The sequence below is a fragment of the Streptomyces sp. NPDC000878 genome, from assembly GCF_053599695.1.
Genome location: NZ_JBSFMT010000016.1, coordinates 1 through 164,152 on the forward strand (window position 1 = coordinate 1; position 164,152 = coordinate 164,152).

Sequence of the window (164,152 nt, forward strand, 5' to 3'; positions counted from 1 at the left end):
GGCCCGGGCCCTGGTCACGACCCCGAAGGTGATCTTCGCCGACGAGCCGACGGGCGCCCTGGACTCCCTCGCGGGCGCGCGACCCCCAGGCGCGACGTCAGGACAGTGGCAGTTGTCCGGCGACGCTTCCGTGGCCGAGGCCGCGAGGGCGGTGGCCGGGGATGCTGGGTACGCCCGAGGTGTGCAGGTGGTGGGCGAACTGCCAGTTCCGGCAGCTGGCGTAGTCCCGCTCGTGGGCGTGTGCGGCGTTGGTCGGTACGGAGTTGGTTCCCCATCCGGTGATCGGCCGTGCTCCGGTGAGGGTGACCGTGAGGTGCTGTACCTCGAGGTCTTGGACGTGTCCGGGGGCGACCTCGAAGGCGAGGTGGGGGTTTTCGCCCCACCGGGAGGGGTCGGTGGTGACGCCGCAGAGGTACCAGCAGATGGGGGCGGGGAACTCGTCGAGGGTGATGGTGGCTTCGGTGAGGTCCTGGTTGACCTGCCGGCTGTAGCGGCCGTGGAGGGAGCGGGCGCAGTGCTGGGTGAGGTCGATGCCGGTGACGTATTTGAGCCAGAGGTAGCGGTAGGTCCGGTTGCCTCTCGTGATGGTGATCTGTGGTGCGGGCATGGTTCCCCCGGGGTGTTGGGTGGTGCGGGGCGGCAACCCCTTACACTTATTATATATGCACTAAGTTAGGTTTGTCACTTTTTGATCACGCTCCGTGCAGGCTCGGATCAGGGCCTCGACCAGCGGTTTGTGCCTGTTGTGCCGGTACTCGCCGGGGTACTCCATGTTGAACTCCGCCTCCAGCGCCGCTCGCCTGCGCTCAGGCGAGACGGGGAGCGGTCGGCGGCACTCCACGGTCAGCGACCCCCCGGTGTCGACGCCGATCCGCACCTCGCCGAAATAGCGGCGGAGCAGGTCCGTCAAGGACTCGCGGGTGTGGAACCGCTGCATGGTCCATACGCCGGCCCGGAAGGTAGCGGAGAAGCCGTTCTCGTCGACGAACTCCAGAGCGCGCCGGTAGCGGTTGTTGCGGTACTTGCGGCCACTGTTGCGCTTGGAGATGGACTTCATGTGGCGGGTGCCGGTGAAGAACACCCCGTCGTCTGCGCACAGGGTGTTGCACGTGATCAGGACGTGCTCCTCGAACTCCAGGCTGGTGATGGAGTTGATGACGGAGTCGAGGACGACGATGTCGTACTGCCCGTTGGCGCGGACGTCGCGTTGGAGGTCGCGGATGTGGGCGACGGTGGCCGCGACATCGAGGGCGTTCTGCGTGCCCTTGGCCTTGACGTGCGGCTCGTACCAGTGGGCGTCGTACCCCTGCTCCTTGAGCATGGTGATGTAGGCGGCCTCGCCCGCGCCGAAGTCGACGATCCGCTGGGACTTCTTCAGCGTGGGCAGGACGTGCTTGACGTAGACGGCGGACTTGGCGGAGTCGCCGTCGTCGCCCCCGAGCCGGTGCATCTGGCACCAGTGTTGGTTGTACGGCTTGATGCCGAGCTGGGTGTAGTCGTAGACCCCGTACTCGCCTTCGAGCCAGACCAGTAGCTCGTCGGCCTCCTGGACGGAGACCCGGTAGCAGAGGACGTCCTTGCGGAGGTCGACGGCAGAGACGGCGTAGTCGTTGTTGAGGATGACGCGGCCGGCGTGGTCGGCGACGATCGAACCCCATGGTCCGTAGCGGGTGATGAGGCGGCTGATCTCGGAGCGTACGGCGGCCGAGTCGCGGGCTTCCACGGTGATCTCGTCGGGGGTAAGCCACTCCCAGCCATGCGTGCTCTCGTCGGCGACGGTGACGGTGACGCGGGAGCCGTCGGTTTCCACGCTGTTGTGGAGGAGGTTGAACTGGACCTCGTCCTGGGTGGTGACGTGGGCGCCGAGGAGGATCGCCGGCACCGTGGTCACATCGAGCGCCTTCAGTGACTTGGTGCGCTGGTGGCCCGCGACGAGGATGCCGTTGCCGTTGACGATGACGGGCTTGACGCAGCCGAACAGGTCGAGGGACTGCTTCAGGCGGCCGAACGCGTCGTCGGACAGGCGCCGGGGGTTGTAGGGGGCGGGCTTGAGGCGGGCGAGCGGGTACTCCGCAACGAACTCAGGCAACGTTCTGCTCCTGGTCGTGCGGATCGATCAGGTAGTGCGCGAACCCTGCGTCGGTACCGCGGCTGTCGTAGAAGGCCTGGTGGACGTTGTTGAGGCGCTCGACCTCTTCCTTGGTGATCTGGACGCGAGTGGTTCCCCACTGGACGTAGCCCCAGGTGAGGTGTTCGTCGGCGACCTTCTCGCCCTCGGCGTCGGCGGTCTCGGCGGGCAGGACGTTGGGGACGTCGAGGGTGTCGAGGAGGGAGTCCAGGGCGTCTTGGTCGTAGCCGGTGCCTTCGAGGTCGGGCAGTTCGGCGAGGATGTCGGCCAGGAGGGCTTCGTCGTATCCGGCGAGGTCCGAGGTCCGGTTGTCGACGATGACGATGCGCGCGGCGGCGTCGTCGTCGACGTCGACGTAGGTGACGGCGATCTCGTCCCAGCCGAGTTCGGAGGCGGCGGCCCAAGTGTGGTTGCCAGCGAGAATCTCGTTGGGCCGGCCGGTGAGGTTTCCGCGGTTGACGACAAGGGCCCGGTACTGGCCGTTGAACGTCAGGGATTCCTTGATCGAGTCGAGGTTCCCGGTGCGCGGGTTGCGGTGGTAGGCGGTTAGGTTGCCGATCGGGACGGCGAGATCGGCGAGGGAGTCAGGGATACGAATGACGTCGTCGGACAAGTCCAGTCGTTCCTTCGGCGATTCCCCGCGCCGTGTCCGACAGCCTAGATGATCTGGTGTGCCGGTTGTCGGACAGGAGGCGGGGGTGCTGTCGGACACGGTGGCACGGTTGTGGCCACTGTGTCCGACAGTGTGGATCACTGCTGGTCAGGGGCCTGTCGAGGTGCGGCGGGGCGGGTGCTGACCCAGACGGTCAGTGGTCGGGTGCCTTCAGGGAAGGTGCCGGTGCGCCGCGCGTGGCGGTGGGCGTGTGCCAGGAGGGACAGGCCGTGTCCGACAGCGTCCGACACACCGCCCCCGCCCTTGAGGATGATCTCCAGATCCCGGGTGGCTCTGGGGCAACGCAGCAGCGCGGACAGAGCGAGGGCCTCGCGGATTACGTCGGCCTGGGCGGTGCCGTCCCGCGTGAGCACGGCCAGGTGCTCGTGAATGTCGGGGTCGCGCAGCAGCGCGGCGAGCGCCAGGGCGTCGCGTACGACGGCGGTCTGGCTGGCTCCGTCCCGCATGAGGACGAGGAGGTGTTCGTGGGTGGTCTGGTCGACTCGGGCGCCGACCCTCTGCCCGACTTCGGGGACCGCTCCTCGCGTATCGTTCTGATCAGCCATCGGAGTGCATGCTCCTTCGGTCAGGGCCCCGGGCAGGAGTTGCAGTCTCCGCGCCTGGGGCCTGTTCGGTTGTGGTGGTGTCTGCCGCCCGGCTATGTCAGCTGGCGGGCGGAAGTTCGGGGTCTGGCAGCCGTGCGATCGCCGAGCTCCAGTCGGATTCGCTGACCGGCCACACGTCTCCGGTGGGCTCGTGGCAGTGCCAGCCGTTGGAGAGCACGTGGGCGGTCTTCCTGGAGCAGCGGATGACCCGCCAGCCGGACACCTTCCACGCCCGGCAGCGGATGCGGGAGGGGATGCTCGCTCGCTGGCTGCCCCGGGATTCAGTTGTCCGAAGTCGCTCGTACAGGGCATCGAGGGCATCGCTGGTGATCGTGTTCACTGTGTGTCGCTTGGCCAACGGGTCTCCCTGCTCGGCGAGTTGCCCCGGCCCGGCTGGACCCTGGTGGACCGTGCGGGCGTAAGCCTCTGCGTCCTGGCGTGCTGTCGCCGGCATGTGGGTGCGGCCCGCATACACGCTGTCGGGGGCCTCGTCTCGCGCAGGATAGCGATCACGAAGAGGGAGGCCGCACCGCAGAAACCCAGGGTGTACCAGGGGGCGTTGTTGATGGAGCTGATCGTGGCGCAGATGATCAGCGCGGCTGAGGCGAGGCCGTAGAGGACGGCCAGGGTGCGGCTTCGGCGCGGCAGCGGGCGGTACGTGGTCACTGCTGGGTCTCCAAGAGGTGGCGCGGGTCAGCGGTTGTTGCAGCGGCACAGCCAGGCGGGCGGAAATGCCCAGCGGTCGCAGGAGTTGCACCATTCGGCTCCGGGCGCGGGCGGCGTGCGCTCGCGCGGGGCTGCGTCAGGCTGCTGCGCGGGTGCACTGGGGTGATTCATCGGCTCGGGGTCCTCTCGGTTTCTCGATCGCGCGGGCGAGTTCGGCGTAGTTGTGTGCCGCCTCCTCTGGGGTGACCGGCGTGTACCGGTAGGTGCCCGGGGGTGGCGGCAGGGTGCCCTTGCGTCGTTTCTCGGTGAGTAGGTCGACCAACGGCCCGTACCGCTCTTCCATGAGTCGCTCGTAGAGCTCGGGATCGGCTGCTTCGTGAGCGGAGTAGTCGCGGGACATCGGCTGGCCCCTTTCAGGCGTAAGGAGGCCCCGTCTGCGCGGACGGAAACGCGCAGACGGGGCCAGTCGTGGATGAGTCACCCCGTGGTGCTCCGCATCGGGCGGGGCTGCCTCCTGACGGGCAGGGCGCGGGGGGTCGACCGCCCGCCAGGAGACGTGGGGGTGCCGTATGCCACGGCTGTCGGGCCTCGTTCGGGGGAAGGCCCGACAACCGAAACCGTATCACTCTGTTTTGTAAACACCTATCTTTTGATCGAGAGATGCCCCGTCTTCATGCTCATCGAGGAGAGCGGTACCGCAGGGGTCGGGCTCTGGGAAGAGCGCCTCCTGCACGTCAGGGACGCGATCACTGGTGAAGCTCTGGGGACTCATGCCGGTCCAGAGGTGAGCCGGTTCCGTCATGGCGAGATCCTTTCAACGGGCGGTCGAGCCGGAGGCGAGCAGGCGTCAGGCCGCACTGACGGCCTCGGCGTTGACGATGATTTCCCGGGCTTCGGAGTGCGCCTTGGCCTGGCGGAGTGCGAAGCGGGCCTTCTGTACGGCGTCGGCAACGCGGTCCATCTGCTCCAGCCGGGCGCCGACTTCACCTTCGAGAGCGAGGGCCAGGTCCGCGGGGTCCATCTTGACGAGGCCGTCGAGGAGGCCGCGGATGCGCTCGATCCCGTCGAGGGTGTTGCGGGTCTTGGTCTGGGTGCGAGCGCGCTCTTCGCGCTCCTCGACCGTCATGTCCTCGACGATCATGCACACTTCCTGATCCTGCTGCTGACGCAGGGCGAAGGCGAAGTGCACGAGCTGGTTGTCGCCAGCGAAATCGCCACGCGCCCACTTGGCGAGGACGGCGCGCTGATTGCCGTCGGTGAGCTCCGCGAGCTTTACGGCGGCCTGGGTGCCGATGTTGCCCGCGTCGACCTGTTCGGCGACTTCGGGGGTGAGCTTGAGGAGGGCGAGGCGCTGCTTGATGTACGGGACGGTCTTGCCGAAGTCGGCAGCGACGGTGGCCTCGGTGGCGCCCTCCTCCTCGGTGAGGATGCGGTCGTATCCGCGGGCTTCTTCGAGGGGGAGCATGTCGGCTCGGGTGACGTTCTCGGTCATGGACATCTTGAACGCCCGGAGGTCGTCCGACTCACCCTGAATCTTGGCCTCGATGGTGATGGCGTCGAGGAGCTGGTGCGCACGCCAACGGCGCTCGCCGGCGATGATCTGGTACCGGTTCGGGCCGAGGCGTCGCACGAGGATCGGCGCGAGGAGTCCGTACTCCTTGATGCTGTCGGCGAGTTCCTGGAGCTTGGCGGGATCGAAGTACTCGCGCGGCTGGCCTTCGTTCCGCTCGATGTGGGCCATCTTCAGGGTCTTGTTCGACACCGCTCACTCCAAGAGGCGTTGTGGTGAAGGGCCGTTCCCCCTCACTTCTTACCCTTATTTTATAGGCATTCGTGACGGGGGAGAACTTCCCCGACAGAAATCTCATCCCCTGGACACAGCGAGCGCACGGAATCAAAACCGCAGAGGGCCGCCGCCGACACCTCGGCAACGACCCTCCACAGTCCGGCCCTTCAGCCGACAGTGTCCGATTCCTCCAACTCGGGAACCGGCACGTGATCAACGGGCGGGTGCCCGATCGGCTGAAGTGCCGCTCGGACCGCCCCCTCGACAAAAGGGGCGCCGGACTCCTCCAGCTCCCGGGCAGCCGCCAAGACGGCCTCGATGTCGATCACTTGGACCCCCCTCCCCAGCCCGCCAACGAGCAAATCGGCGGGATTGCACGGTCAGGCCCCCCTAGCCGCGCAACACGGGTAGATCCACTACCAGTCACACTTCTTTCACACACAGTCCACCAGTGTCAAACATTCATTCCACTTGTATCGCACGCGATACAAGTGGAGGGGACCCAATGCGCATCTAGTCCCCCGACCGGTACGTTGACGACCGAGTAGACAGCCACTTCGCCTCGACCTGAAGGCCCCTGGAGGACCGCTTTGCAGCCCGCCTCGCTCCATCAGAAGCTCACCATGCTTCGGCGGCTCCTGCTGACTCCAACCGGGAAACTCCCGAGCCTACGCGACCTGGAGCGCAACAGCGCGGACTCGGCAGGACGGCCGACCATCTCCCACTCTGCGATCGGGAAGATCCTCGACGGATCCGCTCCCGGGCTGGACAACGTCCCTGCTGTGGCTCGCGCATTCGATTGCCCTGCCGCGTATCTACTGCCTGGCTGGGACGACTTGACGGCTCTGACCGTGTTCGAGCAGCATCCTGCGGCCCGGCAGGCCCTGCGCCTCCTCGACGGCCTCGACGACGGCGCAGCCGATGAGCTGCTCGCGGCGGCACGAGCCATCCGCCGCAGCCGGGGCTTAGACGATGAGGATGTCCCGGAGGCTCCGCCTCTTCCTCCCCTGCCGACAGTCCCGGCAGACGGCAGATTGCGCCGGCGGCGTCTGCCGATGGCCCAGGCCGCGGAACGAGCAGCCGAGGACCTCCAAGGCTGATGTGCCGAGTGGGCGGCCGTGCGGCCAGGGGTCTAGTCCTCGTACCGCTCGATGTTCGCCTGGTACCACATGGCGAGTTGGAAGTTGGTCTCCACCCCGGCTTCCTCCCTCATCTTCTTGAGGGTCTTGGTGATGTGGCTCACCGAGACGCTCGTGCGACGTGCGACCTCCTTGTACGTACGTCCCTGCGCCAGCTCGCGAAGGATCACCTGCTGAAGCTGACCGCTCAACTCGTCGGGTCTCGGTTCGGTGCGCACACTCCACTCGTGGGCCGCTTCCCATGACGCGTCGAAGACGGCGGCGCAGAATGCGACCATGGCCGGGTCAGTGATGCACCACGCGGCGCGCTCACCTCCGTGGACGTAGTCCTCAATGAACGCGGCATCGTTGTCGATGATGACCATCTTGAGGAGAGGCTGCCGGGTTACCCGGAACTCGTCGCCGAGCGGCGCCATATTGCGCACGTAGGTCCGGGCGAGTTCATCGGCCATGGCGCTGGCGGGGTACAGGGTCAGCCCGTGGACTCCGCGCGTGGCGGCCTGGACATCCCCGTCCATCTTGGCCATCGCGTCCGCCCGGCGAGGACCTGGCTGCGCCGCCCGGATCGTGGTGTGCGCGGCGTCCGCGGCCTGCTTCATACGGGCCTGTACCAGCTCCGGCGTGCCCAGGTACTCGCTGCCGTGGCTATGAACCGGCTGGTACAGGTCGCCCCAGTCGAGAACGCGCTGTGCGACTCTCGACATCTGCCGCACGACCAGGCGGTGGTCTGCCGCCAGCCGCGCCAGCGCCCGACTTCCGGATTCGTACGGATTGAGAGGGAAGACGCTCCCGTCAGTCGGATCTACGGCGGCCAGGCCGGCCTTCAGTAACTCCTCCGCGCCCGGCTGCTCAGACTTTACTGACGCGCCGTTCAATAGCTGCACATAGAGATCTTGCTCTACCTGCGACAACTTCAGGATGTCCGGTATCCCCACCAATTTCCCCTGTCGAAATGAGCACTGATCATTCCGTCACCACAACGCCGCTTGCGTTACACAAACGCTTTCAGGAAGCGTGAATGGGCCCCCCTTGCCGCGCGCACACGTTCGATTCACGCCCTCGGACATCATCGCTCATCAACCTGAGGACTATTCGTGAGAGACCGCGTTCGCGCCCGTCGCCTGATCGGTTTGGCGGCCATCACCGCTCTGCTGGCCTTGGCCCCCATCGGGGTGGCCGCCGCTGACAGCGAGGACACCTCGACCGTCACCACGATCAGCCGTGACACAAGCGAGCAGCCAACGGACAGTGCAGACACATCGGTTGAGCGGTTGCTCGCCGACATCTCCTGGTAGGTACATCGTGGACACGGTCGTCTTCGGCCTGGCATGCCTCGTCACGCTTACCGCGACCGCGGTGAGCGTGCGCGACGCGTGGGCCAAACGAGCCCAGAACACCTACCGGCTGGCCCGCTGGGGCCGCTCCGTATCGGCCGCCGTCTGCTTCATCGGTAGCGCCCTATCCGTCCCCGCAGTCGCAGACTGGTGTGCCGACGCTACGCGCGTGGACAACATCGCAAAGCTCGTCTCGCACCTGTGCGCGGTGGGGTTCATCGGCGGCCTTCAGGTCATGGTGGCGGACTGGACGTACGGCAGAGAGTTCGTCGGAGCCGCGATGCGCGTACGGCTCCTCATCGCGGCGTTGGTGGAGATCCTGCTCACCGTGCTGTTCCTGCGCGGCAACCGTCCCGGAATCGAGTTCACCACGGACTTCGCAGACCACCACATCGTCACCGGGTACCTGCTGGTCTACCTGGCGTTCGGAACGTACGGGGCCCTTGAGACCTGCGCGTTGTGCTTCGCGATGGCCCGCGCGCTTCCCAACCACCCCTCCCACGCCAAGACCTTGCGCATCGGCCTGCTGCTCGTCAGCATTGGTGCCGCCGCAACCGTGGGCTACGTGATCAGCAAGGGCGGCTACCTACTCGCGAACCTAGCTGGGAACCCTTGGCCGCTCGCCGTCGAGAAGGCACTCAGCTCGCCACTGGCGGGCCTCTCCATCCTGTTCATCCTGACCGGGCTGACGTTCGTGGCCGTGGACTCCCAGCGCAGGCGTAGCACGGCCCACACTCCGCTCGAAGCCCCCTCCACGTAGGTCAGTCGGCCGCGGTGCGCCAATCCAGGTGCACGCGGCCGTCTTCGATGTGGCGGACTCCTTGAGCCGAGGCCTTGAATACCGTGACGCGCTTGAGGAGGAGCCCCGCGACCGCCCCCTTGGATGCGGCCGGCGCGTAGTTCCACCACTGCACCAGATCCTCGATCGACTCGACCGGCGCGGTGGCCACCTGCTCGGCGAAGCGCAGTCGCGCCCTCGCCTGCTTGACCTCCTTCTTCGCCTCAGTCGCCTGGAGCTCGTGTTCGGCTTCGTCGATCAGGCCATTGTCGCGTTGCACACCCAGGTCCCTGACGGCGAACTTTGCGCGGCTCAACTCCACCCGCAGTTGGGGCAGTGTCTTCTTCACGCGCTCCAGCTCATCGAGGAGCACCGCTCGGGCCTCGGGCCGGGACAACTGCGCCACCACGTACGTGCCGACGTAGTCCTCAAGCAGGCCGGCGGCCACCCGCACTTGGCCGCAGTCGCTACACCGGTATCCGGGGGTGCTGCTGTTCGCCCGAGCACCGGTCAGTTGAGCGGTGCACTCTCCGCAGTGACACAGCCCGTACGAGAAGGCGTAGTCGTGGCTCGCTTCGCGGTCGCGGACCTCGGGGCGCTCTGCGTGGAGCCGTCGCCCTTCTTCGGGCGTGATGATGTGGGGTAGCCCTGTCTCGACCAGTTCCCCGGTTTCAGGGTCTTCGGCCAGGCCCGCGATGGCGGGGTGGTAGATCACCCTGTCGAAGCTCGCCGTCCGCCACTGCGAACCGCGGGTCGTCAGGTGCCCGGCAGCATTCATCCACCTGATCACATCAGGCTTCGGCTGCTTGGCGAAGAGGCGCGAGACTGCCTCCCGAAGGGGAGACACCTCGTCGTCTTTCAGCCGCGTCCGAGCCTGATCTTCGAACCCGTACAGTCGCGCCATCAGTCCTCTTCCGTCATGCCAGCCGTGGCCCTGCTTCCCCAAGCAGGGATGGCTTCCCCAAGTCACAGACCGGCAAGGTCGTAACACAACAGCGTTCTACCTATGTTGCGGGCAGGACACACCACTTCGCGCCCGCTGCCAAGAGGGAGTGTCGGAAGGCCCTGAACTCCCACCTGAGGCGCCGGGCAACCTTTCGGCCCCCGATCCGTTGGGGAGCAGCCGCCGGCCGGGAGTGCTCCGCCGATACGGCGGCCCGGCCTGTCGCGTCTACCGCCCCCCGAAGGAGAGGTGTTGCTGTTTCTCTTATTGCGACCCCGCGACCCCGCGACGCCGCGCCTAGGATACGTGCCGCCCTGCGCGCGAGGGCAAGCACGAGAAAGTATGGCTTTGGGTAAGCGGCTGCACTGACCATCTACAGCAGCTGAGGTGCAACTGCGCCGCTCAAAGTCGACTCCCTAGGCCACCTCGGGCAGCAGTCCAAGCACCCGCCAGAGGGCCATGGTGGGGACTTTCGTCGAGCTGCCGAGCTGGAGCACTTCCACCGGGAAGGTGCCCTCGTTGAGGAGTTCGTAGGCCTTGTTCCGCCCGATGCCGAGCGCCTTGGCCGCGATGGACACACTGACGACGGTCGGGAGGGCTTTCAGCTCTTCGATCGTCATCGGTCCGGATTCCTGCGTACCGACTGTTGCTGCCATCACCTGGAGCCGCGTTCTCCCCCGCGCCATCCAAGATCAGCATACGCAAAAAGGCGCCTTGCAGTGCAAGACGAGGACAAGGAAAGATCGATGTGACTCAGTAGAACTGGTGTGCCCATCCGTGGGGGAGCAATGTTCAAGGACAAGACGTACAAGCGGTGCACATGCCGCGGTCCGGTCTACTACAAGAGAGGGCCTCGGAAGGGGCAGCAGATCTTCAACAGCGACGGCACGCCCAGGATCGGCCTCCTGGAGGGGGCTTGCCCTGAGCTGTCGAAGCGCGCCCATGGCTCCTGGTACTACTACATCGAGCTGCCCGCGGGCATTGGCGGACATCGACAGCGCGACAGAAGGGGCGGCTTCGCCACCCAGAAAGCTGCGGAGAAGGCGGCCGAAGCCTCGTGGAAGGCAGCGCAGAGCGGCATCAACGTCCTCACGAAGGAGACGGTCGAGGAGTACCTGCGCCGCTGGCACAAGAAGAAGGCCGCCGACCTGGCCCGTACGACACACCACGAGTACGGGCGAGATATCGACCTGTACTTCGTCCCGCACCTGGGCCATCTCAAGATCCGTGACCTTCGCGCCAAGCACATCCAGAACATGTACGACTGGATCTTGGAGGAGAACCTCCGGCGCCGAGAGCAGCGGCAGAAAGCCGATCAGCTCAAGCTGGCAATGGAGGCCGCCCAGGCGGCGTGGCGGCAAGCGCCGGCCCGCACACGTGAAGAGAAGATCGCGCGATCGGCCAAGCGAGGTGTCTGGAATGACGCCAAGGCCGTGTACGCCGACGCACGGGCGAAGGTCCAGAAGGAGACCGGCCCGGCGACGATGGAAAGCATCAACGCGACGCTGAAGAGCGCCCTGTCCGATGCCGTCATCGAAGAACTGATCGCGAAGAACTACGCCAAGTTCGTGACCTTGCCGAAGGTGAACAAGCCCGACGCCCTTGTATGGACTCCCGAGCGCATCGCCTACTGGAAACGGACCGGCAAGAAGCCGAGCCCGGTCATGGTGTGGGATGTCGAACAGACAGTGCAGTTCCTCGACTTCGTGGCCGAGGACCGACACTTCACCGCCTGGCACATCATCATCTTCCACGGACTTCGCCGTGGCGAGATCGCTGGTGTCACCTGGGATGACATCGACCTCAAGAACGGCGTCATCCACGTCGCGCGGCAGCGAGTCTCCGTCAACTACGAGATCCACGAGGACGATCCGAAGGCGGACAGTAAGGGCTCCGTCCTCATCAACTCCGACTCAGTGGTTCTGCTGAAGGCCTGGCGCGAGCAACAGCAGCGAGAGCGTGAGGAGTGGGAGACCAAGGCCGGGGTGGGCACGTGGGCTAACCACGACAACCGCGTCTTCACTCAGGAGGACGGCTCGGAGTACCACCCGCAGCACTTCACGGATCGCTGGGACCTGCTCGTGGAGAAGTCGGAGCTCCCGCCGATCCGGCTCCACGACGGCCGCCACGAGGCTGGCACGCTGGCTCTCGCCGGAGGAGCCAAGACCAAGGCCGTGCAGAAAATGCTCCGTCACAAGACGAAGCGCATGACCGAGGACACCTACCAGGCCGTTCTCCCGGAGTTGCTGCGGGAAACGGTCGACGCATCACAGAACCTGGTGGCGCTGGCCCGGAAGAAAAAGGCCAAGACTGAGAAGAAGAAGGCCAAGAAGAAGACCAAGAAGCAGCCGCTCCAGCCTGCCGTCACGTAGCCCTCACCACACCGTGGGGACAGTGCTGCCCCACTGTGTCCCCACAGCGTCCCCATTTTGCCCTCACACCCACCTACCGGGGCGGTGGTTTAGACCATTCGCGAGTCAAGGAAAAGCAAAAGCCCCAGGTCACGGCGAGTGAGTCCTGAGGCTTCTACAGAGCCGCCTTCGGGATTCGAACCCGAGACCTACGCATTACGAGTGCGTTGCTCTGGCCATCTGAGCTAAGGCGGCGCGCTGTCCGCAACTATGGTGCGATCAGCAACGTCGGTAAGTCTACACAGTTTCCGGGGGTGCTCCGCACACCCCCCTGAGGCCTCCGAGGAGGCCTCAGCACCGACATCCGCCCGCCCCGTCACTCCACTACGCGCACCGCTTCCCCTCCACCGGAGGCGTCCCCCGCAGCAAATACGCGTTGACCGTGTCGTCGATGCAGTCGCTGCCCCGACCGTACGCCGTGTGGCCGTCGCCCTCGTAGGTCAGGAGGCGGGCCGAGGAGAGCTGGCGGGCGAGGGACTGGGCCCAGGGGTACGGGGTCGCCGGGTCGCGGGTCGTGCCGACCACCACGATCGGGGCCGCGCCCTTCGCCTCGATGCGATGCGGCTCGCCCGTCGGCCGGACCGGCCAGTACGCGCAGTTCAGGGAGGCCCAGGCCATGGCCTCGCCGAAGACCGGGGACGCCTTCTCGAAGGACGGCAGCGCATCACGTACCTGGTCAGGGGTGGCGTAAGCCGCCGGGAGGTCGAGGCAGTTCACGGCCGCGTTGGCGAACATCAGGTTCGAGTAGCGACCGTCGGCGTCACGCTCGTAGTAGCTGTCGGCGAGGAGCAGCAGGCCCGCGCCGTCCTTGTCGCGCATCGCCGAGGTCAGCGACTCGCGCAGTCGCGGCCAGTTGCTCTCGTCGTACATCGCGGCGATCACGCCGGTCGTGGCGAGGGCCTCGCCCAGCCAGCGGCCGTCCGCGTCGCCCGTCAGGATCGGCGACGCGTCGAGGCGGCGGAACAACGCCTTCAGGTTCGTACCGACCTCGCCCTCCTCCGTACCGAGCGGACAGTCCGGCTGCCGTACGCAGTCCTTCGCGAACGCGTCGAACGCCGTCTCGAACCCCGCCGTCTGGCCGAGGCTCAGCCGGCTCGCGGACAGGGAGGGGTCCATCGCGCCGTCCAGGACGAGCCGGCCCACGCGCTTCGGGAAGAGACCGGCGTACGTCGCCCCGAGGAACGTCCCGTACGACGCCCCCACGTACGTCAGCCGCTCGTCGCCGAGCACCGCCCGCAGGATGTCCATGTCCCGGGCCGCCTCCACCGTGGACACATGGCGCAGCAGGTCGGGCGAACTGCTGCCGCAGCCCTCGGCGAACTCCTTGTACGCGCCGACCAGTTCGTCCGTCTCCCGGACGTTGTCGGGCGTCGCGTCCGTCTGCGTGTACGCGTCCATCTCACGGCCGTCCAGGCACTCGACCGGCTCGCTGCGCGCCACCCCGCGCGGGTCGACCGCGACCATGTCGTAGCGCGCGCGGACCTCGGCCGGGTAACCGATACCCGCGTACGACTGCAGGTACCCGACCGCCGAACCGCCCGGCCCGCCCGGGTTGACCAGCAGCGAGCCCAGCGGCTTGCCCGCGCCCGTGGCCTTCTTGCGGGAGACGGCGAGCCTGACGTCGCCCTCGGACGGAGCCGCGTAGTCGAGGGGCGCCTTCATCGTGGCGCACTGGAAACCGGGTACACCGCACGACCGCCAGCTCAGCTTCTGCCCGTAGTACGGCGCGAGACCGGCCGCCCCGGTGTCCGCCGACGAACTCGCCGCACTTGTCGAACTCCCCGTGGAACAGGCGGAGACGAGCAGCGCGGCGACCGCGAGCAGGGTCCAGGTCTGACGAGGGATGCGCCTCATTTGCATTCACCGAGCGTAACCCTGAGGAGCCGGACAGATACTCTCCGTCCACGATATGACTCATACGAGTTACGGCTACCAGCTAGCCAGTGCCGCATCAACCAACGTTCGCCCTGTAGTGCCGCGCTAGTTGAAGGATGTGGCCGCAAAGGGAGAGAAAGCCAGGCCAACTCCGAAGGCTGGACGCTCCATTGCTACCGAAACGGTCATGAGGTCAGCGGTTGCCGCCCGTGGAGCCGGCGAAGCCGGGTTCAAGGACTGTGGGACTGGCGGTGGTGTGCGTGGTGAGGTTTTCGCCGTCCTGGTTGCCTAGCGGGCTCCTGAAGGGGCGCGGAGCTGTTCGGCCAGCCGCTCGAGTTCGGCCGCCGCGGCAGGCGAGGGGTCGTTGAGTCCGCTGTGCACGGACGTCGGGCTTTTCAGGAAGCGCCGGAGCACGGCCACGAGGAGCCCTTGAGGCAGAGCCCGCAACGCGGCGAACGCGCGAGGTACCGGCGGCGTCTCCATCGCGGCGAGGTTCTGCCGCATGAGGTGGAGCATGCCGCGGACCGCGACCGGGTCGTCGGCCAGCACTACCGGGCCGCCCGCCGCGTGTACCGCCTGCCCGAGCGGGACCTCGAACGCGGCGTGCGTCCTGAGCCAGGCATCCATCTGCGGCTCGGCCTTGGCGTTGATCCCGGCGGTACGGAACGTCTCCACGATCCGTACCAGTCGCGGGGTGGTACGGCCGTCGGGCTCGCCTATCGGCATCGCGACCCGGCGGGTGATGAAATTGCTCTTGCGGTAGCGGACCACGTCGTCGTCCATCGTGCCGGCGGCCGCGGGGAAGCCGAGCAACACCCGCTCGTGGCCGATCACCGCGCCCAGCGGCTGCGCGCCGGCCGCCCAGTTATGGAGGAACAGCACGTCACCTTCGAGGCCGGCGAGTGACTCCAGCACCGCGTCCACCTGGTGGGTGCGGACGAAGACGGTGATCAGGTCGTACCCGCCGTCCGGGTGCTCGACCACCGGTACCGGTACCCGCCTGACAGCTGGGCCGTCTCCCTCGGCGAGCTGCACGCCGTGCCGGCGCAGAGCGGTCAGGCGCCCACCCCGGGCGAGGAGCGAGACATCGTGACCGGCCTCATACATGCGGGCGGCGAACAGGCTGCCGAGCACTCCGGCGCCGTACACGAGCAGCTTCACGACAGTCCTCTTTCATACGTTCGCTTGATTCATACGTTCGTTTCATTCAAACATATGTAGAGTCCCCCGTGTGGCGACCCCAGACACCCGCACCCAGCTCCTCGATGCGGCCGAGCACCTCTTCGCCGAGCACGGATACCGCGGCACCTCGGTCCGCGCGATCACCAAACTCGCCGGAGCGAACCTGGCCGCCGTCGGCTACCACTTCGGCTCGAAGGCGGAGCTGATGGCGGCAGTCGTCCGCCGCGTGGTCGAGCCCATCACCGCTGCCCAGTGCGCCGGGCTCGACAAATTGCTCGCCCGGACCCCCGACCCACCGGTCAGCGAACTGGTGGAGGCATTCGCGGGGCCGCTGCTCGACGAGATGCCGGCCGGCGACGAGGGCGGCGCCCGGACGTCCCGGCTGATCGTGACGATCCTCAGCGACCCGGCCGAGGAGGCACGCAGCTGGACCGGCCCGGCCGAGGACTCGGTCCGTGAACGCTACTTCGCAGCCTTCGCGCGCGTACTGCCCGGCCTTTCCCCGGAGGAGCTGTGGTTCCGGATGCGGGGGATCTTTGCCGTGACGGCCGTCGACCGCCTCCAGGTCCACCAGCAGCCCTCCCCTGGATGCGTGTCCCCCGTAGCGGGCGAGGCGGCCCGGCGATGGGCGATCACGTTCCTGACGGCAGCGATGAGTGCGCCGCCGATCCGGCCCTGACGACCCACAGACAGACGTTGGCAGCGGGTCAGGCGGCGTTCGCCCTGTGGACGAGGGCAGTGAGGCGCTGGTCGGCGGCGTTCTTGTTCCGCCAGATGCTGTATCGGCGGACCATACTGCCCTGGGCCTTGTGGGTCGGGTGGTCGGTGCCGTCGAGGGCGAAGTGGCGGAGGGCGGTGAACTGGGCCTCGATCCTGTTCAGCCAGGAGCTGTTGGTCGGGGTGTAGACGATCTCGGCGTTTTTGGCAGCCGCCCACGCGCCGACCCGCTGGCAGCGCTTGGTCGTCAAGTGCGGTGAGTAGTTGTCACAGACGATCGCGATGCGTACGTCCGCCAGGTGCAGCGAGCGCAGGTAGCGGCAGAATTCCAGGAACTTGCTGCGGTTCTTGGTCTTCTTGATGTGGCCGTAGAGCTGGTCTTTGCCCAGGTCGTAGGCTGCGAAGAGGTGGCGCACGCCGTGCGGGCGGGTGTAGGTGGCCCGGCGGCGCGGTCGAGGTTCGCGGCCGGGGTCCTTGCCCTTGCCACCGCGTTCGGTCCGCTGGCGTCCGGGACGGAGCTGGAGGTTGAGTGGGCCGAACTCGTCCATGCAGAGGATGACTTCGGGCTCGCCTGGTTCAGGTATCACTTCGCCGTCGGCGCTGGCATAGAGGTGTTCGACCCGGGCCTTTTTGGCCTCGTAGTCCGGGTCTTTCGAGGTCTTCCAGGTCTTCACCCGTTGAAAGGTGACGCCTTCCTCGCGGAACAGGATGCGCAGTCCCTCGGGGCTGATGTCGTCGACCACCCCCTCGTCGACCAGGAAGTCGGCCGGCTTGACCAGGCTCCAGGTCGAGAATGGCAGGCTGTGCTCGGCGGGCTTGGACTTGGCGATCTTCTTGATCTCCCGCCGTCCAGGAGGGTGAACGTCTTCGGGCGCCCGCCCCGGTACTTGGGGTAGAGCGCATCGAAGCCGTCGGCGTTGAGGTTGTGCACGTCACGGACCCGGTCCGGGCTCGTGAACGTCACCGTCGCGATGTTGTCGACCAGCATGCCCTGCGCGGACAACAACACCATCTGGGCCCGCCGCCAGGTCACCACCGACCCCGTGCCCCGGCGCACGATCCGCTGCAGTCGCTGCCCGTCGTCATCGATCTCACGCACCCGCACACGCTCAGCCGCGAGGACAGCGTGACGGATGACCAATGTCTCGGCCACGTCCTTCAAATAGCGCGGCACTACAGGGCGAACGTTGGTTGATGCGGCACTAGATACCAGCCATGAGCCGGTGAGCCTCAGCCCGCTCTCAGCGCCAGCGTCATCGCCTCCACCGCCAGCAGCGGTGCCACGTTGCGGTCCAGGGCCTCGCGGCACGCGGCGATCGCGTCGATGCGGCGGAGCGTCGACTCGGGTGAGCCGGCGCGGGCCAGCCGCTCCAGAGTGTCCTCGGCCTCCATGTTGGCGATCGCCAGGCGGGAGCCGAGCTGGAGGGCGAGGACGTCGCGGTAGAAGCCGGTGAGGTCGATCAGGGCGAGGTCGAGGGTGTCTCGCTGCGTACGCGTTCTCCGGCGCTTCTGCCGGTCCTCCAGTTCCTTCATCACACCCGCCGTGCCACGCGGCATCCGGCCGCCCTGGCTCGCGCCCATCGCCTGCTTCAGATCCTCCGTCTCCTTCACGTCGACGCCCTCGGCGAGCTGCTTGGCGTCCTCGGACGCCGAGTCGATCAGCTCCTGGGCGGCCTTGAGGCAGCCGCCGACGTCCTCGACGCGGAGCGGCAGCTTGAGTACGGCGGCCCGGCGCTCGCGGGCCCGCGCGTCCGTCGCCAGCCGCCGGGCGCGCCCGATGTGGCCCTGGGTCGCCCTGGCGACGGTGTGCGCGACGTTCGGCTCGATACCGTCCCGGCGGATGAGGATGTCGGCGACCGCCTCCACCGGCGGGGTGCGCAGCGTGAGGAGACGGCAGCGGGAGCGGATCGTGGGCAGTACGTCCTCGATGGACGGGGCGCACAGCAGCCACACCGTGCGCGGCGCGGGCTCCTCGACGGCCTTGAGCAGGACGTTTCCCGCGCCCTCCGTGAGGCGGTCCGCGTCCTCCAGGACGATGACCTGCCAGCGTCCGACGGCCGGTGACAGCTGGGCCCGCCGGACCAGGTCGCGGGTCTCCTTGACGCCGATGGAGAGCAGATCGGTACGGACGATCTGCACGTCGGAGTGCGTACCCACCATGCTCGTGTGGCAGCCGTCGCAGAACCCGCAGCCGGGGACCCCGCCGAGGGCCCGGTCGGGGCTCACGCACTGGAGTGCGGCGGCGAAAGCCCGGGCCGCCGTGGACCGGCCCGAGCCGGGCGGGCCGGTGAAGAGCCAGGCGTGTGTCATCTTCGACGCCTCGGGCAGCGGCTCCCTCGCGGCGACGGCGGTGACCAGGGCGTCGGCATCCCGCGCGGCGGCTTCCAGCTGCGCGCTCACCTTCTCCTGACCCACCAGGTCGTCCCACACCGGCATGGGAACACCACCCTTCCGTCACGCCATTTCGTCAAGCCGCCTCGGCAGGCCGTTTCCGCACGGCTTGCCCTGCGCAGTCCATTGTGCGGGCCACCACTGACAACGGGCGCCACCAGCAACAGCCACGGGCCCTCAGCGGCGCCGCCCGCCCCGTCCCCGCCCCTCGTCCCGGTCATCGTCCTCGCGCGGTCCGAGCAGTTCATCGGCCAGCGTCGGCAGGTCGTCCAGCGGAGTCTCCTCCGCCCAGTCGGAACGCGGACGCCTGCGCGGGGCGCCGTCGGCACCGACCTGGGGCAACTCCCGCGTACGGTCCTCACCGGCCCCGGACCCGGACTGCCCGTCCGCCCGCTCGTCCCGGAAGAAGCCGGGCGGCACCCGGTCCGCGGGCCCACTGTCCCGCCGACCCGCACTGCCCTCCCGTGCCTCCCGTACGGGAGGCAGCACCGCGGTCTCATCGGCCGCACCCGGCACCACAGGCGGCAGCACAGCCGTCTCATCGGCGGCACCCGAGGGAACCGGCGGCAACACCGCGGTCTCGTCCGCCGCACCCGGCACCACAGGAGGCAGCACAGCCGTCTCATCGGCGGCACCCGGAGGAACCTTTCGCAGCACAGCCGTCTCGTCCGCCGCCCCCGAAGGCACCGGCGGCTTCTGCAGCTTGGCCGTCACCTCCGAATCGGAACCCCGTGACCGCCCGCCACCCGCCTCACCGGAACCCGAATCCGAGCCCGAGCCCGAACCTGAATCCGAACCCGAAGCCCCAGCCGCGCCCTTGCCCGCACCGGCACCCGTGCCCGAATCCGCACCAGAACCTCCACCGGCAGCCGCACCCGCAGAACCCACCGCAGCCTCAGCCTCAGCAGCTGCCGCAGCCTCAGCCGCCGAAGCCGAAGCAGCAGCCGCGGCAGCAGCCGAAGCCGCCGCCTCCGCGACCCGCCTCCGCTCCGCCTCCGCCCGGACCAGCGCCTCCTCGGCCTTGCGCTGCTTCTCCAGCCGCCGTTCCTCCGCCTCCGCGCGGATCCTCGCCTCGTCCTCGGCCTGCTTGCGCCGGCGGTCCTCGTCGGCCTTGCGGCGGGCCTCGGCCTCGGCGCGGGCCTTCTCCTCCGCCAGCAGCCGTACCCGCTCCTCCTCGGCACGGCGGCGCGCGTCCTCGGCCCGCTGCCGGGCCTCCTCGGCCTGGCGTTCGGCCTCGCGGCGCTGCGCCTCCTCCAGCTCGCGGCGCTTGCGCTCCTCCTCCTCGGCGCGCAGCCGGGCCAGCGTCTCCTGACGCTCACGCTCGACGCGCTCCTCCTCGGCCTTGCGCGCGGCCTCTTCCTCCGCCTTGCGCCTGGCCTCCTCCTCGGCCGCCTTGCGGGCCTCCTCCTGGGCCTTCACCTCGGCCTCGGAGAGGGGCAGCATCTGGTCGAGCCGGTGGCGGACGACCGTCGTGACGGCCTCGGGCTCCTGGGCCGCGTCCACGACCAGATAGCGGCCCGGGTCGGCGGCGGCCAGCGTGAGGAAACCGGACCGTACGCGCTCGTGGAACTCGGCCGGCTCCGACTCCAGCCGGTCCGGCGCCTCCGTGAACCGCTCCCGCGCGGCCTCCGGGGAGACGTCCAGCAGGACGGTCAGATGCGGCACCAGTCCGTCGGTCGCCCAGCGCGAGATCCGCGCGATCTCCGTCGGGGAGAGGTCCCGGCCCGCGCCCTGGTAGGCCACCGAGGAGTCGATGTACCGGTCGGAGATGACGACCGCGCCCCGCTCCAGAGCGGGCCGTACGACCGTGTCGACGTGCTCCGCGCGGTCCGCCGCGTACAGCAGCGCCTCCGCGCGGTGCGACAGCCCGGCGCTCGACACATCCAGCAATATCGAACGCAGCCGCTTGCCCACCGGGGTCGCCCCCGGCTCGCGCGTGACCACGACCTCGTGGCCCTTGGCCCTTATCCACTCGGCGAGCGCCCTCGACTGCGTGGACTTGCCGGCCCCGTCCCCGCCCTCCAGGGCGATGAAGAAACCGTTCGAAGCGGGCGCCTGTACGGGGTCGTCCCCGCCGCGCACCGCGTCACGCAGATCGTGCCGCAGCGGTACGCCGGACCGGTCGTCGACCTTGGCCAGGACCAGCGCGGCCACGGGCAGCAGCAGCGCGCCCACCAGCATCAGCGTGAACGCCGCGCCACCGTGCGCGAACACGAACTTGCCGCTCTCCAGGCGGTGCGGCCCGATGAGGGCCGCCACCAGGGGTGCGATCAGCGCGGCCAGCGCCACGGACACCCGTACGACCGCGTGCAGATGCTCGGTCAGCCGCGCCCGCCGCTGGTCCTCGGTCTCCTGGTCGAGCAGTGTGTGCCCGGTGTTGGCGGCGACGCCCGCGCCGATGCCCGCGAGGGCGACGATCAGCAGCACCGTCGTCACGTCCGGGACCAGCCCGGCGGCGAGCAGCGCGACCCCGGTGAAGGCGAGGGCCAGCGCGAGCAACCGGCGCCGCGACAGCGACACCAGCACCTTCGGTGCCGTACGGATGCCGACGACCGTGCCGCCGGTCAGCGCGAGGACCAGCAGCCCGTACGTCACCGGGCCGCCGCCCAGGTCCTTGGCGTGCAGCACGGCCACGGAGACGGCCGCCGCGACCGCGCCGGAGACGGCCGCGCAGGCCAGGACGAGCAGCGGGATCGCGCCCGTACGGCCCGTCTCGGGAGCCGTGCCGGACTTCGGGCGGCGCAGGCCTTCGAGCGGTGACCGCGCGCGCGGGGTGCGTGCGTCGGGCAGTTCGAGGGCGGTGAGCACGGACAGCGAGGCGGCGAACAGCCCGGCCGCGACGTACGACCCGAAGGCCCCCTGGTGCCGGCCGAACCACTCGATGCCGGTGCCCAGCAGGTTGTTGACCAGCCCGGCGGCGACGAGCGCGGCGCCCGCGAGCGGCAGCGCGACGAAGGTCGTACGCAGGGACAGGCGCCGCAGGGCGTCCATGTGGTCCGGCAGCGGGCGGACCGTCGCCCCCTCCGGGGGAGGCGTGGGCAGCAGCGAGGGCGCCGCGCTCTCCCGGCACACCGTCCAGAAGCGCTCGGCGACGCCGCTCACGAAGGCGGTGACCAGGAGGACGGCCAGGGCGTTCTCCGGCGTCCAGTCGATCCACAGGGGCGCGATGATCATGAGTACGGCGCGCAGCCCGTCGGCGCCGGCCATGGTCCAGCGGCGGTCGAGCAGGCCATCCTGGGAGGTGAGCGACGTGAGCGGGCCGAGCAGGACGGCGCCGAAGAGCAGCGTGGCCAGAACTCGTGCCCCGAAGACGGCGGTCACGGCGAGCGCCACGCCCCGGTAGCCGCCGCCGAACGAGCCCTCGGCGATGGCCGCCTGGAGGACGAGCACCACCAGGACCAGCAGTGCGAGCGCGTCACCGACGCCGCCCACCAGCTGCGCGCTCCACAGCCGCTTCAGCTGGGGCTGGCGCAGCAGTGCGCGGACGGCGCGTTCGCGGGAGTCCGCGACCAACGCGTCGTCGGGGGCCTGGGGAATGGCCGTTGGCTGCTCGGCTGGCGTCATGCTTTCAGCCTATCGGCAGCCACCGACAGCCCGAAGTTGCCGTCCGCACGTGCGACCGCCCCGACACCTGATGGTGTCGAGGCGGTTATTTTACGAAGCTCACGCGAAGGCGAAGTGAAGATCAACCAGCGGGACAGGCCGCCAATGGCGACCTCACCGTCGGCAGGCTCACTCCTCGCCCGTGACCCTCGCCGCGGTCGCCTTCTTGGCCGGAGCCTTCTTGGCGGCCGTCTTCTTCGCGGTGGTCGTCTTGGCGGCCGTCGTCTTCTTGGCGGCGGCGGTCTTCGTCGTGGCCGCCTTCTTGGCGGGGGCCTTCTTCGCCGGCGCCTTCTTCGCGGTCTTCTTGGCGGGCGACTTGGCGCGCTTCTCGGCGAGCAGCTCGTAGCCGCGCTCCGGGGTGATCTCCTCGACGCTGTCGCCGGAGCGCAGGGTCGCGTTGCTCTCCCCGTCGGTGACGTACGGCCCGAAGCGACCGTCCTTGACGACGACCGGCTGTCCGCTGACCGGGTCCGTGCCCAGCTCCTTCAGCGGCGGCTTGGCGGCGGCCCGGCCGCGCTGCTTGGGCTGGGAGTAGATCTCCAGCGCCTCTTCGAGGGTGATCGTGAAGAGCTGGTCCTCAGCGGTGAGGGACCGCGAGTCCGTGCCCTTCTTCAGGTACGGGCCGTAGCGGCCGTTCTGCGCGGTGATCTCCATGCCTTCGGCGTCCTTGCCGACGACCCGGGGCAGGGACATCAGCTTGAGCGCGTCGGCCAAGGTCACCGTGTCCAGGGACATCGACTTGAACAGCGAGGCCGTACGCGGCTTGACGGCGTTCTTGCCGGTCTTCGGGGTGCCCTCGGGGAGCACCTCGGTGACGTACGGGCCGTAGCGGCCGTCCCTGGCGATGATCTGGTGGCCGGACTCGGGGTCGGCACCCAGCTCGAAGTCGCCGCTCGGCTTGGCGAGCAGCTCCTCGGACAGCTCGACGGACAGCTCGTCGGGAGGGAGGTCCTCGGGGACGTCCGCGCGCTGGTGGTTCTCGGAGTCCTTCTCGCCGCGCTCGATGTAGGGGCCGTAGCGCCCGACGCGCAGCACGATGTCGTTGCCCACCGGGAACGACGACACCTCGCGCGCGTCGATCGCGCCCAGGTCGGTCACCAGCTCCTTGAGGCCGCCGAGGTGGTCCCCGTCGCCGTTGCCCGCCTCGGCCGCGCCGCCGACAGCGGGAACGCCCTTGGCGCCCTCACCGAAGTAGAAGCGCTTCAGCCACGGCACGGACTGGGCCTCGCCGCGGGCGATGCGGTCGAGGTCGTCCTCCATACGGGCGGTGAAGTCGTAGTCGACGAGCCGCCCGAAGTGCTTCTCCAGGAGGTTGACCACGGCGAAGGACAGGAAGGACGGCACGAGGGCCGTGCCCTTCTTGAAGACATAGCCGCGGTCGAGGATCGTGCCGATGATCGACGCGTACGTCGACGGGCGGCCGATCTCGCGCTCTTCCAGCTCCTTGACCAGCGACGCCTCGGTGTAGCGGGCCGGGGGCTTGGTGGCGTGCCCGTCGACCGTGAGCTCCTCGGCGGACAGGGCGTCGCCCTCGTTCACCTGGGGCAGGCGGCTCTCGCGGTCGTCCAGCTCGGCGTTCGGGTCGTCGGCGCCTTCGACGTACGCCTTCAGGAAGCCGTGGAAGGTGATCGTCTTGCCGGAGGCGCTGAACTCGGCGTCCCGGCCGTCGGCGGCCGTGCCCGCGATCTTCACGGTGACCGAGTTGCCGACCGCGTCCTTCATCTGGGAGGCGACCGTGCGCTTCCAGATCAGCTCGTAGAGCCGGAACTGGTCACCGGTCAGGCCGGTCTCGGCAGGCGTGCGGAAACGATCACCCGACGGGCGGATCGCCTCGTGCGCCTCCTGCGCGTTCTTGACCTTCCCGGCGTACGTCCGCGGGGACGAGGGCAGGTAGTCGGCGCCGTACAGCTGCGTGACCTGGGCACGGGCGGCGGTGATCGCCGTCTCCGACAGGGTCGTGGAGTCCGTACGCATATAGGTGATGAAGCCGTTCTCGTACAGCTTCTGCGCCACCTGCATGGTCGCCTTCGCACCGAAGCCGAGCTTGCGGCTGGCCTCCTGCTGGAGCGTCGTCGTACGGAACGGGGCGTACGGCGAGCGGCGGTACGGCTTCGACTCGACCGAGCGGACGGCGAAGCTGGTGTTCTCCAGGGCGGCGGCGAGGGCGCGGGCGTTCGCCTCGTCGAGGTGGAGGGTGTTCGCGCTCTTGATCTGTCCCAGGGAGTCGAAGTCGCGGCCCTGCGCGACCCGCCTGCCGTCGACGGTCGTGAGGCGGGCGACCAGCGACGACGGGTCCGACGAGTCCCCCGCGCGGCCGGTCGCGAAGGTCCCCGTCAGGTCCCAGTACTCAGCAGAACGGAAAGCGATGCGCTCGCGTTCCCGCTCCACCACAAGCCGTGTCGCGACCGACTGGACACGGCCGGCCGACAGTTTCGGCATGACCTTCTTCCAGAGGACCGGCGAGACCTCGTAGCCGTAGAGACGGTCGAGGATGCGGCGGGTCTCCTGGGCGTCGACCAGCTTCTGGTTCAGCTCGCGCGGATTGGCGACGGCGGCCTGGATCGCGGCCTTGGTGATCTCGTGGAAGACCATCCGCTTGACCGGGACCTTGGGCTTCAGAACTTCCTGGAGGTGCCACGCGATGGCCTCGCCCTCGCGGTCCTCATCGGTGGCGAGGAAGAGTTCGTCGGAGTCCTTCAGCAGGTCCTTGAGCTTCTTGACCTGGGCCCGCTTGTCCGCGTTGACCACGTAGATCGGCTGGAAGTCGTGTTCGACGTCCACCCCGAGGCGGCGTACCTCGCCGGTGTACTGCTCGGGCACCTCGGCGGCGCCGTTGGGGAGGTCGCGGATGTGCCCGACGCTCGCTTCGACGACGTATCCGGGGCCGAGATAGCCCTTGATCGTCTTCGCCTTGGCAGGCGACTCGACGATGACGAGTCGGCGGCCGCCGTGTGCGGTCTCGCTGGTCGGGGACAACTTCGCTCTTCTCTCCGGTCGACACTGGGGGTCTCCCCCGGCTGCCGTGCTCCCGGGGTCGGGTCATGCTGACGCTGCGGAGTGTGACGGTACATCCCGCCCCCGTGTCAAACGGGAAAAGCCCGCAACGGCCACTCGAACGGTAACCCGACTACCGCCATTCCTGCCGCCCGGAGTGTCGACCTGCCCCTTCGCGCCTATCCGGAGGGTGACCTCCCAGTTACCGGCGGACCCTCCGCCGTACGCACCGCCCGGCCGTCTCTCCCGCACCTCACACCCGGGTGAGGCACCATGCGCCGACCCCGAGGGCGACCAGCGCGACGACGCTCGCGAGGGCCGCCGATGCGACGGGGCTCACACCGAGGGCGACGGGCGCCCGGTTCCGTACCCGGGCCGCGGTCCACACCAGCAGCCCGCCCCCGAACAGGGCGAACACCACTCCCGCGAAGATCGCCGGTCCGCTCTCCATATCCCTGCCCGCCCCTTTTCCGCCCGCCCGGGAATCCCCGGACCCGGGAGGCTGGCACGCCCGGGAAGCGTCCGCGCGAACCCGAGGTGAACGCCGGACGGACGGCGGCCCCGCGTCCCTGTGAGTACCCGCCGGGCGCCCCCGGAGCACCCGCGCGAACGGCCCGGCCGACCACGGTCCGTCGCGACACGACCCCCGCGAATCTCACAGCCGGTACGCGCGTCCCGCCCCGGCCCGGCCGCCCAACTCGGCGCGAATATGCCGCCCGGGCCCTGCCGCCGCACACTCGGCACGAGGGCCGCGACGACCCGAGGGCTACGTCGGCCCAGGCGCCGCAAGCGGCCCGCCCGCACCGTCCGCGCGCTTCCCCGCGCCTCACGCGCCGCCCCTGTACCTCCCACCGCCGTACGGCGGACGAGTACGCGACCTGCCGTACCGAACTCGGCCGCGGCACCCCCCTCCACCATGGTCGGCACGGCGTAGCCGACAGCCCCACCGCAGCGGGACCGGACACGCTCACCCGCGCGTCGGCTCCAGGAACCCCAGCTCCACCAGCAGCCGGATCTGCGCGGGCGTCCGGTCCCGCAGCGACACCGGGTCCTCGCCGACCAGTTGGGCGATGGCGTCCAGGATCCGCCCCGCGCTCAGCGTGCCGTCGCACACGCCCGCGAAGCCCGCGCCGACCGTGTCCACCTTGGTGGCCCGGCGCATCCCGCGGTGCTGGCGCAGCACCACGTGCTCCGGGTCCTCGGCACCGGGCAGCCCGACCTGCTCCTGCACGACCTCGTCGCCCAGCCTGAAGTGCGCGGCGAGCAGCGCCGCGTCGTCGTGCGCGCGCAGGTAGTCCACGCGGTCGAAGTGCGCCCGGACCGTGTCCCCGAGCGGTTGTTCGACGGAGTGCGGCCACTCCTCCACAGTGATCGAAGGCTCGGCGGCCCCGGTCTTCCGCAGCGTGATCCAGCCGAACCCGACCGACTTCACCTTGCGCGTCTCGAACTCGTCCAGCCACGCGTCGTACCGCGCCCGGTACTCCGCCGGGTCCGAGCGGTGGTCGCCGGCGTCGCGCAGCCACAGCTCGGCGTACTGCGTGACGTCCTGCACCTCGCGCTGCACGATCCAGGCATCGCACCCGCGCGGCACCCAGGACCGCAGTCTGTCCTGCCAGTCCTCCCCTTCCACGTGCTGCCAGTTGGCGAGGAACTGTGCGAACCCGCCCTCGCGCAGCCGCTCCCCCGCCTCCTGAACGAGCGTGCGGCACAGATCGTCCCCGCCCATCCCGCCGTCCCGGTAGGTGAGCCGCGCGCCCGGCGAGATCACGAACGGCGGGTTGGAGACGATCAGGTCGTACGTCTCGTCCTCCCGGACCGGCTCGAAGAGCGAGCCCTCGCGCAGATCGGCCGCCGGGGCGCCGGACAGCGCGAGCGTCAGCGCGGTGATGTGCAGGGCACGGGGGTTGAGGTCGGTCGCCGTCACGCGCGTGGCGTGCTGGGCGGCGTGCAGCGCCTGGATCCCGGAGCCGGTCCCGAGATCGAGCGCGGCGGCGACCGGCGTACGCACGGTGATGCCGGCGAGGGTCGTGGAGGCACCGCCCACGCCGAGTACGACACCCTCGTCGTGACTGCCGATGCCACCGGCGCCGCCGACCGCGCACCCCAGGTCGGACACGATGAACCAGTCCTCGCCGTCCGGCCCGCTGTACGGCCGCACATCGACGGCGGCGGCCACTTCATCGCCCTCTCCAGGGACCAGCCACCCGCTCGCCACACAGTCGTCGACGGGCAATACGCCCGCCACGCGCGCGTGGGGCACGGATTGCTGCAACAGGAAGAGCCGTACGAGCAGTTCCAGCGGCGTGTCGCCACGGGTGGCCCGGAGCGCGGGCACGGTCTCGCTGCGTGCCAGGGCGGCGTACGCGGGCGCGCCGAGCCGGTCGAGCAGCCCGTCGGCGGTGAAGTCGGCGGCCAGAAGGGCGGCCCGGAGGCGCTTGGTGACGTCGAGGCGGTCGGCGGAGGGCAGGGCGTGCAGGCTGACGTTACTCACGCCCCCATTGTGTCCGCCCCGCCGCTCCGCCGCGCACGCCTGTGGACAGACGCGCGCGGACACCTCGTACGCCTGTGGAAAACTCCCGCGGAGGTCAGCTGGCCGCCGAGGAGGCGGACGGGGACGCGGTCGTCGTCCTGCAGCTCTCCTGCTCGGACATCGCCTTGCCGACGTCGCCCTCCTCCAGGGCCTTCAGGGCGTCGTTGCCGCTCTGGCTGAGCTTGTCCAGCTGGGTGGCGACACCCTTGAGGCCGTCGGCGAACTTCGCCTGGTCCTTGGTGTCGAGTTCGTCCACCTGCTTCTTGAGGCCCGCGTAGGACGTCGAGATGTCGTTGAGCTCCTTGACGGCGTTCGTCTTCTTCGTCTCGCCGTCGTCGACGTTGGGCGCGCCCGCCGTGTTCACGGCCGTTCCGATCGCCTTGTAGGCGTCCGCCATGTCCTGGAAGGCCTGTGCGTCGGTCTTCTGGACGGCCTCGGGCGTGCTGTTGTCCGAGGTCTCCTTCTGGATCGCGGCGTTGGCGGCCTCGATCTTCTGCGCCTGCGGTTTCACCGCGTCGCACACCTGCTTGGCCCAGGCATCCAGCTTCTCGTTGCCGTCGTCGCTGCTGCATCCCGACAGCGCCAGTACCAGTACCGCACCGCCGGACAGTGCGACCGCGAGCTTCTTGTTCACCGGATTGGTCCCTTCCATGGCTCTCGGCCCCGGAACATACACGCCAACTGGGCGACATCAGCGTGACGGACATCCACTTGATGTGTTATTGCAGCCATTTGCACCAAGAGAGAGAAGGCTCACGGAAATGCCGTGCAACCCACGCCAAGCGGGCGGACGACGCGTCAAAACGCGCCGTCCGCCCGCTTGTTGGCCGGTTCCTGACCGTCCTCGCTACGAAACCACGGCGGGATCAGCCGACTTGGCCACCCCCTGTGCCTCCTCCTCGTCGTCCCCGGCGACCCCGCGCCGCTTCGACACGTACACCGCGCCCACGATCACCGCGATCGACAGGACCGCGATGACGATGCGCAGGGCGAGGTTCTCGTCGTCGCCGTAGCTGAACTTGACGATCGCGGGCGCGATGAGCAGCGCGACCAGGTTCATCACCTTCAGCAGCGGGTTGATGGCCGGGCCCGCGGTGTCCTTGAACGGGTCGCCGACGGTGTCGCCGATGACGGTCGCCGCATGGGCCTCGCTGCCCTTGCCGCCGTAGTGACCGTCCTCCACCAGCTTCTTCGCGTTGTCCCACGCACCACCGGAGTTGGCGAGGAACACCGCCATCAGCGTGCCGGTGCCGATGGCGCCCGCGAGAAACGCGCCGAGCGCGCCGACGCCGAGCGTGAACCCGATGGCGATGGGCGCCAGGACGGCCAGCAGCCCGGGCGTGGCGAGTTCCCTGAGCGCGTCCCTCGTACAGATGTCGACGACGCGCCCGTACTCCGGTTTCTCGGTGTAGTTCATGATCCCGGGGTGCTCGCGGAACTGCCGCCGCACCTCGTAGACGACCGAACCCGCCGACCGCGAAACGGCGTTGATCGCCAGCCCGGAGAACAGGAAGACGACGGCCGCGCCGGCGATCAGGCCGACCAGGTTGTTGGGCTGCGAGATGTCCATCACGAGGTTCATCGGCCCGCCCTCGCCGACCTTCTCGCCGACCTCGCGCGCCGCGGTCGTGATCGCGTCGCGGTACGACCCGAAGAGCGCCGACGCGGCCAGGACGGCCGTGGCGATGGCGATGCCCTTGGTGATGGCCTTGGTGGTGTTGCCGACGGCGTCCAGGTCGGTGAGGACCTGCGCGCCCGCGCCCTCGACGTCGCCGGACATCTCGGCGATGCCCTGCGCGTTGTCGGAGACCGGCCCGAAGGTGTCCATCGCCACGATCACACCGACCGTGGTGAGCAGGCCGGTGCCGGCCAGTGCCACCGCGAACAGCGCCAGCATGATGGACGTACCGCCGAGCAGGAACGCCCCGTACACGCCGAGGCCGATCAACAGGGCGGTGTAGACGGCCGATTCGAGCCCGATGGAGATACCGGCGAGGACGACGGTGGCCGCGCCGGTGAGGGAGCTCTTGCCGATGTCCCGGACGGGACGGCGGGTCGTCTCGGTGAAGTAGCCGGTCAGTTGCTGGATCAGGGCCGCCAGCACGATGCCGATGGCCACCGCGAGGAGCGCGAGGATGCGTGGATCGCCGTCCTTGGCGGCGATGGCGGCGTCGGTGATCCCGTCGAGTTCGGCGTACGTGGACGGCAGGTAGACGTAGACGGCGATCGCGACGAGTGCGAGCGAGATCACCGCGGAGATGAAGAAGCCGCGGTTGATCGCGCTCATGCCGCTGCGGTCGGACCGCTTCGGCGCCACCGCGAAGATGCCGACCATCGCCGTGAGGACGCCGATCGCGGGCACCAGGAGCGGGAAGGCGAGCCCGGCGTCGCCGAAGGCGGCCTTGCCGAGGATCAGCGCGGCGACGAGCGTCACGGCGTACGACTCGAAGAGGTCGGCCGCCATGCCCGCGCAGTCGCCGACGTTGTCGCCCACGTTGTCGGCGATGGTCGCGGCGTTGCGCGGGTCGTCCTCCGGGATGCCCTGCTCGACCTTGCCGACCAGGTCGGCGCCGACGTCGGCGGCCTTGGTGAAGATGCCGCCGCCGACCCGCATGAACATGGCGATGAGGGCGGCGCCGAGGCCGAAGCCTTCGAGCACCTTCGGCGCGTCGGCCGCGTAGACCAGCACCACGCAGGAGGCGCCCAGCAGGCCGAGGCCCACCGTGAACATGCCGACGACACCGCCCGTACGGAAAGCGATCTTCATCGCCTTGTGGGAGACGTCGGTGAGATCCTTTTCCGGCTCGCCTTCCGCCGGAGTCGCTTCCCGCGCCGCGGCTGCCACGCGCACATTGCTGCGCACGGCGAGCCACATGCCGATATAGCCGGTGGCCGCGGAGAACGCGGCGCCGATCAAGAAGAACACCGACCGTCCGGCGCGCTGATTCCAGTCGTCGGCGGGCAGCAGCATCAGCAGGAAGAACACGATCACGGCGAATACGCCGAGCGTGCGCAACTGCCGTGCCAGATAGGCGTTCGCGCCTTCCTGGATCGCCTTCGCGATCTCCTTCATGCTGTCGGTGCCCTCGCCCGCCGCGAGCACCTGGCGCACCAGCACCCCGGCGACCACGAGCGCCGCCAGGGCGACGACCCCGATGACCATCACGAGCAGACGGTTGTCGTCGGTCAGTACTGCGGCTGCGAAGGTTGTGGGTTGATCGAACCGATGAGGGGTAGAAAGCCCCGCCATTCGTCCTCCTTGACGCTTGGGCTGAGCTCAAGATGTGGACGGATTGTAGGTACCTGAACCTGATCAAAACAGTACGCGGAAACGGAATAGATCGCCCCATGCTATTCAGCAAATGATCGACAGAAGATCCATTGACCCGCATGGCGTAATGCCGCAGACGCATTCACGCGTGATCGAATTCGTGATCGAATTGCCGTGTGACTGATCGTGAATAGCTTCACGAAGGGATCGTGAATAGCTTCACTAATTCCGGAACCCGTCGGCAAAAACGCCAAGGGCCCTGCTCAGCAGGGCCCTTGAGGCTGTACGGGGTTGAGGTCGGCGTCGAATATCAGGGGAGGAGCGTGACCGGCGGCGTGATTGGCCAGCTCATGCGGATAGATCCGCCGTTCTCCCCTGCGGTGACCTCGACGTCGTCGACGAGGCCGCTGATGACCGCGAGGCCCATCTCGTCCTCCTCGGCATCCACGTCCGCGTCGCCGCCGGCCCCCGGAGCGTTGTCGCCGGGAGCCGATCGGGGCGCTTCGTCACCGACCTCGATGGAGAACTGCTTCTCCTCCTCGATCAGCGTCACCCGCACCGGGTCCGAGATGCCACTGCTCTGGTGCAGTCCGACGGCACGCGAACAGGCCTCGCCGACGGCGAGTCGCACCTCGTCGAGTACGGCCTCGTCCACTCCGGCCCTGCGCGCCACCGCTGCCGCCACCAGTCGGGCGGTCCTGACGTGCTCGGGCAGCGCGCTGAAGCGGAGTTCAACGGTGGCCATGCATCCCCCTCGGAATACGGGCGTGCGGTCAGGGGGCCAGGTCGCCGAGACCCGGACCCCCCTCGTTAACTTCTTCCGTCACGGACGTGTGTACGGGTGGCCGCACACGCGTCCGGTAAACGGCCGTCAGTCGGTGGCCGCCACCGCTTCGTCGACCGAGGTGTGGATCGGGAACACCTTGGTGAGACCGGTGATGCGGAAGATCTTCAGAATGCGCTCCTGGTTGCAGACCAGGCGCAGCGAGCCCTCATGGGCACGCACACGCTTCAGGCCACCGACCAGCACGCCGAGCCCGGTGGAGTCGAGGAAGTCGACACCCTCCATGTCGACGACGAGGTGGAAACTCCCGTCGTTGACCAGCTCGACCAGCTGCTCACGCAGCTTGGGCGCGGTATAAACGTCGATTTCGCCACCGACCTCGACGACCGTACGATCGCCGACGGTACGGGTCGACAGGGACAGGTCCACGGATCCTCCAGCACCTTGCTATCGAGCGGTCATCCCAAGGGACACCTCGGCAGAGCCCCCGGGACGGTTCGCCAGCCGCGATGGCATTCAATCACTTACCGCAGGGCGTGCACGACGCCTTGGGCCCATTGTCCGTCACGCCAGTGACACACTCGATCCCGATGGCCAAGAATCACCGATCCGAACGACCCTCGACTTTCGCCGCCTCGCGGCCGGATCCGGGCACGATCCTGGACCGGCTCGCCTCGGGGCCGAGCCGGGCTTCGCGCATCACTCATACGGAGCACTTGCCCCCACGTGCGGGCCGCCATGCCGTCTGGCCCGACCGGATTCGCGCCGAGGTCATCGCCGCGATCCAGGCCGCCGGTATCGAACACCCGTGGGCCCACCAGGCACTGGCCGCCGAGCACGCCCTGGACGGCGACAACGTGATCGTCGCCACAGGCACCGCCTCGGGCAAGTCGCTCGCGTATCTCGTACCGGTCCTCTCGTGTCTCCTGGACGGCTCCGAGGCCCCCAACGGCCGCGGGGCGACCGCCCTGTACCTCGCCCCGACCAAGGCCCTCGCCGCCGACCAGCGACGTTCCGTGAAGGAACTTTCACAACCTTTGGGAAACGCGGTGCGACCGGCCGTGTACGACGGCGACACCCCCGTCGAGGAGCGCGAGTGGGTCCGCCAGTACGCGAACTACGTCCTGACCAACCCGGACATGCTGCACCGGGGGATACTCCCGTCCCACCCCCGCTGGTCCTCCTTCCTGAAGTCGCTGAAGTACGTCGTCATCGACGAATGTCACACCTACCGCGGTGTCTTCGGCTCCCACGTCGCCCAGGTCCTGCGCCGACTGCGCCGCCTGTGCGCCCGCTACGGCGCCTCCCCCGTCTTCCTGCTCGCCTCCGCCACGGCCGCCGAGCCGTCGGTCGCCGCCCGCCGGCTGACCGGCCTCCCGGTGGTCGAGGTCGCCGACGACGCGTCACCGCGCGGTGAACTGGTGTTCGCCCTCTGGGAACCCCCGCTCACCGAGCTGCACGGCGAGAAGGGCGCGCCCGTCCGCCGTACAGCCACCGCCGAGACCGCCGACCTGCTGACCGACCTCACCGTCCAGGGCGTGCGCTCGGTGGCCTTCGTACGCTCCCGGCGCGGCGCCGAGCTGATCGCGGTGATCGCCCAGGAACGGCTCGCCGAGGTCGACCGGTCCCTCGCCCGGCGCGTGGCCGCCTACCGCGGCGGCTACCTCCCCGAGGAGCGCAGAGCCCTCGAACAGGCGCTCCACTCCGGCGAACTCCTCGGCCTCGCCGCCACCACCGCCCTCGAACTCGGCATCGACGTCTCGGGGTTGGACGCCGTCGTCATCGCCGGCTACCCGGGCACCCGCGCCTCCCTGTGGCAGCAGGCGGGCCGCGCGGGACGTGCCGGACAGGGCGCGCTGGCGATCCTGGTCGCCCGCGACGACCCGCTGGACACCTTCCTCGTCCACCACCCGGAGGCCCTGTTCGACCAGCCGGTCGAGTCGACCGTCCTCGACCCGGACAACCCGTACGTCCTGGCCCCCCACCTGTGCGCGGCAGCGGCGGAACTCCCCCTGACCGACGACGACCTGGAGCTGTTCGGCCCCGAAACAGCGGCCCTGCTCCCGCAGTTGGAGGCCGCGAAACTGCTGCGCCGCCGCACCAGGGCCTGGCACTGGACCCGCCGCGAACGGGCCGCCGACCTGACCGACATCCGGGGCGGTGGCGGCAACCCGGTCCAGATCGTCGAGGAGGGCACAGGACGGCTGCTCGGCACGGTCGACGCGGGCGCCGCGCACACGGCCGTGCACGAGGGCGCGGTCCACCTCCACCAGGGCCGCACCTACCTCGTCCGCTCCCTCGACCTGAAGGACTCGGTCGCCCTGGTCGAGGAGGCGAGTCCGCCGTATTCGACGGTCGCCCGCGACACGACGTCCATCGCCGTCCTGGAGACGGACACCGAGATCCCCTGGGGCGACGGCCGCCTCTGCTACGGCTCCGTCGAGGTCACCAACCAGGTCGTCTCCTTCCTGCGCCGACGTGTCATGACCGGTGAGGTCCTGGGCGAGACAAAGCTCGACCTCCCGCCGCGTACGCTGCGCACCCGCGCCGTGTGGTGGACCGTCACCGAGGACCAGCTCGACGCCGCGCGCATCAACCCGGAGATCCTCGGCGGCGCCCTGCACGCCGCCGAACACGCGTCGATCGGCATGCTGCCCCTCTTCGCGACCTGCGACCGCTGGGACATCGGCGGCGTCTCCGTCCCGCTCCACCCGGACACCCTCCTCCCCACGGTCTTCGTGTACGACGGCCACCCGGGCGGCGCGGGCTTCGCGGAGCGCGCCTTCCACACGGCCCGCTCCTGGCTGACAGCCACCCGCCAGGCCATCGCCTCCTGCGAATGCGACGCCGGCTGCCCGTCCTGCGTCCAGTCCCCCAAGTGCGGCAACGGCAACGAGCCTTTGCACAAGCGGGGGGCGGTGCGGCTGCTGACGGTGCTGTTGCAGGGGGCGCCGGAGGAGAAGGCTCCGGAGGAGGCGGGGTAGGGCTGGTCCAGGGCTTGCCCGTACGGGGTCGGCTCAGGTCGGTCCCAGAGGCCCAGGGGCCGGTCCCAGAGGCTCAGGAGGCCCTGGTGGCCCCGCCCTCGACCTGACCTCCGCCGCGAACAGTCCCCGTCCCGATATCACCGTCAGGTCCGACGTCTCGCCCACGATCGCGCACCGGACGAGCCGAGTGCCCTGTGCCGCAGCAACCCGCTCCGCCCGATCACAGGCCCCCGAGGCGCCCTCCGCCCAGTGGTCCGCCGCCGCGAGCGCCGCCATGTCCGCACCGGTGGCGGCCCGATGCCGGGCCACAGCGGCCTGCCCCATGGCGAGGACCACGCCGAACACCACACAGAGGGCAGCAATGGCACCGACGCTCCAGACGGTCGCGGAGCCACGGTCGGAGTGGATCGGGTGCCCGGAAACAGCCCTGGAGAGCCTGGCGAGCCACCCGTGTCCCGGACGCCTCATGCGCCCACCCCCACCGTCTCCTCGGCCAACGCCACGGCTTCGTGCGCCACATCGACGGTCAGGCGACCAATCCCCGGCGGCTGCGCCACGACCTTCACCCGCACCAGGTCACCCTCTCTGCTGAAGGTCACCTCCGCCCCGCTCGGGGCGGCGCTACGGGCCACCGCGGCGACCGCGCCAGGCGGTTCCTGCCGGGCGGCGGCCCGGGCACCGGCCCGGGCCGCGTCCACGCACTGGATCTGCGCGGCGGCGACGAACAGCGCCCAGACCAGGCCCATCGAGAACAGCACCAGCACGGGCAGCACCACAGCGGCCTCGGCGGTCACGAACCCCCGGTCCCGCCACCGCCCCACATCCCGCTCCCGGGCCCGGCGTTCACATCTTGGCATCGAGGGCCCGCTTCACGATGGCCTGCAACTCCGAGCTGACCTGCCCGCTCGTCACCACCTTGTAGAGCACCGCGGCGAACGCCACCGACGCGATGATGCCTACGGCATATTCCGACGTGACCATTCCGGCATCCCTGCGCGTCCCGAGCGCCGCACGCGCCCTGAACGCCAGCGCCCACACCCGTTCCCGTACCACTGCGAACATCTCAACTCCCGTAAGTTTCAGCTCTGTTGATGACTTGATGCCGTTGACCTGCTGTTGACGACCCGCTCCTGATCTCGCACCCCTCCCGTCACCCACCACCCCCGCCCAGCAACCCGTCCGCCAGCCCGATCACCACGGGCAGTACGCCGACCGCGATGAACGCGGGCAGGAAGCACAGCCCCACCGGCGCGGTGACCATGACGGCCGCCCGTCGGGCCCGTTCCGTCGCCGCGCGCCCCCAGCCGGCGCGGGTGTCGGCGGCGATGCGCGCGACGGGTGCCGCCGCGGCAACGCCCGACTCGTCGGCCCGCTCCAGCAGCCTCGCCAGGGGGCCGGCGCCCGGTATCGACGCCAACCTCCGCCAGGCCTCGGCCGGTTCGCCGCCGAGCCGTACCTCCGCCGCGCCCCGCGCCAGCCGCTCCCCGACCGGCCCCGCCAGCGCCTCGCCCACCGCCTGGGCCGCGATCACCGGACCGGCGCCGGCCGCGATACAGGCCGCCAGCAGATCGGCGGCTAGCGGGAGTTGCCGGGCCGCCTCGGCCGTGTCGACCTCCTCCGCCGCCGCGCCACCGGCCGCTTGTCGCAGTCGCCACCGCCACAGCCCGAACCCGGCGACCAGTCCCACCACGACCCCGGCCCCGCCGCCGACCAGCACCCACCCGGCGCACCCCGCGCCCACCACGGGCAGCCACCGCCGTACGGCGTCCCTCGCCTCGAACCGCCGCCTCACCAAGGCCCGTTCCCGTGCCAGCAGCCGGGCCAGCCTCCGTCGCACCCTCCGTTCACGCCGTACCGTCTCGATCCACCGCAGCAGCCACCCCAGGGTCAGCGCGACCCCCAACACCGCCCCCAGCCTGTGGAAAACCTCCGCGCTCACGCCAGCTCCCTTCGCCGGCCCCGATAAACGGCCTTCCGGTCAACGGCCGTCCCGCGACCGCCCCCGTCACGCACTCCCCCGGCCCTCATGCCGCCTCCGCTCCCCGCACGATCCGCAGCACCCACCACAGCCCCACGCCCTCCAGCACCCCGCCGACCAGCAGGCAGCCCAGTCCGGCGCCGGAATGCAGCAGCACGTGCAGGGGATCGGCGCCCAGTGCCGTGCCCAGGAACAGCCCCAGCACCGGCAGGCCCGCGAGCATCACCGCCGTCGAGCGGGCGCCCGCCAACTGGGCACGCAGGTCGGCACGTTGGTCCCGGTCGGCGCGCAGGGCCCCTTCCAGGCGGTCCAGGCCGGCCGCCAGTCCCGCGCCCTGGTCCACGGCCACCCGCCAGCACGCCGCGAGGCCCAACAGCCCCTCCGCGCCCGGTTGTCGGGCCGCCCCGGCAAGCGCCCCGGGGACGTCCCCGCCGAACCGCGCCGCCGCCAGCACCGACGCCTGTGCCTCGCCGATCCCGCCGGAGTCACGTGCCGCCCGCAGCAGCGCCTCCCCCGGCTGCCGCCCGGCCCGCACCTCACCGGCGAGCGCCCCGCACAGCGCGATCACCTCGTCGCCCCGCCGCTCCCGGGCCCGGCGCACCTCACCGGCCAGCCTTACCCGGCGCAGCAGCGGCACCCCAGCCGCGCCCACCAGCGCCGGCACCACGGAGGCGCCCAGCAGTGCCACCACCAGCCCGACGGCCACCGCCCACCACTCGGCCCGCAACCGCCCGCGCAGCCGCCGCAGTTCACCGGCGGCCCGCTCCCACGAGGGCGGCCCGGTCCCCACCGCCCCGCCCCCGGCGAGCAGCAACTCCGCCCGCCGCGCCCCCGGATACCGCCCGCCCAGCAGCCAACAGACCGCCCCGACACACACCCCGGCCACCGCCATCGACAGCTCACCGATCCCGGTCACGCGCCCTCACCCCCCTGCCCCTTGTCGCCACCGGCGCGAAGCAGCCCCCGCAGCCGCTCCCACCCCCGCTCGTACGCGAACGCCTCCTCGCCCCACCGCAGCGCCGGCACGGTCACCACCAGCCCCGACGGGTCCCGCTCCAGCACGTGAACCTCGGCGATCCGGCGCCGCCCGGCCCGGTCGCGGGCGAGATGCAGGACCACCGACAGGGCGGCTGCCAACTGGCTGTGCAGCGCGGCCCGGTCGAGCCCGGCGGCCGTACCCAGCGCCTCCAGCCGCGCCGGTACGTCCGCCGCCGCGTTCGCGTGGACCGTCCCGCAACCGCTGTGGCCCGTGTTCAGGGCGGCGAGCAAATGCACGACCTCGGCGCCCCTGACCTCCCCGACCGCCACCCGGTCCGGCCGCATCCGCAGCGCCTGCCGGACCAGGTCCTGGAGCGTGACCAGGCCCGCGCCCTCCTGGTTGGCGGGTCTGGTCTCCAGGCGTACGACGTGCGGATGGTCGGGCCGCAGCTCCGCCGAGTCCTCGGCCAGCACGATCCGCTCGCCCGGGCCGACCAGCCCCAGCAGGGCGCTCAGGAGGGTGGTCTTGCCGCTTCCCGTGCCGCCGCTGATCAGGAAGGACAGCCGGGCGTCGAGCAGCGCCCGCAGTACCCGGTCGCCGCCCGGCGGTACCGTCCCCGCGGCCGTCAGCTCGTCCAGGGTGAACGCGCGCGGCCGTACCACCCGCAGCGACAGGCAGGTGCAGCCGACGGCCACCGGGGGCAGTACCGCGTGCAGGCGGGTCCCGTCGGGCAGCCGGGCGTCGACCCACGGGCGGGCGTCGTCGAGCCGCCGTCCGGCCACTGCGGCCAGGCGTTGCGCGAGCCGTCGTACGGCGCCCGCGTCCGGGAAGGAGACGGCGGTCAGTTCCAGTCCGCCGCCCCGGTCCACCCACACCCGGTCCGGGGCCGCCACCAGGACGTCGGTGACCGACGGATCGGCGAGCAGCGGCTCCAGTGGGCCGGTGCCGACCAGTTCGGACCTCAACCGCTCGGCGGCGCCCAGTACTTCGGCGTCCCCGAGCACCCGTCCCTGCTCCCGCAGGGCCTGTGCCACGCGCGCGGGTGTCGCCTCGGCGCCGCTCTCGGCCAGCCACTGCCGTACGCCGTCCAGCAGCCCGGCGGGCGCCCCCGGCCCCTCGTCCCAGCGCACGCGGCTCATACGCCACCCGCCTCGGCCAGTGCCCGCTCCCAGAACACCGTGCAGAACCTGGCCAGTGGTCCGCGTGGGGCCGCTCCCGGTGGCGCCTTGCCCTCGTGCGGGCGTGCCAGGGCCGATTCGACGGGGACCTCGCCCGCCAGGGGCAGATCGAGCAGCCGGGCCACCTCGTGGTCGTCCAGTCCCGGTGTGTACGGCCCCCGTACCGCCACGCGCAGGTCACGCAGGACCATGCGCACGGCGGACGCCACCCGGCCGGCCGCCGCGACGGCGCGCAGTTCGCCGGGGACCACCAGGATCCCGACGTCCAGTTGGGCAAGGACCTCGGCGACGCCGTCGTCGATGCGCCGCGGAAGGTCGACGACGACTGCCCCACCGCGCCGTCTGGCCGCGGCGAGCACCGCCCGTACGGCCTGGGGCGGGACGGCCACGCAGTCTCCGCGGTCCCAGCTGAGCACCCTCAGGGAGTGCAGTTTCGGCAGCGACTCCTCCAGGGCGCCGCCGCCGACCCGGCCGCGCGAGGCGGCGAAGGCGGGCCAGCGCAGTCCGTCGGCAGTCTCGCCGCCGAGGAGTACGTCGAGTCCGCCGCCCAGGGGATCCGCGTCCACGAGGAGGGTGCGCAGTCCCTCGCGCGCGGAGGTGACGGCGAGCGCGCAGGCCAGCGTGGACGCTCCGGCCCCGCCCCGGCCGCCGATGACGCCGACGGTGAGCGCGGGCCTGCCGACGCCCTCGGCGACGTCGGCGATCCGGTCGACGAGCCACTGTTCGCCGTCGGGCAGCATCAGGACGTGGTCGGCGCCGATCTCGACGGCCCGCCGCCAGACCCCGGAGTCGTCCTGGTCCCGCCCGACCAGCACCACTCCCCGCCTGCGCACGGCCCCGCGCACCCGTCGTACGGCGTCGTCGCCGACCAGGACGAGCGGTGCCGCCTCCCAGCCACCGCCCCGCTCGGGCACCCCGTGGTGCACTTCGGGTGTGGCACCTGCCGCCGCGCACAGGCGCAGCAGGTCGTCCAGCAGATCGGCGTCCTCGGTGACGATCAGCGGTCCGCTCTGCCGTCCCTCGGCCGCGGGCTGATCGTTGTCGTGCGTGATGGCTCCCGCCATGGTTTCCGGCCCCCTTCGCTAGTTCCCAGACATGCGGAGAACCGGCGAGCGGCCTCCAGATGAACGGCCGACAGAAACCGGCCAAGCGCGTTCGACAAACCGAACCGGCCATGAACTCGCCGCGAGCGGGACGCGCTGGAATCACGATGAGGCGAACCCGGAAATCGTGTGGATCTTGGTCGAAATCTGTGGACAACACAGCGGTTGTGGATATCTCCCTCACCCAAACAGGTGACTGCTGTACGACTTTCCCCAGAGCAGCGTGATGACTACGCACAGTGACGGATCGTGGGCATGCGAAAGAGGCGGCCGAAGCCGCCTCGTACGGCGCCACGGCCGCGAAGGAAGTGCGAAGGGAGAGAGAAAACCCACCCGGACATGCGACGACCCCCGCCGGGGGGGAGAGCGGGGGTCGTCCCCACGGTTCGACTCGGGGGGGGAGGAGCCGGACCGGGTTAGCACGGTCGCGAACGATCCGTGACTTCCATGGTGTACCCGACAGCCCTCTCAGGCAAACCCACGCGCCACACCTTACGCCGAATGGTGGGCGCCTATGCTCGGGCTCGTGGAAAACCACTCCTTGCCCCGCACAGCCGCCTTCTTCGACCTGGACAAGACGGTCATTGCGAAGTCGAGCACGCTCACGTTCAGCAAGTCGTTCTACCAGGGCGGTCTGATCAACCGCCGGGCCGTCTTGCGTACCGCCTATGCCCAGTTCGTCTTCCTGGCGGGCGGCGCGGATCACGACCAGATGGAGCGCATGCGCGAGTACCTGTCCGCGCTGTGCCGAGGCTGGAACGTCCAGCAGGTCAAGGAGATCGTCGCCGAGACGCTGCACGACCTGATCGACCCGATCATCTACGACGAGGCCGCCTCCCTCATCGAGGAGCACCACACCGCCGGCCGTGACGTGGTGATCGTGTCCACGTCGGGCGCTGAGGTCGTCGAGCCGATCGGCGAACTGCTCGGCGCGGACCGGGTGGTGGCCACGCGCATGGTCGTCGGCGACGACGGCTGCTTCACGGGCGAGGTGGAGTACTACGCCTACGGGCCCACGAAGGCCGAGGCGATCAAGGAGCTGGCCGCGTCCGAGGGATACGACCTCGCGCGCTGCTACGCGTACAGCGACAGCGCGACCGACGTCCCCATGCTGGCGTCCGTCGGCCATCCGCACGCCGTGAACCCGGACCGCACCCTGCGCCGGGAAGCGGTCGCCCGCGGATGGCCGATCCTGGACTTCCACCGCCCGGTCCGGCTGAAGCAGCGCCTGCCCGCGCTCTCCGTACCGCCGCGTCCGGCTCTGGTCGCCGCCGCCGCGATAGGTGCGGCGGCGGCCACCGCGGGCCTCGTCTGGTACGCGAGCAAGCGGCGCCCGACGGTCGCCTGACCCGCCCCTCCGGCCCCGTCCGGGGTCATCCGGCACATCGGCGCCCGAATCATGCCCATTTGATCATAAAAGTAAAGAAGTACAGCCAGGGCTTCCGCTTACTCCGGTCCAGGAGTAGAAAGGACTTAACGGCCCGCGAGACCAAGGACATCCGAAAGGATCACCTTAATAACGCAATTGGCCCCACGGACCGAGCATGAACACTGGGCACCCACGCGACGTCGACCCGTCGATTACGGGCCAGCCGCACCAGGTGACGGGCCAAGTTCCCGACCTGATGGGCAATATATCGAGGACGCTTGGTAACCGGGTGGACATGCCAGCGGCGGTACGAATCCTCGTACCGCCGCATCCCTTTGAAGGCCCTCCGCGGAGGGCCTTTTCGCCGAACTGCCCCCGCGTATCCGCTTTTACGCCGCTCCGCGCTGCAACGCCTCGCACACGGCCGTCGATTCACGCGCCCCGAGTTCGACCGCCCGGCCACAGTGCGCGATCCACGTCGCCATGCCCTCCGGGGTACCGGAGACGTAGCCTTCGAGCGCCGCCAGGTATGCCGCGCGGCCCGGTTCGGCGTGGCCGACCTCGGCCGGGCACACGGACTTCGGGTCGAGGCCGCTGCCGACCAGGACGATCCGCTCGGCCGCGCGCGCGACAAGGCCGTTGTGGGAGCCGAAGGGGCGCAGCGCGAGAAGTTCGCCGTGCACGACGGCCGCGGTGACCAGGGCGGGGGCGGAGCCGCCCGCGATGATCAGCTCCGCGAGTCCCTCAAGGCGTCCCGACACCTCGGCCGCGCTCGGCAGCGGCAGTTCGACCAGCGGCTCGTCGACCGGCTCGCCGTCCTGGCGCGGGCGCCCCACCTCGTCGCCCGTGCCCGCGGCGGCGACCAGATGCAGCCGGGCCAGCACGCGCAGCGGCGACTGACGCCAGATGGACAGGAGTTGGCCGGCCTCCGCGGTCAGCCGGAGGGCCGCGCCGACGACCCGGGCCTCGTCGTCACCGCTGAAGTCGGTGCGTCGGCGCACCTCTTCGAGGGCCCAGTCGGCACCGGAGAGGGCCGCGGAACCTCGTGCGCCGCGCAGTGCCGCCTCGCCGGTGATCTCATTGCTGCGCCGCCGCATGATGCGATGTCCGTAGACCCGGTCCACGGACTTGCGCACGGCCTCCACGGAGTCGGCCACCCCGGGCAGCGATCCCAGGGCCGCTAGCGGATCGGCGGTCGCGCCTGTCGTACTCATGAGTACGACCCTACGCAATCCAGGGAGCCGACCCACGAAGGAGTGGACTTCCTCACGCTCCCTGGACACCCTCCGCGGTCGCCCCACTACCGTTACTGAACATGAAAATTGCTTTCGTCGGGAAGGGCGGCAGCGGCAAGACCACGCTGTCCTCCCTGTTCGTCCGCCACCTCGCGGCCTCCGGGGCGCCGGTCCTCGCCATCGACGCCGACATCAACCAGCACCTGGGCGCCGCACTCGGCCTCCATGACGCCGAAGCCGCCGCGATGCCCCCGATGGGCGAGCGGATGGACCTGATCAAGGAGTACCTCCGCGGCAGGAACCCGCGCATCGCCTGCGCCGACGCGATGATCAAGACGACCCCGCCCGGCGAGGGTTCTCGGCTGCTGCGGGTCCAGGAGACCAATCCGGTGTACGACGCCTGTGCCCGGCCGGTGGAACTGGACGGCGGCGCCGTCCGTTTGATGGTCACCGGCCCGTTCACCGAAGCCGATCTCGGAGTGGCCTGCTACCACTCCAAGACGGGCGCGGTGGAGCTGTGCCTGAACCATCTCGTCGACGGCCCGAGCGAGTATGTCGTCGTCGACATGACCGCGGGCTCGGACTCCTTCGCGTCCGGCCTGTTCACCCGCTTCGACATCACGTTCCTCGTCGCCGAACCGACCCGGAAGGGAGTCTCCGTCTATCGCCAGTACAAGGAGTACGCCCAGGACTTCGGGGTCGTCCTGAAGGTCGTCGGCAACAAGGTGCAGGGCCAGGACGACCTCGACTTCCTCCGCGCCGAAGTCGGGGACGACCTCCTGGAGACGGTCGGGCACTCGGACTGGGTACGCGCCATGGAGAAGGGCCGCCCCACCCGGTTCGAACTCCTGGAGGACACCAACCGCCGTTCCCTGCGCCGCCTGCGGACGGCCGTCGACGCCACGTACGACCTCCGCGACTGGGAGCGCTACACCCACCAGATGGTCCACTTCCACCTGAAAAACGCCCACTCCTGGGCCAACGCCCGAACGGGAGTCGACCTGGCGGCCCAGGTCGACCCGGGCTTCGTCCTGGCCGAGCAGATGACGACGACCACTGTCTGAGGGCGGCGAACAGGGGTCCTGGTTCGGGCGCGCGCAGCGCCCCGAAAGGGGCGCGGGGAACTGCGCGACCAGCCCCCACCGCCCCGCACCCGAAGAACCACCCCCAACAACCCCCTACCGCTTGCCCGCAGGCGCCCCCGGCACCCCCTTCGGCGCCGGGGCCGACGCCGACCGCCCCGCCGCCGCAAGGAAGTTCACCCATCCCCGCTTCGGCGCCTCGCCAACCTGAAGCGTCCGCAACCGAGCCAACACCTCCGGATCCTGCGCATCCAGCCAGTCCGCAAGCTGCCGGAACGAAACACACCTCACGTCGGCCTTCGTACAGACCCGCTCGATGACCTCCTCGACGGCGCGCATATACACCCCACCGTTCCAGGACTCGAAGTGGTTACCGATGATCAGCGGCGCCCGGTTGCCGTCGTGCGCACGCTCGAACCCCTTGAGGAGACCGTCACGGAACTGGTCACCCCAGTACTCGTGGCGGTTCGCGTCGCCCGTACGCGCCCCGGACTGGTTCATGTAGAAGTTGTAGTCCATGGTCAGCGTCTCGAAGCCGCGGCCGGGGACCGGGACGAGCTGCATGGACAGGTCCCACAGGCCCTTCTTCTTCTCGGGCCAGACCTGGTCGTTGACGCCGCTCGTGTCGTAGCGGAAGCCCAGTTCGCGGGCGGCGCTCATGAAGTTCTTCTGCCCTTCCAGGCAGGGTGTGCGGGCGCCGACGAGTTCCCGCTCGTAGTCGAAGGGCAGCGGGGACGCCTTCTTCATGCCCGTGGTGGTCTTCCAGGACTTCACGAAACGTTTCGCCTGGGCGATCTCGTCCTTCCAGTCCTCCACCGACCACTCACCGACACCACCTCCGGCGCCGCAGAAGTGGCCGTTGAAGTGGGTGCCGACCTCACTGCCCTCCAGCCAGGCGAGCCGCAGCTGCTTCACGGTGTCGGCGATGCCCTGCTCGTCGTTGAAGCCGATGTCGGAGCGGCCCGGTGAGTGCTGGGGCGGCCGGTACAGGTCGCGCTTGTCCTCCGGGAGCAGGTACACGCCGCTCAGGAAGTACGTCATGGTCGCCTTGTTGGCCTTGGCCACCTTGCGGAAGTGGGAGAAGAGCCGCTGGCTGTCCTCACCCGCGCCGTCCCAGGACAGGACGACGAACTGCGGCGGCTTCTGGCCGGGCTTGAGACGCTCGGGTCTGGGCTGGTAGGGCTGGGCTCCGGTGTACGCCGTGGAGCCGTCGCCGATCAGCCGGACCGCACTCCTGGGCGCCGGGGCCGGCGCCGCCTTCTTCGCACCGGGTGCGCCTCCCTTCGTACCGGAGCCGGTGGTTCCCGTCCCGCAGCCGCCGAGTGACGCGGCACAGGCCGCGACGGCCACGACGCCCGCGGCGATCCTCTTGGTGACGGCCATGTCCGCCCACCTCTTCCTTCGTTCGGGCCGGCGCTTTCGGGCGCGGCGCCGCCAAGGTGGCACGGGACAAGAAATGAATTAGTACGACAAGCCGATCAAAAGTTCAGTTCACCCTTCGGGGTGATCCATTACCCCATTTGCCTGGAAAATCCATACTCGGCCTTTACTGTGCATTACGATCCATTTACCGAGCGTTGAAAAATCCCGCCGCTGCACGCCGTGACCACACGGCCGCGACCCGCCCCCCGCCACAGACGGGGGACCACCTGTTCCGCGACCGCGCTGCCCCGGAGGAGACGGGAAACATGTCTGCCTGCGTCCCCACTCGCGCCCCCGACCCGACTCGGACGAAGCGCATGCACCAGCCCCACAGCCCACCCACACCGCCGACCCCGCCCCGCCGCTTCCGGATCGCGGGCGCCGATGTGTCGGCCGCCATCGCGGTCTTCCTGATCGCCCTGCCCCTGTCCCTGGGCATCGCCCTCGCCACCGGCGCCCCGCTCCAGGCCGGCCTGGTCGCCGCCGCCGTCGGCGGACTCGTCGCCGGACGGCTCGGCGGCTCTCCGCTGCAGGTGAGCGGCCCCGCCGCCGGCCTCACCGTCGTCACCGCCGAACTCATCCAGCGGTACGGATGGCGGACGACCTGCGCCATCACCGTCCTCGCCGGGCTCGCCCAGCTCGGCCTCGGCTGTCTGCGGGTGGCCCGCACGGCGCTCGCCGTCAGCCCCGCCGTCGTCCACGGCATGCTCGCCGGCATCGGCGTGACCATCGCCGTCGCCCAGCTGCACATCGTCCTCGGGGGTACGCCGGAGAGCGCCGTCCTCGACAACCTCCGCGCGCTGCCCGCCCAGCTGGCCGGGCTGGACCCCGACGCCGTGTCGATGAGCGTGCTGACGCTGACCCTGCTGCTGCTCTGGCCCCGGCTGCCCGGCCGGGCGGGGAGCATGCTGCGCAAGGTGCCGGCCGCGCTCGTCGCCGTCACCGGCGCCACGCTCACCGCCGCGCTCGCCGGGCTGAGCCTGCCCAAGGTCGACCTGCCGTCCTGGCGCAGCCACGCGCTGGCCGGGCTGCCCGAAGGCCCCGTGCTCGGCCTCGTCGCCGCCGTGCTCACCGTCACGCTGGTGTGCAGTGTGCAGTCGCTGCTCGGCGCGGTCGCCGTGGACAAGCTGGTGGCCTCCCGGCCCGATCTGCTGGCCGGACGGATCGAGCGGTCAGGGGGTGCGACCCGCGTCGGCCGCTCCGACCTGAACCGTGAGCTGCTCGGCCAGGGTGCCGCCAACGTCGTGTCCGGGGTGCTCGGCGGGCTGCCGGTCGCGGGCGTGGCCGTGCGGAGTTCGGCGAATGTGCAAGCCGGTGCCGTGAGCCGGAACTCCACGATGCTGCACGGCGTTTTCGTAGTAGTCGCCGCGCTGCTGATGGTTCCGATCCTGGAGCTGATCCCGCTCGCCTCACTCGCCGCCCTGGTGATGGCCGTCGGCATCCAGATGGTGTCCCTGCACCACATCCGCACGGTGACACGCCACCGCGAGGTCCTGGTCTACGCGGTGACGACCCTGGGCGTCGTCCTGTTCGGCGTCCTCGAAGGAGTGCTGCTGGGCGTCGCGGTCGCCGTCGCCGTCGCCCTGCACCGCCTCGCCCGCACCCGGATCACCTACGAAGTGAGAGACGACGAGAGAGAGGGAGTCCATTACGTACACGTACGAGGACAGCTGACGTTCCTCGCGGTGCCCCGGCTCAGCCGGACCCTGCACCTCGTGCCCCAAGGGGCCGACGCCGTCGTGGAGTTGGACGGCTCGTTCATGGACCACGCGGCGTACGAATCGCTGCAGGACTGGCAGAACACGCACACCGCGCAGGGCGGCACCGTCGAGGTGACCGGCCGTACGGGGACCCGTATCGCCGAGCCCACGAACGACTCCGACTGCCGCTGCCGGCCCTGGACGCCCTGGCGCAACCACCAGTGCGAGGTCCCGGAGTTCGGGCAGGCGCGAGGTGAGTTCGCGAGTGCGCCCGCGGGAGCGAGCGGTCCCACCGGTTCATCGGGTTCGCCCGGTTCTCCCGGCTCTGCGGGCTCTGCGGGCTCTGCGGGCTCGGCCGGCTCGATGCGCTCATCCGGCTCAACCGGTGCCGTCGAGCCGAGCGGGCATCAACTGGCGCGCGGTATCAGCGCGTTCCAGCGGAACACCGCTCCGCTGGTGCGCGGTGAGCTGGCCCGGCTGGCGCGTGAGGGACAGCGGCCCGCACAGCTGTTCCTGACGTGTGCCGACTCGCGGCTCGTCACGTCGATGATCACTTCCAGTGGTCCCGGCGACCTGTTCGTCGTACGGAACGTCGGCAACCTGGTGCCGCTGCCCGGCGCGGAGAGCGGGGACGACTCGGTGGCGGCGGCGATCGAGTACGCGGTGGACGTGCTGCAGGTGCGTTCCATCACGGTGTGCGGGCACTCCGGGTGCGGGGCCATGCAGGCGCTGCTGAGCATGGAGCCCGGCGGGGCGCGGACGCCGCTCAGGCGGTGGCTGCGGCACGGGCTGCCGAGCCTGGAGCGGATGGCCTCGACGGACCGGCCCTGGGCGCGACTGGCCGGACGGGCGCCCGCCGACGCGGTCGAGCAGCTCTGCCTGACCAACGTGGTCCAGCAGTTGGAGCATCTGCGGGCGTACGAGTCGGTGGCGCGGGCACTGCGGGAGGGTGCGCTCGAACTCCATGGGATGTACTTCCATGTGGGTGAGGCGCAGGCGTATCTGCTCAGCGGAGAGGTGGGCGGGGACGAGGTGTTCGATCATGTGCGGGCGGCCGGGCTGTCCGCCTGACGGGGCGGATGAACCGGGCGACGGTCGCGCACGTGACCTTGGTTGTCCCCTTCACAAGGAGGCGCGCCGACGGAATCGGCCTGGCGGTCCGAAGGTCCAACGACTTGAGGGCGCAGAGGTCTAAACCATTTTCCGTCGGCCCTTGTCATCGGGCCCCCCGGTCTGATGAGCTGTGGCCCGGGACACAACGGACACCCTGGGAAAGGGAGATGTCGTGAGCAACGAAAGCCTGGCCAACCTGCTCAAGGAAGAGCGCAGGTTCGCGCCACCCGCCGAGCTGGCCGCGGACGCCAACGTCACGGCGGAGGCGTACGAACAGGCCAAGGCTGACCGGCTCGGCTTCTGGGCCGCGCAGGCGCGCCGACTGAGCTGGGCCACCGAGCCGACCGAGACCCTGGACTGGTCGAACCCGCCGTTCGCCAAGTGGTTCAAGGACGGCAGCCTCAACGTCGCCTACAACTGCGTCGACCGGCATGTCGAGGCCGGCAATGGTGACCGGGTCGCCATTCACTTCGAGGGCGAGCCCGGCGACAGCCGCGCGATCACCTACGCCGAGCTCAAGGACGAGGTCTCCAAGGCCGCCAACGCCCTGCTGGAGCTGGGAGTTCGGAAGGGCGACCGGGTCGCCGTCTACATGCCGATGATCCCGGAGACGGCGATCGCGATGCTGGCGTGCGCCCGGATCGGCGCCGCGCACTCCGTCGTCTTCGGCGGGTTCTCCGCGGACGCGCTCGCCACGCGCATCCAGGACGCCGACGCCAAGATCGTCATCACCACCGACGGCGGCTACCGCCGGGGCAAGCCCTCCGCGCTCAAGCCCGCCGTCGACGCCGCCGTCGAGCGCGTCGACAACGTGGAGCACGTGCTCGTCGTCCGCCGTACCGGCCAGGACGTCGAGTGGTACGACGACCGGGACGTGTGGTGGCACGAGGTCGTCGACCGGCAGAGCACCGAGCACACGCCCGAGGCGTTCGAGGCCGAGCAGCCGCTGTTCATCCTCTACACCTCCGGTACGACGGGTAAGCCCAAGGGCATCCTGCACACCTCCGGCGGCTACCTCACCCAGGCCGCCTACACCCACCACGCCGTCTTCGACCTCAAGCCGGAGACCGACGTCTACTGGTGCACCGCCGACGTCGGCTGGGTCACCGGGCACTCGTACATCGTGTACGGGCCGCTGGCCAACGGCGCGACACAGGTGATGTACGAGGGGACGCCGGACACCCCGCACCAGGGCCGCTTCTGGGAGATCGTCCAGAAGTACGGGGTCACGATCCTCTACACGGCGCCCACCGCCATCCGTACGTTCATGAAGTGGGGCGACGACATCCCCGCGAAGTTCGACCTCTCCTCCCTCCGGGTGCTGGGGTCCGTGGGCGAGCCGATCAACCCCGAGGCGTGGATCTGGTACCGCAAGCACATCGGCGGTGACGTGACGCCCATCGTGGACACCTGGTGGCAGACCGAGACCGGCGCCATGATGATCTCCCCGCTGCCCGGCGTGACCGAGACCAAGCCGGGGTCCGCGCAGCGGGCGCTGCCCGGGATCTCCGCCACCGTCGTCGACGACGAGGCGCGCGAAGTGCCCAACGGGGGCGGCGGTTACCTCGTACTGACCGAGCCGTGGCCGTCGATGCTGCGCACCATCTGGGGCGACGACCAGCGGTTCATCGACACGTACTGGTCGCGTTTCGAGGGCAAGTACTTCGCCGGTGACGGCGCCAAGAAGGACGACGACGGCGACATCTGGCTGCTCGGGCGCGTGGACGACGTCATGCTCGTCTCCGGGCACAACATCTCCACCACCGAGGTCGAGTCGGCGCTGGTGTCCCACCCCTCCGTCGCCGAGGCGGCCGTCGTCGGCGCCGCGGACGAGACCACCGGGCAGGCCATCGTCGCCTTCGTCATCCTGCGCGGCAGCGCCACCGAGACCGACACCCTCGTCGCCGAACTGCGCAACCACGTCGGCACCACCCTCGGTCCGATCGCCAAGCCCAAGCGCATCCTGCCGGTCGCGGAACTGCCCAAGACCCGCTCCGGCAAGATCATGCGCCGCCTGCTGCGCGACGTCGCCGAGAACCGCGAGCTGGGTGACGTCACCACCCTGACCGACTCCACCGTCATGGACCTCATCCAGACCAAACTGCCCGCGGCGGGCAGCGAGGACTAGAGCAGGACCGGAACACAACTGAACAGACCCGAGGGGTCCCTCCGGGCGGCGCTTCCCGCGCACCTTAGGTAGGCTAAAGATCGCGTCAACGACGCGACAAGATCCGCGAGGATCACCAAAGGTGCGCCGGGAAGTCTGGTCGGCACGCGTTCCGTGCTGCCCACCGACCGGAGGTCCCCCGTGGTCGCCCCCCGTACCGCCAACCGCAAGCTCCTCGGACGGCTCTCGCTGCCCGAGCGGACGTACGTCGCGGACGCGTTGCGGACCGAGACCGTCGGCGGGGTGCTGCTGCTCCTCGCCGCGATCGCCGCGCTGGTCTGGGCGAACACCCCGGTCAAGGCCTCCTACGAGGCCGTCCTCGACTTCCATGTCGGGCCGGCCGCCCTCGGGCTCGACCTCTCCCTCCAGCACTGGGCCGCCGACGGCCTGCTCGCCGTCTTCTTCTTCGTCGCCGGTATCGAACTCAAGCGCGAACTCGTCGCCGGGGATCTGCGCGACCCGAGGGCCGCCGCGCTGCCCGTCGTCGCCGCCCTGTGCGGGATGGCCGTACCGGCGCTCGTCTACACCCTCACCAACGTCACCGGCGGCGGTTCGCTCGCCGGGTGGGCCGTGCCCACGGCCACCGACATCGCCTTCGCGCTCGCCGTGCTCGCCGTCATCGGTACGTCCCTGCCGAGCGCCCTGCGCGCGTTCCTGCTCACGCTCGCCGTCGTCGACGACCTGTTCGCCATCCTGATCATCGCGGTCTTCTTCACCGCCGACCTGAACTTCGCCGCGCTCGGCGGCGCGTTCGCCGGCCTCGCCGTCTTCTGGCTGCTGCTGCGGAAGGGCGTACGCGGGTGGTACGTGTACGTCCCGCTCGCGCTCGTCATCTGGGCGCTGATGTACAACAGCGGCATCCACGCCACCGTCGCCGGAGTCGCGATGGGCCTGATGCTGCGGTGCACGACCCGGACGGAGGACGGGGAGGAGCGCTCGCCCGGTGAGCGCGTCGAGCATCTGGTGCGGCCCCTGTCGGCCGGGCTCGCCGTGCCGTTGTTCGCCCTGTTCAGCGCGGGTGTCTCGGTGTCCGGCGGGGTGCTGGGGGACGTGTTCACGAAGCCCGAGACGCTCGGGGTCGTGCTCGGGCTCGTCGTCGGGAAGACGCTCGGGATCTTCGGCGGGACCTGGCTGACGGCCCGTTTCACCCGGGCCTCGCTCAGCGACGACCTCGCCTGGGCGGACGTGTTCGCCGTCGCCTCGCTCGCCGGGATCGGGTTCACCGTCTCGCTGCTGATCGGCGAACTCGCGTTCGACGGCGACGCCGCGCTCACCGACGAGGTCAAGGCCGCCGTCCTGACCGGCTCCCTCATCGCCGCGCTCGCCGCGACCGTACTGCTGAAGATCCGGAACGCCCGCTACCGCCGGATGTGGGAGGCGGAGGAGCGCGACGACGACCAGGACGGCATCCCCGACATCTACGAGGAGCACGATCCGGCGTACCACCTGCGCATGGCCGAGATCTACGAGGGGAAGGCGGCAGAGCACCGGCGCATCGCCGACCTCAGGGTCGCCGAACTCGAGGCCGCCGAGCGGGACCGGCTTGCCGAAGTGCCGGGCGGGGCGGGCGACGGGGGTGACGGTCCGGCATGATCTGACACGTAACGTCGGACCGGTGGGTCGGACACGTACCCCAGACACGTACAACTGGGCACGTACAGCAGCAACACCCGTACGCCCCAGGCGTACGTCAGACAATCCGAGCAAGACAACAGGGAGACCTCGATGAGCGCACCCGACGGCAACCCGGTCGGCGCCGAACGCAGCATCGGCCAGTTGTTCGCCTCGGCGACGACCGAGATGTCCGCGCTGGTGCACGACGAGATCGCGCTGGCGAAAGCGCAGCTCAAGCAGGATGTGAAGCGCGGCGCGACGAGCGGCGGCGCGTTCCTGGTGGCCGCCACGGTCCTGCTGTTCTCCCTGCCGATGCTCAACTTCGCGCTGGCGTACGCCATTCGGACCTGGAGCGACTGGAATCTCGCCCTCTGCTTCCTGCTGTCGTTCGCCGCGAACGTCCTCCTCGCCGTCCTCCTGGTGCTGGTCGGGGTCGTCTTCGCGAAGAAGGCCAAGAAGAGCAAGGGTCCGCAGAAGGTCGCCGCGTCCATGAAGGAGACGGCGGGCGTCCTCCAGAAGGCCAAGCCACACCCCCGGCCCGCCCCGGTGAGTGACGCGGTCGAGGTTGTGGCACGCTCGTCCTCATGACGGACCCCGCCACACCCCCGGCGCACCCCTCATCCACCCAGCCCGCCTCGGCGGTACGGCTCGCCCTTCCCGGCGGGCGCGAGGTGCACCACCGGGATGTCGCCGCGAACGGCGCCCGGTTCCACATCGCGGAGCTGGGCGACGGGCCGCTGGTCATGCTCGTGCACGGGTTCCCGCAGTTCTGGTGGACCTGGCGGCACCAGCTGACCGCCCTCGCCGACGCCGGGTTCCGGGCCGTCGCCATGGACCTGCGGGGCGTGGGCGGCAGCGACCGTACGCCCCGGGGTTACGACCCCGCGAACCTCGCCCTCGACATCACGGGCGTCGTCCGGTCCCTGGGCGAGCCCGACGCCGCGCTGGTCGGCCACGACCTGGGCGGATACCTGGCGTGGACGGCCGCGGTGATGCGCCCCAAGCTGGTACGACGGCTCGTGGTGTCCTCGATGCCCCACCCCCGGCGCTGGCGCTCGGCGATGCTCTCCGACGTCAAGCAGACGGCCGCCGGTTCCTACATCTGGGGGTTCCAGCGGCCCTGGCTGCCCGAGCGGCAGCTCATCGCGGACGACGGGGCGCTGGTCGGGCGGCTGATCCGGGACTGGTCGGGGCCGCGGCTGCCGGACGACGAGGCGGTGGAGGCGTACAGCAGGGCCATGTGCATCCCGTCGACCGCGCACTGTGCGATCGAGCCGTACCGCTGGATGGTGCGGTCGATGGCCCGGCCGGACGGCATCCAGTTCAACCGGCGCATGAAGCGGCCGGTGCGGGTGCCGACGCTGCATCTGCACGGCTCGCTCGATCCGGTGCTGCGGACGCGCAGCGCGGCGGGCTCCGGGGAGTACGTGGAAGCGCCGTACCGCTGGCGCCTGTTCGACGGACTGGGGCACTTCCCGCACGAGGAAGACCCTGTCGCTTTCTCGACGGAACTGGTCAACTGGCTCAAGGATCCCGAGCCGGACCGGTGAGCCACCAGCGGCACTGGAACACCTGTCCGACGAACAGCCAATTGCCCGGCGCATAGGCCAATTGGGGGCCCATGGGGCGGTTATCGACCTTGGGGCAGGGGCAGACGTCGGGGTATGGGCTGGACGCACGACTACAGTGACGCAGCACGCAATCGCCGCTCGGGCCACGGCCCGGGCTCCCACCGAGGAGGTTCCCCGCAGCTGGCGGGGGCGGACCTGAGGGTGGGAATCCCGCGCATCCTGCGCCGCCGGGCCCGCTGGGTCTCGGTGCGCCTGCGCCACCCCCGCCCCTGAACCCCACGCCTCCGTACGGGGCTCAGAGCGCGCAACTGTCGCTGTCCACCTGCTGGTTGGCGGTACGCCCCAGGGCGATGTCCTCCTGGATCTCGCCCGCCGTGAGCGCGTACCCGGTGTCCGGGTCGTCGAGGGACTTCGCGAAGACCACGCCGTACACCTTGCCGTCGGGTGTGAGCAGCGGGCCGCCGGAGTTGCCCTGGCGGACGGTCGCGAACAGGGAGTAGACCTCGCGGCGGACCGTGCCGCGGTGGTAGATGTCCGGGCCGTTGGCCGTGATGCGACCACGCACGCGCGCGGGACGGACGTCGTACGACCCGTTCTCCGGGAAGCCGGCGACGATCGCGCTCTTGCCGCTGCTCGCGACCTCGGTCGTGAACTGCAGGACGGGCGCGTTCAGATCGGGTACGTCGAGTACGGCGATGTCGCGCTCCCAGTCGTAGAGGACGACCGTCGCGTCGTACTTCCTGCCCTCGCCGCCTATCTGGACGGTGGGCTCGTCGACGCCGCCCACGACGTGCGCGTTGGTCATCACGCGGCGCCGGTCGAAGACGAAGCCGGTGCCCTCCAGGACCTTGCCGCAGCTTGTGGCGGTCCCCATGACCTTGACGATGGAACGCTGGGAGCGCACCGCGACCGCGCTGTTGGCGAGCGCCGGGTCGGGCGGGTCGACGTCCTTGATGGGCTCGTCGGAGAACGGGCTGAAGACCTGCGGGAAGCCGTTCTGCGCGAGGACCGAGGTGAAGTCCTTGAACCAGGTGTCGGCATCGGAGGGCAGCACCTCCTGGACCCCCGCCAGCACCTTGGAGCCGCGGACCTCCTTGCCCACCGTGGGCATCGTGGTCTGCGCGAGGGCCGCGCCGATCAGCCAGGCGACCAGGAGCATCGCGACGACGTTGACGAGGGCCCCGCCGGTCGCGTCGAGGGCGCGGGCGGGCGACCAGGTGATGAATCGGCGCAGCTTGTTGCCGAGATGGGTGGTCAGTGCCTGGCCCACGGAGGCGCAGACGATGACGATGACGACGGCGACGACGGCGGCGGTCGTGTTGACCTCGGCCTCGTCGGTCACGCCGTCCCAGACGACGGGCAGCAGATAGACGGCGACGAGACCGCCGCCCAGGAAGCCGATCACCGACAGGATGCCGACGACGAAGCCCTGGCGGTAGCCCACGATCGCGAACCACACGGCGGCGACCAGCAACAAGATGTCCAGCACGTTCACGAGGGCCACCCTGTCACGCGTGCCAGTCCAGCGGGACCTGCTTGTTTCTGTCCCAGGGACGCTCCCAGCCCGAGTAGTGCATCAGGCGGTCGATGATCCCGGCCGTGAAGCCCCACACGAGGGTCGATTCGACCAGAAATGCCGGACCCTTGTAGCCACTTGGGTGCACGACGGTGGCTCGGTTGGCCGGATCCGTGAGATCCGCCACGGGGACCGTGAAGACCCGCGCCGTCTCGTTCGGATCGACGACCCCGACCGGCGTCGGCTCGCGCCACCAGCCCAGCACGGGCGTGACGACGAAGCCGCTGACCGGGATGTAGAGCTTGGGCAGTACGCCGAAGAGCTGGACGCCGGCCGGATCGAGCCCGGTCTCCTCCTCGGCCTCGCGCAGCGCGGCCCGCAGCGGACCGTCGCCCTGCGGATCGCCGTCCTCGGGGTCGAGGGCGCCGCCAGGGAAGGAGGGCTGACCGGCGTGGGAGCGCAGCGAGGTCGCCCGCTCCATCAGCAGCAGCTCGGGCCCGCCGACACCGTCGCCGCCGTTCCCGGCTTTCTCACTGCCCTCGCCGAAGAGGATCAGTACGGCGGACTGGCGGCCGGCGCCGTCCTCGGGCGGCAGGAAACGGCTCAGCTGGAGCGGCTCGACCGTCTCGACCGCGTGCACCACCGGGTCGAGCCAGCCGGGCAGGCCCTCCTTGCTGAGCGTCGCCTCACCGCCCTGTGTGTTGCTCGCGCGCGTCACCGCCACCCCCGTTCTGCTGCTTCCAACGCCTGTGGCGGTCCCGTTGGTTCCGCGACCGATCCCCTACGCATCCCTGATCCCGCCCCGCACCCTGCCCTGGGCCTCATCCGGCCCCCAGCGGGGGCGCCGGGATGCCGCCCGCGTCGAGGTACGCCTGCGGCGGGCTGAGCCGCTGGCCGGGGAAGCCGCCCTTCTCGTACTTCAGGAGCTTCCTGGCCTTCTCCGGGTCCGTCTCGCCCTCCCCGTACGCCGGGCAGAGCGGGGCGATCGGGCAGGCGCCGCAGGCGGGCTTGCGGGCGTGGCAGATACGGCGGCCGTGGAAGATCACGTGGTGCGAGAGCATCGTCCAGTCGCTCTTGGGGAAGAGCCCGCCGATGGCCGCCTCGATCTTGTCCGGGTCCTTCTCCGCCGTCCACTGCCAGCGGTGCACCAGCCGCTGGAAGTGCGTGTCCACAGTGATTCCGGGGCGTCCGAAGGCGTTGCCAAGCACGACGAAGGCGGTCTTGCGGCCCACGCCGGGCAGTTTGACGAGGTCTTCGAGCCGACCCGGCACCTCGCCGCCGAACTCCTCCGACAGGGCCTTGGACAGCCCTATGACCGACCTGGTCTTGGCCCGGAAGAACCCGGTCGGGCGCAGGATCTCCTCGACCTCCTCGGGGTTGGCGGCGGCCAGGTCCTCGGGGGTGGGGTACTTGGCGAAGAGGGTGGGTGTCGTCTGGTTGACCCGCAGGTCGGTGGTCTGGGCGGAGAGGACCGTGGCCACGAGCAGCTGGAAGGAGTTCTCGAAGTCCAGCTCGGGGTGGGCGTACGGATAGATCTCGGCGAGTTCGCGGTCGATCCGCCGGGCACGGCGGACGAGGGCGGTGTGCGACTCGGCGCGGGGCGGCGGCTTCGGGGCGGCGGCCGTCTTGGAGGCGGCAGCCTTAGAAGCGACCGTCTTGGAGGGGGCCGTCTTGGAAACGGCAGCCGTGCCCGCTCGCTTGGCCGTGGCCGGCTTCGCGGGCGTGGCCTTCTTGGTCGCGGGTGCCTTTCCCGGCGCCGTGGAGGCAGCCTTCCTCGTCGGCTCGGTCTTGTTCTCGGACCCGGCCTTCACCGGCCCGGTCACCTTCTTGGCGGCTTTCTCCACCGACATCACCTCTGCCGCTTTCTCCGCATTCCGACCCCCACCCGTCCCCTGTTCGCCCACAGCGGAATCACCCCGTGCGGCCACCCGCTCAGCCCCCTTGGCCTGTGCTCCCACCGGCGATTTGGACACCCGGCCAGCCTAGAGCCCGGCACTGACATCCGCCCCGGACCCTGGAGATCGGCGCCCAATTGGCCCCCTGCCGCACTGCACGGGACACCCGTGCGGCATCCTTGTGACAGATCACACTGTTTGGACCGTCCGGCAAGATGGGGAGCACGGTCCCCGGTAACCGGGGAACAAGATCCCCTGAGCAGGTCGACAAGGAGAGAACTCGTGGACGACGTTCTGCGGCGCGCCCCGCTCTTCGCGGCGCTCGATGACGAGCAGGCCGCGGAGCTGCGCGCCTCCATGAGTGAGGTGACCCTCGCGCGCGGTGACGCCCTGTTCCACGAGGGCGACCCGGGAGACCGGCTCTACGTGGTCACCGAGGGGAAGGTCAAGCTCCACCGCACGTCCCCGGACGGGCGCGAGAACATGCTGGCCGTCCTCGGCCCCGGCGAGCTGATCGGCGAGCTGTCGCTGTTCGACCCGGGCCCGCGTACCGCCACGGCCACCGCGCTGACCGAGGTCAAGCTGCTCGGCCTCGGCCACGGCGACCTCCAGCCCTGGCTGAACGCCCGCCCCGAGGTGGCCGCCGCGCTGCTGCGCGCCGTCGCCCGGCGCCTGCGCAAGACCAACGACCAGATGTCCGACCTGGTCTTCTCCGATGTGCCGGGCCGGGTCGCCCGCGCCCTGCTCGACCTCTCGCGCCGCTTCGGCGTGCAGTCGGAGGAGGGCATCCACGTCGTGCACGACCTGACCCAGGAGGAGCTGGCCCAGCTCGTCGGCGCCTCCCGCGAGACGGTCAACAAGGCGCTCGCCGACTTCGCGGGCCGCGGCTGGCTGCGCCTGGAGGCGCGCGCCGTGATCCTGCTGGACGTGGAGCGCCTCGCGAAGCGTTCGCGGTAGCCGGGTCGTCCGTAAGTGCTACGTCCGTAAGTGCTAGAGGGGCCCTGCCGAACGGCGGGGCCCCTCCGGCGTTCACTGGGTTACCGGGTTCATCGGATTACCGGGTTACCTGGTTCACCGGGTTACCTGGTTCACCGGGGCGGGGGCCACGCGGTGACGAGAACGCCATGAACGGAACGGAACCAAGGGGTGGGTGGGATGGACCAGGACAGAGCGCCCGAGTCGGTCTGGGCGGCGGCGCCCGAGCCCGCGAAGCGCCGGTTGCGGCTGTTCCGCCGGGACCCGGAGGCACAGACCCTGTGGCAGTCCGAGTTCGAGCAGCGCGACCTGGGCGAGCCGCTGGGCGTGTGGGCGACGGACGAGGCGGTGGTCCTGGTCCGCTTCGACCGCGTGGCGGCGTACGCACCGGCGACCGGTGAGCCCGGTTGGACCTGGCAGCCGCCGGGCCAGGACGTGATCATCCGGGTGGCCCAGGACCCCGAGGACGGTGTGGGCGTCGTCCTGCACCACGACGACGGCGAACGGCGCGCCGAGCACGTACGCCTCACCGCGCTCGACCTCGGCTCCGGGGACGTGGTCTGGTCGCGCGAGCAGCACAAGGACCAGCTGGGGTACATCGGCGACACCTACACCAGCGAGGTGGGCATCGGCATCGGCCGGATAGCCACCGTCCACGCCTGGGACCCGGAGGTGCCGGCGACCGTACGGTGTCTGGACGTGCGCACCGGCGCCCTCCAGTGGGAACGGACGCTCCCTGACAGCTGGGGCGACTCGTTCTCCGTCCTGGCGACCGACCCGCCGGTCCTGGCCGTCGGCAACAGCGGCAGGCGCTCCCGCCCCCGGCTGTACGTGGTGCGCGAGGACGGCGAGTGGTACGTCGAACTTCCCGACGGATACAAGGACTTCGGGCCGGCCGTCGCGGTCGTCGGCGACACCCTCGTGGTCGGGCTGGAACCGGACGAGCCCGCGGACGGCGCGGAGAAGAGCGCCGACACGCTCCTGCACGCCTACTCCGTCTCGACCGGCGAACAGCTCTGGGAGTGGCGTACCGATCACGGCCGTACGCTCCATCCGCTCGCCCACCGCGGGTACTTCATGGTGGGCAACGGCTACGGCAGCCGGGTGACCGTCCTCGACCCCGCCGACGGCCGGTTCGTCGCGGAGCGCAGGTTCCCCGGTTTCAGCTATCGCGCGCGGTACGCCGCCTGGGGCGACCGTCTGGCCGTGGTGTGCCATGCGGTGAGCGAGACGCGCCGGGTGCGCGTGTTCCGCTGGAAGTGACGTACACAGGACGTACGCGGATGGAGAACGTCGTGGTCAAGGGGCTGGACGAGCAGGGGTTCATCGCCCGCGAGGGCTCCCCCGCGCGCGTGCCGCCCGCTTTCCGGCCCGTCGTCGACGCGGCCCGCGCACGGACCCTCGGCGCCTTCGGGGAACGGCTGCACAGCGCGTACCTCTACGGGTCGATTCCGCGCGGCACCGCGCGGGTGGGCCGCAGCGACCTGGACCTCCTGCTCGCCCTGCGCGAGGAGCCCACCGAGGCGGACCGGGCGGCGGCCCGGGCACTGGACGACGCGCTCGACGACGAGTTCGAGCAGATCGACGGCGCGGGCACGCTGCTGGTCTCGCGGGCGCAGGTGCTGAGCGACCTGGAGCGGCACGACATGGGCTGGTTCGTGGCCTGCCTCTGCACGCCCCTCCTGGGCGAGGACCTCGCCGGGCACCTCCCCCGCTACCGCCCCGACTCCCTCCTCGCCCGCGAGACCAACGGCGACCTGGCCCTGTGCCTCCCGCGCTGGCGGCGCCTGATCGCGGAGGCGACGGCCCCGGGGGCTCCCGCAGGGGCGGTACGCGTGCGCGCGCGGGGCATTTCCCGCCACCTGGTGCGTACGGGCTTCACGCTGGTGATGCCGCGCTGGCAGGGCTGGACCAGCGACCTGTACGAGATGGCCGGGGCGTTCGCCGCGTACTACCCGGAATGGGGCCCGCGCATGAAGGAGGCGGCGTCCCTGGCCCACGAGCCGACGGACGACCCTGCCGTCCTGAGGTCGTTCCTGCACTCGCACGTCGAGGAGCTGGGCGGCTGGCTCGCCGAGGAGTACGCGCACGTGCACGGCGTCAAGGCACCCAGGCCCGGCTGACGCCGGACAGGACCTAGATGAGGCCGTGTTCGCGGAGGTACTCCAGTTGGGCCCGTACGGACAGCTCGGCGGCGGGCCACAGGGAGCGGTCCACGTCCGCGTACACGTGGGCGACGACCTCCGCGGGGCTCGCGTAGCCGTTCTCGACCGCGGTCTCGACCTGGGCGAGCCGGTGGGCGCGGTGGGCGAGGTAGAACTCGACGGCCCCCTGGGCGTCGTCCAGGACGGGCCCGTGGCCCGGCAGGACGGTGTGCACGCCGTCGTCCACCGTCAGGGACCTCAGCCGCCGCAGGGAGTCCAGATAGTCCCCCAGGCGGCCGTCTGGATGGGCCACCACGGTCGTTCCGCGCCCCAGGACGGTGTCCCCGGTCAGGACGGCCCGATCGGCCGGGAGATGGAAGCACAGCGAGTCCGCGGTGTGCCCCGGCGTCGGTACGACCCTCAGCTCCAGGCCGCCGACGGACACGACGTCTCCGTGCCCGAGGCCCTCGTCCCCCAGCCGCAGCGCCGGGTCGAGCGCCCGTACGTTCGTCCCCGTCAGCTCGGCGAACCGCCCGGCGCCCTCCGCGTGGTCCGGATGCCCGTGCGTGAGCAGCGTCAGCGCGACCCGCTTGCCGGCCTTCTCCACGGTGTCGACGACATGCCTGAGGTGTACGTCGTCCAGGGGGCCCGGGTCGATGACGACGGCCAGCTCGGAGTCCGGCTCGGAGACGATCCAGGTGTTCGTGCCGTCGAGGGTCATCGCGGAGGCGTTGGGCGCGAGAACGTTGACCGCGCGCGCGGTGGCGGGGCCGGAGAGAACCCCTCCGCGCGGCTGGCCGGGGAGGGCGGCGGCTTCGGTCATGTGGGGGTACCTGCCAGGGGGGCGGTCGGGGGCGGGAGCAGGGGGGTGGGTGCGGGTGCGGTCAGGGTTGCGGGTGCGGTCGGGGTCGGGGGCACGGGTGCGGGTGCGGTCGCGGTCGCCGGTGCGGGTGCGATTGCGGTCAGGGGCACGGTCGCCGCTGCGGCTGCGGCTGCGGTCAGGGGCACGGTCGCGGGTGCCGGTGCGGTTGCGGGTGCGGTCAGGGGCACGTTCACGGTCGTTCGGGGGCTTTGGTCGCGGTCATTCAGGGGTTCCCCCGATCCGGATGTGCTTCGTGAACTCCTCGTGCCCCGGCCAGGCCAGCACAATCTCGCCGTCCTCCAGGCTGGCCCTGGCCAGGACCGGCGCCAGGTCGCGCTCCAGGGCCCCGGCGAGCGCCTCGGACGCGCTGTCGTACGGGGCCAGCGCGCGCAGGGTCGCGATCGTGGGCGGCATCATCAGCAGCTCGCCCTTGTCGTACGAGGCCGCCGCCTCGGCCGGTTCGATCCACACCGTGCGGTCCGCCTCCGTGGAGGCGTTCCGGGTGCGCTGGCCCTCCGGGAGCGCGGCCACGAAGAACCAGGTGTCGTAGCGGCGGGCCTCGAACTCGGGGGTGATCCAGCGGGCCCACGCCCCGAGGAGGTCCGAGCGGAGCACCAGCCCCCGGCGGTCCAGGAACTCGGCGAAGGACAGCTCCCGGGCGACCAGGGCGGCGCGGTCCGCTTCCCAGTCGTCGCCCGTGGTGTCGCCGACCACGGAATCGGCGGACGGGCCGGCGAGCAGGACGCCCGCCTCCTCGTACGTCTCCCGTACGGCGGCGCAGACGACCGCCTGGGCGGACGTCTCGTCGGTGCCCAGGCCCAGCCGGGACGCCCACCACGCGCGCGTGGGGCCCGTCCAGCGGATCAGGTGGTCGTCGTCGCGGGGGTCGACTCCGCCGCCCGGATACGCGTACGCGCCCCCGGCGAAGGCCATGGAGGCGCGTCTGCGCAGCATGTGGACGGCGGGGCCGGTGTCGGTGTCCTTGAGGAGCATGACGGTGGCGGCGCGCTTGGGGGTGACCGGGGTGAGGGTGCCTTCGGCGAGTCCGCGGATGAGGTCCGGCCACTCCGGTGGGTACCACTGCCCGTTTGCCATGGGCGGAGGCTATCCGGTGGCGGGCGCATGTTCGAGGCCCCGAGTTTCCTCGCCCCCGCCGCCCCTACCCGTCCCATCCCTCGGGGGCTGCGCCCCCAGACCCCCCTTTCGGCCTGAACGGCCTCGTCCTCAAACGCCGGACGGGCTGAAATGCCCGGCCTGCGCTGAAAGTGCGGCGGGGGCGGGAGGGCGGGGAAAAAAGGCGGGCTGAACGGGCCTTGTCCTCGAACGCCGGCCGCATCTCCAGCCCGTCCGGCGTTTGAGGACAAGGCCCGTTCAGGCCGAAGCGGGGTTCGGGGGCGCAGCCCCCGAGGGATGGGACGGGTAGGGGCGGCGGGGGCGAGAAACCACCCGCCCTACGCCTACGCCTCCGTCAGCTCCACCTGGATCTCGACCTCGACCGGGGCGTCCAGGGGCAGGACCGCCACCCCCACCGCGCTGCGGGCGTGGACGCCCTTGTCGCCCAGTACCTCGCCGAGGAGTTCGCTCGCGCCGTTGATCACAGCGGGCTGGCCCGTGAAGTCGGGTGCCGAGGCCACGAAGCCGACGACCTTCACGACACGCGCGACGCGGTCCAGGTCACCGGCGACCGACCTGACCGCCGCGAGCGCGTTCAGCGCACACGTGCGGGCCAGCTGCTTCGCCTCCTCGGGCGTGACCTCCGCGCCCACCTTCCCCGTGACCGGAAGCTTTCCGTCCACCATCGGCAGCTGGCCCGAGGTGTACACGTACACCCCGGACTGGACCGCCGGCTGGTAGGCGGCGAGCGGCGGAACCACCGCCGGCAGCGTCAGGCCCAGTTCGGCGAGCCGGGACTCCACCGCGCTCACGGCTTCGGCCGCTTCAGGTAGGCCACGAGCTGCTCGGGGTTGTTCGGCCCGGGCACGACCTGGACGAGCTCCCAGCCGTCCTCGCCCCAGGTGTCCAGGATCTGCTTCGTGGCGTGGACGAGCAGAGGCACGGTCGAGTATTCCCACTTGGTCATGCGGCCGACTTTAGCCGCTGTCACCAGACGCCTCGTACGCACGTTGTCCACAGCCTCCGGCGTAGGTCGGAGCCGGACTGGTTAACCTCGAATACGTGAGCAGGTTCCAGGTCGTCAGCGGTAAGGGCGGGACCGGAAAGACCACGGTCGCCGCAGCGCTCTCGCTCGCCCTCGCCACCGAGGGGAAGCGCACGCTTCTCGTCGAGGTCGAGGGCAGGCAGGGCATCGCGCAGCTCTTCGAGACCGAAGTGCTGCCTTATGGGGAGCGGAAGATCGCCGTCGCTCCCGGGGGCGGGGAGGTGTTCGCCCTCGCCATCGACCCCGAGCAGGCGCTGCTGGACTACCTCCAGATGTTCTACAAACTCGGCAGCGCGGGACGGGCCCTGAAGAAACTCGGCGCGATCGACTTCGCCACCACCGTCGCCCCGGGCATCAGGGACGTACTCCTGACCGGCAAGGCGTGCGAGGCGGTGCGGAGGAAGGACAAGAGCGGGCGCTTCGCGTACGACTACGTCGTCATGGACGCGCCTCCCACCGGGCGCATCACCCGGTTCCTGAACGTCAACGACGAGGTGGCCGGGCTCGCGAAGATCGGCCCGATACACAATCAGGCACAGGCCGTGATGCGCGTACTCAAGTCGCCCGAGACGGCGGTGCACATGGTGACGCTGCTGGAGGAGATGCCCGTCCAGGAGACCGCGGACGGTATCGCCGAGCTGCGGGCGGCGAAGCTGCCGGTGGGGCGGATCATCGTCAACATGGTGCGGCCCGAGGTTTTGGACGAGGCCGAGCTGGAACTCGTACGGGCGGCTCCTCGTACCGCGCTCGCGAAGTCGCTGTCGGCCGCCGGGCTCGGCGGGGCGCGGCGCGGCGGGAACGCCGAGAAGCTGGTGGACCCGCTGCTGACACAGGCCGAGGAGTACGCCGAGCGGTACGCGCTGGAGCACGAACAGCGGGCGGTGCTGGCCGAGTTGCGGCTGCCGACGCACGAACTGCCGCTGTTCACCGAGGGCATGGACCTGGCGGGTCTGTACGAACTGGCCAACGAGCTGCGGAAGCAGGGAATGTCATGAGCCCGGACTCGCATGACGGCACTGCCCGTCATCGCCTCTCCCCCGCGCGCGTGCTCGAAGTCGATCCGCTGATCGACGACCCGGAGACCCGGATCGTGGTGTGCTGCGGGGCCGGTGGTGTCGGCAAGACGACCACCGCGGCGGCGCTCGGGCTGCGGGCCGCCGAGCGGGGGCGGAAGGTGGTCGTGCTCACCATCGACCCGGCCCGCAGGCTCGCCCAGTCCATGGGCATCGACTCGCTCGACAACGTCCCACGGCGGGTCAAGGGCGTCGAGGGCGGTGGCGAACTGCACGCCATGATGCTCGACATGAAGCGGACGTTCGACGAGATCGTCGAGGCGCACGCCGACCGTGAGCGGGCCGCCGCGATCCTCGGCAATCCCTTCTACCAGTCGCTCTCGGCGGGCTTCGCGGGCACGCAGGAGTACATGGCGATGGAGAAGCTGGGGCAGCTGCGCTCGCGCGACGAGTGGGATCTCATCGTCGTCGACACTCCGCCGTCGCGGTCCGCGCTGGATTTCCTGGATGCTCCCAAGCGGCTCGGGTCGTTCCTCGACGGGCGGCTGATCCGGCTGCTGACCGCGCCGGCGAAGCTGGGCGGGCGCGCGGGGATGAAGTTCCTGAACGTCGGGATGTCGATGATGACCGGCACCCTGGGCAAGCTGCTGGGTGGCCAACTCCTCAAGGACGTCCAGACGTTCGTGGCCGCGATGGACACCACCTTCGGTGGTTTCCGTACCCGCGCCGATGCCACGTACCAGCTGCTGCAGGCGCCCGGCACGGCGTTCCTGGTGGTGGCGGCCCCGGAGCGGGACGCGCTGCGCGAGGCCGCGTACTTCGTGGAGCGGCTGGCGGCGGAGGACATGCCGCTCGCCGGACTGGTGCTCAACCGGGTCCACGGCAGCGGCGCCGCCCAGCTGTCGGCCGAGCGCGCACTCGCCGCCGCGGAAAATCTTGAAGAGCCCCGCATTGTGGATCAGGAGGACGGGAAAGCTGGACTTCGTAACTCTCCCGACACGTACGGCAGTTCAGAACCCCCGGTTTCCGAAGTTCCCGCAGCTCCTGAGGCAGACGTCGAAGAACACGTCGAAGGCTCCCCCATCGCCACCGACAGTGAACCGGCCGCCGAAGCGAGTGACCCCACCGTCGAACAACTCACCGCAGGCCTGCTCCGGCTGCACGCCGACCGTATGCAACTGCTCTCCCGCGAGCAGCGCACACGTGACCGCTTCACCGCGCTCCACCCGGAGGTGGCCGTGACCGAGGTCGCCGCGCTCCCCGGCGACGTCCATGACCTCGCGGGACTGCGGAACATCGGCAACCGGCTCGCGACCGACCGGCCGGAGCTGCCGAGCCCCCCGGAGCTGCCGGGGACCGGTGACTGACCCCGAGCCGGACCAGGGACGAGTGAGGACCGACCTAGACGGCTCAGCCCACCGCCAAGTAGCTCTCGTACACCTCTTCCTCGTCGAGGGGCAGGATTCCCACCCCCCGCTCGTACTCCGTTCGCGCTGTTTCGAGCAGCCGACGCCATGAGGTGACAGTGGGACGCCTGCGCAGCAGTGCGCGGCGCTCCCGCTCCGTCATTCCTCCCCACACGCCGAACTCGACGCGGTTGTCGAGCGCGTCGGCCAGGCATTCCGTGCGTACCGGACATCCGGTGCACACCGCCTTGGCCCTGTTCTGCGCTGCTCCTTGAACGAACAGTTCATCCGGATCGGTAGTGCGGCAGGCCGCCTGCGCACTCCAGTCGGTAACCCAGCCCATACCGGCGCCGTCCTCTCCCGAATCGAGGCTCCCCCACGGCGGCAGCGGCATATTCACCGCCGCCAGTTGAGGACGTTACGGAAGGTGGGCACAGCGCAACACCCCCTTCGGGCCCAATCTTGAATGGCCCGAACGGACTATGGGTAAGCGGCAGATCACCCGGGGGAGTGAGCGACCGACATGCGTGACCTTCCCGGCAAAGCGGGACAGTTCAGCTGAGTCACAACGGACACCTCGTGACACACAAGGCGGATCCGGACACGTACTCACCAAAAAAGTTGGACTACATCCGAAACGATTCGGGTCTCACGGACGTATTGATACGTGACCTCACTGCTGTGACAGTTGTGAGCAGCTTAGGCCAACGCCTGTACGCGTGTCCGGCGAATGAGAACGTAGGCTGCCCTCATGCCAAACAAGCGATCGGGTGGTGGCCTGTCGGCAGCGCAGCAGGCCGCCAAGTTCCTCGGTGTCAGCGTGCTCGCGGGAGCCGTCATGGCGGGCATTGCGCTGCCCGCAGCCGGCGCGCTCGGTCTCGCGGCCAAGGGATCGGTCGAGGGGTTCGACGAGATCCCGGCCAACCTCAAGCGCCCGCCGCTCAGCCAGCGCACCACGATCCTGGACGCCAAGGGCGGCCAGCTCGCCACGGTGTACTCGCGTGACCGCACGGTGGTCGAGCTGAAGGACATCTCGCCGTACATGCAGAAGGCGATCGTCGCGATCGAGGACTCACGGTTCTACGAGCACGGCGCGATCGACCTCAAGGGCGTCCTGCGCGCCCTCAACAAGAACGCGCAGAGCGGCGGCGTCTCGGAGGGCGCCTCCACGCTCACGCAGCAGTACGTGAAGAACGTGTTCGTCGAGGAGGCGGGCGACGACCCGACGAAGGTCGCGCAGGCCACGCAGCAGACGATCGGCCGCAAGATCAAGGAGCTGAAGTTCGCGATCCAGGTCGAGGAGGAACTGGGCAAGAAGAAGATCCTCGAGAACTACCTGAACATCACGTTCTTCGGCCAGCAGGCCTACGGCGTCGAGGCCGGCTCCCAGCGCTACTTCTCCAAGTCCGCCAAGGACCTCACCCTCCCCCAGGCGGCCCTGCTGGCCGGCATCGTCCAGTCGCCGAGCCGGTACGACCCGGTGAACGACCCGGCGGAGGCCACCAAGCGCCGCAACACCGTGCTCCAGCGCATGGCGGAGGTCGGTGACATCACCCCGCAGGAGGCCGCCGAGGCGAAGCAGAAGCCGCTCGGCCTGAAGATCAGCCAGCCCAAGAACGGCTGCATCGCGGCGGTCAAGGGCGCGGGCTTCTTCTGCAAGTACGTCGAGCAGGAGTTCCTCGGCAACCCGGTCTTCGGCAAGACCCGCGAGGCCCGGGCGAAGATCTGGAACCAGGGCGGACTGACCATCCGTACGACGCTGGACCCACAGTCGCAGGCGTCCGTGCAGGCGTCGATCAAGGAGCACGTGTACAAGTCGGACTCGGTCGCGACGGCGGTCACGCTGGTCGAGCCGGGCACCGGCAAGATCCTCGGCATGGGCCAGTCGAAGCCGTACGGCTACGGCAAGAACGAGACCGAGATCAACTACTCGGTCGGCAACGACCGGGGCGGCTCCAACTTCGGCTTCCCGACCGGTTCGACGTTCAAGCCGTTCGTGGCGGCGGCGGCCCTGGAGGAGGGCCGCCCGGCGATCCAGGAGTACTCGGCGCCGTACGAGATGGAGTACCCGAGCCCGGTCCAGACGTGCAGCGGCAATCAGTGGATCAACCAGGAGAAGGCGAAGGTCGAGAACGAGAGCGAGTCGGAGAAGGGCCCGTACCGCCTGCGCAAGGCGATGGAGCTGTCGGTCAACACCTACTTCGTGCAGATGATCTCCGACATCGGCCTCTGCCCGGTGGTCAAGATGACCGACGCGCTGCACGTCACCCAGGGCAACGGCGACAAGCTGCCCGAGGTGCCCGCCATCGCCCTCGGTTCCAAGGGCATCTCCCCGCTGACGATGGCGAGCGCGTACGCGGCCTTCGCCTCGCGGGGCATGTACTGCACGCCGATCGCCATCGAGTCGATCACCCAGAAGGCCAACGGCAAGCAGAAGTCCCTCGAAGTCCCGAAGTCGACGTGCTCGCGCGCGATGTCGGAGACCACCGCGGACACGATCAACACCCTGCTCCAGGGCGTGGTCGACTCCGGCACCGGCCAGTCGGCCGGCCTCACCGACCGCGACAACGCCGGTAAGACGGGTACGACGGACGAGCGCAAGAACGCCTGGTTCGTCGGCTACACGCCGACCCTGTCCGGCGCCGTCTGGGTCGGCAGCGCCATGCAGAACGTGAAGATGACCAACATCAGGATCGGCGGCGTCTGGAACGAGCTCGTGTACGGCGGCCAGGTCCCGGGCCCCATCTGGAAGGACGCCATGACCGGCGCCCTCGAGGGCAAGGACTCCGGGCAGTTCAACCTCGTCCCGATCATCGAACCGCCCGTCCAGAAGCCGGACGACAACCGGGACGACGACGACAACGACAACGGGGACGACCAGGGCAACGACAACGGCGGCAACACGGACGGCGGTAACACGACGCTCCCGACCCCGTCCATCTCCCTCCCCGAGGGCTTCATCCAGGGCAACGACAACGGCGGCAACAACGGGAACAGCAACAGCGGAACCGGAGGGTTCCCGTAAATCCCGTACGGATGATGCGTAGTACGTGAATGGGGGCGCCCTTCCTGAGAAGGGCGCCCCCATCGACGTACAGGCGCGCTGGTGTCTGTGTATGGCGGCTGGTCAGCCGGCGAGGAGCTTCTTGACGGCGGCTGCGACCCGGCCGCCCTCCGCGAGGCCCGCGACCTTCGGGTTCACGATCTTCATGACCTGGCCCATGGCACGCGGCCCCTCGGCGCCGGCCGCCTTCGCCTCCTCGACGGCCTGGGCGACGAGCTGGTTCAGCTCGTCGTCGCTGAGCTGCTTGGGCAGGTAGGTGGCGAGGATCTCGCCCTCCGCCCTCTCCCGCTCGGCCGACTCGGCCCGACCGCCCTGCGCGAACGCCTCAGCGGCCTCGCGGCGCTTCTTCGCCTCGCGCGTGATCACCTTGGTGACCTCCTCGTCGGAGAGCTCGCGCTTCTCCTTGCCGGAGACCTCTTCCTGGGTGATGGCGGTGAGAGTGAGCCGGAGCGTCGAGGAGCGGAGTTCGTCGCGCGCCCTGATGGCGGTGTTGAGGTCGTCCCTGAGCTTCGACTTGAGCGTGGTCATGCGAACGATTGTCGCAGGTGCGGCGAGCGGACCGCCCGCGGATTTCCGCCGCACCTCCCCGCCTGACACGATGGGAGCATGCGCGCGCGATACGGAGTACCCCTGGGAATCACGGCGGTTGCCGCCGCCGGTCTCGCCTACTCGGTCGGATTCGAGGCCCGCTTCTTCCGCCTCCGCCGGGTCACCGTGCCGGTGCTGCCTGCCGGGATGCGACCGCTCCGCGTCCTCCAGGTCTCCGACATCCACATGGTCGGCGGCCAGTACAAGAAGCAGCGCTGGCTCCGCTCCCTGGCCGGTCTGCGCCCCGACTTCGTGATCAACACGGGCGACAACCTGTCCGACCCGGAGGGCGTGCCGGAGGTGCTGGACGCGCTGGGCCCGCTGATGGAGTTCCCGGGCGCGTACGTCTTCGGCTCCAACGACTACTACGGCCCGACCCCCCGTAACCCCGCCCGCTACCTGGTCGAGAAGGCCCAGGGCAAGCACGGCCTCAACGGCAACGCGCCCGCCGTCAACGTGATCCACAACCCGTGGGAGGAGCTGCGCGACGGCTTCGACACGGCGGGCTGGCTCAACCTGACGAACACGCGCGGCACGCTGAAGATCGACGGCATGTCGGTGGAGCTGACGGGCCTGGACGACCCGCACATCAAGCGCGACCGTTACGAGGAGGTGGCCGGCGGCCCGTCGAAGACGGCGGACGTCTCGCTGGCCGTGGTCCACGCCCCCTACCTCCGCGTCCTGGACGCGTTCACGGCGGACGCGTACCCGCTGACCCTCGCGGGCCACACCCACGGCGGCCAGCTGTGCATCCCCTTCTACGGCGCCCTGGTCACCAACTGCGACCTGGACACGGACCGCGTCAAGGGCCTGTCGACGCACACGGCGGAGGGCAGGACGTCGTACCTCCACGTCTCGGCGGGCTGCGGCGCGAACCGCTACACGCCGGCGAGGTTCGCGTGTCCCCCGGAGGCAACCCTGCTGACACTGACGGCCCCGTAACCCACACAGCCCGCCCGAATAGCCCGATTTACGCCCTCGCCCTAGCGTGAGGGCATGACCGCCCCGATACCCAGCGACATACCGGACCTCCCCGCACTCCCCGGCGTAGCCGCGGCCCTGCTCCCCTCCCCCGTCCCCGCCACGGCGGTGGTGACCCCGGTACGCCGCCCGGCGACAGCGCTCTTCCGCCTCCTCACCGCCGCAGCAGCAGCGACGGCGGTAACGGCGGAACTCCTCCTGGGCAGCCCCTCGGAGGTCCTGAGCCGCTTCCCGATCCAGAGCGCCATCCTGCTGACCCTGGTCATGACGGTCTCGGCCCGCCGAGCCTGGACGGCCCGCCGCCCCCTGCCGAGCGCGCTGACGGGCGCAACACTCCTGTACGTGGTGATCGCGGCCCTGGTCCACCACGGCCTGGTCGCAAACGCGTCGAGCCCCTTCTCCGTATCCGCTCCCCCAACGGGCTGGCACGCCATCACCAACCAGCTCCTGCATACGGCGATCCCGATCGCGGCACTGGTGAACTGGCTGCTCCTGACCCCCGCGGGCCAACTGCACCTGCGCCAGGCGGCACCGTGGCTCCTGTACCCCCTGGCGTACCTGGCCTTCTCCCTGACGAGAGGCGAGCTGCTCCTCCCGGGCACGCAGGGGCGCTACTTGTACGGCTTCCTCGACGTGGCAGCGGACGGCTACAAGAGCGTCCTGGCCAACGCTCTCCTCCTCGGCCTGGCCTTCTACGCCCTGGCGGTACTCCTCATCGCCCTCGACCACATCCGCCCGAACCCGGTCCACCACCGCACGAAAACCGGATTTCGCCTGGGGCCACCCGTGGGCTAAAGTAAACGACGTCGCCGCGACAAGCAGGACAAGCAGCGACATCGGGGTGTAGCGCAGCTTGGCAGCGCGCTTCGTTCGGGACGAAGAGGTCGTGGGTTCAAATCCCGCCACCCCGACAGTAAAACGCCAGATCAGGGGCCTGATCCGCATCGCGGGTCGGGCCCCTGAGTGGTTTCTGGAGATCGCTTGGGAGAAATCTGGGAGAAGATCTTGGTCGGCTTCTCCCAGGAGCAGTCTCCGGTGCCGCAGGAACAGCGGCGCTCGCGCGCCCGATGACCTGCGCATTCGCGAATCCGGGGCTCGTAGCTGACCAGTAATACCCGTGCGGGCCGCCCCAACGGTCGTTAGGAACACCGCATATGGCAGGTCATCGCTCAGCTCCTTCTCACGAGCGGGCCCGTGCGCTCGCCCAGCGGGTACGTGCGTTAAGGGAAGACCGTGGGTGGACGCGGGAACGGCTGGCGAAGGAGGCAGGCATCGCCGTCGGGACACTGGGCCGTCTGGAGAGCGAGGGAGCGATCCAGCCAGGTTTCCTGACCGTTGGCGCGGTGGCCGAGGCTCTTGCGGTCTCTCTCGATGATCTGTTCGGGGCGACCCAGGTCGCGCCCGTCACGCCCGGTCTGTGGTCCGCCGGGTACGAAGGGCGGGATATCGACTCGTTCGTCGCCGCGCTCGTCGACAGCCGCATCGGTGTCGTGGCGGATGTACGGCTCACGCCGATCAGCCGTAAGAAGGGCTTCAGCAAGACCCGCCTCGGGGAGGCACTGGCTGAAGCCGGAATCGAATACACGCACCTGCGTGGCCTGGGCAATCCGAAGGACAACCGGGAGCCCTTCTGGGACGGCCGCCTCGAAGTGGGGCGGGCACGCTTCCGTGGCCTGCTGCAGTCCGAGGCGGCGCAGTCCGACCTTGACCGCCTCGCGGAGCACGCCCGGCAGTCGCGGGTGGCGGTGCTGTGCTTCGAGAAGGACGAGAGCCGCTGCCACCGGCAGGTCGTTCTGGAGACGGTTCGCCAGCGGGCCGCCGTGCCGGTAGTTCCCCTGGCCTGACTTCACCCCTCGCTCCTGGACGCGCTCTTGCCCATAGCGCATGCCTCTCCTCCAATCATCAGATCGGGAGATCTGTGGAGGGGGCAACCATGGGATCAGGGAGTCGACAGCGCGCACGGATCATGATCACGGTCAAGACATACCCGGAGCTGTCCAACAAGTACCGGGAGACCAGTTGTGTGGCAGGCATACGTCTGGATGAGGGTGCGCCTCGGCATGTGCGCCTGTTTCCCGTCCCCTTCCGGCTCCTGCGGGAGGAAGACCAGTTCCGGAAGTACTCGATCATCGAGATCGATGTCGAGTCCCACGGCACGCGGGACTCACGGCCCGAGAGCCTGCGGCCGGACTTCAGCACCCTCAAGATCGTGGGTGAAGTACCGCCGGGCGGCGACTGGAAGCAGCGGTACAAGTACGTCGAGCCACTCGTCGCACCATCCCTCTGCGCGATCAAACGGGATCAAGCTCAACGCGGCACCTCGCTCGGCGTCTTCCGGCCCGCCGAGGCAAGTTTTCGGCTGACATCTGCCGAGCCCTGGCCTGTGTCCAAGGCTGCGCTGGCCGATCAACTGGATCTCCTGGAGCAGGACTTGGCCCCACTGGAGTGGCTACCGCTGGAGTTCCGCTACCGGTTCCGCTGCGCGGACAACACCTGCCCGACGCATGACATGGCGCTGAAGGACTGGGAGGCCGGCGCGTCGTACCGCAGGTTTCTCCGTAAGTACGGCGAGCGTGCCGTGCGGGACAAGCTGCGAGAGCGCTGGTACGACTCGATCTTCACCCGTGACCGCGCAGTCCACTTCTTCGTCGGCAACATCGCGGCCCACCCCAGGACCTTCATGCTGCTGGGCGTGTTCTACCCGAAGGCGCATGTGGTCGAGTACGTGCAGGACAGCCTGTTCGGCGTTTGACGACGTGTCACCCCCTGGTCCCCGCGACTGGCGCTCCCGGAAGATCCTTCACCTCGTGCCGCGAAGCCCGGTTCTTGGACGAGCCCGAGGCTAATGTTGTGCGCCTTGTGTCGGCGCGTGCGCAGCCCGGGAGTTGTGGTTGCCGACGGGCGCACGCGCCGCAGGGGGCGATCATCGACCAGGGGGGCAAGTGGAGCCGAGAAGCGCCACAGCCGTGGGGAGAGACTTTCCCTATACGGCGGAAACGACCTGCTACATCGAGGTCCACGAAGACGGCAGAGTCACCCATGGGGACTCACGAGCCGCATACGAGCGGACCGTTGCGGGCAAGTCCCGGCTGTTCGCCGTATGGCCCGGCCAGTGGTCGAGCGACCTCTTCGAGATCGACGACCTCGACGAGTACGCCAAGGCACACGGGATCAAACACGACCAGGATCGCACCGGACTCAGCGAGCACGTCCACGATGTGGAGTGGACCGAGGAGACGGCCTATAACACCAACCCTCGTAGCCCGTACATCAGTATCCGCCTCACGATGAAGTGCGGGTGCGAGATCCGGAACCTGGACGCCTTCGCCAAGCAGATGCGAGAACAGCACGGTTGGAGCGTCGCCACCAGCGGCGGCTGGGGCAGTGGTAGCGGCCCAGAAGGCACGACCTATTCCCTGCGGGTGCGACGCAAGAGTCTTGGCGCCTGATCAAGGAGTTCGGGGAGGGGATCATGGACAGCGACTGGGTTTCAATCGACTTCGAGACAGCCAACTACTGGCCGGGCAGCATCTGTTCGGTCGGCATGACAGCCGTGGTGGCCGGAAAGACAACGGATCGGTTCTCCACATTCGTGAACCCTCCCGGTGACGGTGGCTTCGCGGCGTACAACACCTCCATCCACGGCATCACTGCACAGATGGTCGATGGAGCACCTGCCTGGCCTGCGGCTCTACAACAGATTCTCGACTTCGCGGACGGCCGCCCGCTGGTCGCCCACAACGCTGCTCTCGACATCGGGGCATTGCGCGCCGCCTGCACGGAGACGGCGGTGAAATGGCCGGAGGTCCGGTACGCCTGCTCCCTGGTCGTCGCTCGCCAGACCTGGAGGCTGCCCGCCCACCGTCTTCCGTTCGTAGCCGAGGCCGCCGGCGTACCCATGACGGGCGCCCATCACGATGCTCAAGCGGATGCCGACACGGCCGCTCGCGTCATGCTCGCCGCCATGGCCGTACACGGGACGGACGAACTCGATGTTCTGCTGAGGAAACTCCAGATCCGTTACGGTCGGCTTTACCCGGATTCCGGGTCGTGGTCGAACTGCCGCCGCCGCATCGAGGAGAGGCGCCCGCCCATCCCGACCGCGAACCCGGACGCGGACCCCGAGGGCCCCTTGTACGGGCGCCACATCTGCATCACCGGCACCCTGAACTCCCTGTCCCGCACCGATGCCCAACACCGACTGGCAGACGTCGGGGCGCAAGCCACCGCCAGGGTGAGCCGCAAGACAGACATTCTGGTCGTTGGCACCCCCGACCCCACGCGCTTCGTCCCCGGCATGGCGCTCAGCGGGAAGCATCGGAAGGCGCAGGAACACCACGACGATCATCGCCACGGCGAACGCGACGCCGTAGCTGAGCGCGCTGGGCAGGCCCAGGTCGTGCAGCAGCGGGTCGAGTTCGTGGGAGATCGCGGGCTTGGACAGGGAGCCCAGGCCCAGGGTGCAGACGGTGATGCCCAGTTGGGCGCCGGCCAGCATCAGTGACAGCTCTCGCATACCGGCGAGGGCCGCGCCCGCGCCGCGCCGGCCCTCGGCGGCGGCCTTCTCCATGCGGTGCCGTTCGGCGGCGACGAGGGCGAACTCGGCGGCGACGAAGAACCCGCTGCCGATGAGCAGCAGGACGGTGACGAAGAGCGCCATCAGGAAACTCATGCCTGCTCCTCCGCCTGCTCGGCCAGCCGTTCCATGCGAACGCGGTCGGGGACGTGCCTGTCGAGGGTGCGTACGTCGATCAGCGCGCGGCCTCCGCCGGGCAGGTCGACGGTGAGGCGGTCGCCGATGGTCGGGAAGCGGCCGAGCCGGTCGACGATCAGGCCGGCGACAGTGTCGTAGTCGTCCTCCTGGGGCAGGTCAACGCCGGTGACTTCGCCGACCTCGTCGAGGCGGCGGCCGGCGTCCACCAGCCAGCCGGCGCCGTCCGCGACCGCGATCTCGGTGATGAGGTCGGACTCGTCGCCGATGTCGCCGACGAGTTCCTCGGCGATGTCCTCGTACGTGACGATGCCCGCCACAGCGCCGTGTTCGTCCAGGACGACCGCGAACTCGTCGCCCTGGGAGCGCATCCGCTCCACCGCGTCCGGCAGCAGCAGGGGCCGACGGGCGGCCTGGGCCGCCGTGGTGTCCGTGAAGCCGTCGGCGGGCAGGGCCATCAACTCCCGGACGCCGAGCACTCCGGTGACGTCGTCGGGATGGTCGCCCAGGACGGGGTAGTTGGAGTGGCCGTGCTTGGCGATCAGCTCGACCGCCTCGGCGAGGCTCGCGTCCTTGCGGACGAAGACGGCGTCCACGCGCGGCACCATCACCTCGTCCAGGGTGCGCTCGGAGAACTCCAGGGCGTGGTCGAGGAGTTCGGCGGCGCCCTTGGGCAGTTGGCCCTGCTCGTGGGACTCGCCGATCAGGTGGCCGAGTTCTTCCAGGGTGGCGCCGTGGTGGAGTTCTCGACGGGCTCGATGCCGATCCTGCGCAGGAACTTGTTGGCCGCGCCGTCGAAGATGTGCACGAGCGGGCCGACGACCTTCAGGTAGGCCAGGGTGGAGGAGGCCAGCGACTTCGCCAGCCGTTCGGGGACGGCGATTGCGAGGTTTTTGGGGCCAGTTCGCCGATCACCATCTGTACGACCGTGGCCAGGACGAAGGCGAGCACGACGGAGATTCCGCCGACGGCCCCGTCTGGGATACCGATGCCGGTCAGGACGGGCTCGAGCAGCGCGGACACCGACGGCTCGGCGATGAAACCGACGACCAGGCCGGTGACGGTGATGCCGAGTTGGGCGCCGGACAGCATGAAGGACAGGCGTTCCAGTACCTTCAGCGCGCGGGCGGCCTTCCGGTCACCGGCCTCGGCCGCACGGGCCAGGGCCAGCCGGTCGACGGACACGTACGCGAATTCCTGGGCGACGAAATAGCCGGTGCCAACGGTCAGAACCAGCACGGCGAGCAGGCCGAACCAGGCTTCCACGGCGCTCATCGACGCCTCAGCCCGCAGTGGACACCCGCCACGTGCCGCGCTCAGGAGAGACCTGGCGGAAGGGTGGTCGGGGACTGTGCCCCAGGGAGTCCGTCAAGCTGGCGGACAAGGGTGCTCCTTCACTAGAACGTTCGCCTTGGCAACGATTCTGACCGCATCCACGTTCCGGGCACGGCGGGGGCCGCTCACCCGCGACCGGGCGCCGGCCCGACCAGTTCGGACAGGACGTCCTCCATGGTCACGAAGCCGATCACCGTGCCCTGCTCCCCCAGGACCGCCGCGAGATGGCTGCCCTCGCCGCGCAGGGCGGTCAGCGCGTCGTCCAGCGGAGTGTCGATGCGCACCCGGGTGACCGGGTGCAGGGCGGCGGACGGGAAGGGGCGGTCCCGGTCGGCCACGCCGAGGGTGTCCTTGATGTGCAGGTAGCCCAGCAGGGCGCCGTCCGCGCCGGTGACCGGGAAGCGGGAGTACCCGGCGTCGGCGGCGGTCCGCTCCAGGCGGGCCGGAGTGATGGAGGCGTCGACCGTGCGCATCTTCTGCGCCGGGACGAGGATCTCGCCCACGGGGCGCGTGCCGAGTTCCAGCGCGTCGCGCAGCCGCTCCCCGTCGGCGGACGACAGCAGGCCGGCCTGGCGGGAGTCGAGGACCATGCGGGCGAGCTGGTCGTCGGTGAAGACCGACTCGATCTCGTCCTTCGGCTCGACGCGCAGCAGCTTCAACAGGGCGTTCGCGAAGGCGTTGATACCGAAGATCACCGGTCGGACGGCCTGGGTGAGGGCCACCAGGGGCGGGCCGAGCAGCAGCGCGGTCGGAACGGGCGCGGCGAGCGCGATGTTCTTGGGGACCATCTCGCCGATCAGCATGTGCAGATACGTCGCCACGGTCAGCGCGATCACGAAGGCGACCGGGTGCACCAGGCCGTCCGGGAGGTGGACCGTGTCGAAGGCGGGTTCCAGCAGGTGTGCGATGGCCGGTTCGGCGACCGCGCCGAGAACCAGCGAGGAGGCGGTGATGCCGAGCTGGGCCGTGGCCATCATCGCGGAGAGGTGCTGAAGGCCCCACAGGGTCATGCGGGCCCGCTTGTTGCCTTCCTGGGCGCGCGGTTCGATCTGGCTGCGGCGCACGGAGATCAGGGCGAACTCGCCGCCGACGAAGAAGGCGTTGGTCAGCAGGGTCAGAGCGCCGATGGTGAGCTGCAGCGCGGTCATCGGGCCTCCTCCGCAACCTGGACGGGTCGTGCCGGTGCGACGATGCGGACGCGGTGGGCGTGGTGGTGGTCGACGTCGAGGACGTCCAGCTGCCAGCCGTCCAGGTCGAGGGCGTCACCCTTGGCGGGTATACGGGCCAGGCGGGTGGCGATGAGGCCGGCGACGGTCTCGTACGGGCCCTCGGGCGCCGTCAGTCCTATGCCGGCGAGCTGGTCGAGACGCACTCCGCCGTCCGCCTCCCACGCCTCGCGGCCGTCGTCCGCCGCCGGGACGGGCAGCAGGTCGGGTGCCTCGACGGGGTCGTGCTCGTCGCGGACCTCGCCGACGACCTCTTCGACAATGTCCTCCATCGTCGCCACGCCCGCCGTACCGCCGTACTCGTCGATGACCACGGCCATCGTGCGGGTGGCCCGCAGGCGCTCCAGCAGCCGGTCGGCGGTGAGGCTGTCGGGCACCAGCAGGGGCTCGGTGGCCAGCTCGGTGACGAGGGTGGTCGCCCGTTTCTGCGGGTCGAGCGCGAGGACGTCGCGGATGTGGACGGTGCCGATGACCTCGTCGAGGCTGTCGCGGTAGACGGGGAAGCGGGACAGGCCGGTGGCGTGGGTGAGGTTCGCGGCGTCGGCGGCCGTGGCGTGCGTTTCCAGGGCCTTCACGTCGACACGCGGGGTCATCACGTTCTCGGCGGTCAGTTCGCCCAGGTGCAGGGTGCGGACGAACAGTTCGGCGGAGTCCGCCTCCAGGGCGCCCTGGGCGGCCGAGTGCCGGGCCAGCGCGACCAGTTCCTCGGGGCTGCGGGCGGAGGCAAGCTCCTCGGCGGGCTCCAGACCGAGGCGGCGTACGAAACGGTTCGCGATGCTGTTGAGGTGCCGGATGAACGGGCCGAAGGCGGCGGTGAAGCCACGCTGAGGACCCGCGACCACCTTGGCGACGGCCAGCGGCCGGGAGATCGCCCAGTTCTTGGGCACCAGCTCACCGACGACCATCAGGACGACCGTGGAGACGATCACGCCCAGCACGGTCGCCACGGCCGATGCGGCCCCGCCCAGGCCGGCCGCCTCCAGCGGACCGCGCAGCAGCGCCGCGAGCGACGGCTCTGCGAGCATGCCGATCACCAGCGAGGTGACAGTGATGCCGAGCTGGGCACCGGAGAGCTGAAAGGTCAGACGGCGTACGGCCTTCAGCGCGCCCTCGGCGCCGCGCTCACCCGCCTCGGCGGCCCGCTCCAGGTCCGAGCGCTCGACGGTGGTCAGCGAGAACTCGGCCGCGACGAACACGGCACAGATCAGCGTGAGGAGAAGGGCCACCAGGAGCAGCAGGACCTCGGTCACCGTGCCACCCCCGCTCCCTCATAGCAGCGGGACACGGCACGGCCGGTACTGGGAGGCTCACCCATTGGATGACCAACGCTCCTTCTGATGACACGGGTACGGCGGAAAGCCAGGGACCAGGGAGTGGAAAGAGGTCATTCGCTTCTACACCCACTGTAAAGGAGCCGCAAAGCATCGCCTTCGCGGGATACCGGGAACCGGTTTTCGGCCGTTCCCGCGCCACGGGCCTGGAGCACGACCTTCCCTCGCTCCTCCGACCCTATGCTTCTACTCGACTGTAGAAGGGCCTCGGCCCGGAACGTACGAACGCATGTGAAGGAGTGAACGCCCCAATGGTGTTCAAACGACTGCTCGGCTCGCTCGGCGTGGGCGGCCCCACGGTCGACACGGTCCTCGACCCCGCCCCTGCCCGGCCGGGCTCTGCACTCACCGGCCAGGTCCATCTCAAGGGCGGCAACGCCGACTTCGACATCGACCACATCACCCTGGAACTGGTGGCACGGGTCGAGGCCGAGCACGAGGAGGGTGAGAGCGAGGGCGTCGTCGTCTTCGACCGCTTCACCGTCGGCGGCGGCTTCCGGCTCGGCGAGGGCGAGCTGCGCAGCGTGCCCTTCACCGTGGTGCTGCCGTGGGAGACGCCCGTCACCGAGCTGTACGGGCAGGGGCTGGGCATCGTCCTCGGTGTGCGCACCGAGCTGTCGGTGGCCGGCGCGAAGGACAAGGGTGACCTGGACCAGCTGAGCATCGCACCGCTCCCCGCCCAGGAGGCGATCCTCGAAGCCCTCGGCCAGCTCGGGTTCGGCTTCAAGTCGGCCGACCTCGAATACGGACGCATTCGCGGCACCGGTCAGCAGCTCCCCTTCTACCAGGAGATCGAGCTCACCCCGGCCCCGCAGTACGCCCACCAGGTCAACGAGATCGAGCTGACCTTCCTCGCGGGCCCGGGCGGCATGGAGGTGGTTCTGGAGGCCGACAAGCGCGGCGGCTTCTTCTCCGAGGGCCATGACACAGTCACCCGGTTCACGGTCGGCCACCACGACGTCCGCGACTGGAACACCGAAGTCGACGGCTGGATCCGCCAGTTGGTCGAGCACCGGGCCTCGTACGGCTCTCACCAGGGCGCCTACGGCCATGGCGACCCGTACGCCGGCCACGGCCACGGCGGACACCACGGGCCCGACGACCACCGTTCCGGCCCCGGCATGGGCACCGTCGTCGCGGCGGGCGCGGCCGGCCTCGCCGTCGGTGTGGTAGGCGGCATGGTGGCGGCCGAAGTCGTGGACGAGGTCGGCGACTTCTTCGAGGGCGACGAGGAAGAGGAGGAGGAGTGACGAGGCTCGCCGGAACTTATCCGACCGGCGGGTAGTTTCTACGTTGCTGTAGACCTTGATCCGTTTCGCATTTCGACTCTCTGGAGTTTTCATGGCCCTGTGGGACCGCTTCAAGGAGTCTGCATCGACGATGCAGACCCAGCTCATGGCGAAGAAGAATGATCTCAAGAGCGGCGCCTTCCGCGACGCGAGCATGGCGATGTGCGCCCTGGTCGCCGCCGCCGACGGCTCCATCGACCCCGCTGAGCGCCAGCGGGTGGCGCAGCTGATCGCCACCAACGAGGTGTTGCAGAACTTCGATGCCATGGATCTGCAGCGGCGCTTCGACGAGAACCTCAACAAGCTGACCGCCGATTTCGCCTTCGGCAAGGTGAGCGTGTTGCAGGAGGTCGCCAAGGCGAAGAAGAAGCCCGCCGAGGCCCGTGCCGTCATCCAGATCGGCATCGTCATCGGCGGCGCGGACGGCGACTTCGACAAGACCGAGCAGGCCGTCGTACGTGAAGCGTGCTTCACGCTGGACCTGCCGCCGCACGAGTTCGACCTCTGAGCAGCACGGACCACACCCGGCAGGCGCGCTTCCCCACCGACAGCGCCTGACCCGCCGTCGCCCGGCGGGTCAGAGGGGCGTGGCCGCGTGGAGGATGAAGATCATGGTCACGGCGGAGTTCGCGGACGACATCGCCGATACGGCCGTACCCGCCGCCGCACCCCATGTCGCCAGGCCGACAGTGGTGAACACCGACGGCCAGCGGCGTCCGGTCGGTGCGGGTCCGAGCAGGGCCGCCACCCTGCGCGGCACGGGCCCCGGCGCGGCGAAGCCGGCGAGCGTGGCCGGTGGTGCGCCGTGGGAGACCAGCGCGGCCCTGCCGATCGCCCGCGCCACGGTTCGACGGCTGCCGACGGCCTGGGCCGCGTCCTCGTCGGCCCAGCGCTCCGCCGTGTACGACACCGCCGTACGCAGGGGTCGCAGGAACGGGTTGGCGCGCGCGGCCAGGTGCACGGCGAGCAGGTGGCGGTGGTGGCGGGCGGTGAGGTGGGCGCGCTCGTGGGCGAACAGGGCGCGGCGCTCAGCCGGTTCCAGGGAGTCGAGCAGTGCGGTGGTCACGACGATCCGGTCGCGGCGACCGCCGGGCAGCGCGTACGCGTAGGGCACCTTGTCGGGCAGGACCGCGACCTCCATACCCGGCAGTCCGGCAAGGGCCCGGTGCGCTCGACGGCGTACCCGGCGGTGCCGCCACAGCGTCTGACCGCAGGCCAGGGCCACCACACACAGAGCGGGGATGGCCACCTTGCCGGCGACCTCGTCATACGGGACGGCCTCGCGCACCTCGGGGTCCGACCAGCCGTCGGGCAGCGGGTTGCCTGGGAGCTGAGCGGTGCCGACCACCATGAGCAGCGCCAGGCACACCGTGCTGCACACGGCCATCACCGCGGCCACACCGGTCAGCAGCCGGGTCGCGGTACGCGGATGGAGATGCTGCTCGGCGAGGCGGGCGACCGGCCACGCCGTCAACGGCAGTATCAGCGGCAGAAAAACGAAGACCCCCATCGGGTGTCAGTCTTCCCCTCCGTCGCGGGACCGGCCCAGAAGTTCGCGCAGCAGCCGTTCGTCGTCGGGACCGAGGCCGGTGACGAAACTGGCCAGTACGGCCTGCCGGTCTCCCTCGTTGTCCAGCACCCGGCGCATCTTGTGGGCGGCCAGGCCGGCCTGGTCCGCCACGGGCAGCCACGCGAAGGACCGGCCCGCCCGTTCGCGGGTGACCGCACCCTTGGCCAGCAGCCGGGTGAGGATCGTGATGACGGTCGTATAGGCGAGGCCACTCCCCAGGCGCTCCTGGACCCAGCCGGCCGTCGCGGGCCCGTCCGCCTCCCGCAGCGCGGACAGCACCAGCGCCTCCAACTCGCCCTGCCCCCGTCGCCGGGGACGCTGCCGGTGATCCGTCACGCCCTGTCTCCCTTCCGCTGCCGCGTACTTCATGAGCGCTCCATCGTAAGGACACCCTGGGCCTCGCGCCCGCATCACACCCCGTACCATTTCTACAGTGATGTAGATTATCGTCGGGTGCAACCGCACCGCAGGATCTCAACCAGGAGGAAAACAGTGGGAGTTTCCCTGTCCAAGGGCGGCAACGTCTCGCTCAGCAAGCAGGCGCCGGGCTTGACCGCTGTCCTGGTCGGCCTGGGCTGGGACGTCCGGACGACCACCGGCACCGACTTCGACCTCGACGCCTCCGCCCTGCTCCTGGACGTCTCCGGCAAGGTCCTCTCGGACGGGCACTTCGTCTTCTACAACAACCTCACCAGCCCGGACGGGTCCGTCGAGCACACCGGGGACAACCTCACCGGCGAGGGCGAGGGCGACGACGAGTCGATCAAGGTGAACCTGGCGGGCGTACCCGCCGAGGTCGACCGGATCGTCTTCCCTGTCTCCATCCACGACGCCGACAACCGCGGCCAGAGCTTCGGCCAGGTCCGGGGTGCCTTCATCCGGGTCGTCAACCAGGCGGGCGGGCAGGAGATCGCGCGTTACGACCTGTCCGAGGACGCCTCCTCCGAGACGGCGATGGTCTTCGGCGAGCTGTACCGGGGCGGCGCCGAGTGGAAGTTCCGCGCGGTCGGCCAGGGGTACGCCTCCGGACTGGCCGGGATCGCCTCCGACTTCGGCGTCAGCATCTGACCAGGCCGACACGCGCTGCCGGGCCTCCCCCTCTCAGGGGTCGGGTCCGGTGGCCGACCCACCGGGAGACCACGTGGCCGACCCGACTCGCCTCCGCCCCGAGGACCGACCCGACTTCGAAGCGATACTGCGGCTGGCGATGAGCAGCGCCGTCATCGGAAGGACCTGCTCACCGACCCCACCGGCCAGACAGCGGTCCGAGTGCGGGAACGGGCCCTCGACACCGCCGACGAGATCACGGCGGTGACGGGGAGGGAGTACGCCGCCCACCTCGCCCTGCGGGCGGCTGCCCGGCACGGCCCGACAGGCCCGTCGACGAGCCGCGGCACCCTGCTGCCCGCACTCGCCGTGCTCACGCCGGTTGTGGCCGCCGTGTCCGCCGCAGCACTGCTCCTGCTCGGCTACACGCTCCAACTCGCTGGCACGACAGGCGACTTGACGCCGTCGCTGGTGACCGCCGGCTGGGTGCTGACGCTCGTCACGGCGCTGAGCACTCTCGTGGCGCTCGCGGCCCTGCTGCGGACAGCGGTGCGTGAGCGCAGTGGCCCGCCGACCGCCGAGCGGGTGGAGCGGGCCCGGCTGTCCTGGCATCAGGCGCTGCTGGACCAGGCATTGGTGCCACACCTGCGCCGATACGTCGCCGAGGACCCGTCCCTCGGTACGGCGGAGGCGAATCCCATCCCCGCGCACGCTCGTCCCACCGACCGCCCCGCCCGCTGGCCCTCCCCAAGGACAGGACCCCATGTTCGGACTGAGTGAACTGGCCGTCATCCTCATCGTCGTCATAGCCGTCCTCGCCGCCAAGAAACTCCCTGAACTGGCGCGCTCGGCAGGCAAGTCGGCCCGCATCCTCAAGGCCGAGGCCCGTGCCATGAAGGACATGGAGAAGGCGAAGGAGGGAGAGGGCGCGGAGGCGGGCTCGGCTCCCCTGGTCATCCAGGGCGAGACAGCCGCTCCGGGCACCGGCACGCCCGCCCCCGCCACTGAACCCGAGCGACCGGGCCCTGAGAGCAGCGCGCCGGCGCGGAATACCTGACGGCAGAAGTCGGGCGTCACTTGATGCGCCCCGCGCTGCGCGTCGCGGCGTGGAGCAGGTACTCCAGCGGGCCACGCCGGAAGTACCGGGTCCCGACGACCGCCAGGAAACATGACGGCAGCGACGACATAGGTCAGGGCCCGTTACAGCGGCCAGGAGGAATTCCCAGGGACGGCCGGACATGGCTCCCGACAGACGGCCAGAAGCACGGTCGGTGACGAGCGAACCGGCTACTCGAACAGATGCCGGTGTGCTCTGCTCCAGGCGATCCTGTCGTCGAGTTCAGTCAGGAGCCCGTCGGCTACCCAGGTGGCTTGGGGCTCATGGCCCTGCTCGGCCAGCCGACCCACGAGGTCGGCGTTGTCCTGCTGTCTGCCAATGACGGAGCTGACGATCCCAGCAGCCGAGTCAAGGCCGTACGCGGTACAGAAAATCTCCAGCCGCCGACGGCGGTCGGGCGCCGCCGGGTAGCGCAGCCAGCGCAGGCACTCGGCGTCGTCGCGGAACGGGGCGACGTACTCCAGCGCGTAGGCCACGTCGTGCACCCGCAGTGCCGGGCGGGCGAAGTCCCAGTCGATGATTCCCACCGGCTGGTCGCCCCGCCACACGACGTTCCAGGGGCCGAAGTCCCCATGGCAGACGACCTCGTCGTGGCCGGAGCCGCCCGCGCCTACGGACCAGATCGCGCCCGGCGGGGGCGAGAAGCCGGCACAGGCGTCGTGGTAGTCACGCAGCAGCCGGGCGAAGTTCCTCAGGCCCTTGTCATCCACCACCTTGGCCCAGCCCGCGGACCCGGAGTCACCCTCGATGAAGGACACGGCTTCCCGCCCTTCCTCGTCGAATCCCAGGGGGCGGGGCGCATAGGCGAAGCCGACCTCCTCCAGGTGCCGCAGTAGCGCGTGGACGCTGGGTGTCCACGGCTGGGCGGGCCTGCGGACAGTGTCACCGATCCGCACCACCCGACGATGGACACCGTCCTGCATCACTTCCTCACTGGCCACCCGATTCACGCTACCCAGCCACCCCAGCTGGCGGCACCTCGATTACCGTCAGCGACGAATGGCGGTCAGTTACCTCCCCGACAAATGGCCGCTGTCGGCGGTGGCGCCGCCGCGCAAGACGCCCAAGCCGCGGGCCCCGGTGCTGGATCCGGCCAAGGACTGGATGGTGTAGGCCATATCAGGTCCTCCGTACGCGGCTGCAGCCGGTGAAGACGACGAGCGCGACCACGGTTGCCACCTCGGTGGCCAGGGCGTCTGCGAGCAGCTTGTCCAGGTGTGGCTGAACCACGTCGACCAGAGCGAACAGCACTGTCGATCCGCTGAGCCCCGCCATCACGCCGGCGCCCCAGTAGCGGTGCCGGGCCCAGAACCACTGGATCAGGAGCATTCCGACCGGCACGGCGACAGGCAGTTGTCGTTCCCCAGCAGGGTGAGCACGGCCCAGCCGGCAGCGCACACCGCCGAGCACCACACCAGGATCCAGGCCGTCTCACTCCACGTCACTGGCCTCGCCTCGTCCACCGCGTCGCCCCTTTCCGTCAACGACGCCATTTAGCAACGGTCGGTCGCCCGGTCGGCATGCCTGTTTCCAGCATGGTCCGCGTATGCCGGACTGCCGTCCTGCGGCAAGATCGCACGCCACATCAGCCGTGTGGACGTCAGGGGTGAACAAGGCAAGCGGGGGGCGGGGGCTGAACGCGGGGCTTGACGCTCCGTTTCCAGCCCCCGACTTTCCTCAGGGCCGTCAGGGCCGGATGACCACGCGGGTGCCGCCGTAGACCACCGCGAGTGCCTCGTCGGTCGAGGTCCGCGTGACCGACGTCCAGGTGCCGTTCAGGTTGATGTTGCCCTCACTGCCGACATAGGCGGTGCCGACTGCCGGTACGGTCCCGGTCGTGGTCGTGGTCGTCTCACCGAGCCCGGTGACCGGTCTGGCGATCAAGGCCATCACCGGGTCCGGCCTGCCAGGCACGATCAGCCAAGGTCGGCATCACGGTGAACTGGTCGGCTGCCGGACCCTCTTCGCTGATCACGAAGTGCGAGCCGGGCGTCGACGGCGGGACGACCGCCACGGCGGCAGGCAACGCCACCTCCGACAAGGCCACTCCGGCCTTGGGCAGCCATCAGGTACACGTCCGTGCGACCCAGCAGTCCGGCAAGAGCATCATCATCGCCTACCTGACGTAGCCGCTCGTGGGCGTGAAACTCCGAATGCGGCAGCTCCACGGGCAACGCGGGGTGACCGGCTGTGGACACAGCTCTTGTGATCCACAGCTTGTGGGCAAGTCCTGCCGAGAACCGAATCGGAGTTCTGCAGGGCTTCAACGGGGTTACCGCAAGCCATACTTGACATGCGGGGATCGTCCCGTGGTGGCTTGAAAGCGGGAGGGGCAGCAATCCTGTGAACAGCGGCAGTAAGGGGCTGAGGAAGGTCGAGGTGCGGCTCAAGTGGGACCCGAGTCCCTTGAATCGGCCGCCTCATCATCTCGACATCATCGCCGCGACCTACTCGGCCGACGCCCTCTACGGGCGGCCGGTATATGTCGTCCACTTCGACAGCCGCTCGCCGGACGGCACCATCAACATGAGCAGGCACAGCCAGACCGGCCAGGGTTTCGGCTACGTCGAAGCGATGACCCTGGAACTCGACCGCCTCGCGCCCTCCTTCGCACGCGTGGTCGTGGGGGTGGCGATCCACCAGAACACCGGCCCCAAGACTTTCGGCGACATCTCGAACGCCGGAGTACTGGTCGCCGAGGGGTACACGGAGCTGTTGAAGGACGACTTCGCGCAGATCGAGGGATCCACCGCCGGGACCGTCGCGGAGTTCACCAGGAACGCCGCCGGAACGTGGGAGTTCCACGAGATGGTCCGGGGGTTCGACAGCGAACCGGTGGTCTTCAGCGCGGAGATGGGCTCCGCCCCGCAGCCCTGACCGGGCAGCCGTGCGCGGAGCCTTGGCCGGCCGCCGCGCCGGGCGGGGCATTCTGCGCCCCGCCACCCGGTGAAAGAGTGGCGGGGCGGGGGCGGCTCCGTCCAGCGAGGGACTCGCGGGCATCAAGCCGGATCGGCCTCGTCGACGGGGGCAACGAAGCCAGGCGGGCATAGCACCCAACCCGATTTTTATGCGGATCTCGTGAAACTTGCTTGATTTTTGAAAGATGTGGCCCGCGTGACACCGTGGGGCTGTGGCGGGTTGCGTCGTCCTCCGGCAACCTCCCACGGCACCCCGAAGGCGAGCTTGAGGCCGATCGCCCGGATCGGGAGCGGGTCGGGCGGTGCAGGGTCCGGCATCAAAAACACGTAAAGATTGCCGGGATCAGGCAATGCCGATGCCGTCTCGAACATGTGAGCATGGCACCCAGCGGCATGGTGATGCGGACGAGAGGCGGTGGGGGCGGATGGGCTGGTTTCTGGGTCTCGGCATCGCGGGGATCGTTCTCCTGGCGCTGTCCCTCGTCTTCGACGGCGTACTCGAAGGACTCTTCGACGGCGTCGGCGTGCTGGACGGTCTCTTCGACGGGCTGCTGTCGCTGCCGGTCATCGCCGGATTCGTGTCCATGCTCGGCTTCTCCGGTGCGATCGCCATGGGCACCGTGGGCGTGGGCGCGGTCGGTGCGACCGCGATCGGCACGCCGACCGGGCTGGCAACAGGCTGGCTCGTGTACCGCCTCAGCCGGGTGCTGCTGGGCGACCGGTCCGGTGCGGCTCCGCGCGACGAAGATCTGCTCGGCGCCTCCGGATCCGTGGTCACGGCGATTCCGGCCGACGGCTACGGCGAGGTGCTGGTCCACCTGGCCGGGCAGCGTGTGAAGCTCGCCGCGAAGAGCCCGGCCCCGGTGGCCCGGGGGGCCGAGGTCTGGGTGGAGGGGACCCTGTCTCAGACAGCGGTGTTCGTACGCCCCGTGGAGCGCTGACCGAACCGCACCGCCGCCGCTCTCTTCGCACCGCCCTCCGGTGCCTGTTCCACATGTTCCTTTACCCGTACCTGTATCGATCCGCCGTCCTCTGGGAGGGCTGAGGGGAATTCGCCATGAGTTCAGTCGTTGTCGCCGTCATAGGAGTCGTCGTACTCCTCGTCCTGCTGGCGCTGGTCGTCGTCACGCGCTACAAGGTCGCCGGTCCGAGCCAGGCGTTCATCGTCACCGGGCGGCGCGGCAAGACGGCCACCGATCCGGAGACCGGCCGTGTCTTCACCGACAACAGCGGGCAGAAGGTCGTGGTCGGCGGCGGCGTGTTCGTCGTGCCGTTCGTACAGCAGAAGTTCACCCTCGACCTGTCCTCGCGGCACATCCCGGTCGCGGTCCGCGGCGCGGTCACGCTGCGCGGTGTCAAGGCGCACCTGGAAGGCGTCGCCATCGTCAAGGTCGGCGGCAGCGAGGACTCCATCCGCGCCGCCGCCCAGCGGTTCCTGATGCAGCAGGACGGCATCGTCGGCTTCACCCAGGAAGTGCTCTCCGGCGCACTGCGCGCCATCGTCGGCCGGATGTCGGTGGAGGACATCATCCGCGACCGGGCCGTGTTCGCCGGGCAGGTCGCCGAGGAGGCCGAGGCGAGCCTGTCCGGGCAGGGCCTGGTGCTGGATGCCTTCCAGATCCAGGACATCACCACCGAGGGCTCCTACCTGGAGGACCTCGGCCGCCCCGAGGCCGCCCGCGCCAAGCAGGAAGCCGACATCGCCGAGGCCGTCGCCCGTCGTGCCGCCGAGCAGGCCCGGCTGAAGGCCGAGGAGGAGATCGCCATCGCACAGCGGACGTTCGCGCTGAAGCAGGCCGAGATCAAGGCCGAGACCGATGAGGCCGCGGCCCGTGCGGCGGCGGCCGGTCCGCTCGCCGAGGCGGACCGGCGCCAGCAGGTGCTCGCCGAGCAGGAGAAGGTCGCCGAGCGCCAGGCGGCGCTGACCGACCGGGAGTTGGACACCAAGGTCCGCAAGCCCGCCGACGCCGCCCGCTACCAGGCCGAGCAGGAGGCCGAGGCCCGGCGCATCGCGCAGGTCAAGGAGGCCGAGGCGGACGCCCAGCGGTCCCGGCTGACCGGTGAGGGCGAGAAGGCGCACCGCGCCGCGCTCGCCGACGCCGTACGCATCGAGGGGGAGGCCGAGGCCGCCGCGATCGGCGCGAAGGGCGCCGCCGAGGCCGAGGCCATGCGGAAGAAGGCGGACGCGTTCGCCCAGTACGGCGACGCGGCCGTGCTGCAGATGCTCGTCGAGGTCCTGCCCCAGGTCGTCGCCAAGGCGTCCGAGCCGCTCAGCGCCATCGACAAGATGACGGTCATCTCCACCGACGGCGCCTCGCAGCTCTCCCGCACGGTCGCCGACAACGTCGCCCAGGGCGTCGAACTCCTCAGCTCCACCACCGGAGTCGACCTCGCCGAGCTGCTGAAGAACCTCACCCAGCGGGCCGGCGGTTCGCAGCCCGAGGCCGCGGCGTCCGCCGAGGCGAACGGCAAGATCGAGATCACCGGCTGACGTCGCCGCAGGCAGTGGCGTGAGCCCGGGCGGCCGTGAACCGCCCGGGCTTCAAGGACAGCTGTCGGCGTGTGCGGGACCCGGCGAGCGGCCGCGAACGCCTTGCGGCCGCTCGGCCGGCCGGGCGCAGGGGTGGGGCGAGCCGTCCCCGTCCTCCGCCTCAACGCCGCCGCCGGACACTGTCTGCACGAACGCTCACACGCGTGACGCCCCGGACGAGGGCGTCCGGGGCGTCGGGCCGCGGTGGCCGCTTTCCCTTACACCGCGACGATGCCCTCCATGCCGGACTCGGCGAAGGAGGGCAGTCCTGTGACGGTGGTGACCTTGGTGAGCGAGCCGTTCCTGCCGACGCGGAAGCCGTCGACCGTGCCGGAGAGGGCGTTCTGCACGTACAGGAACTTCTCGTCGCTGGTCACCGCCAGGTCGATCACGCCCTGTGACATGGCCGAGGGCGGGGTGGCGATGCCGACGTCGTTGGTGAGCGCGAGCTTTCCGTGCCGGTCGGTGCGGTAGCCGGTGACGGTGGAGTTGCCGGTGTTGCCGCCGTAGAGGAAGTCACCGGCGCGCTCCAGCCAGCACAGCGTGTTCTGGCCGTTGGGCAGGGGCTGCTGGAGGACCTTGAGGGTTCCGTCGGCGCGCACCTTGTACGTGCTGACCGTCGATTTCTCGGCCTCGGCCACCAGCATCCGGCCGCCCTTGTCGAAGGTGATCGCGAACGGCACGCCACCCGCCGAGTCGTTGACCACCGGCCGATGTGCGGGACGTCCGTCGGCCCGCATCGGGAAGACCTCGACGGTGTTCGCCGACTTGGTGGTGACGACCAGCGCACGGCCGTCCGGCGTGAACGCGACCTGGCCGGGCGAGCTGCTGAACAGCGGCACCTTCTCGTTGTCCAGCCCCAGCGAGCGGGACGAACCGTCCAGCGGCACCAGCCCCTTGGCTGTGATCCGGAAGCCCTGGACACTGCCCGCTCCGCCCGCGTTCATGACGTAGGCGAGTCTGCCCGACACGGCGATCGAGGCGGGGAAGTCTCCGCCCGAGTCCACCACCCGGCGGCCCGTCAGCTTCCGGCCCTCGACCCGGAACGAGGTCACGGTGCCGCTGCCCGCGTTGACCGCCAGGAGCAGCCCCGACCGATCGTCGTAGACGAGCGAGCCCTGGGAGGCGAGCGAGTCGGTGGGCGCGTCGACCTGGTCGCCGCCCTTGCCCCCGGTCGCGTAGCTGCCTGCGGCGCTCAGCGCACCGTCGTCGCCCCGTTCGAAGACTCGGATGCTGTTGCCGTCCAGTTCGTTGCCCTGCACGAAGACGGCATGGTCGGCCCCGGTCTTCCCCGACCCCGTGTCTCTCCGGGCGGTCTCCCCGGCCGAGGCGACGGTCACGGTCGTGGCAGCCGCCGCAGCGACGAGTACTCCCGCGCCCGCGAGGGTCAGCCGTACCTGTAACGCCGACCTGCGCCTGGTGTGCCTGCTCATGCGTTGCTCCTCGGATCTTCGCCACCACACATCGGCGGCGGGCAGAACCAGAGTTGCCCGAGTGGCGGACGGGGCCAAGGTGTTCGGCTGCCGCGTCAGAGTCTCGTAAGACCTTTCCGGCGCCCACGCCGTAAACCGCCTCACCCAGGCCCCTCACGGAGGCCGAGACCGTCGCGGGCGCGACCCCGGCCGGCTCCGGCACGAACTGCACGCATGCATACACATCGTCGGCATCGCGGAAGACAACCTCTATGCATACGGCCGCCCCATGGGAAGCCTGCTCCTCGTCCGGCACCTCACCGGTCCGCACCGCGACACCCGCGCCGGGAGGTCCGCCGAAAACCTCCCGCCGGGGCCACGTCATCGACCCGGTCCGCGGCACGACCGTGGACCTCGCGGCCACCGGCCTCACCCCGGAGTACGACGGCATCCTCCACGGCCTCTGCGTCGGCCGGTGCCGACGCGTCTTCGCCGACGAGCACGGCGTACCGCTCACCGCGTGAGGACGCCGCTGCCCAGGTCTTACGGAGCGGTGACGTGACGGGCGCGCTGCTGCTGTGCGGCGGGCCCGTGGTCCTAGCGTTCGGAGTATGCGAGTACTGGTCACCGGCGGAGCCGGGTTCATCGGGTCCCATATCGTCGAGGCGCTGACCGCGCACGGGCACGAGGCGGTCGTGTTCGACCTGCGCGACGGGCTGGACGTGCGCGATACCGAGGCCGTCGCCTCCGCCCTGCCGGGCGTGGACGCCGTGTGTCATCAGGCGGCGATGGTGGGGCTGGGGACGGGGTTCGGCGACGCGGTCGAGTACGTGTCGCGCAACGACCTCGGTACGGCGGTGCTGCTCGCCGCCCTGGCCGACGCGGGGGTGCGGCGGTTCGTGCTCGCCGGGTCGATGGTGGTGTACGGGGAGGGACGGTACGCGTGCGAGTGGCACGGGGTCGTGCGGCCGGGGCCCCGGGGCGTCGCCGATCTCGACGCGGGGCAGTTCGAGCCCCGGTGCCCGCGCTGCGGTGCGGAGTTGGCTCCGGGGCTGGTGGGCGAGGACGCTCCCGTCGACCCCCGGAACGTGTACGCGACGACCAAGCTGGCCCAGGAACACCTGGCGGCGGCGTGGGCGCGATCGACGGGTGGTTCGGCGGTGTCGTTGCGCTACCACAACGTGTACGGGCCGGGGATGCCGCGCGACACCCCGTACGCGGGGGTCGCCTCCTTCTTCCGGTCCGCGCTCGCGCGCGGTGAGGCGCCGCGTGTCTTCGAGGACGGCGGGCAGCGGCGGGACTTCGTGCACGTACGGGATGTGGCGGCGGCCAACGTGGCGGCCCTGGAGGCCGAGCCCCGGGCGGGGGTGCTGACCGCGTACAACACCGGCAGTGGGGAGCCGCACACGGTCGGCGAGATGGCGCGGGCGCTGGCCGCCGCGTACGGCGGGCCCGAGCCCGTGGTGACCGGCGAGTACCGGCTGGGGGACGTACGCCACATCACCGCGGACTCGTCGCGGCTGCGGGCGGAGCTGGGCTGGAAGGCCGAGATCGGGTTCGCGGAGGGAATGCGGGAGTTCGCGACGGCGAGACTGCGCGGGGAGTAGCAACCGGCTGGGGCCGCCCGCGTTCATGCCCCGGGCGCGGGAAGTGTCACCACGAAGCGGCAGCCGCCGGGGACGTTGTGCACGGCCGTCTGTCCCCGGTGGGCCTCCACGATGCCGCGGACGATGGCGAGGCCCAGGCCCGCTCCGGCCGGAGGTGTACGTGCGTGCGTGCCGCGCCAGCCGGTGTCGAAGACGCGCGGGAGGTCCTCCTCCGGGATGCCGCCGCAGCCGTCGGTGACGGACAGGACGACCCCGGTGTCCGACCGTTCGGCGACCACCGCGACCGTGCCGTCGGCCGGGGTCCGGCGGATCGCGTTGACCAGCAGGTTGCCCAGGACCCGGCTCATCTCCTTGCCGTCCACCTCGACCGGCACGGGCTCGACCCGGTCGCCGACCAGCCGTACGCCGTGTTCCCGGGCCAGGGGGTCCGCGCCGGCGAGGGCGTCGCCGACGAGGTCGTACAGGGAGATGCGGGACGGGGACAGGGCGAGGGTGCCGGCATGTATGCGGGAGAGTTCGAACAGGTCCCCCACCATGCCGTTGAGCCGGTCGACCTCGGTGCGGATCTGGCGGAGGTAGCGGGGCGGGTCCGCGGCCACGCCGTCCTCCAGCGCCTCGGACATCGCCCGCAGGCCGGCGAGCGGGGTGCGCAGGTCGTGCGAGATCCAGGCGACGAGTTCGCGGCGGGAGGTCTCCAGGGCGCGTTCGCGGTCGCGGGACTCGGCGAGTTTCGCGCTGGTGGCCGCCAGCTCCCGGCTCAGTGCGGTGAGTTCGGCGGTCGCCGGGCCGTCGGGGGCGGCGAAGGCGCCGCCGTCGCCGAACGAGCGTGCGGCGAGGGCGAGTTCGCGGCTGCCGGCGACGACCCAGCGTCCCAGCAGCAGTGCGGTGGCCAGCGAGACGACGGCGGCCATGGCGACGACCGTGGTGACGACGGTCAGGTCGTGCGCGGACAGGAACATCGCCTGCGCCACGGCCAGCGTGCCGGCGAGCATCGCGGTCACGGCGACAGCGGCGACGACCGTGAGGGACGTGGTGAGCGACCGCCGCCGGATGAGCCACAGGGTTCCCGCGCCGAGCAGTCCCGCCGCGGCGGCGCCCAGGAAGGCGAACAGGGCTATGAGGAGGGTGTCACGCACGGTCAGACGCCTCCTCGCGTGCCTGGGCGTCGAAGCGGTAGCCGACGCCCCACACCGTCTGGATCAGCCGGGGCCGGGCCGGGTCGTCCTCGACCTTGCCGCGCAGCCGGCGCACATGGACGGTCACCGTGGACAGGTCACCGAAGTCCCAGCCCCACACCTCGTGCATCAGCTCCTCGCGGGCGTACGCCCGGCAGGGGTTCCGGAGGAAGAACACGAGGAGGTCGAACTCCCGGATGGTGAGGGCGAGTTCGGTGCCGTTCCTGGTGGCGCGGCGGGCGGCCGGGTCGACGGTGAGGCCGGCCGCGTGCAGGGAACGGGCCGCGGGGGCGGGCCGGGTGCGGCGCAGTACGGACTCCACGCGCAGGACGAGTTCCCGGGGGCTGAAGGGTTTGGTGACGTAGTCGTCGGCGCCCACCTCCAGACCGAGGATGCGGTCGTCCTCGTCGCCGCGCGCGGTGAGCATGATGACCGGTACGGGTCCGTGCCCGCGTATCCGGCGGCACACCTCCAGGCCGTCCATGCCGGGCAGCATCAGGTCCAGGACCACCAGGTCGGGCCAGTGCGCGGCGGCCCTGGCGAGCGCCTCGGGGCCGTCTCCCGCCCGGTCCACGGTGTAGCCGGCCCGGTCGAGGTACCCGGAGACGACCTCGGCGACCGTGGGGTCGTCGTCCACGACAAGGACGCGCGCCGCACCTCCGTTCCTGCCCGGGGCGGCTCCGGTACCTGGTGATTCGTGCGGTTGCTGCATACGTCCAGCCTCCCACCGGGCGCGTCCGGGTGCCGTGCGCCGGCGTCGACGTCCGCGTTTCGTAAGGAGCTGAAGTCCGTTACCTCCCTTTTGTCTCCGTAGGGTGAAAGCCGTGACAACCTCTCCTGCAACGGAACCGGAAGCGGAGACGGCCACAGCGCCCGTCGACGTGGTCCTGCCCTGTCTGAACGAGGCCGAGGCCCTGCCCTGGGTGCTCGCCCGCATCCCGTCCGGCTGGCGTGCGCTGGTCGTGGACAACGGCTCCACCGACGGCTCGGCCGACATCGCCCGTGCTCTCGGCGCGCGGGTCGTGTCCGAAGAGCGCCGTGGATTCGGCGCGGCCTGCCACGCCGGGCTGACCGCCGCCACCGCGGACATCGTGTGCTTCTGCGACTGCGACGCCTCGCTCGACCCGGCGCTGCTCGTCCCCTTCGTACGCGAAGTACGCGACGGCGGGGCCGACCTGGTGCTCGGCCGGCGCCGCCCGCAGAGCCGGGGCGCCTGGCCCGTGCACGCCCGGGCCGGCAATCTCGCGCTCGCCCGGCTGCTGCGCCGCCGCACCGGGCTGCGCCTGCACGACCTCGGTCCGCTGCGCGCCGCCCGCCGGGAGCGGCTGCTGGCCCTCGGGCTCACCGACCGGCGCAGCGGATACCCCTTGCAGATGGTGGTGCGGGCCGCCGACGCGGGCTGGCGCGTCACCGAGCACGACGTCCCGTACCTGCCGCGCGCCGGCGCCTCCAAAGTGACCGGCACCTGGCGCGGCACCTGGCAGGCGGTACGGGACATGAGCCGCGTCCTGGCCCAGGCTCCCGTCACGCCCACCGCGTCCACGGCACCCGTGCAAGGGGGCGACGCCCGGTGACCACGCTTCTCGTCATCGCCAAGGAACCTCGTCCGGGCCGGGTCAAGACCCGGCTCACCCCGCCCTTCACCCCCGCGCAGGCGGCGGCGCTCGCCGAGGCGTCTCTCGCCGACACCCTGCGTACGGTGGCGGCGACGCCCGCGACCCGGCGGGTACTGGTCCTCGACGGAGCGCCGGGCCCCTGGCTGCCGCCCGGCTTCGACGTCGTACCGCAGTGCCCGGGCGGTCTGGACGAACGGCTGGCCGCCGCCTTCGCGAGCTGTGACGGGCCCGCGCTGCTCATCGGCATGGACACACCGCAGGTGACGCCCGCACTCCTCACCGTGGACTTCGCCGACTGCGACGCGTACTTCGGCCCCGCCGAGGACGGCGGCTTCTGGGCGCTGGGACTGGCCGACCCCGAGCCGGCGTTGCTGCGGGGTGTGCCGATGTCGACGCCCACGACGGGGGCCGTGCAGCGTGCGCGGCTCGTCGCCGCCGGTCTGCGCGTGCGTGATCTGCCCCGGCTGCGGGACGTCGACACGGCCGCCGACGCGGAGGCTGTCGCCGCCCTCGCTCCCCATGGCCGCTTCGCCGCCGAACTGCACCGGCTCGGGGTGAGCGCCGGGCGATGAGCACCGCACACGAGGTCACTCCGCCGCCGAGCACCGGGCCACTCGTACCCGTACCCGCGCCTGGAAGCGGGACGCGGGGCCCGGCCCTCTCCCCGGTCCCCGACCTCCCGCAGGACCGCACGCCGGGCAACGGACCAGGGTACGTATCCCCCGTTCCGGTCGACGGCGTCCCGCGTCCGTGGTCGGCCGACCCGTACTCCGACGCCGTGCGCACCGGCCGCGGCCCGCTCTTCCTGCGGCGGCCCGACGGCTGGCTGCTGCCCCTGGAGGTGGAGCGGTGGTGCGGGCGGGCCGACGCGGTGGACCGGGAGGTGCTGGGGCTCTGCGAGGGGGCCGTGCTCGATGTGGGCTGCGGGCCGGGACGGCTGGTGGTGGAACTGGCGGCGCTGGGCCGGCCCGCGCTCGGCATCGACGTCAGCGAGGCGGCCGTCGCCCGCACGGTGCAGCTCGGCGGTCAGGCCCTGCGCCGCTCCGTCTTCCAGCCGGTCCCGGGCGAGGGACGCTGGGACACCGTCCTCCTCATCGACGGGAACATCGGCATCGGCGGCGATCCGACCGCCCTGCTCCGGAGGGTGTCCCAACTCCTCACGCCTGGCGGGCTGTTGATCGCCGAGACCGTTGCGGACATGGACGTCGACGAACGCGTCAACGTCCACATCGTCCCGGCCACGGCCGGCGCCGGAGTCACCAGCGACCCGGTCTTCCCCTGGGCGCGCCTGGGCACCCCGGCCCTGCTGCGGCACGCGGCGGGCGCGGGCTGGCGCCCGGAGAGTCAGTGGACAGCCGAAGGCCGCTCCTTCGTCGCCCTGCGCAGCCGCAGCGACTTCAGTGCGAGCAGGACCGCCGAGCCCCCGAACAGCACCGCCGTGATCAGCAGCCAGCGGGACAGGAACCTGTCGCCGGGGAGGCCGGTGCCGGACCGGTAGGAGTCCGCCACCCGCCCGCTGATCAGCGGAAACCACACCAGCAGCAGAAGACCGGAGAGCGCCGCCGGGACGCGGACGAAGACCGTCCACCCCCGGCGGCCGGCCCCGCCGAGCACCCGTACCAGCGCCCGGTCCACCCCGGCGTACAGCGGCACCAGCACCAGGTCGTGCACCAGCGCCGCACCCACGAACCACAGCGCCACCGCGAACCAGTCGTCCGCGAGCAGCCGCACGCCCGCGTACCCGGCGAGCGCGAACGAACAGCCGAGCAACAGGAGTTGCAGAGGACTTCCCACGCGCCGGCGCGTCACAAGCAGTCGCATCACAGGTCTCCGAAGGTCATCCGGGCCACCCACTTGGTGTTGAGCACACCGGGCGCCGCGGGGACGATGACGCGCGCCGGGTAGCCGTGGTCGGGAGTCAGGGACTCGCCGTTGACGAACAGGGCGAGCAGGGAACGCGCGTCGCGCACCTGGTTGGCGCGCAGGGCGGCCCGACGGAACGCCCCGTGCCGCTGGAGGGACTCCACCAGGACGTCGGGCGCTGCGCCCGCTTCGTCCCCCTCGTACCCGACGAGCGCTGCCAGGTCCCGCAGCCGTACACCTCGCCACCACTGGTCGGAGGTCGACCAGCCCTCCACACAGGCGATGGGCAGCGCCGCGCTGTGCAGCGGGAGTCGCAGCAGATCTGTCCGGCTGAGGCGGACCGTCCGGCCGCGTCCCTCGACGACCAGCCGCCACGCCTCCTCGTTCGTCTCCGCCGTGCTGATCCCGCGCGACGCGGCCGTCTTGTTGATCTGGAAGCCGCCGGGCCCGGAGCCCGGTTCGGGACCGCCGTGCGGCGCGAGCACGGCCGTCTCCCGCAGCGGCCCGTCGAAGCTCTGCCCCGCCGTCGTGGCGAACAGGAGCAGCGAACCACCGCCGACGAAGCCGAGGGCTCCGCGCCGCGAGACGGTGGGCGGGGCGGGAGCCGGTGACACCAACTCCCCTTCCTCCGGTCGGTGCTGCTCTCTCATCTGCCGCAGGTTGCGCAGCGCTGCGGGCATCCGAAGCACCGCGTGCGTCACGAACGCCGCGAAGAACACCCAGGCTCCGTAGAAGTGCAGCGGATAGAAGGAGCCGGGGAAGAGATAGTCGAGCTGGACGTTCAGTACCCCCGTGGTGAACTCGAACAGCGCGCCCCCCACGAGCAGGAGCAGCGAGATCCGCTCCAGCGCGTGGGCGAGGGACCGCGCGGGCGGCAGCGCGAACAGCTTCGGCACGACCGACCACAGCTTCGCCAGCAGTACGGGGATCAGCGTGATCCCGAGCGTCACGTGCACGCCCTGCGTGAGCCGGTACAGCCAGTGCGGGTCGGTCGGCCAGGCGAAGAGGTAGAACCCGAGCAGTCCCTTGTCCGGGGTCTTGTCGTTCACCGGCGACAGCCCCGGGTTGTAGGCGGCGTACGACACCAGACCTGTCACGAACAGCACGGTGATCCCGCCGAGCAGCACCACCCCGAGCACCGAGGTGAACCAGGGTCCGCGCACGGGACTGCGCCAGAAACCGGGAGAAGAGGGGAGCAACAGATCGCGCATGTCCCGACCGTAGGCCGCGCGGGCCCGGATTCGGGGTCCACGACTCATGACGAAACGCTGACGTCCGGGCCCGCCGGGACGGCATCCGGCCCGCTCCGCCCTAGCGTTCCGGTGTGAACCGCGATCTCCTCCGTGACCTGGGTGCCGTGCTGGCCGCAGCCCTGCTCGTCGTGACGGCCGTCCTGGTCGGCACAGCCATCCAGCGCGACCACGGCACCCTGTGGGTGAACTGGCCGCCGCTGGCCGCCAACTGGGTGCCACACGTCGGTCCCGGCACCCCCGCCGCCCTCCTGGTGGCGTTCGCCGTCGTGGCGTACGGGCCGCGCCTCGCCGCCCGGCTGCCGTGGCGCGCGCTGCTCGGCGCCGTCTGGGGCACCGCCATGGCCTGGACGTTCTCGCTCGCGCTGATCGACGGCTGGCAGCGGGGCATCGCCGGCCAGCTCACGGCCCGCAACGAGTACCTCCGGGTCATCGACCGCTTCCACGACATCCCCGCCACCCTGCGGGACTTCACCCACCACATCCTGCTCCACTCACCGGACAACTGGCCCGCGCACGTGGCCGGGCACCCTCCGGCGGCTCCTGTCACCTTCGTCCTGCTCGACCGGATCGGACTCGGAGGCGGCGGCTGGGCCGGGGTGTGGTGCATCGTCACCGGCGCGACGGCGGGCGCGGCGGTGCTGGTGACCGTGCGCACGCTCGCCGGTGAGGCCCTCGCCCGGCGGGCGGCACCCTTCCTCGTCCTGGCCCCGGCCGCCGTCTGGATGGGCACCTCCGCCGACGGGTACTTCGCGGCGGTCGCCGCCTGGGCCGTCGCGCTCCTCGCCCTCGCGGTCACGGTACGCCGGCCGAGGACGGCCGGTTTCGCGGCGGGGCTCCTATTCGGCCTCACCTGCTATCTCTCGTACGGACTCACCCTGTTCGCCGTGATCGCGGGCGCCGTCCTGCTGCTCGGCACCCGACGGCTGCGGCCCCTCCCGTACGTCGTCGCCGGACTGGCCGTCGTGCCGCTGGTGTTCACGCTGCTCGGCTTCGACTGGTGGGAGGCGTACCGCCTGCTGGTCACCCGCTACCACGAAGGCGCGGGCGGGGTCCGGCCGTACGGCTACTGGGTGTGGGCGAACCTCGCCTGCACGGTACTGATCGTGGGCCCGGCCACGGTCGCGGGCCTGCGGCGGGCCGGGGCGGCCCCCGTCCGCAAGGGTCTCCGCACCTGCCTCGGCGCCCCCTGCCCCGCCGCCGCACCACGTCTCGCCCTGATCGTGTTCGCCGCGGTGCTCGCCCTGCTCGCCGCAGACCTCTCCGGCATGAGCAAGGCGGAGACGGAACGCATCTGGCTGCCGTTCGTCATGTGGCTGCTCCCGGCCTGCGCGTTCCTCACCGGGCCCCGCGCCTGGCTCACCGCACAGGCCGCCCTCGCCCTGCTCCTCAACCACCTGCTCCTGACCAGCTGGTGACAGGGAAACGGCCGAGGCCGTGCCGCCTACAGAGGACGCATGCCTGTGATGGTCGGCGCGATCACGGGTCATTCTGGTCGGCGTCTCGACGTGGGACGACCGACGTCGGGCGGCGCCTGGGACACCAGGTCGGTCCTTCCCCGAGGAGTGACGATCGCTGGAAGGGAAGTGTTCCGCCCTGCCTCATAGGATGAGCCTCACAGGTCGGACCCTGGGCGCTCGTCACGCGCGGTCCTCCACGGGCGCGCGGCAGCACGAGTCGCTCACGCCGAGAGAAGGGTGACCGCCATGGGCGCGCCACGCCTGAGCAGTACGCCGTTGCCGGGAATCGGGGTCCGCTACGACCTGACGACGCGGGAGAACCGGCGCCTGTCAGTCGTCGCCCACCGCGACGGTCACCGGACGATCAGCGCCTACCGCAGGGACGACCCGGACGCGTGCGCCCTGTCCGCCCGGCTGACCGCGGAGGAGGCGGCCACCCTCATCGACGCACTGATGCCCGCCCACCACACCCCGAACCTGCTGTCCACCACCGACCTGGGCCTCGTCGCCGAGCGCATCGAAGTGTCGGCCACCTCGCACTGGAACGGGCGCCTGCTGGGCGAGACCCGGATGCGTACCGAGACCGGCGTCTCCATCGTCGCCGTGCTGCGCCGCGCCGAAGCGATCCCCTCCCCCGCGCCCGACTTCCGCCTCGCCGGAGGTGACACCCTCATCCTCATCGGCACCCGCGAAGGCGTGGAGGCAGCCGCCGCGATACTCGGGCGGGAGTGACCCGCCATGCACTCCTCCGCTGTCTTCCTGATCGAGTTCGGCTGCATCATCCTGGTCCTCGGACTGCTCGGCCGGTTCGCCGGGCGCTTCCAGTTCTCCCCTATACCGCTGTATCTGCTGGCCGGACTCGCCTTCGGCAACGGCGGGCTGCTGCCACTGGGCACCAGCGAGGACTTCGTCGCCGTCGGCGCCGAGATCGGCGTCATCCTGCTCCTGCTCATGCTGGGCCTGGAGTACACCGCCAGCGATCTGGTCACCAACCTCAGGACCCACTACCCCGCCGGACTCGTCGACGCCGCCCTCAACGCCCTGCCAGGCGCGGCCATGGCACTGCTGCTGGGCTGGGGCCCGGTGGCCGCCGTCGTGCTGGCCGGGGTCACCTGGGTGTCCTCCTCCGGCGTCATCGCCAAGGTCCTCGGCGACCTGGGCCGGCTCGGCAACCGGGAAACCCCGACCATCCTGAGCATCCTCGTCCTCGAAGACCTCTCCATGGCGGTCTACCTGCCCATCGTCACCGCTCTGCTGGCCGGGGCCGGTCTGGCGGCGGGCAGCGTCACGCTCGCCATCGCCCTCGGCGCGGCCGTCCTCGTCCTGGTCCTCGCGGTCCGCTACGGCCGCCACATCTCCCGCTTCGTCTCCAGCGACGACCCCGAGAAACTGCTGCTCGTCGTCCTCGGCCTGACCCTGGTGATCGCCGGGCTGGCGCAGCAGCTGCAGGTGTCCGCCGCCGTCGGCGCCTTCCTGGTCGGCATCGCCCTGTCCGGCGAGGCCGCCGAGGGCGCCCACAGTCTCCTGGCACCGCTGCGGGACCTGTTCGCGGCGGTGTTCTTCGTCTTCTTCGGCCTGCACACCGACCCTGCCAGCATCCCGCCCGTCCTGCTGCCCGCCCTCGCCCTGGCCGCCGTCACCACCGCCACGAAGATCGCCACCGGCTACTGGGCCGCCCACCGCGCCGGGATCGGCCCCAAGGGCCGCTGGCGTGCCGGCGGCACCCTGGTCGCCCGCGGGGAGTTCTCCATCGTCATCGCCGGGCTCGCCGTCACGTCAGGCATCGAGCCCTCTCTCGGTCCGCTGGCCACCGCCTACGTCCTGATCCTCGTCGTCCTCGGCCCTCTCACCGCCCGCTACACCGAACCACTGGCCACCCGCCTGCTCGGACAGCGCCACCGACGGCCCGCCCCGGCGCCGGACGACAGCGAGCCTGCGCCGCCGGACACGTACAAGACCATCGACGACCAGGATGCCGTCGGCCACGCGTAACCGACCCCGGACGAGACGTGCGGCAGCGGAGGCACCTCGCGTCCGTCGACGGCCCATGGCCGAGGAAAACGGGAGATTCCCACAGTTCGCCAGGGGAGGCACAGAACAGGCGCCGCTGCGATGTGCCCGATAGCCTTCCGGCAGGTGTGCCGGGAAGCCTGGTCGGCGATCCTCCACTGCTGCCCTGGAGCCACCGATGCGCCTCTTCCGTCTGCGCCACCGTCGGCAGTCCGAGCCCCGGGGCACGCCCGCTCACGAAGTGATCCGGCTGCTCGGCGACCTGGACGCCCGTACCGCCGATGCGACCGGCCGACGCCGGGTCCGGGTGATCGACGCCGGACCGGAGGTCCTGGAGGTCGACCTGACCGACGTGGAGCACCTCAGCCCGGACGGCTGCACAGCACTGTTCTGCGATGAGTTGGCGCCTCGACAGCGAGGCGGGGCGACCCGCTCGGGTGCGGGCAGGTGCGTCAGGTGTGGCCACGCGGTTCGACCGCGGTCAGGTCACGGCTCAGCTGCGAGCGCGGCAGCTGCCGGGATCGTACGGAGTGCCACTCGCCGTATCTCGCAGGTACAGGCCGGCACGGCCGGGGAACAGCCTGGCGAGAGACACCGCGCACCTTCGGGTCGCGGTCCAGGCGACGAGCACGGACAGTCCGAGCAGCGCGACACGGGCCGCGGCACGACCGAGACCGGTCAGGTGTGCCGGGTCCATCAGGGCCGTCCCGGTGAGGCTGAGGAGCCAGGTCGTCACGATCACGACGGAGACCGCGACGGCGACCGGCACCCCGCCGAAAGACCGGGCCAGAGACGGGGCGTCGGTATCGAAGTCGCGTACGCGGGCACGGCCCAGCAGGACCAGAAGCCAGAAGCCGAGAGTGACCACCAGGGCGGAGGTGAAGATGACGGTGGGGAACTGCGCGGCGGTTTCAACGACCTGCCCCATGCCCCTGACCCCCGAATCGACTCCCCGAGTCCCGGCGCCCACCCCTGTTGCCAGGGCACGGCACCGGGACCGCTCCCCGTGTTTCTGCAGCCCTATCTTGAACTGCCCATGCCGTGCGGCGCATTGCCGTGTTCCGGCAGTCTTTACGCCTTCTTGATGCCGGACGACGACAACTGCGGCGAGGACCCAGCCGTTGTCTAGTCTGACCGTCGTCGTCCGGTCCGGCCGGCATCAGCCTCGGGGACGGAGAAGAGATGGGCCGAGTCTCGTACGGAGCCGTGGGAGACCGCCGGACGGTGGACGGCCGGGCAGAAGGAGGCCGGTACCGCAGCCACGTCGCTGCCGTCGGGAGGCGGACCCACCCATGAGGCGCGTGCCCCCGCTTCCCGGCCAGACCCGGCACCCGGCGCTTCCGGGCCACATGGTGGTGTGCGGCGACGACGCCCTCGCCGAGCGTCTCGCCGCCGAGCTGCGTGAGCTGTACCGCACGCGGGTCACCGTCGTCGTGCCGTCGCTGCCGGGTACCGGCACCGCTGGAACCGGCGCGGAGAGATGGGCGGCGGCCACCGCTCTGCTCGCCCGCATGCGGGCGGTCGTGAACCTGGCCTCCGACACGGACCCGGAACCGGCCATCCGCGTCCTCCAGGCGCCGGTCCTCGACGAACAGGCACTCGCTCAGGCCGGTGTCCCGCGGGCCGACGCCCTCGCGCTCGTCCATGGCGACGACGAGACCAACATCCGCGCGACCCTCGCCTCCCGCCGCCTCAACCCCCGTCCGCGCCTGGTCATCCGGCTCTACGACCGCAGACTCGGCCGACACCTGGCCGACCTGCTCGACCAGGCCGCCGCGGTCGCCTCACCAGGGCTCGATCCGGCAGCGCTGGACACCTCCACCACCGTGCTGTCCTCCCCTGCAAGCCTCCGCTCCCGGCCCCGCGTTCCACCCCGGATCTGCGACTCTTGTCCGGCGTGCGTCAGGAATACGTCGGCAAGGCGTCAAGAACACGGGAGGACGTGTGACAGGGCGAGAGGTCCCCGACGAGTATCTGGAGGGGTATGTCCAGATACTGACCGAGGTGTGTGCGACGGGCCGTCGCCTCACCCGGGACGAGTTGGAGTCCCTGCGGACCCGGGGGGAGCGCGCCGCCGAAGCCGGCTTCGGGATACGGGCCGTCGTTCGCCGGCACCTGGCCGTGGCCCGTGAGCATTGGCCCGTCCTCGCCGCCTCGGCGGATGATCGCGCACTTGCCGCCGTCGAGCAGGCGATCGACGCCTTCGCCGAAGGACACGAGCGGGCGCAGCAGCTCGCCGTGCGGCAGGAGGAGGCGATGCGCCGGGAGTTCATCGACGACCTGCTCTACGGCCGCAGCGACCTGGGCCGCCTGTCCGAACGGGCTGAGCGCTTCGGCCTGCTCCTCTCCCGCGCCCACGCCGTCGCCGTCGCGCAGGGCGGCAAGCCGGTCGAGGAGACCGACCCGGCCACCCGGCAGGTGGAGAGCGCCGTGGTCGGCCGGTTCGGCGAGCGGCGCATTCTGCTCACCACCAAGGACGGCCGACTCGTCTGCATCGCCCCCGGGGACCAGGACGACGTGCTGGCGTTCTTCGCCAAGCAGGCGTACGCGGCCAACGAAGGTGGCCGGGTCGCCATCGGACGCCCGCACCCGGGTGCGGGAGGAGTCGTCCACTCCTACGAAGAGGCTCTCAACGCCCTCGACCTGGCAGACCGGTTGCAGATCCACGAGCCGGTGCTGCGCGCGGCCGACCTCCTCGTCTACCCGGTCCTGACCCGCGACCGGCAAGCCATGGCCGATCTCGTCGGCAACACCCTCGGCCCGCTGCTCAGCGCACGTGGCGGCGCCCGTCCCCTCGTCGAGACACTGACGGCGTACTTCGACTCCGGCTGCGTCGCCGCCGAGGCGGCGAGGCGCCTGAACCTGAGTGTGCGGGCCTTCACCTACCGGCTGGAGCGCATCCACAAGCTCACCGGCGCCGACCCGGGGGATTCCGTCCACCGCTACACCTTGCAGACCGCGGTGATCGGGGCCCGGCTCCTCGGGTGGCCCGACGACGAGGTGTGACGGCCGACGGCCCCGCCCGAGCCGACGGCCGCCGCCGTTCGCGTCGATGAGACGGATACCCACGTGGGCGAAGACTCGGCAGGCGGACCTGACCCGCAGCCGAAGAAGAACAGGAAGGACGCAAAGGGCAGGAAGGGCTGACACGCTCCCTGCCGGAGGCGGCCCGGCCGCACCGAGGGTCACGGACTCCGATCGGTGCTGTCCGCCCGGTTCGTCGGATCGACGGCGTAGACGACGGGACAGTCCTTGCGCGTCATAAGAGCGGCGACCTCCGACGGCGAGTCCTCCGGACCCACCAGCCCGGGCGTGACGCGGTGTCGAGGCAGCCAGTCCGCCACCGACCGCCCGGAGAGCGTTTCCTGGGCTCCGTCGTCCAAACGACCGGCGATCAGAGTCAACAGCGGGTCCAGGCGGTCGGGTTTTCAGACACCAGGGCGCCGAGCAGCTGAGAGGCTGGGACGATCGCGTACGGGCACTCCACCTGGTCGAGAACCAGCAGAGCGGGCAGCCGCTCACGCACCAGCAGCCGCGCCGCCTCCTGGGCGTCGTCGTCGACCCGCACCGTCGGACAGGCGCGGGCCAGGTCACGCGCGAGCGTCGAGGCGGCCCTCCTCGGGCGGGGCGGTGGCGGGCTCGTCCTTGTCCGGGATGCCGATGAGTTCGTCGACGTCGAAGGCGCGGGCGATCGGGACGTCCGTGGAGCTGTGGGCGATGATCGAGAAGGCGATGCAGACCGCGACGAGCGTGAACGCCTCCTCCGCCTGTGGAATGCCGGACTGCAGCACCAGCAGGCCGTAGACGACCGAGGCGAAGCCCTTCGGGCCGAACCAGGCCGCCACCAGCTTCTCCTTGCGCGAAATGACGCTCGTGCCGAGCAGCGAGATGAGCAGCGACGCCGGGCGGATCAGCACGATCGCCAGGATCACGGCCACGTAGCCGCCGAAGGGCAGGTCACCGAACAACTGCGGGGTCAGCAGCGCGCCGAACACCAGGAGCGCCGCGAACTTCGCCAGCTCCGCCAGCGCCTCACCGAGCGGTTCGAAGGACGTCTTCGCCTCCGGCGACACGTGGGCCAAGGTCGCGCCCGCCGAGAAGGCGGCGAGGTAGGGGTTGGCGTGGGTGAGGTGGCAGGTGGCGTACAGGATGATCCCGGTGGCCAGCGGCAGCAGCGGCTGCAGCTTCGGCTCCGCGCCCAGCAGCCGGAAGCGGACGAGACCGTTGACCAGCAGAGGCAGTACGACACCGAAGACCAGGCCGAGCAGCAGTTCCACCGCGATGGTGGAGCCGGAGGCTTCCGCGCTGTCCGCGGTCGGGCCGGCCGCCGCGATCAGCATCAGGACCACGGGCAGCGCGAGCCCGTCGTTGATGCCGCTCTCCACGTTCAGCAACTGCCGCAGCTTCGCCGGGACTTCCGCACGCCCGACGATCGCCGACGCGAACACCGGGTCGGTCGGTGCCAGAACGGCTCCGACCAGGAACGACGTCGTCCAGTCCAAGCCCACCAGGTAGTGGGTGACCAGGGCCATGAAGACGAACGCGAGCGGCATGCCCAGGCCCAGGGCCCGCGCGGGGTTCTTCCAGCCGGCGCGCAGCTTGGGCAGGGACACGTGCATGCCGTCGGTGAACAGCACCGCGAACAGCGCCAGATCGGCCGTCACGGACACGATCTCGCTGTCCGGAGTGATGTGGATCAGCCCGAGGAATCCGTCGCTGACCAGCGCTCCGCCGACAAGGAACAGAAAGGACGTGGAGAGCACCGTCCGCCCCGCCAGGCCCGACAACAGCACCGCCACCAACAGCGCGGCCCCGAACACCACAACGAGCACCATGACGGCCATCCCCGATCGGAAGAGAGACTGTCCCCTACTCGCCGACCAGGCTTCCCGGCACACCAGGGGGAACCCTACTAGCCCTTGATGCGTCTTTGACAGATCACTGACGGGCACCACGGAGGCACCTACGTTGCCAGGATCCGGCAACATGAGGAGCCGACTGGTCTCTGTGTGGCCCTCCCCTTCGCGCCGGTCTTCTTGCTGCTGTCACGTGAGGAGGAACCTGGCGCAGGCTCAAGCGTCTGGGGCATGGGACGGAACCTGAGCCGGGTCGGGCCCTGTCGTGGCGTGGCTGGGGCGAGGGGCGGGTCGGTCCATCCGGTGAGGGCGCCGTCCGCGTTGGCGGTGCCTTCACCGAGCCGGAACCGGGTCGTTGCTTCCGTCATACCTGTTTGTCCGTCAGGCCGTAGGGCAGATCGGGGTGAGCGGCGGCGATGGCGATGCCGTCGCGGCCGGGGGTGTATCCGGCGTCGGTGACAATGCCGACGACGGCGGCGGTGGCACCGAGGTGGGCGAGGACAGGGCCGGTGATCGAGCGGGCGCCTTCGTGGACGAAGTCGGCGAGCAGGCTGACGGTGCCGAAGGCGACGACGAACCGCCACGCACCCATGCCCGGACCACGCCCCCCTCGTTCTGTGCCCGCGGTGCCGGTCCGGGTCATACGAACAGGGCCTGGGCGAGGGCGACGCCGACGAACACGGCACCGAGGCCGGCCACGATGGAGGCGGCGACGTTGGCCGCGGCGAAGAACTTCGCGCCGCTCTCGGCCAGCCGCAGCGTCTCGTAGGAGAACGTCGAGTAGGTGGTCAGGGCTCCGCACAGTCCGGTGCCGAGCAGCAGTTGCACGGTGTGCCCTCCGGCGCCGGACAGGGCGGCGCCGGTGAGGATGCCCAGGACGAGGGAGCCGACGACGTTGACGGTGAAGGTGCCCCAGGGGAAGACGGTGTCGTGGCGGGCCTGGACGGCCCGGTCGGTGAGGTAGCGCAGGGGTGCGCCGACCGCCCCGCCGATGGCCACCAGCAGGAAGTCGCTCACCGGTCCGCCCGGGGCGCGCCGTCGAAGTGGACGATCTGAACCGGTTCCAGGGTGATCAGACCCTCGATGTTCATTTCTTCCAGCTGCGGGACGAACGCCTGGATGCGTTCCTCGGTATCGACGATGACCACGGCGATGGGCAGGTCGTCGGCCATCGACAGCAGGCGGGTGGTGTGGATGATCTGCCGGCCTCCGAAGCCTTCCATGCCGTGGAAGATCGAGGCGCCGGAGAGCCCGGCGGCATGGGCCCGGTGGACGATCTCGCTGTACACCGGCTTGTGGTGCCAAAGGTCGGTGTCGTCGACCAGGACGGTCAGCCGCAGTGCCGCCTGTGTACGCCAGCTCATGATTCGCTCCACTTCGACAGGATGCGGCGCGTGCTCCACGCGCCCACGGTCACCGCGAGCACCGCGGCCACGGCTGTTGCCGCCAGATAAGTGAGCGCGATCCCCGGACGGCCGCCGGTGACGAGGCGCTCGATGTCCACGCAGTAGGTGGAGAAGGTGGTGAAACCGCCCAGCACCCCGGTGCCGAAGAACGGGCGCAGCAGAGGATGAGTGGAGAAGATCTCGGTGACGGCGACGAGGAAGGCGCCGATCACCAGGCACCCGGCGGCGTTCACCGTGAGGGTGGTGAAGGGGAAGCTGTTGGTGGCGGTCGGCCATGCCTGGGCGGCGCCGAAGCGGGCGAGAGCGCCCAGCGCCCCGCCGAGTGCGATCACCAGCAGGACGCCGTAGTGCGAGCGCCGCAACTCCTGGCGCTGCTCGGCGTCCGACAGGCCGATGTCGGGGTCGGTGGGCTCTGCCGCTGTCGACAGCCCGGTCTCGTCCGAACGCACACCTCTCCCTACACGTGGTGTCCTGTCCGCGTGCACGGACAGGATTCTTCACGGGTAGGGACTGTTGACGGCAGCATTGCCGCGGTTCGGGTACGGCGAGCCCCACCGCCGCGCGGCGCAGAAACCCACCGCATACGGTCAGGTTACTTTGCGCCACGCCACGCATGGGGAACGCCTCCTCACCCTGACAGGTGGCGCAGGTGATCCGCCGTGCGGCAGTCGGCAGTGTGCTGACGCCCTTGCCGACCGGACGGTGCAGTGCCTCCTGGGCGATCCGTGCGTGGTCGCGCAGACCGCTGCCCCGCACTGTCGGCAGACGGCGACAGCGGCGACGACGATGTGATCGGCGCTCTGGCAGTCGTAGCAGTGCATCGCTGACTCCCTGCGGGTGAGGTGGACATAGCGGCGGCGCACCTGCTCCGGGCAGACGGCGGCCATGCCCGCACCGGTCTGGCCTATCTCGCGGCGACAGCACTGGCGGCACTCGCCGCCGTATGGCTCACGGTGACAGCGACGCGCCGTGTACTGGCATGGCGGTAGGGATGACGAGGCTGACGGGCAGAGCTCTACGGGTGACGATCTTCATCGAGGAGAACGACATCTGGCACCACAGGCCCCTTTACACCGAGATCGTGCACCGCGCCCACAAGGCCGGGCTGGCGGGAGCGTCTTCCGGGGCATCGAGGGCTTCGGCGCGTCCTCACTGATCCACACCTCGCGGGCCTCATGCGCCTGCTCGCACGCACCGAGGACCCGCTGGTGGAAGACCTCTGGTTCATGCCGGTCTGGCTCGGGCGGCCGGCGGCGGTCATGACGAGTCCGGTGACGAGCAGGGGCAGGCTGGTGGCGAGGACGGTGAAGCCGGGGCCCGCCAGGACGTACAGGTTGGTGGCTGTGTCCGGTCGTCAGGAGGCGGCTGACGGGGTCTGGTGCAGGCGGGCGCCGAGGGTGGCGGCGAAGTCCTCGGCGCGGGCCAGCTGGATCCGAAGCTTCTCGACCTGCTCGGTGGCGGCCTGCTCGTACTCGCGCACCCGGTCCAGCAGGGCATCGCGTTCGCCGGAGTCGGGGCCGGGCTCGTGGTCGAGGCGGTCGGTGGCGTCCAGGAGGTCGCGCATCTGGTCGAGGGTGAAGCCGAGCGGCTTCATACGGCGGATGACCATAAGCCGCTGCACGTCGTTCTCGGTGTAGAGGCGGAAGCCGCCCTGGGAGCGGGCGGAGGGGATGACCAGGCCGGTTTCCTCGTAGTGCCGGATGGTGCGCAGGGACAGCTCCGTCCGCGCGGCGACTTCGCCGATCTGCATGTGCTTGTCGTCCACGTCCGTGTCCTGGCCCTTCTCGTCCTGCCGGGACCGCGCCCCGCGCGACCCCACCGACCTCTACTCTAACGTTAGGGTAGAGTTGCTGACGGCGAGGGCGGCCCGGCTGCCCCGCGCCTGCCGTTCCGGGGCCGATGGCGCCCCCGGTGAAGATCCGATTCTTGCAGGAGAGAGCGTGCGCGAGCCCATGACGCCCATCGCCGCCGCCTGCCCGCCGTGACTCTTCGCTCCCCGATGTGAGCCGCTCGGCCGCGCCTCGCGCAGGCCCCGGCTCCGTCGCTTCTTCGACTTCCGGCCCGCCTTTTACGGGCCGTCCGCGGGGTGCCGGCCCGGTTCCTCCGCGTTCTCCCCACACCCCGCCCGCCCTGCCAGTGGGGTGTGCCCGAGCACGACAGGTACTCATCTCCTTGTCTTCTTCCGTAGCGACTCCCGCCGCGCGGCTACGCGCTCTGCGCCCCGACTGGCTGAACGACCCGAAGGTCTGGCGCACCGAGGTCCTGGCCGGTCTGGTCGTCGCGCTGGCGCTGATCCCCGAGGCGATCTCGTTCTCGATCATCGCCGGTGTCGACCCGGCCGTCGGCCTCTTCGCCTCGTTCACCATGGCCGTGACCATCTCGATCGTCGGCGGACGGCGCGCGATGATCTCGGCGGCCACCGGTGCCGTCGCGCTCGTGATCGCCCCGCTCAACCGTGAGCACGGCTTCGGCTACCTGGTCGCCGCCGTCATCCTCGCCGGTGTCATCCAGGTCGCGCTCGGCGCACTCGGGGTGGCGAAGCTGATGCGGTTCGTGCCGCGCTCGGTGATGGTCGGCTTCGTCAACGCCCTCGCCATCCTGATCTTCATGGCCCAGGTCCCCGAGATGCACGACGTGCCCTGGCCCGTCTATCCGCTGATCGCGGCCGGTCTGGCCCTCATGGTGTTCTTCCCGAAGGTCACCACGGTGATCCCGGCCCCGCTGGTCTCCATCGTCATCCTCACCGTGATCACGGTCGCCGCCGGAATCGCCGTGCCGACCGTCGGCGACAAGGGCGACCTGCCGTCCTCCCTGCCGGTGCCCGGCCTGCCGGACGTGCCGTTCACCATCGACACCCTGACGACGATCGCCCCGTACGCGTTCGCGATGGCGCTGGTCGGTCTGATGGAGTCGCTGATGACGGCCAAGCTGGTCGACGACATCACCGACACCCACTCCTCCAAGACCCGTGAGTCCATCGGCCAGGGCATCGCCAACATCGTCACCGGCTTCTTCGGCGGCATGGGCGGCTGCGCCATGATCGGCCAGACGATGATCAACGTGAAGGTGTCCGGCGCCCGCACCCGCCTGTCCACGTTCCTGGCAGGCGCGTTCCTGATGGTGCTGTGCATCGTCTTCGGCCCGGTCGTCTCGGACATCCCCATGGCTGCCCTGGTCGCCGTCATGGTCATGGTGTCGTTCGCGACCTTCGACTGGCACTCCATCGCCCCGAAGACCCTCAGGCGGATGCCCGCCGGGGAGATCACCGTCATGGTCATCACCGTGATCTGCGTGGTCGCCACCAGCAACCTCGCCATCGGCGTCGTCGTCGGCTCCATCACCGCCATGGTCATCTTCGCCAAGCGCGTCGCCCACCTCGCCAACGTCACCTCTGTCACCGACCCCGACGGCAGCACGGTGGTGTACTCCGTGACCGGCGAGCTGTTCTTCGCCTCCTCCAACGACCTCGTCGGCCAGTTCAACTACGCCACCGACCCCGACACGGTCGTCATCGACCTGTCCGCTGCCCACATCTGGGACGCATCCTCCGTCGCCGCCCTCGACGCGATCGAGACCAAATACACCCAGCGCGGCAAGACCGTGGAGATCATCGGCCTGAACAACCCCAGCGCCGCCCTCCACGGCAAGCTCACCGGCGAACTCACCAGCCACTGACCCATCCCCGCGAAACCCGGGAGGACCCCGGCCGACCGCCGGGGCCCTCCGCTGTTCAAGCGACAGGCGCGGCGCGCCCCGCAGCCGTCGCAGCAGCCCACGCCGACTTCGCCGCCCTCCAGCAGGGCAAGAACAACCCCGAGTAGTCCTCAGTGCACGCCGGCCACCTGCCCGCAAGTCGAGCGGGGCCCGTGGCGCAAGCTCAACACCTCACCCCGGTCCGGCCCCCGGGTCCCGCCGACCGCCGCCGCGTCGTGAGACCCAGCGACGCCGCAGCCAGTCTCCGGCCTCTCCGATCGCGACCAGAAGTGCGGCCGATGCGGCGCACCCGGCGAGGCGTACCGGCTGCCCGAGGGCCATGCCCAGCAGCCACAGCGCGAGGGTGACCGTGACCCACCACACGATGACGGATCTGGTTTCCGCCCGCCACCGCGCAGCCCGCTTCACCGGGCAACGCCGGCGATCGGGAGAGTGGGGACTGGCAGGGCGAGCCGCTGCCAGGGCATCGTCGTCATCCTGTTCGGGTAAGGGTGCGGGCCCGGAGTCCCGATACGCGGGTGGGATGTCACCGGTGGCCGGTGGCGGCCATGACCAGGCCGGTGATCAGCAGGGCCATGCCGATGACCAGGACGGGGAGGCCGGGGCCGGGCAGGACGTACATCAACGCCCCTGCCAGGGTGAGCGGAACTCCGACGGCCACCAGCACGGCCTGGATGCGACGTTTGGACATGCGCTGCTCCTCCTCGGGCTGCTGCGGTGACGGCGTCAGCTGTCCTTGCCGATCAGGTGTGCGGTCAGGACGCCGGTGAGAAGTGCCCAGGCGACGGCGGCCCACCCGGCCTGGCTCCAGCCGATGGCCGTCACGCTCACCGCGACCACGCCTCCGGCCGCCATCGCCCGCCGACTGGTGGCGAAGGCCCATTGCCGGCGGGCGCTGCCCGGGTGCCGGATCTCAGCGAACGCGGTGCGGATGACGAGTGCCGCGACGATGATCACGGGCGCCAGCAGCGACGCCTCGCCACCGCCCCCCATCAGGTGTCCTGCCTGTCCGGCCCGGCATCGGCCGAGTGGGCCTGCTGGTAGATGTCGGGGATGCCGTCCGCGTCGGCGTCGAGGTTCTCCGCCTCGTACAGACTCCGGTAGATCGTGTTCCGGCGGCGCAGCAGGGCGGCGGCGAGCAGGGCGGCGAGTACGGAGGCGATCAGGACCGCCGCCTTGACGTGTTCCCCGGTCCGGCCGTCGGGGAAGGCGAGTTCGCCGATCAGCAGGGCCACGGTGAAGCCGATCCCAGCCAGCACCGACAGGCCCAGCACGTCGGCCCAGGCCAGGTCTGGGTTGAGGCGGGCGCGGGTGAAGCGGGCGGCCAGGTACGTCCCGGCGAAGATGCCCACGGTCTTGCCGGCGATCAGACCGATGACGATTCCGAGGGGCTCCGGACTGGTGAAGACCTCGCCCATGGCCGCGCCGGTGATGCTCACCCCGGCGGCGAACAGAGCGAACAGCGGCACCGCGACCGCGGCCGAGACCGGGTGCACCAGGTGCGCGACCCGGGCGGCCGGGGACTTCTTCTCGCCTGCGTCGGGGGTGGTGCGCAGGATCAGCCCCATCGCGACTCCGGCGACCGTGGCGTGGACGCCACCGTTGTACATCAGCACCCAGATGGTGACGCCGAGAGGGACGTACCACCACCAGCCACGTACCCGCGCCCGCTGGAGCAGGTAGAAGACGACGAGTCCGGCGAACGCCCCGGTCAGCGCCCACAGGTTCAGGTCGGAGGTGAAGAACAACGCGATGATCAGGATGGCGCCGAGGTCGTCGACGACCGCGAGGGTCAGCAGGAACGCGCGCAGCGCGGCCGGCAGGTGGGTGGACAGGACCGCGAGCACGGCGAGGGCGAACGCGATGTCGGTGGCCATCGGCACCGCCCACCCGTCCAGGCTTCCGCCGCCCGCCGAGGCGGTCGCGGCGTACAGGGCGGCGGGCACGGCCATTCCGCACACCGCGGCGATCACCGGCAGCGCCGCCGTCGCGGGGGTACGCAGCTCGCCGACGACCAGTTCACGCTTGAGCTCGATCCCGGCGACCAGGAAGAACACCGCGAGCAGCCCGTCCGCCGTCCAGTGCCCCACCGACAGGTCGAGGCCGAGCGCCGGTATCCCGAAGTGGAAATCCCGTATCTCCTCGTACGCCCCGCTCCACGGGCTGTTCGCCCACACCAGCGCCACCACCGCAGCAGTGAGGAGGACCAGTCCACCGACGGTCTCGGTCCGCAGTGCACGGGCGACGGCCTGACGCTCCGGAAGCGGAAGCAGGCCCAGGAAGTAGGAACGCGAGCGGACATCAGACACGGCGGGGAGTCCTCCGGGGCGTCGGCGGAAAAAGGGCACACGGCCCCGCGGACGCCGACCAGACTTCCCGGCACACCCCGCGCCAGTTCTTGACGCGTTCTTTACACCGTATCGAGCCCCGGGCCCGCTGTCTCCCCCGCGGTCGCTCAAGATCGACATGATGTGACGCTGCGACCTGCCCGATCAGCCCTGTCAGGTTCGGCTACACGCCTCCTTCGCCGACCACGCGACCTCCGCGAACGCATCCAGTCCCAGCCCCGCCCGGCAGGAGTTCATCCACCAGTGCGGCGACGCGGGTGGCGAGGGCGTCCCGTACCGCTCGCGCGCTTTCGATGTCCAGGCCGCTCAGCTCCGGCAGGTCCCAGTCCAGACAGCGACGCCCGGGCCGAACCGGGCAGGCGTCGCCGCAGCCCAGCGTGACGACGACGTCGGCAGCCGTGACGACTTCGCGGGTCAGCGGCTTGGGGAACTCCTCGTCCGCGTTCATGCCCTGCTCGGCGAGCAGCCGCAGCACGACCGGAGTGATCTCCGAGCCGGGCTCGGAACCGGCCGTCAGCACCCGGATCCCGGCCCGGTGCCGCAGCAGCGCGGCGGCCAGCTGCGAACGCCCGGCGTTCTCGGTGCACACGAACAGCACTTCGGGCACCGGCTTCGGTGCCAGCCCCATACCGCGGGCCAGGGCCCCGAGCCGCTGGTCGGCGAACCGCTCCACCAGCACCGGCAGGTGGGTGGCGACACGCGCCTTCGCCGACAGCACCCAGGAGCACTCCTCGACGTACCGCTCCACGGTCTCCCGGGAGAACGCCCTGCCGTGACGTATCGCAAGACGGGCCGTGATGCGTTCGAGCACGGGATCGATGTCCCGCAGAGACGGCGCTGCTCGGCGGCCTCGGCCGAGAGGGCTTTGCTCGTCCATGGGGCGGCTCCTCGGTCTACGGCTCCCAACACCGCACTCACCACGGATAATGGGCGCATATCTAAGCACTGAGCGGGTGGGGCGGGTGCCGTCAGACGGCGGCGACGGCCGCAGCCTCTGCGGGTGCGTCAGCAAGGGCGGCGAGGTACCGCTCGGCGTCCAGCGCCGCCGCGCAGCCGGAGACGGCGGCGGTGATGGCCTGGCGGTAGGTGTGGTCGACGACGTCGCCCGCGCCGAAGACGCCGGGGACGCTCGTGCGCGTCGACGGGGAGGCGACTTTCAGGTAGCCCTCGGGGTCGAGTTCAAGCTGGTCCTTGAAGAGCTCGGTGCGCGGGTCGTGACCGATCGCGATGAACAGACCGGTCGCTTCGAGCTCGAGAGTGTTGCCGGTGAGGGTGTCGCGCAGGGTCAGGCCGGACTGAGCTTGTTTCGCTTTGACGGACACCATCGGTGTGGTGGTCAGGCTGCGAGTGCGGTCTCGTATTCGGCAGGACTGCGATAGCCGAGGCTGCTGTGCAGCCGGTGCAAGTTGTACCAGCCCTCGATGAAGTCGAAGATCGCGGTGCGGGCGGCGGCCCGGCTGGGCCAGGCGGTGGTGTCGAGCAACTCCCGTTTGATGGTGGCGAAGAACGACTCGGCGAGCGCGTTGTCCCAGCACTGCCCGGTGCGGCCGACGGACAGACGGACGCCCAACTCCGTTGCCAGAGAGGAGAATTGCTGACTGGTGTACTGACGACCAGCGGCTGGCCGAGTTTCGCACTGCCATCGAGCGCATCCTGGGCGACCCTGCCACGGTGTCCCGCGGCTCGGCGCTCGGAGACCCCGATCAGGTCACCGTCCACGATCTGGCCCGCGCCTCCGACGAGGTCCTGTACGACTACCTGACCAGGCACTCCGGAGACGACGGCCTCATGGAGCGCGTGTTGCTTTCCTTCGCGACCAGCGCGTACCGGTCGAAGCTGCCCTTCTCGGATGTCCTGGCGCGCCATTCCGCCCCGCGGGCAGTCTTGACCGAGATCACCACAGACCTCCGAAAGCGCCTGGGCGGCGGCCCCCACTTGAGGGAGGCATGGACCCGCCAGGTCTTGACGCTCCCCGACTGCACACCGGAGCTCATCCGCGCCCGACCCTCCTGGACAGCCCTGACCGTGGGCGGCCAACGGCATGGAACGGCCCACAAGGCTGTGGCATCGGTCGTGTTGGCCTCACTCGGCGACAGCAACGAGGCATGGTCCCGCTTCGCCACCAGCCCCGCCTCATACTCCGGCCCGACAGCGTGGCTACGGCTCGGCGACATCCTCGATGCCGCCGCGCAAAAAACGGACTGGCCGAAGCCCCCGAACTCCAAGTGACACCACGCTCGCACAAATTTCCGTACGCAACGCGACAAGCATCGGCAGGTCGTGGGTTCAAATCCCGCCACCCCGGCAGTGGAAATACCAGTCCAGAGGCTCCCTCTCATGTGAGAGGGAGCCTCTGGTTTTTGGTGAGTGTGTAAGTGAGTGACTGCGTCGCGGCGACGTGAACGGGGCCCGGCCGCTTTCAGGGCCTCCGGGGGTGTGCCGGTCAGCCAGGACCAGTGAGGTCAGGCGTGATCGCCCGCCGCCGCTGCCATCAGTGGTTCGGCGGCTTCCGGTGTCGTGTCCGGGGGGATGACCAGGAGGTCCCAGCGGCCTCGGCCGGGGGCGAGTAGGACGACCGTGGGTGGGGCGGAGGGCGTCGGGCTTCTGGTCAGTCGGACTGGTTGGTTGGCGATCAGGATTCGGCCGGGCAGTGCGGTCCACACGCCTCCCTTGACCGTGACGCTGCTGATGCCGCCCCAGGTGCGGGGCAAGCCGGCGAGCAGTCGGGGGAGTTCGGCGAGCAGGTCGTACGAGCGTGGCCACCAGGCTCCGTCGAGGGCCCGGGCCAGGCCGCCGCGGGGTGCCAGGCGCAGGCGTAGGAGGGGGTGGGAGGGGAGCGGGGGCTGCAGTGCGGTGGTCATCGGAATCTGGGTTCCTGTCAACTGCCGTACGCGGATGAGCCGGTGAGCCGGTGAGCCGGTGAGCCGGTGAGCCGGTGAGCCGGTGAGCCGGTGAGCCGGTGATGAGTATCGGCAGCTGCCCTACGCGGGTGATGGGGCGGGCAGCTGCCGTACCTCGGCATGGTCGGACGTTGGGTGGCTGGTTGGGTTCAGGTGCGGCGGGATTCTATGCGGGTTGGGGTTGGCCAGCGGACCTCGGAGACCCAGCCGAGGTGTTCCATCAGGCGGATGAAGGCGGCCGACGGGTCTATCTGGCCGCGGTCCACTCCGTGGCGGGCGCTTGTGGGGTCGGCGTGGTGGAGGTTGTGCCAGCTCTCGCCGAAGGAGAGCAGGGCCAGGGGCCACAGGTTGGTGGCGCGGTCGTGGCGGCGGGTGCGGAACGGGCGGTCGCCGATCAGGTGGCAGAGGGAGTTGACGCTCCAGGTGACGTGGTGCAGCAGCGCTATGCGGCCAAGTCCCGCCCACAGCAGGGCCGTTACGCCGTACAGCCAGGTGCCGCCGATCGCCCAGCCCAGGCCGAATGGCAGGGCGAGAGTCAAGAAGCACAGTGCGGGGAAGGCTCGGGACACCGCCGTGATGTCTCGGTCCGCCAAGAGGTCGGGGGCGTAACGCTCGGCCGATGTGGCGTCGTTGCGGAAGAGCCAGCCGACGTGGGCGTGCAGCAGTCCGCGCAACTGGCCGCGCAGGTGGGTGCCGTAGCGGTACGGGGAGTGCGGGTCGCCCGGTCGGTCCGTGAAGGCGTGGTGGCGGCGGTGCGTGGCCACCCAGCCGATGACATCCCCCTGGAAGCTCATCGAACCGGCCACCGCGAGTGCGATGCGCACCGGGCGGACGGCACGGTAGCCGCCGTGGGTGAGGCCGCGGTGGAAGCCGACGGTGACGCCCAGGCACGTGATCGTGTAGAGCACCGCGGCCAGCACTATGTCGGCGGGGTGGATGAGTCGTCCCCAGAGCAGCCAGCCTGCCAGGCCCAGCGCCACGAACGGCAGGACGACGATCAGCGCGGTCACCGTCACGAACAGGCGTTCCCCTCCGCCGCGCGGGGGTGCCGGGCCGTCGTCCCGTGGGAAGGGGGACGTCCCGTCGTAGGCCTGGGGCGGTGGCGACGGTGGCGACTGGGCGGTCGTGGGCATGGGGGTGGGCGTGGGGGTCGTGCTTGTTGGGAGCAGCGGCATGGGGGCTCCTCGGCCTCGGTGCGGATGGCGTGGCCGGGGTCTGGGGCTGCCCTGAAGAGGGGAACGCGAGGGCGGGCCGGGCCGGACGCCGGCGTGGAGAGAGCCCTCGGTCTCCCCACCGTACTCCGGTACGCTCCGAAACAGGGTGGTCCGGTTAGCGTGACCACCCGCGTTGACATGGATCGTCGCCGGACGTTGACTGGCAGCACGGCGCGGCGCCGGGTGGGAGGGGGTCGCTCCGGATCATCCATCCAAATCCTTTCCCAAGCCCTTTCCCGAACCTTTTCGCCTCCCCGCCCTTGGCCGGGTCACCGGCGACAGGTGACCGCAGCGCCAGCGCAGGACCGCAGCACCGACCGGGTCTCCGGACGGCCTGGAACAGGCCGTCGAGAAGACCGAGGACGCCTTCGGGCGCAACGGAAGCGGCACCGACAGATGTACGACCAGACACGCGCCCAGCAGTCCTCCGACCAGCCCCCCGGCCGCTCCCAGCGCCGGACCAGCGGCCCGGAGCCGCTGGTCGGGGCGAACGAGCGGGACGAGATCGTCCGGCGGCTCGGACGAGCCATCAACCACTTCGCCGACACCCCGCGTGAGGCGCTGGCAGAGGCCGAGAGCGCCTACGACGACGCCGTCGCCCAGCTCGTGAGCGCCCTGGCGGAACGGCGCCGTCTCCTCCACGACGGCTGGCAGGAGCAGGAGCACGGCCCCGAAAGCCAGTCCGACGAGCTCCGGCTGACCCTCAGGCAGTACCGGGAGATCACCCAGCGGATCCTCCACCTCTAGCTCCACCTCTCCTCCCCTCCCCTTCGCCTCCGCAGCGCGCCTGCGCGCGATACCCCCGCCTTGACTACCCTTGCCCTTAAGTTCCCCTTGTGTGGTGATATCGCACAAAAGTTCTAAGGAACGGGACATGGGTACCGTTGCCGGGCTGCCAACCGTAAAGCGAAGGTCTCTCGCCAGATCCAGAGCTGTCGCTGTCGCCGTCGCCATTGGTCTCGGGCTCGTCGGGGCCTGTGGTGGCAGCGGAGGTGGTGGGGGCGACGGTGGTGGCAGTGGTAGCGGCAGTGAACGGATCACCGTCGGTGTGCTGCTTCCGGGTGGGGGTGCCTCGCGGTTCGGGCAGTTCGACAAGCCGCTCATCGAGGAGAAGCTCAAGGAGCTTTGTCCTGGCTGTCCCGCCGCCAACGTCGCCGCCACCCCCGATCCCCAGGTCCAGCAGCAGCAGTTCGAGGCCATGATCACCCGGGGTGTCGATGTGGTGATCCTCGCCGCCGTCGATCCCCAGCTGATGCGTCCGTCCGTCGAGTCCGCGCATCGGGCCGGGATTCCCGTCGTCGCCTACGACCGGCTCGCCCAGGGGCCGATCTCCGGGTACGTCACCTTCGACGGGGAGGAGGTCGGGCGGCTTCAGGCGGAGGCTCTGCTCACCGCCATGGGGGCCGACGGCGGTGACGGGCGGCGCATCGTCATGATGAACGGGGCCACCACCGATCCCAACGCCGGCTGGTACAAGGAGGGCGCCCTCGCCGTGCTCAAGGGCAAGGTGACGATCGGGAAGTCCTACGACACCGTCGGATGGCGGGCCGAGAACGCCTACGTCAACATGACCGGCGCCATCGCCGCACTCGGCGGCGAGAACATCGACGGTGTCCTCTCCGCCAACGACACCATGGCCGGCGCCGTCGTCTCCGCCCTCAACGCCGCCAAGGTCAAGCCGCTGCCCCCGATCACCGGGCAGGACGCCGATCTCCTGGCCGTACGGCGCATCGTCAAGGGCGATCAGTACATGACCATCTACAAGCCCTTCAAGCGCGCGACCGACGCCACCGTCCAGATGGCCGTCGCCCTCGGGCGTGGTGAGGAGGTCGGGGCCGTCGCCACCGGCACCGTCGACAGTCCGACGACGAAGGACATTCCGGCCGTGCTGCTGCCGTCCGTCTCGGTGACTGTCGGCAATATCGGGGAGACGCTGGTCAAGGACGGTATGTACACCGTCGATCAAATTTGTACGCCCGCTCTCCGGTCCGCCTGTGATCGGGCCGGCCTCACCTGACACACATCGCCACGGCGTCCACATGCGTCCACGGGAAGGAGGTGGCTCGTGCCCGGTCATCAGCCCCTGCTGGCGTTGCGCGGTGTCTCCAAGCGGTTCGCCGCCGTACAGGCGCTGGTCGACATCGAGCTGGAGGTCAGGGCCGGGGAGGTGGTCGCCCTCGTCGGGGACAACGCCGCCGGCAAGTCCACCCTGGTGAAAGTGATCTCCGGGGTCGGGCCCCCTGACAAGGGGGTTGTCGAGTGGCAGGGCAGTCCTGTGCAGATCAGGCATCCCCAGGACGCCCGCGTGCTCGGGATCGCCACCGTCTACCAGGACCTCGCCATGTGCGAGAACCTCGATGTCGTCGCCAATCTCTTCCTCGGCCGGGAGATCCACCGCTTCGGCGTTCTTGATGAAGTGGAGATGGAGCGGCGTACTCGCGAGCTGCTGCACACCTTGTCCATCCGGATTCCCGATGTGCGGGTGCCGCTCGCCAGTCTCTCCGGTGGGCAGCGGCAGGTCGTCGCGATCACCCGGTCCTTCCTCGGCTCGCCCCGGCTGCTGCTGCTCGACGAGCCCACCGCCTCCCTGGGCATCCAGCAGACCAACCAGCTCCTCGACCTGATCGAGGAGCTGCGCGACCAGGGGCTCGGGGTGCTGCTCATCAGCCACAACATGAGTGACATCAAGGCCGTCGCCGACAAGGTCGCCGTCCTGCGCCTGGGCCGCAACAACGGCCTCTTCGACGTGAACACGACCTCCCAGGAGCAGATCATCTCCTCCATCACCGGCGCGGCCGACCATGCCGTCGCCCACCGGCCGCACCCGGAAGAGGTGTGGCCGTGAACATCAACGTGAACGTGAAGCCGCGCATCTCGGCGTACGCCGGTGCCGTGCGGCGGAGGGTGCGTGAAGGGGGGCTCGGGCCCGCGCCCGTGCTGCTCGCGCTCGCCGTGACCTGGGTGGTCTTCCAGAGTCTCAACGACAAGTTCCTCTCGCCGCGCAACCTCTCCGTCCTCAGCGTCGACATCGTCGGGACCGGCATGGTCGCCGTCGGTATTGTCTTTGTGCTGCTGATCGGTGAGATCGATCTGTCCGTCGGGTCGCTCGCCGGGCTGGCGGGCGCGGTGTTCGCGGCGCTGAACGTCAACCTCGGTATGGCGGAATGGCTCGCCGTGGTCATCGCCGTCATCTGCGGTACGGCCATCGGGGCGCTCCACGGGTTCCTGTTCGCCAAGTTCGGCGTACCCGCGTTCGTCGTCACCCTCGCCGGGCTGCTCGCCTGGAGCGGTCTGATGATCTACCTGCTCGGTCCCGACAGCTCCATCCACTTCAGCGAGGACGGCCTGGTCGCCACGCTCACCAGCCGCTACTACAGCGCCCCCGGCTTCACCTACGGCCTCGCGGCGGTCTGCACGGCCGCCTATCTGCTCGTCTCCCTCCGCAACCGCGGGCGCCGCGCCGGCGCCGGGATGCCGTGCCGGGCGGTGGGCGAGATCTGGGTACGTACCGTGCTGCTGGCGGTCGTCGCGTTCACGACCGTCGCCGTACTCGGGCACTTCGAGGGGCTGCCGCTGGCGTTGCTGATCTTCCTCGGGTTCATCGTCGCCTCGGACCTGCTGCTGCGCCGTACGCCCTACGGACGGCAGGTCCTCGCCCTGGGCGGCGGGGTGGAGGCGGCCCGGCGGGCCGGCGTCGACGTGACGCGCGTACGGGTCTCGGTGTTCATGGTGGCGGGGACGCTGGCGGCGGTCGGCGGGCTGTTCGTCGCGTCGCGGTTCACCTCGGCGAGCCAGGTCTCGGGCTCCGGCATGCTGCTGATCAACGCCGTCGCCGCCGCCGTCATCGGCGGCACCAGCCTGTTCGGCGGGCGCGGCTCGACCTGGTCCGCGCTGCTGGGGGTGCTCATCATCCAGTCGATCGCCTCCGGCATGGCGCTGCTGGGCGTCCAGACCGCCCTTCAGTTCATGATCACCGGTGGGGTGCTGATCACCGCCGTGATCTTCGACTCCGTGGCCCGGCGGACGGCCGCCTCGCGGGTACGGGCCTGAGTTCGGCACATCCCAGCCGACAGCGCGCTTACGGTTCCTCTCCCCACGCCCCCGCGTGCGGGCCGAACCTGTTCTCGTTCTCGTACGCGGCCATGCCGGCGTTCCGTGCGTCGGCCTCCGGCCCGTCGGGCAGGTGGTAGGTCTCGCCCGCGCTCGCCGATCCGGCCTGCACTCTGGTGGCGGTGGCTAGCCGTCGGTGTACGTACCGGGTCAGGGCGTCCGGGACATCCGTCGGCGTCGCACCCGCGAGACAGTCGCCCAGTACCGCCGCGTCCATGATCGCCTGGGCCGCTCCCTGGGCCTGGAACGGGACCATCGCGTGAGCGCTGTCGCCGAGGAGGGTCACCCGGCCGAGGTGCCAGCGGGTGAGCGGGGTGCGGGTGTGGATGCCGTAGCGGAACACCTGGCCGGCGCGTTCGAGGACGGTGAGGACCCGGGGGTCCCAGCCGGCGAACTCGCGGAGCTGTTCCCCCGGTTCCGCCCGGGCCGTCCACGACTCGGTCCACGACTCCGACCCCACCGGTGTCGCCGCTCCCGCCGTGAACACGGCCACCAGGTTGAGGAGTTCGCCGCCGCGCACCCAGTAGTGGACGACGTGCCGGCCCGGGCCGAGCCAGCCCGCGTACTCCGGCAGGTCCAGGTCGGCCACCTCGGCGGCCGGGAGCAGTGCGCGGTAGGCGGCGGTGCCGGAGAAGACCGCCTCGTCGGGGCCGAAGAGCCACTGGCGGGCCGAGGAGCGCACCCCGTCGGCGGCGACCACCAGGTCGGCTCCCAGGCGCTCGCCGTCGGCCGTCCTGACGTACGCCCGTCTGTCGTCCTGGTCGATGCCCACGGCTTCCGTGTTCAGGCGGACCGACCCGGGCGGGACCCGGTCTGCCAGTGCCTGGTGCAGGTCGGCCCGGTGGACCTGTAGGTAGGGCGCCCCGAACTCGGTCTCGGCCTCGGGGCCGATGACGTAACGGCAGATCTCGGTGCCGTCGGACCAGGTGCGGAAGCTCAGCCGGGCGGGACGGGCGGCGCGGGCGGCGACCGTGTCGAGGAGGCCAAGGCGGCGCAGTACGCGGGTGGCGTTGGGCGCGAGCTGGATGCCGGCGCCGATCTCGCTGAAGTGGCGCGTCCGGTCTACAAGGGCGACCTCGTGACCGGCCGCGCGCAGGCTCAGTGTGGCGGCCAGCCCGCCGATACCCGCACCCACGACGATCACCTGCACGCCCGCCCCCTCCGCTTCTCCTCAACAACCTCTATCGCTGGTCGCATGATCAGATGACAGGTTCTTCAAAAGTTCTTCATCATGTTCGTTCTACCGTCGGGCTGCCCGCCGCGTTCGTGGTCGGGCACGACGGGAGGACGGGGAGAACCGATGAGGACTAATCGGGTACTGCTGGCCGTGGCGGCCTCGGTCATGGCCTTCGCGCTGACCGGCTGCGGGGGCGACGACGGTGGCTCGAAGGTCCCCTCGGCGGCGAGCGGCAGCGCGACCGCCGCATCTGGTGCGGCGGCGGCCGAGAACGGCGCCGGCGACGATGTGGCCGCCTATGTGGCGGCCCAGGGCAAGTACGTGAAGTGTCTGCGGGACAACGGGATCGACGCGCCGGACCCGGACTCGCAGGGCAACATCGACTTCGGCGGCGGCGACAACCTGCGCGCCCTGAAGAAGGACGCAAAGTTCCAGGCCGCCTCCGAGGCGTGCGCGGAGTATGTGACGGCCGTTCCCGAGAGCGTCGAGAAGGGCAACCAGCCCGCCCTCACCGCCGCGCAGATCAAGGTCAAGCAGGAGTACGCCACCTGCATGCAGAAGAACGGCGCCGCCGACTTCCCCGACCCCGGTCCCGACGGTCTGGGCCAGGGCGAGTGGGACCAGACCTCGGCCGGGGCCAAGCGGGCCACCCGGATCTGCGGTCCGATCATCGGCGTTCCGGCGACCGCCGCCCCCGGCAAGGGCTGACCGTGGCGGAGACGGACACCGTGACACACGTCGACGACACCGACCCGGCCGACGCGGACACCGAGCCGCCTCGCGGGGCACGCGGCCGGCGTACCGCGCTCATCGCCTGTGCCGTGGCCGTCGTGGCCGCCGTCGCCGTGGTCGGGGCTCTCGGGCTCGGCGGCGGTGCGGAGGAGGGCCCGAGCGCACCGCCCCGGGCCGGTTCGGTCGTTCCGGTCACCCGGGCGACGCTCACCGAACGCACCGACGTGGACGGGCAGTTGGGGTTCGGTACGGAGATACCGCTGCCGGTGAAGGCGACGGGCACCGTGACCTGGCTGCCCCAGCAGGGCGCGACGGAGGAGCGCGGTGACACGCTGCTCCGGGTCGACGACCGTCCCGTCGTACTGCTGTACGGGTCCATGCCCATGTATCGGGACCTCGGGCTCGTCGCCGCAGAGAGCACCACCACCACTGAGACTCCCGCCACCGAGACCGGGTCGGAACCGGCAGCGGAGTCCGCCGCCCCTTCCCCCTCGGCCACCACCGGAACCGGCACCGGAACGGGCACCGGGAGCAGCGCGCCCGCGCCCCTCACCGGTATGGACGTCCTGCAGTTCGAGACCAATCTCGCCGCGCTCGGCTACACCGGCTTCACCGTGGACGAGAAGTTCACCGACAAGACCGCGCAGGCCGTCAAGCGCTGGCAGAAGTCGCTCGGACTGGCCGAGACCGGGACGGTCGGGGTCGGGGACGTCATCTATTCCGCCGGGAAGGTACGGATCGGTCAGCCGGGTGCCCGGCTCGGCGCCGCCGTCGGCGAGAACACGCTGACGTACACCGGTACGGCACGCAAGGTCGTCGTCAACGCCTCGGCCTCGGACGCCGCCTGGGCCGTACGCGGCACGGTCGTCGGGATCACGCTGCCCGACGGGAAGTCCGTACCGGGCGAGGTGGCCTCGGTGGGGCGGCAGGCGAGCGCGCCCGAAGGGGGCAGCACCGACGGCGAGTCGGGAGCGGGCGCCGCCACGCTGCCGGTGACGATCACCATCGCGGACCAGCGGTCTCTCGGGCGGCTGGAGAGCGGGCCCGTCACCGTCGAGTACGTGGGCCGTGAGGTCAAGGACGTGCTGAGTGTGCCGGTCGCCGCGCTGGTCGCCCTCGCCGAGGGCGGACACGGGCTGGAGACCGAGGACGGCCGGTTCGTCGCGGTGAAGACCGGGCTCTTCGCGGACGGCAATGTGGAGGTCAGCGGTGCCGGGGTCGGCGAGGGCATGAAGGTGAGGATCCCCGAGTGAGCGACCCAACACCTTCGGTGGTGGAGTTCGACTCCGTCTCCAAGACCTATCCCGGCGGGGTCGCCGCCGTCCGTGACGTGAGTCTGCGGATCGGGCGCGGTGAACTCGTGGGGGTGGTCGGGCCTTCGGGGTCGGGCAAGTCGAGCATGCTGCATCTCATGGGGAGCCTGGACCGGCCCTCGGCGGGGCGGGTCCTAGTCGACGGGTACGACGTGGCGAAGCTGTCCGACCGTGAGGTCTCCGCGCTGCGGGCCACCCGGATCGGCTTCGTCTTCCAGCAGTTCCATCTGGCCGTCGGGGTCCCGGTGCTCGACTCGGTGGCGGACGGTCTGCTCTACGCGGGCATGCCGATGCGCCGACGCCGGGCCAGGGCCGCCGCCGCGCTGGCCCGGGTCGGGCTCAGCCATCGCGTCCGGCATCTGCCGCACCAGCTCTCCGGGGGCGAACGGCAGCGGGTCGCGGTCGCCCGCGCGGTGGTCGGCGAGCCGTCGGTCCTGCTGGCGGACGAACCGACCGGCAACCTCGACTCCGTGTCGGGAGCCGCCGTACTGGAACTGCTGCGCGAACTGCACGCGGCCGGTACGACGGTCGTGGTCATCACCCATGACCTGGAGATCGCCGCCCAGCTGCCCCGCCGGATCGAGATGCGCGACGGTCGGCTCGTCAACGACACCACCCAGGACACGAGTACGACGATCGGGGCTCACCGGTGACCGACCCCTCGGAGAAGCCCCGCCCGCTCAGAGCCGCCCGGCTGCGGCCCGCCGATGTCGTACGGCTGGGCGGGACCGGGCTGCGGACCCGGCCGTTGCGGGTGTTCCTGTCCGCGCTCGGGATCGCGATCGGTGTCGCCGCCATGGTCGCGGTGGTCGGTATCTCCGGGTCCGGGCAGGCGGAGGTGGACCGGCGGCTCGACGCCCTCGGGACGAACCTGCTGCGGGTCGCGCCCGGCGAGTCCCTCACCGGCGAGCAGGCCAAGCTGCCGTACGAGGCTGTCACGATGGTCCGCCGTATCCCGCCCGTGGAGCAGGTGACCGCCACCGGCGCGGTCGACGCGAGCGTGTACCGCAACGAGCGCATCGCCATCGGACGGACCAACTCGCTGACCGTGCTCGCGTCGGACACCGATCTGCTGCCCGCCGTGGGCGGGGAGGTCCGCCGGGGCCGCTGGCTGGACCCGGCGACCGCCGACTACCCGGCTGTCGTGCTCGGCGCGACCGCCGCGCAGCGCCTGGACGTCTACACCCCGGGGACCCGGCTGTGGATCGGTGGCCGCTGGTTCTCGCTGATCGGCGTCCTCGATCCGGTACCGCTGGCGCCCGAGCTGGACAGCGCCGCGCTGGTCGGCTGGCAGGCGGCCCGGACCTATCTGCGCTTCGACGGTCATCCGTCGACGGTGTACGTCCGTGCCGAGGACAGTCAGGTGACGGCCGTACGGTCGGTGCTGCCGGCCACCGCCTACCCCGAGAAGCCGGGCGAGGTACGGATCTCACGGCCCTCCGACGCGCTCGCGGCCAAGGAGGCCACCGAGTCGGCGCTGACCGGGCTGCTGCTGGGGCTCGGCGGGGTCGCGCTGCTCGTCGGAGGGGTGGGCGTGGGCAACACCATGGTCATCTCGGTGCTGGAGCGGCGCCCTGAGATCGGGCTGCGGCGCGCTCTCGGGGCGACCCGGGGGCAGATCCGGACCCAGTTCGTGACCGAGTCGCTGCTGCTCTCCCTCATCGGCGGGCTGGGTGGGACGGTGCTCGGGACGGCCATCACGGCGGGCTACGCCGTCAGCCGCGACTGGCCGACGGTCGTCCCGGCGTGGGCCAGCGTGGCGGGGATCGGAGCGACCCTGCTCATCGGCATGATCGCCGGGCTGTATCCGGCGGTCCGGGCGAGCCGGCTGGCTCCGACGGAGGCACTGGCCGGTACATGACCACCACCGGGCGTTCTGGCCGACGCTCCGGTGGTACGGAGCGGGGGCGGTCCTGGAATTCGGGACCGCCCCCGCTGTCACGCTATTTCGCTTTCAATTTCGCTTTCAATTTCGTTGTGGCGGCCGTACTCGGCTTGTCAGAAGCCTTGTCAGAAGCCGCAGTGCACGTAGCTGCCGCCGTCGCTCAGCAGGTCGTCCCGGATCCAGCCGGTGACGCCCGTGGCATCGTTTCTGACGAACGTCCAGGTGCCACCCTCGCCGGAGGTCCAGCAGTGGTAGTCCAGCGCCTGGGTGTTGTAGGCGATGCCCTTGATCGTGCAGCCGGTACTGGAGCCGCTGCGCTCGTTGGCGCCGTTGGCCGTCTTGTTCCAGGAACTGCCGTCCTTGTCCGAGACGGTGGTCCCGCACGAGGCCGATGCGGCGGCCGGCGTGGCGATGGACAGCGGAACGGCGATGGCTACGGCCGCGAGTGCGGGAACGACAGCCGCGATTCGACGTTTCATTTCATACCCCCTGTATGTGATTCGTCGGCGCTGCGGAATGCGAAAGCAGCGGCCCCTGCGTCCCCCTGCATCAGCTGAGGTCTCAGTGGCTTAAGTACGATCACCTGGAGTTCATACTGAAGAAATAATTCCGCCTACGACTGTCCATTTCTGATACCTCTGAGGCTGAAAGTGATCAGGGCGAAAATTCGCCACTCCTGAGACTTTTTGGCTGATCCTCTGGCCAACCTTTGGCCGACCTTTGGACGACACCGCACTCTTGCGCCTGTCACGCCTCTCGTGATCCACACCGAAAGGGTCCGTCGATGAGTTTCCGGCTCCGGGTTCTCGGCCTGCTGACGCTGGTCGCCATGGCCGCCACCGCCGCCACCGGCTGGCTGACCCTGCGGCAGGCGAACCGCCAGGTCCAGGCGACCGTCACCGCCGGCCGGCAGGAGGTCTCCCGGATCACCGGTGAACTCCGGACGTACGGATTCACCCACGGCACCTGGGAGGGGCTGTCCCCCACGGTGGCCTCCCTCGCCCGGGACACCGGCCAGCGCATCCGTGTCGCCACGGAGTCCGACGTCCTGCTCACCGACTCCGACGCCCTCGCGGGACGTACGCCCCGCGAGCCGAGCGGCCAGCCCGCGGTACTGGTGGATCCGCGGCCCGTGCTGGAGGTTCCGGCGGGTCAGGTGCGCCGGGGCACGATGAAGCGGGTCGCCACGGCGATCGCCGACTACCGCGCCGAGGTGGCCTACGCGGCCTGTCTGACCGAGGCGGGCGCCGAGATGACCGTCCGCGCCGACGCCCTGGGCATCCCCCGGGCCGACACCGACCGGCGGCCCGCGCGGTGCCCGGCGCCGAGCGGCGGCGCCGATCCGCTGACCCCGGCCGACCTGACCGCCCTCGGGCCCTGCGAGGCCGAACAGCGCTTCGCCGCCTGTCTGCGACGGGTGTTCAACGCGCGGGTGGCCTCCGTCGCGCCGCCGCGCCTGGAGGTCCGGCTCGGCGTACGGAACGAGTCGCCGCCCACTCTGGCCGCCGCACCCACCATGGCCGTCGCGGGGGGCGTCGCCCTCTCGGTGATCGCGGGCGCGCTGCTGCTGAGCCGGGCCGTGCTGCGTCCCGTACGGGCCATGACGGTCGCCGCGAAGGGGCTCGGGGAGGGGGATCTCGGGCGGCGGGTGCCTGTTTCCGGGCGGGACGAGATCGCGCAGCTCGGGGGTGCGTTCAATCGGATGGCGGACTCCATCCAGGCCGGGGAGGAGCGGCAGCGGCGGCTGACCGGGGACATCGCGCACGAGTTGCGCACCCCGCTGGCGAATCTGCGCGGGTATCTGGAGGCGCTGCGGGACGGGGTCGTCGAGCCGACGCCCGAACTCCTCGACTCCCTCCACCGGGAGGCCCTGCTCCAGCAGCGGATCGTGGACGACCTCCAGGATCTCGCGCTCGCGGAGGCGGGTGCGCTGACCTATCACCCCACCGAGGTCGATCTGCGTGAGCTGCTGGAGGCGGGGCGGCGGGCGCATCACGCTGCGGCGGAGACGGTGGGGGTCGCTCTGCGGGTGGAGGCGCCGACGTCCGGCGTCCGTGTCACGGCGGACGCGGACCGGTTGCGGCAGGTGGTGGGGAACCTGGTCGGGAACGCCCTGCGGGCGACTCCGTCGGGGGGGTCGGTGACGTTGGCGGTGGTGGGGCGGGGGGAGTTGGCGGTGGTGGAGGTGCGGGACACGGGGGTGGGGATAGCGGCGGAGGATCTGCCGCACCTGTTCGACCGGTTCTGGCGGGCGGATGCGTCGCGGGGGCGGGCGACGGGGGGTAGTGGGCTCGGGTTGTCGATCGCCCGTCAGATCGTGACGGATCATCGGGGGACGATCGGGGTGCGCAGCGAGGTCGGAACGGGGACGACTTTCACGATCGCGCTACCGAGAACCCTGTGAGTCTCGCCCCCGCCGCCCTTACCCGTCCCATCCCTGGGGGCTGCGCCCCCAGACCCCCCTGTCGCGCTGAACGCGCTCGTCCTCAAACGCCGGACGGGCTGAAATGCGCGGGAACAAGCGGTGGGCTGAACGGGCTGTCCTGGAACGCCGAACTCAGACATCTCCAGCCCGTCCGGCGATTGAGGACAAGGCCCGTTCAGGGCCGGAGGGGGGTCTGGGGGCGCAGCCCCCAGGGGATGGGAATGGGAAATCAGGGGGCGCCGGGTGGCGCCGTCAGGCGGTAGCCGCGGCCGTAGACCGTTTCCAGGAGGCGGGGGGTGGGTTCCGGGCCCGACTCCAGTTTGCGGCGTAAGTTCATTACGTGGGCGTCTACCGTGCGTTCCAGGACGTCTCTGTCGTAGCCGAATACTCGTTCGAGTATTTGGGCTCGGGTGAAGACCCTGCCCGGCTCGCGGGCCAAGGTCTCCAGGATGTTGAACTCCTTGGAGGTCAGGGGCACCGGGCGGCCTGACATCCGTACCTCGAAGCGGGCCGTGTCCAGTTCCATCTCTCCGACCCGCAGGGTTGAGGGCTGAGCCGCCGACCCCGTTTTGCGGGAGCGTCGCAGCAACGCCCGTACGCGTGCGGTCAGTTCTCGCGGGCTGTACGGCTTCGTGAGGTAGTCGTCGGCGCCCAGGTCCAGGCCCAGGAGCATGTCCTCCTCCGTCGTGCGGGCCGTCAGGAGGAGGATCGGGATGTCTGATGACTCCGTGCGCAGGATTCTGCACACGTCCAGGCCGTCCACCAAGGGCAGCATCACGTCCAGGACGATCAGGTCCGGGCTGGTCGAGCGGGCCTTGTCCAGGGCCGCCCGGCCGTCCGCCACCACCTGGACCGCGTTTCCCTCCCGTTCCAGGTAGATCCGGATCAGGCGGGACTGCATCTCGTCGTCTTCGGCGACCAGAATCCGCGCGCTCAACGGTTCTCCCCCAGCATCCCCACACCGTACTGCGCCCACAACGCCATTCGGCACCGGTCCCTCCCCACGTGGGGACCGGTGCCGAACGATGGACGAGGACCCGGGGAGTCCGGACTGTGCCGGTTCCGTGGGTCTCGGGTTGGCGTAGTGCTGCCGACGCGCCCCGCTGGCGAATCCGGCAAAGCTGGCCGAGAACGTTCGGCCTCCGTGCTGCCCCTGGGATCGCTGCGCTGGTGGTCCGGGTGGACGCCACGCGGCTGGTTCTTCGTTGCGTCATGATCCTGCCATTCAGGGCCCCCGGAGAGGAGGTTCCGGTGCAGGCCCGACGGCTTAACCGCAGGTCAGCGGTATAGAGTGACTTTTCCGGTCCGGATGACACCGGATGACAGACGCGGGGGAAGTAAGGGGTGGAGACCTTGAGTTCCGACTCAGGGGCACGCACGGCCTTCGCGGAGCGACTCGCGCTGTTGTACAAGGAGGCCGGCAATCCTCCGCTCAAGCGTGTGGCCGAAGCCGTCGTCCAGTTGCAGCGGGTCGACGAACGCGGGCGGCCCGTGCGGGTGTCCGTGCAGCGGATCAGCGACTGGCGGCGGGCCAGGAACGTACCCGCCCAGTTCGCCGCTCTCGCCGCCGTACTGAGTGTCCTCGTCCCGCAGGCCCGGCGTGCCCGGCCCGTACCGGTCTCTCCCGGACTGTACGACATGGTCCAGTGGCAGCGGCTGTGGGAGCGGGCCGTCGCCGACCCCGTCGGTGACCGGGCTCCGGGCTCCCTGGACGAGGAGGAACCGCCCGCCGGTGAGCTCACGGCCGTGCCGGGCGCGGTGTGCCCCTACCGTGGTCTCGCCTCGTACCGGCTCGAGGACACCCGCTGGTTCTTCGGGCGCGAGCGCAGCACCGACGCCCTCGTCGCCCAGCTCCACGCCGCCGAGACCGCGGACACGGGTAGTGGTGGGCTGGTCATGCTCGTGGGGGCCTCGGGGGCGGGGAAATCCTCGCTGCTGAGCGCCGGGCTCGTGCCCGCCTTGCAGGAAGGCGCGCTGGGCGGGCCGGGGCAGGCGGCCCGGGAGGTCGTCCAGCTCGTTCCGGGCAGCGATCCGCTCGCCGAGCTGACCCTTCGTATACCCGGGCTCTCAGACCTCCTCTCCCCCAGCGACGGGGAGCCGGTCGCCGAGCCCGGGACGCCCGAATTCGCCCATGCCGTACGGGAGACGGTCGCCGCCTGGGCCCACCGTGACGGCGGCAGCACATCCGCCCGGCCTGTCGTCATCGTCGATCAGTTCGAGGAGGCGTTCACCCTCTGCCCGGACGAGACGGTCCGGAACACCTTCATCCAGTTGCTGCACGCCGCCGCCTCGCCCCCCGGGCCCGGTGAGCGGGCCGGTGCCGACGGGTGGGCGCCCGCGCTCGTCGTCCTCGGGATTCGTGCCGACTTCTACGACCAGTGTCTGCGTCATCCCGAACTCGCCGACGCGCTCCAGCACCGCCACATGGTCCTCGGGCCGCTGACCACCGCCGAGCTGCGGGAGGCGGTGAGCGGTCCCGCGAAGGCCGTCGGGCTGGAGCTGGAACCGGGGCTGGCGGAGCTGATCGTGCGGGAGGTGAGCGCCGACGGGCCGCGCGGGGCGCACGACGCGGGCGTACTGCCGATGCTGTCGCACGCCCTGCTCGCCACCTGGCAGCGCCGCAAGGCGGGGCGGCTGACGCTGTCCGGCTATCGCGCGGCCGGGGGAATCCAGGGCGCGGTGGCCGCGACCGCCGAGCACGCCTGGACCGGACTCGACCCGGCGGCCCGTACCGCCGCGCGGCTGCTGCTGCTCCGGCTGGTACGGCTGGGCGAGGACACCCAGGCCACCCGACGGCGGGGTACGCGACGGCAGTTGGCCGCCGAGTCGACGGACCCGGGCAAGACGGAGGAGTCCCTCGAAGCGCTGGTGCGCGCCCGGCTGGTGACGCTCGACGCGGAGAGCGTGGAGATCACCCACGAGGCGCTGCTGCACGCCTGGCCCCGGCTGCGCGACTGGATCGACGAGGACCGGGGCGGCAATCTGCTGCGCCAGCGGGTGGAGGAGGACAGCCGGTCCTGGGAGGACTCCAAGCGCGACACCTCGCTCCTCTACCGCGGCTCCCGCCTCGAACAGGCGCACGTCTGGGCGAAGGCCGCCGGTGACACCTATCTGACCCGTGGCGCGAAGGAGTTCCTGGCCGCCTCGGTCCGGCTGCGCCGGCGCACCGTCCTGATCAGCCGTGCCGCCGTCGCCGCGCTGGTCGCGCTGGCCCTGCTGGCCGGTGGTGCGGCGCTGATCGCCCGGCAGCAGCGGGACGACGCGGTGTTCGAGCAGGTGCTCGCCGAGGCGGACCGCGTCCAGTCCTCGGACCCGTCGCTGTCCGCGCAGCTGAGCCTGGTCGCGCACGCGCTGCGCCCGGACGACGCGAGCACCCGCAGCCGGCTGGTGTCGATCGTGAACACCCCGCTGGCCACCCCGCTGACCGGCCACACCGGCGCCGTCTACCTCACGACGTTCAGCCCGGACGGCAAGCTGCTCGCCACCGCCAGCTACGACGGGACCGTACGCCTGTGGGACGTGTCGGACCGGGCGCGGCCCAAGGCGCTCGGCAAACCCCTTGAGGCGAACGCGAGTTGGGTGAGCAGCGCGGTCTTCAGCCCCGACGGGAAGACCCTCGTCAGCGCGGGCGACGACGGCACGATCCGCCGCTGGGACGTGTCGGACCCGGCCCGCCCGCGCCCCCTCGGCAAGCCCCTGAACGGCCATGACGGCACGATCTATCTGATCGCCTTCAGCCCGGACGGCCGTACGCTCGCCTCGGCCAGCGAGGACCGCACGGTCGGCCTGTGGAACATGACCGACCCGGCCGCGCCCAAGAAGCTCGGCTCCCTGACCGGTGCGGGCGCCGCCGTGCGCGCGATCGCGTACAACCCCGACGGCCGCAGGCTCGCGGCGAGCGGCGACGACAACACGATCCGGCTGTACGACGTCTCGAAGCCGGCCGATCCGAAGCCGTACGGCGCGAAACTGACCGGGCACACGAATCTGGTGCACTCGGTGGCCTTCAGCCCCGACGGCCGCACCCTCGCCAGCGGCGCCGCCGACGACACGATCCGGCTGTGGAACGTGTCCGACCCGGACCACGCGGCCCAGCTGGGCGCGCCGCTGACCGGACACACCGACGCGATCTGGTCGGTGGCCTTCAGCCCGGACGGGACGACGCTGGCCGCCGCGAGCGCGGACAGCACCGCGACCCTGTGGAACGTCAGCGATCCGGAGTACCCCTCGCAGGTCGGCGAGCCCCTCGCGGGCAGCAGCGGCGAGATGTACGCGCTGGGCTTCAGCCCCGACGGCCGTACGCTCGCCACCGGGAGCGGCGACAGCAAGGTGCGGCTGTGGTCGCTGCCGACCTCGGACATGATCGGCCGGATCGGAGTGTTCCGCCCGGACGGCAAGGTGCTCGCCACGGGCTCGCGCGACGGACGGATGCGGCTGTGGAACGTGGAGCGGCCCGACCGTCCCGTGGCGCTGAGCGAACCGTTCACTCCCGGGGCGGGCGAGGTGCGGACGCCGGCGTTCTCGCCGGACGGCCGCACGCTCGGGATGGTGAGCGGGGACAGCACGGTCCAGCTGTGGAACGTCAGCGATCCGAGGCATCCCGTCGCCTGGGCACCGCCCATCCAGCTGAAGACGCGGTTCGCGGCGGCGGTGGCGTTCAGCCCGGACAGTCGCGTGCTGGCCACGGCCTACGAGGACTTCACCGTCCAGCTGTGGGACGCGAGCGACCCGGCGCATCTGCGCCCGCTCGGCAAGCAGCTCACCGGTCACACGGGCTACATCAACGGCCTCGTCTTCAGCAAGGACGGCCGTACGCTGGCCGGCGCCAGCGCGGACGGCACGCTCCGGCTCTGGAACGTCACCGCCCCGGCGAAGGCCACCGCGCTCGGCAAGGCACTCAAGGGTCACCTCGGTCCCATCAACGAGCTGGCCTACAGTCCGGACGGCCGTACGCTCGCCAGCACGAGCGACGACGGCACGGTCCGGCTGTGGGACGTCACCGACCCGGCGGAGGCCCACAGTCTGGGCTCCCCTCTCGTCGGGCACACCGAGGCGGTCGAGTCGCTGTCGTTCAGTCCGGACGGCCGGATCCTGGCCAGCGGCGGCAACGACAACGCTGTCCGGCTCTGGGACGTCTCCGACCCCGCCGACGCCAAGGCCATCGGGCAGTCGATGAGCCCCAACGCCAAGACGGGCAACTTCCTGGCGTTCAGCCCGCGCGGCGGGATCGTCGGGGTGTCGAGCGGTGTGGACACGGTCCGGCTGTGGAGTCTCGACGTCGACAAGGCCGTCGACCACATCTGCGCGACGACGCGGGGAGTACTGACGGCGGACAGGTGGCACGAGTATCTGCCCCGGCTGTCGTACAAGCCGCCGTGTGACGTGTGACGCGTGAGGGTGTGACCGGGGGATGGTTGTAGGGCTGGAGGGGCCAAAGAGAGTGATCCCGATCACAACTGGTCGTTGTACCCGAGCAGTCGGCTCCCACTGAGCAGTCAGCCTTGTTACCCTTGGCCAGAGCCCGATCGCTGGTGCATCCCCCGTCGCCAGCGGTCGGGTTCTTTATATGTCTCCTCAACTCGTCAAGACCTCTTGAGGAGTCGTACGCTGGGATCATGCCCAAGGCGTACGAAGTGATCGCCGACGATCTCCGCCGTTCGATCCGCGAGGGCGAGCGCAAGCCCGGTGACCGGCTCCCGGCGGAGACGGAACTGGCGAGGGCGTACCGGCGCAGTGTCCCGACCGTCCAGAACGCGCTGCGGCTGCTGACCGAGGAAGGCCTGCTGGACAAGCAGCACGGCCGTGGCAACTTCGTCCGCCGCGCCCGCACCCTGGCCGTCCGGGACAACGGGCGGCACCAGTGGGAGAAGAACCGGGCGCGCCGACCGAAGTCCGAACGGGCGGTGACGGGCGCGACGGAGCAGGACACCGGCCTGGAACTCCGGGACCTCGTCTTCTACGCCAGGTACCGCGAGATCGAGGCGCCGGGGGAACTGGCGGCCGAGTTCGGAGTCCCGGAGGGCACTCCGGTCGTCGAGCGGTCGTACCGCACCCGGTACGAGGCGGAGACGGCCCCTTTCAACCTGGTCACCTCCTACCTCCTCCGGGACGTGATCGCCGCCAACCCGGCCCTCCTCGACGACTCCAACGAACCGTGGCCCGGCGGCACCCCGGCCCAACTCCACACGGTCGGGATCGAGTTGGACCGGGTCGAGGAACGCTTCACGGCCCGCCCGCCGACCCCGGAGGAGGCGGCCGAGCTGGAACTCCCGCCCGGCACCTCGGTGATCCTCCTCCGCAAGAAGTCGTACGACATCCACGACCGCGTGGTGGACGTCTCGCACGTGACGCTCCCCGGCGACCGCACGGAACTGCTCTTCACCACTCCCCTGGAAAGGTGGTGAGTGCTGCCGTGCCCCGGCGCATCATCATCGTCACCGCTGTCCACGCCCCGTCGGCCCGCTTCCTCCCGGAGGCCTACAAGTCCCTGTGCGAACAGGAGTTGCCGGCCGGCTGGAGCTGGCACTGGCTGATCCAGGAGGACGGCAGAACGGACGAGGTCCGCCCGTACGTCCCCGAGGACGAGCGCGTCACCTTCCGGCAGGGCCGCGCGGGTGGTCCCGGGGTCGCCCGCACGATCGCGCTGGCGGCGGCGGACGGGCCGTACGTCAAGATCCTTGACGCGGACGACCAGTTGGCGCCGGGTGCGCTGGCGCGGGACCTGGCCGCCCTGGAGGCGGACGCCTCGCTCGGCTGGGCGACGTCACGTGTCCTCGACCTCCTCCCCGACGGCTCGACGGCCGGTTTCCCGGGCGATCCCGAGGCAGGGGTGATCGAGCGGGGCGCCGTGCTCGACTTCTGGAAGGCCAACGCTTTCCGCGCCCAGGTCCATCCGGCGACCCTGTGCGTACGCCGGGACCTGCTCCTGGCCCTGGGCGGCTGGATGGCCCTGCCCGCCTCCGAGGACACGGGCTTGCTGCTGGCCCTGAACGCGGTGAGCCGGGGCTGGTTCTCACCGGAGGTGGGCCTGCTCTACCGCAAGTGGGAGGGGCAGGCGACCGGGCAGGCGGCGCACGTGGACTCGGGGGAACGGGAGGCGCGTATGGGGGTGGTGGAGGAGCGGGCTCGGGCGTTGGGGCGGCTGGGGTGGAGTTATCCGGCCCGTTGATCAGCCCCGTTGATCAGTCCTTGATCGCGTACGGGACGAACTGGGCCCAGGTGGTGGGGGCGGAAGTCGATGTGTCACCGGAACCCGATTCCCCGTGTTCCGGCGCCACCAGCGGTCTTCCAAAAGAACCGTAGAGGGAAAGAACCCGACCAAACCCCACCCCTCCCGCCCGCTGTCGTGCCCCGTCACTCCCCCGAGTGAACATCACCAACTCAGCTGGATTTGTGCCCGGTTGCCTGCCTTACGCTCAGCGCAGCAGCACCACAGACAACCGCAGACAGCGGACATACGACGGCCCTCGCCGGGACTGGCATCCCAATGCGAGGGCCTGACCACCAAGGAAGCAAGCCCTTCCAGATGGACACGCAAAACCCTAGCGCGCCCCCGTGCGCCCAGTCCCGTCCCGCGGGTAAAAACCACCCTCCCCGGCGACCCGATTCGGGCGTTTCCGGCGTCGTCCACGACAACGCCCGCCACAGCACCCGCTTCACGGTGATCGGCAACCACCTCGCCCAGCACCCGAAGCTCTCGCTGCTGGCCATCGGGCTCAGCGTCCACATCCAGTCGCTGCCGACCGGTGCCCGCGTCGACATCAAGACGCTCACCGCGCGCTTCCCGGAAGGGGCGGACCGTATCGCCGCCGCCCTGCGCGAACTGGAAACCCACGGCTACCTGCGCCGCCCCCGCGAACGCACCCCCACCGGCCGCATCATCACCCGCACGGTCTCCTGCAACCGCCCCGGCCACCACACCGACCCCGCAGCGGACACCGAGGCCGGGCGGGGCCGCCGTACCGACCACGCCGCCACCCCCGCCCCGGCCCCGGCCCCGCCCAGGAAGCGCACCCCGCGCAAGCCCCTGCCCGCCGTACCGCAGCCCTCGTACAAGGGTCCGGGGCTCCTCCAGGCGGCCACCGAACTCCTCGCCGGACTTCGCCGCCACGACCCCGACCTGCTCCTCTCGGCCTGCGACACCGCCCACCTGGCCCCCGGAGTCGCCGCCTGGCTGGAGCGCGACGCGAGCCCCACCGCCGTACGGCACGCCCTGCTCAGCGACCTCCCGCCCGAGGGAATGCGCCGCCCGGCCGCCCTCCTGGCCCACCGCCTGACGGCCCAACTGCCACCTCCGGCCCCCTTCGGACGCCCACCGTCGCAGCAGCAGCCGGGCCCCGACCCGGTCCGCCACCCACTCCGGAACTGCGACGGCTGCGACCGAGGGTTCCGGGGTCCCGAGCCAGGCCGCTGCCGCGACTGCCGGGCCGATCTCACCGGAAGCGACTTCATGGTGCGCGGTACGACGACTACAATGGTGGCATGAGTGTATTCACGGTCCGCATACCAGATGATCTCGATGCCGAGGTGCGCAAGGCCGCGGCGGACGCGGGGCTCTCGTTGAACGCCTACATGGTCCGCACCCTGCGGGAGCAGACACTGCGGGAAGCGCTGGCCGCGGTGGACAGTGAGGGTGCGCTGCTGGTCGACACCGGCGACGACGATCCGGCGGAGGACATTCGTTGAAGCGAGGTTCCGTCTGGGAGGTTCCGGTCGGCGAGGTCACTCGCACGGTCGTCGTGCTCTCCATCGACGAGGTGAACGCGAAGTTCCAGGCCGCCGTGTGTCTGCTCCTGCATCCAGCGGGCGCCTACCCGGACACCCTGGTCTCCGTACCGATCATCGACCCTGTGCACGCGGTCGCGGTGCCCGTGAACATCACCCAGTACGCGGCCCGGCGCTTCGAGAACGCCAAGCAACTGGGCGCGGTCACGCCCGAGACGATGGAGCGCATCGAGCGTGCCGTTCGCTCCGTCATGGGCCTGTAAGGGGCGCAGCGGATGTCAGCCGTCAGGAACCATCGGGGCAAGCCGGGCCGTCCCGAGCACACCCCCGACGCCCTGCGTGCGGCCCTCGCCGCCGTGGACCCGGGACGCCTGGAGGAGATGCAGGCCCAGAAGGACGAGGCGTTCGCCCTGGCCGTCGAGTGGGAGTCCCTCAGCCCCGTTCAGAGCTGGGTCCTGGCCTGGGCCAGGAACATCGAAATCGCGCGCCGCCCCGATCTGTCCGTCCGCTACGCCCGCGCGCAGAGCCGGCTGGAGCACGAAGATCCGGTCACGGCTGAGGAAGCCCTGCGGGAACTGAGTTCTGTCCTGGACGAGGCCATGAAGGTCACGTACCTGGGTTTCTGACCGCCCCCGACCTCGTCGTCAGGGCTTCGTCGGGCTGATGATCTGCCACTCCTGGTCGTCCGTGATGGAGCACGTGAAGAGGGTGAGGTGGGCTCCTTCGCCGCCGGTGCTGAAGCCCGCGACGTCCAGGCATTCGTTGTTGCTGGCGTAGTTGCGGATCCAGTAGTCGCCGCTGGCCTGCTTGGCGAGCCACCACAACTGGTTGTCGGCGGTCGTTCCGTCGCAGGTGTACCTCAGGATCGGCGACCGGATCGGCTTGGCACCGTAGTCCGCCAGGTCCACGCACTTCTGGTCCTTGACGTTGCGGATCTGGAAGAGGGGTGCGCCGCCCGGGCCGCCCTTCGCGTACCTCACCTCCAGGTTCCACCGCTGCTCTGTGTTGTTCTCGTCGCAGGTGGACTGCACCGCCCGGCCCCGGGTCCTCGCTTCTTCGTCGTCCGGCGCCGGGACGTCGACGCACATCTTGGTGGTCGGGTTGCGCAGCATGATGTTGTACGCGGGCAGCAGGCTCGGGGCCTTCGGCTTGGCCGACGGGGACTTCTCGCCGCCCCCGGCGCTGTCGCCCTCCTGCGTCGACGGTGTCGGCTGAGCCGCCGGTTGGGAGGGCTCGACAGGCGGCACCGACTCCGCAGGGGCCGAGGGCTGTGCCGTCGGTGTCGCCAGGGGAGGCGGCAGCGTGTTGACGGCACCGGCCTCCGTCAACTCCGTTGCCCTGGTGGCGACTTGGGGCCTGTAGGAGATCCACAGCATCACGAAGGTGATCGCGAGCGCCAGGACGATCCCGAGCGAGGTCGCGACCCAGCCGGGCAGGAAGCTCCGTTGCACATAGGTGCCCTCGACAGCGAGCGGTGTCACCCCCGACCGCTTCACCTCGATGGTGTAGGGCCGTTCCTCCTTGGACCCGAACCAGATGATCTGCCGTGGCTTCAGCGTCGCCTTCACGAACGCGGCACGGCCGGGCTCGATCTGGACGTTGCCCGGATGGATGTCGTACGACAGCTGGTCGCCGTTGTCGCTCCCGCTGAGCGAGGCGGTCACCTTCGTGTTGCCGAGGTTGTCGACCGCCAGCTTCGGGCGGCCCCGGAAACGGCCCTTGACCGTCGGCGGCACGAGTTCGGCCCGTACCTCCGTGAAGGGGGTGATCGTCAGATTGCCCTCGGGGACGGTCGTCGCCTCCGGGTGCTCGGTCGGCGTGATCCGGATCGCGTACGGATTCGGCCCAGCCGTCGCGTCCGGCGTGCGGGGCGGGGCGAAGGTCAGGTCCACGGTGCCCGACGTACCCGGGTAGAGGCGGAGCGTCTGCGGCTCCACCGTCGTCCAGGGGGAGAGGGGTCCGACCGGTTCGAAGCGGTACTCGTCGACGACGTCGCCGGTGTTGCGCAGCCGCAGCCGTACGGTCGCCCTGTCACCGGGATCCACCGTGGTCGAGGCAGGTTCAAGGGAAGTCCAAAGGCTCACCGCTCGACGCTACGGCAACGGAGATCAGCCGTCAGGAGCCGTCAGGGCAGGCCTTGTTGCCCGGACGGGCAACGATCACCCCGATCACCCCAACTCCCTCCCCATCAGGGCAACTTCTCCGCGTCCACCCGCGAGAAGATCAGGTCGCTCTCCCCCACCACCGGGCCCCGCCACCGCTCCGGTACGCCGATCTCGCCTGGCGCAGCCGCCAGCGCGTACGCGTAGCTCTCCGGGGCGTAGCTGTTGGGCAGGCGGTAGAGGTGGAAGCCGGCTTCGCGCATTGTCGTCAGCAACTCCTCGGCGGAGTCGCCCAGTTGGGCCATGCGGTCGGGGGTCACCTCGACCGTGATCTCCGCGTCCGGGCGGAGCTTCGACAGCATCGGCGCCAGGCCCCGTACGACACTTCCCTCCGCGCCCTCCACGTCGATCTTGATCACGCGGGCGTTCTCGATCTCCTCCGCGTCGAGCAGCTCCGGCAGCGGGCGGGCCTCGATGTCGAAGGTGGACTCCGTCGGGCCGTCCCACGGGACGATGCTGTTGGCGCCCATGTTCTGCGAACTGGCGAGGATGAAGGTCAGGGTGCGGTGGCTGTCCGACACGGCGGCGTTGAGCGCGCGGATGTTGTGGCAGTCGTTCAGGGCGGCCTGGCGCAGGAGGGTCTCGTGGAAAGTCGGGGACGCCTCGATCGACACGACCCTGCCCTTGTCACCCACGAGTTGGGAGGCCAGCACGCTGAACACGCCCACGTTCGCGCCGACGTCGACGAATGTGTCCCCGGGGCGCAGCCTGCGGCTGAGCCAGGCCGACATGTGCGGTTCCCAGACGCCGAAGAGATAGACGTAGCGCTGGATCAGGTCCTGGGTGTCCACCGCGAAGCGGGTGCCGTCGCGGGTCTCGACCACTCGGCGGCGCGGGTGCTCCCGGAGGTGGGGGTTCAGGAAGCGGGCCGCGAGCAGCGCCTTGCCGAGGGAGCCCGGGGCCTTCCGTACGTACTGGCGGCCAAGGGTCACCAAGATCTCCGACAGCCCCGCCGTGGGAACACCGCTCATGCGATCCGCCTCTCCACCGATCCGGAACCAACCTACTCCGGCCTGCTCCGGTCCCTGTCATGGCCTCCGCCGGGCACCTCTCCCATCTCCTAAGATCATCCGACGGCTACTCACACACGGGGTCGGGGACAGGGACGGGGGCGGGGAACGATGGGAACCGGCGAGCAACTCGTCACCGTAGGAGCCGTGTTGATCGGCGCGCTTACCACGCACGCGACCAACTACCTGATGGAGCGCGGCAGGAACCGCTACCAGCTGCTGACCCGGTGGGACGACAAGAAGATCGACACGTACTCGGAGTACGTGGACGCGGCGAAGATGCGCATCGCCATGGCCGTACGGCTCTACGAGGCCAGGGAAGGGCTGCGCGACGAGCACCGGCCCGAGCCGGAGTTGCGCGAGGATCTCTCGGACGCGAGCCGGCGGTGGGGGTCGGCCTTCGAGCGGGTCATGCTGCTCGGGGGCGACGACGCCATCGAGGCCGGGCACGAACTCAACACCGTGCTCGCCGAGATCGACTGGCAGGCCACCGGGCGGATCACCGGGACCCTTGAGGAGTGGCGGGAGCGGCACCGGGCCGCCTTCCGGTGCATCAACGCCTTTCACGAGGCGGCCCGCGTCGACCTCGGGATCCAGGGCAGCGTCACGGGCGAGAAGCATCCCGAGCGGGATCTTCTGCTGCCGTCGGCCCGGCACAACCGGCAGACCCAGCGGGACCAGCGGGCTTCGGGCGAGGGCTGACGGCAGCCGTACCTGCCTGATTCCTCTCTTACCTGCCCGCCGCCGCTGCCGCCACCGCCGCCCGTGCGCGCGTCCTGAACGCCTCCAACTTGTCCACTGGCTCCGTCAGTTGGCGGCTCCGGGAGCGGATGCTGACGTCGTGGCCCTCGGACGACTTCCGCAGCGCGCCGACCGTGGCCTGGCTCTTCGGGATGTGGGAGAAGGGGTCGAAGGAGTACCAGCGCATCGCGTTCTCGTGGGTCATCTTGACGATGTCCTCGTCCGGGACGGAGTGCTTCTCCAGGACGCCCTGGATCTGTTCCGGCGCGTCCGGCCACATGGAGTCGCTGTGCGGGTAGTCGCCCTCCCAGCAGATGTTGTCGATGCCGATCTCGTGCCGCAGCTTCACGCCCAGGTCGTCGCTGATGAAGCAGGTCAGGAAGTGGTCGCGGAACACCTCGGACGGCAGCTTGCCGCCGAAGTCCTGGAGCGTCCAGGTCGCGTGCATCTCGAAGGTCCGGTCGACACGCTCCAGGAAGTACGGGATCCAGCCCGTGCCGCCCTCCGACAGCGCGATCTTCAGATCCGGGTACTCCTTGACGACCCGCGACCACAGCAAGTCCGCTGCCGCCGATACCAGGTTGATCGGCTGGAGCGTGATCATCACGTCCGGCGGTGAGTCGACGGCCGGGATGGCGAGCCGCCCGGAAGAGCCGATGTGGATCGACATGACCGTGTCCGTGTCGGACAGCGCCTGCCACAGGGGGTTCCAGTACTCGTCGTGGAAGCTCGGGTAGCCGAGGGCGGCCGGGTTCTCCGGGAAGGTCAGGCTGTGGCAGCCCTTTTCGGCCACCCGCCGGACCTCCGCCGCGCACAGCTCCGCCGACCAGATCGCGGGCAGCGCCATGGGGATGAAACGGCCCGGGTACGCCCCGCACCACTCGTCGATGTGCCAGTCGTTGTACGCCCGCACCAGCGCCAGCGAGAAGTCCTGGTCCTCCGTGGCGAACATCCGCGCGGCGAAGCCGGGGAAGGACGGGAAGTTCATCTGGGCCAGGACTCCACCGGCGTTCATGTCCTTGACGCGCTCGTGCACGTCGTAACAGCCCGGCCTGATCTCGTCCATGCCCTGCGGATCGAGGCCGTACTCCTCCTTGGGCCGCCCGGCGACCGCGTTCAGCGCGGCGTTGCCGACGGTGTTGTCGCGGAACTGCCACACGTCACTGCCGTCCTCGCGGTGGATCAGCTTCGGCGCGTCGTCCAGATACCGCTTCGGGAGGTGGTTCACGAAGATGTCCGGCGGCTCGATGATGTGGTCGTCCACGCTGATCAGGATCAGGTCGTCCCGTTCCATGACGTTCCTCCGCAGTGACTCAGTGACTCCGCAGTGATTTCGACCTTCTCTGTCAACGTAAATTAGCTTCTCACTATCAGAGAATCAACCATTCGGACACGGCGGGATGAGCAACGAGGAGGGCAACGAGAAAGGGCCCGATCCGAGTGCGGACCGGGCCCTTCCCTGCTTCCGTTCAGACGCTCAGCGCCGCCCTCACCGTCTGCTCGGCGCCCGCGCCGCCCTCCCCGGACGAGGTCACGCGTCCCGCCTCCAGTACGTAGTAGTGCTGGGCGGCACGCATCGCGAACCCCACGTGCTGCTCGACGAGGAGGACCGAGAGACCGCCCCTCGCCGCCAGCGTCAGGATCGTCTCCTCGATCTCCGCGACCACCGACGGCTGGATGCCCTCCGTCGGCTCGTCGAGGAGGAGCAGGCTCGGGCGGGTCACCAGGGCACGCGCCAGGGCGAGTTGCTGCCGCTGACCGCCCGACAGCAACCCGGCCCGGCGGCCCGACAGTTCACGCAGCGCCGGGAAGAGGTCCAGCGCCTCGGCGACCGCCTCCTTGCCGTCCGCCCGTCCGTCGGCGACGAGTTGGAGGTTCTCGGCGGTGGTGAGGTGCGGGAACGACTGCTGTCCCTGCGGTACGTACGCCATTCCGCGCGCCACCCGCTGGTGCGGGGAGAGCCGGGTGATGTCCTCGCCGTTCAGCAGGACCCGCCCGCCGGTCGGCTTCAGCAGACCCATGGCCGCCCGCAGCAACGTGCTCTTCCCGGCGCCGTTGTGACCGAGAACGGCGGCCACACCGTCCTTCGGCACGGCCACGGTCACGCCGTGCAGGACGGTCGTACGGTCATATCCCGCTCGTACGTCGGTGATCTCCAGCAGAGACATGGACTTGGACATCGGCGTCATGCCTCCTCCCCAACGGGTATGGGCGCGGGCTCTGTTGCGCGGCCCAGATAGACCTCCTGGACCCTCGGGTCCGCCTGGACCTCCGTCACCGTGCCCTCGCTGAGCACCTTGCCCGCGTGCAGGACGCTGACGCTGCGCGCGAAGGAGCGCATGAAGTCCATGTCGTGCTCGATGACGACGACCGTGTGGTCCTCGCTCACCCGCTGGAGGAGTTCGCCGGTCGCCTCGCGCTCCTCGTGGCTCATCCCGGCCACCGGTTCGTCGAGCAGCAGCAGCCGTACGTCCTGGACGAGCAGCATGCCGATCTCCAGCCACTGCTTCTGGCCGTGGGCGAGGGCTCCCGCCGGGCGGTCGGCGAGTGCCGTCAGGCCCGTTGTCTCCAGGGCCCTGGTCACCGGTTCCGGAACTCCCTTGCGGCGGCGGAGCATCGTCCACATGCCGCGTCCGGCGCCCGCCGCGATGTCCAGGTTCTGGAGCACGGTCAGCTCCTCGAACACCGTCGCCGTCTGGAACGTACGGCCGATGCCCATGCGGGCGATCCGCTGCACCGGCTTGCCCAGCAGCTCCTCGTCGCCGAAGCGGACCGAGCCCGTCGCCTTCACCAGGCCGGTGACCGCGTCGACCAGGGTGGTCTTGCCGGCGCCGTTCGGCCCGATGAGGAATCTCAAGTCACCTGGCTGGACAGTCAGGTTGACGCCGTCGACCGCCGTGAAGCCGTCGAACGTGACCCTCAGGTCGCTGATCGTCAGCGCCTCGCCGCCGTCGCCGCTCATGCCGTACCTCCTGAACTCGCTTGCCGCGTACGGCGGTTGCGGGCCACCGTCCACAGGGATGCCAGACCGCCGGGCAGGAAGCCGACCGCCAGCACGAACAACAGGCCCTGGAAGTACGTCCATCCGGCCGGGAACGCGTCCGACAGCGTGCTCTGCGCCCAGGCGACCGCGATCGCCCCGAGCACCGCGCCCACCAGCGACGCCCGTCCGCCGACCGCAGCGCCGATGACGAAGCCGATCGACGGCACGATCCCGATCAGCGCCGGGGAGATGATCCCGACGGCGGGCACGAAGAGCGCACCGGCCAGCCCTGCCATGCCGGCCGCGACGACGTACGCGACCAGTTTCACGTTGGCCGGGTTGTAGCCGAGGAAGCGGACCCGTTCCTCGGAGTCCCGTACGGCGATGAGGAGTTCGCCGTAGCGGCTGACGAAAAGCTGGCGGGCCAGGGCCATGAGGGCGAGCAGTACCGCCGCGATGACGAAGTACACCATCCGCTGGTTGACGGGGTCGTCGAGTGAGTAGCCGAAGAAGCCCTGGATGTCGGTGAGGCCGTTGGTGCCGCCGGTGGTGGCCTGCTGGCCGATCAGCCAGATGGACAGGGCTGCGGCGAGCGCCTGGCTGAGGATCGCGAAGTACGCGCCCTTGACCCGGCGCCGGAACACCAGGAAGCCGAGCAGCGCGGCGACGGCCATGGGGAGGAGGACGGTCATGGCCAGCGCGAACAGCGGGTTGGCGAACGGCTCCCACCACCAGGGGAGGGCATCGCCGGTGCCGTACAGCTGCATGAAGTCGGGGAGTTTCTCGCCGGTGTCGGCGGCGTCGGCGAGCTTGAGGTGCATGGCCATGGCGTAGCCGCCGAGGCCGAAGAAGACGCCCTGGCCGAGGACGAGGAGTCCGCCACGGCCCCAGGCCAGGCTGACGCCGACGGCCACGATCGCGTAGCACAAGTACTTGGCGAGGAGGGCGAGTCGGAAGTCGGAGAGCGCCAACGGGGCTATGCCGAGCAGGAGTACGGCTCCGAGGGCGAAGCCGCCGGGGACTCGGAGGCGCTCCAGGAGGGGGGTCTTCGGCTCCGGTGGTGGGGTAACTGCCTTGGTGGGTTCGGTCGTTGTCGTCATGCCAGGCTCCGGGTGCGCAGTGTGTACAGGCCCTGCGGTCGCCACTGGAGGAAGGCGACGATCGCCACGAGCACGATGACCTTGGCGACACTGACGGTGGTCGAGTATTCGAGGACCGACTGGAGGACGCCGAGGGCGAACGCGGTGATCACGCTGCCCTTGAGCTGTCCGATGCCGCCGACCACTACGACCAGGAAGGCGTCGACGATGTAGTTGGTGCCCATCGTCGGCCCGATCGGCCCGACCAGGGTCAGCGCGACTCCGGCGACTCCGGCCAGGCCCGAACCGATGAAGAAGGTCATGCGGTCGACCTGGCCGGTGGCGATGCCGGACACCTCGGCGAGGTCGCGGTTCTGGACGACGGCTCGGATGCGGCGGCCCAGCGGGGTCGTACGCAGGACGATCGTCAGGGCGAGTACGCAGAGGAGGGCCAGGCCGAGGATGAACAGGCGGCTGTTGGCGAGGGTGATGCCGCCGCCCACCGAGACGTTGTCGGTGAGGAGGTCGGGGGCGTGGGTCTGGACGTTGGGGGCGCCGAAGATGTCCCTGGCCAGTTGCTGGAGCATCAGGGAGACGCCCCAGGTGACGAGGAGGGTGTCCAGGGGGCGGGTGTAGAGGCGGCGGATGAGGAGCCATTCGAGGAGGGCGCCCATCAGGCCTGCGACGACGAACGCCACGGGCAGTGCGACCAGCAGCGAGATCCCGGCGCTGCTGATGGACTTCTGGAGGACGTAGGTCGTGTAGGCGCCGGTCATGATGAACTCGCCGTGCGCCATGTTGATCACGCCCATCTGACCGAAGGTGAGGGTCAGGCCGAGGGCGATGAGGAGGAGGACGGCGCCGATGCTGATGCCGGTGAATGATTGGTTGAGGATGACCGTCATGGAGCGGCTCCTGGTCGGGGGGCGGGTGGGTGCCTTTTTTCTCGCCCCCGCCGCCCCTACCCGTCCCATCCTCGGGGGGCTGCGCCCCCCGAACCCCCCGCTACGGCCCTGAACGGGCCTTGTCCTCAAACGCCGGACGGGCTGGGTAGTCAGCCCGTCCGGCGTTTGAGGACGAGCGCGTTCTAGCGCGATACGGGGGTTCGGGGGCGGAGCCCCCAGGGATGGGAACGGGTAGGGGCGGCGGGGGCGAGAACTACACGAGCTGAGCCCGCAGATAGTCCCGCCACAACCCCGTGAACTCCCCGGACGTAATCCCCAGCACACCCTCCAGCGCCCCCTCGACCGCCCCCGCCCGCACCCCATGCACCCCCACCGCCCGATAGAACTCCCCCAGCCGCACCTCCCCCCACCGATCAGCGATCAACCGGCACGCCAGCCAACCCCCCTCGTACGCCTGCGCCAGCTCCCCCGCATCCCCGCCAAAGCCGAAGTCCGCATCCCCCGGAAGCGCGTCCGGCACCTCGCCGGAGGCCACCGCACGTGCCAGTTCGGGCGCCGCCTGGACCGCCGTACGACCCGTGGACCGGTAGCCGACCCAGTCCGCGTACCCCTCGGAGAGCCACAGCGGCGTGGCGGCCGTGGTGGCGGCACGGGTCGCCACGTGCGTGGTCTCGTGGGTGAGTACGACCTGCTTGCCGAAGTCCCCGAGCACGCCGTACGCCTCGGGGTTGACGATGACCCGGTCCGCGGGCGCCGTCCCCGAGCCGCCCACCTCCCCGGTCGTGACGGCCGCGATCCCCCGGTAGGAGGAGGCGGGCGACCCGAGCAGCCCGGCCATCCCCTCCAGCGACTTCGGTACGAGGACCACGACCCGTCTCGTCCACGCCCGGCCCCACGCCTCCGTCACCGCGGGCACGGCCCGGTCGGCGAGGTCCGCGTACCGGCGCAGGGACTCCGCCGACTGCCCGACCCCGAGCACGAGGCTGTGCGTGCCGTGCACGGCCCGCACGGTCCCCTGGTCCCACAGCTGCTGGCCGGTCTTCCGGGCGGGCTTGTCGGCGTCGACGTACCACTGCCCGCCGTCCCGCTCGGTCAGGGTCAGGGTCCGCCCGACCCTCACGGGTGCCTTGTCGATGCCCTCGACGCGGTAGCTCAGCTCCACGTCTGCGGTGGCCTCGCCGCCGGTGCGGTGCAGGGCGGTCAGCCGGTACGACCAGGCCGCCAGCGGGAGCGCGCCCAGCCGGGTGAGCTCCCCCGGCGCACCGGTCCGCGCGTACGCCGGTGCGTCGCCGTCCAGAACGGCCGCGGCCCGCCGGTCCAGCAGCCGTCGTACGTCGGCGGAGGCGGTGTCGGTGCCCGACGAGCCGCCGCCGCACGCGACAAGGGCGACGAGCGAGCCCAGGACCAGCCAGAGCGCCACGCCCCGGACCCGCCACGCATCCCCCGCACGCCTTCGACCAGCCACGCCGACGATCGTACGGGCCGACTGCCGGGAAAGGGGACGCCCCGGACGTTCGTAGCCTGCTCAGACCCTGGTGACCGACGACACCGGCATCATGCCCACCGGGTCGTACCGCACCGGCGCGCCCGGATAGGGGGCGTGGATCACCTGGCCGTTGCCCACGTACATCCCGACGTGACTGGCATCGGACCGGTAGGTGACCAGGTCACCGGGCTGGGCCTGGGAGAGCGGGACCTGCTGTCCGGCGTACCGCTGGGCCTGCGAGGTGCGCGGCAGGGAGACCCCGGCCTTCGCGTACGACCACTGCATCAGGCCCGAACAGTCGAAGCCGGAGGGCCCGCTGGAGCCCCAGATGTACGGGCTGCCCAGGGCCGCCCGGGCCGCGGCGACGGCGGTTGCCGCACGGGCGTTCGGTGCGGCGGCGTTCCCGGGGTCGGGCAGGTCGGCGCGGTCGGAACGGGAGGCCCGGTCGTAGGCGGCGCGGTCGGCGGACGGCAGGGAGTTGAGCAGCGCCCGCGCCTTGGCCAGCTTCTGTTCGACGGTCCGTTTGTGCGTGGCGACCGCCTTGCGGCTCTTGTCGAGTTCGGCGAGCTTGCCGGTGGCCTCCGAGCGCTCCTGGGCGAGTTCGCGCATGGCCGCCTGGAGTTCCCTCAGCTCAGCGGCCTGGTGGACGCTGATCCGGTCGAGCGCGGCGGCCTTCTCCAGGTACTCGTCCGGGTCGTCGGAGAACAGCAGCGCGAGCGAGGGGTCCATGCCCCCGGCCCGGTACTGGGCGCCCGCGAGCGAACCGAGCGCCTCCCGCATGGTGTTGATGCTCTCCTGCTGCCGGGCGATCCGGTCCTGCGCCCGGGTCACCTGCTCGCGCAGCGCGTCGGCGCGCTCGTCGGCCCGGTTGTAGGACTCGGTGGCCTTCTCGGCCTCCGTGTAGAGCCGGTCCACCTCGGCCCGGGTGTTGTCGCCCGGCGCGGCGGTGGCCGACGGCACGGCGGCGCCCAGAGCGGCGACGGCGGCGGACAGTACGCAGAGCGCGGCGGTGGCGCCCCGGTCGAACCCGGACGGTGCAAGGCGGCGATGGAACCCCACGAGAAGCCGCACTCCTTCCGCTGGCGGACGCTGACGTGCCCCCGGTGTTGGGGGCGCGGCAGACAGTAGCCGTGCGACTGCGCGCGGGCCAAAGACCTCGACGACCACACACAGTGACGCCCCGCCTATGACGCAGGTCATCGGCGGGGCGTGGGGTCAGCGAAGGGTGTCGGGATTCGCCCGTTCGGGCGTCAACGTGTCCTGATCTTGAAAGGACCCGGAAGGGGTACGACGATCCGATCCGGCGAAGAGAGGATCAGATCCGTACGCCGAACTGGAACGGCATGTTGTCGATCGACTCGTACCGCACGACCGTGCCGCTGCGCGGCGCGTGCAGGACCTGGCCGTTGCCGGCGTAGAAGCCGACGTGGTGCTGGTCGCTGTAGAAGATGACCAGGTCACCGACCTGGAGATCGCTCTGCGAGTAGATGCGCGTACCCGCGCTGGCCTGCGCCTGTGAGGTGCGGGGAATGGTGATGCCGGCCTGGGCGAACGCCCACGAGGTGAAGCCCGAGCAGTCGAAGGAGTCGGGGCCCGAGGCGCCGTAGACGTACGGCGTGCCGATCTTGCTCTGCGCGGCGGCGTACGCGGAGCCGGCGCGGCCGGTGATGGCCGCCCCACTGCTGAGGGCGGAGCGCTCGCTGGCCCGGGTGGCGCGGGCGTCGGCGGCGGCGAGGGCCGCCTTCTCCGCGGCCGTCATGGAGTTGAGGATCTTGCGCGCCTCGGCGAGCTTGCTCTGGACTTCCTTCTTCTTCTTGGCCAGCTCGGTGCGGGTGTCCGCGAGGTCCTCGAGCTTCTCGGTGGCCTCGGAGCGCTGCTGGGCGAGCGCGCGCTGCTTCTCCGTGACCTTCTTCAGCGTCTCGACCTGCTGACTGCTCAACTGGTCCATCGTGGACGCCTTGTCGAGGTAGTCGTCCGGGTCGGCGGAGAGGAAGAGCTGCACGGAGGGGTCGATGCTGCCGGTGCGGTACTGGGCGGCGGCGGCGAGTCCGAGGCTGTCACGCAGCTCGTTGAGTTCCCCCTGGCCGCGGGCGACGTTGTCCTGGAGGGTGGAGATCTCCTTCTCCAGCTTGTCCTGCTTCTCCTGAGCACCGTTGAGCTTCTCGCTCGCCTGCTCGGTCTGCTCGTAGAGCTTGTCGACCTTGGCCTTGACCTCGTCCTTGCTCGGCTTCTCGCTCGGCGCGGCGTTGGCGGCGTTGGCGCTGAGGGCCACGGCGGCGGCTGCGGCGGTGGTGAGCACGGTCACGCGGGTGCGGCTCGGCTGCTTCGGTCGACGATGGGACGCCACGGAGGCGAACTCCTTCTTCTCCCGCCGTCACTCCCATTGAGCGATCACCCGAGCGGAGGTTCGAGGCCTGACCCTAGTGACCACCCTGTGATCACTTCAAATCCTCGCATGAAAAATGTTTGTCACACGTGCATTCTTTACACACAACTCACATCAGGTAACGCTCATTTGACGCTACGTTGCGTGACAGTTCCACCAATTCGGGCATTCGGTACGTATGTTGCCGACCGCCGTCAGCCACGCGAGAACCGCTTCAGCAGCACCGCCGAAGCCACCGGCCGCGCCCCCGCCTTGGCGATCCCGTCGGCCACCTCGCGGTCCGTCGAGACGACGATGACCGGCCGTCCCGGCGGCTCCGCGCGCACCAGCTGCCGGATCAACTCGTCGGCGGTGACACCGGCCTTGGAGAACAGCACCCGCACCCCGCGCGGCGGCGCCAGCAGCACCGGAGCGGCCAGTTCGGCCCCGTCGAAGACACAGGTCACCTCGGCGCCCGTCTGGGCGGCGAGCTGCGAGAGCTGACCGAGCAGCCTCAACCGCTGCTTCTCCAGGGGCATCTGGGGATAGCCGGTCTTGGTGACGTTGTACCCGTCGACGACCAGATGGGCCTGCGGCAGCGCGAGAAGCTGGTCGAGAATGGCGGGGTCGTTCTCGGACAGTGCCCGCGCGGCAATGTCTTTCGGGGTCATTCGTCCCGGTTCGACCGCATCCACCGTCTCGGCCGGCCGCACCGACACCGGCGGCAGCGCCAGCTCCCGCCGCAGCCCCTGAGCCGCTTCGAGTACGGTGTCGAGCAGCAGCCGTACGCGCATGTCCTCGACGCTCCGCCCCTCCCGGGCGGCGCGTCTGCTGGCCTCAAGGGCCGCCTCGACCTCCACGAGCCGCCCCTTGAGCCGCCGGGCCTCGCTCTCGGCCACGGAGACTTGGGCGTGCTCCTCGGCCCGTACGGCGTCGATCTCGGCGTGCACCTTGCGCAGGGCCGCCTCGCCGCGCTTGACGTCACTGAGGGCGGCACGCAGCTTGCGGTGAAGCGATTCGGCTTCCTTCTTGGCCGACTCCAGCTCCGCGCGCAGCCGCTCGGTCTCGGTACGGGTGTGGTCGCGGGCGGCGCTCAGTTCCTCGCGCAGCCGCTCCAGCTCGGCCCGGCTCTCCTCGTCGGCGCGCTCGGCGTCGGCCCGCTGCGCCTCCTCACCGGCCGCGGTGACGAGCTTGACCCAGCCCGTGGGCCGCAGCACATAGGCCGCGGCGGCCACGTCCAGCGGATCGGCGGCCGGGGGCGGCGAACCGGCGTCGAGAGCGCCCGCCAGCTCCGCCTGCGCCTCCCGCAGCTTCTCCCCGATGCGCTGCCGGAACAACGTGTCGGTCTCCAGGGCAGCAGCCATGGCATTACCGGCGAACTTGGCCCGCCGATTGGGCGCGAACCGCGCGTACTGCCGCAACTGCGCGGGCAGTTCGGCAACGGTCAACCCACCGAAACCATCGGACACGATCTGTACGACGCGCCTGCGCACGCCGTCGGGCAGCGGGCGGTCGAGCACCTCGGCGGCGCCGTCGCCCGGCCCCCCGCCTGTGGTCTCCACCATCCGTCACCCCAGCCCATTCCTGTGCGGGGCCCGCTCCCTGTCAGGAGCCGGCGCCCGGCCTGTCCACGAGTTCCACCTGATCCACGGCGTTGCACCAGCGGCAGCGCACCGACTCGATGGTCTCACTGACCACCTCGCGCTCCTCCACGTTCGGTGCTCCGGCGAGGTCCAGGTGCACGTACTCCACCACCTTGGAGGAGCGGGTCACGTCGAAACGCGTGAGGTTGCCGCACAGAGCACAGCGCCACCGGGTCGTCTCGGTCGGCAGAGGAACCGTCATCGTGGATATGTTCGCTTTCCTTCTAGTGTCCGTGCTGCGCCAGATTCCCTGGTGCGTGTGGCTCGTAACCCTAAGGCCTGGCGGGTACCCCCCGCCCGTCCGTCCGCAGCGGCGAGGCGGTCTGCACTGTTCGGTCCCGTTACGTCATGCTCTGTAGCCATGATCGGCGAGTTCGAAAAGTGGCGTACGGCGGCCCACAGATCGGTCCACAGGTCGATTCGCGCCCAGTCGGCGCCCGTGACGTACGGGCTGATCGCCGTGTGCTGTCTGCTCTTCGTCATCGGCCCCGCCTCGGGCCTGAATCCCGGGTACGGCACCGGGGACGCCCTGCTCGCCGCCCAGCGCGCCTACTTCCGCCGCTGGGGCGTGGTCCCCGCCGACCTCTTCACGGGCGCCCCGCGCGCCACGCTCACCCCGGCGACGGCCCTCTTCGTGCACGGCAGCTGGGTCCACCTGCTGGGCAACATGCTCTTCCTCTACGTCTTCGGCGCGATGACCGAGGAACGCCTCGGCCACCTGGAGTTCGCCCTCTTCTACCTGGGCTGCGGCTACCTCGCCCTGCTCGGGTACGCCGCCGCCAACGCCGGCTCGCAGCAGACGCTGGTGGGCGCGTCCGGCGCGATCTCGGCGATCCTGGGCGCATTCCTGTACCTCTTCCCCGGCGCCCGCGTCACAAGCCTCTTCCCGTTCCTCTTCTTCCTCCCCCTGCGCTTCCCGGCCTGGCTGACCCTCCCCTTCTGGGCGACCCTCCAGTGGGTGGCGGCGGGGAGGGCCTCGTCAGGCCCCGGGGTGGCGTACTTGGCCCACGTGGTGGGCTTCGGCCTGGGCTTCGCCTACGCGTGGGTGCGACATCGCGGTGCGACTAAAGTGAGGGCCCCAGTGAAGGCGCCCGAGGGAGAGAACCAGCCGTGATCACCGCGATCGTGCTCATCAAGACCAGCGTGGACCGGATCCCCGAGATCGCGGAGAGGATCGCCGCGCTGGAAAGCGTGAGCGAGGTCTTCTCCGTCACCGGCACGTACGACTTGATCGCGATGGTCCGCGTAAAGGCCCACGAGGACCTGGCGGAGGTCATCCCGGGCAGCATCAGCAAGATCCCGGGCGTAGAGGCAACGGACACCCACGTGGCGTTCCGGACGTACTCCCAGCACGACCTGGAGGCAGCGTTCGCAATCGGCCTGGACGGCTGACTTCCCAGCCCAGGCCGGCCATTTCAGCCCGTCCGGCGTTTGAGGACGAGCGCGTTCAGCGCGACTAAGGGGGGTCTGGGGGCGCAGCCCCCAGGGGATGGGAACGGGTAAGGGCGGCGGGGGCGATCAAACCGCCGGAACGCAGCGCCCGTCCTCGGTCCGGTACTGCCACCGAGCCCCGTCCCGCACAAGCTCCTTCACCGCACCCACGAACCGCTCGACATGCTCGTCGGGCGTACCGGCACCGAAGCTCACACGGATGGCGTTGAGAGACTTCTCGCCCGGGGCGGCCTCAGGGGCGCCACACTCCCCCTGCGTCTGCGGGTCACTCCCCAGCAGCGTCCGCACCAGCGGATGCGCACAGAACAGCCCGTCCCGCACCCCGATCCCGTACTCCGCGGAAAGCGCCGCCGCGAAGTGCGAGCTGTTCCACCCCTCGACGACGAACGAGATGACACCGACGCGCGGAGCGTCGTCCCCGAACAGCGAGAGCACCCGCACCTCGGGCACCTCCGCCAGCCCCGCCCGCACGGTGTCGATCAGGTACTGCTCCCGAGCCACCAGCGAATCGAAGCCGGCTTCCGTGAGGGCCTTGCAGGCGGCGGCGATCGAGTAGGCACCGATGACATTCGGTGACCCCGCCTCGTGCCGCGCGGCGCTGTCGTGCCACTCCACGTCCACTCCCCCGTCCGTACGCCGAGTGACCTTACGGCTGGCGCCACCACCCGCGAGGTACGGGTCGGCCGCGCGCAGCCAGTCGGCGCGTCCGGCGAGGACACCGGAGCCGAAGGGCGCGTACAGCTTGTGCCCGGAGAAGGCGACCCAGTCGACGTCCAGGTCCTGGACGGAGACGGGGTGGTGCGGGGCGAGCTGGGCGGCGTCCAGGACGATCCGGGCACCGTGCGCGTGGGCGGCGGCAGCCAGCTCCCGTACGGGCCACAGCTCACCGGTGACGTTGGAGGCGCCGGTGACACAGACGAGCGCCGGGCCCTGGGGGTCGCGGGCGGCGAGGGCCTCCCGCAGGGTGGCCACGGCCTGCTGCGGGGTGCGCGGGGCGTTGAGGTAGGTGACCTGGGCGTCCTTCCAGGGCAGCAGCGAGGCGTGGTGCTCGGTCTCGAAGACGAAGACCTGGCAGCCGTCGGGAAGCGCGGCGGCGAGGAGGTTGAGGGAGTCGGTGGTGGACCGGGTGAAGATCAGCTGGTCGTCGGCCCGGCAGTCCAGGAACTCCGTGACCGTCTTACGGGCGTTCTCGAAGAGGTCCGTCGACAGCTGGGAGAGGTAGCCGGCGCCCCGGTGCACGCTGCCGTAGTAGGGCGCGTACGCCGCCACGTCGTCCCAGACCCGCTGGAGCGCGGGCGCGCTGGCCGCGTAGTCGAGCGCCGCGTAGGTGACTTCGCCGCCCGTGACGAGCGGGACGGTGACGTCCCGGCCCAGAACGGACAGCGGGGCACAAACGGTCTGGTCGGCGGCAAGGGTGGAGACAGACATGGCGAACTCCCGTGAGAGACAAGAGGAATCGCTGTGCGAGCGGACGTGGCTCAGCACAGGAAAGGAAGGAAAAGGGGTGCGCGGAGGCGGGGCTCGGCAGCCCTATCGCATTCGCTTGCTCACGGAAGACTCCCTCGAACGACCAGGACCCCTGGTGTCGAGAAGGGGCCCGCGCTTGCCGTAAGCCTTGCTGCTCACGGCCTGGTCTTCATCCCGGGGCACCCCGCCACGGACGGAGGGTTGCCGGACAGTCGGCCGGGGCCTCATGACTGTCACTCATGACCTGGCACAGAAAATACGGGAAGTGATCGACGCCCCGCAACCCGTGTCCGGATCGCGGGACGCCCATCGGTGTGGGACTGCGTGGGACTACTTGTTGCTGGCCGCCACCCAGCGCTCCAGCGTCCGCTTCGCGGCACCCGAGTCGATCGCCTCGGCCGCCTTCGCCATACCGACCCGGAGCTGCTCGGCGAGCGGGGCCCCGGTCGGGTCCAGCGCCACGAGCGCAGCCGCCGAGTTCAGCAGTACGGCATCACGTACGGGCCCCGTCTCGCCGTCGAGGAGACGGCGGGCCACCTCCGCGTTGTGCGCCGGGTCGCCGCCGCGCAGCGCCTCCACCGGCACCAGTTCGAGTCCGGCGTCGCGCGGGTCGAAGGACTCCTCGGTGACCTTGCCGTCCCGGACGATCCAGACGTGGGAGGTGGCCGTGGTCGTCAGCTCGTCGAGGCCGTCGTCTCCGCGGAAGACGAGGGAGGAGTTGCCGCGTTCGGCGAAGACACCGGCAACGATCGGCGCCATCAGCGGGTCGGCGACGCCCACCGCCTGGGCCTTCACCTTCGCCGGGTTGGTCAGCGGACCTAGGGCGTTGAACACCGTACGGATGCCCAACTGACCGCGGGCGGCGCCCGCGTGGCGCAGCGCCGGGTGGAACTTGATGGCGAAGCAGAAGGTGATGCCGGCCTCCTCGGCCACCTCGGCGACCCGCTGCGGGGTCAGGTCGAGGTTGACGCCGAGCTTCCCCAGGACGTCCGAGGAGCCCGACGCCGACGAGGCCGCCCGGTTGCCGTGCTTGACGACCTTGGCGCCGGTGCCGGCCACGACGAGCGAGGACATCGTGGAGATGTTCACCGTCTTCGCGCCGTCGCCGCCCGTGCCGACGATGTCGACGGTCCGCCCGGACACCTCGATGACGTTCGCGTGCTCGTACATCGCCCGGACCAGGCCGGTGATCTCCTCCACCGTCTCGCCCTTGGCCCGCAGCGCCACCACGAACCCGGCGATCTGCGCGTCGGTCGCCTCGCCCCGCATGATCTGGTCCATCGCCCAGGCCGTGGCGTCGGCGCTCTGGTCCCGGCCGTACAGCAGGGCGTTCAGCACCTCGGGCCAGGAACGGCCCGCCGCGGTGTCGCCTCCTGCGGGGGTCACAGCGCTCATACGGCCGCTCCAGGGTGTCGTACGAGAGGGGAACTCTCGTCATTCAGAAAGTGTGCTCCCACCCTATCCAGCGGAGGGCACGGCGAAGGGCCCCGTCCGACGTACGGACGGGGCCCTTCGACCGTGTGTGGCGAAGCGAGGGGATCAGTGGTGGCCGTGGCCGCTCGTGATCTCCTTGTACTCCTCGGCGGTCGGCTTGGCGATCTGGCCGTCCTCGCCGTAGTACGACTTGCTGAGCTTGGCCCGCAGCTTCTCCGGACCCTTCACCTTGCGCTCGACACCGTTCTCGTCGACCGTCGCGCCGATCGCCGCCGGCTCGTACTGCTCGTGCGCGGTGAGCGTGTGCAGGGCCTCCTGGCTGAGCGGCTCGTGCACCTCGATGAACTCACCGTGCGGCAGGCGCTTGATGATGCCCGACTCGCGGCCGTGCAGCACCTTGTCGTGGTCGCGGCGCTGGAGGCCGAGGCAGATCCGCTTGGTGGCGATGAACGCGAGGACCGGGGCGACGAAGAACGCGATCCGTACGAACCAGGTGATCGCGTTGATCGACAGGTGGAAGTGGGTGGCCCAGAGGTCGTTCCCACCACCGATCAGCAGCACCATGTACCAGGTGATCCACGCGACACCGAAGGCCGTACGCGTCGGCACGTTGCGCGGGCGGTCCAGGATGTGGTGCTCGCGCTTGTCGCCGGTGACCCAGGACTCGATGAACGGGTAGACCGCGATCGCGACCAGGACCAGCGGGAAGATGATCAGCGGGATGAACACGCCCAGGACGAGCGTGTGACCCCAGGCGTTGATCTCCCAGCCCGGCATGACACGGATCAGGCCCTCGGAGAAGCCCATGTACCAGTCGGGCTGGGCGCCGGTGGACACCTGGTCCGGGCGGTAGGGGCCCATGGTCCAGATCGGGTTGATCGAGGCGATGGCCGCGATGGCCGCGATGACACCGAAGACCAGGAAGAAGAAGCCTCCGGCCTTGGCCATGTAGACCGGCAGCAGCGGCATGCCGACGACGTTGTTGTTCGTCTTTCCGGGGCCCGCGAACTGCGTGTGCTTGTGGTAGAAGACCAGGATCAGGTGCGCCACCAGCAGGCCGAGCATGATGCCCGGCAGCAGCAGTACGTGGACCGAGTAGAAGCGGGCCACGAAGTCGCCGCCCGGGAACTCGCCGCCGAACAGGAAGAACGACAGGTACGTGCCCACGACCGGCACGGACAGGACGGCGCCCTCCATGAAGCGCACACCGGTGCCGGAGAGCAGGTCGTCCGGGAGCGAGTAGCCGGTGAACCCGGTGAACATGCCCAGGACGAACAGCAGGAACCCGAACACCCAGTTGACCTCGCGGGGCTTGCGGAACGCACCCGTGAAGAACACGCGCATCATGTGCACGAACATGCCGGCGAGGAAGATCAGCGCCGCCCAGTGGTGGATCTGCCGGATCAGCAGACCACCGCGCACATCGAAGGAGATGTGCATGGTCGAGTTGAACGCCTCGGACATCAACTGGCCCTGCAGCGGGATGTAGCTGCCGTGGTACTCCACCTCGTTCATCGACGGGTGGAAGAACAGCGTCAGGTACACACCCGTGAGGATGATGATGATGAAGCTGTAGAGGCAGACCTCACCCAGCATGAACGACCAGTGGTCGGGGAAGATCTTGCGCATGTTGGCCTTGGCCAGGCCGTAGATACCCAGCCTGCCGTCGGCCCAGTCGGCGACCCGCTCACCGGCGGGTGCCTTGTCGCGCGACGAACGCGCGTCCGTGGTGTTTGCCGTAGTACTCATCCGCGCTCCCAGAAGGCAGGACCGACGGGCTCTTCGAAGTCGCCGAGCGCCTCAAGATAGCCCTCGTCGTTCACGCCGATGCGCAGCTGCGGCAGGGCGTGACCGGCGGGGCCGAAGATCACCCGGGCGCCGTCGGAGAGGTCGAAGGTGGACTGGTGGCAGGGGCAGAGCACGTGGTGCGTCTGCTGCTCGTACAGGGAGATCGGGCAACCGACGTGGGTGCAGATCTTCGAGTACGCCACGATGCCCTCGTGGGACCACTCGAGCTCGCGCTTGTCCTTGATGTTGTCCGGCTGGATCCGGACGATCATCAGGGCGGCCTTGGCGATCTCGGTCTGGAACTCGTGGTCGTCCTCCTCCAGGCCCTCGGGCTTGGCGAAGGTGAGCGAGCCGACCACGACGTCCGAGGGGCGCAGCGGCTCGTTCGTGTTCATGTTGACGAGCAGCTTGCCCTTGGACCACAGGGTGTGGCGCAGCTTCGTCCCGGGCAGCGGGCCGAGGTCGCGGAGCAGGACGACGCCGGAGAGCGGGAACAGGGCCAGCGCGCCGAACATCGTGTTGCGGACCAGCTTGCGCCGGCCGATCGCGGACTCCTTGGCGCCCTGCTTGAAGTCGGCCAGGACCTGCGCCTTGACCTCCGGCGGCGCCGCGATCTCGTGGCGCTCGGCGATGAGTTCCTCGTCGGACATCAGGGTGCGGGCCCAGTGGACCGCGCCCGCGCCGATCGCGAAGAGCGCCACCCCGAGGGTCATGCCCAGCGCGAAGTTCAGCGCGTTGATGTGCCCGATCGGGAAGACGTACACCGCCTTGTCGTGCGGGATCCCCACGTACGAGGCGATGAAGCCGACGGTGGCCAGCATCGACAGCGTGAACATGAAGGCGACCGCGCGCTCGGACCGCTTGGCGGCCCGCTCGTCGATGTCCTGGACGCGGTGCTCGTGGGGCGGCAGCCCCGGGTCCGCGAACGGGTCCTTCTCGTCGGCCACGCCCACGGCACCGTGCGCGTGCTGGTCGGTGGCCCGCTCGGCGGGCAGGTTCTCTTCTGGAATGTCTTGGCTACTCATGACTTCTTGGCCTTTGCGGTCCGAGCGGCGACCCAGACGGCGACCGCGATGAGCGCTCCGAGGCCGAAGATCCAGGCGAACAGGCCTTCACTGACCGGTCCGAGACCGCCCAGACCGAGGCCGCCGGGCTCCACGGTGTCATCGCCGTTGACCGCGTCGAGGTACGCGATGATGTCCTTCTTGTTCTTCTCCGACAGCGTCGTGTCGGGGAAGGACGGCATGTTCTGCGGGCCGGTCTGCATGGCCTCGTAGATGTGCTTCGGGTCGACACCCTCAAGGTCCGGGGCGAACTTGCCGTGCGTGAGCGCACCGCCCTTGCCGGTGAAGTTGTGGCACTGGGCGCAGTTGGTGCGGAAGAGTTCGCCACCCTTGGCGATGTCCGCGCCGTCGGGGCCGTACTGCTCCTCGGTCGGCACGGACGGACCGGCGCCCAGCGACGCGATGAACGCCGCGAGCTGGTCGATCTCGGCCTGCGAGTAGATGTTCTTCTTCTTCGGGATCTGCGCGCCCTGCGAGGTCGCGGCCGGCATACGGCCGGTCGCCACCTGGAAGTCGACCGCCGCGGCGCCCACGCCTACGAGGCTCGGACCGTCGGAGGTGCCCTGACCGCCGGTGCCATGGCAGCTTGCGCAGCCCACGGAGTACAGCCGCTGTCCCTCGGTGATGGTGAGGGACTGGGCGGTTTCATCGGCCTGTGCCTTGCTCGCGGGTGCGAGTGTGGCGTACAGCCCCCCGACGGCCGCCAGCGCGATGAGTAGGACGACGACCGCCGCCAGCGGATGGCGTCGTCGTGCGGAGAGCTTTTTCACGGATTACCCCGGTGTCAGGATCTTCAGCGTCGAGTCTTCTGGGAGGTATCGGGCGGACCCGATGTGAGGATCGGGCGGGCCCGGCTACTTGATCATGTAGATCGTGGCGAAGAGCCCGATCCAGACGACGTCGACGAAGTGCCAGTAGTAGGACACGACGATCGCGGCGGTCGCCTGCTCATGAGTGAACCTTCGCGCCGCGTACGTCCTGCCGAGGACGAACAGGAAGGCGATGAGACCGCCCGTCACGTGCAGCCCGTGGAACCCGGTGGTCAGGTAGAACACCGAGCCGTACGGGTCGGACGAGAGCGAGAGGCCCTCGTGCTTGACCAGCTCGGTGTACTCGAAGACCTGACCGCCGATGAAGATCGCACCCATCACGAAGGTGACGATGAACCACATCCGGAGCTTCTTCACGTCACCGCGCTCGGCGGCGAACACGCCGAGCTGGCAGGTGAGGGAGGAGAGCACCAGGATCGTGGTGTTGGCCGCGGAGAACGGGAAGTTCAGGTTGGAGGCCATCTCCTTCCAGTGATCCGGACCTGTCACCGATCGCAGGGTGAAGTACATCGCGAAGAGGGCCGCGAAGAACATCAGCTCGGAACTCAGCCAGATGATGGTTCCGACGCTGGTGAGGTTCGGCCGGTTGACCGACGGGTGCGCGTGCCCGGTTTCTACTGTCGTTGCTGTCGCCACGACCGACATTATGTCGGTCGCTTATCCCGCCCTCACCCCGGGGGGTGCCGTTCGGAGTGTTGGTGGGGTGTGTCCAGCCCGTATGGCCCATCGGAGGGCCGCCCGAACGGCGTTCCGACGGTGTTCAGACCGGGGGTTCAAAGGAGTAGCATCCGGCGCAACGAACCTGGTCCGCCCGGTCCGTCTGTCCGTACGACGCTGATGTCTCGGAGGGAACAATGCAGCCGACCGCCACGGTGCTGGTCTACAGCGACGACTCCAACACCCGCGAGCAGGTGCGGTTGGCGACGGGGCGGCGGCCCGCTCCCGACGTTCCCGTCGTCGAGTTCCTCGAGTGCGCCACTCCCGCCGCTGTCCTGAAGGAGTTGGACAAGGGCGGGATCGATGTCTGTGTGTTCGACGGTGAGGCCGTTCCCATGGGGGGCATGGGGTTGTGCCGGCAGATCAAGGACGAGGTGTTCGAGTGTCCGCCGGTGCTGTTGCTGATCGGGCGGCCTCAGGATGCGTGGCTGGCGACGTGGTCTCGGGCGGACTCGGCGGTCACCTTGCCGGTGGATCCCGTGGAGTTCGCTTCTGCGTTGGCTTCTTTGTTGCGGGCTCGGCGGGCTTTGAGCGCCTAGAGGGGTGGGGGGTTCGGGTTCGTGGCGGGTGCTGCGCCGTTGTGGCTTGTCGCGCAGTTCCCCGCGCCCCTAAAAGCTCATGCTGACGTCGGGCGTAGTCGTGCCGTCTGGACAGTGGTCTGGCCTGCTGTTGTGCCGTTTGTGAGGGCGCTGCCGGTCTGCCACTTCTGCCAGTTGAGGTTCCAGTCGCCGAAGCCGTTGCCGAAGGTTTCCATGGTGTCGCCGTAGGAGTTGACGACCTTGACCACGTCGCCCTCGCGGACGTTGTCGAAGAACCACTCGGCGTTGCCGGTGCTCATGCCGGTGCAGCCGTGGCTGACGTTGGCGGAGCCCTGGGAGCCTACGGACCAGGGGGCGGCGTGGACGTACTCGCCGCTCCAGGTGACCCGGGTGGCGTAGTAGACCGGCAGGTCGTAGGACTCGGCACTGCCCTCGGCTATGCCGATGCTGGTGCCGCGCATGCGTACGAAGTACTCCTTGCCGAGTACGACCTTGACGCCGTTGCGGGTCTCGAAGCCGGGCTTGCCCGTGGTGACCGGGATGGTGTTGATCACCTCGTCGTTCTTGTAGACGGTCATCTCGTGGGACGACGCGTCCGTGACGGCGACGACCCGGTCGCCGGTGGTGAACTTCAGGGGCTTGGCCGTGCCGCCCCAGAGGCGGTCGGCGACCTTGATGCCGGGCAGGTTGCTGCGCACCTGGACGGTGGCCTTGGCGGGCCAGTACTCCTTGGGGCGGTAGTGGAGTTCCTTGTCGTCCACCCAGTGCCACGCGCCCTCGACGGCGGGGGTCGAGTCCACCTTGAGGGCGCGCTCGACTATCGCGCGCTGTGCCTTCTCCCGTACGGGCTGGCTGAGTTCGGCCGTGACCGGCTGGCCCACGCCATAGGTGCCCGCCTTCGGGCCGAAGGTGACGTTCAGGCGCTTCTTGGTGGTGGGCCTGCTGGTGTCGAAGGCGATGGTCTCGCGGCCGGGGGCCCCGTCCTCGTCCTCGGTGCTCACGCGGACCGTGTAGCGGGCGCCCGCGGCCAGGGGTGAGGTGCTGTGCCAGCGGCTGCCGTCGGCGGAGAGTTCGCCGGCCACGTAGCGTCCGGTCGCGTCGACGGCCGTGACGTCCGTGATGCGGCCGTCGGAGTCCTCGGAGGTGACCTCCAGGGGCTTGTCCGGGTCGGCCTTCTTCCCGTCGTCGACAGAGCCGCCGAAGGAGATCTGCTCAGCCGCGTCGTACGGCTTCGCCGAGAGGGGGTGGCCGTCGGACCCGCAGGCGGTGGCGGACGCGCCCAGGGCAGCCACCAGGAGGGTGCAGCTGACGACCGTACGGTTACGCGGTGAGTGGCTCATGCCCTCACGCTAAGAACGTACGTCGGCCTCGGCGCGGCGGGTGATCCGTGCGAGGGAACGGGGGTGTGGCAAAAGAGGGAGCCCGGACCCTCCTGACGGAGTGTCCGGGCTCCCTCGGGTGCCGAGCGTGTTACTGGGTGCGGTTCTCACCGCGGTAGTACTCGAAGACCCAGCCCCACAGGCCGATCAGGAGCAGCGGGGCCGCGAAGTACGCCAGCCACCAGCCGATCGCGACGCTCAGGAACAGCAGCGCGCCGCCGATCGCCAGCGAGAGCGGCTGCCAGCTGTGCGGGCTGAAGAACCCGACCTCGCCGGCGTCGTCCGCGATGTCCGCTTCCTTGTTGTCCTGGGCGCCCACGTCGACCCGCCGGGCCGTGAAGGCCAGGTAGTAGCCGACCATGATGCACAGGCCGAAGGCCAGGAAGAGCGCCGTGGTACCGGCCGGCTCCTTCGACCACACGCCGTAGACGATCGCCATGGCGAGGACGAAGACGGCGAGCCAGATGAACATCTTGCCCTGGACCTTCACTTGCCCGCCTCCTTGCCGCCGACGAGGGCCTTCTCGCCGTGACCGGCGTTCTCCAGCTGGTCGAGTGCGGCGATCTCCGGGTGATGCAGGTCGAACGCCGGGGATTCACTGCGGATACGCGGCAGGGTGAGGAAGTTGTGGCGCGGGGGCGGGCAGGACGTGGCCCACTCCAGGGAGCGGCCGTAGCCCCACGGGTCGTCGACCTCGACCTTCTTGCCGTACTTCGCGGTCTTCCAGACGTTGTAGAAGAACGGGAGCACGGACAGCCCGAGCAGGAACGAACTGATCGTCGAGATCGTGTTCAGCGCGGTGAAGCCGTCGGCCGCGAGATAGTCCGCGTACCGGCGCGGCATGCCCTCGGCGCCCAGCCAGTGCTGGACGAGGAAGGTGCCGTGGAAGCCGATGAACAGGGTCCAGAAGGTGATCTTGCCGAGGCGTTCGTCGAGCATCTTGCCGGTCAT

General features: G+C 70.1%; 156 protein-coding genes, 2 tRNA genes, 9 pseudogenes and 1 riboswitch. Of the genes and pseudogenes, 70 read left to right on the forward strand and 97 right to left on the reverse strand.

What is annotated here, in order from left to right; all coding sequences use genetic code 11:
* Positions 1–80, forward strand: a pseudogene (locus ACWDR4_RS16665) (ABC transporter ATP-binding protein); the annotation flags it as partial.
* 17 nt (positions 81–97) lie between these two features.
* On the opposite strand, the gene ACWDR4_RS16670 reads toward ACWDR4_RS16665, so the two are convergent.
* From ACWDR4_RS16670 to ACWDR4_RS16710, 9 genes are all read right to left on the reverse strand, one after another.
* Complete coding sequence (locus ACWDR4_RS16670; RefSeq protein ID WP_450409371.1) at positions 98–607, reverse strand: hypothetical protein; 510 nt, start codon at positions 605–607, stop codon at positions 98–100.
* A 60-nt stretch (positions 608–667) separates the two neighbouring features.
* Positions 668–2,089 carry a methyltransferase domain-containing protein gene (locus ACWDR4_RS16675; RefSeq protein WP_450409099.1) on the reverse strand — a complete coding sequence of 474 codons (1,422 nt, stop codon included), beginning with the start codon at positions 2,087–2,089 and terminating at the stop codon, positions 668–670.
* A complete protein-coding gene (locus ACWDR4_RS16680) occupies positions 2,082–2,741 on the reverse strand; it encodes a ParB/RepB/Spo0J family partition protein (RefSeq protein WP_450409101.1) in 660 nt (219 codons plus the stop codon). Before ACWDR4_RS16680 ends, ACWDR4_RS16675 begins: the two co-directional genes overlap by 8 nt.
* A gap of 137 nt (positions 2,742–2,878) precedes the next feature.
* Positions 2,879–3,346 carry a hypothetical protein gene (locus ACWDR4_RS16685; RefSeq protein WP_450409103.1) on the reverse strand — a complete coding sequence of 156 codons (468 nt, stop codon included), beginning with the start codon at positions 3,344–3,346 and terminating at the stop codon, positions 2,879–2,881.
* A gap of 97 nt (positions 3,347–3,443) precedes the next feature.
* Positions 3,444–3,743 (reverse strand): hypothetical protein, encoded by a 300-nt coding sequence (locus ACWDR4_RS16690; protein ID WP_450409105.1) that lies wholly within the window; start codon positions 3,741–3,743, stop codon positions 3,444–3,446.
* Positions 3,744–4,187: 444 nt separating this feature from the next.
* Positions 4,188–4,451, reverse strand: coding sequence for a hypothetical protein (locus ACWDR4_RS16695; protein WP_450409107.1), 264 nt, complete (start codon positions 4,449–4,451; stop codon positions 4,188–4,190).
* Between the two features lie 447 nt (positions 4,452–4,898).
* Positions 4,899–5,813 (reverse strand): ParB/RepB/Spo0J family partition protein, encoded by a 915-nt coding sequence (locus ACWDR4_RS16700; protein ID WP_200724685.1) that lies wholly within the window; start codon positions 5,811–5,813, stop codon positions 4,899–4,901.
* Between the two features lie 191 nt (positions 5,814–6,004).
* Positions 6,005–6,166: a hypothetical protein gene (locus ACWDR4_RS16705; RefSeq protein WP_200724684.1), complete on the reverse strand. Its 162-nt coding sequence runs from the start codon at positions 6,164–6,166 to the stop codon at positions 6,005–6,007.
* Between the two features lie 803 nt (positions 6,167–6,969).
* Positions 6,970–7,911, reverse strand: coding sequence for a helix-turn-helix transcriptional regulator (locus tag ACWDR4_RS16710; RefSeq protein ID WP_450409109.1), 942 nt, complete (start codon positions 7,909–7,911; stop codon positions 6,970–6,972).
* 159 nt (positions 7,912–8,070) lie between these two features.
* On the opposite strand from ACWDR4_RS16710, the gene ACWDR4_RS16715 reads away from it, so the two are divergent.
* A complete protein-coding gene (locus ACWDR4_RS16715) occupies positions 8,071–8,271 on the forward strand; it encodes a hypothetical protein (RefSeq protein WP_450409111.1) in 201 nt (66 codons plus the stop codon).
* A 208-nt stretch (positions 8,272–8,479) separates the two neighbouring features.
* Positions 8,480–9,070, forward strand: coding sequence for a hypothetical protein (locus tag ACWDR4_RS16720; protein WP_391270662.1), 591 nt, complete (start codon positions 8,480–8,482; stop codon positions 9,068–9,070).
* Position 9,071: 1 nt separating this feature from the next.
* Here the strand turns inward: ACWDR4_RS16720 and ACWDR4_RS16725 are convergent, their stop codons facing one another.
* Positions 9,072–9,992, reverse strand: a complete 921-nt coding sequence (locus ACWDR4_RS16725; protein ID WP_450409113.1) for a zinc ribbon domain-containing protein — start codon at positions 9,990–9,992, stop codon at positions 9,072–9,074.
* Positions 9,993–10,447: 455 nt separating this feature from the next.
* Entirely contained in the window at positions 10,448–10,651 is a 204-nt protein-coding gene (locus ACWDR4_RS16730) for a DNA-binding protein (protein ID WP_327744639.1), read from the reverse strand.
* 168 nt (positions 10,652–10,819) lie between these two features.
* On the opposite strand from ACWDR4_RS16730, the gene ACWDR4_RS16735 reads away from it, so the two are divergent.
* Positions 10,820–12,403, forward strand: a complete 1,584-nt coding sequence (locus ACWDR4_RS16735) for a tyrosine-type recombinase/integrase (RefSeq protein WP_450409115.1) — start codon at positions 10,820–10,822, stop codon at positions 12,401–12,403.
* Positions 12,404–12,563: 160 nt separating this feature from the next.
* Here ACWDR4_RS16735 and ACWDR4_RS16740 read toward each other — a convergent pair.
* From ACWDR4_RS16740 to ACWDR4_RS16750, 3 genes are all read right to left on the reverse strand, one after another.
* A tRNA-Thr gene (locus ACWDR4_RS16740) sits at positions 12,564–12,637 on the reverse strand.
* A gap of 129 nt (positions 12,638–12,766) precedes the next feature.
* Complete coding sequence (locus tag ACWDR4_RS16745) at positions 12,767–14,302, reverse strand: alpha/beta hydrolase (protein WP_450409116.1); 1,536 nt, start codon at positions 14,300–14,302, stop codon at positions 12,767–12,769.
* Positions 14,303–14,605: 303 nt separating this feature from the next.
* On the reverse strand, positions 14,606–15,478 hold the full coding sequence (locus ACWDR4_RS16750) for a ketopantoate reductase family protein (protein ID WP_450409118.1): 873 nt from the start codon (positions 15,476–15,478) through the stop codon (positions 14,606–14,608).
* A gap of 70 nt (positions 15,479–15,548) precedes the next feature.
* On the opposite strand from ACWDR4_RS16750, the gene ACWDR4_RS16755 reads away from it, so the two are divergent.
* Positions 15,549–16,178, forward strand: a complete 630-nt coding sequence (locus ACWDR4_RS16755) for a TetR/AcrR family transcriptional regulator (RefSeq protein WP_450409120.1) — start codon at positions 15,549–15,551, stop codon at positions 16,176–16,178.
* 28 nt (positions 16,179–16,206) lie between these two features.
* Here ACWDR4_RS16755 and ACWDR4_RS16760 read toward each other — a convergent pair.
* From ACWDR4_RS16760 to bldG, 10 genes and pseudogenes are all read right to left on the reverse strand, one after another.
* Positions 16,207–17,351, reverse strand: a pseudogene (locus ACWDR4_RS16760) (IS630 family transposase).
* Positions 17,352–17,446: 95 nt separating this feature from the next.
* The gene (locus tag ACWDR4_RS16765) at positions 17,447–18,652 is read right to left on the reverse strand and encodes a DNA polymerase III subunit delta' (RefSeq protein WP_450409121.1); all 1,206 of its coding nucleotides are present in this window, start codon (positions 18,650–18,652) and stop codon (positions 17,447–17,449) included.
* A gap of 132 nt (positions 18,653–18,784) precedes the next feature.
* On the reverse strand, positions 18,785–22,171 hold the full coding sequence (gene tmk, locus ACWDR4_RS16770) for a dTMP kinase (protein ID WP_450409123.1): 3,387 nt from the start codon (positions 22,169–22,171) through the stop codon (positions 18,785–18,787).
* Positions 22,172–22,339: 168 nt separating this feature from the next.
* Positions 22,340–25,186 (reverse strand): type I DNA topoisomerase, encoded by a 2,847-nt coding sequence (topA, locus tag ACWDR4_RS16775; RefSeq protein ID WP_450409125.1) that lies wholly within the window; start codon positions 25,184–25,186, stop codon positions 22,340–22,342.
* Between the two features lie 271 nt (positions 25,187–25,457).
* Positions 25,458–25,655 carry a hypothetical protein gene (locus tag ACWDR4_RS16780; protein WP_450409127.1) on the reverse strand — a complete coding sequence of 66 codons (198 nt, stop codon included), beginning with the start codon at positions 25,653–25,655 and terminating at the stop codon, positions 25,458–25,460.
* Positions 25,656–26,171: 516 nt separating this feature from the next.
* The gene (locus ACWDR4_RS16785; RefSeq protein WP_450409128.1) at positions 26,172–27,695 is read right to left on the reverse strand and encodes a DUF7059 domain-containing protein; all 1,524 of its coding nucleotides are present in this window, start codon (positions 27,693–27,695) and stop codon (positions 26,172–26,174) included.
* Positions 27,696–27,789: 94 nt separating this feature from the next.
* Complete coding sequence (locus ACWDR4_RS16790; protein WP_450409130.1) at positions 27,790–28,386, reverse strand: small secreted protein; 597 nt, start codon at positions 28,384–28,386, stop codon at positions 27,790–27,792.
* A gap of 195 nt (positions 28,387–28,581) precedes the next feature.
* Complete coding sequence (locus ACWDR4_RS16795) at positions 28,582–30,984, reverse strand: sodium-translocating pyrophosphatase (protein WP_450409131.1); 2,403 nt, start codon at positions 30,982–30,984, stop codon at positions 28,582–28,584.
* 331 nt (positions 30,985–31,315) lie between these two features.
* Positions 31,316–31,750, reverse strand: a complete 435-nt coding sequence (locus ACWDR4_RS16800; protein WP_450409133.1) for an ATP-binding protein — start codon at positions 31,748–31,750, stop codon at positions 31,316–31,318.
* Positions 31,751–31,876: 126 nt separating this feature from the next.
* Positions 31,877–32,218, reverse strand: coding sequence for an anti-sigma factor antagonist BldG (bldG, locus tag ACWDR4_RS16805; RefSeq protein WP_005475923.1), 342 nt, complete (start codon positions 32,216–32,218; stop codon positions 31,877–31,879).
* 80 nt (positions 32,219–32,298) lie between these two features.
* On the opposite strand from bldG, the gene ACWDR4_RS16810 reads away from it, so the two are divergent.
* Positions 32,299–34,773, forward strand: a complete 2,475-nt coding sequence (locus ACWDR4_RS16810; protein ID WP_450409135.1) for a DEAD/DEAH box helicase — start codon at positions 32,299–32,301, stop codon at positions 34,771–34,773.
* Between the two features lie 33 nt (positions 34,774–34,806).
* On the opposite strand, the gene ACWDR4_RS16815 is transcribed toward ACWDR4_RS16810, so the two are convergent.
* The 7 genes from ACWDR4_RS16815 to ssd form a co-directional block, all read right to left on the reverse strand.
* A complete protein-coding gene (locus tag ACWDR4_RS16815) occupies positions 34,807–35,241 on the reverse strand; it encodes an Rv3654c family TadE-like protein (RefSeq protein ID WP_450409137.1) in 435 nt (144 codons plus the stop codon).
* Positions 35,238–35,630 carry a TadE family type IV pilus minor pilin gene (locus tag ACWDR4_RS16820; protein WP_450409139.1) on the reverse strand — a complete coding sequence of 131 codons (393 nt, stop codon included), beginning with the start codon at positions 35,628–35,630 and terminating at the stop codon, positions 35,238–35,240. Before ACWDR4_RS16820 ends, ACWDR4_RS16815 begins: the two co-directional genes overlap by 4 nt.
* Positions 35,617–35,835, reverse strand: coding sequence for a DUF4244 domain-containing protein (locus ACWDR4_RS16825; protein WP_450409141.1), 219 nt, complete (start codon positions 35,833–35,835; stop codon positions 35,617–35,619). The genes ACWDR4_RS16820 and ACWDR4_RS16825 overlap by 14 nt, the downstream gene beginning before the upstream one ends.
* 88 nt (positions 35,836–35,923) lie before the next feature.
* Positions 35,924–36,712: a type II secretion system F family protein gene (locus tag ACWDR4_RS16830; protein WP_450409143.1), complete on the reverse strand. Its 789-nt coding sequence runs from the start codon at positions 36,710–36,712 to the stop codon at positions 35,924–35,926.
* Positions 36,713–36,797: 85 nt separating this feature from the next.
* A complete protein-coding gene (locus ACWDR4_RS16835; protein ID WP_450409363.1) occupies positions 36,798–37,643 on the reverse strand; it encodes a type II secretion system F family protein in 846 nt (281 codons plus the stop codon).
* 20 nt (positions 37,644–37,663) lie between these two features.
* Positions 37,664–38,869, reverse strand: a complete 1,206-nt coding sequence (locus tag ACWDR4_RS16840) for a TadA family conjugal transfer-associated ATPase (protein WP_450409145.1) — start codon at positions 38,867–38,869, stop codon at positions 37,664–37,666.
* Complete coding sequence (gene ssd, locus ACWDR4_RS16845; RefSeq protein ID WP_450409146.1) at positions 38,866–39,972, reverse strand: septum site-determining protein Ssd; 1,107 nt, start codon at positions 39,970–39,972, stop codon at positions 38,866–38,868. Before ssd ends, ACWDR4_RS16840 begins: the two co-directional genes overlap by 4 nt.
* 553 nt (positions 39,973–40,525) lie before the next feature.
* On the opposite strand from ssd, the gene ACWDR4_RS16850 reads away from it, so the two are divergent.
* A complete protein-coding gene (locus ACWDR4_RS16850) occupies positions 40,526–41,359 on the forward strand; it encodes an HAD family hydrolase (protein WP_450409148.1) in 834 nt (277 codons plus the stop codon).
* Positions 41,360–41,769: 410 nt separating this feature from the next.
* Here ACWDR4_RS16850 and ACWDR4_RS16855 read toward each other — a convergent pair whose 3' ends face one another.
* Positions 41,770–42,594, reverse strand: coding sequence for an oxidoreductase (locus ACWDR4_RS16855; protein ID WP_450409150.1), 825 nt, complete (start codon positions 42,592–42,594; stop codon positions 41,770–41,772).
* Between the two features lie 101 nt (positions 42,595–42,695).
* On the opposite strand from ACWDR4_RS16855, the gene ACWDR4_RS16860 reads away from it, so the two are divergent.
* On the forward strand, positions 42,696–43,679 hold the full coding sequence (locus ACWDR4_RS16860; protein ID WP_450409152.1) for an ATP-binding protein: 984 nt from the start codon (positions 42,696–42,698) through the stop codon (positions 43,677–43,679).
* A gap of 114 nt (positions 43,680–43,793) precedes the next feature.
* Here ACWDR4_RS16860 and ACWDR4_RS16865 read toward each other — a convergent pair whose 3' ends face one another.
* A complete protein-coding gene (locus tag ACWDR4_RS16865; RefSeq protein ID WP_450409154.1) occupies positions 43,794–45,080 on the reverse strand; it encodes a hypothetical protein in 1,287 nt (428 codons plus the stop codon).
* Positions 45,081–45,385: 305 nt separating this feature from the next.
* Between ACWDR4_RS16865 and ACWDR4_RS16870 the strand changes: the two genes are divergently transcribed.
* The 6 genes from ACWDR4_RS16870 to ACWDR4_RS16895 all read left to right on the forward strand — a co-directional run bounded on the left by ACWDR4_RS16870 (position 45,386) and on the right by ACWDR4_RS16895 (position 53,557).
* Positions 45,386–47,890 (forward strand): bifunctional SulP family inorganic anion transporter/carbonic anhydrase, encoded by a 2,505-nt coding sequence (locus tag ACWDR4_RS16870; protein ID WP_450409156.1) that lies wholly within the window; start codon positions 45,386–45,388, stop codon positions 47,888–47,890.
* A 172-nt stretch (positions 47,891–48,062) separates the two neighbouring features.
* Positions 48,063–50,060 carry an acetate--CoA ligase gene (gene acs, locus ACWDR4_RS16875; protein ID WP_450409158.1) on the forward strand — a complete coding sequence of 666 codons (1,998 nt, stop codon included), beginning with the start codon at positions 48,063–48,065 and terminating at the stop codon, positions 50,058–50,060.
* A 180-nt stretch (positions 50,061–50,240) separates the two neighbouring features.
* Entirely contained in the window at positions 50,241–51,692 is a 1,452-nt protein-coding gene (gene nhaA / locus ACWDR4_RS16880; RefSeq protein WP_450409160.1) for a Na+/H+ antiporter NhaA, read from the forward strand.
* A gap of 132 nt (positions 51,693–51,824) precedes the next feature.
* Positions 51,825–52,301, forward strand: a complete 477-nt coding sequence (locus ACWDR4_RS16885) for a phage holin family protein (protein WP_450409162.1) — start codon at positions 51,825–51,827, stop codon at positions 52,299–52,301.
* On the forward strand, positions 52,298–53,263 hold the full coding sequence (locus ACWDR4_RS16890) for an alpha/beta fold hydrolase (RefSeq protein WP_450409164.1): 966 nt from the start codon (positions 52,298–52,300) through the stop codon (positions 53,261–53,263). The genes ACWDR4_RS16885 and ACWDR4_RS16890 overlap by 4 nt, the downstream gene beginning before the upstream one ends.
* A 114-nt stretch (positions 53,264–53,377) precedes the next feature.
* The gene (locus ACWDR4_RS16895) at positions 53,378–53,557 is read left to right on the forward strand and encodes a hypothetical protein (RefSeq protein WP_235476119.1); all 180 of its coding nucleotides are present in this window, start codon (positions 53,378–53,380) and stop codon (positions 53,555–53,557) included.
* A 22-nt stretch (positions 53,558–53,579) separates the two neighbouring features.
* Here the strand turns inward: ACWDR4_RS16895 and ACWDR4_RS16900 are convergent, their stop codons facing one another.
* From ACWDR4_RS16900 to nth, 3 genes are all read right to left on the reverse strand, one after another.
* Positions 53,580–54,779 carry a MarP family serine protease gene (locus tag ACWDR4_RS16900; protein ID WP_450409166.1) on the reverse strand — a complete coding sequence of 400 codons (1,200 nt, stop codon included), beginning with the start codon at positions 54,777–54,779 and terminating at the stop codon, positions 53,580–53,582.
* Positions 54,780–54,792: 13 nt separating this feature from the next.
* Positions 54,793–55,518, reverse strand: coding sequence for an NUDIX hydrolase (locus ACWDR4_RS16905; protein ID WP_450409168.1), 726 nt, complete (start codon positions 55,516–55,518; stop codon positions 54,793–54,795).
* A gap of 103 nt (positions 55,519–55,621) precedes the next feature.
* A complete protein-coding gene (gene nth, locus ACWDR4_RS16910; protein WP_450409169.1) occupies positions 55,622–56,650 on the reverse strand; it encodes an endonuclease III in 1,029 nt (342 codons plus the stop codon).
* A 327-nt stretch (positions 56,651–56,977) separates the two neighbouring features.
* Here nth and ACWDR4_RS16915 point away from each other — a divergent pair, with 327 nt between their 5' ends.
* From ACWDR4_RS16915 to ACWDR4_RS16925, 3 genes are all read left to right on the forward strand, one after another.
* Complete coding sequence (locus ACWDR4_RS16915; protein ID WP_006382668.1) at positions 56,978–57,652, forward strand: Crp/Fnr family transcriptional regulator; 675 nt, start codon at positions 56,978–56,980, stop codon at positions 57,650–57,652.
* Positions 57,653–57,850: 198 nt separating this feature from the next.
* Positions 57,851–58,933 carry an outer membrane protein assembly factor BamB family protein gene (locus ACWDR4_RS16920; RefSeq protein ID WP_450409172.1) on the forward strand — a complete coding sequence of 361 codons (1,083 nt, stop codon included), beginning with the start codon at positions 57,851–57,853 and terminating at the stop codon, positions 58,931–58,933.
* A gap of 20 nt (positions 58,934–58,953) precedes the next feature.
* Entirely contained in the window at positions 58,954–59,793 is an 840-nt protein-coding gene (locus ACWDR4_RS16925) for a nucleotidyltransferase domain-containing protein (protein WP_450409174.1), read from the forward strand.
* Positions 59,794–59,806: 13 nt separating this feature from the next.
* Here ACWDR4_RS16925 and ACWDR4_RS16930 read toward each other — a convergent pair whose 3' ends face one another.
* The 4 genes from ACWDR4_RS16930 to ACWDR4_RS16945 all read right to left on the reverse strand — a co-directional run bounded on the left by ACWDR4_RS16930 (position 59,807) and on the right by ACWDR4_RS16945 (position 62,756).
* On the reverse strand, positions 59,807–60,637 hold the full coding sequence (locus tag ACWDR4_RS16930) for an MBL fold metallo-hydrolase (protein ID WP_450409176.1): 831 nt from the start codon (positions 60,635–60,637) through the stop codon (positions 59,807–59,809).
* Between the two features lie 258 nt (positions 60,638–60,895).
* Positions 60,896–61,771, reverse strand: coding sequence for an NUDIX hydrolase (locus ACWDR4_RS16935; protein ID WP_450409178.1), 876 nt, complete (start codon positions 61,769–61,771; stop codon positions 60,896–60,898).
* A 362-nt stretch (positions 61,772–62,133) separates the two neighbouring features.
* Positions 62,134–62,601 carry a RidA family protein gene (locus ACWDR4_RS16940; protein ID WP_450409180.1) on the reverse strand — a complete coding sequence of 156 codons (468 nt, stop codon included), beginning with the start codon at positions 62,599–62,601 and terminating at the stop codon, positions 62,134–62,136.
* Positions 62,598–62,756, reverse strand: a complete 159-nt coding sequence (locus ACWDR4_RS16945; RefSeq protein WP_005476015.1) for a DUF4177 domain-containing protein — start codon at positions 62,754–62,756, stop codon at positions 62,598–62,600. The genes ACWDR4_RS16940 and ACWDR4_RS16945 overlap by 4 nt, the downstream gene beginning before the upstream one ends.
* Before the next feature lie 95 nt (positions 62,757–62,851).
* Here ACWDR4_RS16945 and ACWDR4_RS16950 point away from each other — a divergent pair, with 95 nt between their 5' ends.
* On the forward strand, positions 62,852–63,829 hold the full coding sequence (locus tag ACWDR4_RS16950; protein ID WP_450409182.1) for an ArsA-related P-loop ATPase: 978 nt from the start codon (positions 62,852–62,854) through the stop codon (positions 63,827–63,829).
* Complete coding sequence (locus ACWDR4_RS16955; RefSeq protein WP_450409184.1) at positions 63,826–65,214, forward strand: ArsA family ATPase; 1,389 nt, start codon at positions 63,826–63,828, stop codon at positions 65,212–65,214. The genes ACWDR4_RS16950 and ACWDR4_RS16955 overlap by 4 nt, the downstream gene beginning before the upstream one ends.
* 43 nt (positions 65,215–65,257) lie before the next feature.
* On the opposite strand, the gene wblA is transcribed toward ACWDR4_RS16955, so the two are convergent.
* A complete protein-coding gene (wblA, locus tag ACWDR4_RS16960) occupies positions 65,258–65,596 on the reverse strand; it encodes a transcriptional regulator WblA (RefSeq protein WP_198655578.1) in 339 nt (112 codons plus the stop codon).
* 408 nt (positions 65,597–66,004) lie between these two features.
* Between wblA and ACWDR4_RS16965 the strand changes: the two genes are divergently transcribed.
* Complete coding sequence (locus ACWDR4_RS16965; RefSeq protein WP_450409186.1) at positions 66,005–68,278, forward strand: transglycosylase domain-containing protein; 2,274 nt, start codon at positions 66,005–66,007, stop codon at positions 68,276–68,278.
* A gap of 102 nt (positions 68,279–68,380) precedes the next feature.
* Here ACWDR4_RS16965 and ACWDR4_RS16970 read toward each other — a convergent pair whose 3' ends face one another.
* Positions 68,381–68,845, reverse strand: coding sequence for a GatB/YqeY domain-containing protein (locus ACWDR4_RS16970; RefSeq protein ID WP_450409188.1), 465 nt, complete (start codon positions 68,843–68,845; stop codon positions 68,381–68,383).
* Between the two features lie 78 nt (positions 68,846–68,923).
* Between ACWDR4_RS16970 and ACWDR4_RS16975 the strand changes: the two genes are divergently transcribed.
* The 7 genes and pseudogenes from ACWDR4_RS16975 to ACWDR4_RS17005 all read left to right on the forward strand — a co-directional run.
* Entirely contained in the window at positions 68,924–69,847 is a 924-nt protein-coding gene (locus ACWDR4_RS16975; protein WP_450409190.1) for a metallophosphoesterase, read from the forward strand.
* 54 nt (positions 69,848–69,901) lie between these two features.
* On the forward strand, positions 69,902–70,681 hold the full coding sequence (locus ACWDR4_RS16980; RefSeq protein WP_450409192.1) for a Pr6Pr family membrane protein: 780 nt from the start codon (positions 69,902–69,904) through the stop codon (positions 70,679–70,681).
* 42 nt (positions 70,682–70,723) lie between these two features.
* Positions 70,724–70,797, forward strand: a tRNA-Pro gene (locus ACWDR4_RS16985).
* 243 nt (positions 70,798–71,040) lie between these two features.
* Positions 71,041–71,730, forward strand: coding sequence for a DUF488 family protein, N3 subclade (locus ACWDR4_RS16990; protein WP_450409194.1), 690 nt, complete (start codon positions 71,041–71,043; stop codon positions 71,728–71,730).
* A gap of 89 nt (positions 71,731–71,819) precedes the next feature.
* Entirely contained in the window at positions 71,820–72,638 is an 819-nt protein-coding gene (locus tag ACWDR4_RS16995; protein ID WP_450409195.1) for a hypothetical protein, read from the forward strand.
* Between the two features lie 214 nt (positions 72,639–72,852).
* On the forward strand, positions 72,853–73,335 hold the full coding sequence (locus ACWDR4_RS17000; RefSeq protein WP_450409197.1) for a hypothetical protein: 483 nt from the start codon (positions 72,853–72,855) through the stop codon (positions 73,333–73,335).
* Between the two features lie 95 nt (positions 73,336–73,430).
* Positions 73,431–74,162: pseudogene (locus ACWDR4_RS17005) on the forward strand (exonuclease domain-containing protein); the annotation flags it as partial.
* 45 nt (positions 74,163–74,207) lie between these two features.
* On the opposite strand, the pseudogene ACWDR4_RS17010 reads toward ACWDR4_RS17005, so the two are convergent.
* From ACWDR4_RS17010 to ACWDR4_RS17025, 4 genes and pseudogenes are all read right to left on the reverse strand, one after another.
* Positions 74,208–74,558 (reverse strand): annotated as a pseudogene (locus ACWDR4_RS17010) (CNNM domain-containing protein); the annotation flags it as partial.
* Positions 74,555–75,872 (reverse strand): annotated as a pseudogene (locus tag ACWDR4_RS17015) (hemolysin family protein). The pseudogenes ACWDR4_RS17015 and ACWDR4_RS17010, both read right to left, overlap by 4 nt.
* 185 nt (positions 75,873–76,057) lie before the next feature.
* On the reverse strand, positions 76,058–77,080 hold the full coding sequence (locus ACWDR4_RS17020; protein WP_450409199.1) for a hemolysin family protein: 1,023 nt from the start codon (positions 77,078–77,080) through the stop codon (positions 76,058–76,060).
* Complete coding sequence (locus ACWDR4_RS17025) at positions 77,077–78,408, reverse strand: hemolysin family protein (RefSeq protein WP_450409201.1); 1,332 nt, start codon at positions 78,406–78,408, stop codon at positions 77,077–77,079. Before ACWDR4_RS17025 ends, ACWDR4_RS17020 begins: the two co-directional genes overlap by 4 nt.
* 332 nt (positions 78,409–78,740) lie before the next feature.
* Between ACWDR4_RS17025 and ACWDR4_RS17030 the strand changes: the two genes are divergently transcribed.
* Both ACWDR4_RS17030 and ACWDR4_RS17035 read left to right on the forward strand, forming a co-directional pair.
* Positions 78,741–79,739, forward strand: a complete 999-nt coding sequence (locus tag ACWDR4_RS17030; protein WP_450409203.1) for a sporulation protein — start codon at positions 78,741–78,743, stop codon at positions 79,737–79,739.
* 91 nt (positions 79,740–79,830) lie between these two features.
* Positions 79,831–80,286 (forward strand): tellurite resistance TerB family protein, encoded by a 456-nt coding sequence (locus ACWDR4_RS17035; protein ID WP_450409205.1) that lies wholly within the window; start codon positions 79,831–79,833, stop codon positions 80,284–80,286.
* 69 nt (positions 80,287–80,355) lie between these two features.
* Here ACWDR4_RS17035 and ACWDR4_RS17040 read toward each other — a convergent pair whose 3' ends face one another.
* Together ACWDR4_RS17040 and ACWDR4_RS17045 are read right to left on the reverse strand one after the other, a co-directional pair.
* Positions 80,356–81,288, reverse strand: coding sequence for a M56 family metallopeptidase (locus ACWDR4_RS17040; protein ID WP_450409207.1), 933 nt, complete (start codon positions 81,286–81,288; stop codon positions 80,356–80,358).
* 6 nt (positions 81,289–81,294) lie between these two features.
* Positions 81,295–81,684, reverse strand: coding sequence for a BlaI/MecI/CopY family transcriptional regulator (locus ACWDR4_RS17045; RefSeq protein ID WP_450409208.1), 390 nt, complete (start codon positions 81,682–81,684; stop codon positions 81,295–81,297).
* A gap of 156 nt (positions 81,685–81,840) precedes the next feature.
* On the opposite strand from ACWDR4_RS17045, the gene ACWDR4_RS17050 reads away from it, so the two are divergent.
* The 3 genes from ACWDR4_RS17050 (at position 81,841) to ACWDR4_RS17060 (ending at position 83,452) form a co-directional block, all read left to right on the forward strand.
* Complete coding sequence (locus ACWDR4_RS17050) at positions 81,841–82,416, forward strand: TerD family protein (RefSeq protein ID WP_450409210.1); 576 nt, start codon at positions 81,841–81,843, stop codon at positions 82,414–82,416.
* A 201-nt stretch (positions 82,417–82,617) separates the two neighbouring features.
* Entirely contained in the window at positions 82,618–83,175 is a 558-nt protein-coding gene (locus ACWDR4_RS17055; RefSeq protein ID WP_450409212.1) for a hypothetical protein, read from the forward strand.
* Positions 83,159–83,452, forward strand: coding sequence for a twin-arginine translocase TatA/TatE family subunit (locus ACWDR4_RS17060; RefSeq protein ID WP_450409214.1), 294 nt, complete (start codon positions 83,159–83,161; stop codon positions 83,450–83,452). The genes ACWDR4_RS17055 and ACWDR4_RS17060 overlap by 17 nt, the downstream gene beginning before the upstream one ends.
* Before the next feature lie 230 nt (positions 83,453–83,682).
* On the opposite strand, the gene ACWDR4_RS17065 is transcribed toward ACWDR4_RS17060, so the two are convergent.
* From ACWDR4_RS17065 to ACWDR4_RS17075, 3 genes are all read right to left on the reverse strand, one after another.
* The gene (locus tag ACWDR4_RS17065) at positions 83,683–84,453 is read right to left on the reverse strand and encodes an aminoglycoside phosphotransferase family protein (RefSeq protein ID WP_450409216.1); all 771 of its coding nucleotides are present in this window, start codon (positions 84,451–84,453) and stop codon (positions 83,683–83,685) included.
* Between the two features lie 178 nt (positions 84,454–84,631).
* On the reverse strand, positions 84,632–84,853 hold the full coding sequence (locus ACWDR4_RS17070) for a hypothetical protein (RefSeq protein WP_450409218.1): 222 nt from the start codon (positions 84,851–84,853) through the stop codon (positions 84,632–84,634).
* Between the two features lie 345 nt (positions 84,854–85,198).
* Entirely contained in the window at positions 85,199–85,426 is a 228-nt protein-coding gene (locus ACWDR4_RS17075) for a hypothetical protein (RefSeq protein WP_450409220.1), read from the reverse strand.
* Between the two features lie 23 nt (positions 85,427–85,449).
* On the opposite strand from ACWDR4_RS17075, the gene ACWDR4_RS17080 reads away from it, so the two are divergent.
* The 4 genes from ACWDR4_RS17080 to ACWDR4_RS17095 all read left to right on the forward strand — a co-directional run bounded on the left by ACWDR4_RS17080 (position 85,450) and on the right by ACWDR4_RS17095 (position 88,921).
* Positions 85,450–85,641 (forward strand): hypothetical protein, encoded by a 192-nt coding sequence (locus ACWDR4_RS17080; protein WP_450409221.1) that lies wholly within the window; start codon positions 85,450–85,452, stop codon positions 85,639–85,641.
* Positions 85,642–85,855: 214 nt separating this feature from the next.
* Entirely contained in the window at positions 85,856–86,389 is a 534-nt protein-coding gene (locus ACWDR4_RS17085; RefSeq protein ID WP_450409223.1) for a TerD family protein, read from the forward strand.
* 466 nt (positions 86,390–86,855) lie between these two features.
* Entirely contained in the window at positions 86,856–87,371 is a 516-nt protein-coding gene (locus ACWDR4_RS17090) for a hypothetical protein (RefSeq protein ID WP_450409224.1), read from the forward strand.
* A gap of 116 nt (positions 87,372–87,487) precedes the next feature.
* Positions 87,488–88,921: a flotillin family protein gene (locus ACWDR4_RS17095; protein ID WP_450409226.1), complete on the forward strand. Its 1,434-nt coding sequence runs from the start codon at positions 87,488–87,490 to the stop codon at positions 88,919–88,921.
* Between the two features lie 257 nt (positions 88,922–89,178).
* Here the strand turns inward: ACWDR4_RS17095 and ACWDR4_RS17100 are convergent, their stop codons facing one another.
* Complete coding sequence (locus ACWDR4_RS17100) at positions 89,179–90,393, reverse strand: lactonase family protein (protein ID WP_450409228.1); 1,215 nt, start codon at positions 90,391–90,393, stop codon at positions 89,179–89,181.
* Positions 90,394–90,644: 251 nt separating this feature from the next.
* Here ACWDR4_RS17100 and ACWDR4_RS17105 point away from each other — a divergent pair, with 251 nt between their 5' ends.
* Together ACWDR4_RS17105 and ACWDR4_RS17110 are read left to right on the forward strand one after the other, a co-directional pair.
* Positions 90,645–90,896 (forward strand): hypothetical protein, encoded by a 252-nt coding sequence (locus tag ACWDR4_RS17105; protein ID WP_450409230.1) that lies wholly within the window; start codon positions 90,645–90,647, stop codon positions 90,894–90,896.
* A gap of 87 nt (positions 90,897–90,983) precedes the next feature.
* A complete protein-coding gene (locus ACWDR4_RS17110) occupies positions 90,984–91,979 on the forward strand; it encodes an NAD-dependent epimerase/dehydratase family protein (RefSeq protein ID WP_450409232.1) in 996 nt (331 codons plus the stop codon).
* Between the two features lie 23 nt (positions 91,980–92,002).
* Here ACWDR4_RS17110 and ACWDR4_RS17115 read toward each other — a convergent pair whose 3' ends face one another.
* Both ACWDR4_RS17115 and ACWDR4_RS17120 read right to left on the reverse strand, forming a co-directional pair.
* Positions 92,003–93,115, reverse strand: coding sequence for a sensor histidine kinase (locus ACWDR4_RS17115; protein ID WP_450409234.1), 1,113 nt, complete (start codon positions 93,113–93,115; stop codon positions 92,003–92,005).
* The gene (locus ACWDR4_RS17120; protein ID WP_450409236.1) at positions 93,108–93,866 is read right to left on the reverse strand and encodes a response regulator transcription factor; all 759 of its coding nucleotides are present in this window, start codon (positions 93,864–93,866) and stop codon (positions 93,108–93,110) included. Before ACWDR4_RS17120 ends, ACWDR4_RS17115 begins: the two co-directional genes overlap by 8 nt.
* Before the next feature lie 103 nt (positions 93,867–93,969).
* Here ACWDR4_RS17120 and ACWDR4_RS17125 point away from each other — a divergent pair, with 103 nt between their 5' ends.
* From ACWDR4_RS17125 to ACWDR4_RS17135, 3 genes are read left to right on the forward strand one after another with little or no spacing between them, the layout of a single operon-like run.
* A complete protein-coding gene (locus ACWDR4_RS17125) occupies positions 93,970–94,728 on the forward strand; it encodes a glycosyltransferase family 2 protein (RefSeq protein WP_450409238.1) in 759 nt (252 codons plus the stop codon).
* Positions 94,725–95,342 carry a TIGR04282 family arsenosugar biosynthesis glycosyltransferase gene (locus tag ACWDR4_RS17130; RefSeq protein ID WP_450409240.1) on the forward strand — a complete coding sequence of 206 codons (618 nt, stop codon included), beginning with the start codon at positions 94,725–94,727 and terminating at the stop codon, positions 95,340–95,342. The genes ACWDR4_RS17125 and ACWDR4_RS17130 overlap by 4 nt, the downstream gene beginning before the upstream one ends.
* Complete coding sequence (locus ACWDR4_RS17135; protein ID WP_450409241.1) at positions 95,339–96,268, forward strand: class I SAM-dependent methyltransferase; 930 nt, start codon at positions 95,339–95,341, stop codon at positions 96,266–96,268. Before ACWDR4_RS17130 ends, ACWDR4_RS17135 begins: the two co-directional genes overlap by 4 nt.
* Before the next feature lie 322 nt (positions 96,269–96,590).
* Here ACWDR4_RS17135 and ACWDR4_RS17140 read toward each other — a convergent pair whose 3' ends face one another.
* Positions 96,591–97,844 (reverse strand): molybdopterin-dependent oxidoreductase, encoded by a 1,254-nt coding sequence (locus ACWDR4_RS17140; protein WP_450409243.1) that lies wholly within the window; start codon positions 97,842–97,844, stop codon positions 96,591–96,593.
* 113 nt (positions 97,845–97,957) lie between these two features.
* On the opposite strand from ACWDR4_RS17140, the gene ACWDR4_RS17145 reads away from it, so the two are divergent.
* From ACWDR4_RS17145 to ACWDR4_RS17155, 3 genes are all read left to right on the forward strand, one after another.
* Positions 97,958–99,301, forward strand: a complete 1,344-nt coding sequence (locus tag ACWDR4_RS17145; RefSeq protein ID WP_450409245.1) for a hypothetical protein — start codon at positions 97,958–97,960, stop codon at positions 99,299–99,301.
* 288 nt (positions 99,302–99,589) lie between these two features.
* Positions 99,590–100,075: a cation:proton antiporter regulatory subunit gene (locus ACWDR4_RS17150; protein ID WP_450409247.1), complete on the forward strand. Its 486-nt coding sequence runs from the start codon at positions 99,590–99,592 to the stop codon at positions 100,073–100,075.
* A gap of 6 nt (positions 100,076–100,081) precedes the next feature.
* Positions 100,082–101,335, forward strand: coding sequence for a cation:proton antiporter (locus ACWDR4_RS17155; RefSeq protein ID WP_450409248.1), 1,254 nt, complete (start codon positions 100,082–100,084; stop codon positions 101,333–101,335).
* Between the two features lie 511 nt (positions 101,336–101,846).
* On the opposite strand, the gene ACWDR4_RS17160 is transcribed toward ACWDR4_RS17155, so the two are convergent.
* Positions 101,847–102,281, reverse strand: a complete 435-nt coding sequence (locus tag ACWDR4_RS17160; RefSeq protein ID WP_450409250.1) for a hypothetical protein — start codon at positions 102,279–102,281, stop codon at positions 101,847–101,849.
* A gap of 583 nt (positions 102,282–102,864) precedes the next feature.
* Between ACWDR4_RS17160 and ACWDR4_RS17165 the strand changes: the two are divergent.
* Positions 102,865–103,092, forward strand: a pseudogene (locus ACWDR4_RS17165) (NAD-binding protein); the annotation flags it as partial.
* A gap of 205 nt (positions 103,093–103,297) precedes the next feature.
* Entirely contained in the window at positions 103,298–104,359 is a 1,062-nt protein-coding gene (locus ACWDR4_RS17170; protein ID WP_450409252.1) for a PucR family transcriptional regulator, read from the forward strand.
* Between the two features lie 179 nt (positions 104,360–104,538).
* Here ACWDR4_RS17170 and ACWDR4_RS17175 read toward each other — a convergent pair whose 3' ends face one another.
* From ACWDR4_RS17175 to ACWDR4_RS17205, 7 genes are all read right to left on the reverse strand, one after another.
* Positions 104,539–104,736: a hypothetical protein gene (locus ACWDR4_RS17175; protein ID WP_450409254.1), complete on the reverse strand. Its 198-nt coding sequence runs from the start codon at positions 104,734–104,736 to the stop codon at positions 104,539–104,541.
* Positions 104,737–104,753: 17 nt separating this feature from the next.
* On the reverse strand, positions 104,754–104,921 hold the full coding sequence (locus tag ACWDR4_RS17180) for a hypothetical protein (RefSeq protein ID WP_450409256.1): 168 nt from the start codon (positions 104,919–104,921) through the stop codon (positions 104,754–104,756).
* 22 nt (positions 104,922–104,943) lie between these two features.
* A complete protein-coding gene (locus ACWDR4_RS17185; protein WP_450409258.1) occupies positions 104,944–106,188 on the reverse strand; it encodes a cation:proton antiporter in 1,245 nt (414 codons plus the stop codon).
* Between the two features lie 385 nt (positions 106,189–106,573).
* Positions 106,574–106,801, reverse strand: coding sequence for a hypothetical protein (locus tag ACWDR4_RS17190; protein WP_450409260.1), 228 nt, complete (start codon positions 106,799–106,801; stop codon positions 106,574–106,576).
* Between the two features lie 47 nt (positions 106,802–106,848).
* Positions 106,849–107,226: a fluoride efflux transporter CrcB gene (crcB, locus tag ACWDR4_RS17195; protein WP_450409262.1), complete on the reverse strand. Its 378-nt coding sequence runs from the start codon at positions 107,224–107,226 to the stop codon at positions 106,849–106,851.
* A complete protein-coding gene (locus tag ACWDR4_RS17200) occupies positions 107,223–107,573 on the reverse strand; it encodes a DUF190 domain-containing protein (RefSeq protein ID WP_450409264.1) in 351 nt (116 codons plus the stop codon). The genes crcB and ACWDR4_RS17200 overlap by 4 nt, the downstream gene beginning before the upstream one ends.
* Entirely contained in the window at positions 107,570–108,064 is a 495-nt protein-coding gene (locus ACWDR4_RS17205; protein WP_450409266.1) for a fluoride efflux transporter FluC, read from the reverse strand. The genes ACWDR4_RS17200 and ACWDR4_RS17205 overlap by 4 nt, the downstream gene beginning before the upstream one ends.
* Positions 108,065–108,490: 426 nt before the next feature.
* Here ACWDR4_RS17205 and ACWDR4_RS17210 point away from each other — a divergent pair.
* Together ACWDR4_RS17210 and ACWDR4_RS17215 are read left to right on the forward strand one after the other, a co-directional pair.
* Positions 108,491–108,604: pseudogene (locus ACWDR4_RS17210) on the forward strand (CrcB protein); the annotation flags it as partial.
* A gap of 2 nt (positions 108,605–108,606) precedes the next feature.
* Positions 108,607–108,785: pseudogene (locus ACWDR4_RS17215) on the forward strand (DUF190 domain-containing protein); the annotation flags it as partial.
* 184 nt (positions 108,786–108,969) lie between these two features.
* Here ACWDR4_RS17215 and ACWDR4_RS17220 read toward each other — a convergent pair.
* Positions 108,970–109,380 carry a MerR family transcriptional regulator gene (locus ACWDR4_RS17220; protein ID WP_450409365.1) on the reverse strand — a complete coding sequence of 137 codons (411 nt, stop codon included), beginning with the start codon at positions 109,378–109,380 and terminating at the stop codon, positions 108,970–108,972.
* Between the two features lie 407 nt (positions 109,381–109,787).
* Here ACWDR4_RS17220 and ACWDR4_RS17225 point away from each other — a divergent pair, with 407 nt between their 5' ends.
* Entirely contained in the window at positions 109,788–111,290 is a 1,503-nt protein-coding gene (locus ACWDR4_RS17225) for a SulP family inorganic anion transporter (protein ID WP_450409268.1), read from the forward strand.
* Positions 111,291–111,500: 210 nt separating this feature from the next.
* Here the strand turns inward: ACWDR4_RS17225 and ACWDR4_RS17230 are convergent, their stop codons facing one another.
* The 7 genes and pseudogenes from ACWDR4_RS17230 to ACWDR4_RS17260 form a co-directional block, all read right to left on the reverse strand.
* Complete coding sequence (locus ACWDR4_RS17230; RefSeq protein WP_450409270.1) at positions 111,501–111,692, reverse strand: hypothetical protein; 192 nt, start codon at positions 111,690–111,692, stop codon at positions 111,501–111,503.
* 163 nt (positions 111,693–111,855) lie between these two features.
* The gene (locus ACWDR4_RS17235; RefSeq protein ID WP_387130451.1) at positions 111,856–112,020 is read right to left on the reverse strand and encodes a hypothetical protein; all 165 of its coding nucleotides are present in this window, start codon (positions 112,018–112,020) and stop codon (positions 111,856–111,858) included.
* A gap of 35 nt (positions 112,021–112,055) precedes the next feature.
* Complete coding sequence (locus tag ACWDR4_RS17240) at positions 112,056–112,322, reverse strand: hypothetical protein (RefSeq protein ID WP_450409272.1); 267 nt, start codon at positions 112,320–112,322, stop codon at positions 112,056–112,058.
* Positions 112,322–113,638 (reverse strand): Na+/H+ antiporter NhaA, encoded by a 1,317-nt coding sequence (nhaA, locus tag ACWDR4_RS17245; RefSeq protein ID WP_450409274.1) that lies wholly within the window; start codon positions 113,636–113,638, stop codon positions 112,322–112,324. Before nhaA (ACWDR4_RS17245) ends, ACWDR4_RS17240 begins: the two co-directional genes overlap by 1 nt.
* 202 nt (positions 113,639–113,840) lie before the next feature.
* Positions 113,841–114,554 (reverse strand): arsenate-mycothiol transferase ArsC, encoded by a 714-nt coding sequence (locus ACWDR4_RS17250; RefSeq protein ID WP_450409276.1) that lies wholly within the window; start codon positions 114,552–114,554, stop codon positions 113,841–113,843.
* Between the two features lie 91 nt (positions 114,555–114,645).
* Positions 114,646–114,975: pseudogene (locus ACWDR4_RS17255) on the reverse strand (FAD-dependent oxidoreductase); the annotation flags it as partial.
* Between the two features lie 38 nt (positions 114,976–115,013).
* On the reverse strand, positions 115,014–115,247 hold the full coding sequence (locus tag ACWDR4_RS17260) for a transposase (protein ID WP_450409277.1): 234 nt from the start codon (positions 115,245–115,247) through the stop codon (positions 115,014–115,016).
* 5 nt (positions 115,248–115,252) lie between these two features.
* On the opposite strand from ACWDR4_RS17260, the gene ACWDR4_RS17265 reads away from it, so the two are divergent.
* On the forward strand, positions 115,253–115,906 hold the full coding sequence (locus tag ACWDR4_RS17265; RefSeq protein ID WP_450409278.1) for a hypothetical protein: 654 nt from the start codon (positions 115,253–115,255) through the stop codon (positions 115,904–115,906).
* A gap of 233 nt (positions 115,907–116,139) precedes the next feature.
* Here the strand turns inward: ACWDR4_RS17265 and ACWDR4_RS17270 are convergent, their stop codons facing one another.
* Both ACWDR4_RS17270 and ACWDR4_RS17275 read right to left on the reverse strand, forming a co-directional pair.
* Positions 116,140–116,538, reverse strand: a complete 399-nt coding sequence (locus ACWDR4_RS17270) for a DUF5994 family protein (protein WP_450409280.1) — start codon at positions 116,536–116,538, stop codon at positions 116,140–116,142.
* Between the two features lie 188 nt (positions 116,539–116,726).
* The gene (locus ACWDR4_RS17275) at positions 116,727–117,710 is read right to left on the reverse strand and encodes an acyl-CoA desaturase (RefSeq protein WP_450409367.1); all 984 of its coding nucleotides are present in this window, start codon (positions 117,708–117,710) and stop codon (positions 116,727–116,729) included.
* A gap of 477 nt (positions 117,711–118,187) precedes the next feature.
* Between ACWDR4_RS17275 and ACWDR4_RS17280 the strand changes: the two genes are divergently transcribed.
* From ACWDR4_RS17280 to ACWDR4_RS17295, 4 genes are all read left to right on the forward strand, one after another.
* Positions 118,188–118,538 carry a hypothetical protein gene (locus ACWDR4_RS17280; protein ID WP_450409282.1) on the forward strand — a complete coding sequence of 117 codons (351 nt, stop codon included), beginning with the start codon at positions 118,188–118,190 and terminating at the stop codon, positions 118,536–118,538.
* 127 nt (positions 118,539–118,665) lie between these two features.
* Positions 118,666–119,808: a sugar ABC transporter substrate-binding protein gene (locus tag ACWDR4_RS17285; protein ID WP_450409284.1), complete on the forward strand. Its 1,143-nt coding sequence runs from the start codon at positions 118,666–118,668 to the stop codon at positions 119,806–119,808.
* Between the two features lie 48 nt (positions 119,809–119,856).
* Positions 119,857–120,636, forward strand: coding sequence for an ATP-binding cassette domain-containing protein (locus ACWDR4_RS17290; protein WP_450409285.1), 780 nt, complete (start codon positions 119,857–119,859; stop codon positions 120,634–120,636).
* Positions 120,633–121,841 carry a sugar ABC transporter permease gene (locus ACWDR4_RS17295; protein ID WP_450409286.1) on the forward strand — a complete coding sequence of 403 codons (1,209 nt, stop codon included), beginning with the start codon at positions 120,633–120,635 and terminating at the stop codon, positions 121,839–121,841. The genes ACWDR4_RS17290 and ACWDR4_RS17295 overlap by 4 nt, the downstream gene beginning before the upstream one ends.
* Before the next feature lie 28 nt (positions 121,842–121,869).
* Here ACWDR4_RS17295 and ACWDR4_RS17300 read toward each other — a convergent pair whose 3' ends face one another.
* The gene (locus ACWDR4_RS17300) at positions 121,870–123,051 is read right to left on the reverse strand and encodes an FAD-dependent monooxygenase (protein WP_450409288.1); all 1,182 of its coding nucleotides are present in this window, start codon (positions 123,049–123,051) and stop codon (positions 121,870–121,872) included.
* A 150-nt stretch (positions 123,052–123,201) separates the two neighbouring features.
* Between ACWDR4_RS17300 and ACWDR4_RS17305 the strand changes: the two genes are divergently transcribed.
* From ACWDR4_RS17305 to ACWDR4_RS17320, 4 genes are read left to right on the forward strand one after another with little or no spacing between them, the layout of a single operon-like run.
* Positions 123,202–123,786, forward strand: a complete 585-nt coding sequence (locus tag ACWDR4_RS17305; RefSeq protein WP_450409290.1) for a hypothetical protein — start codon at positions 123,202–123,204, stop codon at positions 123,784–123,786.
* Positions 123,787–123,788: 2 nt separating this feature from the next.
* Complete coding sequence (locus tag ACWDR4_RS17310; protein ID WP_450409292.1) at positions 123,789–125,063, forward strand: peptidoglycan-binding protein; 1,275 nt, start codon at positions 123,789–123,791, stop codon at positions 125,061–125,063.
* Complete coding sequence (locus tag ACWDR4_RS17315; RefSeq protein ID WP_450409294.1) at positions 125,060–125,776, forward strand: ABC transporter ATP-binding protein; 717 nt, start codon at positions 125,060–125,062, stop codon at positions 125,774–125,776. The genes ACWDR4_RS17310 and ACWDR4_RS17315 overlap by 4 nt, the downstream gene beginning before the upstream one ends.
* The gene (locus ACWDR4_RS17320; protein WP_450409296.1) at positions 125,773–126,984 is read left to right on the forward strand and encodes an ABC transporter permease; all 1,212 of its coding nucleotides are present in this window, start codon (positions 125,773–125,775) and stop codon (positions 126,982–126,984) included. Before ACWDR4_RS17315 ends, ACWDR4_RS17320 begins: the two co-directional genes overlap by 4 nt.
* A gap of 149 nt (positions 126,985–127,133) precedes the next feature.
* Here ACWDR4_RS17320 and ACWDR4_RS17325 read toward each other — a convergent pair whose 3' ends face one another.
* The gene (locus ACWDR4_RS17325) at positions 127,134–127,487 is read right to left on the reverse strand and encodes an SH3 domain-containing protein (RefSeq protein WP_450409298.1); all 354 of its coding nucleotides are present in this window, start codon (positions 127,485–127,487) and stop codon (positions 127,134–127,136) included.
* Between the two features lie 305 nt (positions 127,488–127,792).
* Between ACWDR4_RS17325 and ACWDR4_RS17330 the strand changes: the two genes are divergently transcribed.
* A complete protein-coding gene (locus ACWDR4_RS17330) occupies positions 127,793–129,412 on the forward strand; it encodes a sensor histidine kinase (protein WP_450409300.1) in 1,620 nt (539 codons plus the stop codon).
* A gap of 250 nt (positions 129,413–129,662) precedes the next feature.
* On the opposite strand, the gene ACWDR4_RS17335 is transcribed toward ACWDR4_RS17330, so the two are convergent.
* The gene (locus tag ACWDR4_RS17335; protein ID WP_450409307.1) at positions 129,663–130,370 is read right to left on the reverse strand and encodes a response regulator transcription factor; all 708 of its coding nucleotides are present in this window, start codon (positions 130,368–130,370) and stop codon (positions 129,663–129,665) included.
* 407 nt (positions 130,371–130,777) lie between these two features.
* On the opposite strand from ACWDR4_RS17335, the gene ACWDR4_RS17340 reads away from it, so the two are divergent.
* From ACWDR4_RS17340 to ACWDR4_RS17370, 7 genes are all read left to right on the forward strand, one after another.
* The gene (locus ACWDR4_RS17340; protein ID WP_450409309.1) at positions 130,778–134,821 is read left to right on the forward strand and encodes an nSTAND1 domain-containing NTPase; all 4,044 of its coding nucleotides are present in this window, start codon (positions 130,778–130,780) and stop codon (positions 134,819–134,821) included.
* A gap of 227 nt (positions 134,822–135,048) precedes the next feature.
* Entirely contained in the window at positions 135,049–135,837 is a 789-nt protein-coding gene (locus ACWDR4_RS17345; RefSeq protein ID WP_450409311.1) for a GntR family transcriptional regulator, read from the forward strand.
* 8 nt (positions 135,838–135,845) lie between these two features.
* Positions 135,846–136,601, forward strand: a complete 756-nt coding sequence (locus ACWDR4_RS17350) for a glycosyltransferase family 2 protein (RefSeq protein WP_450409313.1) — start codon at positions 135,846–135,848, stop codon at positions 136,599–136,601.
* Positions 136,602–136,958: 357 nt separating this feature from the next.
* A complete protein-coding gene (locus ACWDR4_RS17355; protein WP_450409315.1) occupies positions 136,959–137,918 on the forward strand; it encodes a helix-turn-helix domain-containing protein in 960 nt (319 codons plus the stop codon).
* A complete protein-coding gene (locus ACWDR4_RS17360) occupies positions 137,915–138,118 on the forward strand; it encodes a toxin-antitoxin system HicB family antitoxin (RefSeq protein ID WP_450409317.1) in 204 nt (67 codons plus the stop codon). Before ACWDR4_RS17355 ends, ACWDR4_RS17360 begins: the two co-directional genes overlap by 4 nt.
* Positions 138,115–138,420, forward strand: coding sequence for a hypothetical protein (locus ACWDR4_RS17365; RefSeq protein ID WP_450409319.1), 306 nt, complete (start codon positions 138,115–138,117; stop codon positions 138,418–138,420). The genes ACWDR4_RS17360 and ACWDR4_RS17365 overlap by 4 nt, the downstream gene beginning before the upstream one ends.
* 12 nt (positions 138,421–138,432) lie before the next feature.
* Positions 138,433–138,783, forward strand: a complete 351-nt coding sequence (locus ACWDR4_RS17370; RefSeq protein WP_450409321.1) for a hypothetical protein — start codon at positions 138,433–138,435, stop codon at positions 138,781–138,783.
* Positions 138,784–138,801: 18 nt separating this feature from the next.
* Here the strand turns inward: ACWDR4_RS17370 and ACWDR4_RS17375 are convergent, their stop codons facing one another.
* Together ACWDR4_RS17375 and ACWDR4_RS17380 are read right to left on the reverse strand one after the other, a co-directional pair.
* Entirely contained in the window at positions 138,802–140,241 is a 1,440-nt protein-coding gene (locus ACWDR4_RS17375) for an RICIN domain-containing protein (RefSeq protein ID WP_450409323.1), read from the reverse strand.
* A 104-nt stretch (positions 140,242–140,345) separates the two neighbouring features.
* Positions 140,346–141,290 (reverse strand): FkbM family methyltransferase, encoded by a 945-nt coding sequence (locus tag ACWDR4_RS17380; RefSeq protein WP_450409325.1) that lies wholly within the window; start codon positions 141,288–141,290, stop codon positions 140,346–140,348.
* A 150-nt stretch (positions 141,291–141,440) separates the two neighbouring features.
* Here ACWDR4_RS17380 and ACWDR4_RS17385 point away from each other — a divergent pair, with 150 nt between their 5' ends.
* Complete coding sequence (locus ACWDR4_RS17385; protein ID WP_450409327.1) at positions 141,441–142,031, forward strand: hypothetical protein; 591 nt, start codon at positions 141,441–141,443, stop codon at positions 142,029–142,031.
* 28 nt (positions 142,032–142,059) lie between these two features.
* Here ACWDR4_RS17385 and ACWDR4_RS17390 read toward each other — a convergent pair whose 3' ends face one another.
* The 10 genes from ACWDR4_RS17390 to ACWDR4_RS17435 all read right to left on the reverse strand — a co-directional run bounded on the left by ACWDR4_RS17390 (position 142,060) and on the right by ACWDR4_RS17435 (position 152,733).
* Positions 142,060–143,364: an amidohydrolase family protein gene (locus ACWDR4_RS17390; RefSeq protein WP_450409329.1), complete on the reverse strand. Its 1,305-nt coding sequence runs from the start codon at positions 143,362–143,364 to the stop codon at positions 142,060–142,062.
* Positions 143,365–143,539: 175 nt separating this feature from the next.
* The gene (gene urtE, locus ACWDR4_RS17395) at positions 143,540–144,238 is read right to left on the reverse strand and encodes an urea ABC transporter ATP-binding subunit UrtE (RefSeq protein WP_450409369.1); all 699 of its coding nucleotides are present in this window, start codon (positions 144,236–144,238) and stop codon (positions 143,540–143,542) included.
* Between the two features lie 17 nt (positions 144,239–144,255).
* On the reverse strand, positions 144,256–145,032 hold the full coding sequence (gene urtD / locus ACWDR4_RS17400; protein ID WP_450409331.1) for an urea ABC transporter ATP-binding protein UrtD: 777 nt from the start codon (positions 145,030–145,032) through the stop codon (positions 144,256–144,258).
* Entirely contained in the window at positions 145,029–146,153 is a 1,125-nt protein-coding gene (urtC, locus tag ACWDR4_RS17405) for an urea ABC transporter permease subunit UrtC (RefSeq protein WP_450409333.1), read from the reverse strand. Before urtC ends, urtD begins: the two co-directional genes overlap by 4 nt.
* A complete protein-coding gene (gene urtB, locus ACWDR4_RS17410) occupies positions 146,150–147,037 on the reverse strand; it encodes an urea ABC transporter permease subunit UrtB (protein WP_450409335.1) in 888 nt (295 codons plus the stop codon). Before urtB ends, urtC begins: the two co-directional genes overlap by 4 nt.
* A 253-nt stretch (positions 147,038–147,290) precedes the next feature.
* Complete coding sequence (locus ACWDR4_RS17415; protein WP_450409337.1) at positions 147,291–148,502, reverse strand: hypothetical protein; 1,212 nt, start codon at positions 148,500–148,502, stop codon at positions 147,291–147,293.
* A gap of 60 nt (positions 148,503–148,562) precedes the next feature.
* The gene (locus tag ACWDR4_RS17420) at positions 148,563–149,582 is read right to left on the reverse strand and encodes an NlpC/P60 family protein (protein ID WP_450409339.1); all 1,020 of its coding nucleotides are present in this window, start codon (positions 149,580–149,582) and stop codon (positions 148,563–148,565) included.
* A 256-nt stretch (positions 149,583–149,838) separates the two neighbouring features.
* Entirely contained in the window at positions 149,839–150,870 is a 1,032-nt protein-coding gene (locus ACWDR4_RS17425) for an NlpC/P60 family protein (protein ID WP_450409341.1), read from the reverse strand.
* 233 nt (positions 150,871–151,103) lie between these two features.
* Complete coding sequence (locus tag ACWDR4_RS17430; RefSeq protein WP_450409343.1) at positions 151,104–152,453, reverse strand: NYN domain-containing protein; 1,350 nt, start codon at positions 152,451–152,453, stop codon at positions 151,104–151,106.
* A 40-nt stretch (positions 152,454–152,493) separates the two neighbouring features.
* Positions 152,494–152,733 carry a hypothetical protein gene (locus ACWDR4_RS17435; RefSeq protein WP_369037379.1) on the reverse strand — a complete coding sequence of 80 codons (240 nt, stop codon included), beginning with the start codon at positions 152,731–152,733 and terminating at the stop codon, positions 152,494–152,496.
* A gap of 159 nt (positions 152,734–152,892) precedes the next feature.
* On the opposite strand from ACWDR4_RS17435, the gene ACWDR4_RS17440 reads away from it, so the two are divergent.
* Complete coding sequence (locus ACWDR4_RS17440; RefSeq protein ID WP_450409345.1) at positions 152,893–153,645, forward strand: rhomboid family intramembrane serine protease; 753 nt, start codon at positions 152,893–152,895, stop codon at positions 153,643–153,645.
* On the forward strand, positions 153,642–153,923 hold the full coding sequence (locus ACWDR4_RS17445; protein ID WP_450409347.1) for an Lrp/AsnC family transcriptional regulator: 282 nt from the start codon (positions 153,642–153,644) through the stop codon (positions 153,921–153,923). The genes ACWDR4_RS17440 and ACWDR4_RS17445 overlap by 4 nt, the downstream gene beginning before the upstream one ends.
* Before the next feature lie 126 nt (positions 153,924–154,049).
* Here ACWDR4_RS17445 and ACWDR4_RS17450 read toward each other — a convergent pair whose 3' ends face one another.
* The 6 genes from ACWDR4_RS17450 to ctaE form a co-directional block, all read right to left on the reverse strand.
* On the reverse strand, positions 154,050–155,411 hold the full coding sequence (locus ACWDR4_RS17450) for an aminotransferase class V-fold PLP-dependent enzyme (protein ID WP_450409349.1): 1,362 nt from the start codon (positions 155,409–155,411) through the stop codon (positions 154,050–154,052).
* Between the two features lie 166 nt (positions 155,412–155,577).
* Positions 155,578–155,695: riboswitch (SAM riboswitch) on the reverse strand.
* A gap of 85 nt (positions 155,696–155,780) precedes the next feature.
* On the reverse strand, positions 155,781–156,845 hold the full coding sequence (gene trpD / locus ACWDR4_RS17455) for an anthranilate phosphoribosyltransferase (protein ID WP_450409351.1): 1,065 nt from the start codon (positions 156,843–156,845) through the stop codon (positions 155,781–155,783).
* 144 nt (positions 156,846–156,989) lie between these two features.
* Positions 156,990–158,633 carry a cytochrome bc1 complex cytochrome b subunit gene (gene qcrB, locus ACWDR4_RS17460; RefSeq protein WP_450409353.1) on the reverse strand — a complete coding sequence of 548 codons (1,644 nt, stop codon included), beginning with the start codon at positions 158,631–158,633 and terminating at the stop codon, positions 156,990–156,992.
* Positions 158,630–159,697, reverse strand: a complete 1,068-nt coding sequence (qcrA, locus tag ACWDR4_RS17465; protein WP_450409355.1) for a cytochrome bc1 complex Rieske iron-sulfur subunit — start codon at positions 159,695–159,697, stop codon at positions 158,630–158,632. Before qcrA ends, qcrB begins: the two co-directional genes overlap by 4 nt.
* On the reverse strand, positions 159,694–160,506 hold the full coding sequence (gene qcrC, locus ACWDR4_RS17470; RefSeq protein WP_389350204.1) for a cytochrome bc1 complex diheme cytochrome c subunit: 813 nt from the start codon (positions 160,504–160,506) through the stop codon (positions 159,694–159,696). The genes qcrA and qcrC overlap by 4 nt, the downstream gene beginning before the upstream one ends.
* Positions 160,507–160,590: 84 nt before the next feature.
* On the reverse strand, positions 160,591–161,211 hold the full coding sequence (gene ctaE, locus ACWDR4_RS17475; protein WP_369037386.1) for an aa3-type cytochrome oxidase subunit III: 621 nt from the start codon (positions 161,209–161,211) through the stop codon (positions 160,591–160,593).
* Positions 161,212–161,420: 209 nt separating this feature from the next.
* On the opposite strand from ctaE, the gene ACWDR4_RS17480 reads away from it, so the two are divergent.
* Entirely contained in the window at positions 161,421–161,822 is a 402-nt protein-coding gene (locus ACWDR4_RS17480) for a hypothetical protein (RefSeq protein WP_450409357.1), read from the forward strand.
* A gap of 77 nt (positions 161,823–161,899) precedes the next feature.
* On the opposite strand, the gene ACWDR4_RS17485 is transcribed toward ACWDR4_RS17480, so the two are convergent.
* The 3 genes from ACWDR4_RS17485 to ACWDR4_RS17495 form a co-directional block, all read right to left on the reverse strand.
* Positions 161,900–163,162 (reverse strand): Ig-like domain-containing protein, encoded by a 1,263-nt coding sequence (locus ACWDR4_RS17485; RefSeq protein ID WP_450409359.1) that lies wholly within the window; start codon positions 163,160–163,162, stop codon positions 161,900–161,902.
* Between the two features lie 130 nt (positions 163,163–163,292).
* Positions 163,293–163,691: a cytochrome c oxidase subunit 4 gene (locus tag ACWDR4_RS17490; RefSeq protein WP_369037389.1), complete on the reverse strand. Its 399-nt coding sequence runs from the start codon at positions 163,689–163,691 to the stop codon at positions 163,293–163,295.
* A partial coding sequence (locus ACWDR4_RS17495) for a cbb3-type cytochrome c oxidase subunit I (protein WP_450409361.1) occupies positions 163,688–164,152 on the reverse strand: 465 nt, incomplete at its 5' end. The genes ACWDR4_RS17490 and ACWDR4_RS17495, both read right to left, overlap by 4 nt.

What these genes read in the sequence shown, in the direction of transcription:
- ACWDR4_RS16670 (WP_450409371.1), bottom strand. Translation starts at nt 607, where the DNA reads ATGCCCGCACCACAGATCACCATCACGAGAGGCAACCGGACCTACCGC.
- ACWDR4_RS16685 (WP_450409103.1), bottom strand. Translation starts at nt 3,346, where the DNA reads ATGGCTGATCAGAACGATACGCGAGGAGCGGTCCCCGAAGTCGGGCAG.
- ACWDR4_RS16695 (WP_450409107.1), bottom strand. Translation starts at nt 4,451, where the DNA reads ATGTCCCGCGACTACTCCGCTCACGAAGCAGCCGATCCCGAGCTCTAC.
- ACWDR4_RS16725 (WP_450409113.1), bottom strand. Translation starts at nt 9,992, where the DNA reads ATGGCGCGACTGTACGGGTTCGAAGATCAGGCTCGGACGCGGCTGAAA.
- ACWDR4_RS16730 (WP_327744639.1), bottom strand. Translation starts at nt 10,651, where the DNA reads ATGACGATCGAAGAGCTGAAAGCCCTCCCGACCGTCGTCAGTGTGTCC.
- ACWDR4_RS16735 (WP_450409115.1), top strand. Translation starts at nt 10,820, where the DNA reads ATGTTCAAGGACAAGACGTACAAGCGGTGCACATGCCGCGGTCCGGTC.
- ACWDR4_RS16745 (WP_450409116.1), bottom strand. Translation starts at nt 14,302, where the DNA reads ATGCAAATGAGGCGCATCCCTCGTCAGACCTGGACCCTGCTCGCGGTC.
- ACWDR4_RS16765 (WP_450409121.1), bottom strand. Translation starts at nt 18,652, where the DNA reads ATGCCGGTGTGGGACGACCTGGTGGGTCAGGAGAAGGTGAGCGCGCAG.
- tmk (WP_450409123.1), bottom strand. Translation starts at nt 22,171, where the DNA reads ATGACGCCAGCCGAGCAGCCAACGGCCATTCCCCAGGCCCCCGACGAC.
- ACWDR4_RS16780 (WP_450409127.1), bottom strand. Translation starts at nt 25,655, where the DNA reads ATGGAGAGCGGACCGGCGATCTTCGCGGGAGTGGTGTTCGCCCTGTTC.
- ACWDR4_RS16790 (WP_450409130.1), bottom strand. Translation starts at nt 28,386, where the DNA reads ATGGAAGGGACCAATCCGGTGAACAAGAAGCTCGCGGTCGCACTGTCC.
- ACWDR4_RS16795 (WP_450409131.1), bottom strand. Translation starts at nt 30,984, where the DNA reads ATGGCGGGGCTTTCTACCCCTCATCGGTTCGATCAACCCACAACCTTC.
- ACWDR4_RS16800 (WP_450409133.1), bottom strand. Translation starts at nt 31,750, where the DNA reads ATGGCCACCGTTGAACTCCGCTTCAGCGCGCTGCCCGAGCACGTCAGG.
- ACWDR4_RS16810 (WP_450409135.1), top strand. Translation starts at nt 32,299, where the DNA reads ATGGCATTCAATCACTTACCGCAGGGCGTGCACGACGCCTTGGGCCCA.
- ACWDR4_RS16815 (WP_450409137.1), bottom strand. Translation starts at nt 35,241, where the DNA reads ATGAGGCGTCCGGGACACGGGTGGCTCGCCAGGCTCTCCAGGGCTGTT.
- ACWDR4_RS16820 (WP_450409139.1), bottom strand. Translation starts at nt 35,630, where the DNA reads ATGCCAAGATGTGAACGCCGGGCCCGGGAGCGGGATGTGGGGCGGTGG.
- ACWDR4_RS16825 (WP_450409141.1), bottom strand. Translation starts at nt 35,835, where the DNA reads ATGTTCGCAGTGGTACGGGAACGGGTGTGGGCGCTGGCGTTCAGGGCG.
- ACWDR4_RS16835 (WP_450409363.1), bottom strand. Translation starts at nt 37,643, where the DNA reads ATGGCGGTGGCCGGGGTGTGTGTCGGGGCGGTCTGTTGGCTGCTGGGC.
- ACWDR4_RS16840 (WP_450409145.1), bottom strand. Translation starts at nt 38,869, where the DNA reads ATGAGCCGCGTGCGCTGGGACGAGGGGCCGGGGGCGCCCGCCGGGCTG.
- ssd (WP_450409146.1), bottom strand. Translation starts at nt 39,972, where the DNA reads ATGGCGGGAGCCATCACGCACGACAACGATCAGCCCGCGGCCGAGGGA.
- ACWDR4_RS16850 (WP_450409148.1), top strand. Translation starts at nt 40,526, where the DNA reads ATGCTCGGGCTCGTGGAAAACCACTCCTTGCCCCGCACAGCCGCCTTC.
- ACWDR4_RS16855 (WP_450409150.1), bottom strand. Translation starts at nt 42,594, where the DNA reads ATGAGTACGACAGGCGCGACCGCCGATCCGCTAGCGGCCCTGGGATCG.
- ACWDR4_RS16860 (WP_450409152.1), top strand. Translation starts at nt 42,696, where the DNA reads ATGAAAATTGCTTTCGTCGGGAAGGGCGGCAGCGGCAAGACCACGCTG.
- ACWDR4_RS16865 (WP_450409154.1), bottom strand. Translation starts at nt 45,080, where the DNA reads ATGGCCGTCACCAAGAGGATCGCCGCGGGCGTCGTGGCCGTCGCGGCC.
- ACWDR4_RS16870 (WP_450409156.1), top strand. Translation starts at nt 45,386, where the DNA reads ATGTCTGCCTGCGTCCCCACTCGCGCCCCCGACCCGACTCGGACGAAG.
- ACWDR4_RS16885 (WP_450409162.1), top strand. Translation starts at nt 51,825, where the DNA reads ATGAGCGCACCCGACGGCAACCCGGTCGGCGCCGAACGCAGCATCGGC.
- ACWDR4_RS16890 (WP_450409164.1), top strand. Translation starts at nt 52,298, where the DNA reads ATGACGGACCCCGCCACACCCCCGGCGCACCCCTCATCCACCCAGCCC.
- ACWDR4_RS16895 (WP_235476119.1), top strand. Translation starts at nt 53,378, where the DNA reads ATGGGCTGGACGCACGACTACAGTGACGCAGCACGCAATCGCCGCTCG.
- nth (WP_450409169.1), bottom strand. Translation starts at nt 56,650, where the DNA reads ATGTCGGTGGAGAAAGCCGCCAAGAAGGTGACCGGGCCGGTGAAGGCC.
- ACWDR4_RS16920 (WP_450409172.1), top strand. Translation starts at nt 57,851, where the DNA reads ATGGACCAGGACAGAGCGCCCGAGTCGGTCTGGGCGGCGGCGCCCGAG.
- ACWDR4_RS16925 (WP_450409174.1), top strand. Translation starts at nt 58,954, where the DNA reads ATGGAGAACGTCGTGGTCAAGGGGCTGGACGAGCAGGGGTTCATCGCC.
- ACWDR4_RS16930 (WP_450409176.1), bottom strand. Translation starts at nt 60,637, where the DNA reads ATGACCGAAGCCGCCGCCCTCCCCGGCCAGCCGCGCGGAGGGGTTCTC.
- ACWDR4_RS16935 (WP_450409178.1), bottom strand. Translation starts at nt 61,771, where the DNA reads ATGGCAAACGGGCAGTGGTACCCACCGGAGTGGCCGGACCTCATCCGC.
- ACWDR4_RS16945 (WP_005476015.1), bottom strand. Translation starts at nt 62,756, where the DNA reads ATGACCAAGTGGGAATACTCGACCGTGCCTCTGCTCGTCCACGCCACG.
- ACWDR4_RS16955 (WP_450409184.1), top strand. Translation starts at nt 63,826, where the DNA reads ATGAGCCCGGACTCGCATGACGGCACTGCCCGTCATCGCCTCTCCCCC.
- wblA (WP_198655578.1), bottom strand. Translation starts at nt 65,596, where the DNA reads ATGGGCTGGGTTACCGACTGGAGTGCGCAGGCGGCCTGCCGCACTACC.
- ACWDR4_RS16965 (WP_450409186.1), top strand. Translation starts at nt 66,005, where the DNA reads ATGCCAAACAAGCGATCGGGTGGTGGCCTGTCGGCAGCGCAGCAGGCC.
- ACWDR4_RS16970 (WP_450409188.1), bottom strand. Translation starts at nt 68,845, where the DNA reads ATGACCACGCTCAAGTCGAAGCTCAGGGACGACCTCAACACCGCCATC.
- ACWDR4_RS16975 (WP_450409190.1), top strand. Translation starts at nt 68,924, where the DNA reads ATGCGCGCGCGATACGGAGTACCCCTGGGAATCACGGCGGTTGCCGCC.
- ACWDR4_RS16980 (WP_450409192.1), top strand. Translation starts at nt 69,902, where the DNA reads ATGACCGCCCCGATACCCAGCGACATACCGGACCTCCCCGCACTCCCC.
- ACWDR4_RS16990 (WP_450409194.1), top strand. Translation starts at nt 71,041, where the DNA reads ATGGCAGGTCATCGCTCAGCTCCTTCTCACGAGCGGGCCCGTGCGCTC.
- ACWDR4_RS16995 (WP_450409195.1), top strand. Translation starts at nt 71,820, where the DNA reads ATGGGATCAGGGAGTCGACAGCGCGCACGGATCATGATCACGGTCAAG.
- ACWDR4_RS17020 (WP_450409199.1), bottom strand. Translation starts at nt 77,080, where the DNA reads ATGACCGCGCTGCAGCTCACCATCGGCGCTCTGACCCTGCTGACCAAC.
- ACWDR4_RS17030 (WP_450409203.1), top strand. Translation starts at nt 78,741, where the DNA reads ATGGTGTTCAAACGACTGCTCGGCTCGCTCGGCGTGGGCGGCCCCACG.
- ACWDR4_RS17035 (WP_450409205.1), top strand. Translation starts at nt 79,831, where the DNA reads ATGGCCCTGTGGGACCGCTTCAAGGAGTCTGCATCGACGATGCAGACC.
- ACWDR4_RS17040 (WP_450409207.1), bottom strand. Translation starts at nt 81,288, where the DNA reads ATGGGGGTCTTCGTTTTTCTGCCGCTGATACTGCCGTTGACGGCGTGG.
- ACWDR4_RS17060 (WP_450409214.1), top strand. Translation starts at nt 83,159, where the DNA reads ATGTTCGGACTGAGTGAACTGGCCGTCATCCTCATCGTCGTCATAGCC.
- ACWDR4_RS17090 (WP_450409224.1), top strand. Translation starts at nt 86,856, where the DNA reads ATGGGCTGGTTTCTGGGTCTCGGCATCGCGGGGATCGTTCTCCTGGCG.
- ACWDR4_RS17095 (WP_450409226.1), top strand. Translation starts at nt 87,488, where the DNA reads ATGAGTTCAGTCGTTGTCGCCGTCATAGGAGTCGTCGTACTCCTCGTC.
- ACWDR4_RS17100 (WP_450409228.1), bottom strand. Translation starts at nt 90,393, where the DNA reads ATGAGCAGGCACACCAGGCGCAGGTCGGCGTTACAGGTACGGCTGACC.
- ACWDR4_RS17105 (WP_450409230.1), top strand. Translation starts at nt 90,645, where the DNA reads ATGCATACGGCCGCCCCATGGGAAGCCTGCTCCTCGTCCGGCACCTCA.
- ACWDR4_RS17110 (WP_450409232.1), top strand. Translation starts at nt 90,984, where the DNA reads ATGCGAGTACTGGTCACCGGCGGAGCCGGGTTCATCGGGTCCCATATC.
- ACWDR4_RS17120 (WP_450409236.1), bottom strand. Translation starts at nt 93,866, where the DNA reads ATGCAGCAACCGCACGAATCACCAGGTACCGGAGCCGCCCCGGGCAGG.
- ACWDR4_RS17135 (WP_450409241.1), top strand. Translation starts at nt 95,339, where the DNA reads ATGAGCACCGCACACGAGGTCACTCCGCCGCCGAGCACCGGGCCACTC.
- ACWDR4_RS17140 (WP_450409243.1), bottom strand. Translation starts at nt 97,844, where the DNA reads ATGCGCGATCTGTTGCTCCCCTCTTCTCCCGGTTTCTGGCGCAGTCCC.
- ACWDR4_RS17150 (WP_450409247.1), top strand. Translation starts at nt 99,590, where the DNA reads ATGGGCGCGCCACGCCTGAGCAGTACGCCGTTGCCGGGAATCGGGGTC.
- ACWDR4_RS17155 (WP_450409248.1), top strand. Translation starts at nt 100,082, where the DNA reads ATGCACTCCTCCGCTGTCTTCCTGATCGAGTTCGGCTGCATCATCCTG.
- ACWDR4_RS17160 (WP_450409250.1), bottom strand. Translation starts at nt 102,281, where the DNA reads ATGGGGCAGGTCGTTGAAACCGCCGCGCAGTTCCCCACCGTCATCTTC.
- ACWDR4_RS17185 (WP_450409258.1), bottom strand. Translation starts at nt 106,188, where the DNA reads ATGGTGCTCGTTGTGGTGTTCGGGGCCGCGCTGTTGGTGGCGGTGCTG.
- ACWDR4_RS17190 (WP_450409260.1), bottom strand. Translation starts at nt 106,801, where the DNA reads ATGGGTGCGTGGCGGTTCGTCGTCGCCTTCGGCACCGTCAGCCTGCTC.
- ACWDR4_RS17200 (WP_450409264.1), bottom strand. Translation starts at nt 107,573, where the DNA reads ATGAGCTGGCGTACACAGGCGGCACTGCGGCTGACCGTCCTGGTCGAC.
- ACWDR4_RS17235 (WP_387130451.1), bottom strand. Translation starts at nt 112,020, where the DNA reads ATGTCCAAACGTCGCATCCAGGCCGTGCTGGTGGCCGTCGGAGTTCCG.
- ACWDR4_RS17240 (WP_450409272.1), bottom strand. Translation starts at nt 112,322, where the DNA reads ATGGGGGGCGGTGGCGAGGCGTCGCTGCTGGCGCCCGTGATCATCGTC.
- ACWDR4_RS17250 (WP_450409276.1), bottom strand. Translation starts at nt 114,554, where the DNA reads ATGGACGAGCAAAGCCCTCTCGGCCGAGGCCGCCGAGCAGCGCCGTCT.
- ACWDR4_RS17270 (WP_450409280.1), bottom strand. Translation starts at nt 116,538, where the DNA reads ATGACCACCGCACTGCAGCCCCCGCTCCCCTCCCACCCCCTCCTACGC.
- ACWDR4_RS17275 (WP_450409367.1), bottom strand. Translation starts at nt 117,710, where the DNA reads ATGCCCACGACCGCCCAGTCGCCACCGTCGCCACCGCCCCAGGCCTAC.
- ACWDR4_RS17280 (WP_450409282.1), top strand. Translation starts at nt 118,188, where the DNA reads ATGTACGACCAGACACGCGCCCAGCAGTCCTCCGACCAGCCCCCCGGC.
- ACWDR4_RS17285 (WP_450409284.1), top strand. Translation starts at nt 118,666, where the DNA reads ATGGGTACCGTTGCCGGGCTGCCAACCGTAAAGCGAAGGTCTCTCGCC.
- ACWDR4_RS17305 (WP_450409290.1), top strand. Translation starts at nt 123,202, where the DNA reads ATGAGGACTAATCGGGTACTGCTGGCCGTGGCGGCCTCGGTCATGGCC.
- ACWDR4_RS17325 (WP_450409298.1), bottom strand. Translation starts at nt 127,487, where the DNA reads ATGAAACGTCGAATCGCGGCTGTCGTTCCCGCACTCGCGGCCGTAGCC.
- ACWDR4_RS17330 (WP_450409300.1), top strand. Translation starts at nt 127,793, where the DNA reads ATGAGTTTCCGGCTCCGGGTTCTCGGCCTGCTGACGCTGGTCGCCATG.
- ACWDR4_RS17345 (WP_450409311.1), top strand. Translation starts at nt 135,049, where the DNA reads ATGCCCAAGGCGTACGAAGTGATCGCCGACGATCTCCGCCGTTCGATC.
- ACWDR4_RS17355 (WP_450409315.1), top strand. Translation starts at nt 136,959, where the DNA reads ATGGACACGCAAAACCCTAGCGCGCCCCCGTGCGCCCAGTCCCGTCCC.
- ACWDR4_RS17360 (WP_450409317.1), top strand. Translation starts at nt 137,915, where the DNA reads ATGAGTGTATTCACGGTCCGCATACCAGATGATCTCGATGCCGAGGTG.
- ACWDR4_RS17370 (WP_450409321.1), top strand. Translation starts at nt 138,433, where the DNA reads ATGTCAGCCGTCAGGAACCATCGGGGCAAGCCGGGCCGTCCCGAGCAC.
- ACWDR4_RS17380 (WP_450409325.1), bottom strand. Translation starts at nt 141,290, where the DNA reads ATGAGCGGTGTTCCCACGGCGGGGCTGTCGGAGATCTTGGTGACCCTT.
- ACWDR4_RS17385 (WP_450409327.1), top strand. Translation starts at nt 141,441, where the DNA reads ATGGGAACCGGCGAGCAACTCGTCACCGTAGGAGCCGTGTTGATCGGC.
- ACWDR4_RS17390 (WP_450409329.1), bottom strand. Translation starts at nt 143,364, where the DNA reads ATGGAACGGGACGACCTGATCCTGATCAGCGTGGACGACCACATCATC.
- urtE (WP_450409369.1), bottom strand. Translation starts at nt 144,238, where the DNA reads ATGTCTCTGCTGGAGATCACCGACGTACGAGCGGGATATGACCGTACG.
- urtD (WP_450409331.1), bottom strand. Translation starts at nt 145,032, where the DNA reads ATGAGCGGCGACGGCGGCGAGGCGCTGACGATCAGCGACCTGAGGGTC.
- urtC (WP_450409333.1), bottom strand. Translation starts at nt 146,153, where the DNA reads ATGACGACAACGACCGAACCCACCAAGGCAGTTACCCCACCACCGGAG.
- urtB (WP_450409335.1), bottom strand. Translation starts at nt 147,037, where the DNA reads ATGACGGTCATCCTCAACCAATCATTCACCGGCATCAGCATCGGCGCC.
- ACWDR4_RS17430 (WP_450409343.1), bottom strand. Translation starts at nt 152,453, where the DNA reads ATGGTGGAGACCACAGGCGGGGGGCCGGGCGACGGCGCCGCCGAGGTG.
- ACWDR4_RS17435 (WP_369037379.1), bottom strand. Translation starts at nt 152,733, where the DNA reads ATGACGGTTCCTCTGCCGACCGAGACGACCCGGTGGCGCTGTGCTCTG.
- ACWDR4_RS17440 (WP_450409345.1), top strand. Translation starts at nt 152,893, where the DNA reads ATGATCGGCGAGTTCGAAAAGTGGCGTACGGCGGCCCACAGATCGGTC.
- ACWDR4_RS17450 (WP_450409349.1), bottom strand. Translation starts at nt 155,411, where the DNA reads ATGTCTGTCTCCACCCTTGCCGCCGACCAGACCGTTTGTGCCCCGCTG.
- trpD (WP_450409351.1), bottom strand. Translation starts at nt 156,845, where the DNA reads ATGAGCGCTGTGACCCCCGCAGGAGGCGACACCGCGGCGGGCCGTTCC.
- qcrB (WP_450409353.1), bottom strand. Translation starts at nt 158,633, where the DNA reads ATGAGTACTACGGCAAACACCACGGACGCGCGTTCGTCGCGCGACAAG.
- qcrA (WP_450409355.1), bottom strand. Translation starts at nt 159,697, where the DNA reads ATGAGTAGCCAAGACATTCCAGAAGAGAACCTGCCCGCCGAGCGGGCC.
- ctaE (WP_369037386.1), bottom strand. Translation starts at nt 161,211, where the DNA reads ATGTCGGTCGTGGCGACAGCAACGACAGTAGAAACCGGGCACGCGCAC.
- ACWDR4_RS17480 (WP_450409357.1), top strand. Translation starts at nt 161,421, where the DNA reads ATGCAGCCGACCGCCACGGTGCTGGTCTACAGCGACGACTCCAACACC.
- ACWDR4_RS17485 (WP_450409359.1), bottom strand. Translation starts at nt 163,162, where the DNA reads ATGAGCCACTCACCGCGTAACCGTACGGTCGTCAGCTGCACCCTCCTG.